Source organism: Gemmatimonas phototrophica (assembly GCF_000695095.2).
Lineage (GTDB): Bacteria > Gemmatimonadota > Gemmatimonadetes > Gemmatimonadales > Gemmatimonadaceae > Gemmatimonas > Gemmatimonas phototrophica.
Genome location: NZ_CP011454.1, coordinates 2,877,592 through 3,108,277 on the forward strand (window position 1 = coordinate 2,877,592; position 230,686 = coordinate 3,108,277).

The following is a 230,686-nucleotide window of genomic DNA, read 5'->3' on the forward strand; positions in this document are numbered from 1 at the left end:
CGATCACGAACCGCATCATCGGGGTGCGCCGGCAGGGCCGCAAACGCCAACAGGTTCGCGGCGGAATACACTACGAGGTAGAACGTGACCGCCTCCAGACGTCCATCGGCATTGCCCAGGAACGCATAGAACAGATAGCCAGCATGGGCGATGGAGGAGTATGCGATCATGCGACGCAGGCTGCCCTGTCGGATGGCCGCGATATTGCCCCACACGATGGAGACCAGTGGCAGCACGGCCAGCAGCTCCACCAGAGGCCCACTCACCGTAACCCCTGAGAACAGGCGGACGGCCACCATGAGAGCCGCCGCCTTGGACAAGGTGGCCATGTAAGCCGTGACGGGAACGCTGGCCCCTTCGTACGTGTCGGGGGCCCACGCATGAAACGGGACAACGGCCGCCTTGAGGAACAGTGCCAGCAGGACGAGCACGACTGCGGTGCGCGACAGGAGATCGGATGCCGCGAGTGCCTGGGCAAACGCCTCGATGCCCATGGAGCCCGTGGTGCCATAGATCAACGAGAGGCCCATCAGGAACGTGGCCGAAGCGGCGCCGCTCAACACCAGGTACTTGAGCGCCGACTCCGCCGCCTGTGGCCGCCGGAAGGCCAGCACAATGAGCGCATACACCGGAATGGACATCATCTCCAACCCGAGGAACAGCACCAGCGCGCTATCGGCCGACGGCAGCAAACTCATGCCGTACAGCGATGACACAAGCAGCAGTGGGAACTCGATCTCCCCGCGCTCCGCCGTACTGAAGTCGGTTCGAGACATCAACAACACGGGCAACGCCAGCGCAATGAGTGCGCCCTTGGTGATCAGAATGCCTGGGGAGACGGAAAACTGTCCCGGGAACGGTTGTGCCGTGAACCCCGTGCCAGCCAACCAGAAGGCGGCGACGGCCGAGGCCCCCACCGATAGCAGCGCAATCGGGAGCGCGAGTCCACGGGCCCCTGAGATCAGGGTCACGATGAGCAGCAGAACCATCCCCCCGAGCAGCAGATGCTCGGGCAGCATGGCGAGAAGCGCCTCACTACCGGGCATTGGCAGGAATGCGGGAGGTGGAAACGAGCTGCTGGTACGTCTTGGCGGCCAGCTCGGTCTTGCGAAGCGCGCTATCGGGGAACAACCCGAGCGCGAAGATGGACACCGTGAGAATTGCCAACACCGACTTTTCCCGCGCAGAAAGATCCATCAACGGCTGATGCGGCGCCTTCGCCGGGCCGAAGAGGAACGTGAGCGCGAAGCGCAGCATGTAGAGCGCGCCAAGGACCACACCCGTCACCGCCGTGATCGACAGGATGAGCGGGAGGTTGTTGCCATCGAGATGCTGCGGCCACGCGGCGGTAAACGCCCCCAGGAGCACCAGGAATTCACCGGTGAAACCGCTCGTGGTCGGCAACCCTACCGACGCCAGCGTGAAGATCACGAAGAACACGCCATAGACCGGAATCTGTCGCGCCAGTCCACCATAGGCTGACAGCTCACGAGTATGACAGCGCTCGTACACCATGCCCACCAGCAGAAACAAGCCGGCCGCCACCAGTCCGTGGCTGACCATCTGCACGATCGCGCCTTGAATGCCCGCGAGGTCGAGGCTGAGCAGCCCCAGCATCACGTAGCCCAGATGGCTGATGGAGGAATAGGCGATGATCTTTTTGATATCCTGCTGCACCAGCGCCAGACAGGCGCCGTACACAATGCTCACCACGGCCAGCGTCATGAGCACCGGTGTGAATGCCTGCGTGGCATCCGGAAACAGCGGGAAGCCCAGCTTCATGAAACCGTAGGTACCCATCTTGAGCAGCACGCCTGCCAGGATCACGGATCCGGGTGTCGGCGCTTCCACGTGGGCATCCGGCAGCCAGGTGTGCAGTGGAACGACCGGCACCTTGATGGCAAACGACAGCGCGAACGCCGCCAGCAAGGTGGTCTGGACGTTCAACGGCAACTCTGCGCGCATGAGGTCACTGAAGGCAAAGCTCACCACGCCGCCCGATTGCTGCAGGGCCCACACCAGGTAAATGAGCGCCGCCAGCATGAGGATGCTGCCGAACGCCGTATACAGCACGAACTTCACCGTGGCATAGCTGCGTCGCGCCCCGCCCCATATTCCGATGATGAGGAACATGGGAATGAGCATCGCTTCCCAGAACACGTAGAACAGGAAGAGATCCTGTGCCACAAACGCGCCCATCATGGCAAACTGCAGCAACAGGACGTTCACATGGAAGAACGTGATGTCCTTCTCAATGGAAGTCCACGCGCCCAGCACCACCAGGGGCCCGAGAAAGGCCGTCAGCAACACCAGCAGGATGTTCACGCCATCAAGTCCAATGGCGTAGGAGACCCCCCAGTCGGCAATCCATGGCACGGATGTGGCAAACTGCAGCCCCGCCACGCCACCATCGAAGTGGGCATAGAGAAGGGCCGCCATCACAAACTGCACGGCCATCACAACCGCCGTCGTGATGCGCACCGCAACCGCATTGGCGCGCACCAGCGCCAGCAACGCCACGCCCGCCAACGGCAGGAACAGCACGAGATTCAACAGGAGCGCATCAGACATGACGCCAGCTCCAAAGCAAAGCGCCGACGATCCCCACCATGACCAGCAGAGCGTAGAGCTGGAGGCTGCCCGTCTGCATCCGGCCCAACAGGCCGGCCGTGCGCTGAGCCAAGCCGGCCAGACGGTTGAGGGAGCCGTCAATCACCAGACGGTCAGCGCCCTGGAAAAGTACGGTGTCAGAGAACCACGCCAGCGGCCGCACGATCACAGCCGCATAGAGTTCATCTACAAAGTACTTGCCCTGGAGCAGCCCGTAGATCGGACCGGCCGCGCGGGCCAGTCCTTCTGGACGCGACGCGGGACCACGATAGAGCATCACGGCGAGCCCCACACCGGCAAAGGCAATCGCCACCGAGGCATACAGCAGGGGGTGCTCATAGTGCTCAAGCGACTCCACCACGTTGGGCAATGGAATCATGGGCTCGAGAAAATGCGGTATGCCGATATACCCACCAACCGCTGACAGCACCGCCAACACGCCCAGCACAGCGGTCATCGACAGTGGCGATTCATGCACATGGTGCTCCACCTCGTGGCTCATGCGCGACGCACCAAAGAAGGTGAGCCACAGCAGCCGGGTCATGTAAAACGCCGTCATGAATGCCGTCAGGGCACCAACCGCCCACAGCCAGGGTGCGCCCCCACGTTCACTGGCAAAGGCGTACCACAGGATCTCGTCTTTCGAAAAGAACCCGGCCAGCCCGGGGATACCGGCAATGGCCGCCGTCGCCACCGCAAACGTCCAGAAGGTGATCGGGATGCGGGTGCGCAGCCCCCCCATCTTGCGGATATCCTGCTCACCGCCGAGCGCATGAATCACGCTCCCGGCCCCAAGGAACAGGCACGCCTTGAAGAACGCGTGTGTCACCACGTGAAAGATGGCGACGCCGTACGCGCCAACACCGAGCGCCACGAACATGAACCCCAGCTGGGACACGGTGGAATAGGCCAGCACTTTCTTGATGTCGTGCTGGACCAGCGCAATCGTGGCCGCCACAAACGCGGTCAGCACGCCGATCACGGCCATCACCTGTGAGGCCTCCGGGGCCTGCAGATACAACCCGGACATGCGCGCCACGAGATACACACCGGCCGTGACCATGGTGGCAGCGTGAATCAGCGCCGAGACCGGCGTGGGGCCGGCCATGGCATCAGGGAGCCAGACGTAGAGCGGGATCTGAGCCGACTTGCCGGTGGCGCCAACAAAGAGGAACATCCCCACCAGACTGGCCGACACCATGGTGGCGGTGCCGGTGGTGAAGGCCGAATTGATGACGTCCATATCCAGCGTGCCAAAGGCGCGGTAGAGCAGGAACATTCCCAGAAGAAATCCGGCATCACCAATGCGATTGGTGATGAACGCCTTGCGCCCGGCCACGGCATTGGCGAGGTCGTCAAACCAGAAGCCAATCAGCAGATACGACGCCAGTCCCACCCCTTCCCAGCCGACAAACAGGACCAGCATGGAGCGGCCGAGGACGAGCAGCAGCATGAAGAACAGAAACAGATTCAGGTACGCAAAGAAGCGCCCGAAGCTCTTGTCGTCATGCATGTACCCGGTGGAATAGATGTGGATGACCGATCCCACCCCGGTGACAATGAGCGTCATGACCGCCGAGAGGCGATCGAAATAGAACGTGATGTCGAACGTCCGGTCGCCAATGGCGGCCCAGCGGTACAACGGCTCGACAATGGGGGTATACCCATTGCCCTGCAGCGTGAAGAACGCCTGCACGGTGAGCCCGAAGGCCAGCAGCGGCGCCAGACACCCCACCAACGCCGCCGTCCGGTGACTGAAGCGATGACCGCCCAGTGCCGTGGCAAACGTGCCGTTGATGAGAAACCCGATCAGGGGGAGCAGCGCGATGAGCGCCAACATATGCGGCATGCGCGTCTAACCCTTGAGCTCAGAGTAGCGGTCCACATCCAGCGACCGCGCGTGCTTGACCAGCAGCAGCACAATGGGAATGGCCAAGGCCACTTCGGCCGTCGCCACCACGAACGTCAGGAAGACCATCACCACACCGGCCGCATCGCCACGCTGCTGCGAAAAGGTCACCAGGCTCAGATTGACCCCGTTGAGCATGAGTTCCATGCACATGAGCATCACGAGAGCGTTGCGACGGATCACCACGCCCAGCAGACCGACACTGAACAGCGCTCCAGCCAGCCAGAGCATCGCTTGATATTGATCCATACCGTTATCCCTGTCGCCGACGGCTGACACCAACCACTGCCAACGCCGCCACGATGGCGCCCACCAGAAACACGGTGGTCAGCTCAAACTCGAGCCAATACTGGGTGAGAAAGGCCGAGGAGAACGGCACCAGTCCAAACACATCGCCGGTGGCCACCGGGACGGTGCTTCCGGTGCCGCGCAGTACCGCCACGCCCAGCACACCGGTCAGCAGCACGCCGCCAAGCACCCCTGGCACGACGAACCGCGAAAAGCGTTTGCTCCCCGGGGCTTCCTTCACCTCGAGCAGCATGATGACATAGACCATGAAGACCATCACGGCGCCCACGTAAATGAGCACCTGAAACGCGGCGATGAAGTGCACCCCCATCAGTCCGTACACCGCGCCCAGCGACGTCATCGAGGTGATGAGCGCCAGCGCCACCCGCATGGGCTCTCGCAGGACCAGCATCGACACCGCGCTGATGAGCGCCAGGGCGCCGAAGACGGCCAGAATTAGTGCGTTGATGACTCACGCCCCCGCTTCACGCTGTCCCCGAGCTGCAATGGCACCGGTTTCGGCGGATAGGGTTTGGCCACGTCCTTCTCCGGACGCCAGGTCAGCATTTCGTCCATCGTGATCCACATGTTGTAGCGGTCGTCGGAGACCAGGTTCGGAACGTCTTCCTGCATCCGGATCGCGTCTTCCGGGCACGCTTCCACGCACATACCGCAGAACACGCAGCGCGAGTAGTCAATCTCGAAGCGTACCGGAAACTTGGGGTGGGCCGGATCGTCGGGATCGAATCCGGACTCGATCTCGATGACTTTGGCGGGGCACACCGTCGCGCACATGTTGCACGCAATGCATTGCGGCGATCCATCGGGCCGCTGCGTCAGGATGTGCTTCCCGCGGTTGCGAGGCGCGAAATCTCCGCGCTTCTCCTCGGGATAGTACGTGGTCACCGCCCCTCGCCGACCGGTGATCCATTTGAACATGTTCCGGAGGAAGATCCCGCTGGTAATGGCGAGCCCCTTCAGAATCTCCGGCAGATACGCGCGCTCCCACAATGTCATGGTGGGTTCGTTCCAGTACTGCTTCCGCTCGTAGCGAACCACCTTGCGCGGCGCACTCCCCGCGCCGGCTGGCGGCACCGCACCAGGCTGATTGCCGAACGCTGGCCCGGTCACACCCGCCGTTGGCGTTGGGGGATTCTTGATGCCGCGGATCATTGCCCACCTCCTACCAGCCACATCCAGAGTACCGTCACCACGAGATTCGCCAGCGACAAGGGGAGCAACATCTTCCAGGAAAGGCCCAGCATCTGGTCGTAGCGAAAGCGCGGCAGCGTCCAGCGAATCTGGATCTGGATGACGCACAGGAGCGCCACCTTGCCAAGGAACGTGACCAGCTGCAACGGCACCCGCACCGCCTGACTGAGCGCGATCTCGGTCCCTCCCGGCAGGGTGAACCCGGCGTCGGTCATGTACGGCAGGTTGTAGCCGCCGAGGAACAGAGTGGCGAACAGCGCGCCCACGACCGCGATCTGAATGAACTCCGAGAACATGAACAGCCCCAGCTTCATCGCGCTGTACTCCGTGAAATACCCGGCGATCAGCTCCGACTCCGCTTCCGGCAAGTCAAACGGGATGCGCTTGTTCTCGGCGATGGCCGCCGTGAGAAACAGAAAGGCGGCGAACGGCTGGTAGAAGATGCCCCACGCGGGCAGGACCCCGCCGATCGTGCCGGACTGCTGGCGCACAATCTCGCCCAGATTCACACTGCCGTATACGAGAATGAGGCCAAGCACCGTCAGCCCCATGACCAGCTCATAGCTGATCATCTGCGAGCCGGCACGCAATCCGCCCAGCAACGAAAACTTGTTGTCCGACGCCCACCCGGCGAGCATGGCCCCAATGATCCCCAGGCTGCTGAACGCAAAGACCACCAGCAACCCGGCATCAAGATTGGCGATCTGCATGGGATAGGCACGATCGCCAAACCATTGCGACAAGGCCGGAATGAGCTGACCGGGAATGACCGTACCACCAAACGGTACCACCGCGAACACCAGCAGGACTGGTGTGAACACGATGAACGGCGCCAGGAAATAGCCGACCTTGTCGTGCGTGTTCGGCTTGAAGTTCTCCTTGAGGAGCATCTTCAATCCATCAGCCATCCCGTGAAACAACCCGAGCCATACCAGCTTGATATTGGTGAACGGCAGACGGATGTAGGCCCGATTGGCGCCAACACGATCCGCCATGATGGCCGACTGCTTGCGCTCCACCCAGGTCAGCAGCCCGCCAAAGCTCAACAGCATGACGATGGCGTACACGATGAATACCAGCGCCACCGCCAGATCGGGGAGAATGCTTGGCCCGTTCATGCTGGCACTCCGGCCAGCGGCCCAAACAGCTCGGCCGCGTGCGCCACCGGCGCCTTAGGCGCAAAGCAGGCGGAGAACGGCGTGACCGTGCCCTCACAGTTGGTGTAGTGGCCACTTCGTTCCGTCTGGATACTGATCGGCAGAAAGACGTCGGCCGTGCTGTGCGACGGGTGCGCATACGATTCAAGGCGAATGACCTTGGCGCCTGCGGGCAGCTGCTCGGACGCAACGCCCTCGCCCCACACCAGCACGACATCCGCCCCGGCCAGAGCGGAGGCGACATCGTTGGGCAATAAGGGGAAATGCGATACGGCGGCCGTGAGATTCGGATTCTTGTCGGCCTTGATGAGCAGCTGGTCTTCCAATACCTCGCCGACCTGCGGTGCGTGATCGGCTTTGCTATACGCCGTGAGCGTCTTGCCCAACCGGGAGGCGAACGCGGAGGCAAAGGCCGACAACTCTTCGTTGGACCCCCAGCTGGAAACCAGCGCGACCGCGCGGCGCGCGGAGGCCAGCAATGCGGCGGCATTGGCCGTGGCCGTAGCTACCTCCACTCCCTGCCCTCGCATCATGGCCTGCGTGGCTCGGGGCCGCTCGAACAGCTTGGCCAGGTCCCGCCCCTTGTTGCAGATCCACGGCCCGTTCACCGCACTGTTCTCCAGCGGCGTGACCCGTTCGATGCGCACATTGAGCTGCGGATCCAGCGCCTTGAGCGCCCACTCAGGCTTGCGGTGCCAGATGTTCACGCTGCACCCGCGCGAGCATCCCGGGCACACACTCGGCGTCGCCTTGGTGTACCACACGCGGGCGTGATCAAGATTCTCCCGCGAGAGCAACGCCCCCACCGGACAGATGTCGATCACATTGTCCGAATAGGCATCCTCATTGAAGTTGGCGTCTTCGGCCGGACGAATGAGGGCATGGTCGCCACGATAGACGGCAGCCAGCGCATGGGACTCCGAGACCTCGTGCGTAAAGCGCACGCAGCGGGTGCACATGATGCACCGCTCGTTGTCCAGCATGATCCGATCGGACAGCGGATAGAACTTGGTCGCATGGTTCTTCCGATCGCTGGAGAGCGAGGCCTGCCCGTTATGCTCGTAGTGATAGTCCTGCAGGATGCATTCACCGGCTTTGTTGCAGATGCCGCAATCGACCGGATGATTGAGCGTGATGAACTGCATCGTGTCGCGACGCAGATTCTTCACCGTATCCGTTTCCGTCAGCACCCGCATGCCGGCGGTTACGGGCATGTTGCACCCGATATCAAACCACGGATCGCCAGCATCCTGCTCCACTTCCACCATGCAGATACGGCAATTGCCGGGAACGGAGAGTTCCGGGTGCCAGCAGAAGTGCGGAATGCTTACGCCAGCCCGTTGAGCCGCCTGAATGACGGACTCCCCCTGATACGCCGTACACGGCTCCCCGTTGATGAAGAACTCCAGGGTCTTGGCCGTGTTCACGGGTTCGTTATTCCCCCGCCGCCGCAGTGCGTCGCTCATACGGCAACCCCATGGTACAAGGGCGCGGGCACCGCGCCGTCGAACGGATCGTCCACGGCGAGTCGGCCATCAAACATGGAGCGACCGTTCAGGATGTAGTACTCGAATTCTTCGCGATAATGATCGAGAATGGCCGTGCAGGCATATCCCGCCGAGTCGCCAAGACTGCAGATGGTGGTGCCGTCGTTGGCGTTCGAGATGCGATACAGCCGATCGATGTCTTCCGGCCGCCCTTCCCCGCGCACGATGCGATCGAGAATGCGTTCCATCCACCCCATGCCTTCCCGGCATGGCGTGCACTGTCCGCAGGACTCATGGTGATAAAACCGCTGGATGACGCGGGCGAGGCGTACCATGCAGGTGCCCTCGGCTACGGCGATCATGCCACCGGACCCCAATTGCGATCCCGCGGCCACGGCACTGTTGTGGTCGAGCGTGACGCCCTTGATCTCCTGGGCGTTGAGAATCTTGGTGGAGACGCCCCCCGGAATGATGCACTTGAGCGCTTTACCACCTTGCATGCCTCCGCAGTCCTCGTAGAGGAACTTCTCCCACGAGTAGCCATACTCCACTTCATAGACTCCCGGCCGCGCGATGTGTCCGGAAATGGAGATCATTTGCGTGCCGGGGCTCTTGGGAGTGCCGGTCTTCTTGAACTCCACCGCGCCCAGATTCAGGATGACCGGCACGTTGGCCAGCGTTTCCACGTTGTTCACGACGGTGGGCTTCTGGTAGAGCCCTTTCACCGTGAGCCGAGGCGGGCGGTTACGCGGCCAGCCCTTGCGCCCTTCCAGCGACGCCAGCATCGCGGAGGCCTCGCCGCACACATACGACCCGGCGCCGCGGTAAACCACGACATCGAGGGAATACGCGGTCCCCAGAATGTTCTTGCCAAGAAGCCCGGCCTCGTACGCTTCGTCCACCGCGGCCTGAATGCGACGGAACGGCAGATCAAACTCGCCGCGAATGTAGATGAACGCGTGGCGGCCACCAATCGCATACGATGCCAGGATCAGCCCTTCCAGACACAGGTGCGGCGTGTATTCAAGGATCCAGCGATCCTTGAACGTCCCGGGCTCTCCTTCATCGGCGTTCATGCAGACAAAGTGATCTTCGCCATCGTTGGGCTTGATGACGCCCCACTTGCGTCCGGCGGGGAACGCAGCCCCACCGTGTCCGAGCAATCCCGCGGCCAGCACTTCCTTGGTCACATCGGCTGGCTGCAGCTCTTTCAGTGCCTTTTCAAGCGCCTGATATCCCCCACGCGCACGGTAGTCGTGGAGCGAATGCGATTGCTCCGTGGGTGGGAAGTTCATGAAGAACTTTCGCCCCGACAACTCCGGCATGGGATAGGTGGCGGGTGACGTCACTTGGTCAGTTCCTCGAGCAAGGCGTCCACGGCAGCCGGCGTGAGATTCTCATGGTACGCCTCGTTCACCATCATCATGGGAGCGGTGCCGCAGGAGGCGAGGCACTCGGCGGTACTCACGGTGAACTTGCCGTCGGGCGTGGTTTCGCCGGGCTGAATGCCGAGCCGACCGCACAAATATTTGAGCAGTCCGTCGGCCCCCCGCAGCGAGCACGACACGTTGTGGCAGACCTGCAGATGGTGGTGCCCCAGAGGCGTACGCGTGAACATGGTGTAGAAGCCGAGGACTTCGTCCACCTGCGTTCGGGGCACGCCCAGGTAGGCCACCAGTTCATCGATATCGCTGTCGGCGATGTACCCGCGCTCTTCCTGGATACGGCGCAAACAGGGAATGGTCAGGGATCCCTCGAAGCCGGCGGGGTAACGTTCCTTCCACCGCTCGAATTCGGGAATGAGATGCTGAATGTTGTTCATCGGACCCGTCATCGATCGCACTCGCCGCCAATCATGTTCACCGACCCGAACGTGGTGACGATATCGGCAAGTTGATAGCCGTTGAGCATGGTGTGCACGCCACCCATGTGCACAAAGCTGGGAGAGCGGACGTGCACTTTGTGCGGCTGGCCGTCACCAGTGCTCACGATATAAAACCCGAGTTCTCCATTGGCGCCTTCGTGCGCCAGATAGATATCACCGGCCGGTACCACCGGGCCTTCCATCACCAGCTTGAAGTGATTGATGAGCGATTCGATTTCGGTGTACACGAGGGCCTTGTCGGGAAACACACACCGACGGTCATCCACCATGATGGGGCCCTCGGGAATCATCTCGAGCAGTTGACGCACCATGTACACCGACTCGTCCATCTCGCGCATCCGGACATAGTAGCGATCGTAGTTGTCGCCATTGATGCCAACCGGCACGTCAAAATCGAGTTCGCCGTACGCGAGATAGGGCGTGTCCTTGCGCAGATCGCGAGGCACCCCCGTAGAGCGCAGAATAGGCCCGGTGAAGCCCCAGTGCAGGGCGTCCTTCGTGCTGATCACGCCCACGTTCCGCATGCGGTCAATGAAGATGCGGTTGCGGTCTACCAGGCCATGCACGCGTTCGATGTACTGCTCGTATTCGCCCAGAATCTCTTCGAGACGTTTGAACCAGCCAGCCGGCACATCAAACGCCAGTCCGCCAATGCGTCCATAGGAGTAGGTCACTCGCGCGCCCGTCAGGGCGGCGAGATGCTCGTACATCGAGTCACGCACCGTGACGAGATACAGGAACGCCGTGAGCGCGCCCAGTTCCATGAGCTGCGCCGCCACACAGGTGAGGTGGTCGGCCACCCGATTGTATTCGGCGAGCAGCGTGCGCAGATACTTGGTACGCGGCGTGATCTCGATGCCCATGAGCTGCTCCACCGCATCGCAATAGGCGAAGTTGTTGATCAGCGCAGAGCAGTAGTTCAGGCGGTCAACGTACGGGATGAGGTTGTGCCAGGTGTGATCCTCGCACTCCTTTTCGAATCCACGATGCAGATAGCCGCAGTGCACGTCAGTGCGCACGACTTTCTCGGCGTCCAGCTCGGCGATGATCTGCACGGTGCCGTGCGTCGCCGGATGGGAGGGGCCGATGTTGACCACGGTGGTGTCATCACGGGAAGCCGTGAAGACAGCCTGCACCGGATTCGCGATCGGCGGCTGGAGGATGGGCTCAGCGGACAAGGGCACTCTGTGGCGGACGGTACGGCACGAGCGGCTGCTCCTTCTGCTTCGGATAGTCCTTGCGCAGGGGGTGGCCCACGAATCCTTCGTACAGGAGAATGGGACGGAGATCGGGATTGCCCCGGAACACGATGCCATACATGTCATGGCACTCGCGCTCCATATAGCCCGCCGATCCATAAAGCGACGTCAGGGACTCCACCGTGGGGTCGCTCTCCGGCACGCGGATCTTGAGTCGGACCCGTGCCTTGTGCGTGGTGGAATAGAAGTGATGCACGACCTCAAAGCGGAGTGCCTCACCCGGCCAGTCCACGGCCGTCACGTCGAGAAACAGATCAAACGTGAACTCGTCGCGGAGACGCTGCGCCAAAGGCAGCAGCGCCGCCGGCGTGATGGCCAGCACCAGCACGCCATGCTGCACCCCCAGTGAGCGCACCGGCGGTGTCGTTGCGTCTGCTGCCGCCGTGGTGGACGCCGCGTCGGCATCCGCCGGGACCAGCTGCTGTTGCAGCAGTTCAAAGATCGGGGCGGTCACGATCAGAATTGTTCGTTGATGATAGGATGTCGCCCGTTGGCGATCTTCTCCTGCAACCGCATGATGCCATCGATGACCATCTCGGGCCGAGGCGGACAACCCGGGACGTAGATGTCCACGGGAATGATGCGATCGATCCCCGGCAGCGAGGCATAGTTCTGGTAGAAGCCGCCCGTACTGGCACAGACCCCGAATGCCATGACCCATTTGGGTTCACACATCTGCTCGTACACCTTGAGCAGAATGGGCGCCTGCTTCTGCGTCACGGTCCCGACCACCATCAGCAAGTCGGCCTGTCTGGGTGAGAAGCGCGGGAGCGCGGCACCGAAGCGATCGGTGTCGTAGTTGGACGAGCTGACGGCCATGAATTCCATGGCGCAGCAGGCTGTTACGAATGGATAGGGAAAGAGCGAGAACTTGCGGGCCCAGCCAACCAGTTCGTCTTTCCGGGTGGTCAGGTACTCGAACGTGGCCGCCTTGGCCTGAGGCTCAACGGCGGGACCGGTCGAGACAGCCCGTCCGGCCGCATCGACAATGGGGAGGCGCTTCCCGTACATCGACTACTCCGTCACCGCTTCGAGGATGCGCGCCTTGTAGACGTAGAGCAGGCACAGCACCAGCAAAGCCGTAAACAAGAAGAACGTGAACACCATGAACCCTGAGAGCGGCCGTGCGCCCAGGGTCCAGATGAACAGAAACATCGTTTCGAGATCGAACAGCAGAAACGCGATCGCCACCGCGTAATACTTGATGGGGACCGCTTTGACGTTGAGGATATCCACGGGCGTCGCGCCACACTCGAAGGGTTCGAGCTTGGTGGACGTCGCGGCGGGCTTGGGGCCCAACAACGCGTTCAGGGTCAGCGCCAGGCCGACAAAGCCGACGATGGCGGAGAGATACAGCAGAAACGTGATATACGGCGTCATCGAGCAGGCACTGGGGAGTCGGGCCTGGTACTTGGCGGGAATGACAAAGGGCTGCGCCCGGGATCCCGAATGGTAATGGGGTGTACCGGTCGGCAAGCTGATCTGCCAGATCCGCCAACGTGAACCCGGGGACAGCCTCCGTCAAGCGGCATCGCTCGGCGGCCACTGCCCGCGGGAAGCAGAACAGAGGCGGGTGGACCGAATTGAGGGCATCGGGGAATGCCCGACCTCGAGGTCGTACCTGCCTAACGGCTCCCCGTCGCCCGACGCTGAGCCCTGACTGCCACACTATTGTCACAAAAAGTTGACAGACAAGGTGTCAGCCTATGTTGACAGTTGGACCAAGCGGTCGCAGGTTCATTATTATGCCCTGTGTCCTACCGCGACCCTGCCATAATCCGCAGGAACCCGAGGCGGCGTCCGGCGTTAAGCTCGTGCCGGACGGCTCATCCGATTCCGCGTCCATGTGTGTGCCATCCTCATCCCTGCCTCACATCGCTTCGATGAAATCTCGGCGTCTCCCGAGTTCGGTGGCATGATCGCACCCGCTTCGCTCAACGATGCGGCGGAGTGCGCCCGTATCACCATGGCTCATGCCCGCACCTTTTCGCTGGCCAGCAAGCTGCTGCCCCCAGAGAAGCGTCGTGCGGCTTATGCCCTGTACGCATTCTGCCGCGTCGCTGACGACTTGGTCGATCAGGCGGATCACGACAATCTCGGCGCGTTACGGATCGAGCTCGACGGCTACCGTGATCAGTTGCAGGCGGCCCTTGATGGGCGCCCGGCTGGCCCGATTTTTCGTGAAATGGCGTGGGTCACCCGGGCCTACGATGTGGCGCCGGATCCCCTGTTCGAATTGCTGGATGGGGTGGGGCGCGACCTCGAAGCGCACACCTACGCCACGTGGCCTGAGCTTGAGCAGTACTGCGAAGGGGTGGCCAGTTCGGTGGGTGAGATGTGCACCTACGTCTTTGGCGTACCGGCCGGGCCCGCCATGCGTACCAAGGCAATCCAGTATGCGCGTACCCTTGGCACCGCCATGCAACTCACCAATATCCTGCGGGATGTGGGTGAAGATGCCCACCGCGGGCGCTGCTACCTGCCGGCCGAGGACATGGCCCGCTTCGGACTGACCGCCCAGGACGTGCTGTCCCGCGACCCGTCGCTGGCGCGGAATCCGTCGTGGGCCAAGCTCATGGCCTTCGAGGTGAGCCGCGCCCGCGCGCTGTATGCAGCGGCCATGCCGGGCATTGCCCTGTTGGAAGCGGATGCCCAGCGGTGTGCGGCGGCCTGCGCCAACGGCTATGCCGGTATTCTGTCCGCGATCGAGGCACAGGGCTACGACACCATTTCGTCGCGGGCGCGAATCGGCCGCCTGGCGCGCGTGGGCATCCTGTGGAATGCGTGGCGCTATCGTGCGCCCACGCCCGACCTGTCGGCGCTGGGCCACGGCCCGCGCATCGTGTGGGAACCCAACACCGCGTCGTCCAACGCCGACGCGCTCGTCCGTCTCGCCTGAGGTGCAGTAGGTATGACCCCTTATACGGATCTGCAGGACACCTCGAAGTCGACGCTGTTCAAGATCGCCTCGATCACGCTGCTGGGCCATCTGTTCTTCAGCGCGTTTTCGGCGTTCGCCTTCGCGACCTTTCTCCTCCCGCCCTATCCGGACTGGCTCCAGGAACCCCAGAACCAGAAGGTGATGGCCATGGGGTACGCGTACGGGGGCGCCACGACGGTGACGCTGGGCGCCATCTCCGGCCTCGCGTTTCTGGCGTACGCCGTGGGCATGCGGAAGGCATTGATTACCTTCGGCATCTCTTTTGTGCTGGCCTTTACGTCGGAGTACGCAGGCACGGTCACCGACTATCCGTTCGGCGCGTACGAGTACACCAGTCAGCTTGGCTACAAGTTGTTTGAACGCGTGCCGTTCAACATCCCGACGTCGTGGTTCTACATGCTGGTCGCCTCGCTGGCCATTTGCGGGCGCTTCCTGCCGGCCAAGGATGACAACACGTCGAAGTGGTGGTGGGCCTTCGTCGGCGGCGTAGTGCTCACGCTGTGGGATGTGTCGATGGACCCGGCGATGGTGAAGACCAATCACTGGTTTTGGCAGATCGGCGATCTCTCCAACCGGAGCGCCTTCGAGCAGGCGATCGGCAACCCGATCTTCTTCGGCATGCCAATCACCAACTGGCTGGGGTGGCTCCTCACCGGAATCATCGTAGCCCGCGTAATGCTCATGGTCATCCCGCCGTCGGAATGGGTGGCCAAGGTGTCCCCGCACCGCCTCCCGATTGCGCTGTACGCCATCAACGGCCTGCTGCCGCTGGCGATCTGCTTCCGCTGGGACATGGTCCCGGCCGGCGTGCTCGGAACCATTGCCATGGTGGTGCCGCTCTGGGCGGCGCTTCGCAACGACCCCGCGCCGCTGACCAGCCTTGGCACCGCTCCGTTGAGCCGGGTTGGCGACGGCGCGCTCAGTTCCCGATAACCATAGACTGGGCAGTCTGTACCAGAACGGCCGGGCCCCAGCCCGGCCGTTTGCAATTCGTCCACGACCCCATAGGGGTTTTCCGGGCACACAGCACGATTGGTGTGCGTTAGCCTTTACGACTGCGGTATGGATCGCCTCGTTCCCATCTTCGATTCCGATGCACTGCCCATCGGCATTCTCGTCCTCATTGCGGTAGAGGCGCTGGTGCTGGTGATCTGGCAGCGGCGCAACCCCGACTCGGTGCTGGGGCGGCCCAACATCGCCCGCATTGTTTCGTTTCTTGGCGCCGGCGGTTCGCTCGTGGCGGCCATGATCTTTCATCGTCGTCCCGATCCGTCACCCGAGGGGTTTGCCGTTGCGATGTTGTGCGCAATGGTCATTCACCTCTGGCACATTGCCGTCCTGCTGAAGCGTTAAGCACGCATCCCGCAGGCGTCACGATCCCTCAGAGCACTTCGGTTATGCGCATTGTTGTCATCGGTAGCGGATTTGGCGGCCTCGCCGCCGCCATTCGCCTGCAGGCCCAGGGGCACCAGGTCACGATTGTCGAGAAGCTCGACAAGGCGGGCGGCCGTGCCTACGTCTTCGAACAGGACGGTTTCAGCTTCGACGCCGGTCCCACCATCATCACGGCGCCGTGGGTGCTGGACGAACTGTTCGCACTGACCGGGAAGAAAACCGAGGACTACATCAAGCTGGTGCTGCTGAATCCGTTTTACAACATCCGGTTCGAAGACGGGTCGGTGTTCCACTACAACGGTGACAAGGAAGACCTCGTTCGTCAGGTGGGCGAATTCTCGCCGCGTGACGTGCAGGGCTACCAGCGGTTCCGTGAAAAAGCGTGGGACATTTTCAACACCGGCATGTCGCTCATCGACAAGCCGTTCCTGACGATGGGTTCGATGTTGCGCGTCGTGCCCGATCTCATTCGCATGCGCGCCGATGTCTCCGTGGCGGGGCTGGCCGGGAAATACATCAAGGACGAGCGCCTGCGGCAGGTCTTCTCCTTCCACCCACTCCTGGTGGGCGGCAATCCGTTTCGTTCGTCCAGCGTGTACGCACTCATCCACAAGCTGGAACAGCAGTGGGGCGTGATGTTTGCCATGGGAGGCACGGGTGCACTCGTGCGCGCCCTGGTGCAGGCCTTCGAAGATCTTGGCGGCGAGATTCGCTACGAAAGCGAAGTGCAGGAAATCCTGGTGGACGAGAAGCGTCGGGCCAGTGGCGTGAAGCTCAAGAATGGGCAGCAACTCAAGTCTGATGCGGTGGTGTGCAACGGAGATCTCGCACAGGCGTACCGCACGTTGCTGCCACCAGCCGTGCGTCCCAGCATGCCCAACCGGAAGGTGGAGAACCTGCGCCACAGCATGTCGCTGTTCGTCATCTACTTCGGCACCAACCGCAAGTATGACAACATCGCGCACCATGAGATCATCATGGGCCCGCGCTACAAGCATCTGCTCGAAGACATCTTCGAAAAGAAGATTCTGTCCGACGATTTCTCGTTGTACCTGCACCGCCCGACTGCCACCGACCCGTCGCTGGCGCCGCCGGGGCACGATTGCTGGTACGTGCTCTCCCCCGTGCCGCATCTGGGGAGCAATACCGACTGGGAAGCGGTGAGCCAGCGTTACCGCGATCGCATCATGCAGTACCTCGAAGATCGCTACGTGCCCGACCTGCAGAAGCACATCGTGACCGAACGCCGCATCGACCCGCGCTATTTCGAATCCACGCTCAACAGCTACATGGGCAGCGCCTTCGGTCCCGAGCCAGTGCTCACGCAGTCGGCCTACATGCGCCCGCACAACCAGAGCAAGGACATCCCGAACCTGTATTTCTGTGGCGCCGGCACCCACCCGGGAGCTGGCCTCCCCGGCGTGATTTCCTCGGGCAAGATCGTGGCCGAGCTGATTGGGGGGGTCCCCGCCAAACGGGCGGCGCCCTCCCCTGCCCCCACCCTGCAGCCGGTGTAATCGCTGCCCGGTGGGGGTCTACTTCCGCTCCCTTCCCCCACTAGATTGTTCGGGATGAACATCACAATCACTCCGACCGAGACCGCTGGTGTCTCGCGGCGCCTGCAGATCACGGTGCCGGCCGACACCGTGGCATCCTACGAAGACCAGGCGGCGCGCAAGTACGCGACGCAGGTCCGCCTGCCGGGCTTCCGTCCCGGCAAGGCCCCGCCATCCATGGTGCGCAAGAAGTTTCCCGAGGCCGTGCGCCAGGAAGCCATTGAGCTCGTGATCAACGAGGCCTTCCGCGAAGCGATCGAACGCGAAGGGCTCAAGCTCGCCGCGCAGCCGCATGTGCACGACGTCAAGGCCGAGCCCGGCCAGGCGCTCGAGTTCGAACTGCACTGCGAAGTGCGTCCGGAACTGGCCCTCGACAAGCTCGACGGTTTTGCCGTGACGCGCACCGAAACGGCCGTCACCGACGAGCTGATCGAAGAGCAAATCGAACGCCTGCGCGAACAGAAGGCGGAGTGGACGCCGGTGGAAGACAAGGCCGCGGAAGGTGACATGGTCACCGTGCTGCTTTCCACCGCCGAAGCAGACGGTTCGCTTCCCGAGGGCAAGGAATACCGCCTCGTGCTCGGCGGCGGTCAGGCCATTGCCGGGATCGAAGAGCTGGTCATGGAAACGGCCCCTGGCGCCACCAACGAGAAGTCGGTGCGCTGGCCCGATGATTTCCCCGACGAGACGCAGCGCGGCGTGTCCAAGCTGGTGCGGGTCGTTGTCAAGGACGTCAAGCGCAAGGCGCTGCCGGCGCTCGACGACGCCTTCGCTCGCGAAATCGGCGACTTCGACACCATCGACGCCCTGCGCGCCGCCGTGCGTGTGGACATGGGTGAGCACAGCAAGCGCGAGTCGGATGCCGACGTGCGCGGCCAGCTCATCAAGCAGATCGTCGAGGCCAACCCGTTTGACGTGCCCAAGGCGTGGGTCATGCAACTGGTGGACGGGTACATGCAGATGTACGGCGTGCCCGACGCCCAGAAGCAGACGTTTGCCAAGGAATTCATGCCGATGGCCGAGAATCAGGTGCGTCGTGACCTGATCATCGACACCATTGCTGAACGTGAGTCTCTCGCCGCCAGCGCGGCCGAAGTGGACGCACGCGTGGAAGATCTGGCCAAGGCCCGGAACGCCGATCCCGGTCAGGTGTACGCGCAGCTCCAGAAGCAGGGAAAGCTCCAGGAAATTGAACGCGAAGTGACCGAAGAGCGCGTGTTCGCCTGGTTGCTCGAGAAGAATCCCGTGACGGCGGCGTAAGCCTCCGTCTCCGCAGTTACCCGTAAGGAGAACGAAGCATGGCATCGATCTACATGCCGTACATCATCGAGCGCTCGAGCCGTGGCGAGCGCACGTATGACATCTTCTCGCGCCTGTTGATGGATCGCATCGTGTTCCTCGGCTCGCCGATCAACGACGACGTCGCGAACATCATCATTGCGCAGATGCTCTTCCTCGAGGCGGACAACCCCGAGAAGCCCATTCACCTGTACATCAACTCCCCGGGTGGCTCGGTCTCGGCCGGCCTCGCGATGTACGACACGATGCAGTTCATCAAGGCCCCCGTGCACACCACGTGCATGGGTATGGCGGCTTCCATGGGCGCGTTCCTGCTCTGCGCCGGCGCCGCCGGTCACCGCAGCGCGCTTCCGCACAGCCGCATCATGATTCACCAGCCGTCGCAGAACGGTGGCGGTGGCTCGGCGTCGGACATTGAGATTCAGGCCAAGGAAATCCTGTATCTCCGTTCGAAGATGAACGAACTCATGGCCAAGCACACCAACCGTCCGGTGGAGCAGATTGAGCGCGACACGGATCGTGACCGCTTCATGAGCGCCGAAGATGCCAAGGTGTACGGTCTGGTGGACAACGTCATTCAGCATCAGGCGGAACTGGTTCCGGCCACCAAGTAACACCGTACGACCTCGCGACAACGAGGCAAACACAACGGCCCCGCACTGTTCGTGCGGGGCCGTTGTGTCGTTAGCGGGCGGTCACCCGCATCTGGATTTCCGTTGCCGGCCTGGTGGTGAGGCGGGCGTACGGCCGCACCGTCTCCGGATGCAGTGTGGTGAAGTCAAACCGGCGCACCAGCCGGGCGATGATCAGCGCCGTTTCAATGGTGGCGAACGCGGCCCCTACACAAATGCGCGGCCCGGCGCCGAACGGCAGGTACGAACCTGGCACCTGCTTCGATTCCCGCTCCGGAAGAAACCGGTCGGGATCAAAACGGTCCGGCATATCCCACAGCTTTTCGTGTCGATGCATGCTCCACGGCGCAATCATGAGCATGGTTCCGCGCTTGACCTTGCGGCCGTCGATCTCCGTGTCCTTGCCGGCCACACGCGGCAGAAACGTAATGGGCGGGTAGAGGCGCAGCACTTCGCGGAAGAAATTGCGAACAAATGGCAGACGCTTCGTGTGCTCAAGCAGCACGGGACCGTCACCCACAACCTCCGCTACCTCGGCGCGAATGCGGGCGGCGAGATCGGGACGTTGCGACAGAATGAAAAACGCCCAGGTCAAGGAACTCGCCGTGGTCTCGTGCCCAGCCAGGAAGAACACCCCCAGCTGGTCGATCAGCCCTTCCCGATCGAAGGGCTCACCCGTTTCGGCGTCGCGCGCCTCGAGAATGGCCCCGGCGATATCGTCGAACTCCGGGTGCTTGAGGCGTTCATCGAGCATGGTACCCAGATGCATGCGAATGCGGGCGCAGGCCTTCCGCACAGGCTCCGGCTGCTGGTGCGGCGACCAGGGCCTGTCCCACAGCATGCGCTTGATATCGATGCTCCCCACCTGCCGTTCGAAGCGCATGAAGTCATCAAAGACCTCCTGCGACGCTTCGCCTCCCAGCGGCACCGAGAAGATCGTGCGCGTAATGACATCGGCCGTGAGGTGGCTCATGGCGGCATCAAGTGAAAACGGCTGCGCACCGGCGGCCTGCTCTTCCAACCGATGCTCGTAGTCGTCTACCGCAGCCGCCATGAAGTCGAAGGCGCGATTGATGCGCATATGCGAGAACGCGGGGTCCACCATCTTCCGCTGCCGCCGCCAGGTATCGCCACTGGTGACGAACATGGAGTTCCCCACGAGATCTTCCAACGCCTCCACGAACAGGTCGTTCTTGGGGAAGGTGTCGTGGTCGGTGAGAATGCGGTTCACCCAGACCGGATCGTTGACGAGCAGGATCCCCCGCCGGGTGTAGCCAAGAGGGGTGATCATCTCGCGATAGGCGAGATCCGGCAAAAGGCTGAGCAGGTCCTTTTCCCGGCGCCACATGAGGCGCAACAGTGAAGGAACCGGTGGGCGCGGCGTAGGCGCCGGCGGGCGCCAGAGAGGCCCCGGAGCCGTTGAATCCGGTTGGGGAGGGGTCACGGGTGTCTCAGGCCTTGCTGGTCGCGCCAGCCGGTGCAGAGCGCGGCCGGCGGAAGGCCAGGCGCAGACGTGTCTGCTGGTAGATGATGATCACCAATCCCACACCGAGTGGGATGGCCCACATTTTGGGATTGAGCGCGTTGCCGGGGTTGAGCCGCACAAAACCGAACGCCATGAATGCGGTATACACGGAGATACCGGACCCCACGATGCTCTTGATGTGCTCCAGCTGGTACGCAATGCGACTGGGCTCAGGGGTATAGATGAACCACAGATTGGTCAGCCCCGACGCAATGCCCACCAGCGAGAAGCCCATCATGAGCGTCTCATTGATGAGCCACCCCCGATAGGCGCACACGAGGGCGGCAAAGATCGTGAACACGTTCAGGGACACATTGGCCCAGTGCCGGTTGGCCGGGTGGTTCTTCTTGTTCCGGATGGTGGCGATCCCATGCCAGACCAGATGGATGGTCATGATGGCGAGGTACAGCATCATCCAACCAAAAATCCCCTCAATCCGCGACTGGGGCCAATTGAGCGCCACCTGTTTGGGGTGGGTGACGATGGGGGACAGCAGGGTGGTACTTGCCATGCCAATGGCCATGCTGGCGGTCACCAACATGAGCCGGGCATACCATTCCCCGAACTTCCGGTGGGTCGGGCTCCCCTTTTTCCCAAGCACGGGGATCCAAAAGAGGAGCAACCCCACCGCGCCGGTGGTGACATGGACGAACAAGAAGCCTTCAAAGGGCCACATACGGAACCTTTGGTACCCTGTGACGGGGTGCGGGGTAAAACGGGGGAGGGGACAAAGTGGGGCGGCCCGGTCGGTAACGCCATCGTGAAGCCCCTGACACCAACTTGACCCGGCTCGTGTTTTTCCGGGAGGGTGCCGACACTCTCAAGGAAGCCGTTTCGCTTGACCCTGCGTAGCCTGCGGGGTTAACTCTACCATCCGTGCAGCCGTGTCGCGCTGCATGTCCCAATGCTGTGCGGGGCCTGCCTGAGACCCCGTCCGCTCACCGTACCGGATCGCCATGTCCCACGACAAGCATCTGCGCTGCTCTTTTTGCGGAAAGTCCAAGGACGCCGTCCGGAAGTTCATTTCGGGGCCCTCGGTCTATATCTGCAACGAGTGCATTGCCCTCTGCAACGAAATTCTCGCCGAGGACGAAGAACGCGAGGTCGCGGAATCGATCACGCAGGTTCCTACCCCGCGTGAGATCAAGAACATCCTCGATTCGTACGTCATCGGACAGGATCAGGCCAAGAAGGCGTTGTCGGTGGCGGTATACAACCACTACAAGCGCATCAACGCCGCCGGCACGGCCCGCGAAGACGATGTGGAGCTGGACAAGTCCAACATCTTGCTCATCGGGCCCACCGGCACCGGCAAGACGCTGTTGGCACAGACCCTGGCCCGTATCCTCGACGTGCCGTTTACCATTGCCGATGCGACCACGCTGACCGAAGCGGGGTACGTGGGCGAGGACGTGGAGAACATTCTGGTGCGGCTGCTGCAGGCGGGCGACTTCAATGTCGCCGAATGCGAGCGCGGCATCGTCTACATCGACGAAATCGACAAAATCGCGCGGAAGTCGGAGAACCCGAGCATTACGCGCGACGTGTCGGGTGAAGGGGTGCAGCAGGCGCTGCTCAAGATTCTTGAGGGCACCGTCGCCAGCGTCCCGCCGCAGGGCGGCCGCAAGCACCCGCAGCAGGAATACATCCAGATCAACACCAAGGACATCCTGTTCATCTGCGGTGGCGCCTTCGATGGGCTCGAAAAGATCATCGAAGCCCGCACGGGCAAGCGTCAGCTCGGCTTTGATGCCAAGAAGGGCGACAGCAAGGTGGTCTCGATCAAGCAGACCACTCCCAAGACGCCGTTTGCCGAAGTGGAGCCGGACGACCTGCTCCGGTTTGGGATCATCCCCGAGTTGGTGGGCCGCCTGCCGGTGTGCGTGCCGCTCGAGGCGCTCGACGAGGATACGCTCGTGAGCATTCTCAAGGAACCGAAGAACGCGTTGACCAAGCAGTATCAGCGCCTCTTCGACCTCGAGGAAGTGAAGATCACGTTTGAGGAATCGGCGCTGCGCGCGGTGGCCGCCAAGGCTCTCAAGCGCGGTACCGGGGCGCGCGGCCTGCGCGCCATTCTTGAGGAAACACTCCTCGACACCATGTTTGAACTGCCGACCCGCGACGACGTCGTGGAGGTCCGGGTGACGGAAGCGTCGGTACAGCACGGCGGTCCCCCGCTCCTCGAAATCGCGCCCAAGCGGCAGAAGAAGGAAGCCTGAGTACGCAACGCACTTCGAGGACCGGCAGCGTAAAGCTGCCGGTCCTTCCGCTTCGCGACGTGGTGTTGTTCCCCCACGTTGCCATGCCGCTCCTGATCGGGCGCGACGCATCGTTGGCGGCCGTCACGGCTGCCCTTGATGGCAATCGGGAAATTCTGCTGGTCACGCAGCGCAATGCCGACGTGAACGTTCCGACCGGCACCGACCTGTACCGCATTGGCGTACGCGCCCGCGTGCAGCAGGCCTCGCGCGTCTCCAACGGGACCACGAAAATCCTGGTGGACGGGCTGGAGCGGGTGAAGGTGACCCGATTCACCTCGGCCAACGCGCTCGCGCGCACGAAGGGCGCCAAGGCGGGCACGCTGCTGGAGGCGCGCGTGGAGTCGCTCCCCTTCAAGCGGGGACGGGGTGGATCCGGTCCGCAGGGCAGTGAAACCACGCACGCCCGCATTCGCCATGCGCTCTCGCTCTTCGAGGAATACACCGGCATGCAGCGCCGGCTTCCTCCCGAAGTCGTGGGGCTGCTGCAAGGGCTCGATGACGAAGAACGCATTGCCTTCGGCATTGCGGCCCATCTGCAAATCCCCATCGAGCAGCGACAGGCGCTGTTGGGGGCCACCTCGTTGTCCGAACTCTCCGGACAGCTGGTGAATATCCTGGGCGCCGAGCTTGACCTGCTCAAGCTGGAGCGCAAGATCGACGAACAGGTGCGCGGTTCGCTCTTTCAGAACCAGCGCGAGTTCTTCCTGCAGGAACAGTTGCGGGCCATTCACCGCGAGCTGGGCCAGGAAGAAGGTGATGAGTTTGAGGACATGGCGCGGCAGATTGCTGAAAAGCAGCTCCCGGAAGCCGTGGCCGTGCGTGCGCATCGTGAGCTGCGTCGGCTCAAGCGCAGCTCCCCCACCAGCCCTGATGCCGCGGTCTCGCGCGGTTGGCTGGACTGGGTGCTGGCACTGCCGTGGGGCACGCGCACCACGGACACCACGGACATCGAGGCAGCGCGCGCCGCACTCGAGGGCGATCACTTCGGTCTCGTCGATGTGAAGGAGCGCATTCTCGACCACATTGCGGTCTTGTCGCGCGTAGGCAAGCTGCCCGGCCCCATTCTCTGCCTGGTGGGACCGCCAGGGGTGGGCAAGACGTCCCTTGGGCGCTCCATTGCCCACGCGCTCAATCGCCAGTTTGTCCGCATGGCGCTGGGCGGCGTGCGTGACGAAGCGGAGATTCGTGGTCACCGTCGTACGTATATTGGCGCGATGCCTGGGCGTATTCTGCAAGCCATGCGCCGTGCGGAGAGTGTCAATCCGGTCATCCTGCTCGACGAGATCGACAAGCTGGGTGCCGACTTTCGCGGGGACCCGGCGGCGGCACTGCTCGAAGTGCTCGACCCGGAACAGAACAACGCTTTCAACGATCACTACCTCGAGGTGGATTACGATCTCTCGCAGGTGCTGTTCGTGACCACGGCCAACTCGCTGGGGAGCATTCCGGAGGCGTTGCGTGACCGCATGGAGATCATCCGGTTACCGGGGTATCTCGACCAGGAGAAGCTGGCCATTGCCCGTCGCTTTCTGGTGCCCAAGCAGCTGGTGGCCAATGGCGTGCCGGCCGACCGGGTAACGATTGCCGACGATGTGCTGCCGGCGATCATTCGCAACTATTCCCGTGAAGCTGGTGTGCGCGATCTGGAGCGGCGGATTGCCCGCCTGGCGCGCAAACTGGCCCGCCGAGCCTGGACGGACGGCAACACGCATACGGTAACCACCGACGACCTGCAGGGGATGCTGGGCACCGCACCGTTCAGTGAAGACGATCTCAGCCTGCAGGATCAGGTGGGGGTCGCCAACGGGCTGGCCTACACCAGCATCGGTGGCGAGTTGCTCGAAATCGAAGTGAGTGTGTTGCCGGGCCGTGGGCGGTTGCAACTCACGGGTACGTTGGGCGATGTCATCAAGGAATCGGCGGCGGCAGCACTGAGCTTTGTGCGCGCCCGTGCGTCGGCGTTTGGCTTGTCGCCCGACTTTCACCGCACCCGTGATATTCACGTGCACCTGCCGGCGGGCGCCACGCCCAAGGATGGCCCCTCAGCCGGCATTGCGCTGGCCACGGCGCTCATCAGTGCCCTCACCGGCATTCCGGTGCGTGGGGATGTCGCCATGACCGGAGAAGTCACCCTGCGCGGGCGGGTGCTGCCCATTGGGGGACTGCGCGAGAAGGGGGTCGCTGCCCACCGGCACCACATTGCGCATGTGATTGTCCCCGCCGGCAACATGAAGGATCTCACCGAGCTCCCCGATGACGTGCGCGCCGGCGTCACGTGGCATACGGTGAAGTCGATGGACGAGGTACTCACGCTGGCATTACGTGGAGCGCTGCCGACGCTCAGCGAAGCGCCTGTCGTCATGTCGACCACCTCAGAGTATCTGTCGTGAGTGACGCGGCAGAAGGCGTGCGGCCCGAGGACGCGAAGGAACCGGCGAAAGATCCGCTGGTCATTCGCCACCTCGAGTATCTGGGCCCCATGTCCACGCGTGGTGGCTGGCGTCCGGATCCGTCGTACCCGGAGATTGCCTTCGTCGGGCGCTCCAACGTGGGCAAGTCATCGTTGCTCAACAAGCTCATGAAGCGCAAAGCCTTTGCGCGCGTGAGCAACACGCCGGGCCGAACGCGCGAGATTCACTTCTTTGATGTGAACAAGCAGTTCGTACTCGCCGACCTGCCGGGCTACGGGTACGCGCGCATCAGCAAGGAACGCAAGGCCGAGTGGCGTCCGCTCATTGAGGGGTTCCTCACCGATAGCCCCCGGTTGTGGGGCGTCGTGCAGTTGCTGGACGTGCGGCACGACCCGTCGCCCGACGACATGGTCATGCTCGACTTTCTGGCGCAGCTGGGAGTGCCCACCATCTTTGCGGTCACCAAAGTGGACAAGTTGCGCAAGGCAGAGGTGGCGCCGCGCATTCAGGCGTTGGCCGCGCAGTTACGCCTCGATCCGGATCAGATTGTGCCGTTCAGTGCGACCACCGGCGCGGGCCGCGATGAGTTGGCGGCAGCGCTGATGGAGCTGTTGGCGATGCCCGACTGGAGAACTCCTGCCGAAGAAGGTGCCCTGTGAACCGATATGCCGGTCTGCGCCCGCTTTTTGTGCTGGCAGCTTTCGTGGGTCTCGCGGCCTGTGCCACGGCCACGCCCATACCGGCACAGGTGCCACCGCCGGCCGGTCAGGCTGGCGTGAGCGGTGATACGCTCGATCCCAACTGGATTCCGGCGGGATTTGGGACCCTGCGGCAGGATGATATTGCCCTCAAGACGTCGCCGGCCAACGGGCTGCAAGTGCGCGCCATTCCGCTCGACGAGCGTATCATCCGGCTGCTGTCACCAGACTCTTACCGCGCCCTGCGCGACCTGCTGGCAAGCAAGGAACAACAGCTGCTTGGGGTGAAGGAGCGCAACCGTCTCCCCGCGTACTCCATCTGGTACGTGAGCTTCTTCGCCATTGAACAGGGCGAAACGCGCTTCTCTCCGCAGGAATTCATCATCAGCAACACCGGGCGCGATTTCCGTCCCTTGGACATGGTGCCCCTCACGCCGGGCTTTGGCGAGTATCGCCTCAAGCAGCGCGAGGTGCAGTCGGCGCTCCTCGTGTTTGATGGCCAGATCGATCTCAATCAGCCGGTCACGGCACAGTTGGAGAGTACGGTGAGCGTGACCGACTGGAACAGCGTGCTGCAGCGTATTGAGCGTGAACGGGCCCTGGTGCGCTCACGAGCGGCCGGCAAGCGCTGACTCACGGCACCAGCAACACATCCTCCACCGGCCCGGCGTCGCCGTGACGCAGCAGGTGCAAAGTGTACTGCAGCGCCTGATGTTCACGCGGCCAGGCTAATCGGTCCATCGCCTCAGCCGGTGTGAGCCACTCCCACGCATCGTGCTCCACGCCGGTGAGAATGGGCACGCCTCCGTCCACAATGGCGGCAAACACCACGGCCAGCTGTACACTGTCGAACCGGTGCAGGTAGAACGGGTTCACGGTAATGCTGTACAGCCGTTCCGGCGTCAGACCGGTTTCCTCCTGCACCTCCCGCCGCGCCGCCTGACTGGGCCCTTCGTCGGGCTCAATACGGCCGTGCACAATCTCCCAGGCACCGGTACAGCGCGTCCCAGCGGCCCGGCGCATGGCCAGCACCCGCCAACAGTCCGGACTCCCTTCCGGCGCCCGTGACAACACCACCACGTCCACCACCCGCACATCCACCCGAGTGCCGGTTGGCACGATATCGTCGAGACTCATGACCGAATGCTAGAGTGTCGCTTGCCCCGGGGCGAGCGGGGCGGCGAACTTTCACGCGATGACCACCTTCGCCGATTTCCACGCGCGCGCTGAGCTCTGTCGCGCGACCGGTGGCCTCGTGCCTGTCTGGCGCGATTGCCTGCTCGATTTGTGCACCCCCGTTGCCGCCTTTGCCAAATTGCGGCGCGGGCCGTTTGCGTTCCTGCTGGAATCAGCAGTCACGCGGGGCGAGGCATGGTCGCGGTACACCTATATGGGCACAGAGCCCCGCGGGGCATGGCGCCTGAAAGACGGGCTGGTGGAAGACTGGACGCCAAGCGCGGGCTGGCATGCCGGCCGGTCGCCGGCCGATCCCATTGGCGATCTGCGTGACCTGGTGCGTGCCATGAACCCGGTGGACGCCCCCGAGCTTGGCACGTTGTGGAGCGGGGCCTTTGGCTTCTTTTCGTACGACACGGTACGGCACATCGAGCACCTGCCCAACCCGCCGCGCCGCGCCCTCAACTATCCCGATGCCTGCTTTGTCTTCACCGACGCGCTGGTGGTGATCGACAACTGGCGCGGACAGGCCCGCGTGATCGTGTCGGTGGTGGTGCCCCCCAACGCCGACAGGGCCACACTTGAGGCGCTGCACGCGCGCGCCACCGACACGCTCAACGAAACCATTGGTCGGCTGCAGAGCCCCGACGTGTTGCCCCCATTGTCGATGCACGAAGACGCTCGGCCGGCGGTCGCACGCTCTCTGTACGACCGCGAAGATTTCCTGCGCGATGTGCAGCGGATCAAGGAGTACATCCTGTCGGGGGACGTTTTTCAGGCGCTGTTGGCACGGCGTATGGAGACGCCCCTCGATTTTGACAGCACCACGCTTTACCGCATGCTGCGCGCGCTCAATCCGAGCCCGTACATGTTCCATCTGCAGCTCGATGGACTGGAGCTGGTGGGCAGCTCACCCGAAATGATGCTGCGCGTGGCCGATGGGAAAGTCACGGTACGCCCCATTGCCGGCACGCGCCCACGCGGCAAGACGGCCGCCGAAGACGAGGCGTTGGCCACCGAGTTGATCAACGACGAGAAGGAGCGTGCCGAGCACGTGATGCTGGTGGATCTCGGGCGCAACGATGTCGGCCGGCTGGCCGCGTTTGGCACTGTGCAGGTCACCGATCTGATGGTCGTCGAGAAGTACTCGCACGTGTTTCACATTGTGAGTCAGGTGGAGGGACAGCTGCCCCCCGATGCCAGTGCGCTCGACGCGTTCAAGGCCGTCTTCCCGGCCGGCACCATGACGGGTGCGCCCAAGGTGCGGGCCATGGAGATCATTGACGAACTGGAACCTGAGCGCCGCGGTGCCTATGCCGGCGCACTTGGCGTGATCGGGGCCGGTGACCGGCGCATGGACCTGGCCATCACCATCCGCACCTGTGTCATTGCCGATGGCGTGGCCTCGGTACAAGCCGGGGCCGGCATTGTGCACGACTCCGTTCCTGAAAAGGAATGGGAAGAGACGGACAACAAGGCCCGCGCGATGCTCACCGCCATCGGCCGCGCCCGCGCGGCTGCGCAGGGCTAACGGTTGCCGTTCGTACTCGAATCAGCCAAAGGCGATCGTCGCTTCTCGCTCGCCGGGCGTGAGTCGCTGGTCGTGGGGCGCGATCCGATGAGTGATCTACCGGTGCTCGACCCCGCCGTCTCCCGTCGCCACGCGGAGCTGCGGGTCGATGAGCGTGAGCCGATCGTGCATGTCACGGACTTCGGCTCGCGAAACGGGACGTGGATCAACAACACGCGGGTTACCCGTGGGGTACTGCACGCCGGCGATTCCATTGCCTTTGGCACCGTGGCATTCACCCTGCGCGTAGCCCCTGCCACGCCCCTGCGGCCGACGCCGTCGGCCTCCTCCAGCGATCCGGCCTCCACGTTGTTGCGCGAGCGGGTAGTTCCCTCGCGCGATCAGGCGCTGGCTGACGTGGCCAATGCCTCGGCCAGCAACGAGCGCACGACCCAACGACTCACGCAGCTGGTACGCATTGCGCAACGGCTTGGTTCGTTTGGTGATCTGGATGGCCTGCTCGACGCGATCACCGCGGAGTTGTTTGACACGTTCGACGCCGACCGGGTGGCCATTCTGCTCGCATCAGGCGATGGCGCGCTCGACACCCGTGTTTCGCGCGATCGACGGGGCAACATTCCCCGGCCGGTACCGCGAGCCATTGCGAACGGTGTGGCTGAGCGGCAGGTGGCGCTGTTGACCAACGACGCCGGCAGCGACGAACGCACCGCCGGCGAGTCAGTGCTCAAGCAGGCGGTCAAGTCGGCCATTGCGGCCCCCTTGCTCGGCGAACAGCGCACCACGATTGGCGTGGTGTATGTGGACCATCTGCGCGAGGCCTCGATCTTCGACGACGATGATCTGGCCCTCCTGGTGGCCTTTGCGGGAATCGCCGCCGCTGCCGTTGAACGCGAGACGGCCGCCGCCCAATTGCTGCAAGCCGCCCGCGTCCGTGAAAACTTCGAACGCTACTTCACGCCACAGTTGGCCGAGCGCATTGCCGCCACCACGTCCCGCGTGGAGCCGGGGGGGACACGTCAGCCGGTAGTGGTCCTGTTCAGTGATATCCGTGGCTTTACCGCCATTGCCGAATCGCTGCCTGCCATGCAGATGGCCAACCAGCTGAATGAATATTTTTCAGCCATGGTGGAGTGTGTGTTTCGCCACGGCGGCGCATTGGACAAGTTCATTGGGGATGCCATCATGGCGTACTGGGGTGCCCCTGAATCGCGTGATGACGATGTGGATTGCGCCGTCGCCGCCGCCTTCGATATGCAGGTGGCACTGGCCGAGCTGAATGCCCGATGGCGCCGCGAGGACCGCCCACAACTGCACGTGGGCATCGGCATTCATCGGGGGGATGCCTTTGTCGGCAATATCGGCTCGCCACGTCGCCTCGAGTTTACGCTCATTGGCGATACCGTGAATGTGGCCAGCCGGCTGTGTAGTCTTGCGCAAGCCGACGAGATCCTGGTGAGTGAGGCGATCGTGGAAACGGTCACCGCGTCACGCGCCATGCCGGTCCACTGTCGTTCGCGCGAGGAGTTGCGGGTGGTGCGCCGGAACAGTGAAGACAGCCCGGTCTGGCAAGTGGAGCGGGCATTGTGACGTCACCCGCGCACTTCCCCTCGTCCATCGCCCCGGCGCAGCTGTCGGTCCCGGCGGCCAGTGTGCACGGGAGCCCTGATGTCGTGCAGGAGCTGGCAGCGCTCGTGCGTGAACATGGTTCCCTGTACGACTGGGCGGCCTCGCAGCCGCAACCGCGCGCCCTGCGCGGCCGTGCCCCTGTCTATGTGGCCACGCTGCCGCAATCAGGGATATCGGTGGTGATTCGCCATGCCTGGCACGGTGGGCTGCTGGCCCCGTTCACCCGCGATCTGTTTCGTCGCCCCACCCGTGCCCCGCTTGAATACGCGCGCTCACGGGAGTTACGACAACTGGGTATTCCCACCACGGATGTGCTGGGGTTTGCGCTGTACGACGCTCCGTTCGGCCTGGCCCGAGTGGATGTCGCGACCCGGTATGTAGACCACACCGCCGATCTCGGCATGATCCTCGCCGGCCTGGCCCCGTCCATTGAGTGTGATGCCGCACTTGAGGCGACGTTGGCGCTTCTGGAGGCGCTGGCGATGCACGGTGTGGTGCATCCCGATCTCAACGTCAAGAACGTCATGCTGCATACGCCACCGGATTCGCCGGTGCGCGCCATGATGATTGATGTGGATGTCGTGATGACGGGCTCGATATCACCGCAGCGCACGATGGAACGCAACGTGGCCCGGTTGGTCCGTTCGCTGCACAAGTGGAATAGACACTTCGGCTGTGACATGGCCGATGCGCGCATCGAGGCGTTTGCTTCCGCTGCACGGGCGCGCACCCCACGCTCCGCGCTTGTTGCTGCGGACGCCACTCGCGTATGAAAACGCCGACCACCCCGGCCCTGCCTCCGCTGGCATTGAAGCGCGTTGGTATCGTCATGATGAGTGCTGTTGGCGATGCGGTGCATGTCATGCCGGTCATTCACGCCCTGAAGAAACACGCTCCCGACTGTCGCGTCACCTGGGTGCTCCAACCCGGGCCGGCAACGCTGGTTCGCGGCCATCCGCTGGTTGATGACATCGTGCTCTTTGATCGGTCCAAGGGATGGCGCGGTTTTCTGGAGACCCGGGCACAGCTGGCGACGCGGGAGTTCGATGTGGTCCTGGGATTGCAGGTGTATTTCAAGGCCGGGCTGATCACGGGGTTTACCCGATCACCGGTGAAGCTGGGCTTTGACAGGGCCCGCGCCCGCGACGCGAACTGGCTGTTCACCACGCACCGCATCGCGCCACATGTGGGGCAGCATGTGCAGGATCAGTATTTCGAATTTCTCGATGCGCTTGGCGTTCCGCATGGCGCGCCGCAGTGGGCGTTGGGGCCGTGGAACGAGGAGGAGCGGTCGTGGCAGCGCACGTTCCTGGCGCAGTTCGACCGACCGATTGCGCCAATCGTGGTGGCCACCAGCAAAGCCGCCAAGGACTGGATGCCCGAGCGGTGGGCCCAGGTGTGCCACCTGTTGTGGAACGACTATGGCCTCCAGCCGGTGCTGGTGGGGGGACGCTCCGAGCGGGAACTGGCGGCCGAAGCCATCATTTTGCGCGACGCGCCCATGGCGCACTCCGCGCTGGGCAGCGGGCTGCGCAAACTGGCCGCGATTCTTGATGGAGCCGCGGTGGCATTGTCGCCGGACACGGGTCCGTTGCATCTCGCCATTGCGCTGCGCACGCCGGTCATTTCCCTGCTGGGCTATACCAATCCGAAGCGCGTGGGCCCGTACGATTTTGCGCACGACCTCATGATCGATGCGTATGGCGATCCCGGCGAGGAGTACCCCCTCGACATGGTGTACCGGGAGGGGCGACTGCCCCGCATTACCGTGGAGGACGTCGCCGCAAAACTTTCGCAGTGGCGCACCGACTATCGTGACGCGCGTCTGCGCGAGTTGGCGTCGCGCCTCGGTTAGCTGGCCAGCGGCGCAAAACGGTAGACAAAGCCAAGCGCTTGCAGGAGCTCCACGAGACGGCCAAGGGGAAGACCCATGACCGCGTAGTAGTCGCCCGTGATGGCCTCGACCATGGTGGCCCCATAGCCCTGGATGCCATAGGCGCCGGCCTTGTCCATGGGCTCACCGGTCCGCACATAGGCCTCAATCTGGGGGCGCGACAGGACGCGAAATCGCACCGTCACCGCCTCCACGCCGGAGAGGGTCTGTCCACCATGCGCGACCGCGACGGCGGTATACACGGTGTGCTCACGACCGGATAATTGTTCGAGCATGTTCACGGCGTCGGCGGCAGTGGAGGGTTTGCCAAGAATGGCCCCATCCACCACCACGATGGTATCCGACCCCACGACCACCGCGTCGGGGAACTGCACCGCCAAGGTGTGCGCCTTCTCCCGCGCGAGCCGTTCGCAATGCGGCACGGGGGCCTCATCCGGCCACACCGTTTCGTCAATGTCGGCCGGGCATACTTCGTGCTCGAGTCCGATCTGATTGAGCAGTTCCCGACGGCGCGGGGACTGCGAGGCGAGAATGAGCCGGACTGGTGAGCTGGCGGGCGTGTGCATGCGGGTAAGTTTATCGGACGTCCCGCCCCGACGGCAGCACCGTTGCGCTCCCCGGCGGGACCTCTGCCTCTGCCTTTCTTGCCATGTCGAACGCACCGCACGATCCACACTTCGAGACGCTCGCCATCCGGACCCAGACGCCGCTGTCTGCGGAACGCGAACACTCGGTTCCGTTGTATCTCACGTCCAGCTTCCAGTTCGACGACGCGGAGCATGCACGGGCGCTGTTTGCCGAGGAAATGCCGGGGAACATCTACAGCCGGTACGCCAATCCGAACACCGATGAACTGGTCCGCAAGCTCTGTCTGCTCGAAGGGGGCGACGATGGCATCGCCACGGCATCCGGGATGTCGGCCGTATTCACGGCGATTGCGGCCCGTGTCTCCAGCGGTGATCACGTATTGGCCTCGCGGGCGCTGTTTGGCAGTACCCATCAGCTCTTTACTCGCATTCTGCCCAAATGGGGGGTAGCGAGCGACTACGCCGACGTCAGCGACCCCTCGAGCTGGGAACGCCTGCTCAGGCCCAACACGAAGCTGATTTTCATTGAGACGCCGTCGAACCCGGGGCTCGAACTGATCGACCTCGAGTGGTTGGGTGCTCTCGCGCAATCACGCGGTATTCCTCTGGTGGTCGACAACTGTTTTGCCACGCCCTACCTGCAGCGGCCGCTCGCGCTGGGGGCCTCGGTGGTCATTCATTCCGCCACGAAGTACATGGACGGTCAGGGACGCGCACTGGGGGGCGCGATCATCGGCACGAAGGAGTACCTCGCCGACTGTCGCTTCTTTGCGCGGCACACCGGTCCGGCCATGAGTGCCTTCAATGCCTGGTTGCTCTCGAAGTCGCTGGAAACGCTGGCCGTGCGTATGGACCGGCATTGCAGCAACGCGATGACACTGGCGCAGCACTTCGAAGGCCATCCGATGCTGGAGGCGGTGCGCTACCCGTTTTTGCCGTCGCACCCGCAGTACGCGCTGGCGCAGCGCCAGATGTCCCAGGGTGGCGGCATTGTCGTGCTGGTGCTCAAGGGAGGGCTGGAGGCCGGGCGCCGTTTTCTCGACCGGGTCCGGATGGTCTCCCACTCGGCGAACCTTGGCGATACCCGGACCATTGTCACCCACCCGGCCAGCACGACGCACAGCAAGCTCACGCCGGCCGAACGGGAGGCTGTGGCGATTTCCGACGGCCTGATCCGGGTGAGCGTGGGGCTGGAGCATGTCACCGACATTATTGCCGACCTGGAACAGGCGCTGGGGAGCTAAGCGCCGGGGAACCGGCCGAGCCGGGCATTAAGAATTGGTTGAATGGGTGCCCGGGGAATTGCTTCAACGCCGGTCCCGACCGTACCGTATAGTCGAGGCCGCTCAAACCGTGGGTTTATAGATGGGTCCTACGGTGCGGTGTCGGCGTCTCGCTCCAGCCAAATCGTGACCGGGCCTTCATTCACGAGTTCGACGTCCATGTTGGCACCGAATTCGCCTGTTTCAACCTGTAGGCCCCGCCGTTTCAAGCACATCACGAATTGGTTATATAGTGGGATGGCGATCTCAGGTTTGGCGGCGTCGATGAAACTCGGTCGGCGACCCTTCCTGGAGTCGGCGTAGAGTGTGAACTGTGACACGACCAACACGGCTCCGCCCTGTTCGACGATGTCCAGGTTAAGTTTCTGATCTGCATCTGGAAACAGTCGTAGCCCGATAATCTTGTCGGCCATCCATTCGAGCTCGCGTTGCGTGTCCGAATGGGTGAAGCCCACAAGCAGCAGGTATCCGCCATGGATTCGCCCGGAGATCCGATCAATCGGTCCTTCGTCCGATTCCTCTCGAATGCGGACTTCAGCACGTTTCACGCGTTGGAGTAGTATTCGCATAGCAACAAAGATTGGCTCTGTTGTCGCGGGAAGTAAGCGCACAGTCGCGCTTGCGTCCGGGATCGGTGGGGCTAATGCAAATCACTAGAACCGTGCAACCTCGTCTTGCGCTTCATTTCGACCTGACGCCGCGTACCGCGGCGACGGATGCTGACTCAGCTTTCCTCGCCGCCTGCGTGGCGTGGCTTGGGTTGGACCAGGGCCAGCAACTCAGCTGGGACTCCCCTTCGAACCATACGCTTGACGGTGGACGCATTCTCCGTTGGGCGCCCTTCCGGCACGAGGGTTCAGCGCTGGCCGACATCGTCGTGCATGCGCCAGACCCGCTCGACCGCTCACTGCAATGGTCCACCAACGTTACGTATGTCGTAACGACGAGTGCCAACGGCAGCCAGCATCGCCAGGTGAACATCCGGGTGGGTACCGAGGGTGGTGCCCCGAACGGCGCCCCGCCCCCAGTGCGGCCTCCCCGTTTGCTCTCCGAACTGGACGCGGCGTTCACGCTCGTGTCCAACGACGGACCGCTGCAGCGGACCCCGACCCAGCTCGAAGCCGGCACCCTCGACGCCTTTGTGCGTTTTGTGCTTTGTGATCCGGCCCGTACCATGCCGGTGCTGCTGCTTACGGAATTGCCCGATGGTGGCTTCGTCATGCCCCCCGAGCAGTTCGCCGCGGAAATGTTCGGCCTCGGGCTCTGTTTCCAGCTACGCCACTCCGACACGTTTGCGCTGTCTGATGCCGTGGGTGGCCATGCGCGCTCCGTCTTCCTCGGATCCGCGCGCGCCTACCTCCCCGGGTTCTCGCTCGAATCGGATCCGTTCCAGCATCCGCTCGTTCTGGCGCGTGCGCTGGCGCTCCCCGGGGAACGTCGCCGCCTCGTACAGCGGCTGGCCGAAGTATCCGTCGCGCGGCCGTTCTCCGATCCCGCCATTTGCGACACGTTGCGTGATCTCCGCTCCGCCGCGTACAGCATGCGCCCGGATGCGTCAGAAGCGCTCGCGGCCGCAGAGTCGGGCGTGGAAATGGACAAGGGGCAGATGATTGCTCTGGTACGGCAGCTCGAAGAGGCCGTGCGGGCAGCAGAGGGCGAACTCTCCCGCACCCGCGAGCGCTTGGTAGAGTCGCGTCAGCATCTCGAAGCCGAGAAGGCGTCGGCCCGTGCCCTGCGCACCACGCTGGCGGCCCACAAGGAGCGTCAGCCCATCGCCAAGCCGGCCAGCGATGCCCCGCAGTCTGTGCTTGAGGCCGTGGAGCGCGCGCAGGCACTGTACAGCGACGCGTTGCGCATTCTGCCGTCGGCGTACGCGTCGTCCAAGGAATCGGAGTTCCCCGATCCCGATACGGCGTGGTCGTATCTCAAGGCCCTCGGCGAAGTGGGTCGGCGGCGTCAGGATCGTGCCCTGGGACGTCCGCTCGGTGAAGTGTTCGCGGATCTCGGCGTAGACTACTCGCCGGGCCCCAGCGACCCGACGCGCAAGACGCCGTACCTCTTCCGGGAAGGGGACCGCGAGGTGGAGTGCGCCGATCAGCTGCGGAAGGGGAGCAACCCCGTGACGTGCCTGCGCATCTACTTCGCCAGCACGGAAGACGGTGGATTCGTCATCGGACACGTGGGCCGTCAGATCGACGTACTCGGGAAGTAATGTCGGTGTAGCATCGAAACACCCACGACCCAAAACCCAAACCCACGACTCAGAACTGATCAGTTCTGGGTCGTGGGTTTAGGTTTACGGTGTTGAGTTTTTGCTGTTACGGCGCCGTCTCGTGGAATTGCACACTGCTTTCATGCTGCAGCGCGCGGCGCAGCGCCCACTGGTCCTGGAACAGCACCACGATCGCCCCTTTGTGGTCATAGACCTTGAGGCGCCCCAGACCGGACGCCACACGCTCCACATCGGCCTTGGGGCCGGTAATCCAGCGCGGCCAACGATACGACATTTTTTCGAACTTGCACGGCGCTGAATACTCGTACTCAAGGCGGAAGGCCATCACGTCGAACTGCAGCTGCCCGACGGCGCCCACGATGGGCTGTGAACCGGCGCTGGTTTCCGCGTAGAACACCTGCGCGGCCCCTTCCTCCGTGAGCTGGCGCAGCCCCTGATCAAACTGCTTGCGCTTCATGGGATCGGCCGGCGTGGCCCGTGCAAAGTGCTCCGGAGCAAAGCGCGGGATGCCCTGGAACTCCATCTTCCCATCGCCGCCCAGCGTGTCACCAATGCGCAAGTTGCCGCGGTCCATCACGCCAATGACATCGCCCGGCCACGCCTCTTCAATGGCCACACGATCGCGCGCCATGAACTGCTGCGGCGCCGCGAGACGAATGGGCTTGCCCGTGCGCTGATGCACCACCTGCATGTTGGCTTCGAAGTGCCCGGACACCACACGCAGAAACGCCACGCGGTCGCGGTGCTTGGGGTCCATGTTCGCCTGGATCTTGAACACGAAGCCGGTAAAGTCTTCGCGGGCGGGATCGATCGGGCCGGTGCTCGACTCACGCGGTCCGGGCGACGGAGCGAGTTCGAGGAACTCGCGCAGGAACGGCTCGATGCCAAAGTTCGTCAGGGCGGATCCGAAGAACACCGGGGTCAACGCCCCGTCGATGACCCGCTGATGATCGTATTCGTGACCGGCGGCATCGAGGAGTTCGATATCCGTCATGAGACGGTCGAACGCACTCTCGCCCATCGCGTCGATGAGCTTGGGATCGTCGATGCTGACAATCGTATCGTCGGCGCGCGTCGCACCACGGTCCCCGCTGCGCTCGAAGAGGTGTACCTCGCGCTTGAGGCGGTCGTACACGCCGACGAACACGTCGTTCTCGAACACCGGCCACGTGGCCGCGTAGCAATCGATTCCGAGATCTGCCTCAACGTCCTGAATGAGCTTGAGCGGATCTTCGCCGTGCCGATCACACTTGTTGACGAGCGTGAAAATCGGCGTACGCTTCATCTTGCAGACATCGAACAGCTGTCGCGTGCGTTCTTCCACGCCACGACGATTGTCGAGCAGCATGATGGCGCTGTCAGCAGCCACCAGGGTGCGATACGTGTCTTCGGAGAAGTCTTCGTGGCCGGGAGTATCCAGCAAATTGAGCTGATACCCGAGGAATTCGAACTGGAGGACCGAGCTGGTGACCGAGATACCACGCTCCTGCTCCAGCTTCATCCAGTCTGACGTGGCGTGGCGGGTGGCCCGACGGGCCTTGACCGAACCGGCCAGGTGAATGGCGCCGCCGTACAGCAACAGCTTTTCGGTCAGCGTGGTCTTGCCGGCGTCGGGGTGCGAAATGATCGCAAACGTCCGGCGCCGCTTGATCTCCCGCTCCAGGCGGGAGTGATCGACGGGGGTAGTCGCGGAAACGAGTTCAGGCGTGCTTTCAGACATGCCATAAAATAGCAGCATGGCTACAGAGAATGGGGGGCGTCGCTGGCGACGCCCCCCGGGGTGCTACTCTACCGTCACCGATTTTGCCAGGTTACGGGGCTGGTCCACATTACAGGCCCGCTTGACGGCGATGTAATACGCCAGCAGCTGCAGAGGCACGCTGGCCAGAATGGGGGTCAGCAGATCGACCGTTTCGGGAATGCGGAACTCATAATCGATCTTGCCGGCAAGGCTGGGTTCTTCGCGCGTGGTAATGGCAATCACCTTCCCCTTCCGCGCTTTCACTTCCTGAATGTTCGACGTGATCTTGTCGAACACCGAGTCGTGCGGGGCGATGCACACCACCGGCATCATCTCGTCGATGAGCGCGATAGGGCCGTGCTTCATCTCGGCTGCCGGGTACCCTTCGGCGTGGATATACGAAATTTCCTTCAGCTTGAGAGCGCCCTCGAGCGCGGCCGGGAAATTGTATCCACGGCCAAGATACAGGAAGTTCGAGGCGCGCTTGAACTCCTCGGCCAGCGCCTCGATCTCGTCGGCCCGATCCAGAATGCTCTGGATCTGCGCCGGCAGATCGGCCAGCGCCTGGGCAATCTCGCGACCTCGCGCAACACTCAAATCACGCAGACGCGCCAGCTTGAGCGTGAACAGGGCGAGCGCCACCACCTGACTGGTGAACGCCTTCGTGGAAGCCACGCCAATTTCCGGACCGGCATGCAGGTAGATGCCGCCATCATCCTCACGGGCGATGGTGGACCCCACCACGTTCACCAGCCCCAGCGTGCGTGCCCCGCGACGCTTGGCCTCGCGCATGGCCGCGAGCGTGTCGGCCGTTTCACCAGACTGCGAGATCACGATACACAGCGTGCGCGGCGTGACGATCGGATTGCGGTAGCGGAACTCCGAGGCGTACTCCACTTCCACCGGAATGCGACACAGCTCTTCGATCATCATTTCGCCGATCAGCGCGGAGTGCCAGCTGGTGCCGCACGCCGTGATGATGATGTTGTCCACCGCCAGCAGGTCGTCCTTGGAAATATTCAAGCCACCCAGCTTGGAGAAGCCTTCTTCCAAGATGAGACGCCCGCGCATGGTGTTCTCCACCGTGGTGGGCTGCTCGAAGATCTCCTTGAGCATGAAGTGGGGATAACCGCCGCGTTCGATCTGCGCCAGGTCCCACTCGATGCGCGTGACAGGCTTTTCGCGAATCGTGGCGTCGAGATCCAGCACCTTGTAGCCATCACGGGTCACGACGGCGATATCGCCATCGTCGAGATAGACCACGTGCCGGGTATGGGCCAGAATCGCCGAGGCATCAGAGGCGATGAAAAATTCGTCCTCGCCGATCCCGACGAGCAGCGGGCTGCCTTTGCGGGCCGCAACAATCTTGTCCTTCTCGTCGCTCGTGATGACCGCCATGCCGTACGTGCCGTCTACCTGACTGAGCGCTTCGATGACGGCGGCTTCGAGGTTGCCGGCATACGTGGCTTCAATGAGATGGGCGAGCACTTCGGTATCCGTATCCGACTTGAATACGTACCCGCGTGCCTCAAGCCCCGCCTTGAGCACCGTGGCGTTCTCGATGATCCCGTTGTGGACCACGGCGATCTTGCCATTCTGGCTGACGTGCGGGTGCGCATTGGCCTCGGTTGGCGGACCGTGGGTGGCCCACCGCGTGTGGGCAATACCCATTGTTCCCTGCGGCGGATTGGCCGCAATGGCTGACTCGAGACGCGAGATCTTTCCGGCCGCCCGGCGCGTTTCCACGCCCTTGCCATTCATGATCGCCACACCAGCCGAGTCATAGCCCCGGTACTCGAGGCGCTTGAGCCCCTCGATGAGCATCGGGGTGGCGATCCGGTTACCGACGTAGCCTACGATTCCACACATGGGATTTCAGGTCAGGGGAAAACGATCAGACTCAAACAAGGGCCGCGAGTGGTTCGCGCGCTTGGGTGATGAGTTGGCGCGCCTCAGCATCTGAGGGGGCCTCTGCAATGACGCGCACAATGGGCTCCGTGCCAGACGGACGCAGATGCACCCACCGGTCGGGCCAATCGAGGCGCAAACCGTCCTGCGTATCGGCGCTGGCGTCGGGGAACGCTGCACGGAGCGCCTCGTACACCGCATCCAACGGGGCGTCGGGGCGATCCAACTTGTCCTTCACGATGACATAACGTGGCTTCGCGGCCACCAGTGCCGAGAGCGGGCGCCCTTCTTCAACCATCAACTGCAGCATGAGAGCGGCACCAACGGGCGCGTCGCGACCAAGATGCATCTCGGGAAGAATGACCCCACCGTTGCCTTCGCCACCGATGGTTGCGCCCGCGTCGCGCATGGTGAGCGCCACGTTGACTTCACCCACCTTGGCGAACTGGAATGGCACGCCGAACTCCGCCGCCACATCGGACACCACTTTGCTGGTAGACAGATTGGTGACCACCGGACCACGGCGATGCTTCAGCACAGTACGTGCCGCGAACGCCAGCGTGTAGTCTTCGCCCGGTGCGACACCGTCATCGAGGACGAGCGCCAGTCGATCCACATCAGGATCGGTGGCCAACCCGATATCGGCCTTGGTCGCGCGCACCAGCGCAGCGAGTTCGCCCAGATTCTCCGCGACGGGCTCCGGCGGACGGTGAAACTTGCCATCAGGTTCCATGTTGATGGCATACACTTCACAGCCAAGTTCGGTGAGCAGCTGCGGCATGATGACGCTGCCCGCGCCGTGACAGCAGTCCAGCGCCACGCGGAAACGACGGGCGCGGATGGCGTCCACATCGAGCCAGGGCAAGGCCAGCACTTGTGCCAGATGGCGCGCGACCGCCTCGGCATCCACTTCAATGGTACCGAGCTGATCCCAGGTAGCGCGCGGAATTCCCGTCTCCAGCAAGCCGCGCATCTCCGCGCCCTCGGCGGCGGAGAGGAACAGCCCCGACGGTCCAATGAACTTGAGCGCGTTCCACTCGATCGGATTGTGGCTCGCCGTTATGCCCAGACCGCCGGCGGCGTGGTGGTGCTCCACCGCCAGCTGGATCGTTGGCGTGGGGGCCATGCCGATGTCGATCACCGTGCACCCAACGGATTCCAGTGCGCCATGTACGATGCGGGTGAACATTGGGCCGGAGACACGACTGTCCCGCCCCACCACCACTCGGCGGTTCCCGTCGCGTGACGCCCAGGCGCCAAAGGCCGCCGCATACGTGGCAATGACTTCCGGCGTCAGCGCCTCGCCTACGCGGCCGCGGACGCCGGACACACTGACCATCAACCCATCAAATCCCATGGTGCTCCTCGAGTGAACCCGGCGGGCCATTCCCCGCTCACCTATTACTTGCCTGCAACTTGTGGAAAGCTAGACACGTTACACCCCGGGAACCAACCGTTTCAGTACGGTTCGCCCCGCGGAGTACGACGGCTCCCATTCTGCTGTAAGACGACGAGGGACCGAAGGCGTTACGGTCATGGCCCGGGTACGCACGCGGGTACGCACGTTGGCAGGTCCAGCATTATCCTCCACCGCATGGACCCCTTGGCGCTTCTCCCCTATGCACTGGCCGCCGGCGGTGGCCGCGTTGGCCCGTACGAGACCACAACACTGGTGGCCGCGGGACTCACCCTGCTGCAGCGGTGTGCGCCACTGGTTCGGGCGTTGAGCGGGAAACGCGCCGGCGTGTTGCTGCCTGATGGTCCGGAATGGATCGTGGCTCTGGCCGCGTCTGAAGGCCGCGGGGCGGTGGTGCTTGATCCGCTGGTGCTTCGCGACGATCTGGTGACGCACATCACCAACTATCGGATTGGGGCCATCTTCACGAAGAGCGCGCTGGCGGAACGACTTCCCGTGGGGATCCCTCACGTTCTGCTGGACGAGGCACCAACGCGTGTGCACGTGATTGCGGGCGACCGTACCACCACCATCGATCTGGGCAGTCACTTTGGGCTGGATCTCGCGGGGGACTCCTCCGTGGACGGTGCAAATGAGGAGTGCCTGCTATACGCCGCATCCGGCACGGCGATCACGCATTGGCAACTGCTGGCGGACGCGCGTCGCTGCATGGAGCTCCACCAGTTCACGCCGGTGGACTGCACACTGACCCTTGCCCCCCTCAGCGACCTCGACACCTTACCGTGCGGTGTGCTGGCGCCGTTGCTGGCTGGCGGGCGACTGCATCTTTCGCCAGCAGCGGTCAGCTCTTCAACGGCCCTGATGGATTTTCATCCTCCGCTCACGATGATCGTTGGCCATGAGGCCGCGCTTGATGCCGTCCGCCACGTCGACGCGCTCTCGTCGGGGCAGATCGAGACCATCATGCTCACGCCACGATCTTGAGCGTCACCTGACGTTGCACGCGCCAGTCCGGGCGCGGAATGGCCTTGGTGAGCAAGGCCCGCTCAAAGGCGTCCACACATTGCGGGTCAAACTGGGTCCCGGCGCAACGCCGGAGTTCAGCCATGGCATCATCCACCGCCATGCCATCTCGATACGGCCGCCCGCTGGTCATGGCATCGAAGGAGTCAGCAACCGCAGTAATGCGTGCGGCCAGCGGAATGTCGTTACCAGCCAGGCGGTCGGGCGTACCGTGACCGTCAAACCGCTCATGATGTGAGCGCACCACGGCCAGTGCGACCGGCATATCGCGCAACAGGGGGGCCAGTAATCGCCACCCGATCACCGGATGCTCCATCACGTGCGCATACTCCGCATCGGTGAGCGGTCCTTCCTTGTTCAGCACCGATTCGCGCACGCCGATTTTTCCGATGTCGTGCAGTCGGCTGCCCAGCTCCAGCTGATCCATGAGTTCCAGGGGCGCGTGCAGTTCCCGCGCGACCGCCATCGCATAGCGCGACACGCGGGTGGAATGTCCCCAGGTGTAGCTGTCCTTGATTTCCAGCGCTTCGGCCAATGACTGCAAAGAGGCGAGGAACAGCTCTTCATATTTGCGGGACTGCTGCGCTACCCGGCTTTCGAGATGGGCGCGGTGGGCCGCGTTGTCGAGCATGAGCCGACGCTTCTCGAGGGCCTGCAGAACGCGCGCGCGCACCTCCTCCGTAGAGAAGGGCTTGGTGAGATAGTCCAATGCACCACCGTCGAGGCAGCGCACCGCCAGATTCACATCCGAGACGGCCGTGATGATCACGACGGCTGTTTGCGGCCATCGCTGTTGCACAATGCGCAGCAACTCCGCCCCGTCGAGCGCCGGCATGTGAAAATCCGACAGCACCAACGGGAACGTCTCCGCCTCCAGCGCCGCAACCGCTTCAGCACCGCAGGCCGCCTGCCGGCAGTCGAAACCCTCCGCCGTCATCAGACGGCAGAGGACGGTCCGCATGGCGGGTTCGTCGTCAACGATGAGGCAGCGACGAGCGTCACCCGCCAGTGCGTGCTGAAGACGCACGTCAGGCCGCCGGCTTGGGATCACGTGGAAGCACAGGCCACTGAACCAACGGAGGCTGTGCCCCCAAAGGGGCCGGACGGTCGCGCCGGGCAAAGTGGCGACCGGTCACGCCTCGCCCGCGCTGCGCTGCCGCGCTAGCTTCCCGCTGCATCTCCCCTCGGATAACCCGGAGCCCATGACTCGCATTTACGACGAAGATCTCGCCGGTGGTCTGTCCACTCGCGCCATTCACGCCGGCCAGCGCCCCGACCCGGTGTCGGGCGCCATCATGACGCCGTTGTACCTCACCTCCACCTACGTGCAGGAGAGTATTGGCGTCAACAAGGGGTACGAATACGCCCGGGGCAAGAATCCCACGCGGCAGGCGCTGGAGCGTAACGTCGCCATCCTCGAGGGCGGCACGCATGGCTTCGCGTTCGGCAGTGGCATGGGATGCCTCGACTCGATCATGAAGCTGTTCCGTGCCGGCGACCACATCGTGTGCGCCGAAAACGTCTACGGCGGCACTTTCCGGCTGTTCGATCGAATTCTGCAGCATATGGGACTGTCCTTCACGTATGTGGATACCGGCGATCCGCAGCGCGTGGAAGAAGCCATGACGGCCTCAACACGTGCCCTGCTGGTGGAGACGCCCACGAACCCGCTCATGCGGCTCACCGACCTGCGAGCCATGAGCGACGTCGCCAAGCGACACCAGGCGTTGCTGATCGTCGACAACACGTTTGCCACGCCGATCTACCAGCGGCCGCTCGAAATGGGAGCGGATATCGTCTGGCATTCGACCACGAAGTACATCAACGGTCACTCTGATATGATCGGCGGCCTCGCAGTGGTTCTTGAGGACGACCTCGCCGACCGCCTGCAGTTCATTCTGAACGCGGCCGGCGCCGTTCCGGGCCCCTTCGACGCCTGGCTGGCGCTGCGGGGGACGAAAACGTTGCCGCTGCGTATGAAGCAGCACGATCTCAATGGCCGGGCGGTCGCGGAGTACCTCGTGAATCGTCTTGGTCCGGAGCGTGTGATTTATCCCGGCCTCACCACCCACCCGCAACACGAGCTCGCCAAGCGCCAGATGTCGGCCTTTGGCGGCATGATGACACTGGAACTGGGCTCAAAGGACAACGCCCGGCAGTTTCTGGAGAAGGTCCGGGTGTTCTCCCTTGCCGAGTCACTGGGCGGGGTGGAAAGCCTCACCAATCACCCCTATACCATGACGCACGGCTCGGTCCCAGCCGACGTGAAGGACGCCATGGGGCTCACGGAAGGGATGGTTCGCCTGAGCTGCGGCATTGAGGACGTCGAGGACCTCATTGAGGATCTGGAGCAGGCGTTGGTGGGGATTTGAGAAAACTGAGTACTGAGAACTCGAACTGACGACTGAGAACTCAGACTGACCACTGAGAACTCCCCGAAAATCACGCGATGCCGGGGAGTTTTCAGTGGTCAGTACGAGTTTTGAGTTCTGAGTTTGCGTTTTCAGTGGTCAGTTCTTGCGGAACTGCAACCAAATTCTCTTCCGACCCGTACTGTCCACCATGGCCATCCAACTCACCCAGATCAGCTCGGTTACGTGGGAGCACCCCGCTGACCGGGCGGCCCTCCGGGCCCTCCGCGCGTTGCCAGGTTTTGACGAGGTGGTCCGCAAGATTGCCGGCGCCTTCGGCGAGCGCGGCGTGCGGAACCTGTTCCTCGGCGACGCGGTCCTCGTCGGCCCAACCCAGCGCCCCGCTCTGCACGCCCTGTATCAGGACGTGCTGCAGGCGCTTGACTGGCCGGCCGCCGGGCAGCCCGCCCCGCAGCTCTATGTGGCACAAACACCCATTGCCAACGCCGGGGCGGTCGGCTTTGACCAGCCCTTCATCGTGATCAGCTCGGGCACGCTCGAGTTGCTTGATCGCGAGGAACAGCGCTTCATTCTGGCGCAGCAGCTTGGTCACATCATGACGGGGCGGACCACCTACCGCACCATTGCCCTCATCGTGCTTTTCTTCGGCATGAGTGCCCTGCCCCTTCTGGCCAGTATTGCCCTGCTGCCGTTTCAGCTGGCCCTGCTGGAGTGGTACCGCAAGTCGGAACTCAGCGCCGACCGTGCCGGGATGCTCGGCACGCAGGACCCACGCGCCAGTCTCATGACCTTCCTCAAGCTGGCAGGCGGCAAGGCCGAGGGCGACGCCATCGATCTGGATGCCTACCTCAAGCAGGCGGAAGACTACGAGATGGGCGGCAGCGCCTGGGACAGTGTGCTCAAGGCACTCAACACGGCGCTTCGCGAGCACCCGTTCCACACGGTGCGAGCGGGCGAACTCAATCGCTGGCAGCAGTCGGGGGCGTACGGCGCCATTCTGGGCGGTGACTACATCCGCCGCGGTAGCGAGGCCGAGCGGCCGTTCCGCGACGACCTGCGTGATGCCTCGGACTATTACAAGGAGCGGGCAAAGGAAGCGGCCGATGCCGTGGGTGGCGTAATCAACCGCGCTGCCGATGCCTTCCGCGATGCCTTCAAAGCCGCCGCGAGCATGGGCGATGCGGCGTCGCCGCCTCCGCCGCCTCCGCCGCCACCGAGTGACCCACCGGCACCGGACCGACCGGCACCGGATGCGCCGGCGGGTCCGTAGTGCCTGATCGGTAGAGTTGGGGAGGTAAGGAGCTGAGGAGGGCGTGGCGCACGAAAGACATGCGCCGCGCCCTCTTTTCACTTTTCGTGAGGCCCTCAACTCCTCACCTCTACACCTCCTCCGATCAGGCCCAAAGACCATGTAGATTTGCCTGCATGAAGATCCTCCTCCTAGGCTCGGGCGGCCGTGAACATGCCCTCGCAGACGCATTGTCCCGCGAGAATACGCCGGTTGAACTGCTGGCCGCTCCGGGCAATCCGGGGATCGCCGAGTTGGCGCGCATGGTGAGCATCAACATCAACGACCCACAGGAGGTCGCGGCGCTGGCCGAGCACGAGCAGGTGGATCTGGTCGTGGTGGGGCCCGAGGCGCCGCTGGCGGCGGGGGTGGTGGATTACCTGCAGCAGCGTGGGGTGCCGGCATTTGGCCCCACGATGGGCGCCGCTACGGTGGAGACCAGCAAGGCCGACACCAAGGCGCTCATGATGGCGGCCGGCATTCCTACCGCGCACGCCGAAACCCATCGCGTGGCGCGCGACGCCAAGGACGCCGTCCGCGCGCGCTTTGGCGCACCGGTGGTGATCAAGGCCAGTGGACTCGCGGCAGGGAAGGGCGTGATAGTCTGCCAGACCGAAGCCGAGGCGTTCGACGCTATTGACCGCATTCTCGACGACCGGGTGTTTGGAGAAGCGGGTGCCGAGTGTCTGGTGGAGTCGTTCATGACGGGTGAAGAGCTGTCGCTGTTTGCGATTGCCGACGGATACGACGTGTTGCCCATGATTGGCGCGCAGGATCACAAGCGGTTGCTCGATGGCGACGAAGGGCCCAATACCGGCGGCATGGGAGCCTATACGCCGGTCTCGTTCTCCACGCCATCACTGGTGGACGAGGTGACGGAGCGGGTGTTCCTCCCCACGTTGCACGCCCTGCGCAAGCGTGGCACGCCATTCACCGGCTTGTTGTACGCGGGACTGATGCTCACCCCCGACGGCCCGAAGGTGGTGGAGTTCAACTGCCGCTTTGGCGATCCGGAGACGCAGGCCATTCTCCCCCTGCTCACGAGCAGCCTGCTCGACCCCATGCTGGCCGTTTCACGTGGAGCGCGCATTGGCAGCATGTCACCGTTCACGTGGCGGAGTGGCGCGAGCGTGACAACGGTGGTGGCGAGCGGCGGCTATCCCGATGCGCCTGTTACCGGCTTCCCTGTCCACGTACCCAGCTTCAGCGATGACATCCGCGTGTTTCATGCGGGCACGAAGCGAAGCGGCAGCGACTTGCTCACGAGCGGTGGCCGCGTCTTCGCCGTAACGGCGCTGGCCGACACGTTTGCGGCGGCGCAGCAGGCCTCGCGTGAGGCGGCCGGTCGCATCGAATTCGAAGGGGCGGTTTACCGGCGGGATATCGGGTGGCGCGAGGCGTCTCGCCTGAACTGACGGCCACGACAGCGTCTCACACGCTCCGGGCCACGGATGCCTGAACTTCCCGAGACAGAAACCATTGCGCGCGACCTGCATGGCATGGTCGTCGGTGCGGTGATTGCTGGCGTTGTGGTCCCTCGCCCCGATGTGTTGCGGGACGCTGACCAGGAGGGGTTTGCCCGGGCGCTTATCGGCCAGCCCATCCGTCGAGTGTGGCGCCGCGCCAAACTGATTGTCCTCGACGTGGACGCGCGTCCAACGTTGGCTTCGTTGGAGCCATCATGGCGTGTGGTGGTGCAACCTCGCTTCACCGGCGGACTCGTGGTGGACGACGGCACACTGAGCGCGCCGGATCGCGCGTATGTCTGTGTCACGCTGTTGCTCACCGATGGTCGGGCCCTGCACTACCGCGACGTGCGCCGGCTGGGGACAGTGGCGCTCATGGATGCGGCGCGATTTGCGGAGTATTCGGGGGCCCTTGGCCCCGAGCCTCTTGACCACACCCTCGACGATGCTGCATTTTCGGGATGTGTTCGGGAGTCGCGCCAAGCCATCAAGATTGCCCTGATGGACCAGAAGCGACTCGCGGGCGTGGGCAACATCTACGCGAACGAGGCACTATGGCGCGCTGGCATCGATCCATCCCGGGAAGCATGCACCCTCACCCCCACCGAGCTGTCGCGGTTGCGGGTCGAACTGCAGGCGGTGCTGACGGCCAGCATCGCGGCTCGCGGCACCAGCTTTCGCGACTACCGGGACGCCCGCGGTGAGCGGGGCGCCTTCGTTGAACAGCTGGCCGTCTACGGCCGCGCCGGTGAACCCTGCCGGCGCTGTGGACGGCGGCTGGTCGGCACCCATGCCGTGGACGGACGCAGCACGGTCTTCTGCGCGGGGTGTCAGTTCTGAGCTCGTAGGGGGGCTGGCCGCGTCAGTACCAGCCCGGCGTGGCAAACGGCCAGTGGCGCTGGCCACCCAGCTCGACCTCGCCGTCACGTCGCCCGACGCCGATGTGGCCCGACTCAAGGCCCAGGTGCGCGACAGTGCGCGCAACGAACCGGGCGTGTACCTCATGCGCGGCGCGCACGGCGAAGTGCTCTACGTGGGCAAGAGCACGCAGGTGCGCACGCGTTTGCTATCGTACTTCCGGTTGCCGTGGCCCGAACACCGGCACGCGCGCCTGCTCCGCGAAACCACGCGCATCGAATGGGAAGCGCACCCGAGCGAGTTTGCCGCGCTGCTGCGCGAAGTGCGCCTCATCCGGGCCCATTTGCCACGCTACAACGTGCGCTCGGCCCGCCCACTCGATAAGTGGTGGGTAATCACCATTGCCAAAGGTCCTGCCCCGCGGCTCCGCATTCAGCGCGCCAGTGCGGCGGCGCGCTCGCGTGATGTCGCGCAGATGGTGGGGCCGTTCGCGTCGCGTCGGCCACTGCAGGATGCGCTGCGGGTACTCAATGATGCGCTGGGGTTACGCGACTGTACCGAGCGCGTGCCCATGCACACGCGCGACGTGGCCGAACTCTTTGAGGAATCGCATCCGGCCATGCAGCGTACGCCTGGCTGTCACCGCTACGAAACGCGCCGCTGCCTGGGTCCCTGCGTGGGTGCGCCCAGCGAATACGAATACCGCGCGCAGCTGTCGCGCGCCAAGGCCGTGCTGGAAGGGCGTGATGATTCACCGCAGCAACATCTGGTACGCGAAATGGCGGCGGCCAGTGCGGCGCTCTCGTACGAACGGGCCGGTTGGTTACGCGATCGCCTGACGGCGCTGCAGGAGCTGGAGGCACAACTCGGTCGCGTACGAGAGGCGCTTACACGGCCCAGCTTTGTCTATGCCGTACCGGGGCGCAACACTGACGATCGGCTCTATCTCGTGCGTCACGGACGCGTACTGGCCGAGGCCCGCTGCAGCGACGCAGACTCGGTGAATGCGTTGCAGGCCCTTGAGGCCAAACCCCTGCAGCCGCCCACCGGAGCCATGGTTGATCAGCTGGACGAATTGCTGCTGGTGGAATCGTGGTTTCGCGGGCGCAATGGCGAGCAGGCGCTGATGGCTGAAACCGTGGTAGGTGCGCTGGAAAAGTTGGCGGAGTCACTGCGCGAGCAGAAACACGAAGGCCTTCAACACCTCTAGACAGCACGACGGATAAGAACTGACGGGTCACGGAGTGAACACAGAAGACAGCCTGAGTTTGGCGCGGTCCGTGATGGGGCGCGGGCTGGATCCGTGTACACTCCGCGACCCATCGTTTTTGTCCGTGGTGCTGTTCCCGCAGTCCCTGTAGATCCCGCGATATTTGCCGTCTACTCCTCGACCGCAACACCCAGCGGAATGAGCTCCACATCCGCTTGCCCCTGCCAGATATAGAGTTTGGCCACACACGGCTGCAGCTTGAAACGCCTCGGACCGGCGGCACCGGGGTTCACCACGATGCGGCGCGCCGCCTTGGTGACCAGTTGCTGGTGCGTATGACCGTAGACAATCACGTCGGCCTTGGGGAACGCGCCCACGAGCTTGGGCGGCGTGGGACTGCCCAGCTCATGCCCGTGGGTCACCACAATGCGCACACCGTCAATCACGTCCTCAATGCACTCCACCAGATCCGCCCGACCAGGCGCATCCGTGTTGCCGTAGACCGCGCGTATCGGAGCAATGGCGGCCAGTTCCGTAAGCACATCGGCTGGACCAACATCGCCGGCGTGAAAGATCTGGGAAACTCCCTGTAGCGCCGCAAAGACTTCGGGGCGAACCAGGCCGTGGGTATCGGAAATCAGACCAATGATCGTGGCGCGGGAATTCATGGGTGCTCGTGACGGTCGTTCATGAGGGCTCGACGACGCTGCAACTCTGCCAAAGCGCCTTCGGCGTCGCGGGTGCCGGGAAAGCGCTCGGCCAAGCGTCTCAGCTCGGCCATGGCCCGTGCATCATCCTGCAAGGGTCCAAGATACAGGTCTACCAAGCGGTGTGTGGCGTACAATTCATCGGCGCGTGTCGCGTCGCTCGAACGTCGCAGCCGCATGAGCAGCTCACGGGCCCGCTCGGGGTTGCCGTCCTGGCGCAGCTGAATGTCGGCCTCAGCCCGCAACAGCGAGGCCCGCTCCCCATGCTCCGCGCGCGCCTGATCAAACGCCTTGCTGGCCGCTTCGAAATTGCCGCGCACCGCCATCGCCTCGGCGTGTGAATGCACCACCGCGTCGCGACCACTGCCGCCGGGTTCCAGCATAGCGCGTACGCCAAACTGCGTGAACGCCTGCACCAGCTGTACCCCGATGATCGTGAAGACGCCGCCAATGAGGCCCCCCATGGCGGCCACATAGAATCGCTGCGGAAACGGGACCCGCCCCACCGACGCAAAGACAAACGACAGGATACCGAAGCAGGAGCAGGCGTAGACCGCGATCGCGAGCCAGTTACGCCGTCCACGTTGGCGTTCCCGATGCACCGCCTGCTCCAGGAGCACCGGATCCATCGTCATCGCATCACGCCTGGATGCCCCAACGCTTCCCCACCGGGTGCTCAAGGTCGAGATGATCGAGTACGCGTGCCACCATGAAGTCCACGAGCTCGGCAATCGTGGTGGGCTGGTGATAGAAGCCGGGCGCGGCAGGAATGACGGTGGCACCAGCCCGCGTGACCGCGGTGAGATTCTCCAGATGCACCAGCGACAGCGGGGTCTCACGCGGCACCAGAATGAGCTTGCGACGCTCCTTCAAGGCCACGTCGGCTGCGCGCTCCACCAACGACCGCGACGTGCCGTGCGCAATAGCGCTCACGGTCCCCATACTGCACGGGCACACCACCATGCCACTCGTGCGCGCCGACCCGCTGGCCGGCGCGGCCCCGCGATCATTGTCATCGAACAGGGTCACGCAGGCATCGAACGCCGCCGCGCCCACATGCTCCCGCAACTCGGCAACGCTGCTCAAACCACTTTCCGTCTGCAGCAACCGCCACCCGTGGCTCGAGACGATCAGCCAAGTGGGGACCTGCAGTTCCACCAGCGCCTGCACCAATCGCACCGCATACGGGGCACCCGAGGCACCGGTGATGGCCAGCACCACCGGATGCCGAGAGGTCATGGCATTCATGCGCCACTCCCGCTCAGCAGTCGCGCGGTCAGGACGGCACCAAAGAAGCCCATGGAGATGAGACCGTTCATGGTGAAAAAGGCCGCATCAATGCGGGTGAGATCATCGGCCTTTACCAAACGATGCTCCCACAAAAGCATGATGGCCACACCGGCAACAGCGGCCCACAGAATGCCATTCACCAGTGGTGACACAGCACCCAGCGGTTGCGCCGCCATGACCACCCCGAAACACACCACGGCCAGTACATGCAAGGTACGTGCAATGCCAATGGCTGTGTGCACGCCGAACTTGCTGGGTACGCTGTGCAAACCATGCTTCGCGTCAAACTCAGCGTCCTGCAATGCGTAAATCATGTCGAAGCCGCCGCTCCAGCAGACGACCGCCAGCGCCAGTACAATGAGCAACCACCACGGATTGCTCCAGACGCCGGCAATGGCCAGATAGCCACCCACGGGGGCAATGGATAATCCCACCCCCAGCCACAGGTGCGACCAGCGCGTGAAGCGCTTGGTGTAGCTGTATCCCAACACCCAGAGCAGTGCCACCGGCGAGAGCGCCAGACAGAGCGGGTTGAGCATGCCGCTGGCAATCACGAACAGCACACTGGTCAGCACGATGCTGACCTTCGCCTGCCCCACCGTCAGCGTGCCGGCCGGCAGTTCACGCATGGCCGTGCGCGGATTGATGGCATCCACGTCGCGATCCACCAGACGGTTGAAGGCCATAGCCGCAAAGCGCGCGCTGGTGAAGGCCAACAGCACCCAGCCAATCATGGTCGGCGTCACCGGCGCCACCGTACTGGCGAACAAGACGCCCACCAGAGAGAACGGCATCGCGAACACCGTGTGCGGCAGCTTCACAAAGTTGGCCAGACGCACGGGCAGCGACTGCCCACGAAGCAACTGGCCGTCGCGGGCGCCCTTGGGTGGCACAATGCCGCTGGCGTTGGTCACGTGGGAGACACCGGCGGCAACCCCAGACTGGCCCACTTGGCATCGACCGCCCGCTTTGTGGCGGCGTCCATTTCGATGACCTTGGGCCATGCGCGCGTGAAGCCTTCTTCCGGCCATTTGCGCGTGGCATCGATGCCCATCTTGCTGCCGTAGGTGAACGCGCGGCTGGCGTGATCCAGCACGTCCACCGGCCCCATGGTGAACCGCACGTCGCGCTGCGGATCCATGTTGTTGAGCGCCACCCACCAGGCTTCCACCGGGTTGCGCACGTTGATCTCCTTGTCCACCACCACCAGCACCTTGGCAAGCGACATGAGCCCCTGCCCCCACAAGGCGTGCATCACCTTGTCGGCGTGCCCCGGATACTTCTTGTCGATGCTCACGAACACGAGATTGTGAAAACCACCCTCCGCCGGCATGTGATAGTCCACAATTTCGGGCGTGGTGAGCTTGAGCAGCGGCAAAAAGATGCGCTCGGTGGCGTGGCCGAGGTAGAAGTCTTCCATGGGCGGACGCCCCACGATGGTGGTGGAGTACACCGCATTGCGACGCATGGTCACCGCGGTGACGTGCACCTTGGGGTACAGATCCGCTTCCGAGTAGAAGCCGGTGTGATCGCCGAACGGCCCCTCCACAATGAGCTCTTCGGCGGGATCGATGTAGCCCTCAATCACGAACTCGGCGTCAGCCGGGACCTCGAGATCATTTGTCACGGCCTTGGCCAACCGCACCGGATCCTTGCGCAGGAACCCCGCAAACAGGAATTCGTCGATGTTGGGCGGCAGTGGAGCACTGGCGCTGAACATGCTCGCCGGATCACTCCCCACCACGATGCACACCGGCATCTTTTCGCCGCGCTCGGCCATCTGACGCATGTGCTCGGCGCCGGTCTTGTGGCGCTGCCAATGCATGGCCACCGTCTTCTTGCCCAACTGCTGCACGCGGTACATGCCCACGTTGCGAATGCCACGCACCGGGTCCTTGCTGACCACCGCCGTCATGGTGACGTAGGGGCCACCATCCTCCGGCCAGCAGTGCAGCACGGGGATCTTGTCGAGATCAATCTCATCCCCCTGCCACACAATCTCCTGACATGAGGGCGTGCCGCCTTTCACGCGCGGCGGGAACTTGGACACCTCGAGCAGCCGTGGCAGCAGTGACAGTTTGCCCATCAGACCATCAGGCACTTTGAGGTCCATGAGTGCCGTAATGCGCGCGCCAATCTCATCCAGCTTCTCGACCCCCAGCGCGAGGGACATGCGCCGCATGGAGCCAAACAGATTGATGGCGACCGGATATTGCGACCGGGAGCCGTCGCGCAGAATGACGTGCTCGAAGAGCAGCGCCTTGCCGCCACCGGGCATCTTGGAGACACGATCGGCAATCTCGGTAATTTCGAGATGCACCTTCACTGGTTGGGTGATGCGGTGCAGCTCGCCAATGCGGTCGATCGCGTCGATGAATTCGGAAAGAGTATCGAGTGCCATGCTATTGAAAGGACACGGTCAGACCGTCCCCGTATGGATTGCTGCAATGCCCAGCGTGAGCGGTTCCCAGGTAACCGTAGAGAAGCCCGCGCCGCGCATGCGGCTGGCGAGTGCTTCTTCGGTGGGGAACTGCGCCACGGAGAGCGGAAGGTAGGTGTACGCCGACTGGTGGCCACTCACGAGGCGTCCGATGAACGGCAACACGTGATGGAAGTAGGCGAGATATGCGGCGCGCACGAGCGCAAAGCGCGGGGTGGAGAATTCAAGAATGACAAACCGGGCGCCGGGCTTGAGCACCCGACGTACTTCGCGCAGGCCGGCATCCAGATCGGCCACGTTGCGAATGCCGAAGGCCACAATGGCACCGTCAAGGCTTTCTGCGGCAAACGGCAGCTGGAGCGCATCGGCTCCGACCGGTGAGAGCATGGTACGTGGCGCCTTTCCGGTGCCGTACTGCAGCATAGGCACGGCAAAATCGGCACCAGCCACAAAGCCCTTGAAGCCTTCCTGCCTGACCAGCATGGCCCCCACGTCGAGTGTACCGGCGCAGAGATCGAGATAGGTCCCCGTGGGACGATCCGTCCACCCGAGTAGCCGGAGCGCCTTCTGTCGCCACCGCTTGTCGATGTTCAACGACAGAATGTGGTTGAGCAGGTCGTAGCGAGGCGCGATGTCGGAAAACATCTGCTGCACGTATTCGCGCTTCCCTTCCCCCTGCGCGGCGTTGGCGGCGACGTGCAGGTCGTCGGCCGGGGTGCCGGGTCTCGTCCGGGGGGCGTCCACAGTACTTGGCATGATCAAACATCAAGGGACGGAGCAAGCCGAGCAAGCGGCGAACCGCCGGTTTTCCACGTGATCCAGCATAACGGCCAGTCCGGAATCGTTGCGCCATGGCTGGTCCCCTCGCGGCTGCTGGACTAGCTTTGGCCCCTGCGCATGTCCATTCAAGACGAGCTGGGAACCCTCCCCGATGCCGATGTCGTCCGCCTCGCCCAGCAGGGGCGCGAGCTCGCGTTCCGCGAACTCGTGCGCCGCTACGAGCGGCCGGTATTTTCGCTCGTCTTCCGCATGGTCCGCGACCGGGAAACGGCCGAAGATCTGGCCCAGGACGCGTTCATCAAGGTTCTGAACCATATCGACAAGTACAGCCCCGAGTTCAAGTTCTCGAGCTGGCTGTTCAAGATCGCCAACAACGTCGCCATCGATCACTTGCGGCGTCGGCGCATCGAAACGATCAGCATGGACGGCAACCCTAACGCCACCACGGCGGCCGAGGTGGAGGCGTCCACCATTGAGCTCGGGACCGATCAGGAAAGCGCGCTCGATGAACTGGAAGCCAAGGAACTGGGGTCGGCCATTGAACGGGCCATCGCCAGCCTGCGTCCGGAGTATCGCGCCTGCATCATGCTGCGTCATGTGGAGGGGCGGTCGTACGAAGAAATTGCCGCCACCCTTGACCTCCCACTGGGGACGGTCAAGACGTACATCCACCGGGCCCGGCACGAGCTGCGAAAGGCTCTGGAGCCCCTCCGACAATGAGGACGGCTCCCCGGCAACCACGGCATGAACGGAAATTCAGCAAAACTTCGCGCGAATTTCGCCAATCTTCCCTGAAACCCTTCAGCTTTCCGCCTCGTAGTCCAGACATGGAGGCACCGCAATGAGCACTGACCGACACCTCAGACCAGACGAAATCGAGCTCCTGCTCGATGGCGAAGAAGGATTTGGCGTGGCCCCCCTGCGGGCTCACGTCCGTTCGTGTTTGGAGTGCCAGTCGGAGCTGGACAGTGCCCGCGAGCTCATGTTCGCGCTGGATACCCTCCCTGATTTTGCCCCGTCACCGGCCTTTGCCGACCGGGTGATGAGCCAGGTCCAGGTTTTTGAACCGTGGCATGCAGCGGCCACCCGCACGGTGGAGCAATTCGTTCCCGCGACGCGACCGGCCCGGATTGCCGCGGGCTTTGGTGCCGCCGTCACGGCTGGCCTGGCCACCGCCGGTGCCACCTGGGCGGTCGCCCGGGCCGATATGGGTCTGCTCTTGGCGCAGCTCGGCCTGGAATCGTTCCGCGAGCAAGTCGTCGCAGCCGGCAGCGATGTCATGACCACCGTGGTCGGGCAGCCCGGTCTGGATGCCCTGCGGGGCAGTTCCCCGGAAGTGATGGCTCTTGCCGTGGGTGGGTTTGTGGCCGTCGCCGGAATGGGCGTGGTGGGCATTCGTGCTCTGGCCACATCGTCCCGCACGGCGCGCTGAGGCCCTGACGTATGCTTGCCACCACGCTGATGGCCGTCGCCGGTACCTTTGGCATCGGCATGGTGATTGGTATCGTGGTGCTCATGACCGCCGAAGAAGCGCTGCTCGCCGTGGCCAAAAGCGCAGCGCGTGATGTGAGTGGGAGCTTCTGGGCGGGCGTACTGACGCAGCTGCTGGCCGTGCCGTTCCTGGTCATTTTGCTGGTCGCCTGCGCCATAACCATTATTGGCATTCTGGCCATTCCCATTGCCGCGTTGGCCTGGGCCCTGGCACTGGCCGGTGCCGTCACGCTTGGCGTGCTGGCGGTGGCCATGGTTATTGGCCGCGCAGTGGCCGGGCGCGGCACGGGCAGTAGTGAACGCAGTGCCGCGCTCCGTGGTCTCACAGTTGGCCTGATCGCTCTCAGCCTGGTGTGGTTCGGGGCCGCAGTTGCCGCCGGCACACCACTGGTTGGCGCGATTGCCCGACTGGTTGCCGTGGCCTTCACGTGGGCCGTTGCAACGGTCGGGCTGGGTGCGGTGGTCAAGAGCCGCATTGGCGTGTCGCGACTGAGCGTACAGTTCGGCCGTTTTGGTGGCTCGCGCTTCAGTGCAGGGGCGGCCAAATGGGCGCCGTCCAGCAGCACTGGGGTGAACGAAGTCCAGGTGCCGGTTAGTTGGCAAACGCCCACCCCGGTGATGGGGGTGGTGGCGGCGCGTCGCCCGGTCGATGCGCCCAAGGGCACCGGTTCGGGAGCCGACCTCTAACGAGGGCTACGACGCGGCGGAGAGCACGACCGTGTCGCCGCGGGAAATACCAAGTGCGGCGGCGGCACTTCCCTCGCGCACGGCAATCTCCACAAAGCCGCTCGACCCGACCAGGGCGACCAGCTCGCCTGTGGCCGCATCGCCATAGGTGTGCACCAGCCGAGCGGCGCGCCCGGCAATCTTCACCATCCCCACGGTATCTCGAGTCATGAGGTTGGTGATGATGTTGCCGAAGCGATCGAGGGCCAATACCTCGCCATGCAGCAGCCCATGGGCATCGCGCCGTGGCGGTGGCGTACGCAGTCGAACCGCTTCGGTATACGGCTCACCAATCCGCTCGATCGATTCCCCCAGCGCCAGACGTGCCGCCACCGGGGCAAACACGTCGCGCCCGTGAAAGGTGGCCGACGCCGCGGGGTCGATCGGAAGCTGCACCACCCGCGCATCCAGCGAGAACAGTGCCGGTGACAACACTCCGTTGTCAGGGCCCACGAGCAAGCGCCCTTCACTGGCAATGGCAATCGCCGCCCGTGAGGTCCCAACGCCTGGATCCACGACAATCATGTGCACGGTGCCCGCCGGAAACCGCCGCCAGTAGCGCGCCACGGTGAGTCGGGCCATGGCGATATCCTGCGGCGGGATATCATGCGACAGATCCACGATGGGAATGCCGGGCGCGAGCGAGACGAGGACGCCCTTGAGTTCGGCCACATAGCCGTCGGCGGTCCCGAAGTCCGTGAGCAACGTAATGGCAGCAGCAGAAGACATACGCCAAACGTGAGCTAAACCCGCGCCCCGCGCCACCGCCCCCATGCCCACAGTGCCACCATCAGCACGCCACGCGCTGCGGCGGTGAGCGCAATGGTCCACCACAATCCACTGGTGCCCCACACTCCCGCCGCCCATGCACCAATAGGCAACCGCAAGGCCGTGATGCCGGTGCTGAGCAGCATGGGCACGAAAGTCCATCCGGCCCCGGCCATCGCACTCTCCAGCACAACTTCGGCACCGAGAAACAGCTGCGAGAAGGCGGAGATGCGCAGGTATTTTGCAGCTTCAGCGATCACCGCCGGATCACTGGAAAAAATGCCGGCGAATTCTTCCGCAAAGAGCAGACTGGCGACGGCCATGCACACGCCGACCACGCTGACCACCGCGGTGGAAATCCAGCCGGCTCTGGCGGCGCGCGCCGTATCACCGGCTCCAAGACTCTGGCCAACAATCGCCGCCACAGCAGCGCCCATCCCCACACTGGCCACGTACACGATGCCTTCCATGCGGAAGCCGAGTCCGAGGGCCGCCAACGCCGGCGTACCGAACTGTGTGGTGATACGTGTGAGCAAGACGTAAATGAAACTGAAGACCACTCCAGTGGCCGCCGCCGGTGCCCCCACGCGTACGATTGTAGCCAGCACGGCCCATCGCGGCAGCGTCCAGGCAATCATGCCGCGGCGCTTGAGAATGATGACGCCCGCAATGCACCCCAGCCCGCGCGGCACCAGCGTGGCCAGAGCGGCACCTTTCACACCAAGCGCCGGCACAGGCCCCCAGCCGCGAATGAGCAGCGGATCCAGCAGCAGTCCACACACGGTGGTCACGGCGAGAATCCACAGCGGAGTGCGCGTATCGCCCTTGGCGCGGAACGCCGCATCGACGGCAAAGAAACCGAAGATGAGGGGCATGCCAAGGAAGTACGTCCCCAGATAATCGCGCCCGATGGTGCTGACCGACGCGTCGGTGCCCAGCATGGAAAACAGCCACGTGAGCAGAAACGGCGTGGCCGCCGCAATGGCGGCGCCCAGCAACAACGCCAGCACAAAGCCATCGCTGACAGTACGCGCGGCATCGTCGGGGCGTCGCTCGCCGTGCCGACGCGCGGCAATGGCATCGAGTCCGATGCTGACCATCTCGCCAATGGAAATGACCAACCACACCCAGAAAATGGCGCCGGTCACGGCGGCGAGCGACTCAGCGCCGAGCGAGCGCCCAATCCAGAACGTATCAACGTTGTGAAAGGCCGTCATCAGCAGATTCGCGATGACGGCCGGAAGCGCCACGCGGCGAATCGTCAGCGAAAGTGGTTCGCCAACGAGTTCGCCGCGTGGGGCATCTGGTGCTGCGCGATCAGCCGTAGCGTTCAACGACGCGCTGCATGACACGTTCCGCGATGGCGCTGATCGCCTTCGCTGCCTTGGAGTCGGGCTCCGCGGCCACGATGGGGCGTCCGGTATCGCCGCCTTCCTGGATGCGCGGATCGATGGGCACCTGTCCCAGCAACGGCAGGTCGCACTCCTTGGCCAAACGCTCACCACCGCCGCTGCCGAAGAGAGCGATGGGCTTGCCGGTCTCGGGATTCTCGAAGTACGACATGTTCTCAACGATGCCGAGCACGGGAACGGCGGTACGCTCAAACATCTTTACGCCGCGCAACGCGTCACCCACCGCCACCTGCTGCGGCGTGGTGACGATGACGGCGCCATGCACCTGCGTGGCCTGCACAAGCGACAGCTGTGCATCGCCGGTGCCGGGCGGCATGTCGACCAGGAAGTAATCGAGCTGCCCCCATGCCACGTCGCGAAGGAACTGGGTGATGATTTTCATCACGATGGGGCCGCGCCAGATGGCGGGCTGTTCCTTCTCGATCAGAAAGCCCAGGGAGATGACCTTGATACCGTAGGCCTCGAGCGGAATGATTTTCTCATCGCGCACTGCGGGCGCCGCATCGACCCCCAGCATGAGGGGCAGATTGGGGCCGTAAATGTCGGCGTCCATGATCCCGACGCGCTTGCCGGCCTTGGCCAGGGCGATGGCGAGATTGACCGCCACCGTGCTCTTCCCCACGCCCCCTTTGCCGGAGGAGATGGCGATGATGCGGCCGAGGTTGGGGTACTGGACCGGTTCCGGGACTTTGGGCGGTGCCTTCTGGGGCGCGGCGTCCATGACCGGGAGGGCACGGCCCATGCCGCCGGCAGCGGGGGCTTTTGGCTGATTCATGGTGGGAGCAGGCGCACGGCGCGCCGGTGTGGGTTCGCTCTGGGCCGGGTCGCGAACGTCAACACGCACGTCGGTGACCCCGTCGAGCGCCTCGACCGCCTGGCGGACGTCGCGCACGAGCGTGGCGTCATCCTCGGGGGCGAGGAGGAGGGTGAGACGGACCTTGCCGTCCACGGTGGTGGCGACATCACGCACTTGTTCGGCGGCCATGACATCGGCGCCGGTGCGGGGGTTGCGGACCGCGGCGAGGGCGCCGGAGATCCGTTCCATGAGAGGCTGCATAGGGAAGTAACTGGTTCGGAAATAAGTCTTCCGAAAAGTTAGGGCCGTACGGGACGCGTTGGAATGGCCCAATGCGCGCGATTCTGGTGACGCCGGAATGACAAGCGGGTGGTATGGTGGCTCCGTCGCGGGGCTGGCGCCGGTGGGCGACTCCCGTAGGCACCCGGTGGCATGTGGCCACGGGTCAATTCACCAATAGATGCCGTCAGGAGCATGCAATGTCTCACAACACACTATTCAAGGTCGTCGCGGGCGTATTGGCGTTGAGCGCCGGGTTGGCGTTCACGCCGGTGGGGGCGCAGACGAGCACGTCGAAAGAGCTGGTAACGACCGCGTGCACCTACGGGCAGGTCACGGAGTGCGGTACCAAACCCGCGCAAACCACCTGCACTTTTGGCATTTCCGTCACGCCCAATGCGGGGCTGTGGGGATTCAGCCTTTCGTTCGGCACGTGCGTCACGTCAGGCTCGATCAAACTGTACAAAGACTACCACAAGGGTACGTCCGGTGGGACCTGCGTCCAGACCATCAGGTACCCGGCCGACGCCACATCCACGTCGGGAACTGGCGACCAAGTGCCTGAACTCTCCGGCGAGGTCGAAGAGTCGTGCTGAGCAATTCGCGCCGGGAAGCCCAACGGGCTTCCCGGCGACGGCGATGGCGTGAGGTCATCACCGTGACACTCGGGCTCGGCGCTGTCGTTGTCGCCTCAATGTCCATTGATGTGCGTCGCGTGTTGGCTGCCGCACCCAAAGAAGCCATCACGCCCCTCAAGCCCAGTGCCGCATTCACTGCGGTGGATTCGGCGATGCACGTTGTGTTCGTCGCCCAACGGGCCGATTGCAACGGCAATCTATTGCTCGCCAACCTGGCGGCGATCGGACGCGTCAAGCACGCCGTTCATCCGGCCGAGTTGGCAATTGCCGGGGTCGCGCAAGACACCGTGGCCATTCGGCCGCTACTCCCCTTCGGCCTTCGTCACAGCCCCATCCGTTTGCTGGGGGCCGGTGAACGTCGATGGCTGCACGTCATCGGCCATCATGAAACTCCCACCCTGCTCATCTACGATCGCGAGCACCGGCTACGACTCGCGAGCCACGTTGATCCCGATCCCGTTGCCCGCGTAGCACTCGGCCGTGCGATTTCCCACTTGGTTACCAACGACCCAACTCACTAGACGGACAAACAATGTTGCGAACACTGTCGCGTATACCGATGTGGCTCGGGCTCCTGGCCACACTGCTTTCACTTTCATTTGAGAGCGTCTCCGGACAATCACCAGGCAACGAACGCAAGATGCTCCCGAAGAAATGGGTGGGCATATGGCGCGTTGGAGGAACGGCGAATGACACGCTGTTCGGATGGGTACGCGAGCACGTGGCGAACGATCTCGGGGTGTACATACTCGACGCCGGCACGCTGGAAGTCCACGCGTTTGACCCACGAAACTCGAGGCATCTTTGGTCCGTCGGCACCAAGGGGAGCGGCCCGGGACAGCTGTTGCGGCCGGTGGATATCGCGCTCACCCCACGGCGGGAAATCGCCGTGCTCGATCCTGGCAACGGGCGAATTTCGATCTTTGATTCAACGGGACGATTTACGCGCGGCATCGCTTCACCAAACGCGACCAATGGCCGCAGTCTCTGTTTCCTTGACGACGGAACCGTACTCATTGCGGTAGCCGACAGGGACGCCGCCGTAACGCAAGTCGAGCCCACCGGACGCGAACGCAAACGCTGGAAGTTTCCGTGGCCAGTAAAGGAGGGCGCGAGCGATTTCCTCCGGAGTACGGTCGCCATACGAGGAGGGAGCACAGATCGTTGCACCTTTGCCACCACGTTCGGCTTCGGCGTTTTCAGCATCAATCGCCAAGGGCAGTTGATTACCCATCCGTTCATTGAACAGGTCGCCATGCCGACCTTTCGGCAAACAACGATGCGAGATGGCGGCGTGGCAACCTTTCTCGACAAGGGGGACAATGCGGCCCAGGGCGGCTCGCGGAGCGGAGATACCACGCTCGTGTCGTTCGCCGGCTCGAAAATCCGAGGCGGGGTCATCGATCTCTATCTCAATGACGGACGCTACATCGGATCCTGGCCTACGCCGCCGGAGGATCGCCTGTTCTACATGCACGGTCGCTTGTATGGGCTGTCATCAGACGGCGCGACCCAGCGGCTCCGGGTGTGGGTCGATGAGGCTGACACCGCGAAGGCGCTGACGGAGATGGGACTGCGCCAGCCTCGACGCCCTACACCGACTCGAGTTCCCCGCGCAGGTACAACCGTGCGTCGGTTACCACCTGCGCCTGTACCTCCTCCAGCGCACCGGTAAGCATGGCCCCGGAGGCCTTGCGATGACCGCCGCCGCCGTAGCGTCGCGCAAACTGCTGCACATCCACATCGCCTGTGCTGCGCAGACTCACCTTCACCTTGCCGTACCCGAGGTCACGGAAGAACAGCGCCATCCGAGTACCGGCAATACTGCGCGGATGCTCCACAATACCGTCGAGTTCTTCGCTCGTGACATCAAAGCGACTCACCACGTCGGCGTTCACCGAAATGTATGACAACCCGATATCGGGTTCACTGTGCAGCGTGGCCAAGGCCTCGCGCAGCAGCTGCAGCCGGCCCAGGCTTACCTGCGCATAAATGCGCCGGTACATCTCTTCCGGGTTCACGCCGGCCGCCAGCAGAGCTGCCGCAATGCCATGCGCCCGCGGGGATGTGTTGCTGAAGCGGAAGCTGCCGGTATCGGTGAGAATGGCTGCGTACAGCGACTGCGCCACCGCCGGGGTCAACTCAAGCCCCAACGTGACGGCAATGTCGTACACCAACTCTCCCGTGGCACACGCCGCGGTATCGGCCACCGCGAGGGTTCCCACCGGTTCGTCACCAGCCACATGATGATCGATGACCGAAATGGGTACGCTCAGCGAGCGGACTTTGTCGGCAAGGTGTCCCAGCCGACGCACATCATTGATATCCAGCACGATCAATGCATCAATCCCATCGAGTGCCGCGGTTCCCTTGGCGCTCGCTTCCTCGATGTCATCCCCGAGCAGGAATTCAAACATCGTTGGCCACGGGGTGGGATTGACGATGCGGCAGCGAATGCCACGCTGCGCGAGCAATCGCGCGAGCGCCGTTTCGCTGCCGCATCCATCACCGTCCGCATTGATGTGCGTGGAGAGGGCCACCGTCATCCCCGGGCGCAGGGCGGCGAACCACGTATGGATCGCCACCTGCCGCGCCTCAGATGCACTCAGCAGCCCGTCTGCCACGGCACTGCTCATCGCTTGCCAGCTTCCTGCTTACCGATGGTCGAGTTGCGCATGCCGTACACGAAGTACGTCGTCATGCCAATCGCCGTCCAGACGCCCAGCAACGCCCAGGTCAGCCCGGGCAGCTGATACATCATGTACAACGTTGCACCGGCACCAAGCAGCGGCACCAGCGGCACCAGCGGCGTCTTGAACGGACGCTCCAGTTCCGGCGACCGCACACGCAGCACCCACACGCCGATACACACGGTGGCAAAGGCCGCCAACGTACCACCCGACACCAGTTCGCCCAGCAGACCGAGCGGAAAGAAGCCGGCAATGATGATGGCGATGATACCCACGATCCACGTGGACGCCGCCGGCGTCTGGTAGACCGGGTGCACCTTGGCAAACACCTTCGGGAGCAGACCGTCGCGCGACATCGTGTAGAAGATGCGCGGCTGGCCCATGAGCATCACGAGCACGACCGATGACAGACCCGCCACGGCGCCGATGTTCACGAGGTACTCGAGCCACTTGAGCTGCGGAACGGCTTCGAGCGCGGCCGACACCGGGTGCGGTACGCCAAGCGCCGTATAGGGCGCGAGACCGGTCATGACCAGCGACATCAGGATGTACAACACCGTGCAGATAAGCAGCGACGCGATCATGCCAATGGGCAAGTCACGCTGCGGGTTCTTGGCTTCCTGCGCGGCGGTGGACACGGCGTCAAAGCCGATGTACGAGAAGAACACCACCGGCGCCGCGCGGAGCACGCCCGACATGCCGTACTTGGTGCTGCCGTCCGGATTGGTCACCATCTCGGGAATGAACGGCGTCCAGTTCTCGGGGTTCACGTACATGAAGCCGAACCCGATCACGAGGAGCACGATGATCATCTTGATGGCCACTACGATGTTATTGAACGTGGCCGACTCCTGAACACCGCGCACCAGCAGGAACGTCAGCGCCAGAATGAGCGCGACGGCTGGCAAATTGATCAGCCCTTCCACCGGTGACCCGCCCGCGGCTGTACAGGCTTCACGCGTGGCATAGGCCGCCTTGGTGAGCGCATCCACCAACGTGGTGCCGGTGCCGTCCACACAGGTGAACGCACGCACCACTTCATGGCCGTTGATCACGGTGAGTGGCGCCGAGGCAAACGCGGCCGGCACATGCACCCCCGCTTCATTCAACATGGCGCTGAAATACCCCGACCAGCCCACCGCCACCGTGGACGCTGCGAACAGGTATTCGAGGACCAGATTCCATCCGATGAACCACGCCACGCCCTCACCCATGGTGGCGTAGCTGTAGGTGTACGCAGAGCCGGCGATGGGAATCATCGACGCGAATTCGGCGTAGCAGAGCCCCGCGAACAAGCAGGCGAGGCCGGCCAGCACGAACGACAGCGAGACACCGGGGCCGGCAAAGTTCGCCGCGGCCGTTCCGGTGAGGACGAAGATACCGGCACCAATGATGGCACCGATGCCGAGCATCGTCAGGTTGAGGGCGCCAAGCGTGCGCTTGAGGCCGCCTTCAGAGCTTTCGGCCTCGGCGCGGAGCGCCGTGATCGATTTCTTGGACCAGATTCCCATCAGCGGTGTGGTCTGGGTGAAGCGCGATGCAGGTGAGCGACATCGCGCAGGGTACAACGGAGTCCTACCGGGGTGACGAACGTCACGCGGGGGCTAATGTGGCTACCCGCACAGCATTCGAACAGTAGACCCACCAAACTCGGCGCCGGTTGCGTCGGACGCAACGGGCGCTGGCGATAAAACGGTAGCCGGGTGGCCGCCGGAGCCGAACGGGGAAGCTGCCGCCGGTACCCGAACCCGGGACCGATCAGTGACGGGTCGTGGGTTCGGGGGTGGCGGTGGGGGAGCTGCTACAGCGAGTAGTTGGGCGCTTCCCGGGTGATCGTCACATCGTGAGGATGCGACTCCCGCAGCCCCGCCGTCGTGATGCGCACGAATTCGGCCTCTGTCCGCAACGCGTGAATGTTGCCGCACCCTACGTATCCCATGCCGCTGCGCAGTCCGCCAATCATCTGGAACAGCACATCGCCCACCGGGCCCTTGTAGGGTACCCGCCCCTCGATGCCCTCAGGGACAAGCTTCTTGGGGGACATTTCGCCGTCCTGGAAGTAGCGATCGGCCGACCCGTCCTGCATGGCCGACAGTGACCCCATCCCGCGAATCATCTTGAACCGGCGTCCTTCCAGCAGGAAGGACTCGCCGGGGCTCTCTTCTGTGCCCGCCAGCATGGAGCCCATCATGACACTCGAGGCGCCGGCCGCCAGCGCCTTCACAATATCCCCGCTGTACTTGATGCCGCCGTCGGCGATGACAGGAATATCCCCTGCCCCTTCCACCGCATCCATAATGGCGGCCACCTGCGGCACCCCGACACCGGTCACGACGCGCGTCGTGCAAATGGAACCCGGGCCCACCCCAACCTTCACCGCATCCACGCCACGCTCCACCAGCGCGGCAGCGCCGGCGCGGGTCGCCACGTTGCCGGCGATGAGCTGCACCTCGGGGAACGCCTCACGCACCTTGGCCGTGGCCTGCAGCACTCCCTCACTATGGCCATGCGCCGTATCGATGATGATGACATCGACGCCAGCCTGGATGAGCGCCCGGGCCCGGTCGAGATAGTCGCCGCCGGCCCCAATGGCGGCCGCCACGCGCAACCGACCGTACTGATCCTTGTTGGCGTCCGGATACTGCCGACGCTTGTGAATGTCCTTCACCGTGATGAGGCCCTTCAGGAGGCCCGTCTCATCAGTCACCGGCAGCTTCTCGATGCGGTGCTTGGCGAGAATCTTCTCCGCTTCATCCAGTGTGGTGCCCACGGGCGCGGTGACCAGATCTTCGCTGGTCATGGCCTCGGCCAACGGGCGATCGAGATTGCGCTCGAATTGCAGGTCGCGGTTGGTGAGGATGCCGACCAGCTTGCCATTGCCATCTACAATAGGCACGCCGGAGATCTTGAACCGCATCATGAGCGCCACCGCCTCGCGCAGCGAGCCAGTGGGAGAGAGCGTGATCGGATTGAGGATCATGCCGCTCTCACTGCGCTTCACCCGGTCCACCTCGGCAGCCTGCCGATCGATGGACATGTTTTTGTGCAGCACCCCGATGGCACCGTACCGGGCCATGGCGATCGCCATTTCGCTCTCGGTGACCGTATCCATCGCGGCCGAAACGAGCGGCACGTTGAGCGTGATGCCGCGGGTAAATCGGGAGGCCAGACTCACCTCACGCGGGTGCGTGAGGGAATGCCGGGGGGCGAGCAGGACGTCGTCGAACGTTAGCGCGACGTCATCGCGGATGCGCGAGGGGCGAGATGAGGGTGCCATCTCGGAAACTATACTGATGACGTACCGGATTCCAGCGGGGGCTGGGGCTAACGCGCTCCCGCCATGCGCCGCAGCCGACGGCGCATTCGCGGCGGAAGGAAGAACCCGGCCGCGGAGATGACGCTCGCGACGTTCAGGTCGTCCAGCTCCTCCGGATCGCCCCGCCAGTGGTCGAGTAAGACCGTCAGCCCGGCATTCTCGACGAGTCGCTGCAAGGCCATCATGAGCAGAAACACGTCATCCACCTCACCCAGAAACGGGATGAGGTCGGGGATGAAGTCGAGTGGAGACACGATGTAGGCCACTGCCGCAATGACCATGAAGCGGTCAATCCGGGAGACCCGCCGATCGCCAATGAGCCCCACCAGCAGCCGCAGATACGACGGAATCTGCCGGATGATGCGCATGACGGAGCGCTTCATCCCCGTACGTGGTCCGTTTCTGGTCGTTGGGCGCATGGAGCGAAGGCCTCAGGCAGGGGTCGCGGGTGGTGATGGTGGCGTGCCCGGTGGCGTGCCGGAGGCCGCCGTTGGCGGGGCACCGGGTGGTGTTGGCGGCGGCGCACCAATCTGGTCGGCCACCGTTTTGGCGGTGCTCACCACATCGGTGGCCACGGTCTTGGTGGTTTGCGCCACGTTGTTCAGCACACCCATGGCCTTGTTGAGGAAACCCACGGCCTCCACCACGGTGCCAGCGGCCAACCCACCGGCACGCAGCGTGTCCTCCACGCCGTCGGTGAACTTTTGAAAGACGTTGGTAACAGGCGCCGGTTTCTCGGCGTACTTGGACTCCAGAAACTCGACGTAATCGAGAATCTGATACAGACGCTCATCGGACAGCGTCTCGAGTTTGCGGTTGATTCGATCGCGGACGTACGGATTCATGTCGTTTCCTCCTGGCACGCCCTACGGGGTCAGCCGCGCCAACGTTTCCGCTCGCCGCGCGCGTCGATATGGCAATACGGGGTAGCATAGCGCCGGCTGCTGTAGACGCCCAGCCCGCCGGCCAGTTCGGGGTGCAGCCGTTCCACCCAGTCTACGGCTTGTTCCACCCGATAGGCGTCAAACAAGGTGAGCTGGCCATCGCCGTCGGCGTCAATGGCGACATCGGCGGCGTCACCATACAAGTGTCGCGAATCGCGTGCCGAGCCTTCGACGTTGGAATTGTGCAGTGGCGTACGGAAGCCACTGTGTACTTCGAGCGTGAAGTCGGCCTGTTCTTCCCCACGACGGCGCGCGAGTTCCCGCAGCACGAGCTCGATCTTGTCGAGAACACGTGGGTCAACGGCCACGTACTTGGGCCAGCTGGTTTGGCGATCGTGGGTCACGAAGTCCCGGACCTTGAGGTGCTTGGTAAGGGGGAGGTCCAGATGCTCTTCATGGACTTCGGCGAAGCCCGTGGGCTTTTCCCCCTGTTCGTTGCGGGACCACTCGGCCGGATAGCGTCCGATCTGATACCCGTTCAACGTGCTGCCAAGCTTGAGCTCGAACGGCACCAGCACGGCCAGGCGGGGCTCTTCAATACGCTGGGTGACGCCGTTGCGCATAACGGCCAACTCGTAGAACCCGGGGGTGAGTGGCGCCAGCAACGTATCGCCGTCGACAGGGCGCATGACGTCGGCCGACTCTCCCGTGCCCACGTGCACCCACTGGTACCGGAAGCCGAGGGTGCTCTGGGCGCCCCGGATATCCAGCGGGAAGGCCACGCGCTCACCGGCACGGACAAAGTGCATGCGCACTTCCCCGCTGCTCCCCTTGGTGGCCATCGCGGCGGCGACGCGGGGGACGGCACGCCGGTAGCTGTCAGCAGATGACCCGGCCAGGAGTTCACCGGGCGGCTGATAGATGACCGCCGCCAAAATGGCGACGAAGCCACTGGCAATGAGTGCGGTACGACGCCGCATCATGGGCACGTCCTCACAACGCCCCCCACCGGGCACGATTGCCGCGCACATCGATGTGCACGAAGGGGCCGTGGGCACTGGTCGCGGTATACACGCCAATGCCGCCCACCAACTCGGGGTGTTTCTGTTCGACCCGTTCGGCGGCGGTGGCCAGCACGCGCGCGTCGCGCGTATCTACCCGACCATCGCCGTTCAGATCACTCATCCAATCGCGGGCGCCGTTCACGACGTAGACATCGGCGGCGTCACCATACTGGTGGCGGCTATCCTGCACGCGTCCGCCGGCACCGACGCCCTGCTGGTTGTACTGCGGCGTTCGGAACCCCGACATGACACGCAATCGCGACGCGGCGACGCCCATGCCGCGAAGTTCATCGAGGACCAACTCAAGCTTGTCCACCAGCGGTTCGCGCAGCACCAGATACTTGGGCCATACCGGCCCCTGATCCTTGGTGAGAAAATCGCGCAAGCGGAAGTGATCGGAGATGGGCGTATCGGCGTTCCCTGCCGTGACCTCGAGGAACCCCTCGGGATTGCGGTAGGCGGCGGCACGCGCACCGCGCTGCTCGGCCGGGAAGAACCCGATGCGATAGCTGCCAATGCGTCCCTGGACCTTGTCGGCGAAGGGGCGCATGGTGATGAAATGGAAGCGACCCGCCGAGTCGGCGGCGGCGTAGATGCCGGCGCGGGTGGCCGCGGAATCGCCGAAATACTCCCGCAGGACCGGGACAGCCGCCGCGCGATGCGGCGCCAGAAAGCGGGCGCGCAACTTGCGACTGAACCCACGCAGGGAGTCGAGCCCCGGGAATGGGGCCGGTGCGTCAGCGGCCAGGGCACGAGTTAACGGGAGCCGGCTGCCAGATGCGCCTGCGGGAGCCTTGGCGGGCCGAGCGAACGCGACCAGACTGGCGCACGCAAGGACGACCGCCGCGCCGCTCGCGCGTCGGCGCGTGCGGCGGAGTTTGGCCTTGTGAGACGGCAAATGGAGAGACGCCGGAGCGTCGGAAGTTAACTGGGTCACGATGTCGGGTATGGCGCTCGGCCGGACGCTGGATGGGCGTTGACCGGGTGCGGGTTAACCGCGTGCGGCAGATGATCTTGCTGCTATGGAACAGACGATCGAGCGCCCGTTCCGGAAATATAGCAGATCTGGCCTGGAGGTTCACCCGTCGTGGATAAACACCCCGGCTGAATTCTCATCTGTAACTGATTGTCAGATCAGTAGATGAAGACCGGGGTCCCGACCGCCACGCGATGGTACAGCTCCGTGATGTCTTCGTTCCGCAATCGCACACATCCGTGGCTGACCGCCTGCCCCACCGACTTGGGATTGTTGGTGCCGTGCAAGGCGTACCCGTCGCCCAGATACAGCCGGAAGCTCCCCAGGACGTCCGGATACTTGCGCTGATTCGTGCCGAACGGGGGAATGATCACCTTGCCGTCCGCCACAATTTCCCGACCGTCGGTGGCCGTGAGGGGGCGAATCGTCCCGTCGGGGGCAACGCGGACAACGTCATTGCCCTTCACGGTCAGCTGCCCCCCGTCGCGCAGCTTGAGGGGCCGCCCCCGCACCAGCTGAGTGAGTCCCAAGCCGCGTTTGTTGGCCTGCTCCTGATAGTGCCAGTCAGGGGGGATCCACGCCGGTGCCGAGTCACGCCGCTGCACCACCAGGCGCCCCCGTGGGGTCTCGAACCGCAGGACTTTAGCCCCCCCTTTCACCACGAGCTGCTTGCCCGAACCGGTCGCAACCGGTGCCGTGAACAGGATGCTGTCCCCCTGCTTGTACCACACTCGACGCTCAACGATGGAGACCACCAGATACGACGAATCGGCGGGGGGTGCCGGCGTGGACGCCAATTGGGCGCGCAGGCTGTCGACCCCCAGACCAGCCTGCAAAGCGGCTTGCTCCAAGGCCTCGGAGTTATCGTTGAACACCAGCCGCGCGATATCCCGCTCAAATCGGGTCTGGAGTGTCTGGTAGCCCACCCAGACGGTGTGCGCGGCCACCAGCAGCATGAGTCCGAGCAGCCAGGACGGGGCTCCGCGCCAGCCATAGCGGCGAACACGCGAGGGCCCGGAACGGAGATGGGGTGCCATGGGCGTAGCCATCAGTAGAAGTACACCCGCGTACCCGGTGTCAGGTTCTCCCGGATCGCCCGCAGGTCGCTGGCGCTCAGACGCACCGCTCCGGGCATCACATAACTGCTGTCGGAAAGCGGCCCCTGTTCGGGGAGGGTGTACAGCAGCGTCCCGCCGGAGGTCAGGATGGCATGATCGCCGGTCCAGCCGGGCTCGGCGACCGTGGCGGGAGCAGGAAGCCCACGGTCTGCCCAGATCCAGGACGGCAGCGGGTGCACGTCGGTGGCGCCAAGCACCCGCTCAACGGTGCGCAGGCCGCGGGGGACCACCACTTGCATAGTGTCTGAGGTGGCGCCGACCCGTCGTTCCCGGCCAATGCGGGCGGACATCGTGCGCAGGCGGGCGCCTCCCCGGTCGAGGGCCACATAGCCCGAATCGGTATTGACGGCTAAATGGACGGCGTCGTCCCCCTGGGCCTGCCGCCGCATGATTTCCACCATGAGCGTGGCCCGGTCGGCGTCGGCCATCAACAAGGCATCGGCCCGCCCGCGTTCCAGGGCGGTCATGCCTGCCCGGAGCCGCGCCGTTTCCTCCCGGTACCGTCCTTGCCGAACCAACAGGAAACCATCCACCAGTACCAAAGACACCAACACCAGTGTCAACAACAGGGTACGACGCCGAACACGCATGAGTAAGCGGGGTTTAGATTCCAACGGCTGCGATTCCCACGTGACGTTCGCACAAGAAGCATACCCCGGAGACCGATGTCTGCTCGTGTAGACCGCGCCGTTGCCCTGATCATTCTGGATGGTTGGGGATACCGCGAAGAGTGTGAAGCCAACGCGATCTGTCTGGCCAATACCCCGAACTGGGACCAGATCTGGTCACATCCGTCCCGCACGCTCCTCACGGCGTCGGGGAAACCCGTTGGCTTGCCCGAAGGCCAGATGGGGAACAGTGAGGTCGGACACCTCAATCTTGGCGCCGGTCGCATCGTCATGCAGGATCTGGTCCGCATCGGCGCCGCCATCGACGACCGCAGCTTCTTTGCCAATCCGACATTGGTGGCCGCATGTGAGCATGCCCGCTTCAACGACGGCACGCTGCACCTGCTTGGCCTGCTCGGCGATGGCGGAGTGCATGCGACCGACGAACATCTGCACGCGCTGATTGATCTGGCCGTGCAGCACCAGGTGCCACGCGTGGTCGTGCACGCCATGCTCGACGGGCGTGACACGCCGCCCACCAGCGGCATGGAGTTTCTGCGCGCCACGTTGACGCGCATGGAAGGCAAGGCGCAGCTGGCCAGCGTGAGTGGTCGCTACTACGGCATGGACCGGGACAACCGCTGGGAGCGTACGGGGCTCTGGTTCCAGGCGGCCGTCCACGGACAAGCGCCGGTGGAGACGGACGCGCTGGCCGCGCTACAGCGCTCGTACGATGCCGGTGTGACCGATGAATTCGTGAAGCCCTGGGTCATGGCCGATCACGAAGGGGCCGCGCTGGCGCCCATGAAGGATGGCGATGCGCTGATCTGCTTCAACTTCCGCAGTGATCGCATGCGTCAGTCGCTGCGGGCGCTGGCGCTCCCCGACTTCAATGGCTTTGAGACGGGGAAACGCCCGCTGGTGCACATCAGCACCATGACGCAGTACGACGACACGTTCCCGTTTCCCGTGGCCTTTGCGCCGCAGTCCATGAAGCACCTGGTTGGCGAGGTGATTGCGGACGCCGGCCTGACGCAGCTGCGCACGGCCGAAACGGAGAAGTATCCGCATGTCACGTTCTTCTTCAACGGGGGGCATGAGCACCCGTTGGCCGGGGAAGATCGCAAGATGGTCGCCAGCCCCAAAGTGGCCACCTACGACCTGCAGCCCGAAATGAGTGCCGCAGGCATTTGCGATATTTTGTGTGATGCGTTGGCGAATCGCACGCATGACTTCATGCTCTGCAACTTCGCCAACACGGACATGGTGGGACACACCGGTTCGTTGCCGGCCGCCATCAAGGCCGTGGAAACGGTGGATGCCTGCCTGGGACGCGTGTTGGCGGCTGCCCGGCAGGGTGGGGCGCGACTGATCATTACGGCCGACCACGGGAACGCCGACGTGATGGTTGACCCGGTGACGCACCAACCACACACCGCGCACACGACGAACCCGGTACCGCTGGTCATACTCGATCCTGACGAAACGGCCCCACTACGGAGTGGCGGGGCCCTCTGTGATGTCGGGCCCACGGCTCTGGCGCTGCTGGGGCTCACGCTTCCCCCCGAAATTTCCGGTCGCGACCTGCGCGATCGTTCTTCTGCTCACCAGTCCTGATGCGCGCATTTCTTGTTCGTTCGTTTGCAGCACTGACCGTTGCTGCCGGTATGGCTGGAGCCTTTCCGGCGTCCGCAGGCGCGCAGGTCGGGCACCTGCCTGACAAGAGCCCGTACGAAGATTTCAAGATCGGGCAATCGTTGACCGTGTTGGGGGGATGGCTGGCGGTCAAGCGTGATCTGGCCGATGTGGCCCCCAAGGCGGCCTGGAATGCCGGCCTGCGTTACGACATCGGCGTTGGTGGTCCAGCCTCGTTGTTTGTGCGCTACCTCGTGTCGCCCAGTGAGCGCAAACTGCTTGCCCCGGGGAACACCAGGGCAACCCGACAGATCGGCACGCCCGGTGTCACCACACATCTCTTTGATGGTGGCCTCGACATTTCGCTTACCGGGCGCAAGACGTGGCACAACCTGATGCCCTCCGTCAACGGCGGCGCAGGATTGATCAGCGATTTTGCCCAGGCGGATACCGGCGCCTATCGCTTTGGGACCAAGTTCGCGTTCAACTATGGCTTCAGCGTGCGCTACCTCGCCAAGCGCGGGCCGCAGCTGCGACTCGACGCGACCAATTTTCTTTGGCAGTACCAGTACCCCGATCGGTATTTCATCCTCGCGTCGGACACCACGTCCATCCTGACCGATACCAGAAACCGGGAAGCGTGGCGGGGGAATTGGTCGCTGTCCCTGGGCGTCACCCTTCCCCTGTTCAAATAAGTTCGGCGATGCCGCGAACATCACTGACGCGCCGCGTGATGTTTGCGGCAGCCCATCGCTACCGCCGTCCTGATTGGAGCGACCAGGAGAACGCCGACATTTTTGGCGCCTGTGCCCACCCACACTATCACGGGCACAGCTATGTCTGCGACGTGACCGTGGCGGGGCCGGTGGACGAGGAGACCGGCTTTGTGGTGGATCTGGGGTTTCTGGACAACGTGCTGCAGCGGGAGGTGCGAGAGCGCTTCGATCATCGCAACATCAGTTTGGATGTGCCGGAATTTGCCGATGGGAAGATGATCCCCACCGGCGAAAATCTCGCGCGCTTCATTTGCGATCGCGTGCAAGCAGCCCTCTCACACACCAGTGCCCGGGTGATCAAGGTGCATCTGGCCGAAGACGCCATGCTCAGCTGCAGCTACGAGGTGGACGCATGACTCTCGAAAAGACTGGCCGCGCGCTGGCAGCATTGTGCCTGCTGGCGGGAACGGCCTGTGCCCGTCAGGGCACGCAGGCCAACATCGGCCCGCATCGCCCGGAGCCGGTGGCGCCCCTCATGATGCCGGTGACGGAGGTGCCAACGCCTTCGGTACGCCAGATCCTGCAACACACGGTCGACTCCGTGGTGGCCGCGCCCATGTGGCGCAATGCGCGGCTGGGCATTCTGCTGGTGGATGCCGCATCCGGGGACACGCTGGTGCAACACGATGCCGATCGCCTGTTCATGCCGGCATCCAATCAGAAATTGCTTACCGGTGCTTTGGCGGTACAGCTGCTGGGGCCGGAGTTCCGTTGGCGCACGCCGGTGCTGCTGCACGGTGTGCAGCGGGGGCGCACGTTCCATGGCAATGTGTACGTGCAGGGGAGCGGCGATCCGAGCATCAGCGACTTTCTGCGCGGTGGTCGCGCCGCGAGTGCCTTTGATGGTGCACTGGCGGCACTGGAGGCGCGGGGCATTCGCCGCATTGCGGGTCACGTCTTGCCCCTCGGTGATGCCATGCCCGGATGGACGACCGGTTACGGCTGGGCGTACGACGACTTCGACGCCGCCTACAGTGCCGCCATCGATGAGCTGATGTTCAACGAGGGGGAACTCTACGTACGCGTGAAGGCCGGAAAGACTGTCGGCGCACGGGTGCAGGTCACCACTGCTCCCACACTCACCTATCCTGCGGTCGTGGTGGAAGCCGTAACGCGCCCGCGTGACCTTCCGCCCGGCGCGCCCAGACCAGCACGTCTCGAGGCGTCGTACGACAGCATTGGCCATACGCTGGTGGTGCGCGGCACGCTGGCCGAAGGGGATAGCGCGTCGCTCACGATTGCCTATCGTCATCCGGCCGATGCCTTTCTGGCGGCGATGCGGGAATCGCTGCAAGCCCGGCGCATCGTGGTGCAGCATCGCCGTCTCAGCGTGCGCGACACGGCTGGCAAGCCGCTGGACACGCTGGCGGTCATCGAGTCCCCGCCGTTTGCCGACGTGCTGACCCGCATGGAAAAGCCATCGCAGAATCAGATGGCGGAGCTGTTTTTTCGCACGGTCGGGCTGGTGCATACCGGCAGCGGCAGTGCCGACAGCGCGCAGGCAATTGGCGCGCGTACCCTGGCCTCGTGGGGTATTGGGGCCGCCGATGCCGCGTATCGCGATGGCAGCGGATTGTCGCGCCACGACTATGTCACGCCGCGTGCCATCGTGAAGGTACTCGACATCATGCGTCGGTCACCGCACTTCGAACTCTTTCGCAATGCGTTGCCCATTGCGGGGGTGGACGGCACCATTCGCAATCGCATGCGGGGCACCCCGGCGCAAGGCAACGCACGGGCCAAGACCGGGACGCTCGACAAGGCGCGCGCCCTCAGTGGGTACGTCACGACAGCCAACGGACGATTGGTGCTGTTCTCCCTGTTGGCCAACAACTTTACCGTACCGACGCGGGAAGTGGAGCGCGTGCAGGATATGCTGGTGAGTCTGCTGGCGGGCAGCACCTTGCCTGGCGGCAACCCGCCGTGATGCCAACCGGGATGGGGCCGGCCACTGGCCTTTCATATCCGGAGGCGCTGGCGGCGGTATTGCACCAAGTGGCCACGCGGGTTCCTGCTTCGGAGCGCGTGCCCTTGCCCCAGGCGCTGGGACGGGCGCTGGCCGACGATGTGTCCAGTCGCCTGGCGTTACCCCCATGGGACAACGCCGGGATGGATGGCTACGCCGTACAACGGGCCGATGTGCTGGGGGCCAGTGCCTCATCTCCGCGGGCATTGCCGGTACTTGGTACCAGCATGGCCGGCGCTGATCCGACCATGTTGCCGTGGGTACAGCAGGGGACCGCGCTGCGGATCATGACGGGCGCGCCGATGCCCCCCGGGGCCGATGCTGTCGTCCGTGTGGAAGACACCGACGGCGGCGACACCCTCGTTCGTGTGCTCCACGACCGCGATACCCTGGGGCGTGGCAACGTGCGGCCGCGGGGGGAAGACATTGCGGCCGGTGCCGTACTCTTTACGCGGGGCACCACGCTGCGCGCGTCGCATCTTGGGGCACTGGCCTCCATTGGGGTGCAGGAGGTCCTGGTGTCCCGGGCTCCACGCGTGACCATCGTGTCGAGTGGCGATGAATTGGTGCTGCTCGATCGCTTTGATGAAGTGCTCAACGGGCATCGCATTGTCAGCTCGAGCAGCTATGCCTTGCCCGCGTTACTGCGCGGCGCGGGAGCCGATGTCACCATGGCGCCGCTGGTTCCTGATACGCTCGAGGCGCTGATCGGCGCACTGGGGCAGGCACTGGATGTCGGCTGTGATCTCCTGATTACGACCGGTGGGGTCTCCGTCGGCGCGCACGATTACACACGGGACGCCCTCGCCGCGCTCGGTGGGACCCAGCGATTCTGGCGCGCACGCATACGTCCCGGTGGCCCCCTGGGAACCGGCGAAGTCCGCGGCGTGCCGTGGGTGGGGCTACCGGGGAATCCGGTCTCCACCATGGTGACGGGGGCCCTGTTTGCCTGGCCGCTCATTCGACAGTTGGGTGGACATCGCGGGGTGCAGCATGCCCGGATCCCCGTCCGCATGTGCGACGATGCCGACACTCCCGCCCCGCTCACCTACTTTCTTCGCGTCGCGCTGCAGGTGGGTGCCGACGGCATGCTTGAAGCGCGGCTCACCGGCGCGCAGGGATCCAACCTGTTACGAACCATGGCCATGGCCGACGCCCTTCTGGAAGTTCCTCCCTCGATTGATCGTGTGGAGGCCGGCCAAACCTTCTCGGCCATACTGCTCCCCGACGCGCCTCCGCTGTTTGGTGCAGCGCCGGGGGCGCGGGCATGAGTGAGCCAACAAGCGAGGCGACGGCGCCCGCCGCGGAGCGCGACCTCGCCGCGTTGCAGGGTGAGGGGCTGGACGGAGCCTTCGCACGCAAGTGGAGCACCACGTTTGAGTCCATCACCGTTGGCGCGCCGGAGCATGCGCGTACCTTCACGCTGCTGAAGCCATCCAACGCCGATCACCTGATCAGTGAAGCCGACTACGTGATGGATGAGCGGTTGCCGTATTGGGCAGACTTGTGGCCCTCCGCGCGAGTACTGGCCGGCGCCCTGCTGGCGCTTCGCGGTGAAGGACGCACGTTGCTGGAGATGGGGTGTGGTCTCGGTCTCGACACCACGGCGGCCATGGCCGCCGGTTTCGACGTCACCGCCACGGACTACTACGAAGACGCGATCCACATGGCACGTGGCAACGCCGCGCGCAACCTTGGCCATGAGCCCCACGTGCGCATGGTGAACTGGCGGCATTGGCCGGCGGACCTGGGCACGTTTGACGTGGTCATTGCTGCCGATGTGCTCTACGAGAAAGAGTACGCGTCGTTGGTGGGCGCGTGTCTGGCGCGTGCCCTCGCCCCCACTGGTGTAGCCATTGTGGCCGATCCTGGGCGCCTCGCCCTTCCCGCCTTCCGTGACCACCTGCCCGAGGTGGGTCTTGAACTGATCCGTACCGACGTGGTCCCCTTCGAAGAGGGAGCGGTGAAGCAAAGCGTGCAACTCCTGCACCTGCAACACGCCCGCTAGCCTGTCGGTACACGTGCTTGGCCTGGCCTGTGGGCGAGCCGCCTACTCGAGCGAGAGGGCCTGACGCAGCACGTTGAGCAAATCCGCCGACGAAAACGGTTTGGCCAGCAGCGGGACGTTGGAGACTTCCGCCACATCGTGCTGTTCGAGCTCGTCGTAGCCCGAGAAGAACACGACGGGGAAATCCGGAATCTCGTCGCGCACGCGACGGGCGAGCTCCACTCCATCAACCACCGGCATGCGCACGTCGGTCAGAACCAGCGAGAGCAAATCACGGTGTTGGGCGAAGAGACCGAGCGCCTCTTCTCCGTTACTGGCCTCAAGTACCTGCCAGCCGTTTCGCTCCAGCAAACGTCGGGTGGTGGTGCGTACCGCCGCTTCGTCATCCACGAGGAGGAGCGCCCGTTTGTGATGGCCATCCATCGGCGGGATGGGCTGCTCCGGTGAAGTCACATCAGGTCGGACCAACGGCAAGGAAACACGCATGGTCGTTCCTCGCCCGGGTTCACTGTCCACCCGAATGGTGCCACCGGCCTGCGTCACTACGCCGTAGACGACAGACAGGCCAAGCCCTGTCCCAGACCCCATGGGTTTGGTGGTGAAGAACGGCTCAAAGATGCGCACGCGCGTCCCTTCATCCATGCCGGTGCCGGTATCCGTCACGCTGAACATGACGAGTTGGCGAAAATGATCCACCCAGACGGTCAGGGTGATCTGTCCACCGGCAGGCATCGAATCGCGGGCATTCAGGACCAGATTGAGAATGACCTGTTCCAACTGACTGCGATCGGCCAGGACACGCGCGTCGAGTGATTCCGCGCTGAGCCGGATGGAGACGGATGCCGGCATTGACGTACGCAGCAACCCCATCAGATCACGCACCAGGGCGGCAAGATCCACCACGGACGCCGTGCGTGGCTGCTGCCGACTGAAGGCGAGCAGCTGCCGCGTCAGTCCGGCCGCCCGTTCCGCCGTTTGCATGGCGACTTCGAGATCGGCTCTGGCTTCGGTGTTGGACGGGAGTTCGTCCATGGCCAGTTGCACCGCATTCCGGATGGCCGCCAGCAAATTATTGAAGTCGTGGGCGACCCCGCCGGCCAACTGCCCGACCGCCTCCATTTTCTGCGCGAGGTCGAGCCGTTCCTGGACAACGGCACGCTCGCGCTCCAGCTCCAGCCGGCGGGTTTGATCGCGCCAAGCCACGACGGACACACGCCGACCGTTGATTTTTGCATGGCGCACGCTGACTTCCACCGGTACCTCGGTGCCATCCGGACGCTGATGCACCCAATCGAAGGTGTGGGCACCCTGTGTCAGCGTGACCGCGCCCAGCGCCCGCGATTTCTGGTCGGACGCCTGACCATCCGGCTGCGTGGCGGGAGAGAACATGGCTGGCCGCTTGCCCAGCAACTGCGCCTTGTCCGTCAATCCCAGCATGCACAGCGCCGCCGGATTGCAGTCAATGACCCCGGTATGGTCGGAGACCAGCAGCCCATCCTGCGCATGCTCGAACACCACGCGGAAACGTTCCTCCGCTTCCTTCCGCTCGGTGATGTCCTGCCCGATGGCCACGATACCCTGCGGTGTCCCATCGAGACCCAACACCCGGGTGACGTTCCAGATCAGCGTGCGACGCCCACCATCCGGAAGGATCGAGTCATCCTCGAAGTTGAGCGTGCGCTTTCCGGCCAGGACTTCCTGAATGTCGGCCTTTACGAACGCGCGATGCTCCGGCGCAATGAAGGTGTCCACATAGTCCAGCCCCAACGCTTCGCTGCGCGGAGTCTGATATAACTGCTCGGCCGCGCGATTCCACGAAAAGATCCGTCCATCCGGCCGGAGTCCGAGGATAACGCTACCGGCCGTATCGACGATGGCGGCCAGCAAGGCCGTATCGTTGGCATCGGAAGTGGAACGCTCAGGCATGGTCTCGGGATGGCCCTTGGGGCAGACAGCAGGAAGGCGTCATCGCCAGATTGTAATAGTAACGACTTGGGCGTTTCAGCGTTTCCACTGCGGCGGTGAACCGACAAAACGTGTGGCGTACGGCCAACACCACGCGGGGGCAGAGACGGCGCTCAGAGGGAGACGCGCTGGCATCATCCTTCCATGTGGGGTGGGCATGCACCCTCTCCGTCCTTCCCCATTTCGCGCCCCACTGGTCGTCGTGATGATCTTTGTGCTGGCGTTGATTGCCCTGTATCCCGGGGCATCCCTGCGGGCCCAGACGGCGCCCGCCAGTCCGGCTGCCAGCGTGAGCGCCCCCCCCACCCCGTCGCCAGTGGATGGTGAGGTGGTGGATTTGGTGCTCAAGGGGAAGCAGCTGGAGGTGGTCTACAAGAACATCGGTCGGGTGGCGACTGAGATTCTTGGCGAACTGCAGGTCCGCGACCCTGAGGGCAACGTGGTAGGGGCGGTGCCGTTCGTGGAAGGACGACGCGTTGCGGCCGGGAAAACCGAGAAGTACCGCGTGAATATGCCCGCGTTGCCTCCCGGCAAATACACGCTGTTTGCCGTGGTGCATTTTGGTGGGGCATCCCTCGCAGCTGCGCAGGCCGACCTGGAAATTCAGCAGGACGTACCGACCCCTTCGATACCCGTGCGCGAGTGACGTTCAGGATGTAGCCTTGGGGGATGACCGCGTCCCCCCTGCCCCGTGTTGGTATCTGGCCCGCGCTGTGCGCGGGCCTTTTGCTTGTGACTCCGTCGCTGCGTGCGCAGCCCGTGCCCACCGCGGCTCCAGCAGCCGATGCGCCGTATCGGGACGCCCGCCGTTCACCAGCCGAACGTACGCAGGATCTCCTTGGGCGTATGTCGTTCGAAGAGAAATTCTGGCAGCTGTTCATGATTCCGGGTGATCGTGACGATCGCTCGCACGACTATCAACACGGCGCCTTCGGGCTGCAGATCAATGTTCCCGCTGGTATGCGCGCCGACGCGCTGCGCAGCGACTCTCTCCCCGCCGCGGTGGTGGCCCGCGCGCATGCGGCGCGCATCAATGCGCTCCAGCGTTATTTCGTGGACTCCACGCGACTGGGCATTCCGCTGCTGCCCTTCGAAGAAACGTTGCACGGGCTGGGACGCGAAGGCGCGACCACTTTTCCGCAGGCCATTGCCCTGGCGGCCACGTGGGATACCACGCTGATGTCCCGCGTGGCGGGCGCGATAGCCACCGAGGCGCGCGCCCGCGGCATTCGCCATTCACTGTCGCCGGTGGTGAATATCGCGAACGATGTGCGCTGGGGACGCGTGGAAGAAACCTATGGCGAAGATGTCCAGCTGGTGGCGGCCATGGGCCGCGCGTATATCCGGGCGTTTGAATCGCGTGGCATTGTCGCCACCCCCAAACATTTCGTGGCGAATGTTGGCGACGGTGGACGGGACAGTTACCCCGTGGAGTTCAGCGAGCGCCTGTTGCGCGAGCGATACTTTCCTCCGTTTCAGTCGGCCATTCAGCAGGCTGGCGCGCGAAGTGTGATGAGTGCGTACAACTCCGTGGACGGACAGCCGGCATCGCAGAACCGCACGCTCCTGACCGATGTGCTGCGGAAGGCGTGGTCCTTTGAGGGGTTCGTCATTTCCGACGCCGCCGCCACCGGTGGTTCTATTGTCTTGCACCATACGGAGGCGAACACGGCATCGGCGGCACGTCACGCGCTGGAGTCGGGGTTGGATGTCATCTTTCAGTCCAGTTACGACCAGCATCGCGGGTGGCTGAACGGGTTTCGCACCGGGGGACTTGCTCCGGCGCTGATTGACAGTGCGGTTGCCCGTGTCTTGCGCGTAAAGTTCGCGCTTGGCCTGTTCGAGCACCCTTACGTGAATGCTGACAGCGCGGGGCTGGTGTCCCGGTCGGCCAGCCATCTGGCGCTCGCGCGTGAGGCCGCCATCAAGTCCATGGTGCTGCTGCGCAACACGAACCGGCAGCTCCCACTGTCGCCGAAGATACGGCGCATTGCGGTCATCGGCAGCGATGCCCTGGAGGCGCGGGTGGGCGGCTATTCGCCCCCGGGCGCCCGGGCGGTGTCCATTGCCGATGGTATCAGTGCCGGGGCACCGCCTGGTGCCGTCGTGCGGGTACATGGTGGGGTTCCGCGCCTGTGGCGTGACTTGGCCATTGTGCCAGCCACGGCGTTCTCGTCAGACAGCAGCGGGCGTCGCGTGGCGGGGCTTTCCGGGCAGTACTGGAACAACATCACCTTGAATGGTGCGCCAACCTTGCAGCGCAGAGACGCCCAGGTGGACTTTCAGTGGACCCTCAGTTCGCCGGGGCGTGGCATTCCATTTGACTGGTATTCGGCGCGGTGGGAGGGAACCGTACGCGTGCCCACCGGAGGGGTCCGCACGCTGGCCGTGGAGGGGAACGACGGCTATCGCCTGTATGTCAACGACACGTTGCGTATCGACCGCTGGTTCAAATCGTCGTTCGGCACGCAGCGGGCAACGGTGCGAATGGCTGCCGGCAGCAGCCACCGGGTACGATTCGAGTACTTCGAGGCCACCGGGAACGCCCGACTGCGGCTGCTGTGGGATGCCGGCGTGCAGGACACGCAGGCCGCACAGATTGCATTGGCGGTGCAAATGGCACGCACGAGCGATGTGGCGGTCATCGTGGCGGGAATCGAAGAAGGCGAGTTTCGCGATCGGGCGCTGCTGGGATTGCCGGGGAAGCAGGAGGCCCTGATTCGCGCGGTGGCCGCGACCGGAACACCGGTGGTCGTGGTCCTGACCGGCGGCAGCGCCATTACCATGCCGTGGATCGACCAGGTGGCGGCGGTGCTCGATGCCTGGTACCCGGGACAGGAAGGAGGGAATGCCGTGGCGGACGTGCTCTTTGGGCGCGCCTCGCCGGCGGGTCGCTTACCCCTCACCTTCCCCATGCATGAGGGCCAGGTGCCGCTGCACTATGCTCACAAACCAACGGGCCGCGGCGACGACTATCTGGATCTCACCGGTCACCCGCTCTTTCCGTTCGGGCATGGCTTGTCGTATACGAGCTTTGCCTATGACAGCCTGCACGTTGAGCTTCGCCCAAAGACGGACAGCATCGCGCTGCGGGTTTCGCTCACGGTGACGAACAGCGGCCCGCGCGCCAGCGACGAAGTGGTGCAGCTGTATTTGCGGGATGTCCTGGCTCGCGTGGCTCGTCCGGTCATGGAGTTGGCCGGCTTCGCGCGCATCACGCTGGGCGCCGGTGCCACACAGCGCGTCACCTTTGACGTGACGCGCTCGCAGCTGCAGTTCCTCGATGAAACGCTGCAGCGCATTGAAGAACCAGGCACCTGGCGCGTCATGGTTGGCGCGTCGAGCCGCGACATCCGCCTGCGACAGGAAGTCGTGGTCCCGTAAGGATCGCGAGCAGGACGCACCGTTCAGGACAGCCGCGCCGCCACCACTTCGGAGATATCGAGTACCGGCACTTCACTCCCGGCGCCGGTAACGCCATCGGTAATCATGGTCATGCAAAACGGACAGGCCACGGCAATCTGATCTGCCCCGGTGGCCAGCAGCTCTTCGCTGCGTTCCACATTCACACGCTTGCCCACGTTCTCTTCCATCCACATGCGACCACCGCCAGCGCCACAGCACAGGCCACGGCTCTTGGTACGGGCCGGCTCCACCAGTTCCACGATGGGGAGTGCCTTCTTGAGCGTGTTGCGCGGCGCGTCGTAGATCTCGTTGTAGCGGCCCAGATAACACGAGTCGTGGTACGCGACCTTGAGCCGCTTTCCATGCTCTGTATCCAGCGGCACGCGCCCGTCGTTCAGCAGACGCTCGATGTACTCGGTGTGGTGGATCACTTCGTAGTGACCGCCCAGATCAGGGAACTCCTTCCCCATCTGGTGGAAACAGTGCGGGCAGAACGTCACGATGGTCTTGAGCTCGTAGCCATTGAGGGTCTCAATGACGCCCTTGGCGAGCATCTGATACAGATATTCGTTTCCCATACGACGCGCCGGATCGCCATGGCAGGTTTCTTCCTGGCCGAGGATGGCGAACTTCACGTTGGCAGCCTGCAGAATGCGGGCGAAGGCCACGGTGATCTTCTTGGCGCGATCGTCGAAGGAGCCCATGCACCCCACCCAGAACAGGATGTCGGGCTTCTCACCAGCCGCCGCCATCTCGGCCATGGTGGGGATGTTCATCCCTTCGGCCCACTGCTCACGATCTGACGCGCTGAAGGCCCAGGGGCTGCCGTTCCGCTCAAGGCTTGTGAGCGCCGGCTGCAGCTCTTCGGGGAAGCGCGACTCCATGAGCATGAGGTCGCGACGCAGCTCGTTAATGATGTCCAGCTGGTCGATGCTGACCGGGCACTCCTGCACACACGCGCGGCATGAGGTGCACGCCCACAACTCCTCTTCGGTAATCCAGTTATCGAGCAACTTCTTGTCGAGAACCGCCTGCTGTTCTTCGGTCGCCGTTCCGCCACCAGCGGCTACGGCATCAAGCACGGTGGCCTTTTCCGTGAGGCGGGCGCGCGTCTTCACCACGATCATGCGCGGCGACAACGCCTTGCCCGTGATGTTGGCCGGGCACGCCGCCGTACAGCGACCACACTCCGTACAGGAGTAGCCGTCCAGCAGATTCTTCCAGGTCAGATGCTCCACGTCGCTGGCGCCAAACTGCTCGGCGTCTTCGGCCTCGAGATCCATGGGGCGCATGGCGCCCACGCGACCCGGGCCACTCGTGTTGGAGAACCACACGTTGATGAGCGACGACAGCACATGCAGGTGCTTCGACTTGGGCAGGTGGTTGAGGAACCACAGAATACCCAGAGCATGAATCCACCACGACACGCGCGCCATGACGTGCGCGGTTTCCGCAGACATGCCACTGAAGAGTGGCAACAGCATGGACGTGATGACCCGGCCGCCCATGTCGGCACCGGGCTGCTTGGCGTCGCCTACGAACAGCAACAGCAGCGTGAGCATCAGACCGGCAATCACGCTCAGAATGAGTACAGCTTCGCCGCTGTGCACCGCGTCCACGGTAAAACGCGCTGGGCGGATGACCAGCCGGCGGTACAGCAGATATCCCACCGGCATGAGGACAAAGACCGCGAAGATCTCTTGCGAGAACACGTAGGGGACGTACAACAGCCGCGGCAGGATGACATCCCACGTGAACGGCGTGTACAGCCCCTGAATCATGATCTCGACCGTCCCGAGGCCAAGGACACAGAACCCCCAGAACACGAGGGCGTGCATCATGCCGCCGAGCGGGTCGCGCAGAATTTTCGTTTGCGCGAGCCCGATAAGCAGGAAGTTTTTGGTTCGGACGTCAGGGTGATCGGTCCGGACTTCGTCCTTGGCAAGCTTGAGCCAACGGACGAGCCGCTGCGCCTGCACCGCGAAGGCCGAGAGGCCGCCGGCGAAAATCAGCAGGAAAACGAGGTTCGACAGAGTCATGGCGCGAAGCTAGGCCGTGGACTGGAGAGCGACAAGCGGAATCATCGATAATATGACGGCGGGCCCCGTCGTGAGGAACGACGGGGCCCGCTGACTGCATGCGACACGCGGATCAGCCCTGCGCCTTGGCCGCCTTCACTGCCGCCGTCAGCGCCGGCATGATCTCGAACACGTCACCGACGATGCCGTAGTCGGCCACCTTGAAGATGGGCGCGTCCTTATCCTTGTTGATCGCGACGATGGTCTTGGACGTCCGCATACCGGCAAGGTGCTGAATGGCGCCGGAGATCCCGACGGCGATATAGAGATTGGGGCTCACGTTCCGACCAGTCTGACCAATCTGATCGGAGTGGGGGCGCCACCCTTCGTCGGTCACGGCGCGTGTCGCGCCAACCGCCGCGTTGCCAAAGGCATCGGCCAGATCGTCACACAGCTTGAAATTTTCGGCCGCCTTGAGCCCGCGACCACCGGCCACGATAACCGGCGCGTCGTTGAGATCGAGCTTGCCGGTGTTCCCCTGCTTGAGCTCCACCACCTTCACACGTGATGCCGACGGATCGGCCGCCGAAGTGATGGCCTCGGTCACCAGCGGGCGCGCATTGGCCGCTGGCTGGAAGGCCGCCGGTCGCACCGACAACACGGCTGGCGATCCCGACAGCGACAACGTCGCAATCGTCTTGCCATTCATGTTGAAATGCTGCCCGGACACCGTACCGCCGTCTACGGAAAACCCGGTGAGGTCGGGCGCCAACCCACTGCCCAACTTGGCCGCGACGCGAGGCGACAAGTCGCGCCCCTGCGCCGTGGCGCTGAAGACCGCGAAACCATAAGTGCCACTGCCCAGACGCTGCGCAACCGTTGCCGCCAGCGCTTCCGGATTGTACTGCGCAAAACCGGCATGCTCGAGCACGAGCACGCTATCGGCGCCGTACTCCGCGAGCGAGGCCGCCTTGACCGCAATACCGGCGTCACCGGCGAGGACGGCGTGCACACTGCCGCCGCCGGAGAGATCGGCCAACTGCCGGGCGGCGGTCACGGCTTCCAGGGCAACCTTACGCAGATCGCCCGCGCGCACTTCAGCAAATACAAGAACGTTGGCCATGATCAGAGCACCTTCGCTTCAGTCTGGAGGAGGCGGACCAGTTCCGGCACCGCGTCGGCATTGTCGCCGAGAATGCGGCCGGCCGCCCGCTCGGGGGGCAGGACCATCTTGGTGACCGCCACCTTGAGCTCACCCAGTTGGGCGGGTTTCACATCGAGGGGCTTCTTCTTGGCCGCCATGATCCCCTTGAGCGACGGGAGGCGTTCCTTGTTGAGACCGTCGTCAATCGTCAGCACGGCCGGCAGCGGGAACTCCATCACTTCGCTCGCGCCTTCGAGAGCCCGCTCGGCACGCCCCGTGCCTCCGGCAATCTCCAGCTTGAAGACGTTGGTGACACACGGCAGATCGAGCAGCTCGGCCACCATGGGGCCGGTCATCTGATTCATGGAGTCGATCGCAATGCGGCCGAACAACACGAGATCATAGCCACCGTCCTTGAGCTCAGCCGCCAAGGCCCGGGCAATGGCGAGGCCGTCGGCCGGCACCGTGGGCGCCTGCAGCAGCACACCGCGATCAGCGCCCATGGCGAGCGCCTTGCGGATCTGCTCCTGCGCCGTGTCGGGCCCGAGGCAAATGGCCACCACTTCGCCGGCGTTGCCGTTCTTTTCCTTGAGTTGCAGGCCGGCTTCAATGGCCCACAGATCAAAGTCGTTGACGTCGTACTTCAGCCCCGCCTCGTCCACGCGCGTGCCATCGGCCGCGATCGCGAACTTGGTTTCCATGACGGGGACACGCTTGATGCACACGGCGATCTTCACCGCTGCCGCTCCGTTCAAGTGTCAGGTAGGAATGGGAGGATACGAGGGGGAAGCTAGGGACCGGTCCCGCAGGGGGCAATGCGCACAGCCCCTCCAGACAACAAAAAACGCGACGGTAACGTCGCGTTTTCTGAAACGGGTGGGACCGATGGCGTGGGACGCGGGGTGGGCCGGGGCAAATCGCCTCGGCACCACCCCGCCCCGCTTTGCTCAGCGCCCGAAATTGGGATTGGCGAGCGTCTCCACGTCGGGCAACGGCCAGCACCGCTGGGTGCCATAGACGCCCCCCTTGGGATAGGCGCCTCCTGCGGCCGGCACCTGCGGCAGGTTGAACCGCTTCACGTCGAACCAGCGGTTCCCCTGCAGGAACAACTCCCGACGACGCTCCTCGGCCACGGCCCCATCAAAGCTGGCCGTTTCCTGCGTGGTGAGGGGGGGCAGACCAACACCCGTGCGAGCCCGCAGCGTGTTCAGAATGCCGATGCCCTCCGCTCCGCCGCGGGCTTCGGCCAGAATGAGCTGTGCCTCCAGTCCCGACGCGATCGGGTACGTGGCGGTGAGACTCGCGTACTTGTTCTGGCCCCAGAGCGTGTTCACCTGATCGGCAGCGGTCCGGTTGAGATTCGTGACCGACACCCGCGGATCGTTGAGGGTGCGATATGCCGGGGCTACGGAGGTGTTGTTCGACTGGTTTACCTGTTGGAAGATGCGATTGTTGCGGCGTCCAATGGTGGCATCGGCCGTGGCGTTGTACACAAAGCCCACCGGCACCCGCGCGGCATCCTCCGCGGCTCCGGGTTTTGCGCCCTTGTTGATGCGGGCCCGTGCGCGACCGACATACGCCAGGTTGAGAATGCTCGCATCGTTGGCGGCCGTTGCCGCGGTGATGGCTCGGCTGAACCGTACTTCTGCCGAGTCAAACAACTGCGCGGGGGTGAGGGACACACCGAGATTGATGACGCCCTCGCAAAAGCCCTCCCCCAGCAGGAGCAGGCTGTAGCCAGCCATCGCGGAGTTTAGCGCAATGAGCCGCTGACGATTGGGCACATCGGTGTCGCTCCACCCTTCGAGCTTGGCGACCGCCTGATCGTTCGTGTAGCGCGCGGTGCTGATGGGCGTGTAGACGCCGATACCTTCGCACCCGGAGGTGCTGTACAGCGCGTCCACGGCTTCCACATTGCGCCGGTCGTAGTTCCAGCGGGCGGCGGTTTGCGTGCCATCCACGAGTTCTCCGGCACCTAGCGCGCTGGCGACGATGTACCCACCAAGAGCGCACTCGTAGTCGGACACGGCACTCGCAGAGATCAGGGCGGCATTGCCCGGTACCAGGAACGAGCTCTCCGCCAATCGACTGGGCGTCTGTACCGTAAGCAGGCGATCAAAGTTGCTGCAGGCAGCGGTCAGGCCGAGCGCCGCGACCGCCGTCAGGACCTTCATCGTGTTTCGCATGATGGTCAGAAGTTGAAGTTGACGGTGGTGACAAACTGGCGAAGCTGCGGAAGTACACTCTGCTCCCACTGACCGAAGGCACCGCCACGGGTGCCGCCATTAAAGGACGCTTCCGGCTCAATGCCCGGGAAATTGGTCCAGAGGCCGAGATTGCGGCCCGCCACCGTTATTGACGCGCGACTGGCGCCGAGACGGCGTGCGAACGACTGCGGCAGCGTGTAGGTGGCAGCCAACTCCCGGAAGCGGGCAAAGCTTGCATCCGAAATGAGGTGGTGCGTGTAGGCGGTACCGGCCTGCACCGCGCCGAGCAACGCCTTGTCTTCGACTTCGTCGGGATAGTAGAGCTCACGGCAAAGCACGAAGGCGCCGCAGCGCACGCGGTAGTTGCCGTCGAGCTTCTTGTAGCCACCGCGCCAGTCCACAAACGCGTTCACGCGGATGTTCTTGAAGAGCGTGAGGCCGGCCGAGAATGAGCCTTCCTGCGTTGGCACGGAGTTGCCGAGAAACACCCGGGGAGCCGTGGCACAGGCCACGGTACCGCCCGCTCCGTTATCGCAGAGCAGATTCGTGGCGCGTTTGGTCGTGGGGTTGTACTCCGCGCTCACCACACGGCGATCCCACCAGGCACCCGGCGCGTAGCCGACTTTATGGGCCACGTTGCTGCTGAGGGACACAAAGTCCGTGGTCCCGCCCAACGACGCAATGTTGTAGTTGTTTACGGAACCACTCAGCGTCAGGTCCAGCGAAACATTGTCGCGGCGAAGCGGCGTACCACGTACAATCCACTCCAGGCCGTCGCGATCCACCTGACCGGCGTTGAAGAGCTGCAGGCCGGGGAATCCATTGGATGGCGGCGCCTGGCGCGAAAGAATGGCGTCCTTCGTGCTTCCCTTGAAGTACGTCACTTCCATACCGACCCGATCGTTCCACATGCCGGCATCAAAGCCGACTTCGAGTTCGGTACTGCGTTCCGGTCCAAGGTCGGGGTTACCGGCCGACGACGGAGTAAGGAAGCCACCTGACGCCGAGTATGTGCGGATGGCATCAAAGGCCCCCGGCTGCAACCCGCTGGCGCCGTACGCCGAGCGCACTCGCAGCTGGTTCACAAAGGCGGGGATGGGAAGCGACGGTTCCTCGCTCAGTACCCAGGAGGCGCTGAGCTTGGGGTACGTGACAGCGTCAAAGTTGGTCCCGAACGCGGAGTTGTCGTCGGTACGGATGGCCGCCGTCAGGAACAGACGATCGTTCCACACGAACTGCTGCTGAATAAACGCGCCCACCGTGTTGTTCTGTACCAGTTCGTCGCTGCCCACGTTGCGGATGCTGGCCGACGAAATGGACGTGAGCCCAACGGCCGGGAACGTGGATCCGCTGATGGAGCGGAACCGCGTTTGACGCAGGTAGATCTGGCCACCAACCGACGTCACACTCTTGACGGCGCCGGACAGCTGAAAGTCCGCGTTTGCGACGTAGTCGTACGACGTGAGCGTCACATCGCGCGTGGAGGCCGAAATTGATCCGGCGGTAGGCAGGCCACTTCCGGCAAACGAGGCGTAGGTTGCGCCGATGATATCGTTTCGCGGTGTGCGATCTTCATTGTTTTCCGCGAGGCGATCGAGGCCGACAATGAGTCGGTGATTGAGCCACGACGTTGGGCGATTGGTGAACTGGAAGCTGCCGGTGAAGCGGTCGGCGTCCTGGAAGACGTCGTACGCCTCATAGTAGGCGTTGGGCGGTCCCGACCGGAATCCCAGCTGGGGATTGTTGGGATTGCGCGAGGGGACCCTGACGCCGCCGTACAGAAAGGAGGGCGAAGAAAAGACGGTCCCCCAGACGGCTCCACCACCACCGGATTCGAACGGCAGATAGGTACGACCGGTGGTATATCCCAGGCTGGACTGGAGGTCGATCTTCGGGGAGGGATTTGCCTGCAGATTCACGCGCAGATTGGTGCGACGCAGGCGGTTCACGCGTTCGGCGCCCTGATTCTCCTCATAGCCGCCACCCACGTAGTAGCGCACCGCGCTGCTGCCGCCAGACACGGACATCTGAATGTCCTGCAGCGTACCGCTCGTGAAAATATCGTTGCCGAATTTCCGCTGAAGCGAGTCGTTGAGCTGTCGCGTGGAAATGCTCACGGTATCCAGGGCCGTCGTGCTTCCGGCGCTCGGCACCGTCCCGTAGTTGTCGTCAAAGCGCGTCAGCCAATCGGGCACCCAACTTGAACCACCTCGCGCCGTCACATTCCAGACGGGCCGACCGGCCGCGCCCTTCTTGGTAATGATTTGAATGACGCCGTTGGATGCTTCGGTGCCGTACAGCGTTGCGGCCGCGGGCCCCTTGATCACCTCAAGGCTCTCGATGTCATCAGGGTTGAAGTCATTCCACCGCGAAATCGAGGCGGAACCGAATCCCTGATTGGAGGGCCCAGAGGCCTGCGTGTTGTCCACGCGCACGCCATCCACGTAGATAAGCGGATCGTTGGAGAGCGACAGCGAGGAGGCGCCACGCACGCGAATGCGCGAACCGGTACCCACCTGGCCGGAGCTGGCGACGATGCTCACCCCAGAGGCGCGACCGTTCAGCAGTTCCTGAAAGGAATTCACGGGCTGCGTCGCCACCACTTCGGCCGCGTTCACGGTGGTGACCGCGTTGCCGATGGCGCGCTTCTCCGCCACACCAGCGGTACCGGTCACGACAACTGACGTGAGCTCCATGGCCCGCTCGGACAACGCGATTCGCACGTTGGCGTCGCCGATCGTGGCCCCCGCCGTGCGCGGCTGGAAGCCGATGCGGCGAACCGTGACTTGAACCTGACCACTCCCCGTGAGGCCAGCCAGCCGGAAGCGGCCCGCGTTGTCGGTAGTCGTGCCAATGTTTCGGCCCTCCACCATGATCTGGGCATCGCCGATCGGCGACCCATTCTTTTCATTCACGACGGTACCGGCAATGGTGCCCGTACTTTGCGCCACGGCCGTGGCGGCCGGAGCCAGCGTCGCGGCCGCAAGCCCGAGCATCACACCAATGGTGCGTGCCCTGCTTGCCGCCCAGCGAACGGCGGAGTGCAGCATGTGCAGCTTCTCCTGAGGGATGGGGAAGGAAACCACGTTTCGGTTACGATGTGCCGAACCTATCTGCCCGAACATTTCAGGCAACAGGGACGTCACAGTCTTGTCATGAACAAGACGTTATCCCCACAACGCATGAGGCCCGGTTCTCGATGAGAACCGGGCCTCGCCACGCGGCGAACCTCTTACTATTGAGATGTTCGACCCACCGAGGGGCGATCACTTGAAGGCGTTAAGCCCCGTAATGGCCTGGCCAAGAATGAGCGAATGCACGTCGTGCGTCCCTTCGTAGGTATATACGCTTTCCAGATTGGCCATGTGCCGCATGGCCGCGTATTCCGCCAGGATGCCGTTGCCCCCCAGCAGACGCCGCGTCTCGCGCGCAATGTTGGTGGCGATATCCACGTTGTTGCGCTTTGCGAGGGAGACCTGCGTGGGGGTGAAGTTGCCAGCGTCCTTGAGCCGCCCCAGATGCAGTGAGACCAGCTGGCCTTTCACAATTTCCGTAAGCATGTCGGCCAGACGCACTTGCTGAATCTGGAAACCGCCAATGGGACGGTCGAACATCACCCGGCTCTTGCTGTAGCTGGTGGCCTCTTCAAAACAGGCCATTGCCGCGCCAAGCACCCCCCACGAAATGCCGTAACGCGCCTGCGTCAGGCACATGAGCGGGCTCTTGAGCCCCTTGGAGTTGGGCAGGATGGCGTCGGCGGGAACGTGCACATCCACCAGCACGAGCTCCGATGTGTCGCTCGCCCGCAGTGACAACTTCCCCTTCTGATCACGAGCCTGAAAGCCCGGCGTATCCGTGGGGACCACGAAGCCGCGAATGCTGCTGTCTTCGGTGCTGTCACCCGTCTTGGCCCAGATGATGGCCACGTCGGCCTTGGAGCCGTTGGTGATCCACATCTTGGCGCCGTTGATGATCCAGCTGCCATCGGCCTGCTCGCGCGCGCGCGTGATCATCCCCGACGGATTGGAGCCGAAGTCGGGCTCCGTGAGTCCGAAGCAGCCAATCAACTCCGCCTTGGCCAGCTTGGGGAGCAGCGCCCGCTTCTGCGCCTCGCTACCAAAGGCAAAGATGGGATACATGACCAGGGCCCCCTGCACCGACGCAAACGAGCGGATACCGGAATCGCCACGCTCGAGTTCCTGCATGATGAGCCCGTACGCAACACTCGACAGTCCGGCGCAGCCGTACTCTTCGGGGAGGTTGGCCCCGAGCACGCCCAGTTCCGCCAACTCCGGAATGAGTTCATCCGGAAAGCGCCCCTGCACATAGCAGTCGCCAATGATGGGCAGGATCTTGTCATCCACGAACCGACGAATCGTATCGCGAATGGCGCGCTCCTCTTCGGTGAGCGCCGCATCGATGTTGAACAGATCGCCCGGATGGGCCGTGAGCTCTACGGAAGGGAGCGCGGGAATCGCGCTCGCCGTCAGGGTATCGAGTGCCATTGACACAGCGGCAAGAGGGAAGGACGGGGGACCCACGGAATGTAGCAGGCTTCACTGGGGGAGGGACCCACCCGGCTTTTCCTGCCGAGGACTACCATCCCGTGGGCCAGCGGCTTGTGGCGGTCATGGCCATGGCGTCCATGGCGATCGCCACGGCCCCGTGGAGCAGCACGCCGCCGAGCATACTGCGCGTCTCCCAGGCCAACAGCCCGAGCACCCACCCGGCCACAATCGCGCCAAAGGCCTCCGGCAGCGGTTTGTGGGTATGGATCAGGGCATAGGGAATGACGCTCACGCCAACGGAGAGCCAGCCAAGTCGGGGGGCCAGCGCATTGATCAGGACCCCGCGAAAGAAATATTCCGTGCCAAAGAGGATGGCGACATAGGCACTCCACCACCCCAGCAACGTGGGCCATGTCCAGGCATTGACCCGGTTGGCCGAGAGCAACGGGTATGTGCTGGCAAAATCAGGGCGCCGACTGGCCACCCAAAGCACGGGCAGCATCACCAGGAGCAGGGCGAGATAGATCCCGAGGTCACGCCCCCGGGCGGGCAAGGCCATCCGCACGCGAGGCACGGCGCCCGCACCGTACAACCAACGAGGAATAAACACCCAGATTGCCAGCGTGCCCAATGCCCACCAGGTCGAGGGCACAAGGCTGGCCCACCAGGGACCGCCGGCGCGTCCTGGCGTCGTCGCGTCGGCAAGCGAACCATAGACCAAGCCCGGTGACTGCTCCAGCAGCCAGGGTTGCAGGAGCACGTGGCTACGCATGGGGATGAGCAGGAAGTCATGCGCGACAGCCGCCACGGCAATCCACCCAAGGATGATGGCCAGTCGCCGCTCGTCCGGCGTCGTGTTGAAGCGACTACTTTCGGTCATGATTGTTCATGAGCCCACTGTGATTGCCTTGGGACCGCTGGTGCTGTCGGGATACGGCCTGGCGCTGGCGGCGTCGATGCTGCTGGGGTATCTGGTCGTCGCCCGGGAGTATCGCCGTCTGGGAGTTCCGGCGCAGGCGCTGGAAGACATCATTGTGGTGCTGCTGGTCGCCGTCGTTGGCGCCAAGCTGTACGACATGGCCACCGGGAACGCGGCGCTCTGGTCGCGGAGTGGATTCTCCATGGTGGGTGGTGCGTTGGCCAGCCTGCCGACCATGTGGTGGTTGACCGCGAGACGCGCCGTCCAGCCCGCGTGCATCGCAGATGCCATGGCGCTGGGAGCGGCGGCGGCCATCCCGGTGGCACGGTCGGGGTGTTGGGCTATTGGCGACGACTATGGCCGCCCTTTTGACGGCGCCTGGGCCGTGGCCTTCCCGCATGGTGCACCACCGTCCACGGTGCACACATTCCGAACGCAGTTTGGCGAACCGCTCAGCGGACTGGATGCCGCCACGGTCCTCACGGTGCACCCCACCCAACTGTATGAGCTGGCGTTGTCCTTTGCCATTTTTCTTTGGCTCTGGCATCGGCGGCGCACCACCCCGACCTGGACGACCGCCGGCGCATTTCTCGCCCTCAGCGCGGGGGAGCGATTTGTGGTGGAGTTTGTGCGCGCCAAGACCGACCGCACGCTCCCCGGTGATTTGACCATCACGCAAGCCGTCACACTCGCGTTGCTCTTGCTCGGCAGCACTCTCTGGTGGCAGAGGTCTCGACGGCGTGATATCGCGGTGCGGTAACGCGCCAGCGACACGCTAGGCGACTAGGACGCCAAAGGCTCCCAGGAGCGCCAATCCGCCGGCTTTGGTGAGACGCAGCGCCTTCTGATAGCGAGGCGCAGACTGTTCACGCGGAAGGTCACGCGCAGAGAGATACCATGCTGTCGCCAGGGGGAACACACCACCTGCGACCGCGACCAGAACAAACGAGGTGACCGCGTAGGGATGGCCGCGCCGCACGAACAGGGGCGCCAACAGCGACAACACACAGAGCACGCTCACCGTCAGCATGAGCCGACTGGCGCCATGCACGCCCAGGCGCGTCGCCACCGATGTGAGATGGGCCTGCGCATCACCGACCTGATCAGCCATGCTCTTGAGGATTTCCCGCGCCAGCACGAACAGGGTGAGCGACACCACGGCCATCCAGACCTCTGGCGTCATGGGACCGACCTCAAGCGCTCCCAGAGCAATGGTGGCGGCCGATAGCCCGGCCACCCAGGCGTTCCCAATGAGCACCGTGGATTTGAGCATCGGCGAATAGGCGAGTCCGGCGACGATGGCGACGAGCGCCAGCCACCGGGCATTGCCCTGCAGTTGCGTGGCGCATACGCCAGCCAGCACGGCGCTACCTGCAGCGGCAATCATCGCCTGGCGTACCGACAGGAGCCCCTGCGGGATGGGGCGGTGCGGCGCGTTCACACGGTCGGCCGCTAGATCACGCGCATCGTTGTAGAGGTTGGCGGCTGCCACGGCCAGTAGTGCGCAGACGGGGGCGCCCCAGTGCCAGCCCCGATCAAACACGCCCACCGAAAACGGCTCGTGCCGAACTGAGGCATACGACAACCAGGTACCAAGCGTGGTACTCACGGCCGCAACCGCCGCATTGTGAGGCCGACTGCCCTGCCACACGCCGCGCAGCACACGCCAACGGCTGAGAACGGTTGCGGCACTCAACAAACGAGGACGGAGATGTGTGAATTCACCATGCATGACGCGCGCAATATGATCCCCCTTTCACTTTTGTGCGAGCGAGGCTAATTCACCGTCGATAGAGGTTTTCGAATTCACACATAGCTCCGATCAAATGTTGCAACCTCGCAGACGCGTCGATGTCGGCGCCGCCGACCGCCCACGCCGGTCCATCCTTTCCCTCGGGGCATTATCACTCGCGGGATTCGCCACAATCTGGGCGTGTGGTGGTGGTGGTGGTGGTGACACGCCACCCATTACTCCGCCGCCGACCGTCACGCCGACCATTGCCATCAGCAACAGCGCGGCGATCAGTGGACAGCAAGGGACAACACAGACATCGACGATCACGCTCACCCGTGGTGGGAACTACACGGGCGCAGTCACCCTGTCGGCGTCGGGGGCTCCATCGGGCGTTACGGTCACCCTCACACCGTCCACGCTGAGTGGTTCGACGACCACCAGCACCCTGTCGGCGGTCATTGCGGGCACTGCCGCAGCAACGACCACGGGGAACATCACGGTTACGGCCACAGGATCTGGCGTAAGCAGTGCCACCGCGTCGGTGCCGGTGACGGTCACGGCGGCCCCCTCACCCGATTTTACCTTGTCGCCATCCACCGCCAATGCCACGGTGATTCAAGGACAGTCGTCGGCGGCAACCGCGTTTACCCTGGCGCGGGTGAACAGCTACACGGGTGAGGTGATCCTGTCGGCTGCCGCGCTCCCTACCGGAATTACGGTCGCGTTTACGCAGCCCCTCGCCGGCTCTGCCGGCAGCGTGGTGTTCACGGCGCTGAGCAACGCGGGCACCGGCACGTATCCCATTACGATTACGGCCAGCGGCCCCAACACCACCGCCAAGACCTCGGTGGTGACGCTCGTGGTGCAGGCCACTCCCACCGTCGTACTGGGGCTCACGCCGCCTTCACTTTCGCTGGCGCAAGGTGGCTCCGGACAGACGGCCATTGCGATTACGCGCACCAACATCACCGGTGACGTGACGCTCACCGCGGAGAATGTGCCGCAGGGCGTGACCGCCGCGTTCACGCCGTCGGCAACATCCGGCACCACGTCGTCGCTGGCCCTCACGGTTGGAGGTGCTGTCACGCCCGGCGTGTATACGATCACGGTGCGCGGCAGCGCGGCGGGCGCGACGGCCGGCACGGCCACTGTCACGCTCACCGTCACGGCAGCGCAGAGCTACGCGTTGGCCGCCACGTCCGCGAGTGTCCAGCAGGGTAACACCGGCACCAGCACAGTGAGCATCACGAGAACCGGTGGATTTACCGGGGCAGTAACCCTCGCGGCAAGCAACCTGCCCAATGGCGTGACGGCTGCGTTTGCGCCCAACGCAACCACCGGCAACAGTTCCACCATGACGCTCACGGCGTCGGGTGCCGCAACGCCGGGCAGCTACACGGTCACCATCACTGGCACGGCCGCAGGATTGGCCAACGTCACCACGACGGCCTCGGTCACCGTGACGGCAAGCGGCGGTGGTTCGGGGAGCATCAATTGGCGCTTCTGCGATCAGGACAACATTCCCACGTGGTTTGCCGTGAAGGATGGGACGGGGCCATGGACCCGGGTGCTGGTGGGCAGTCAGAACACCTATAGCTTCTCGGTGAATGCCGCGTCGGTGGGCATTGCCTATGCGGTTCCCAAAACCGGCGGTGTGGCCGACGTCAGTGTGTACTACTACGCGGCCTCCGAATTGCCTGGAGAAGCGGCCGCGGAGTGCGCGGACAATCCGGCGACCAAGTCACTCACCGGGACCGTCGCCAATGTCGCACTGTTGCAGCAGGCGAATGTGGGCGTGGGCGGATCAAACGGCGTCGTCAGCGGCCCCTCCACCACGTATTCGCTGACCGGTGTTGCGGATGGAGTGACCGATCTTCTGGCGTTCCGCAGCACCCTTAACATCGGCGCGGGGGTGACCACCGTCCCCAACGCCGTCATCCTGCGGCGCAACGTGAACTACGCCAATGGCAGTGCCATTCCGCTGCTCGACTTCAGTGGAGGCGAAGCGTTTGCGCCGGCGACCGCTACGTATACGCTGGCCAACTCCAGCGGGGAAAACGCTACCTTGGTGGTTGGCTTCAACACGGCGAACGGTTCAGTCGGCAACTACGCCTTCGGAGCGCTGGCAAGTACGTCGACGTCACTCACCGCGTATGGCATTCCCTCCAACCGGACGCAGGCGGGCGACTTCCATTTTGCCATCGCCACGTCGGCGACCGTGGATGCGTCATCGTTCCGCATTCTGTTCCAGTACAACCGTGACCTGGCGAACCGCACGCTGACCCTTGGCGCGCCGATGGCCACCCCCACGCTCACCACCGCTTCGTCGTCGCCCTACACCCGGCTCAAACTGCGCGGGGCGTGGACCAACGAGTACAACGCGTCGTACGGTTGCTCGTTCACGCAGGGGACCACGACGACGCGCGTCTGGACGGTGTCAGCGACTCGTGGCTACTACGCGTCGCAGCCATCCGAGTATGAGTTGGAGACGCCAGACTTCAGCGGAGTGGCCGGCTTCCAGAACACCTGGGGACTGTTGAGCGGCCAGCAGGTGCAGTGGGCCGTGACCGGTATTGGTCCGATCAGTGGCACGATCGGCGTGATTGCTGAAGGCACCGCGTACAAAGCCGCCTCGCGCCAGGGCAACATTACACCGTGACCTGAACGACGATTGCAGCTCCAAGGGCGCCCGGCTTACTCCGGGCGCCCTTTTCGTATGCAGCCACCATCCGCTCATGACGGGCGGACTTACCGGCTCAATATCGCGGACGGCGGGTTCTGGTACGGTTGCCGGTGGGATTGTCACCGTTCGCGCCACTGGTGGTCAGGCTACTCAGCCCGTCTGTTCCTGCCGCTGCCGGCGCCGTTCCAACGGCGTCACATCGCGCCGCGCGGCAGGCGTAATGCCCACTTCACGGGCCTTGTTGCGAAACTCGGGGCCGTGATCCACCGGACGTCCGGTTTCGTGCTGCCATTGATGCACCATTTCGTGCAACAAAGTGTGCATCGCCTCACGCCATCCATGCCTGGTGATGTGCGACCGCGACATCACAATCTCCGGCTCCAGATGTCGCGAGCCCGGATCGAAGTGCCCAAGCCGCGTGGCCATCTTGCCGGACAGGCGCAGCGGAATGCTCTTGAGCGTGCCGGCAAACCATTGCGCGTTCAACTGGCGATGCGCCTCGGTGAGTTGAGCGATCATGGCCAGGTCGCCCGGCTTGGCGGGTTCCTGCCGTCGGGCCACGGGAGCCCGCTCCACGTCATGCGCCAGAATCACTTCGCGGGCGGCCAGACGCTCCGTCTTGTTGCGGGCAATCGCAAAGGCCACAATGGCCCGCAGAACCGACTCCGGCGCTTCGGCGTACCCTTCGTTCACCCGCAGGGTGCGACCAATGAGCGACACCATGACGGTCCGCGTGCGCATGAGCACCAGTTGCTCCACGCCCCGCAGCCCCATGTCCTGCAGGCGCGAGAACAGGACGGCGGTGCGTGCTCGCAACGCGGTGCGCCCTCGCGCAAAGCGCGCGTCTTCGCCTTCGGGGGCAGGCGACGGTGCAGCAGGCGCCGGGGTGGGCGCCACTGAAAAGAAGCCGAGCTGCAGATCGTCGAAGAGGGACACCTCACCAAATTGGGGGTGCCCCTCTTCAGCGGCAACTGGCGATGGCCAAAACGACGTTCCCTCCGTCGGCAATTGTCCCCCGCATCCCAATCCTACGTCGGGGCGACCTCAAGTCGGACCGCATCGACGATGGCCGCCAGCGCCGCAATCTGGTCTCCCGTGATATCGTGCCCAAGTCCCGGATAGATCCGCAGGTCCACCAGGGCGCCGAGTTCGGCAAACACGTCGGCCGACCGACGGACCAGATCTTCAGGGATGTGTGTGTCGGCGTCGCCGCAGGCCAGCACCACCGGCGTGCCATGCAGCGATCCTCGGTCACTGCGCGCGACGGCGGGGTCACCAATAAGTGCCCCCGCCATGGCCACCACGCCGCCAAAACGGGCGCCGTCCACGGCAGCGCGCGCCGCATACTCCAGTGTGAGACAGGCCCCCTGGGAAAAGCCCACGAGAATGATGCGGTGGTCCGCAATGCCCGCCGAACGCACCTGCGCGACGGCCGCCCCCAGCGCCGATAAGGCGCTGGACAGCCACGGTTCGTTCAGCGCTGTCGGCGCGAGAAAGCGCTGGGGATACCAGCTGTTCCCAATGGCGACGGGCGCGACCAGCGCCGCATCCGTGGCTTTGGCCGCCCGCGCAATGGGGAGCATTCCCTCGGCGCTCCCGCCGCGCCCATGCACCATCACCAGGGCATACGCAGCAGTGGCCAGCGGCACACCCGCCACCAGCGGGGAGGCCGCCGCGTGAGGCCCCACCACGACAGCCGCCTCGTTCGGGGTTGGCATACTCATTCCGTCGTCTCCACCTGCGGGGTAATCATCAGCCGGCGCCCGGGATGCCCACGCATGCCCGTGTCGCCATCTGTTCCGTCGTACGGCCACGGCGCGCGATCAATATCCGTGAGGTGCGCGGCAATCTGCTCACGGTGTCCTTCCAGCCACGGCGGAAGTCGCAACGCGCTTCCCGTGGTGGTCACCGGTTCATCGGTCAGGAAGCCGGGCCCCATGGTTGCGAGTTCCACGATGTGCCCGTCCGGATCTTTGGTATAGATGCTCTTGAAGTACACGCGGTCCATCACTGGCGATACATGATGTCCCGCGTCGAGCAGTCGCTCGCGGAACAGCAGTTGTGTGTCCTCGTCGGCGACGGCCAGCGCGTAATGGTGCCCCTGCCCCGTGCCCATGTGGGCGCGACGGTCGGTGGCGGGGCGCTCAAGATACGTGATGAGGGAGCCCGGGCGCGCGTCGGCCGTGCCCCAGTACCAGTGTCTGGTGCCGGGATCGTCGAAGTTTTCCGTCATCTTTACACGGGCCATGCCGAGGGTGTGCCCAAGGAATTCGTGCGTGCGCTCGATGTTGGCCGTCATGGCCGTAATGTGGTGCATGCCGCGCGTGAGTTGCATGGCCGCGTCGATCGTCGTGACGGGCTCCGGCCATGTGATGGATTCAATGGCGGCTTCGTCCCGCCCGCCACGCACTTTTTCAGCGGGGGGCGTGTGCGAGGCAGTGACCCCGACCTGCTCATCCCACCACAGGCCGGGCCCGTCGGTGGCAATCTCCACGATCTGGCCATCGGGATCGCGCACGTACAGACTGGTGAAGTAGTTGCGGTCATACGGGCCAATCACCCGCAGGCCAAGGTCGGCAAGCCGCCGCTTCCAGCGCAGCAGCGCATCGCGATCGGCGACGCGCAGCGCAAAGTGATGAGTGCCACCAATACCGGTACGACCGCGCGGTGCCCTGGGCCATTCGAAGAAGGTGACGACGGTCCCTGCGCTGCCGGTCTCGTTGGCAAAGTACAGGTGGTAGCTGCCCGGATCGTCGAAATTGACGGTGGTCTTCACCAGGCGCAGCCCCAGTACACGCGCATAAAAATCGACCGTGCGCTGGGCATTGCTGGCCACGAGGGTGACGTGGTGCAGGCCGAGAATGGCGGAACTGGTGGGGTGCATAGACGGTCTCCTGCCCAAAGGCGGCATATACATATCTCACTACTAAACTATATCAAATCTTAGCCTTGGCAACTGTTTCCGGCACGAATTACTTCTTGGCTATGACGCCGCATTCACCTGCTCCGTTGCCGGCCGGTCTGGCCGCCAGTTTCGACACCGTGCGGCCGTTGGGGGCTGGTGGAATGGGGGCGGTGTGGCTGGTACGCGACCGGTTTCTCGATCGGCTCGTGGCCCTCAAGGTTCTGCATGCGGACCACTCGGGGCCAGAGGAGCGCGAGCGCTTCCTGCGCGAGGCCCGCACCAGCGCACGGCTTGAGCATCCGCACATTATCGACGTGTACCGCGCGGACGAGACCGATGGCGTGGTGTGGTTCTCGATGCGCTACATCAACGGCGAATCGGTTGGCGACCGGCTGCGCGATCGCGGCCCCATGGCCGTGGCCGACACGCTGCGCGTGCTGCGGGAAGTGTCCTGGGGGCTCGCATACGCGCATGCGCGCGGCGTCGTGCACCGCGACATCAAGCCGGACAACATTCTGCTCGACCGGGATTCCGGTCGGGCCGTGGTGACGGACTTCGGCATTTCGCGCGATGCGGCCGACGCATCGAATCTCACGATGGTGGGCAACGTGCTGGGCTCGGTGCACTACATGAGCCCCGAGCAGGCCGCGGGTGAAGACGTGGATGGTCGCAGTGATGTGTACGCACTGGGCTGTGTGGCGTACCACATGCTGGCCGGCGCGCCGCCGTTCGACGGGACCGCGCAGTCGGTCCTCGTGGCGCATGTCACCAAGCAGCCGCCGTCACTTGCGACATTGCCGCAGATCCCCACCGAACTTGCGCTGTTGGTGAACCGCTGCCTGCATAAATCCCCCGGTGAACGCCCGGCCAGCGCCGATCACTTGGCGAGTGCCTTTGACGCGCTGATGCGTGACGCCGAGGAGCAGGCACAGGCCTCGGCCGACGCGGCACCGGGTGGTGTGCTTTCGGAGAATGAAGCGCGCGTGGTGTGGCAGCGCGCCGCGCAGCTGCAGGCAGAAGCGGCGCACCGCATGGAACGACGGGCGGCGCTCGAGAGTGCGCGCATCAGCGGCGAACAGACCGCTGTCGTGACCGACGAGGCGTATCGAGTGCGCGACGTCGAGGCAGCGGCGGTGGAAGCGGGCATTTCCCGTCAATACGTCGCGATTGCCCTCGCGGAGTTGCGTGCCAATCCCGGGTCGGCGGCACTGGCCGATCCCATCTCGGAGCGTGCGGACCGGCGGACCACTTTGCTCATGGGCACCGCCGACCGCGCGCTCTCGGTGTCGCGGGTCATTCCAGCGTCGCCCAAGGATACGTTGCAGGCACTCGGGGCAGTGTTCACGGCCGCCCCCCATGCGTTCACCCTGCAGGACACGGTGAACGGCCACCCGCTCGACGGCGGCATCATGCGCTTCAAGGTGCCGCGTTTCGTGGAGGCCTATTCAAATCCATTCGCCGGCATGTCCAAGGAGAAGGCGCTGCGCTACCGGCTTGAACAGATCGAATTGTTCGATCTGAACGTCACGCTGCAGCCACGTGGCACCGCCGCGGCGCCCGCGTGCGAGATCGTGGTGACCGGTGACCTGCGTGCAGGACTCCGGCGCAACGTGATGCTCGACCTCGGCATCATGGCCGGCGTGAGCGTCATCGCCAGCGTCAGCACGGCGCTCAAACTCGGCAGCATGTTGAAGGTGCCGGTGCTGAGTGCCGCTCCCTTGATTGCCGCCGCCGGCGCGGCGGTGCTGGGTACAGCGGCTGTCGTTCTCTGGTACCGGTGGCTCTTCCGCGGCGCGTTGCGCGAGACCTACGAGGAACTTGGCGGGCTGCTCAAGTCGGTCGAGCAGCAACTCAGTACGCGACGTCTGTTCAGCGGGGAGCGGTCAGCGGCGACGGATGCGGCATCGAACGCGTCATTGACGTCACCGTGGCGTTCGCCGCAAACCGACCCGTTGATGCCTCGAACGTCCACGCCTGCACCATAATTTCGGTCGGCGTGGCTTCGATGATGTTGAGGGCGCTGGGTCGGTGTCCACGCATGCGATTCGACAGCGTGTTCGCGGCGCTTACGAGGAAACGACTGCCCTGACGCTCGACGACCTCAGCGCGCTCTTCGTGATCGTGTCCGGTGCAGACGACATCGACAGGCATGGTGGCCAACGTATCGAGAACACGGTTGGGCTGCTTGAGCCCCCATCGTTTGGAGAGCCGGCCGCGCACCACATTGTGGTGCACCACCAGTAGCCGCAGATCGCCGGACGGCGCCTGAGCCAATCGCGAGGCGGCATCTCGCAGTTGCTGCGACGTGAGCCCCCCTTTCACGCGCCAATCGCGCGGATACCAGGTGAGCGCTTCCGGATTGGTGCCCCACGCGGAATTGAGCCCTACCATCGTGACGCCTGGCACCTGCACCGTGGGCGACAGGTCCTGATTGATGAACGTCCGATAGCGTTCGTGCACGCGCGAAAATTCGCCGTATCCAAAGGGCGCATGCCACCAGGCGGCATCGTGGTTGCCAGGCACCGTAATGACCGGTGCGCACGCCTGAAACCGATCCACCAGCGCGCGCGCCGCTTCAAATTCGTGGGTTCGGGCCCGCTGGGAAAAATCCCCTGAAATGACAATGGCATTCCACCGCTCTTCGCGCGCCAGCGCGAGGGCGGCGTCCACGTGGGCCTGCACAAACGGGCGCCCACAGTGAATGTCGGAGCAATGCAGAATGCGCACGCGGGGGGCGTGCGCGGCGTCCACGATCGTCACGCGTCAGGCCAGCTTCGCAATCACCGCATCGGTGAAGGCATCGGTACCGGCGGTACCGCCCAGGTCGCGTGTCAGCACCATGCCCTCGCGAATCGTGGACTCAAACGCATCGCGAATGCGTGTGGCGTTGCTGACATCACCGATGTGCTCAAGCATCATGCACGCGGCCAGCACGAGCGCACCGGGATTCGCCACGTTCTTGCCAGCGATATCAGGCGCAGTGCCGTGGACGGCCTCGAAGATCGCCGCGTTCTTGCCGATGTTGGCCCCCGGGGCCAGCCCCAGTCCGCCCACCAGCCCCGAGATTTCATCGGAGAGGATATCGCCGAACAGGTTGGTGGTGACCACCACGTCAAACTGTTCAGGGCGCATGACCAGGTGCATGGCCATGGCGTCAATGATGCGCTCTTCGAACTGAATGCGCCCTTCGTATTCTCGTGCGACCATCCGCCCGACATCCAGGAACAGCCCCTGCGAGTACTTCAGGATGTTGGCCTTGTGGACGAGCGTCACCTTCTTGCGATCGTGTGCCAGCGCGTACTCGAAGGCGTAGCGAACAATCCGCTCGCTCCCCTGCCGGGTAATGATGGCGACCGATTCCGCCGCGGCGCGGGGGTCGTCCCCAATGCGGACATAGTGCTCCACCCCGATATACAGCCCTTCGGTGTTCTCCCGAATAAGCGTGATATCGATGTTCTCGAAGCGCCCCGGCACGATGGTGCGGGCCGGGCGCACGTTCGCGTACAAGTCAAACGTCTTCCGGAGCGCGACGTTGATGGATCGGAATCCTTCGCCGACCGGCGTTTCCAGTGGGCCCTTGAGCGCCACCCGCGTCTGCTTGATGGAATCGAGCGTAGCGTCCGGAATGGGGTCGTTCCAGCGGGCCACGCCGGCCATCCCGGCGACCTGACGGTCCCAGGAGATGTCGCAACCAGCGGCATCGAGGATGCGGACGGTGGCGTCGGCAATCGAGGGACCGATGCCGTCGCCGGGAATTAGGGTAACGGGAGTTGGCATGGCGAAGCATAGCCACCTCCACGCCCGGCGGGGATCGGAACGACCGGTCCTAATGAAGACAACGCCCCTCGCCGGATGCGCGTTCATTGACAAGCCACGGTCCCGGAGCGCATATGGGCACGTCGGTTCCCACCTCTTCCCCTCCGCGTGTCTCGACTGCTGAAACTCCTCCCCTGGCTGGCCGTGGCCGCCGTCGGCGCGGGTGCCATGGCCTTTGTGGCCATCAATCGCGGCGAGCAGATTAGCGCCGCCTGGCTCCTCACTGCCGCGATCTGCACCTACCTGATCGGCTATCGGTTCTATAGCCGCATCATCTCCCACGACATCTTCAAGCTCGATCCGGAGCGGGCCACCCCGGCCGAACGGCTCGATGACGGCCGAGATTTCGTTCCGACCAACAAGTGGGTGGTGTTCGGCCACCACTTCGCCGCCATTGCCGGCCCGGGACCGCTGGTGGGGCCCACGCTGGCGGCTCAGTTCGGCTTCCTGCCCGGCGCCATATGGATTCTGGTTGGCGTGGTGCTGGGTGGGGCGGTCCAGGACTTCATCATTCTGTGCGCGTCCGTGCGCCGGGACGGCAAGTCGCTGGGACAAATGGCCAAGGAAGAGATCGGCACGGTAGCCGGGACCACAGCGCTCGTGGCCGTGCTCGGCATCATGATCATCCTCATCTCCGTGCTGGCGTTGGTGGTGGTGAATGCCCTGCGCGACAGTCCCTGGGGCACGGTCACCATCGGCCTCACCATTCCCATCGCCCTGCTGATGGGACTGTACATGCGTTACATCCGTCCGGGCGCCGTGCTGGAAAGCACCGCGTTCGGCCTGGTGCTGCTGGGCGTCTCGCTCTACGCCGGCAAGTGGGTATCGGAGTCGGCCACCTGGGCGCCGGTGTTCACGCTTGACGGCACCACACTGTCGTTGCTGGTCATGGCCTACGGCTTCGCCGCCTCGGTGCTGCCGGTGTGGCTACTGCTGGCCCCGCGCGACTATCTGTCGGCGTTCGTGAAGGTGGGCGTCGTGCTTGCTTTGGCGGTCGGCATTCTGTGGGTGCTGCCGCCGCTGGAAATGCCGGCCGTCACCAAGTTCGTGGACGGTACCGGGCCGGTCTTTGCCGGGAAGCTGTTCCCGTTCGTGTTCGTGACCATTGCCTGCGGCGCCATCTCCGGATTCCACGCGCTCATCTCATCCGGTACTACCCCCAAGATCCTCAAGCGGGAGTCGGATGCGCGGTTGATCGGCTACGGATCCATGCTCACCGAATCGCTGGTCGCCATCATGGCGCTCATCGCGGCGTGCGTGCTCACGCCGGGCGTGTATTTCGCCATCAACTCGCCGGCTGGCGTCATTGGCACGACGGCCACGGCGGCAGCGGACGCCATCAACAACTGGGCGCTCTTCAAACCGATCACGGCCATGGAGCTCGAATTGCTGGCCAAGCAGGTTGGCGAGAGCTCACTGCTGTCACGCACGGGTGGTGCTCCCAGCCTCGCCGTGGGCATGGCGCACCTGTTCTCACAGGCGTTGGGCGGTGAGGCCACGATGGCGCTGTGGTACCACTTCGCCATCATGTTCGAGGCCCTTTTCATTCTCACGACGCTCGATGCCGGCACGCGCGTGGGTCGCTTCATGCTCCAGGACATGCTCGGCAATATCTGGAAGCCACTCGGCAAGGTGTCGAGTTATCCGGCCGGCATTTTTGCGAGCGCCGTGTTCGTGTCCATGTGGGGGTACTTCCTGTATCAGGGCGTCACCGACCCACTCGGAGGTATCAATTCGCTCTGGCCGCTCTTCGGCATCTCGAATCAGTTGCTGGCTACGGTGGCGCTCTGCGTCGGCACGACGGTCATCATCAAGATGGGCAAGCAGAAGTACGCCTTCGTCACGCTGCTCCCCATGGCGTGGCTGGTGATTGTGACCATGACCGCCGGGCTCACGAAGATCTTCTCGGCCGACCCGAAGCTGGGCTTCCTGAGCCACGCCTCACTGATTCAATCGCAGATTCTGTCCGGTACGCTGCCCGCGAACATCAAGACCGTTGAAGCGGCGCAGCGCATGATCTTCAACGACCGGCTCGACGCCGGCGTGGCTGCGTTCTTCCTCGTGTCGGTCGTGATCATTCTCAGCGCCTCCATCACGGAGTGGCTGGCGGTCATCAGCGGCCGGAAGGCGGCGGTGAGCAGCGAGACCCCGTTCGTGCGAACCCAGCTTACGGGAGCCTGAGCGCTCGGCAACGCTGAACGCGTTCCAGCAGGATATCGGGGAGCACGAGCTGTACGACGTGCTCCCCGAAGTTTTTGTCGTCTCCACGAACGGCACCCTTGCCAGGACCCGCAGAGAACTGCTGGAGCGATCTCCGGGCCAGCGCCAGCGCGTGTGCCTGCTGCGGCACATCCCGTAACACCGCCGCCGCCGCGTGCAGTTGGGTCCACCGGTAGGCACTGGCGCCAAAGAGCATTTCCCGTGGTTCGAGGCACGCCCCGGCGACCAGGTATTCCAACGTCGCCAGCCGTTCGGACGCCGGGAGATCACGCTGGGCCGCACGGGATACGAGCGCCTGCGGCGAGAGCTTCCAACCGCTGGCCCAGAGTGCGTCCTGGCCACGCTCGTGCGCGTCACGCGTGGGGAGCGTGGCGGTGTAGACGGTTGCCGCTGTCGCGGCGCTCAGGGCACCTGCAACCGCCAGACCGGCAACCACGAGGACACGGACAGGGGGCATTGGCACGCAAAAGAAGGCGGGACGCTCGCAATCTGGCGGGCGGCGATAGATCTTTCCGAAGGAAAGCGTTCCATCACTCTCCGTACGAGTCACCGCCCACGGCGTCACAGCCGTATCACGCTCCCCGCCTCGCCGTTACACCATGGCGCATCCAGCCCACTCCGTGAGCACTCCGGGTCCCACCACGCCATCAGGGCGTGGCCGCTGGCTGGCGACCCTGCGTCGCGTCGCGGCCGTGGTGCGACGAATGATTGGCGTTCCGGATTACGAGAACTATCTGGCGCACATGCGCCAGCGCTACCCCGAGTGCACGCCACTCGATCGGAAGACGTTCGAACGCGAGCGGCTGACGGCCCGTTACAAGGCCACCGGCTCGCGCTGCTGCTGACCATTCCAGCCTCTCCTGTCATGTTGCCTGCTCTCTCGCGGCGCGCGCCCCTGTCCTGGGTGCTCGCCGGGTGTGTGGCGTTTGCCCCTGCCCCGCTGCTTGCACAAGCCGCCTTCGATTTTTCCATCGCCAACATCATGCGCGGCCCTGAGCATTTCGGGCGCGAGCCGCAGAATGTGGCATGGAGCGCCGACGGAAAATGGTTGTACTTCCAGTGGGCCCCTGCGGGCGCTGCCTGGGATGCCCCCCTGCGCCCCTATCGTGTGCAGCCCGCCGCGGGTGCGTTGCCCACGGAAGTCACGGATGCCCACATGGACAGTGTCGCGGCTTCGCTGGCGGACGGACCGCTCACGAGAAACCGTCGTCAGCGCGCAGTGTCGGCGCGGGGCGATCTGTATTTGGTGACGACGGCAACCGGCGCAGTGCGGCGACTTACCGAGACGGTGGCAGCCGAGGGCGACCCGCGATTCAGCGCGGACGAACAGCAGCTGCTGTTCATTCGCGATGGCAATGCGTTCGCGCTCACGCTCGCGACGGGTGCCATCCGGCAACTGACCGACGTCCGGTCGGGCCCTGCCCCGCGGGATTCCGTGCCCGCGACCGGCATGCGCGGTGCGCTTGAGCGGCAGCAGCGCGAATTGTTCGAGGTCGTTCGGGACCAGCGTCGTGCCGACTCGCTCCGCGCAGCACAACGCAAGGCCGCCCTGGAGCGTGCGTTGCCCGCGGTGTATCTGCCGACGGGGCAGCGACTCGCCATGCTCAGTGTTTCGCCGTCACTTCGTTCGGCCATCGTGCTGACCGTGAACACGCCGCCGGGAACACCGCGCCAGACGATCGTGCCCAACTACGTGACCGGCAGCGGATTTACCGAGGATATTCCGTCACGCACCAAGGTCGGCGATGCGATGGCGCAGTTCCGCGCGTATCGACTCACGCTGGCCACCGGCGTCTTGCAGCCGCTCTGGGTCATCAACGGCGATAGCAGCCGTGTGGCGTCGCAGGTGCGCTTTTTGAGCTGGAGTGACGACGGGTCGGCCGGACTGCTGGCGGGCTATACCCCCGACTTCAAGTGGCGGTATCTCAGCACCATCGCGGACAGCGGCGTGGTGCGCGTCGTGGAAGCGCTGAACGACAGCGCTTGGGTGGGAGGCCCGTGTGGCGGATGCATGGGATGGCTTCCCAACGGACGCGTGTGGTACGCCAGCGAAGCCAGCGGGTACGCGCATCTGTATTCGGTGAACCGCGATGGCAGCGATCGGCAGACGTTGACCAGCGGGCCGTGGGAAGTGGAGCGCGCGGAACTGTTGCCGGACGGGGCGACGTTCCTGCTGCACACCAGCGAGGAATCGCCGTTTGTCCGGCACGCCTACCGTATGGCGGTCACGGGCGGTACGCGTACCAAGGTGACGCGGGAACACGGAGGGCACGGCATTGTCATGAGCCCCGACGGCAAGCGCTTTGCCGACCTGTATTCCGCCAGCAACCTGCCTCCAGAGTTGTATGTCGCGGCGGCATCGGGAGAGGGGATGACGCGACTGACCACGAGCACGTCGGAGGCGTTCCGCTCACGCACGTGGCTCAAGCCATCGATCGTGAAGATCCCCGCCAGCGATGGCGTTCAGGTACCGGCGCGCATTTACCGACCGCAGGATATGGGCGCCCAGCCCAATGGCGCGGCGGTCATCTTCGTGCATGGTGCCGGCTACATGCACAACGTGCATGATTTCTGGAGCAGCTACGGTCGCGAGTATCTGTTCAATCAGTACCTCGCGAGCAAAGGCTACGTCGTGCTGGATGTGGACTATAGGGCGAGCGCCGGCTACGGCCGCGATTGGCGCACGGCGATCTATCGCTGGATGGGGGGCCGCGATCTGCAGGATCAGGTGGACGCCTCCAGGTATCTCAACGCGCAGTTCGGCATCGACCCCGAACGCGTGGGCATGTATGGTGGCAGCTATGGCGGCTTCATGACGCTCATGGCGCTGTTCACGGCCCCCAAGTCTTTCGGCGCCGGCGCCGCGTTGCGCAGTGTGACCGACTGGTCGCACTACAACCACGGGTACACCGGCGGCATTCTGAACCTGCCGCAGGGCGACACGCTGGCCTACCGGCGGTCGTCGCCGATCTTTTTTGCCAGTGGTCTGGAGGACCCGCTGCTGATGGCGCACGGCATGGTGGACACCAACGTGCACTTCCAGGATATTGTCCGACTGTCGCAGCGGCTCATTGAGCTGGGCAAGCCGGGGTGGGAGCTCGCGGTCTATCCCGTGGAAGATCACGGCTTCGTGCGACCGGATTCGTGGACCGATGAGTACCGTCGCATTTACGAACTGTTTGAGCGGACGATTGGCGCCAACGGGGTCAAGGCGAAGCGTTAGCGGCGGACGGTCTGGGGGTCAGTGAAAGCCATGCGGCTGCCACCAGCGCCAGCGCGGCCCCCATTCCGAACGCGGTCGCGCTCCCATAGGCATCCCAGACCGCACCGAAAACGACGCTGGCCGGGAGCGCGGCCAGCCCGAGGACCCCGTGGTACCATCCAAAGGCAGTCCCGCGCTGCGCCGGCTGTACGAGATCGGCCACCATGGCCTTCTCAGCCCCTTCCGACAGGCCGAACACGGCCCCGTACACGGCGAACAGTGCCCAGGCATGCCATGGGGCCTCGGCAAGCGCAAAACCGGCGTAGACGGCCGCGTAGAGCGCCCAGCCGGCCACGATCAGGGGCCGACGTCCAATTCGATCGGATAAGGCGCCCCCCGGCGTACTGGACGCACTCTTGACCAGGTGCATGGCCACCCACAGCAGGGGAATGAGCGAGGTGGCCACTCCCAACTGCGACGCGCGCAGCAGCAGAAAGGCGTCGGTGGAATTCCCAAGGGTGAACAGCACCATCGGGGCGATCCCACGCCAATAGCTGCGCGGCAACGGAGGGGTGGCGACGGCTGCCGCCGTTGCACCGCTGTCGCGCGCCGTGCGGGCGGGAACGATCCGCGGGGGCTCTTTCACGAACAGCACCGCGACCAGCACAGCCAGAGCACCGGGAATGGCGGCCACCCAGAACAGCTGGCGCACCGTCAGCCCCAGCGCGTGCAAGCATACGAGCGCAATGAGTGGCCCCACGACTGCGCCGGCATGGTCGGCCGCCCGGTGAAAGCCGAACGCCCTGCCACGAAGGGATGCTGGCACGGCCGCGGCCAGCAACGCGTCGCGAGGGGCGCCGCGAATGCCTTTCCCCACACGATCCACCAACCGGATCGCCAGGACCTGCGTGCCGGACTGGGCCACCGCCACCAGCGGCCGGACCAGTGATGCGACGGTATAACCGGCCACGATCAGTGGCTTGCGCCGGGCGACCCGGTCAGACCACCATCCACTGGCCACTTTCAGCACCGCCGCCACTGCCTCAGCGGCCCCTTCAATCAGCCCCACCATGCGCACCGAGGTCCCCAGCGTGCCCACCAGAAACAGCGGGAGCAGCGGGGCGATGATTTCACTCGACGCGTCAGTCAGGAAACTCACGGCCGCCAGCGCCAGCACGTTCCCGCGTGGGCGCCACGATGTGGCGTGAGAATCGTCGGATGACGGAGCAGCCACGGACCGGGCTCCCACCGCATTTGGCGGCGGATGAAGAGTGGATTGCCGCCGCGTGTGCCGAGATACGGGCACAGCAGTCGTGGACGTTTCAGATGCAAAAGGCGCTGGCTGCGATCCCGGCCCCTACCGGGAACGAAAGTACCCGAGGCCGTGCGGTGCAACAGGCACTATCTCACGAGGGCAATGGCCAAGCCATCATGGATGAGGCCGGGAATATCTGCAGTCTGGTCGCACCTCCCTCCGAGGCGGATGTGCAGCCCCCCGTCGTGTGCATGGCCCATCTGGATTCCGTCTATGCCATTGCCCCCGACCTCTCCCAACCCGTCACCGTTTTCGGCACCGCGCAGCATGCGCAGGCACCAGGGATCAGCGACAACGGCCGTGGCCTCGCGGGGTTGATCACCCTCGCCCGCGTGCTGCAACTGCCCCCCATCCGCGATCGATTGCGTCGCCCGGTCCACCTGATCGCCACGGTGGGAGAAGAAGGTGAGGGAAACTTGCGCGGTGCGCGGGCCTGGTTTGACACGGCTGCTCTAGCGGGCCTCGTCCCGTGTGCCGCCATCGCCATAGACGGACCGGGAGACGACACCATTGTCCATCACGCCGTCGGTTCGCATCGGCTGCGAGTGACCATACACGGACACGGTGGGCACAGCTGGGCACACGCCAACGCGGCCAACCCTATTCACGTACTGGGTGACTTCATTGCGCGCGCCACACGACTTGGTGACGCACGATCACGTGAGGCGGTAGTGCATATCACGCGCATGTACGGCGGCGAATCCCTCACCGCCATCCCGCAGCACGCCTGGGTGGACGTTGACCTGCGCGGCACCTCGGCGAAACACGTAGAACGGGTAAGGCGGGAACTCGTGCGTCTGGTGCACGAACTCACTCCGTCTGCGTTGCGCGCGGAACTCACGGTACTCGGCGATCGGCCGGCTGGCAGCCTCCCCGCCGAGCATCGACTCGTGCAGGCCGCGTGCCGAGCGACGGAGCAAGTGGGGGCGACGCCGCAATCGGCCGTGGCGTCTTCCGATGCCAACATTCCGCTGTCGCGCGGCATCCCGGCCATTGCCATTGGCGCCGGTGGCAGCGGCGGTGGAGCGCACACGAGTAACGAGTGGTACGACGACACACACGGTGCGCGCGGGTTGGAGCGTCTGTTGCGTGTAGTGCTCGCGGTGGCGGCGTAACCCGGACCGCTACGTAGGCTCAGTCGTCCAGCAGTTCGAACGCGGGGGGACTGGGCGATGTCGTGAAGAACAGCGATCGGTGTGATGCACTGTGGTGCACGCGCAAATAGCGTTCGCGCCATTTGGCGGCAAAGCGTTCGGCGTCTACGGTGGGGACCATGGCCCACACAGCGCCACCAAATCCTGCCCCGAATGCACTGGCCGCCGTCGCTCCCAACTCCCTGGCGTAGCGCTGCAAATGCACCGTTTCGGCGATCTGATTTTCGAGGGCCCGTTCAGCGCCGGCCTGTGATTTATCCACCAGACGCCCGAACTCCGTGAAATCCTCACGCTGCAATGCGTCGGCGGCCTGCGGCACGATGACGAATGTCTCGTCAAAGAATTGTCCGAGACGCCCCACAAGGTGCCCCGCCGAGAACTCCGCGTCGGCCGCGCGTTCCGCCGCGGCCCGCAGCGAGTCCGGAATTTCGACCAGCGGCTCGTCACCGGTCGCAGCGAAAAAGGCATCGCGCAGGGTGTGCACAGGCGTGGTGGTGGTGGCATTCCACGCCGCCACCAACCGATGGGCCGTACGCGCTGCCCGATTGTACCGTTCCTTGGCCGCCCCGGTTTTGGCGGCGACTACGCCGCTCACTCCCACCACAAACGTGTGTGTTGCCGGCCATGTCACGGTTCGTTCGAAATGGACAGGCGCCCAGGAAAACTGCTCAAGCCGGGTACGCTCTGAGCAGAGGATGGCAGTCTGGTCCTGGGCGCCGCCCATGGTGCCCACCCCCTTTTCTCCGGTCAGCACGCCGAAGTTCATCCCGTTTTCGAGCGCGCCCACATAGCCGGCCAGCGCGGCCCGATCGGGCAGTGCTTCCTGAAACAGTGGATGCGTGTCAAGCGCGTTGAGTGCCGTGAACGCCAGAGTGAGTCCGACGGTCAGCGCGCTGGAGCTGGACACGCCCGCGGCGGGTGGGAGGTTGCTCGCCAATGCGACATCCGCGCCCTGCATGCTGGCGCCAAAGTTGCGCACGAGCCGGTTGATGACCGTGCGCGGATAGATGGCCCACGGAATGGAACCGCGCGCGGTGGAATCCAGCGAGAGCGCCATGGCTTCGCGACGACGCGCGTCACGCAACACCACCTGACGGTCGTCCCGGCGTCGTGCCACGATGACGATGCCGCGCTCCACGGTGCACAACAGCGAACGCCCGCCGGCGTAGTCCACGTGCTTGCCGAGAACCTCAATGCGACCGGGCACGATCCACACCCGGCGCTCCGACGACGGGACCTCCCCCTCGTCCAGTGCCTGATGGGCGTCACGCAGCAACGAGCGATAGGCGTCGGCCACCAGCGGCGGAAACGCCGCGTCGGTCAACCGCTGCCGCACGAAGCGTGTGGTCACGTCAGAGCCGCGGCTCAACGGTCGACAGGCGCTCCACGACGGACGCGATATCCGAGCGTTGCGACAGATCCAGGACCGGTGCCGCCATGCGCACGGCACGAACCGGCACGCCTTCCCGCACCGCCAGCCCCACAGCCTCCGGCAGTTCGTATTCACCGCGCGCCGACAGGGGGACACGATGACAGGCCGCAACAATCTCTGGCGTAATGGCCCAGAGATTCATCCCCACCCACCGCGCCGCCTCGCTGGTGAGATCGAGGGAATCACCCGGCTTTTCCACGATGCCGGTGAGCAACCCACTGGCGTCTACCGTGAGAACCGCAAAGGCACGTACTCGCTCGGCATTGATGTTCCCCTCACGCACCAATGCATCGCGATCGAAGGCCACGGTGCCGGCACTGTCTTCGGCGGCGAGGGCGCGAAACGCCTCCGCCGGATAGTAGTTGTCGGCATTGAGTGCCAGGAACGGTACGGGCCCAACGACCTCCGCAGCGGTGGCGATCGCGTTGGCGGTACCGATGGGCGCATCCTGCACGGCATAGCGGATGCGTACTCGCTCGGGCGCCGCGCGCTGCATGAAATGCGCCCGAATGGCATCGTGCTCCGGTCCGATCACAAGCACAATGTCGTCCAGCCCCGCATCCGCCAGGGCGGAGATCACATACTCCAGAAACGGACGCTTGATGGGAATCATCCCCTTCACACCGCTCTCTGCCGCGGCTGCCTGCGATGCATCAAGGGCGGCAGCAGCATCAGTGCGGCGCATCCGGGTACCCAACCCGCGAGCCATGATGACGGCGGTACGAATCACCGATTCCACAGCGGAGCGTGACGCACCGTAGCGTTAGCCGGCCGCGATGGACGGCCCTTGCGGTGCCGTACTGGTACGCCACGCCCCACGCGTAAAGTCGGGGAACTTGACGGGCGCACTGCCTTTGCGAATCGACTGCTCGCAGAGCGCATACGGCACGCTCCACGCGGCGGCGTCGTACACATCGAAGTCCGGCGCCAGCCCTTCGCGCATGCACTGCACCAACCGGTACGCCATGATGAAGTCCATACCGCCATGCCCGCCGTTCTTGCGAGCCAGGTCGCCCACCGCCGTCCAGAGCGGGTGCTCGTACTTGCCCTTGAACTCGCTGAGCGGGGTCCATCGTTCACCACCGGGAGCCCCATCGATGTAGAGGCGCGCCGGATAGTCGTTGAAGATGGCTTTGGAGCCCTGCAGGTTGTTGAGCCGCGAGTACGGACGCGGATTCACCACGTCATGCTGCAGCAGGATGGTGCGCCCCTTGGCCGTCTTGATGAGTGACGTATTCATGTCACCGGCCTTGTAGCTCTCCTTCCACTTCGCGCTGTCCTTGGGCTCGTGGGCGTCACGCCACTCGGTAAGCCCCGCCTCCGGCGACGACATCGATACGACAAAGTCGAAACGGTCGCCGCGATGAATGCCCAGGTACTGCGCCACCGGCCCCAGCCCGTGGGTGGGGTACAGGTTGGTGTCGTGCTGCGTGTGCGGGAACCGGCGCCAGAGCCCTTCGTCGCGATTCTCGAACAGAATGGCGCGCAGGTCATGCAAGTACGCCGCCTCGGCGTGCAGCAACGTGCCAAACACCCCTTCGCGCACCATGCGCAACACCGTGAGCTCGCTGTTACCGTAGCAGCAGTTTTCCATCATGAGACAGTGGCGTTTCGTCTTCTCCGACGTCTCCACCAGTTCCCATGCCTGCTCGGTGGTGAGCGAGATAGGCACCTCACTGCCGCAGTGCTTGCCAGCCTTCATGGCGGCAAGCATCACGGGCGTGTGCCATTGCCACGGGGTGGCGGTGTACACGAAATCCACGTCGTTGCGCTGTACCAGCCGCTCAAAGTCACGCTCGCCGCTGGTGTAGACCTCGGGCGCCTTGCGACCCGCCTTGGTACACATGTCCACGGCCCGCTGCGCCTTCTCGGGGGCAATGTCCGCCACGGCCACGATTTCGACGCCTTCAATTGCCAGCAACTCGCTCAGCACACTGCGCCCGCGCAATCCGGTGCCGACAACGGCGAAGCGCACCGTGGCGTGTTTCTCGAAGGGCATGCCGAGCATGGACCCGTTGCCCGCCCACGTGGGGGCCATGAGATCCACCCGCCAGTCGCTGGTGCTGGCCAGGAGGCGCGCCGGCGTCGCGGTGACGGCCGCCGCGGCGGCCGCCGCGGCACCGGTCAGCAGATCACGACGGGAGAGCGGAGAACGATGGTCGCTCATCCTTCACCCTGAATGTAAGAGTCGTCGCCGATGTTGAGGCTGCCGGACACGCCCTGCACTACCACACGGTCGCCGAGAAAGCAGTCATGCAGCGAGGCATTGGTGATGGTCACGCGCTCACCGGCCACGGTGTCCCGTACCGTGCTGTGGCGCACCACGCTGCCAGCTCCCAGCGACACGTTCGGCCCCACGGTGGCATGCTCAACCACACAGCCTTCTTCGATATAGACCGGCTCAACAATCGTGGCCCCTTCACCCAAAGAGGCCGGCTTGCGAGCGCGCCCCTTGTCGAGCATGACGCGATTCGTTTCCAGCAGTGTTTCAAGCTGACCAGCGTCATACCAGCCGTCCACGTCCACCACTTTGATTTTGGCGCCGTGCTCGATCATGTACTGGAAGGCGTCGGTGAGGTACCACTCGCCCTTGTTGGGCGCCGTGGTCAACACGTGGGCAATGCCTTCCAGCAACAGCTTCCAGTTGCGGATGTAATACAGGCCGATGTTCGCGCGCTTGGAGATGGGCTCTTTGGGCTTCTCCACAATGCGCGTCATGTGCCCGTCTTCGTTGGTCACCACCACACCGAAGCGCTGATAATCCTCTACTTCTTTCGTCCAGATGATGCCGTCGTCCTGGCTGTCCTTCAGGATGCTCAGGTCGGCATCAAAAATGGTATCGACGAAAATGATCAGGACCGGCGCATCGATAAAATCCTTCGCGCGCGCGACGGCCCCGGCGGTCCCGTCCTGTACATCCTGTTCAATGAACACACTCGGGATGTCGTAGGCGGTGGGAGCGAAGGCCTCCACCTTTTCCTTGAGGTGGCCGGTGATGTAGACCACTTGCTCCACATTCCCGAGCTTCTGGACATCGTCCATCACATAGCTCATGACCGGCCGGCCGGCCACTTTGAGCATGGGCTTGGGCACCACATGCGTATGCGGGCGAAGACGCGTGCCTTTGCCGGCCAGCGGGATGATGACCTTCATTGCAAGTACCGGGTGAGTGAGTACTGGGCGCTACGGTGGGATCCTCGCAAAATGCAGAACGGCGACACCCTGTGGGAAGGGCGTCGCCGTCGAAAAAATCACGAATTGCCGTGCGGAATTCAGGGGGCGCTGGTCCCTTCGCGGCCGTAGCGGTCCTTGATGCGCACCACATCGTCCAGCTCAGGCGTGCTGGCCTCCAGGACATCGCAGTCGGTGACCGCCTCCATGTAGTGGATCGTGCCCGGCGTGATGCGGAACGCTTGCCCCGTACTGAGGGCCTGATCACGCAACTCCGTATCGCCCGGAAGCTGCACCCAGTACTTCATCTCGCCGTTCAGCAGGTACACGGTTTCGTCTTTGCGTTCGTGGTACTGCACCGACAGCGCCTGACCGGCCTTGATGTGCAGAATCTTGCCAACGTAGCGGTCGGTATGCGCCCAGATGGTTTCGTGTCCCCACGGCTTGGGTACGTGACGGACATCAACACGACCACTCATCGGCAGTTCCTCATTCGTGAAATGACGGGCTTGGGCCCGGGTTTATCGTAGCGGCAGGGAAAAGCGAGACTGCCCCGTGGTGAGGCTTTCCACCGAACCAAACGGGTCCAGCCACAGCTGCACAGGGCGTGCGCGGAGTTCGAATCGGAGCGTCTGACGATCCAACGCCGGATTGCCGCGCACTACCGTCCACCCGGCGGCTGTTTGCACGCCAACCGGTACCGGATGACGATACACGCCGTGGCGCTGTAACTGCACCGTGACCACCCAAAGGCTGTCGCGCCCGCGACGGCGGGGCGTCACGGAAAGCGAATCCAGGCGGTAGTCGATCGTACCGGTAGAATCGATCCACTGCCCGAAGAACCAGCCCAACGAGGCTCCGGTCACAGCCTCCGCGGCCTGCTGCATGGCGAACCGGTCAACATGTCGAAAGCGCCAGCGGTCCGTGTATTCCCGCAAGAATCGGCGGAACACGGTGTCCCCCATGACGTCGTGTAGTGCCGAATACATGCCAGCGGCGCGGTCATACACCACGGCGTCGTATTCATCCTTGCTGGCAAAGAGGTCGGCGCGCAGGCCGATCGGCGGGGCCGGCTGATTGCTGGTGGGCGCCTCAATCGCGACGGTAAGCGCCTCCACGGCCGCCATGCGGCGGCGGAACGCGGTGTCGGTAACGGTGACCGGATCGGCCCAGCCATGGGCTGCCCGTTCCAGCGCCAGTGGCACGCGGGCCTCCCCTTTCGCCCAATACTCCGAATACGTCGTAAAACCTTCGTCCATCCACGCACTCTGCCACTCGTTGTTGGCCAGCATGCCATAGGTGAACTGGTGACCGGCTTCATGCACAACCAGCGATCGGTCTTCTTCCCCATCCATGATGAGCATCGGGAATTCCGTCCCACTACCCTCGATCCGTTCGGCCACCGTCAGCTGAGGCCAGAGATAGGGCCCAAAGAGCGACTCCAACCACTGGAGCGCATGTCGGAGATCGGCCAGCGTTCGTCCGGGTTGCCACCGCTCATGCAGCACATGCAACGAGACGGTATCGGCGCCTCGCCGGCCTTGCGACGCTCGCGTAGCCGGCCGCACCCAGGACGCGCCTTCGTAGCGATACTCCGGCGACACGCTCCAGCCGAAATGGTGCACCTGCCGGGCGAGAAAGCGCACCGCGCGAAAGCCTGCCGGCAGTTCAAAGGTGATGGGAGGGCGATCGGCCCCGTACGCCTCGCGCGCGAGGCGCGGGGCGGCGCTCCCGGGGACCTTCACGCGCTCCCATCCGGGATCGCCATCAATCGGGACGCCGGTGGCGGCGATGACCTGATCAAGTGGGAGCAGAAATGTCACATCGAACGTACCGAACTCCCCGTACAGCTCTCCCTGACGGACCAGGGCATTGGGTTTCCATCCCTCCCGGTCATACACGGCCACCTTGGGAAACCACTGCGCGAAGTCGTAGTGCCGTCCCCGGCGCCCTTGCCGACGCGGAAGCGTAGACGGTCGGGCTTCCCACTGCAGAGTGAGATCGAGCGAGTCACCGGGCCGGAGCGGGCGCGGGAGCGCAAGGCGCACCACCGTGCTGTCGGGGGCCAGCGGATACTCGGGGGTCAGTACACTGCGGCCAATGCGCGGGGCAGCCGTGAACCGCTCGAACCCGCCATCTGGCTCGCCAACGGCCTGATAGCTGTTGACCCCCTGCGCCGAATCGCGTGCGCTCCAGCGCGACCCCGGCCGGAACGCATTGAGGTGCTGATGGAGCCACAATTCGCGCAGCGTATCGGGGCTGGCATTGACGTAGTGCAGGACACCGCTGCCCTCCACAAGCCCTTTGTCCTCATTGAGGCGGGCGAAGATCGTGTAGTCTGCGCGTTGCTGCCAGTATTGCCGCGGCGTGTTTGTTGGCGGGGTGCTGCTGGCCTTGACCGGAACTCGCGGCGCCGTGGGGCCCTGATTCGGGAGCTTGGGGCCCTGGGCCGCCAACGTCGCCCCGGACAGCGCGACGAAGGCGAGCGCCGCCAACGCCGCCTGCCAGGCGCGGGGCGTTTCACGCGAGCGTGTCATGCACAACGGGGAGTGCGTCACCGGTGGTGAGGCACTCCCCGTTGCTGGTGTCACGTGAAACAGGCGCACTCAGGCGCGGCCGGTACCCATGCGACGCCGCAGCTTGGCCAGCTTGCGACGAACCGACCCATCCATGACGGTATCGCCGATACGGACGACGACGCCACCAATGATGGAGGGATCGACCGACACGTGCGGCACGACCTTCTTTCCAACCACCTTGGAGAGCCGTTCGCCAATCATGGCCGTCTCTTCCTCGCCGGTGGCCCGCGCCACGGTGACCGTGGCATGCACAATGCCTTCGGAGGCATCGAGCAGCGTGTCGTATTCGTTGGCGATGGTCGGAATGAGCATCTGGCGACGGTTCTTTACCAGCTGCTGCAGGAAGCGCAGGAACAGGCGAGGCACCCGATCGCCAAGCGCCTTGCTGAGCACCGCCGACTTGGCGTCGGCGGCGATGCGCGGCGACTCGAGGAAGCGGGACAGGGTGTTGTCCGAACGGATGGCGTTGGCCACCTGCCGGAGCAGGCTCCCCCAGCCAGCCGGATCTTCAGCCTTGCGGGCGAGGGCCAGCAACGCCTCGGCGTAATTACGGGCGACCGATTCGCCCTGCACGCCGGCGGGCATCAGCGAGCCGCCTTGCCGTCGAGCGATGCGAGGAAGCTCTCCACGATCTGACGGTTGCCCGTCGAATCGAGGTTCTGCTCAATGACCCGCGAGGCGCCGGCGATGGCCAGATCAACCGCCTCACGACGGAGGTCGGCAATGGCGGCCGACTTCTCGCCCTCGATGGTGCGGCGCGCCTGCTCGATCATCTCTTCCTGCTGCTGCTTGGTCTGCGCGAGCAGGTCGGTGCGCATCTTCTCGGCCGTGGCACGGCTTTCGGCGATGATCTGCTGCGCTTCGTTGCGAGCGGCTTCGAGCTGTGCCCGCTGCTGGGCGAGCGCCTGCTCGGTTTCAGCGCGATCGCGCTTGGCGCCCTCAATGGCGTCTTCGAGTGCCTTTTCGCGTGCTTCAACGGCAGCGAAGAGCGGCTTGAAGGCGAACTTGGAGAGCACGAACAGCAGGAGCAGGAAGATGATCAGCGTCCACGCCATCACGCCGGTCGCCGGCGCGAGCAGGTCGACCGGACCTCCGGCGGCTTCGGAAGCCAGCGCGGGGGTGGCGGAGATCATCAGGGCTGCAGCAAGCACGCCGGCACGGCGAGCGGAAAGAGCGAACATGGAAGAGTCCACGAAGAAAAGAGAGTGCGGCGGGGCGCCCGGATGGACGCCCCGCGCGCGAACACATCAGAACGTGATCTTGCCCTGGATCGAATAGCCGATCACGACGCCGAACAGCGCGGCGCCTTCAATGAGGGCGGCCAGGATGAGCGCGGCCGTCTGGATCTTGCCAGCGGCTTCGGGCTGACGCGCCATGCCTTCCACAGCCGAACCACCGATGCGGCCGATACCCATGCCAGCGCCGATCACGGCGCCACCGGCGGCAATGCCGGCGCCGATCATCGCCAAACCCTTCGGATCCTGCACCACCGGAGCGGCGGCCTGGAGGAGACCCATGATTTCCATCGTATAACTCCAAAAAGAAAGTCGTAGTGGTACCGCACTCCCGACGGACACTCTGGTCCGCGTTTCCGCCAGCGAGCCCGAAGGTTCAGCGGAGATCACCGGTCGCTCGACCGGCTACTGGTGGATGCAGTGGGAGACCTGCAGCCACCTGCTTCAAAACCTCGAAACTGCTTCTAGTGGTGCGCTTCGCGAATCTGCCCGATGAACACACTGGCGAGCAGCGTGAAGATGAACGCCTGCAGAAACGCGACGAACAGTTCGAGCATGCTGATGGCGGTTGCCATGAGCACCGGCACGGGCGTGATGAACCAGCTCTTGAACGAGAAGATCAGCCCCATGATGGCGAGCAACACGATGTGTCCGGCCGTCATGTTGGCGAACAAACGAATCGTGAGCGCGAAGGGCTTGGACAGCTTGCCTACCATTTCGACCGGCGACATGACGATGAACATCAGGACGCGCATGACAAACGGCAGATCCTTGTTCCAGTAGAAGATCGTATTCAGGTAGCCCAGCCCGTTGGCGCGCACACCCGCCACTTCCACCACGATTGCAGTGATGATGGCAAGCGTCGCGGTCACCGAGATGTTTCCGGTGGCAGTGGCGCCCCACGGAAGCATGCCGAACAGGTTGCAGACCAGAATGAAGAAGAACAGCGTCAACGCGAAGGGCACGAAGCCTTCGCCGTGATGGCCGACGTTGGGCAGCACCACCTCGTTGCGCAGGTAGAGCGCCATGGCCTCGATGGCCCCGGCAAAGCCGCTGGAGCGCCCCTTGGCGGCATGCTGCTTCTGCGAGGCATTGCCGGCAACAATGAGCAGCAGCGCCACCACCACCGCCGCCATCAGCATGAAGACCACATGCTTCGTGGGCGACAGGTCGAGCGTCACCCCTCCGATATGAATCGGGGCGAACTGCGGCAACGGGATTTCCTTGGCCAGATGCGAATTGGGCCAGGGAATTTCGAGATGGCGACTGTCGGTGATGTGCGGCGTGATGAAATCCACCGGCGCGTCGCTGGCCGTAGTGGCCACATGCTCGGTGGAAGCCGCGTGCTCCTGTGCGCGCACCGTCAGAGGCGCGACAGCCAGCAACAACAGACAAGCGATTCGGGACAACGAACGGAGCATCGACTGCATCCGGGAAGTGATCAGTTCAGAAAGAGCGGCTCGACGAGTGTCGAGACGAAGTAGAACACCACCAGCGACAACAGCGCTGGCCCCTCAACCAACCCGAGCGCCTTGATACCGAGGAACGCCCAGAACGCCACTGATGCAAAACGCAGCATGATGCCCAATGCCCAGCCCGCAATCACCTGCTGCCGCGCAACGAGTCGCGCAATGGCAAAGGTGAACGTCTGAACGATGACCGCGAGCCACGCACTGGCCCGCACGGCATCGGCACCCGCCGCGTCGGTCCAGACAAACCGCTGCATGATGAAGACACTCACCAGCACGATGGTGCCCTGCGCGGCCGTGAAGCCGAGCAACGCGCGAAACATTCCGGATGATGCCGCGACCGGTCCCGATGGCATGGCGCTTCCCGTCATGGTCTCGGTGTCGAGTCGTGGTGATCTGGGTCCGGGCGACGCGGCTTCGTGAGTTGCCGGTAGCTCAGATAGAATGTCCCGCCCCCACCCACCAGCACGCCGCCCAATAGAAAGAGCGGCGCGGTGTCGAATCGGTGATCCAGCCAGTTACCGACCCACACAAACAGCAGGATGGAGCCAAAGAACTGCGTCCCCAATCCGGCCAACGCCCACGGCGACACGTCGTCGCTTTGTGGTTTGGAATCACGCGTCGGCTTTTTAGGTGTTTCATCCATTCGGGGGCGGAAGCTAGAGGCTTGTGAAATTTTTCGCAAGCGAACCTTTTGACCGAAACCGAATGGACGCCGAATCCAGTCCGAGCCGGGTAAACGCCAATACCCACCGTCACTTAGCATGTCGCGGCACTGTAAACTGACTATTGACAGTCCTTGACCTCGTCGATAACGTGGCGGAGTATCGAAATGTGATGCCAGATCGTCCAACCGTAAGCAGGACCAGCGGATTGGAGCTGTTGCATCGCGCCCCCGCCATTTCGCCCCGTGACCTGATGCTTGCACGCATCACCGTTCCACTGCTGGCCGCTGCCGGGTTGGTATTCGCGTGTGGTCCGCGAACGCCAACCCCGGTTTCTAGCGCGCGTCCCAAGGCCGGTGTGGACAAGGGTGTCACGTCGCACGTCATGGTCGATACGGCCAATGGCACGGTTCGGTTCGCCATCGAAGTGGCCAACGACTCCCCCAAGCGGGTGGAACTCATGTTCCCCGATGGGCGCACGCACGATTTCGCCGTGCTCGACAGCGTCGGACGGGAAGTCTGGCGCTGGAGCGAAGGCCGCCTGTTCACGCAGGGCATCCAGAACCACCTCCTCGATTCGCACGACGCCACGGTCTACGACGAACGGTGGGAACCCCTGGCCCCGGGCCGGTACACCCTCGTCGCGCAACTCAACAGCGACAACTACCCGGTGCGTCAGCGCGTGGATTTCGCGCTCAAGTGATTTGCACGGTACTTTGTGCGCAGGATGTGCAACGGACGCCCACCGGCGTCCGTTAGTGTTTCTGTAGCGCTCGCTGCCGCGCAGGCCGTTTCACGGAGAAACGGCGCGACCTTTCAACACACGCCCGTGACCTCGTCCTCCGAGACTTCGTCTCCCGACGCGAACGACATTGCGCTGCTGGTGCGCCTTGCCGAGGCGCGCACACAACTCACGCTGCAGATTGCGCAACGCATTGTTGGGCAGCACCACGTGGTGGACGACCTCGTCACCGCGCTCCTAGCCGGTGGACATGCCGTGCTGGTGGGTGTGCCCGGCCTGGCCAAGACGCTGCTCGTGCAAACGGTGGCGCAGGCGCTCGACCTGACGTTTTCCCGCGTGCAGTTCACGCCCGATCTCATGCCGAGTGACATCACCGGCACGGAGCTCATGGAAGAGGAGCCCGGCACCGGCAAGCGCGCCTTTCGTTTTGCGCCGGGCCCGGTGTTCGGCAACATGGTCCTCGCCGACGAAATCAATCGCGCCCCGCCAAAGACGCAGGCCGCGCTGTTGCAGGCCATGCAGGAACGTACTGTCACCGTGGCCGGGCGGACCTACGATCTGCCGCGTCCCTTCTTCGTGCTGGCTACGCAGAATCCGGTGGAACAGGAGGGCACGTATCCGCTTCCGGAAGCGCAGCTCGATCGTTTCATGTTCGAGTTGAACATCGGCTACCCGACGCGCGAAGAAGAAGAGCAGATCGTGCGTTCGACCACAGGGGACACGCAAGGCAAGATCACGCCGGTACTCGGTGGCGAGGAGCTGCTCAAGCTGCAGCGTCTCGTACGTCGTTTGCCGGCGCCACCCAGCCTGGTGTCCTACGCCGTGGCGCTGGTGCGCAGCACGCGTCCGGATGCACCGGAAGCCACGGCGCGCGTCAAGAAGTATGTGAGTTGGGGAGCCGGCCCTCGGGCGTCGCAGTATCTCGTGCTGGGGGCCAAGGCGCGCGCTGCCATGGATGGCCGTGCCATGCCCGATATTGCCGATGTGAAGAGCGTCGCCAAGTCGGTGCTGCGCCACCGCCTGGTCGTAAACTTCCAGGCTGAGGCCGATGGCATCCCGACCGAATCGCTGATTGAGCTGCCGTGAAGTGACGCGGAACGGCCACGATGATGTCACACGGGCGGCGCTCTTCACGAGCGTCGCCCGTTTGTGACTGTTTCAGCAGCACCATTCACAGGACCTGGAACGGAAGAGACGCCGCCGCCGGCCTGCCGTACACCGGGAATGCAGATGACAGTGAGATGACAGTGGGACCAAATGATTTGTGCGCTACGGCCCCCTGCCCGCTTTCGCCTGCGCTCTCCGGTATCCATCATGCCGCACTCTTCCGTCTCGCCATTCCTTCGGCCGGCCGACATGTACACACCGCGATCTGACGATCACCTCTTCCCCGCGGCGTCTTCCGGCGCGGAAGACGATATGGAGAGCTCGGCGGACTCGCCGCTCGTCAGCATCACGGTGCTCTCGTTGGGAGACACGCGGCTGCTGGTGGGAGACCAACAGCTCACCATGAACAGTGCGCTGCTGTGCATCCTGTTGTTGCGATTGATTTACGCGCCCAACATGGCCGTACGTCGCGATCAGCTGTTGCGGGAGCTGTGGCCCGACCAAGAGGAACTCCGGCAGCGCGGCAATCTGCGGCAAGCGCTGTACAAGCTGCGGGGCATGGGAGTGCAAACCACCTTGCGTGGTGAAATGGTATACCTCGAGAGTGCACAGGTGCGGCGCACGTTTGCCCTGACGCCATCGGTGGCGCTGTTTGATCGGGACATCACCAACGGCTCGGATCCCTACGGTGTGTTTTTGCCCGGCTTTGTTCCACCGTCGCCGGAGCTGCGTGAATGGTACGATCAGACGCGAGAGGCACTGCACGGTGATGTGCGGCGGGTACTGGCCGATGTGCTGCGTGCTCGCCGGGAGCGCGCCGATTGGAGTGGCACGCAGATGGTAGCGCGCTGGCTGCTGCAACTGGACCCGCTGAACGAAGACGGGACGCTGGGGCTCGCCGAGTGTGTGGCCATGACGGGGTCAAAGGCCGAGGCGGTGGCGATCATTGATCGCTATCTGCAGGAGCTGGGGGCACACGCCGGCGACATTCGCCTGCCGGCCACGATGCTGCGGAAACGTTTTGTGGAGCCTCCTCGTCGTCGCCGCTCGGTGGCGCTCGTCACGGACAAACATTTCGTGGGGCGTGATGAGGAGCTGAGTGAGCTCACCATGTCACTGCGTCGGGCGCGCTGGCATGATGGCAGTGCGGTGGTACTGCACGGGCCGCCGGGGATCGGCAAATCCCGGCTCATGTCGGAAGTGCTGAAGGTGGCGCAGCTCGAGGGGTACAGCGGCGTCGTGATGGAATGTCGTGAGAGCATCGTCGGCCGTCCCCTCGGCGCCCTCATTGAAATTCTGCCGGACCTGTTGGGAGCGCCGGGGGCCATGGGCTGCGCGCCGGAGAGTCTGGCGCTGCTGCGGAAGTTGTTGGGTCCTGCTGCGGAGCCGGAGCAGCCTGACGCACCCGATGCGGCGGTTCCGCCCGCCGGTCTTTCGCCGGCGGAGCGTGTGGAGTGGGTGCTGCGGACGATCCGCGCGCAGAGCATCCGGCACGCCATGGTGGATCTGTTCGCGGCCGTGTCCGACGAACGGCCCATCTTTTTGTTGGCGGAAGATGTGCACTGGATGGACGACGCCACGTGGGAGGTGTTGTCCGATGTCGTGCAGCGGGTGAACGAAATGCGGGTGTTCATCGTGCTGACCTCGCGTTTCGCGACCATTCGGGAAGAACGCCCGGCGCGGCTGCCGGTGCTGCTGACCTTTCGTCGTCTGGCGCCGTTGGCCAGCGTGTCGCTGCGGGCAATGATGCACTCGGTGGCCAACGAACAGGGTGTGGAGGTGCCGGCAGAGGTGGAAGACTGGATCATCTCCGGGTGTGAGGGCACTCCGCTCCTGCTGCGGGCGCTGCTGGAGCACTGGGTGGTGACCGGACATGCCGATGGAGTGCCGCCGAGCCTGGTGGCGCTGATCGATCAGCGCATCGACCGCCTGGGGGCGCACGCGCAGCAGGCGTTGCAGGCGATTAGTCTGCTCGGTCGGTTTGCGTCGCTGGAGCGTATCAAGCTCGTGCTGGAGTTGCCGGTGCACGAACTGATTCATGCCATTGAACAGCTGGAGCTGTCGGGGTGCCTGAGCACGAGCCAGTCATCGCTGGTGATTACGCACGATCTGGTGCGCCAGGTCGGCGTGCGGCGCATGTCGCCCCTGGTGGACGCGGCGCTACGGGCCGCGATTGGCGACACGCTGGAGGCGGAGTACGGGAGGACGGGGGATTTGGAGATACTCCTCGAGTCGCTTTCTCATACCGAACTCAGCGGTCGTGCGGATGTACTTCATCGCTTCATAGTCAAGCATTGTTCGGCATTGATTGACGCCGGTCGCCCTTCTACAGTCCTTCGCGCAATCGAATCTCTGCACAATGAGATTCCCAGAACTAGACAAGAACGTCGGATTGTGAGACTTGAAGCGAACATGGAGTCTCAAAATGGCGCATCCGGAAGAGCACTGAGCCTGCTTCCGGGTGGTCTTCATTTGCCAGAAGATGCTCGAATACTCAATGAGCCGGAAACCGATGAATGCCTCTCGTTCGTCGAGGCCGCATACAGGTCTTCACCATTTGCTGACCCCGCGAGCCTAGCAAACTTTGCGGCCAGTGTTGTCCAGAACACTTTGGCATTGCAAGAGCATCGGTTTAGAGCCGCTGATATTGGTTTGATGATCGCGGCCAATACTTGTGATCCAAAAACTGCGAACGCGTGCTACTTAGGGTTGAAGTTATCGGAGCGCAGCATTCAGGAGGACGAGAGAACTCAGAAGATCGGCCTGCTTTACCATACTGTCTTCGGATCTGTTGAAACCGCAGTGCAACTTGCCAATGATCTACTCGAGCGAAACGAGGACGTCAGATCAACAACCCAGAGCATTGCTGAATGCGGAAGAGCTGGTTACGTCCTTCGAATGGCGGGAGATCGCAGTCGAGCAAAATTCGCCCTCGAGCTTGCATATGAACGAGCGCTAGCCATTGAGGCACCTCGACTTGCGGAGTACCCGGCCTGGCAACTCGCCCAGATTGGAATTGAGGAAGGAAATTCCGAAGCCTCGAGTCATTGGACCACAACACTGCGGAATCTCGCTGAAGGAAACGCTGACGAGGCTGCAAACAGTTACGTACATGGTCACTTATGCTTATTCGCAATCTCGCAAGGGAAAAGAAGGGAGGCCGAGTTTCAACTCGCGCGATGCCAGAAGACACTCGCGGGACTCCAGCCAATTCGCGCGTTGGCGTTTTCACTCGCCCTGGAACTTGGGGTAGGAATGATGGATAAACGCTGGGCACCGAACTCAGCGTTGATCAATGCAGCCCTAGCACATTTTGATCGTGTATCTGGATTCTGTGCAGGCGACTATTCTGCTTCAAGAATCGGTGAGGCGCTCATTCGGACGGGGGATTCAAACCGAGCCCGGAGCCTCCTTACACATTATCTGCAAGCAAAGCGGCGGGAGCGAAGTGCCCCCACCGCAATACTCAGTGCAGTATTGTCAAAACTAGAGATTCCACTTCCGAAAAGCTAAGCGACGGCTGGGGTGCGAACTCTCTTCTTTCTGATTGCATCGAAGATCTGAGTGAGCGAGTAAACACCACCATTGTCATTCTTGTCAAAGATCCGAGCGAAGTTGGGGGAGCTCAACAGCGCATCGCAGATTGATGGATCGAACTGGATGCCTCGCCACTTCTGCAGTTCCGAGCGAACTTCCGTCTCACCGAGCGCTTTTCTATAAGGGCGATCAGTGGTCATCGCGTCAATTGTGTCAGCGAACATGATGATGCGCGATTCTAGAGGAATCTCTTTCCCCTTCAATCGATCCGGATACCCGGTACCGTCCCAGTTCTCATGGTGATGACGAACAGCAGGGACGATATCTTGAAGCTCAGAAATCTTTGCAACGAGCTCCGCGCTCTTTATTGGATGCAATTCCATGATGGCTCTCTCTTCTGGAGTTAGCCGCCCTGGCTTCATAAGGATTGGCCCGAAAATCTCATGGATTTTCCCAACATCATGCAGCAGCGCTGCCCGGGAAACCTTTTCGACCTCCTTAGGGGAAAGTCCAATCTCCTGGGCAATGATGCGAGAGAACCGCTTTACTCTCTGAGAATGGCCTGAGGTATATGGGTCGCGATACTCTACCGTATGAACAAAGAGCTCGAGCAACTCCCTATTGGTAGTCTCAAGTTGTTGCATCGACTGGTAGGTGAACCTGAGCATCACGAGCATCGCGCAAAAAAGCGCTACTCCCCAGCCTCCCCAATCGACATAGGCCCGACCAAAGGCGTACACTACAAAAATTGCGGCGATATCAACCAAGAAGCCTTTTGCACTTCCTTTGGCCCATGTCTTTAGAATGCCTGAACCTTCTGCAAGGGCGATCGCAACCGCAACAGAGTAGGTATTAAGGGTCAGAAAAAGGACAACCGCAGTTGAGTGAGGCCAAAAATTCCAGGCTCTGTTCTGCTGCAGAGATACGCCCCCCAACTGCCGATAGGCCAATACGGCAACACAACCAGCGAGAACTATTTGTGCTACATTGAACGTTCGCTTGATTGCCGGTTTTTTCTTCGTCACTTCAGCCAGCGTAGCTCCAACACCAATTGCACACAGCGTCGCCCAAGACGGGTACAGAATGATGGCGGTCAGATACGGGATGTGACTTATCTCTCCGAACGTACTCCCTTGAATGCGATACTTTGAAATTGCGCCAAGAAATGCAACAAAGGCCAAGATTGCCGGGACGATGAACAGCCCCATGCTAAAGCTCGGATCATACCAATACGTGAAAACAAGCGCAGCTACCGACGTAGCCACGATGCCGTAAACGTATGCGATTACGCTTGTCTTCATGGGAGAAAAGTGCCCGCCAGCCGGCTGACTATATCAGCCCCAAGTCTTCAGGTCGGCAACAACAAACGACCAAAGTGCATTCACGAGCTGGGCCAAGAATTCCATAGTACGTCACCTCCCGTAGGGTAAGTCACGCGTGTCCCGCTCGGGACGCCACGTGCTTGATCTAGGTTGGCTCCGCTCCTACTACTGGCCTGCCCGCTCAGCTCCGCTCTAGACGGCTGACGGGGACGTTTGGGTTCTCGTCGTGACTGAGACGAAAAAAAGGTGAAAGGTCGATCACGGGGTCCCGTGACCTAGCGCTCCAGGTGCACCCACCGGTTGGTCGCGTCGAGTACTGACAACACCGCACTCGTTTCCGCGCTCTCCCGTACTTCACAGCTACCCGTCAGGCATACCGGCTCACGTCCCACCCGCGCCGATACGCTCACAAACACAAATTCGCGATCGAACGCATCCACCAGCTTCGCCCCCTCCAACGCGAGGCTCCGCTCACCGCCTGGAGTGGACTTCATGGCCGAGCCGATGGCCTGCAACGTGGCCCGCGCGGCCAACTCAATGCGCGATCGCTCCGTCTCCTGCCCCTCGGCCTCACCAAAGAATTCCTGTCCGTCACGCGACAACGCGACCCGACACAGCACCCCACGCGACCGCGACCGACGAACCTCGACGTCCTCAAAAATCAGCAACCGCCGCCCCGCCGCGACATCCGGGAGGGGCGCCGAAGAGAAAGACGACCGACTCCCCCCGACGGCACTGGCGTCCGGAGCCACAGAAGCAGCGGTGGAAACCGCCGGCGGCACCTCCGTGCCGGCAGCCGGCGTGGCCACCGGGGCCGCCGCAGGTGCTCCCCCCGCCACCGCACTCAATCCCGACGCCACCGGCTCGGCGGGCACATCCGTCGCCCGCGGCGCGTCCAGCGTCGTGGCAATGGAGATCTTCCGGTGGTTCACCCGCAGGCCGAGCTGCGCCATGAGCGCGCTTTCGATGTTGCGGACCGTGTTCTTGGGGGGAACCTGATCGGTAGTCAGGACGTGGATTTCATCCACCGCCCCTGAGTCCCCAGGGACGATCCGTACAGAAATGACGCCGGGGAGCGTGGAGATCAGCTCCTCGGCGCGCCTGATAGGAAGGACGCTGCCAGCGATGCTGCCAAGAGCAGATAACGGGCTCGTCATGCCAATGTTGACGGGGATGGACAGGTCAGGCTCCAGAACAGGGGCAAACCGGATGGAAGGGTCCGGCTGTCATGAGAGCGAATATGTGACCAGAACCGCAATCCGGCAAGGCTCAAAATCGCCCAACGCCTTGTCCCGCATGAAGGTAAGGGGTCAGACCTCAAGTTTCCTCTCCGGATCCGTCGGCATCGGCGAACTCCTCTCCCTCATATTCCCTCAGCTTTCGGTACAGCGTTCGCTCGCCAATCCCCAAAAGATCTGCGGCTTTTCTACGGTTTCCGCCCGTATCGCGCAACGCCGCCTGGATAGCCATCCGCTCGATCTGGGACATGGTCATCCCCGGCCCAAGCGTAATGACGGTTGCCGGCGGGGAGTCGTCACGCGGCTCAATCCCGCGCACCATTCCGAATCCGTTCGTCGGCAGCACTTCGGTGAGCCCCGATACGGGCGCGGGTGCCGGTCGCACATCACCAACCCATGCACCAGTTGGCGCAGGACGCGTCTCCACATCCATACGACGACGCAGCTCCTCCACTTGCAGCTTGAGCTCCACCAGCGATCGCACAATAAACTCGAGCTCGCGTCCCTGTGCCCGTTCCGAGCCCTGCACCATGGGTCCCACATGCACTGGCAGCAGGCGCCGTCCACCGGCATCTCGAATGGCGCGCGGAATATCGTCAGACACGATTTCGCGCCCATGTGCAAGCACCACCATACTCTCGACGAGATTGCGCAACTCGCGAACATTTCCCGGCCAGGGATATTCCACCAGCAAGTCCAGTGCATCGCCCGAGATGCCGTGGAATTCGCGATCGTGCATGGCGCTGAATTCCGTCACGAACTTTCGCACGAGGAGCGGAATGTCTTCCTTGCGTTCCCGCAACGGCGGCAGATAGACGCTGAGCACATTGAGCCGATAGAACAGATCGGCACGGAATTGCCCTTCGTCCACGTGTTCGCGCAACGGACGGTTGGTGGCCGCAACGACCCGCACATCCACGGGAATGGTCTGGACACCACCCACCCGCGTGACTTCACGCTCCTCCAGCACCCGCAGCAGCTTCACCTGTGTAGACGACGGGACCTCGCCAATTTCGTCGAGGAACAACGTACCCGTATCGGCCAATTCAAAACGCCCGAGACGACGTTCGGCGGCGCCGGTAAACGAGCCCTTCTCGTGACCGAACAGCTCGCTTTCCAGCAGTGTCTCCGGCAACGCTCCAACATTTACCGCAATGAACGGCTTCCCACGTCGCGGACTGAGGCGATGCACGGCGCGCGCGACCAGCTCCTTGCCAGTGCCGCTCTCCCCTTCAATGAGCACCGTGCTGGTCACGGGCGCGATCTGCTCAATCTTTACCAGCACTTCGCGAATGGCGGCCGACTCGCCAATCAATCCGGTGTCGGCGGCCAGCGCATAGCGCTCCAAACGACGGCGGATACTATCCACGACATCATCAATCACCGCCGGCTTGGGCCACGTCTCCGCGTACCCAATCTCGCGCAGTCGCTCCATCATGAGCGGATCGGCAACATCGGTGAAGCCAATGACCGCCACGTTGTCCCACAGCAACTGCCGGACCAGCGCCACGTTCGCCCCATCCAGCAGCGCCCCCGTCAGCACCAGCACCAGCGGTTGCGCCCGGCGCAGGTCACCGCGCACGTCATCCATAGGAGAAATGGTGACGGTGGTGATGCCTTGCGCCTCCAACGCCGCATTGAGCCGCACCGCCGGCTCAACATCGGTCATCAGAATCGCGACAACACCAGCGGCGCGATCTTCCGCGCCGCTGCGACGCCCCACCGGGCGCGGGCGCGCGGTCACGCCTTACCCGCCCGCTTGTAAAAGGGGAGCTTGACCACCTTCGCCGGAATTTTCTTCCCGCGGATATCCACCTCAAACGTGGCGCCTTCCACTGCCGCCGCCGTGGGCAGGTAGCAGGTGCCAATGGGAATGCCGAGTGTTGGGCTCATGGTGCCGCTGCACACGTCGCCGATCTGCACGCCACCGTAGACCACGCCATAGCCGTGACGCGGAAACGCGCGCTCCTCGAAGGTGAACCCCACCAACTTGCGGTCGGTACCTTCCTCATGCTGGCGCACCAGCACGTCCTTGCCCAGGAAGGGCTCGCTCTTCCCGAGCTTGACCAGCCAGTTGAGACCGGCTTCGAGGGGCGTGGTACGATCGTCGAGTTCGTTGCCGTACAGGCACATGCCTGCTTCCAATCGCAGCGAATCGCGGCATCCCAGTCCGGCCGGCGTGACGCCACCCACCGCCATGACGGCATTCCACACGTGCGCCGCCTTGGCCTGATCGAAGTAGAGCTCAAAACCCAGTTCGCCGGTGTACCCCGTACGCGAAATGATGCACGGGACACCCGCGACATTCCCCTCGGTGAACCAGTAGTACTTGATCCCATCCAACGGCCCATCAGCGAGCGACGCCACAATCGCCGGCGCATTCGGCCCTTGAATCGCAATCAGTGCCGTGTCGTCGGAGATGTCGGTCATCGTGCAATCGAAGCGGCCGATATTGGCCTGCAAATGCGCGAGGTCCTTGTCGCGGTTGCTGGCGTTGATGACCAGCATGAGATGATCGGCAAAACGATAGACCAGCAGATCATCCACGATGGTGCCGTCCTCGCGCAGCAGTGTGCTGTACTGCACCTGCCCCACGGCCAGCGCGGCGACGTCGTTGCTCGTGACGGACGAGACAAAGCGAATGGCGTCCGGTCCGCGAACGATGACCTCACCCATGTGCGACACATCAAACATGCCGCACGTCTCGCGCACGGCCTTGTGCTCGACCGTGATGCCGGTGGGATACTGCACCGGCATTTCATAGCCGGCAAACGGGACGATCTTGGCGCCAAGGGCGACGTGAACGTCGTGGAGCGGCGTGCGCTTGAGCGCGCCGGATTGGTCAGCAGTCATGGGCAGGAAAGAAGCAGGGCGCACCCGACATGAGTGCGCCCTGTAACATGCCCGTTTTGGCAGGAGTGTGCCAGCCATTGCGGCAGCACGCCTCAGCGCATTTCCGGCAAACTAGCCGATGACCGCCATGACCTCTTCGGCGTGCCCGGCCGGCTTCACCTTTTCAAAGACCTTGGCAATCCGCCCTTCCGGATCGATAACGAAGGTGGTGCGCTCCACGCCCATGTACTTGCGGCCGTACATGGACTTCTCCTTCCAGATGTCATAGGCCTGCAGCGCCACCTTCTCCTCGTCGGCAACCAGGGTAAAGGGCAACTCGTACTTGGCCTTGAACTTGACATGCGACTTCACCGGATCGGGGCTGATTCCGAGAATGATCGCCTTGCCCTTCTTGAACTTCGGGAAGAGGTCACGGAATTCGCAGGCTTCGGTAGTGCATCCCGACGTATCGTCCTTGGGGTAGGCGTACAGCACCACCCACTGGCCACGCAGCGAGGACAGGGTCAGCAGCTCGCCCGTATCGGTGGGGAGCGTGAAATCGGGGGCCGGCTGGCCAGCAGAGATGGGCATGTGGGGTCGCAGAATGTCGGGGGAACGTTAGAGCGGCACGTTGCCCATAAGCGCGGCCATAATGGCCTTCTGGATGTGGAGCCGGTTCTCGGCTTCATCCCAGACCACGCTCTGGGGTCCGTCGATCACTTCGGCGGTGACTTCCTCGCCGCGGTGCGCCGGGAGACAGTGCAGGAAGATGGCGTGCGCATGCGCGTGGGCCATGAGCTCGCCATCCACCTGATACAAGGCAAACGCGAGCGCCCGCTTGGCCTGTTCCTCTTCCTGCCCCATGGAGGCCCAGACGTCAGTGGTGACCACATCGGCGTTGGCCACTGCCTCGCGCGGGTCGCGCAAGAGCTGCACATCGGCGCCGCGCTCAGCAGCGTCGGCGAGAAACGCCTCGTCCGGGTCGTACCCTTCCGGGCAGGCCACCCGAAGCGCAAAGCCCAGATGCGTGGCCGCCTCTATCCATGAATTGGCCATGTTATTGCCGTCGCCAATCCAGGCCACGGTCTTGCCCCGGATGTCCCCCAGATGCTGCTGCACGGTGAGAATGTCGGCCATCACCTGGCACGGGTGCGACAGGTCCGTGAGGCCGTTGATGATGGGAATGCTGGCGTACTCCGCGAGCTCCACCACGTCCTGGTGCGCAAACGTCCGGATCATGATGCCGTTCACATAGCGTGACAGTACGCGGGCGGTATCGGGGATGGGCTCACCTCGCCCAAGCTGCACATCGCGGGGAGACAGGAAGTGGGCCGTGCCCCCGAGCTGGTTGGCGCCCACTTCGAAGGACATGCGCGTCCGCGTAGACGACTTCATGAAGATCATCGCCAGCGCCTTCCCCGCCAAAGGGCGGTCGGTATAGGCGCCCGTTCGCATCCGTTCAGCCAGGTCAAGCAGGGCAAACGTTTCGGCCGGCGAGAAGTCGGCGATGTTGAGAAAGTCGCGGTGCGGGCGCTCGGCCCCTGACGGTGCGTGCATGACGATGCGGCCCAGGCTGGGGAGCGTATGGAGCTGTCCCCGGTGGGAAAGCAGACGGCGCGACCGGAGGGCCGCGCCGAGCGAAGGCGGCAATTTATGCGGTGACGGATGCCAGGGGAACAGCGGCCTCGACGCTTGGCAGCCAAATCTCGAACCTTGTGCCTTTGCCCGGCTCGGACTCCACCACTACATCACCACCGGCGCGAGCCACAATGCCGAGAACCGTCGCAAGCCCGAGCCCGGTTCCGCGGTCCGGGGACTTAGTACTGAAAAATGGTTCGAAGACGTACGGGAGCACCTCAGCAGGAATGCCACTGCCAAAGTCTTCGACGGCGACACAGATCCATTCGGCCGACGAGCCGCCATTGCCACCATGTGAGGATGCCCCACGTGCCGCCAGGATACCGGCCTTTGGCGTGGGCCACACGCGTAACGACAGTTCGATACGACCGTTTGGCCGACTGGCGTCCCGCGCGTTCACCACAAGGTTGAGCATGAGCTGGTCGTAATTCACGCGATCCATACGCACAAACGTTGGTATCGCCCCCACCTCCAGCCGAAGCGTCATGTCACCGGCAAGCCGCTGAAGCATTGACTCCAGTTCGAGCAAATGGGCATTTACCTCAAAAATGTCATTCGATACGGGCTGCTGGCGGGAGAAGGTGAGCAGCTGCTTTACCAAACCCCGCCCACGTTCGGCCGCATTGCTGAGCGACTCGATATCCTCGCGTTGACTGGTAGTGATGGCTTCGTCACGCAGGTTATCGGCTGTGACCATGACGACCGCGAGCACGTTGTTGAAGTCATGCGCCACACCGCTCGCCAGTCGACCGAGTGACTCAAGGCGCTGCCCCTGCTGACGAGATTGCTCGGCACGACGCAGTTCCTCACTCTGACGGTGCACGACCTCCTGCTCTTCGGCGGCCATGGCAATGAGCGAGGCCACACCGAGGGTCATGAGCCCCAGCAAGTTGAAGAGAATCGCGGAGGCGACGGCCAAGGCGGAGAGTTCCGGTTGACCGAAGCGAAATCCGAGCGCGAGCTCGAGTAGCCCGCGGGCGGCAAGCGCCGAGAGCCCGAGGGCGAGGAGAAGGGCGGACAGGCGGTTCTGCGTCGCGGTGCGCCAATGGACGATCGCGAATGCTGCGGGGGCGATGAACACAGCGGCATGCAGCGAACGGCTGAGGAGCACCGGTACCAGTCGCACCTCGGGCCACCACGTGAGTGCCGTCCAGACCCCCAGTCCGTGCACGAGGAGCACTCCCAACCCGACACCAACGGAAGCGCGGACAACCGAGGACGTACCTTCGTCGCGAGATAGCCGCCGTACCGACTCGTTCGCAAACGGCACCGCCGCTGCATGCAAGGCCACCACCACCGTGGTGAGGCTCAGCGAAAGCACGCGATCGCGCCACACAGCGCCACTCCATGACGAAAAGACGTTCACGGCGGCGGCAGCGGCAAACATGGCCCAGTAGCCCGCAAGGACGCGCATGGCCGGCCGCCGATGGGTGAGCCAAACACCCGTAACGGCGAGGGCGAACGCGAACATCACGGCGGTTTGAATAAGCGTCGCGCCGAGATTGATCTTGTCGAACGAGGACAGGTCGTCGAAGCGGACAGGCATCCCAGGAGGCTGGCGAGCGCAGGAGGATACTGGCGAGGAACAGCGCGGTGCCGTTCCCGATCACTATGAAGGGAGCATCGACGGATACCGTTGGGGAGTTTACGGCTCAGACGGACTCAGCGTTAGCACTTTCCCGAACGGCGGGCGAAGACATGCGGGGAAGCCCATTGCCCGCCCGGGGCCCCCCGGCGAATCCATTCTTGACAGTCCGAGGTCCACTCCGCATTCTTTGTTCGGTTCCCAAACAAAGATCGCGGCCTCCTCCCGACCGCGAACTCTGCCAGCCTTCCCCTCCCGGCTGGCTCCCGCCTCCGTATCCGTCCCGGAGAGAAGTTCCATGTCCATCCGTCTGTCTGCGCCACGGGTCCTTGGCCTTGCCGCGCTTGTGCTTTCCGCCGCCTGCGAGCGCGATACCAGCTCCCTCGAGCCGGCCCCTTTCCCGAGTACGGCCACCGTCTTCGACGACGCCTTTGCCGCCGGCCTGCAATTTCAGGCGTTCGGTGGCTCGAAGACTGACGCGCTGAGCACGGACGCCACGGTCAAGCGCAGCGGCTCTGCCTCGCTCAAGGCCACGGTGCCCGCCCCCGGGAACGCCAGTGGGGGCTACGCTGGCGGCGCCTTTGTCAGCACGGTCGCCCGTGACCTGACTGGGTACAACGCGCTCACCTTCTGGGTGAAGGCCAGCATTGCCGCCAAGCTCGACGTGGCAGGGCTCGGGAATGACAACACCGGGACGTCGCGCTTCAGTGCGGAGCGCACGCAGATCGATGTGTCGCCCACGTGGACGAAGGTCACACTGCCAATCCCGTTGGCGTCCAAGCTCCCGGCCGAAAAGGGGTTGTTCTTCTTTGCCGAAGGACCGGAGAATGGTGCTGGCTACGACCTCTGGTTCGATGATATCAAGTTTGAAAATCTCACCGATCTCGGTACGCTTTCGCCTGCCATTCCTACGCAGTCCCTGACCCAGGAAGTTGGTGGCGTGATCAACGTGACTGGCGCCACCGTCAAATACTCGACGGGCGGCGGCGAAGCCACGATGGCGGTGTCGGCCAACTATTTCACCTTCGTGTCGTCCGCCCCGACCGTGGCGACGGTGAACGACGTGGGCGCAATTACCGCCGTGGGCGTTGGCACGGCCTCCATTACCGCTCGCCTGGGTGATACCCCGGCCAGTGGGACCATCACGCTGCGGACGGCCACGGCCCCGACGGCGGCCGCCCCCACGCCAACACGTGCGGCGGGCGACGTGATCTCGCTCTTCTCGAACGCCTACACCAACGTTCCCGTGGATACGTGGTCGGCCGGCTTCGACCAGGCCGACGTGGCCGACGTGAACATTGCCGGCAACGCCACCAAGAAGTACACCAACCTGGTGTTCTCGGCCGCCGAGTTCATCAGCACCAAGGTGAATGCCACCGCCATGACACATCTGCACATGGATGTGTACGTGTACGATGCCGCGTCGTTCAAGGTGAAGCTGGTGGACTTCGGCGCCAACAATGCCTTCGGTGGCGGCGATGACTCCGAACATGAACTCACGCTGACGCCGACGACATCGCCCGCTGTAGTGGCCAACGCGTGGAACAGCTTCGACATACCGCTCTCCGCGTTCGCCGGGCTCACCAACCGAGCGCATCTCGCGCAATTGATTCTGCTGGCGTCGAGCCCCACGGTGTATCTCGACAACATCTATTTCTACAAGGTTCCGGCGCCGCCGGCACCGACCGCCCCCGTAACGGCCGCACCTGCCCCGACGCGCTCGGCGAGCAGCGTGATCTCGCTGTTCAGCAACGCGTACACGAACCGCGCGGTGGGCACGTGGTCGGCCGATTGGGATCAGGCCGATGTGGCCGATGTGAAGGTGGGCACCGATGATGTGAAGCGGTACACCAACCTCGTTTTTGCCGGTGTCGAGTTCATTACGCCACAGGTGAATGCCACGGCGCTGACCGGGCTGCACATCGACCTCTGGACTCCCGATGCCACCGTGGCACCGGCGGAGTTCAAGGTGAAGCTGGTGGATATCGGCGCTGACGGAGCGTTTGGTGGCGGCAACGACAAGGAGCACGAGATCTCGATCACGCGCGCCAACACGGCCAGCTTCACCACCGGCACGTGGATCTCGCTCGATCTGCCGTTCTCTTCGTTCACCGGCCTCACCACACGCGGCAACCTCGCCCAGCTGATCATCTCGGGCACGCTGCGCACGGTGTACCTGGACAACGTGTACTTCTACGGCCCCGACGCGCCGCCTCCGACGGTGCCCACGACGGCCGCGCCGACCCCGACCTTTGCGGCCAACAACGTCATTTCCCTGTTCTCGAACGCCTATACCAACAGTGCCGTGAACACGTGGTCGGCGGATTGGGACCAGGCAGACGTGGCGGACATCAAGGTGGCCAACGACGATGTGAAGCGGTACACCAACGTCGTCTTCGCCGGCATTGAGTTTACCTCCACGCAGGTCAACGCCACGGCGTTCACGCACTTCTCCATGGATATCTGGACGCCGAACGCCACCACGGCGGGGAAGGTGTTCCGGGTGAAGCTGGTAGATTTCGGCGCCAACGGCGCATTTGCCGGCGGTGACGATACGGAACACGAAATCACGCTGACCGGCACCAGCACCCCGGCGCTGGGTACTGGCAGCTGGACCCGCCTGAGCATCCCCTTCACGGCTCTCCCGGGGCTGCAGGCGCGGGCCCATCTGGCCCAGCTCATCTTCTCCGGCGATTTGCAGACGTTCTACATCGACAACGTACTTTTCTACCGGTAGCCTCTGGAGACAGCGGGCTCCCCCGCTCCCCAGCCGCGCCATGTCCACCACCGTCCGCTGTGAGGTCGGCGTTCCCTCCGCCGACCTCTCCCGTCCCCGGTCGCTGTCCACGACGATTCTTCGACTCATCTGGGACGAAGAACTGATCTCGCGGGCCGAGATTGCACGCCGTTTGGATGTTTCCCGCTCCACTGTTTCTGAAATCGTGGACGGTCTCATTGAGACCCGGTTGATTGCCGAGGCCGGCGTGGGGGCCTCGAATGGTGGACGACGGCCCATAGTGCTCTCGTTTCAGGACGAAGCCTTCACCTTGATGGGTGTCGATGTTGGCGCGTCGCATGTGTCCGTGGTGGTCACCGATCTCCGCGGACACGTTCGCGCCTGGCAGCGGCGGCCTTTCGATGTGCATGCCGATGCCGATGGAACACGAGCGCTGGTCCAATCGCTGTGCGATGCCTGTCTCTCTTCCATTGACCTTTCGGCCACGCCATTACTGGGGATTGGGATGGCGTTGCCGTCACCGGTGGACCCCCTCCATCCGGAGCGGGTCTCGCGCATAGCCCTGAAGCGCTGGAATGGCGTGCATGGTTTCGAGATGCTGTGCGAGCGGTATAGCGTCCCCCTCCTTATCGATAACGACGCCAATCTCGGCGCCTTGGCGGAGCACTGGTGGGGGGCCGCACGTGGCCTCTCCAATTTCACGTTCATCAAGATTGCCACGGGTATCGGTGCCGGGCATTTCATTGACGGCCGCATTTACCGGGGTGCTGGTGGCGTCGCCGGTGAAATCGGCCACGTGACCGTGGATGTTCACGGGAACCCGTGCGCGTGCGGTAACCGCGGATGTCTCACCACGTACGTGGGACGCCCGGAGATGCTGTCGCACGCGCGTTCTCTGTTGCCGGAGTATCCTGACAGCCTGTTGCAGCGTGGCGAGGTCACCATGTCCTCCCTTGAGGCGGCGGCCAATGCCAGTGATGCCTTGGCGTCGCGGGTGGTACAGGAAGCGGCCGAACATCTCGGGTCGGTGGTCGCCAGCTTGCTCAACCTCATGAATCCGTCGGCGGTGATTCTAGGGGGCAGTCTGTGTCGGCTCCGGGAACGTGTCCTCATTCCCGTCCGCGAAGCGGTGATGCGTCGCACGTTCGTCAGTGCGGTGGCGTCGTCAGAAATACTTACCAGCGCCCTTGGCGATCGCGCCATCGCCATTGGTGCCGCGACCTTGGTCCTTGACGCGGTGCTCTCGGATCCGCGAGCACGTATGCCCGTTCCGTCCTCTCTCTAATCCTCTGTCCAATGCGCCGAACTCTCTTTGCCTCGCTCGTGCTGGCGGTCGCCGGCTGCTCGTCGTCGTCCACGGAAGCCCCTGCCCGCACGCTGGTGTGGTCGGATGAATTCAACGGCCCAGCCGGACAGATTGCGGACGCTTCCAGCTGGTCGTTTGATGTCGGGGAGGACTGGGGCAATGCCCAGTTGGAATACACGACAGACCGTGCCTCGAACGCCTCCCTCGACGGGAGCGGCAACCTGGTCATCACGGCGCGGCGCGAGAGTTTTCGCGGCCGGCAGTTCACCTCGGCGCGGCTCATTACCAAGGGCAAACGGGCGTTTCAGTACGGGCGCATTGAGGGACGCATGAAGCTACCGCGCGGGCGTGGCATGTGGCCCGCGTTCTGGATGCTGGGCGCCGACTTTCCGGTCACCCCGTGGCCAGCGGCCGGTGAGATTGACATCATGGAGTACCGAGGGCAGGAACCGAGCACCGTGGTGGGCAGCCTGCACGGTCCTGGCTATTCCGGCGGCGCTGCACGATCGAGATCGAAGACGCTTACCGCGGCTCGACTGGACAACAGCTTCCACGTGTACGCGGTGGAATGGACGCCCGAAAAGATTGAGCACTTTATCGATGGCGAGTTGTACTTCACCACCACCAAGGCGGATCTCCCGGGCCCGTGGGTGTTCGACAAGCCGTTCTTCCTTCTGCTCAATCTGGCGGTCGGCGGAAACTTCGTGGGTGCCCCCGATGACATCACGACGTTCCCGCAGCAATTGACGGTGGATTGGGTACGCGTGTACGAGGCGACGCCGTGACCAAACAAGGTGCGGCAGGCAAACTGGCCAAGACCGCCATTGCCGCATGGCATGCTCGGCTGGGTAAACGCAGCGGGGTCACGGCGGAATACGCCACGCCCGAGGCAGATCGCGTACCCTTTGCCCAGAAGCTCGCCTATGGCATGGGCGCGTTCGTAAACAACACGCTGGCCGCTGCGATTGGCGGTATGCTGATCATTCTGAATCTCGGGTTCGGGATGAACCCGGCGCTGGTTGGATTGGCCAGCGCCCTTCCGCGCGTCACGGATGCACTGACGGATCCCCTCATGGGATTCATTTCCGACCACACGCGATCGCGGTGGGGACGGCGTCGCCCCTACATCTTCGTGGGGGCCATTCTCTCCGGCGTTTTTTTCGCGGTGTTGTGGATGATGCCGACCGGCAAGTCCGAGATGTTCTATTTCTGGTACTTCCTGATCGGTTCAACGATCTTCTATCTCGGTTACACCATCTTTGCCACGCCGTGGGTGGCTCTCGGCTATGAGCTGACGCCGGATTACAACGAACGCACGCGTCTCATGGGCGTGCAGAACTTCATCGGTCAGCTGGCCTATATCGTATCGCCGTGGTTCCTATGGATCATGACGCACAAGCCGTGGTTCTCCACGCCCGTTGAGGGTGCGCGGTCCCTGGCGCTTGCCATTGGCGCAGTGGCCATCGTGATCGGCATCATGCCAGCCATCTTTCTGCGCGAGCGTTTTGTGGCCGCGCCGATTGCGGCGCCAGTGAACGTGTCGGGAACGACGCGGCCACAGGAAAGCATGTGGGACATTGTCACCCGCAACACCACCCTGTTCTTCAAGGGCTTCGCCACCACCATCAAGTCGGGACCGTTCCGCCGATTGTGCGTCGCCACCTTTTTGGTGTTCAACGGTTTCATCATGATCTCGTCGTTTCAGTCGTACGTGATCATTTATTACGTGTTTGGCGGCAACCAGGAGCGTGGGGCCGAGTACGCGGGGTATGCCGGTACCATCGGCGCCATCTCGACATTCGGGGTCATCTTTCTGGTCACCTGGTTGGCGACTCGTATCGGCAAGCGCAAGGCGTTCTACTTCTCGACGGGCGTTTCCATGGTGGGATACGCGCTGAAGTGGTTCTGCTATGATCCAACCCGTCCGTGGCTGGTCCTGCTGCCGGCGCCGCTCATGGCCTTTGGCCTTGGCGGACTCTTCACCCTCATGGGGTCCATGATCGCCGACGTGGTCGACGTGGATGAACTCGAGACCCATGAGCGCCGCGAGGGGATGTTCGGCTCCATCTTCTGGTGGGTCGTGAAGGTGGGGATGGCGGCTGCGCTGGCGATGGGCGGGTTTCTGCTCAATGCCACCGGGTTTGATGTGGCGCTCGGCAGTCAGCAAACGTCGCAGGCACTCTTTCTGCTCCGCCTGAGTGACGTGCTGGTGCCGTTCATTACCTCCGGCATCGCCATTTGGACCATTGCCGGCTATCCCATTACCGAAGAGAAGGCTCACGACGTGCGACGCGCCCTTGAGGCGCGCCGCACTGCGGCTGGTACTCAGCCGGTGACGAGCCCGTAACCACGAGGGAAGAGTGGCGCCGACGCCTTGTACGTCGGCGCTGCCACCGTGGGCCAGGCAAAGGACAACGTTCCGGTAAAGGGGTGGGCGCCCAACAGCACATCGGCAACCCCCTGCCCTTCGGAGCCTGGCAACCAGGCGGCCACAAAGGCCTGTGACGCAGCCAATTCGGCGTTGACCACCAACGGACGTCCGCCGACAAACACCGTCACCACCGGGATACCCTGCGCGGCAATATGCTGAATGACCGCGAGGTCTTCCGGGTGAAGCTGCGCGAGTTCAATGGTCTTGCCATAGGGCGCCAACGTGTGCGGCTTGACCATGACCTGCGACCCGGGTTCCACCCGTCCCCCGGCGCGAATGTCGCCCATCCCTTCGGCGTAGGGCTTCTCACCGATCACCACAATGGCGACATCATGGTGCGCAGCATTGGCGGAGGCGCCGCTCTCGTCGAGCACTGCCTGTGGGGCCACAGCCTGGATGCCCTCCCAAACGGAGGTGCCGCCTTCAATAGCCTCGTTCGTCGTCTCGCCCTGCCACGCCACGGTAAAGCCGCCGCACTGATGCCCGCGATTGTGTGCGTTCTTCCCGGCCACCAAAATGCGCGCGGACTTCGAGAGCGGCAGCAGCGCCTGTTCATTCTTGAGCAGCACCAGCGACTTTCGCACGGCCTCGCGGGCGACGTCGCGATGCGCGTCGCTCCCGAAGGTTGCCGAGTTGGACCACGGCCGGTCCGCCGGCCGCGCCTTCTCGAAGAGGCCAAAGCGCAGTTTCACGGAAAGAATGCGCCGCACGGCATCATCAATGCGCTCCATGGCGATAATGCCCGCTTCGACCTGCCGGTGCAGCAATTCGAGGCACTGCTTCCATTCGACGGACACCATGAACATGTCGACGCCGGCGTTTGCCGCCATGGCAATGGCCGTCCCGTAGTCTTCGTGGAGGTAATCCACGCCATCCCAGTCGGAGACGACAAAGCCATCGAAACCCAGACGTCCCTTGAGCACGTCGGTGAGCAGATAGCGGTGGCCGTGACACTTCTCACCGTTCCAGCTGTTGAAGGAGGCCATCACGGTGAGCACACCGGCTTCGAGCGCCGGATAATACGGGGTCATGTGTGTGGCTTCGAGCGTCGCCTCATCGATGGCGGTGTCGCCCTGATCGTTGCCGGCCGTGGTGCCACCGTCTCCAACCCAGTGCTTGGCGCAGGCAATCACCCCATCATTCCCAAGATCTCCCTGCACACCGCGAATGTAGCCCGCCGCGAATGACGCCACGCGCGCGGGATCTTCGGAGAAGCTTTCGTAGGTCCGGCCCCAGTGCATGTCGCACGCCACCGCCAGCGTGGGCGCGAAGGTCCAGTCCACACCGGTGGCAAGGACTTCGTGAGCCATGACCCGGGCAATGCGTTCCACCAAATCGGGATCGTTGGTGCAGCCGAGTCCGATGTTGTGCGGAAAAACGGTGGCGCCACGCACGTTGGCATGTCCGTGGATGGCATCAACCGCATACAGCAGGGGAATGGGCAGCTGCCCATCGCCATCGCGCATCGACGCGGCCCAGTACGCATCATTCATGGCCACCCAATCCGCCACGGCGTTGGTCCCGGGGGCGGATCCGCCGCCGCTGAGGATGGACCCGAGGTGATACGTCGCCACGTCGTCCGGCGTCACGGAGGCACGCTCCCCCTGCACCATCTGCCCAAGCTTTTGGGCAAGGCTCATGCGGGAGAGCAGCGCATCGACACGGTCGGCAACGGAAGGTGCTAGCGAATGAGTAGCCATCGACGGAATGTGGATACGGGGAATGGTGCAGCGCCGTCAGGCATGCACCGTAAATTCGACATGCGCCTGCGTTGCCGAATGTGCAGCAACCCAGGCATGAAACCGGCCAGCTTCGGCACGGCGGGATAAATCCCGATGGGTGAACGCCAAGGCCTTGACCGGCAGCGAAAAATGGACCGTGCGTCGCTCGCCTGGCGCCAACGGGATGCGTTGAAAGCCTTTGAGTTCCTTGACCGGTCGGGTCACGCTGCCAACCAGATCGCGGATGTACAACTGGACCACTTCGGTGACGTGATGAGCGCCGCGATTGGTAATGGTGGCGCTGATCTCCACGGTCCCATCCAGTGGCACCTCGGCGCGATGTACCGTGGGGGCATCGTAATCCACCCACGTATACGTGAGTCCGTACCCGAACGGGAAGAGCGGGGACGGATGCACATCCAGATGGAACGAGGTGTTGCCAATGGACAGCTGCGGAGCGCGCGGATGAATATCCTGCATGTCCACCACCGTCTCCGGGGTGGCCGGCTTGCCGGTGTGCTTGTGCGCGTAGTACATGGGAATCTGCCCACTCACCCGCGGCAACGTGACCGGAAGCCTGGCCGATGGCGAGTGCTGTCCGAACAGCAGATCCGTGAGCGCCGGACCGGCCTGCGAGCCGGGGTGCCACGCGTAAAAGAGCGCATGCACCTTGTGGGCGACACGCTCCAGTGCCAGTGGACGGCCAGCCATGACGACCAGCACCACCGGCGTGCCGGTGGCAACGATCGCATCAAGCAGCGCCTCCTGTGCCCCCGGCAGGCTGATATCCGCCCGGCAGTGCGCCTCTCCTGAGAGAATAGCCTCTTCACCCAATACGAGTACAGCCACGTCGGCGTTGCTGGCGCACAGGACCGCGTCGGCGAATCCGCTGGTGTCGTGACTGCGCGTGGTCGCCAGACCGCGGGCATAAACAACTTCCGTGTTGGATGATACGGCGCTCTGCAAGGCCTGCCGCACGGTGGTGCTGAGCGATGCATCGCCGTCAAAGATCCACGTGCCCAACTGTTCGTAGGCATCGTCGGCCAACGGGCCAATCACCGCAAGGCGCCGCAACGCGCTGGCGTCGAGCGGCAATAGGTACGACCCGTCATGCATCGTGTTGGTGAGCAGTACGATGCTTTCCCGGGCAATCTCTCTGGCGGCGATCAGATGCGCTTCGTTCCCCACCAAGGGCAACTGCGCCTGATCAATGACGGGCTGTTCGAATAGTCCGAGCCGTACCTTCAGGCGCAGTACATTCGCCACCATCCGATCGAGCAGCGCCATGGGCACCACGCCATCCGCCACCAGCGACTCCAAATGCGCGGCGTAGGTGGTGCTGGCCATTTCCATATCTACACCCGCCAAAGCGGCCTGGCAGGCGGACCCTCGATCGTCTACCGTGAGGCCGTGCACCGACAGATGGCGTACCGAATCCCAATCGCTGACGACCATCCCATTGAAGCCCCATAACGAGCGCAGGACGTCCTCGAGCAGCTCCCGATTGGCGGTAGCCGGCACACCGTCGATATCGCTGAACGACGTCATGACGGTGGCCACGCCAGCTTGCACCGCCGCTTCGAACGGCGGCAAATGCACATCGCGCAGTTCGCGGGGGGCGATGTTGGTGCTGTTGTAGTCGCGCCCACTTTCCGATGCGCCGTAGCCTACGAAATGCTTGGCGCAGGCGGCAATGCTTCCCGGGGCCGTGAGATCCTCTCCCTGAAAACCGCGCACCGCCGCCGCGCCCAGCACCCCAGTGAGCCACGGATCTTCACCAAAGCCCTCAGCCACCCGTCCCCAGCGAGGATCGCGGCCAATGTCGAGCATGGGCGCAAAGGTCCAGTTCACTCCGTGGGCCGACGCTTCGTGCGCCGCGATGCGCGACGCGCGCTCCACCGCCTCGGGGTTCCAGCTGGAGGCCATACCCAGCGGAATGGGGAACACCGTGGCAAAGCCGTGAATCACATCGCGCCCGATCAGCAACGGGATACCGGACCGCGATTCGTTCATGGCAATCGCCTGCAGGCGCGCCACGGTCTGTGCATTGACCTCGTTGATGATGGAGCCAATTGCCCCATCGCGGATCGCCTGTGCCAGTGTATCGGGAATGTGGCCTCCCCCACCCTGCACCTGCTGCAGCTGCCCGATCTTTTCCTGGATCGTGAGCGTCTGCAGCAGGGCGGCGACACGTGCTTCGGTGGCGTCCAACGTCACCGGCAGATCAACATCCAACACGACTTACCACGCAACGGAGAGATACGTCCGGATTTCCCACTCCGAACCATTCCGTGCCGGCGCCGTGGGATCACACACCGGCGATCCGGTCACGAGATCCGGCGCAAACTCCGGGCAGAAGCGCGGCGAGAACTTGTTCAGCGACCGCCACGTGCCACGCATACCCACCTTGGTTTCCGGCACATCCCACCACTGCGGCGACCCGAAGGCGTACGACAGGTCCCCCATGAACTGTTTGGGGAAGGTGAGATTGAAGTCACGGTGGTAGTCGAACGGGCCCCAGTCGTTGAACTTGGCCGCGCCAATGAGCTTCACATGCTGCTTGACGGCGCGCAGGTCGATTCCCGAGCGGTGCAGCAGCCGCGGATCGTTGCCGTTGGGTTCGGCCGTTCCGGTGTAGACGTTCGCAATGAGCCGCAGATCCGATCCCACCTTGGAAATGATGCGCGAGCGAACCTCGTACAGGCTACGGGCCGGTGTGGCGCCCGGGAAGGCAAAGGTCGTACGACCGTCGGCCAGAATACCAATGGCCGCATCCATGGTGGTGGGCAAGCGACGATAGACGTAGCCGAGGTTGGCGGCGAAGCGCGCATCCTCACGCATATCGTTGTCCCAGGCGTACATCCAGGTGGCCGGGGTGGGATCGAACGTGAGCAGCATTTCGGCGCCGTACGTTTCGCGATTGCCGCGCACCGCAAACGGATCGTCGAGGACGTTGCGCGGACGGGCGGGCGCAGGTGCCGTGAAGGGCACCGGTCCGGCGATGGGCTTCTGGTACAGCACGTTGGGAGCGAACTGGAAGGACCCGTACGTGACCGTCAGACCGGTCATGATGTTCGACTGGTTGTTGAGCCCCGTCTCCTTGAGGCTCCACCCCGTGAACGTCTGTACGGAGGTGGGGCCACCGTCGGCCACGAGCCCCATCACCGCGCCCTGCGCGTACCAGTTGTAGCGACCACGCGTGTAGGTCACCTTGGCTTTGCCACCAAAGGCATCGCTGTCACGCACCTTGTCCGCCAGCACGCGCGATCCGTCAACGATCTGGAAGGGCACACCGACGCGCGTGGCACCAGCCCAGATACCGCCGGCTTCCACACCAAAGCCGGCAATGGTGTCGGCGAGATGCAGCGTGGCACGACGCGTCTGCGGAAGCGGTACGGCGAACGAGCTGTTGGTGGCCGACGCGTTCAGCTGCGCCACTTCTTCCTGATACAGACCGGTGACGTGTACGCCACCCACCTTGCGACCGTACTTGCCGATGATCATGGGGTTGGCGCCCCACCAGAGTTCCGGCCCGAGCGCCAGCTTGAGCCCCTGCAGTTTGCGCTTCCCCGTGAACTCCATACCGGCCGGAGCATTGCCGTTATAGATGTCCATGTTCTTGCCGTAGTTCGCTTCGCGATAGATCCCGAAGAAGTCGCCTTCGTAGCCCCAGTGATAGTGGCCGGAGCGGTAGAACGCATCGAGGCGGAAGTTCTTCTCATCCCACGAGACGCTGGCGCGATACACGGCGAGGCGCTCGTTGTCAGTAATGCGCAACGGCGACCCATCGGTGAGGACCGTCCGCGCACGCCCGCGATTTTCGTAGAAGAGTTCGTCGATGGGATTGTTGGGCACGTTGCCCAGCACGTTCAGGGACAGCGTCGCGGAGAAATTGTCGGCAGGGCGGGCCGTCAGATCGGCATAGAAGCTCTCAAGCCGATCAAAGCCCGTGAACGCCGGCCGCGCGGTCGCGCTGGGGGTCCGTGACGATGGCGTGCTGAGCTTCTCGCCGCCGGTATTGAACGTCTGCAGGTCAAAACGGAGTCCGCTTACGCTGAACTTGTTGTTCCCCGCTCCTGATGCGGCCCCGCCCTCGGCGCGCGCCCGTAGCTCCGCCTCGGCGGGGGCAATGGCCGCAAAGTGGCTGCGGATCACGGCGGCGGTGGAGGTAGCGGCGTACGGATCGATCTGGTAGGCGCGCTGCAGTGCGTAGAACGCGGCACGCGGATAGAGCGGATAGAGCCCACGCGAGTCGGGGGCGCCCTTCGCGACAATGCCCCACCACTCTTCGTTCATGTTGTTCTCGCCTTTGACATAGTCATCGGCGTAGGCCGCGTTGGACCACGAGGCATTCACATCGTGCTCGCTGAGTCGCACGTCCTGACCGTACTTCCACCAGCCATCAGTCCACTGGAACGTGAACCCGCCAATGGAGTTGCCGGTGCGCCCCTTGCCGGCCACGTTTTCGAAGATCTCCTGCCACTGCGCGAGCAGATAGCGCGTCTGCGACAGCTGGTCTTCGCGCATATCACGCGCGTTGTACGCATCGGCGCCGAACTCGGTGAACATCACCGGCAACCCGAGGGTGGTCTTCACGCGCTCGAAGAGATCGCCAAACGACGCACCGCGGTACACGTTGGTGCCAAAGACATCGAGTCCCTTGGCCTCACGGGCGATGATGTCGAGGTACTGCAGGTCGCCGTTGGCCAGCGCCACCGGACGTGAGGCGTCACGCGCCTTGATAGCGCGCGAGACTTCACCGACCAGCGAGTAGAGAAAGGTGGCCTTGGCGGCGTCGCGCTCACCGGAGGGAAGATTCTCCGTGGCCGCGGACTTCCACTGCAAGCCGTAGTTGTTTTCGTTGCCAAGCAGCCACATGAGCATGCCGGGCGTGCCGCGGAACTCATCAACAAGCGCGAGCACTTCGGCGGTCAGCGCCTGCCGCACGCGGGGATTGGAGTAGTCCGTTTGCGGGGTAAACACGCCGTTGATCGTCGTGCCATACCGCCCCAACGCATGGTTGAGCACGGTCCAGATGCCATACTGCTCGTAGATGTACTTCACCCAGCGCGGCGGCACGCCGTTGTACTGCCGAATGACATTGACCCCCATGACCTTGAGCAGGGACATCTCCCGGTCTAGCGCCGCCTTGATGACATCATCCGGCTGCGTCCAGAGGCTGTAGGCATAGTTCTGCCCGATGGGGAAGTAATCCCAGTTGACGCCCTTGAGCAGGACATCAGCGCCGTTGACCTGCAGTCGGGTGCCGGCGGCATCAGTGCGAATCTCAATGCGGTCTGGCGCCGTCTGGGCAGCGAGTGGAGCGGGCACGGCACCCGCGAGTCCCAGGAGAATCACGGCCGTTGCCACACCACGCTGCAGCGGGCGGGGCGCCATCATGGACAATGCATGCATCATATAAAGGGGCCTCCTCCACCGGGGGCGGTGGGAGGTAGATCGGGGCGGGTGGCGAGTCGATCGGGAAGGGGGAGCTTTGTTCGCCGTGACAACAAAGTTGTCTTTGCGTCGTGCCCCGTCAAGAGTAGACCCGCCGGGAATCGCAGCGAGTCGGTCACCCCAGCCCCTTCCCGGCCGTTACAAGATGTACTTCCGCAAATCTTCGTCTTCCGCAATAGAGCGCAGCCGGTCCCGCACCATCTCGGCGTTCACCAGGACCGCCTCTTTTCCACGATCGGGAAGCTCGTAGAGCACCTCCTCAAGGAGGGTGGTCATAACGGTGTGTAACCGGCGCGCCCCGATGTTCTCCATACGTTCGTTCACCCGAGCAGCCACCCTGGCGAGCTCAGCTATTCCATCGTCGGTAAAGGTGAGGCTGGCCCCTTCGGCCTCGACAAGGGCGGCGTACTGCTTGGTCAGCGCGTTCTCCGGCTCGGTCATGATGCGTACGAAGTCGGATTCGGTAAGCGCCTTGAGTTCGACCCGAATAGGGAAACGTCCCTGCAGCTCCGGAATGAGATCGCTGGGTTTGCTGACATGGAAGGCACCCGCCGCGACAAAGAGGATATGGTCGGTTTTGACCATGCCATACTTGGTCTGCACGTTCGAGCCTTCCACGATGGGCAGTAGATCCCGCTGCACGCCTTCGCGTGAGACATCGGGGCCCCCGCCCTGCCCCCGCTCGCCGGCGATCTTGTCGATCTCGTCGAGGAAGACGATCCCCATGGCCTCGGTACGCTCCAGCGCGTCTCCGGTGAGGTCATCAAGGTCGATCAGCTTATCAAGTTCCTCGTCCAGCAGCAGGCGGCGCGCTTCACTCACCTTGACGGTACGTCGCTTCTTCTTCTTGGGCATCATGTCGCGAAACCAGTCGGCGACACTCTCCATCCCCTCCGGCGCCCCGGGCATGGCGGCCCCCGGCATGCCCGGTCCGCTTTGGGTCACTTCGATTTCTACCTCCCGACCATCCAGCTGTCCGTCCAGCAGCAGCGCCTTGAGCTTGTCTCGCGTGCGCTTGTGCCGCTCGAGCGACTGCTCATGCTCCACCTTCGCATCGGGAGAAGCTTCGGCCGCCAAGGCGGGCGGAGTTGGCAGCAGCAGATCCAGAATACGCTCGTCCACTTTGCCGATGGCGAGGTCCTCGACCTCGGATTCCCGCTCAGTGCGCACCATATCGATGGCGTTCTCAATGAGATCGCGCACCATGCTTTCCACGTCGCGACCCACATAGCCCACTTCCGTGAACTTGGAGGCTTCGACCTTCACGAACGGCGCCCCGGACAGCTTGGCCAGTCGACGGGCAATCTCTGTTTTACCCACGCCAGTGGGCCCAATGAGAATGATGTTGTTGGGAGAGATTTCGTCGCGAATGGACTCCGGCGCCCGTTGTCGGCGCCAGCGATTGCGCAGGGCAATGGCGACGGACTTCTTGGCATCCGCCTGACCCACGATGTACCGATCCAGCTCCGCCACAATCTGGCGAGGCGTCAGGTCCGCGAGTCGCGCGATGGCTTGTTGCGTGCGTGGAGAAGCCATGTCAGACGCTCGGCTCCAACACCGTGATATTGGTGTTGGTGTAAATGCAGATCTCCCCGGCAATTGTGAGCGCCTTGGTGACGATATCGCGCGGCAGCAGCGCCGTTTCGCGTAGCAGCGCCCGCGCCGCGGCCTGGGCATATGCTCCACCCGAGCCGATCGCCAGAATGCCGTCGTCCGGCTCAATCAGTTCGCCGTTCCCGCTCAGCATGAAGCCGTGGTTGGCATCGGCTACGATGAGCATGGCCTCCAAACGCCGCAGCACGCGATCACTGCGCCACTCCTTGGCGAGCTCCACGGCCGCGCGCGGCAAATTGCCGGGGTAGCGCTCCAGCTTCTCCTCAAACTTTTCGAAGAGTGTGAGTGCGTCGGCTACCGAACCAGCGAAGCCGGCGAGCACGCGACCGCCCTTGAGTTGCCGGACCTTCACGGCCGAGTTCTTGGCGACGGTATCACCAACGGAGACTTGACCGTCGCCCCCAATGGCGACGCGTCCGTCGCGGCGTACCGCGAGGATAGTGGTGGCGCGAATTTGCGGCAGTGTCATGTGAATAAGATACGCGGCGCGCAGAATTGGTGACACACCGTCGATCTCCAGGCACTTTTCTTCGACGCACTCGGCCCCCCGTAACGTCGCGGATCGCGAAAGACAGGCGCTGGTCTTGGTGTCATATTTCCCGGTATGCCTCCCATTTCCTTTGCCGATATCACGGCGGCGCGCGAGCGGCTGCGTCCGTTCTTTGTCCCTTCACCAGTTCGCCATTACCCCCTGCTTGACGAGTTGGTGGGGTATGGCATCCGGGTGCTGGTGAAGCATGAGAATCACCTGCCCACGGGCAGCTTCAAGGTGCGCAACGGTACGGCGTCCATTACGGCGCTCACGCCGGAGCAGGCCGAACGTGGAGTGATTGCGGCCACCACTGGCAACCATGGGCTGGGGCTGGCCTGGGCCGGGGCTGCGCGCGGTGTCTCCGTGACCATTTGTGTGCCCAAGGGGAACAACCCGGAGAAGAACGCGGGCATTCGCTCGTTTGGCGCCACGCTCATGGAAGTTGGCGATCGCTACGACGATGCGGTGGCGGCGTGCCGTACCATCGCCGAGCAGGAGCACCGCACCATCGTGCATTCCACCAATCATCGCGAGGTGTTGACCGGCGCGGGCACCATGAGCGTCGAATTTCTGGAACAGGCTCCAGAACTGGACGCCATCGTCATTGCGCTGGGAGGCGGCTCTCAAGCGGTGGGCGCACTGGTGGCGGGCGCCGAGCTCAAGCCGTCGTTCAAGGTGTACGCGGTACAAAGCCAGGGCGCGAGCGCGCAACACGATGCCTGGCACGACGGTGTTTCGCGCAGCGGTGCTCCGGCGCAGACGTTTGCCGAGGGGATCGCGACCGGCTCCACGTACGACTTGACCTTCGATACCCTTCGTGGTGGCCTCGCAGACTTTGTACTCGCCGGTGAATCGATGATCTCACAGGCGGTGCGGGATTTATGGACGATCACGCACAATCTTGCGGAAGGCGCAGGCGCGGCGGGATTGGCAGGGCTTCGCTTGCTGGCGCCGCGTCTGGCGGGTCAGACAGTCGGCATCGTGATGTGCGGCGGCAATCTTGATGCGCAGCGGGCCGCGACGATTCTGGCAGGGGGGACCCCGGGGGTGTAGGAACTCATGACCCAGAACTCGAACCCAGAACCCGCAACTGATCAGTTTCGAGTTTTGGGTCAGGGTTTTGAGTTGTCAGTTTCGCTACGCTCTAGGGTGAGCCTGACGGTATACCTTTTTCAACCGATCGACGCTGGTGTGCGTGTAGATCTGCGTGGTGCTGATGCTGGCGTGCCCCAGTAGTTCCTGTACCGCGCGCAGATCAGCACCACCATCTACCATGTGCGTGGCGAAGGTATGGCGGAGCGAGTGGGTGGTGAGGTCGGCGCCTTCGCCCACCGCATCGAGCAACGTGACCATGGCGTGCTGCACCGCGCGCGTGCTGATGCGGGTGCCGCGGGCACTCAGAAAGACCGCGCCGCGGGCGAGTCGCCCAGCTTTCGCGCCGCCCAACTGCAACAACAGCGCGTCGCGCTTCACGAGGTAATTGCGCAGCGCCCGCTGAGCGTGATCGCCCAACGGCACGATACGCTCCTTGCGCCCCTTGCCGCGCACCTTGACCTGCTGCGACACGAGGTCGAGATCGGACAGATCAATGCCGCACAGCTCAGAGAGGCGCAGCCCGCTGGAGTAGAACAGCTCCAGCATGGCGAGGTTGCGCACATCGGTGAAATCGAGACTCTGCGCGCGGGTGGTGGCGTGCTGCATGAGCGTATCGGCTTGCTGCCGATCGAGGTATGACGGCAGGGTGCGCGGCAACCGCGGCGATCCCACCGCGCGGGCAGGATTGATGTCCACGCGTTCATCGCGGTGCATCCACCGGTAGAAACTGCGTACGGCCGACAGCTGGCGCGCGATACTGCGCTTGGCGAGCCCACGCCGGGTGAGATGCGCCATGTAGCCGCGAATGCTTGTACGCGACAGCTCATTCCAGTCCCACCCGCCTACCCCGTGGGTTTGCGCCAGCCAGACGGAGAACTCCCGCAGGTCGCGCGTATAGGCGCCCACGGAATTGGGAGACAGATCGCGCTCCTTCTGGAGATGGGTCAGAAACTCCCCGATCTCCGTGGGCAGCGCGACGGTCTCCTCCGAGGTCGTCATCCCAGGACGGGCGTTGCCGCCGTCAGGGCGTGGGCATCACGCCACGCCGCTATCTGCGCCAGCCCCCGTTCAGCGAACAGTTCGCGCTTCTTTGTTTTGTCCTTGAGCACTTTGGCCGGTACGCCTTCGAGGTCGTCGAGCAGACCGAAGTTGGCGTTCATGGGCTGAAAGTGCTTGGGATCGGCTTCGCGCAGATACCGATACAGCGCGCCCATCATGGTGGAAGGCGGCGGCACGACCGGCTCCTCACCCCTCAGGAGCCGCGACAGATTGATGCCGGCCAGCAGGCCGGTGGCACTGCTTTCCGTGTAGCCTTCAACACCCGTAATCTGCCCGGCGAACAGCGTCGTTGGTGCATCGCGCAGTGCGAGATGCGGGGACAACGCCGCCGGAGCATTCACGTACGAATTGCGGTGAATGCTGCCAAAGCGCAGAAATTCCGCGTCCGCGAGCCCCGGGATCATGCGAAACACACGGGCCTGCTCGGGAATGCGCAAACGCGTCTGAAAGCCCACGAGGTTCCACATGCGACCGGCGCGATCTTCCTGCCGCAGCTGCACCACCGCATGCGGACGGGCCGTACTGCGCGGATCCTGCAACCCGATGGGTTTCATGGGTCCGAAGCGCAGCGACTCCCGACCACGGCGGGCCATCTCTTCGACGGGCATGCACCCTTCGAAGTACGGCACACTGTCGAACTCGTGCGCGGTGAACTGGTCGGCGGTCGTGAGCGCGTCGATGAACGCCTCGTACTCCTCCTTGCTGAACGCGCAGTTGAGGTAGGCCCCTTCTTCGCCTGCGCCTTCCATGGTTTCCTTGCCCCAGCGCGAGGCCCGGAAAGCGACATCCTGATTAATGGAGTCGAGCGAAATGACCGGGGCAATCGCGTCGTAAAAAGCCAGCGATTCCACACCGAGGCGCGCCCGGATGCGCTCAGCCAACGCGTCACTGGTGAGCGGCCCCGTGGCAACGATGCCGACCTCAGGGATCTCGGTGACCTCTTCGCGCGACACTGAAATGCGCGGATGGGCGTGAATGTGATCGTGCACGCCCTGCGAAAAAATCTCGCGGTCCACCGTCAGCGCGCTGCCTCCTGGCACCCGTGCTTCGTCAGCACAGGCCAGGATCAGCGAGCCCAGCGTCCGCATTTCCGCCTTCAGCAGCCCGTGCGCATTGGATGGCTCGGTGCTCTTGAACGTATTGGAGCAGACGAGCTCGCCCAGCTTTTCCGTGCGGTGCGCCGCCGTGCCGCGCACGGGGCGCATTTCATGGAGCACCACGTCGTGCCCGCGTTCAGCGAGTTGCCACGCCGCCTCACTGCCTGCGAGCCCGCCACCAATCACATGGACGGTCACGCCACCTCAGCCACTTCGGCCTCATCCGGCGCGGCCACGTCCCACTCGTTGGTGCACTTGAGGCACTTCCGGAAGGACCCGCGCGTCTTGTTGGACTTGGCTTCGGCACCCACATACCCGCATTCCGGGCAGGTTTCGGCGACCGGCTTATCCCACACCACAAAATCGCAATTGGGATAGTTCTCACAGCCGTAGAATGCCTTGCCGCGTTTTTTGGAACGACGCTCGGCGATTTCCCCGCCATCCTTGGGACACTTCACGCCGGTGGGCATGCTGCGCGTGCCGCGACACTTGGGGAACTTGCTGCACCCCAGGAAGTCGCCGGAGCGCCCGTGGCGGATGACCATCGGCTCACCGCACTCCTGACACATGTACTTCGTGAGTTCGGCCGGCTTCTTCTCACCCTTGATGGGGCGCGTGTATTTGCAGACCTTGGGATGATTTTCGCAGGCCACAAACGGCCCGAAGAATCCGCCCTTGGCCACGAGCTTGCCGCCGCACTCCGGGCAGCGCTCCGTCTCGAGCGCCGAAAGGTCGTAGGCCTCGCCGATGAGCTGCGGCAGATCGTCGTCGTGCAGATTTTTCTTGATCTTCGACCATTCTTCGCCGAGCACTTCGATCCAGTTGGCATCGCCATCGGCGATCTTGTCGAGCTCCAACTCCATCTTCGCGGTGAAGTGCACATCGAAGAGGTCGGGGAATTTCTTCACCATGACCTTTTCGACCGTTTCCCCCAACTCCGACGGGAAGAACCGTCGCTGCTCGAGCGCCACATAGCGTCGCTCGGCGAGCACCGAGATGATGCTGGCGTAGGTGGACGGGCGACCGATACCGAGCCGCTCGAGTTCCTTTACGAGCGACGCTTCGGAGAATCGCGGCGGCGGTTCGGTGAAGTGCTGCGTGGGCGTGATGGCCTTGACGGGCACCTTCTCGCCCATCTCGAGGAACGGGAGCGCCTGTTCGTCTTCAAGCGCCTTGGAGTCCCCTTCTTCGCGCGCTTCGCGGTAGAGGGCGAGGAATCCCTGGAATTTGATGACGGAACCGGTGGCGCGGAACAGACACTGACGGCCCTTCGTGGCGATATCGAAATCGACCGTCGTGGTATCGAAGACGGCCGGAGCCATCTGCGACGCCATGAAGCGCTGCCAGATGAGCTGATAGAGCTTGAACTGATCGGCGGTCAGGTACTTCTGCACCTGCTCCGGACGACGGGAGGGATCGGTGGGACGTACGCCTTCGTGGGCATCCTGCGCGTTGGCCTTGCCGCTGGGATAGAGCTGCGGTTGCGGCGACAGAAAGTCTTCACCGAACTGCGAGCGCAATGCTTCGCGCGCGGTGTTGGCGGCATCCTCACTGACGCGCGTGGAGTCGGTACGCATGTACGTAATGAGACCCGTCGCGCCATCAATACCCACATCGATGCCTTCGTACAGATCCTGCGCCAGCCGCATGGTACGCTTGGAGCCGAACCCGAGTTTCTTGGCGGCTTCCTGCTGCAGCGTGGACGTGGTGAATGGTGCCGCCGGGTTCTTGCGACGCTCGCGCCGCTTGACCTCGGTGACTTCGAATTCCTTTCGTCCCTTGAGATCGGCGAGAATGGCGTCGGCTTCGGCACCGGTGGAAATCTCGGGCTTCTTGCCGTCCACGTGGTGCAGCTTGGCCGAGAACGGCTGTTGTCCCTTTTGCAGGTCGGCGGCGATGCTCCAGTACTCAACCGGGGTGAAGGCGCGGATTTCGCGTTCACGCTCCACAATGAGACGGAGCGCGACGGTCTGCACACGACCGGCGCTGAGTCCCTTCTTCACCGTCTTCCAGAGCACCGGACTGGCCTTGTATCCCACCAGTCGGTCGAGCACTCGGCGTGCCTGCTGCGCTTCGACTTTCTTGTTGTCGATGTCCATGGGTTTCGCCATGGACTTGTGCACCGCATCCTTGGTGATTTCGTGGAACATCACCCGGCGAATGGGCGCCGACACCGCGTGCCGCTTGGGTTGCGTGAAGTACTGCTCCACGTGCCAGCCGATGGCTTCCCCTTCGCGATCAGGGTCGGTCGCGATGAAGATCTCGCGCGCACCCTTGGCGATTTTCTTGAGGTCGGTGAGGATGTCCTCCTTGCCCTCGATCGTGACGTACTCGGGGGCAAAGCCGTGATCGATATCGATCCCCAGCTTTTTGGCCGGCAGATCGCGGACGTGACCGACCGTGGCGCGCACGGTGTAGCCGCGCCCCAGGTACTTGCCGATGGTCTTGGCCTTGGCCGGCGACTCGACGATAACGAGCGACGTCCCGCCTGCCGGTGCCGGCTCGAGCTCTTCCTCGAGTTCCACCGGAGCCGCCTTCCGCGAGGCCACTTTTTTCACCGCGCTCTTTTTGGCCGCCGCTTTTTTGGCGGGAGCCTTTTTGGCGGCGGACTTGGCCGCGGGCTTGGCCGTGGCTTTTTTCGCCGTCTTGGGTGCTGCCTTTTTTGTTGGCATCAGCTCAGTGAATCAGGGGACGCTCGCCACCCATGGCGCCATCATCCAACCCGACGTCGTCCGCCAGCGCACGGACATCCGCCAAGGTGATGCGGCCGTCAACATGGACGAGCGCGCGTTCCACCAGTTGCTCGAAATCGTTCAGGGTCACGGCGCCGGACGCATAGAGCGTGATGAGATAGCCCCAGGCATCCGTGGTAAACCGGCCGCGCTCGTGAGGCCCCTGCACCCGCAGGGACGGCTCACGTTCGCTGTCGGCACCGCCCCAAGTGGGCGACGGCGCATTATCGCTATACAGCAAGGAAAGAATCTCACCGATTTGTCGCCGGTCGTATCCTTTCGCCGAGAGGTAGGCTTCCACCTCCACGACATCGGTATCGGCAGCAAAACGCTCCCGTAACTCGTTCAAGACCGGCGCCCAGCGATCGTCCATTTCCTAACCTACCCCCGGCGTCCCCTCATGGGCAAGCGCCACCAGAGAATCTGTAACTTGTTGTGTGGTAAGAGTTTCCACATCAACAACGTAATCGGCCCTATTATAGAGGGCGGCTCGGGCCTCCCACAGGCTCCGCATTTTGGCCTCCGGATCCGCTTGCTGCAACAAGGGCCGAACAATCCGGGACCGCGAGATACGACGCATGGCGGCTTCGGGGGATACCCGAAGGTGCACAATTCGTCCCGGCGGCCTCAGCAATTCTATGACACCAGCGTTCGTCACCCAACCGCCACCAGGTGCCAGAACCATTGGCGGCGCGGCAGCGAGCTCCCGGGTGAGTGCGACCTCGAGGGCCCGGAACGCCGCCTCGCCCTGTTCCGCAAAAAAGCGGGCCACCGAGCGCCCGGTACGCAGTTCTATCTCCGTATCGAAGTCCAGGAACGGGCGCCCCAACCGCTTGGCCACCGCACGCCCCATGGTGGACTTCCCGGCGCCGGGAAGCCCCACCAGCACCAGGTGCCCGTCAAACTGTGTCGTGGAAGAGGTCATGGGGGAGGCGTGAGTTTTCGGCACGATGTGCCGCGTGCCCATGTCCGCGGCTAACGGTCCACGCGTTCGTCGAGGCGCGCCAGATAAGCGTTGAGATTCCGCTGCGTTTCCGGCAGCGAGTCGCCACCAAACTTTTCCAGAAGTGCGTTCGCCAGAACAAAGGCAGCCATGGATTCGGCGATTACGCCCATGGCCGGGACGGCGGTGACATCGCTGCGCTCCGCGACCGCCTGTGCGGCCTGGCCGGTGGCCATATCCACGGTCCCGAGCGGGCGCATGAGGGTGGAAATGGGCTTCATGGCCACCCGAATCACCAACTCCTCCCCGGTGGTCATCCCCCCCTCCGTGCCGCCGGCCCGATTGGTGCGCCGACGCACGTGACCAGCCCGGGTACGCCCTGGAGCCGCTTCAATTTCGTCGTGCACCTCGGCACCGGTACGACGGGCCGTTTCAAAGCCCAACCCCACCTCAACGCCCTTAACGGCGGGAATGGAGAGCATGGCCTGCCCCAGCCGTCCGTCAATGCGCGTATCCCATGACACGTGCGATCCAAGGCCTACCGGCAGGCCGGTCACCACCACTTCGCAGATTCCGCCCAGCGTGTTCCCCTCTTTCTTGGCGGCGTCGATGCGCTCAATCATGCGCGCCTCGGCCTGTGCATCGAGCGTGCGCAATGGCGACGCGTCGGAGGCCGCATTGAGATCCTCCGGCAACACATCGGGGCGCGCCGCGTCGATGCCACCCAGGTGCACCAGGTGGGATCCGATCCGTACACCGACCTCGCGCAGCAGCACCTTGCAGATCGCACCCGCTGCCACGCGCGCGGTGGTTTCGCGGGCCGAGGCCCGCTCGAGGATGTCGCGGGCGTCGCTGCGATCGTACTTGAGGAGGCCTGTGAGGTCGGCATGCCCGGGGCGCACTCGCGTCACATGGCGCTTGCGCAGCCCGTCAGTGTCGGCCTCGCGGGGCGCCGGGTCCATGATCTCCATCCAGTTCTTCCAGTCGCTGTTGCGGACCAGCATGGAGATGGGGGAGCCAAGGGTTTCGCCGGCGCGAACACCAGAGAGAAACTCAATGCGATCGGTTTCGATCTGCATCCGACGCCCGCGTCCGTATCCCTGCTGACGGCGCGCGAGTTCGGTATTGACGTCGTCGGCCAGCAACGGCACACCGGCCGGCATTCCTTCCAGTAACGACACGAGCGCGGGACCATGCGACTCGCCGGCAGTGGTAAATCTGAGGGGCATGAGAGCAACCTACCCGGCCCCACCTGAAATCGGGAGTTGTTGAGACTGGAGACGTGGACGGTGAGAGCGAGAGGGGGGAAACAACGAGGGCCCCGGACTAGTCCGGGGCCCTCGTTGTTTTCAAGATCGACGTTTACTGGCAGGTGGTCGTGAAGTTGTCCGGCAGTGCAACCAGCGTCACACCGCGGATGGTCGCCCCCACGAGCACGAGCTGACCGTTCGGGCGAACCGTGGCGCGCACCGGCCCAACGATCGGATCACGAATGGGGATCGTGGCGATCTTGCGATAGCAATACGTGTCGAACACGTCGATGACCGGCTCGCTCGACGCCACGAAGGCGAGGCGCGTGCGCAGCGGGGTCGAATTCGCCCCCGAGTTCAGCGGGTGGAAGTCCAGCCCACCACCACTCGGCCGGCTCTGCAGAATACCCTGCAGTCGGAGCGAGTTGTCGAACAGGTAGGTGGAGTCACCCTTCACCGCATTCAGCTCACCATCAAAGTTGATCCCGACGCCCTGGACACGGGCGAAGGTATTGGCGATGAAGTCCGACACGTCCACCGGGCGCGAGACACCGCGATCGATGACGGGCAGCGGCGGCGTGGTCTCGAATCCGCGGGTGACATCGTACGTCATGGCGCGGCTGCCGAGTACCGGGCCACCTTCCCCGAAGACGGCGCGACGGAAGTTGCCCGAGTTGCGGACGAACGTGGTGTCGCGGAACGCCAGCTGATCGAGGCGGACGACGATGGAGTAGTTGTACGAACCGTTATCCGTGGTGACCGTCTGGCGAGCCGGCAGCAGAATGGAGTCGGCCCCCACCCCACCAGCGGCAAAGCGCTCGATCTCCAGCGTGTCCGCGCGATTCTGAGACTGGCCGATTGCCTGTTCGAAGAAGAAGTGCGAAGACTTCTTGTTCAGGTTCTCCCAGCGAATCGTGCCCTGATTCGGGAAGGGCGTGCTCTGTCCAGGCGTTGGCGTTGTCGAGTACACGATGACCACATCGCCGCACGCCGAACCCGGGCTGACCGGTCCACTACAGGTTGAGGCGATGTACTGCGGGCGATCGCTGAAGTCGTAGATCGTGCGCTGCGTGATGACCTGATCGGTATTCGCGGCCCGGGTGCTCGTGATCGAGTACACCATGATATTGGGCAGCGGATAGCGATACACTTCGCGGCCGGTAGGACCGGCGTTGAGGTTCACGTAGCTGACGTTGGTACCACCGGAGTTCGCCACGAGCAGCGTGTCACCCATGACGCCATCACGATTCCGGGGCCAGGCCGAGATACCCCAGGGGCGCGAGCCCACGGCGATGGGGGCGCGGAAGGTGGAGTCGGCCAGGTTGAACACCTCGAGCCAGTTGCGCTCGATGTTCGAGAGATACAGCCGGTCCGTGCGTGGCACATACAGTGCGTCGGCGATCTGACCGCCGCCCGGAAGCGGATTGGTGTAGCCGGCCACCACCTGTACCGTATCCGCACGCAGGGCGCCGGAGCCGAAGCGGGCCAGATCACGACGACCATTGGCGTTGCGGGCGAAGCCGGCGACCGTGACTGGCGTTGGGAAGGCCGTTACCGGGATGCGCGATCGGAACGTGCGCACCAGCGTGGAAAACGCTCCCGTGGAAGTCACAGAGTCGGCCACCAGGAGTTGCCCGGTGAGCGTACGGACCTCGTACCCAATCGTGGCGATACCAACCGGGTCGGTCGCCTCAACGAACACCGTATCGCTGACTTCGACACGCGGCGACACGCCGGTACGGACCACCGGAATGGTGTTCGCATTGGCCGGGCTCTGCACCGCGTAGGCGACCGTGGTGCCCAGCACGCGCTGGTTGAGCGAGTCCGTGACGAACGGCGTGACATTGATGGTCGCACCGCGCACCGTGTCCGGAATGGTGAGCGTATCGAGCACCGACAAGGAATCACGCAGCGGCGAGTTGTACGTGAGCGAGTCACGGAAGCTGTACGCGCCGCTGATCTGGTAGCCGATGGTCCGGACCTTGTAGCGGGCCTTGCCGGACAACGACAGCACGAGCGCCTTGCCGCTCACAACCGGTGAGTTGGCGACCGGACTGGTGATGATGGCTTGCGGCGGCTCAAGGTTGCCCACCGTCAGGGCCACCAACGCCGTGTCGGACTGATTGCCAGCACCGTCCGTGGCCACCGTACGGGCGCTGACCGTGGCACCGATGGGCGCGTTGCCCGGCACCTTCACGTTGACCGCCATCGTGATGGAGGTCACGGCGCTGGTCATCACGGTGTCGTACTGCGCCGTGATCCCGCCCGCCAGCAGCAGGCGAACGCGCTTGAGGCCGATGTTGTCGGTCGCGTTGATGGTCACCGACAGCAGTGTGTCAGCCACCGGATTGCCCTTGGCGATCGAGACCCGTGGCTTCACGGTATCGGCAAAGGGCGGATCGATGACCTCGTCACCGTCGCAAGCACCGAGGGCCACGGCCGCCACGAGGGCGGCCAGACCCGCGCGCAGGCGCGGCCGGGGTGCGGAGTAGAATGAGAACATGAGTGATTTATCCTCGTCGCCTTAGCGGCCTGGGGGCGGCGTGACGCCTTCGTCCAGGATGTGGGGCGTGACCAGGATGAGGAGGTCGCGCTTGGTCTCGTTCTTGGAGTTCTGCGAGAAGAGCCGGCCGACGAACGGCAGATTCATGAGCACCGGGATGCCGCTCCGGAAGCGCGTGGTTTCGGTTACCGTGAGTCCGCCAATCACGGCCGCCTCACCATCCGCCACGAGCACCTGCGATTCGGCGCGCTGCCGGTTGAAGATGACGCCCACATCCGTCTGAGAGATTTCCGCGCTGGAATTCTCCGCCTTGATGTTCATGAGCACCATCTTGTTGTTCGTGATCTGGGGCGTCACCGAGAGCTTGATACCGGCTTCTTCCTTGGACACGGCGGCCCGGGGGAAGAAGGCGGCCGCATTGGGCGCCTGGGCGCCGGCTCCACCGCCGGCACCACCGCCACCACCGCCACCGCCACCCTGCGCGCCCTGTCCACCGGCGTCGATCACTCGGATCGGGATTTCCTGACCGACGAAGATCTCAGCGCTCCGGTTGTTCAGGATCGTGATGCTGGGCTCCGACTGCACATCCGCCAGGGACGTGGTCTGCAGCGCGTTGAGGAACGCGGTCAACTGATAGCGACCGAGTGCCGTGCTGTAGATCAGGTTGAGGGCGTTGGGCTTGATGGCATTGTTGGCGTTGGCAATACCAGCGATGGCGTTACCGCCGAGGGCGATGCGCGCCGGGCCCTGGAAGGGCGCTCCGCCACCCGTCGCGTCAGGCACCCCGTCGCCGTCCGTATCAATGGCGGTCAGCGTGGCCGGATCGGTACGCGGAACCAGCTGCTGGAAGAACTGCTTGTTGCCGGTGCCGAGGTCGTAGGCGAGACCGATATCCTGAATGCCGGTGCGATTCACGAACACGATCTTCGCCTTGATGGCCACCTGCGGCGTGCGCACATCGAGCTGCTGAATGCGCGACACGATTTCCGGCAGGCGCGAGGGGACTTCCGTGATGATCAGCTTGTTGGTGGCGCTATCCGACGCCACCGAGCCACGCACCACGCACCCCTGCCCGCCCATCTGCTGCTGATTACCCTGCGAACCGCCACCAGACTGATTCATCGGCATGCCGAGATCGCGGCCCGTAGCCATGGTGCTGAGTCCCGTGCAATCCCGGGCGAGCAGCGCCTGCACCGTATTGCGGAGCACGGCGGCCTTGGCGTAGTTGATGTCTACGATCTGGGTGACCAGCGGCTCGAGCGCCTGGTTGGACGCCAGGTTCCGGTAGCTATCCACCGAGATGATCCCGCTGGCGTCTTCCGTGGCGGCCAGTCCCTGCGACTGCAGGATGGCCTGCAGGGCGACGTCCCACGGCTTGTCGGCGATATCGGCGGTGACCGTGCCGTCCACATCCTTGCCCACGACGATGGTGCGTCCCGAGAAGGTGGCGAAGGCCGCAATCACGTCGCGGATGCTGGTGCCATCATACGACACCGTGATGCGGGGCTTCTGCTGCTGACGACGCGCGGCCGAGATGGACGCTTCCGACGCGGGGGTCCGCGGGGTGAGCATGCCTTCGGAGTTCACGTCAATCTTTGGCGCCTCCACCTTGGCCGGTTCCGCCTTGAGCGGCTCCGACTTGGCGACGTCAATCCGGACCGGTTCACTGATCGCGGCCGGCGCCGCGTCCGGCTTGCGCGCGGAATCGGCGGGAGCGGCGGTCGCAGGAACGGCAACCGGTGATTCGAGGCGACCCGTGGCGACGGCCGTCACGTTCGTGGACGCGCGGCCAGTCCCCCAGCGGGCAAACTGTGCCGACGGCGCTTCGATATTGATGCGCACACTGTTCCCGTCACGCTCGACGGTATACTTGTGGGCCGCATCGAGGTCAATCACGAGACGCGCCGTGTCGGCCCGGAACTGCGAGAGGCGGACATTGCGAACCGCTCCGCGCGCCTTGCCATCGTAGTTGGACGGGATGGCCAGATTGGCGCCGCCCAGGTCCACCACGATGCGGGTGGGATTGCTGAGCGTGAAGTGGTTCAGCGTGACCGCGGCATCTACGTCGAGCACGATGGCGGTGCCATTTGGTGCCGGCGCTACTTCAATGGCGCGTACGCGACCACGGATCACCGCGTCGTCATTGGTGATGGCCGTAGCGGCCGAGGGGGCAGTGTGTGGCGCGGGAGTGGGCGCAGTGCCCACCAGCATCGCGGCCATCACCGCAACGGTCGTCGGTCCCATCATGGATTCCTCACTTTCGTCGTGTCGCTGCTCAGCGGCAGCGTCTCCTGCCGATTGAATCCGAATTCCTCGATTGTGAACTGCACCGCCTTCTGGCGGATCCCACTCACGCGCAACCGCCCCAACTGCTGGCCGACCCGCACGCGATACTGTGTTTTGGAGTACGTGTCGCGCAGAATCGCCACCGAGTTGTTGCCGGCGGGATCAAACGCCACCGCCGTGAGGCGCAAGTCGCTCAAGAGCGGGCGGACATCGCTGCTGGACATGAGCGACTTGTACGGGTCGCGACGGCCACCACCGCTGTACGCAAAGGCTTCGCGCTGAATGGTGATTTCGGACGGCGTCGTCACTTTCTTGCTCTCGGCTTTTGCGGCCGGGGCAATGGGTGCACTGACGGTACCGGCCGACTCGCCGCGCACCGTACGCGCCGGCGTCTGGGCCTGCGCCACCTGGACACCCGCGAGGCTGCTCGCCATCACGACTGTGAGGAACCGCGTGAACCGGGTCATGACGACCGCTCCTTCGAGCGCGGCGCGGGCGCCGTCTTCTCGACGTAGGTCTGCAGGGTGATGGTCGCGGCCAGCGATCCCTTTTCCGACGTGCGCACCTGGCCGCGCTGGACATTGGACGAACCGGCCATGATGGAGAAGTTCACCGGCGCCACAATACGCGGGAGCGATCCCACGTTGGCGAGGAACTCGCCGAACTGGTGATAGCCACCGATGATGGTGACAGTATAGCGATAGGTATCGAAGCGCTCGCCCACGATGACCGGCTCGGGGACCACGCCGCCAACATCGAGACCGGCCCGACGTGCCGCCGTGCTGACTTCCTCGAGCAGCGCCGGAACTTCGTTGCCGGTGGGCACCAGGCGGCGCATGACTGTCAGCGCCGAGCGATTCTGCGCAGCCTGTGAACGCAGCTCTTCGATGCTGCCACTGGCGAACTCGCGCGCCGCCTTCTGGTTGGCGTCCTCGAGTTCGGCCACGTGCGTTTCATCGAGCAGCAGCTGTTCGTTCTTGGACGCATACGGATACATCCAGTACATGACCGCCAAGGCGATCGCCGAGAAGCCGATCAACAGCTTGACCTGATCTCGCTGGGAGGTAGGAAGGAGAGCCATGGCGTACTCAGCGAACAGGGACGACGAGTGGGGTCGTGCGAACGACACCCGGGGGCGGTACTTCGAATTCGGCACTCAGTTCGAACTGCGTCACATCTTTGCCATCCACAATGACGATCTCCGACTTGGCGAGTGTGACTTTCTGGATGAACGGCGAGCTTTCGAGCTGGCGCATGAACATCGTGAGGGCCTGGATATCGACCGTCTGGCCCACCACCCGGAATCCGAGCGGCGGATGCACATTGATCGTGTCCGCGGCCGCGGCTTCCGCGGCCTTCTTCTTGGCTGCGGCACCGGCGGCACCGACCGGTTCCGCAGCCGCCACGGTGTCAACGCCCGGCGGCAACGGAGCCTTGGTGGTCTGCTCCATGATGGTCAGCCACGTGTACGCCGGCAGCGCGCGACTTACTTCATCGAGGATGTGCGCCCAGTTGTAGCGGTTGTCATCGATGGTGCGGATGATCTGCAACTGGCGGATCACGGAGTCACGTTCGGCGGTGAGCTTCCGGCGTGCGGAGAGCACCTTGGCGTAGCGCGTCGAATCGCGGACCGCGCGCTCCATACGGCCTTCCACTTCCGTGGCGCGTGCACTCTGCGCGGTGAAGAGCAGACCGACGGTGGCGACGGCCACCACCACGGAGGCGGCAGCACCGAGGAGCCAGGGGTCCCGGATGTTCGAGCCGATCGCCCCGAAAGCGCCCGCAAGCGCGAAGCCGCCCGACGAACTCTTTCCCTTCTTCGAACCGGGCAGGAGGTTGATTTGCAGCATCATAGGTCGTTTCCTCGGGCGCTCAGGCGACGGCGCGAAGCGCGAGTCCCACCGGCAGCATCAGCAGCGGAGCGACTTCGTCGGTGGACAGGAACTCGAACGCGCCTTCGCGTACGGCCAGCTTGGCCAACGCATTGGCCGGCTGCACCGGAATGCGCAACCGATCGGACAGCCAGGGCAACAGTCCCGGCACGCGGGCCCCACCGCCGCACGCGTAGACGGCGCGGATGGTGCCGAAGTTGCGCTGGGAGGTGGACAGGAACGTGGCGGCCCGTTCCATCCCGATGGCGATTTCTTCGCCACGCATGGACACCACGCCGTCGAGCATGGGGTGACGGTCGTAGCCGCGCAGAAGATCTTCGGCGTCTTCGGCGCTCATGCCGTTCTCACGCTGCAGATCCTCACGGAAGCGGCGCGTGCCCACGCCGAGGTCGCGGGTCAGGATCGGCACACCTTCGTCGAGGATATTCAGGTTGGTGGCTTCGTTCCCGATGTTGAGCAGCGCAATCGTGCCGGTCAGTGCCTCGGGATAGTTGGCCTCGAATGCGTTGTGCAATGCAAAGGCGTCCACATCGATGACGGCTGGCGATGCCCCCGCCTCGGTCAGCAACGATTGCTTGGCTTCCACCAGATCGCGCTTGGCCGCCACGAGCAGCACGCTCATGTCGAGGCCGTCGCCGTCCGGATCGAGCACCTGGAAATCGAGTTCGACGGAGTCCATGTCGAAGGGCACGTGCTGCTCGGCTTCCCACCGCATGAGCTCACGCGCCTGCTGTTCCTTGACCCGCTCCATCTGAATCTTCTTGACGATGACATCGCGCCCGCCGACGGCGGCCACGATGTTCTTGGTTTTGGCCCCCGTTGCCGCAATGGTCTGGCGGATGGCATCGGCCACGATCCCGTGGTCCATGACTTCACCTTCAACGATTGCCGTGTCGTTGAGCGGGGTGATCACGACTTTCGCCAACTCGGGAACGGGGCCACTGTGGTCAATGACCACGGCCTTGACGAGCCCGGATCCAACATCGAGCCCGATAGTGAGTTTCTTCCGGCCGAAGAGCGCCATGGGACGGGGGGGTTGCACAGTGGTTTGCATTGTTCGTCCCGTGCCGATCGGCGGATCACGGGACAGATTGACCTGCCGAAAATCGGCGTGTCACCCTTGAAACGACCCGAGCCTCACGAGGTAACGCTCTCCGTAGGGCGTATGGCGGGTACGGGGGCCTACTTCGTGATAGTGGAGGCCCATGAACCGGCGACATCCGGTCGGCCCTTTTGACCGTTCGCACCTATGGCGCGAGGGGTTGCCAGAGTGAAAACGGCGTAACGCGAGGACGGGCGACGGTCGCCAGGGCCATTTGCACGGCGCATCGATCGAAGAAGATCCGGGTCTGGGTACCGAGGTGGGCGTGCCCTGTTACAGGGTCGGCACTCATGGCCGCTCCCTGTAGCTGCCATTGGGCGGCACGCGCGTCGATGTTCCCCCGGACAATCAGCAACCCTTCGATGGTCACGTTTCCGCGCAGCTCGAGGTCACCATCAATGACCAATAGCCCGCGCCATTGGGTAGGACCGTCCACGATGACCGGATGACCGGAGAGCCATAGCGCCTGCCATCCGTTTCTCTCGGGCAGGGGAGCGGGTGACGGGCCCCACGTCACGTGTTCCGCGCGAGCCCCCAGTGCGGGAAGGAGTATGGCCGCACTGTCCGCCACACGGCGCGCGGTCGTGTCGGGGAGCGGCGCCCCCGGCCAGTGGCCTGGCGGATCTCCAACGACCGCGAGGGCAGCCACAGCAGGTGTGCTCGCCGTATCGCGCGTCATGCCACAGGCACTCGTTGGCGTAGGGGTATCAGTGCCGGACAGCAGAGTGCCTTCGCCCCCGGAGACTTGCCCCGGCACGGCCAGCACGGCCCGCACGGGAACAGCGGGTGTGTGCAGCCAGACCGCGCGTATCAGCTCGCGCCGAATGCCGGACCAGCGGGCATTGCCCGCCATCTCATGACGGGTGTGCAGCCACGCCACGAAAGGGTGCGGACGACTCCAGGTGACGGTGACCGATTGTCCGAGCTGAGTAGTAACAGACCGCTGTACCTCGTGATGCAGCGGCCGCTGCCAGAGTGAATCATCGTCCCACTGCGCCAAGGCCATCGCTTCGGCCTCCTCTATGGCATTGGCTGCCGCGTCGCCACGCCCAGCGAGCGCGACGGCGCGCGCGTGATGCCACCCTTCGCTGGCGAGCGAGAAAACGAGCAGGCCAGCCGCGGCCAGTGCGATGAGGACAAAGGGAAGGACATACCCACGCGACGGCCGTTTCATGGAAGTGTGCGTCCCGGCGCGGAGGCCCTGAGCGCTATGGAGACTGAGGCGCTGTCACTTCGCCCCCCGTTGTACTGGCCCATGCGGCGAGGCATGCGGACGGTAAGATCGAGGCCGGCGATTGTGCGGGCGACACTGTCCTGAAGCGGTACGGGGGTCGCGACGGCTGCGCCGTTCGCGGAATGCGCCCGCAGCATCAGGCCGCCGCCCATCGGTGACGACAGGGGGCCAACGACAGGCTGCAAGCCATCCCACCCCGCGCCATCGCGACTGCGACGCCCCAGCCACCACGTCGAACCGCTCCGATAGTGCTCGAAGCGCACCTCGCGCGTCAGCAGCAGTGGGGTCCCAATGCCGGGTTCGATCAGGGAGTCGGCCAACTGCAGGCGCCATCGACGAACGGTGTGTTGTCCCATGCCGCATGAAGCGGGGGGCAGTACCTGTGGTGGGGCAGCCACCTGACGCGCGACAGCCTGTGGTGCGTCGCCGGGGACGTGAGTTGTTCGCCACCCCCGGAGCTGGTCGCCAGCCCGAATGGTGCTGACCCATCCACTGGGGGAACCGGCAGGCGTGGCCACTACCACCTCGGCAACACTGCCGCCGCACACCTCGAGGACTCCCAGATGACCGTGAAATTCGAGAAGTGTATCGGTGACCGTGACCAGATCGCGCCCGTCGAGCGGCGCCAGCTCGGTGGCAACCACCAACACCGCGTGGCGCAACGCACTGGCATTTGACAGCATGGAGTCCTGCGCCCGAGCCGTCCTCGCCACGCGGATCAGGATGGCGGTGGCGGCCACCGCCGCGAGGAGCGCCAGGGGCAAGGCGACGAGCAATTCGATCAGAGAGGTACCACGGCATCCACGCCTGGGCGGCCGGCGCTCCCGACGCACCGGAGGAGAGGAGGGAGTCATTCGCACCATCCGGCAATGCTGGCCCCGTGCGTGTATCGGCGCCCTCCTCCCCAGCCACTCGAACGCCAGTCGGCCGTTACGGCAAGGGCATGCAATCCGCTCGCATTCGTGGCGCTGGCCAGCAGAACCGTTCGTGGCCCGATGTCGCGGCGCCACATGCCGCCAATCGCGAGACATGGGGCCCGCAGCAGCGGGACCCGCAGTCGGGCACTTTCGCGCAGCACCAGATCACGTTGGCGTGCATTGTCCACGACCTGTGCGGAGGTGTTCGCAAGCAGCAGCACCAGGCTGCTGGCCCCTGATACCAACAGCAGCGAAACGAGGCATTCCACCAGCGCACGCCCTGAGCGCCCGCGGACCTTCTGTGAGGTGACATTGATTGGCATGGCGCCACGTTACATCACCCTCGGCGAACCTCCATCACCAGAATCGTGCGCGTGGGATCAATTCACCGCCGGCGAGGACTCGGGCGTCACGGCGCGCAGCCCACTGCCATGCAATGGCAACAGAATCACAAACGCAGCGCCCCCTTCGCGCGCCCGCTGCACCCAGATCGTGCCACCAAGATTTTCAATGGTGCTGGCGACGATCGCGAGCCCAAGCCCGGTGCCCTTCCCCGGTTGCTTGGTGGAGAAAAACGGCTCGAAAATGCGTTCGGCGTCTTCGGGCGCCACACCGGTCCCCGAGTCGGCCATGACCACCTGCAGAAACGTCGGGGGCGACTCCGGACGCGCCAGCCACGCCAGCGCGCGCTTGCTCGGGCGATGGGCCCATTTCTGGGGGAACGGGTCGGTACGACGCTTCTCGACACTGTCGCCGAACGACGCGTCGTTGATGCGCGACCGGATCACGATGTCGCCTTCACGATCCATCGCGTCCACCGCGTTGAGCATGAGGTTCACAAACACCTGCTCAAGATCGTGCCGTTCCGCGTACACCACGCCCGTCGGGGCCTCCAGTTCACGCGAAACCTTGAACCGGCGGGTAATCCCCTGATCGGCAAGCAACCGCAGGACATCCTCAATCACCTCATCCACCACGATGGGCTTGGGAGTGAGACGGCGGGGGCGCGCATAATCGAGCAGGCCACGCATGATCCGATCGATGCGTGTGATCTCGCGTTCAAGGGCGTCGATAGGCTCCGTTGTCCCCGCGACATCCTTGGTGCGCATGCGCAGCACATGCGCGTAGTTCGCAATGGCCGATACGGGGTTCCCGATTTCATGGGAGATGCCCGCGGCAATCCGTCCCATGGTGGCGAGCTTTTCCACGCGCATGCGGGACTGCGTGGCGGCGGCCATCTGCTCCGTCATGCGATTGATGCTCGACGCGAGCATGTTGAATTCGGCGGTGGTGGCCGGTGGCACCATGTTGGTGGCGTCTCCGCGCGCCATGGCATCGGCGGCGGCCACACAATGTTCCAGCGGCACCTCGATCAGCTCACCAACCTGACGTTGCAGGATACTGGCGGAGAGCAGCGCCACCAGAAAGACCAGCAGCACCACGATGGGCCACCGTACCGTTGCCGGCAACTGCTCGGTAAACCACATGGTGGTAATGATCGCAACGATCAGCCCCGCGCTGGCCGCGATCAATACGCGTTGCAGGCGGTCATGGATGCTTGGAAGGTTGGTGTCAGGCACTCGGGGAGGATGCGGTGCGCGACGCCGAAGAGCAACTGTTTTCTCACCGGCCCCGCATCTTCCGACCTACGGGAAACGGTGAAGGGGTCGGGCAATCGCCCGACCCCTTCGGTCATTATGCAGCGGAGTTGCGGCGACTGCTTAGCGGCAGGTCGCGCCGCCCGGCTCGCCTTCGGCCAGACCGGCGGGCGTCGAGGCACCGACGCCGATCACGCAGCTGGAACCCGCGGCGTTGGCATGCGCGGCGGAAGCCGCCCAGCCCGTGGCCGTCTGCGCCGTCATCGAGAGCGTCACGCCGGACGAACCGGTCGGCGCCGTGTAGCCAACATAGGTGTTGTTGTCCGAGAAGAACGCTTCGGCCGAGGAGACCATGTTCTTGAGGTCCGACTTCATGGCCGTGATGTACGCCTTCTTCTTCGTATCAGCGAACTTCGGGATCGCGATCGCGGCCAGGATGCCGATGATCACGACAACAATGAGGAGTTCGATGAGGGTGAAACCCTTGCGCGTCTTGTTCATAGTGTTCTCCAGTGGGGGGATTTTCGTCCGAGCCATCCTGGCTCTCGACACCCCAACCAATGGCAATGCGCGTACCACACCGCGAGACACATTCTAAAATATTATATTTCAATGTTTTAGCCATTTTTCCAGCTGACGCAATCGCTCCAATGGCTTGGTGTTCTGCAAAGGTTATTGCAGGGTGCAAGAGGACGCTGGTCCGCCTCCGTCCGGGACCCCGCAACCGCCGGGACCACGGCGATCGTGGCAGTGCCGTGGGTACTCGGAGTGGCCGGGGTGGTAAAGGCAAAGGGGCCGAGCTTTCGCCCGACCCCTCCCCCCAAATTGTGTTGCGTGGGCCTTGTTTCAGCGCTGCGCGCTTAGCGGCAGGTCGCGCCGCCCGGCTCGCCTTCGGCCAGACCGGCGGGCGTCGAGGCACCGACGCCGATCACGCAGCTGGAACCCGCGGCGTTGGCATGCGCGGCGGAAGCCGCCCAGCCCGTGGCCGTCTGCGCCGTCATCGAGAGCGTCACGCCGGACGAACCGGTCGGCGCCGTGTAGCCAACATAGGTGTTGTTGTCCGAGAAGAACGCTTCGGCCGAGGAGACCATGTTCTTGAGGTCCGACTTCATGGCCGTGATGTACGCCTTCTTCTTCGTATCAGCGAACTTCGGGATCGCGATCGCGGCCAGGATGCCGATGATCACGACAACAATGAGGAGTTCGATGAGGGTGAAACCCTTGCGCGTCTTGTTCATAATCTTCTCCAGTGGGGGTTGTCCGAGTGAGGCGCCGGTAGTGGCGGGCTGCTCGACGACATCGCTTAAGGCAATGGCCTTGCCACGACGGAGACCCCAATAAAAGTCGTTGCAGGACAACGAGTTACACCATTTCACTGCGCGCATCATCATTTTGATTCCGCCGCGTCCTGCGACAAATCGTGCAGCACGCGGCACTGCCGTATTCCCGTGATCAGTATGCCCGTGCCGGCAGTGTAACGGCGCCCGTCTTTCTGTGACGGGGATACAAAAACCGCTGTGCCATTACTGGCACAGCGGTTCGGCGTTCGCTCCGCCACCGGAGCTGATGGCGCAGGTATATCCCGGGATGGCCGTGTGGGTGGCAGTTGCGGTCCACCCTGTTGCCGTGCCGGTGAAGGTCAGTGTGATGCCGGCCGATCCCTGTGGAGGCGTAATGTTCGCGTAGCTGTTTTCGGAACTGAATCGCGTTTCGGCAATCATGGCCAGATTGTGCAGGTCCGACTTCATGGCGGCGATATAAGCGCGCCGCTTGGAGTCCCCGAATTTTGCAATGGCTATAGTGGCCAGGACCGCAATAATGACGACCACTGCCAACAACTCAATAATGGTAAATCCCCGGCGTCGGGCGCTCACAACATAGGACATCAGGCGTCTCCGTAGCGCGCCAATTTGCGGTAAAGGGTGGACGGATCAATTCCCAGCATGTCGGCGGCGCGACTCTTGTTTCCTCCCTCATTCTGGAGCACCCACTGAATATACGCGCGCTCGATCGCTTCCAGCGTTGGTGTCACCGGTGTCCGCTCGCTGACCAACGGCTCGGCGCGGCGCGCAGTCACCCGCTCGGGCAGGGCCTCTACGCGGATGGTGTCGCCGGCCGACAGAATCACGGCGCGTTCCAAGGCATTCTCGAGTTCACGCACATTGCCCGGCCAGGCGTAGGCCATCAACGCGTCAAGGGTCTCGTCGGCAAGCACCTTGGGAGCCTCATGACGTGCCAGTGCGGAGCGCGCGAGGAAACTCTCCGCCAACAACGGAATGTCGTCCGTACGTTGCCGCAGGGGTGGCAGGTGCACCGCAATCACATTCAGGCGATAAAAGAGGTCCGCACGGAATGCCCCCCGCTTGATCTCCTCTTCCAGATCGCGGTTGGTGGCGGCAAGCACGCGAGTATTGACGGCGATGGACTCCGTGGCCCCAACCGGGATGACTTCGCGCTGCTGCAGTACCCGCAGCAGTTTCACCTGGGTGGATGGCGTCGTTTCGCCGATTTCGTCCAGGAAGAAGGTGCCATCCGCCGACGCGGCAAAGAGCCCGGTCTTGTCCTTCACGGCACCGGTAAAGGAGCCTTTCACGTGCCCGAACAGTTCACTTTCCAGCAGTGATTCCGGAAGGGCGCCACAGTTGATGGAGAGAAAGCTGTGATCCACGCGCGCACTGAGATCGTGGATATAGCGAGCAATGACTTCCTTACCCGTACCCGATTCACCGGTGATGAGGACCGTGGAATCGGTGGGGGCCACCGTTTCCGCCAGCCGCAGGACCTCGACCCAGCTTTTGCTGCGCCCAATGGGCCGGCTGGCATCGCTCTTGTCGCGGCGGCGGATCTCCTGCTTGAGGGAGTGGTTCTCTACTCGCAACCGCCGGTGTTCGGCGGCACGGCGGAGAATGGCCACCAGTTCGTCGTTCCGAAACGGCTTCTGGATGTAATAGAACGCCCCTTCGTTCACCGCCTGCATGGCCGACTGCAACGTGGCCTGCGCCGTCATCAGAATGACCGGCAGATCAGGATCCACCTGCCGGGCATGGCTCAACAGCTGCACGCCCGTGATGTCGGGCATGCGCACGTCGGTCAGCACGATGTCCGGGCGCAATTCATCAATCTTTTCGATGCCCTGTTTCCCCCCGTGCGCCGTGTACGGGATGAATCCTTCGGTCTTGAGCAGAATGCGGAGCGACTCGAGAATCCCCGATTCGTCGTCAACAATGAGCACGCGGGGCGCGCCCTCGTGTACAGATGCTACGGTCACGCGATGACTCCAGACGGGTTGGAACTGATGGCCGGGGATACGGGCGGCGTAGCCGGCGTTACGGGGAGCACCACGGAGAACCGGGTGCCTTTGGGAAGTCGGTCAACCAGCACGACACCGCGATGCGCTTCCACGGCCCGGTGGACGACGGGGAGCCCCAAGCCGGTGCCCCCGACTTTGCCGCTCACAAATGGTTCGAACAGTCGATCCTTGAGCTCTTCGGGAATGCCAGGACCATCGTCCGTTACGGTGATCGCTACCAGCGCCCCCGTCACCGCGACGGAGGAGCCATCCACGCCTTCCGGCGCTCGGCGATCCACTTCCACAAACACATGTCCCTCGGTGCCCACCGCCTGAATGGCGTTGAGCACGAGGTTGAACACCGCACGGTGCAACAGATCTTCGTCGCCCATGAGTCGGGGCAGGTCGGAGGCAACATCGACCTGGACCTGCACACCAGGACCGCGATCTGGGTGGGCCGCCGCCAGCATGGCCGCCGTATGCGTCAACGCTCCCACATCCAGCGACTCAAGCCGCATGACCCGCGTACGGGCAAAGTCCAGAAAATCGGCCAAGAGGCGACTCAAACGATCGGCTTCCCGTACGATGAGGCCGTGCAGGATCGCTTCGTCGTCGTCTTCCCCAGCAGGTGCCGGGGCGTACCGACGGGCCAGCTGTTCGGTGGCGCTGCGAATGGACGCCAGCGGATTGCGGATCTCGTGAGCCAGTGACGCGCTGAGTTCCGCCACCGCCTGGAGCCGTTCCGCCCGGATATGCAGCGCCTGAATGCGCTTGCTGTCGGAAATGTCCTGAAAGATCGCCGTGGCGGTGACGCTGCCATCTGGTCGCGTACCATCGGCAACGGTCGTCGTCACGCCAATCTCGAACTCCTCGCCATTGCGTCGGATGATCCCTTCGGCACGCGTGGTACGGATGCCGTCACGGGCGCTGCGCTCTAACAGGTCTGCCAGTTGCGGGGAGACCTGAATCAGCGTGGGCAGCAGCGGCTTACCGGTAAATGCTCGCAGTTCGAGCCCCAGCAACTCCGTGGCCGCCGGATTGGCGTACAGCAGGCGCCCTTGCGCATCAACGGTCAGAATGCCCGAACGAATGGTCCGGAGGATCTCCGCTGCCTCCAACTGCACTTTGACCAGTTGGGCAGCCAGTGCCTCGCGCCCGGTGCCAGCCTGACGCAGCCGCAGGGCCAGATAGCCGGATCCTACCGCGACCACGGCAAAAACGGAGAGCTGCACCCCGACCCCAGCAAATGGGGTGCCTGTCCCAGGGCGTAGCCAGAGGACATCCAGCGAGTACAGCACGCACGCCGAGGCTGCCACAACAAGCCCGCCCCGGAAGGGGAGGAGGAGCGAGGCGCTGGCAATCACCAGGATGTACAAGGCCGCAAACTGGGAGCTCCACCCGCCGGTGATGTGCACCACGGCGGTAACCAGCAGGAGGTCCAGCGCACACTGGCCGGCATAAAACGCGACCCCCAATGGGCGGCGCCGTTCGAACTCGGCGTAGAGGGCCGACACCACCGTGGCGAGCGTGGCCATGGCAAAGGCGAGCGTCGCCACCAGAGTATCCGCCGGAGCCGCCTGATTCCAAACGAAGACCGCGGCCACCAGGATCGCACACGCCAGAACAACACGCGCGAGCCACACCCAGCGGAGCATCCGCCGGGGCTCGAGCATCTCCTGAATGGGGTCCTGCGGAAACGCGGGGGTATATCGCACGCGGAAAAGGAGACCAGAGTCGTGCAGATTGCAACAGGGCCAAGCGCCCTTTAGGTATTGCAGATTGCACTACCCTGACGAATCAGCCGTCCGCCCGTTTCCTTTGGGTCATGCTTGTTGAAACCCCGTTGTCCTCCGAACCCGAGCTGACCGCCGCCACCATTGTGGTCCGGCTCCTGTTCGTGCTGTTCCTGGTATTGCTCAATGCGTTCTTCGTGGCCGCCGAGTTTGCGCTGGTGGCCGTGCGCCGCAGCCGCATTGACCAAATGGCGGCCGAAGGTGACCGCAGTGCCGTGGTGGTGCAGAAGGCCCTGTCCCAGCTGGACCGGTACATCTCCGGAACCCAGCTTGGCATTACGCTGGCGTCGCTGGCTCTGGGCTGGATTGGTGAGCCGGCGGTGGCGGTGGTCGTGGACAAGGTGCTGGCACAGGTCGGCATTGCCCCGGCCCCGGGAGCCGTACACACCGGCGCCGGCATTGCCATGGCCTTTCTCGTCATCACCTTCCTCCACATCGTGCTGGGGGAGCTGGCGCCCAAGTCCATTGCCTTGGCCAAGCCTGAGTCGGTGAGCCGTTGGGTGGTGCGCCCACTCATGCTCTTTTCACGCGTCATGTCGCCGTTCATTGCCATGCTGAACGGCACCGCCAATCGCATGTTGCGGGTCGTTGGCGTTGAGCCGGTATCCGAAGGCGAGCACGTTCACAGCCCGGAAGAATTGCGGCTGCTGGTCATGCAGGCGCGAGCACACGGCACGCTGGACGAATCCGACTCGGCGATGCTGGCCGGCGTGTTTGACTTTCACAACAAGCGGGCCGTGGATGTCATGCGCCCCCGCACGGATATGGTGGCGATTGCCGAAGACGTGGAGCTCGAGGAACTGATCGAGACGCTGCGACGCGAACGCTATTCACGGTATCCGGTGTATCGAGAGACGGCCGACGATATTGTCGGGGTGTTTCTGGCCAAGGATTTCTGGTTGGCCGAACATCCGGAAACGTTTTTGTTGCGCGAACACCTGCGCGAACCCCTGTTCGTCCCGGCGACTCGCGGAGCGGAGCGGGTATTGGATGACTTGCGCCGGACGCGGGCCCATCTGGCCGTGGTACTCGATGAATACGGCGGAACGGCCGGCATCGTGACCATGGAGGATCTGGTCGAAGAAGTTGTGGGCGACATTGCCGACGAGTACGATCCGCTGTCGCGGGATGCTCTCTTGTTTGACGGCGTGCTCGAGCTGGCCGGATCGATGTCGCTGGTGGATGTGCGTTCCGATCACAAACTGCCCATTCCGGAGGGCGACTGGAGCACGCTGGGCGGGTACGCCTTTGCGGCATTAGGGCGATTACCGCGGGTTGGTGATCGTGTGACGTATCCCGGCGGCGAACTGGAAGTCGTGGCCATGGACGGCCGTCGGGTAGCGGCGCTCCGCGTGCACCGTCGCGCGGACACGGCAATCGCGGGGCATTCATGATGCCGTTGGTACGATGCCGCCGCTGGCCAACGCGGTGGGTAGCCGTCGTCGCGCTGACGGGCTTGGCGGCCTGCGGTGCGTCGGCCGAACGTATCGCGCGCAACGATGGGACGGCGGCAGTAGCGATGGGACAGGACACCGTGGGGCCAGCCGCCCCCGACGGCGCACCGGCGAGTGCCTTTCCTGAGCCGAAGCGCGACGTGGCGGACATTGTCGCGCCACGATGGACCGATGAAGATGCCCGGGATGATGCCGGCGAATTCAACACGGTGGTCAAGCTGGCCGGTATTCGTGCCGGTCAGGCGGTGGCCGATATAGGCGCCGGCGACGGCTACTACGTAGCGCGACTGTCGCCACTGGTTGGTGCGAGCGGCGTGGTGTACGGACAGGATATCGTGCCGGACTACCTGGGCTTGCTGCAGCGCCGGGTGCGTCGCGACGGTTTGCGAAACGTGCGCGTGGTGCTGGGCGAGGCGCACGATCCGCGCCTGCCGGCCGGCAGCGTGGACGTTGCCATCATGATTCATATGTACCACGAGATTACGCAGCCCTTTGCGTTGCTCTGGAACCTCGCCACGGCCATGCGCCCCGGTGGCACACTGGTCATACTCGACCTTGAGCGTCCCACGTTCGGACACGGGACGCCGCCTTCGTTGCTTCGCTGTGAACTGGAGCGGGTCGGCTACACGCAACTCACATTCACCCGGACGGGCCCGGAAGAATACGTTGCCATCTACTCAGCGCCCGACAGTTCAGCACGCCCCACGCCTGCCGCGCTGTCGGCGTCGCTGGCGGACACCCCGTGTCGCACGTCATGACTGCGTCCGACGAAGTGCTGGAGGTTGCTCCGGGAGTACAGATCCCCTTGGCGGAGCTACAGATCACGGCGATTTCGGGTGGCGGCCCGGGCGGTCAGCACGTGAACAAGAGCGCCACGCGCATTGCCGTGCAGTGGAACCTGCGCACCACGCGCGCCTTGCGTGATGATCAGCGGGCGTGGGTCCTCGACAAGCTGTCGTCGCGACTGGATACCGACGGCGCGCTCCGGATTGTGGCCGGCGAATACCGGAGCCAGCAGCAGAACCGCCGGGCCGCACTGGAGCGACTGCAGCAACTGGTGGCCCGCGCCCTCATTGTGCCACGGGCGCGGAAGGCCACCAGACCAACGCGTGGTTCCGTTCTGGATCGACTGACGTCAAAGAAACAGCGATCGGCAACCAAACAGCAGCGGCGCCGGCCTCAGGACGACTGATCCGCCTCTCGTCTCAGAACGCGATGAAGTTGACGCCAATGTAGTACGTGATGAAATCGGCGCGCCCGCGGACCGGCACGGGGGTGGCATTGCTTTCGTAGGCCTGCTTCACGCGATCCGCCGTCAGGTAGCGGACGTCATCATGGCGCAGGAATCGCGCCCCGAGGTCCAGCCGTACGGGGGTATTGCCATTGGATACCCTGAAATAGCCACCCACGGCACCGCCGTACGCCCAGACGGCGTCGCTGGAATTGGTGGTGCTGGCAAACGGATCGGCATTCTGCGAGCCCTCAACCGAGCTCTCCGTCCAGAAGACCGAGAAGCCACCGAGAGCTGTGGCATACGGGGTGAACACCCCGGTGGGACCGAGCAACTGCGGGCCCACCACCACGGTGGCAATATTGCTGGTGGTCCGCAGGTCGAGCTGAATGAGCCCACCAGTTCCGGCCAACGGAATACGCCGCCGGTTGTTGGCGTACGAGATGAACGAGAAATCGCCCCGCAGGTTGAGGATCTTATTGTCGTCGAGGGCGCCGAGGATATACCCCCCCAGCCCGAAGCCATTGTTGGTATTGGCGGCGAAGTCCCCTTTGGGCTCGGTCACCTGGAGATGAATGCCAACCGACCCCCGACCGGACGGGCGATTCACGGGACCGGCATCCTGGGCCACGAGGGCCGCAGGAAGACTCATGACGGTTGCCGCCGCAGCGGCCAGCAGAAGTGAAGTACGCATACTGAGCTATACGCCGTAGCTCCCGGAAGGTGTCACCGCTATTGTCTCCAGTACGTCGCGGCAAGCTTAGCGGGCGGGCACCTTGAATCCCGACCGAAGTCTTCGTATTTGTTCGGCTTATGCTCAGGAACCTGTCGCGCCCGTTGTTCTGGGGAATCGTGCTCGCCATTGGCGTGCTCGTCGCGGCGTGGCGTCCCCTGGAGGCCCAGGGAGAAACGCGGTCCGGGCAGGTGCAACTCCAGGCCGCGGTGCTGGTCCCGCTGGTACTGCCCGGAGAAGCCCCGGCGACGCTGAGCTCATGGCAGCACACCGACCACTGCCCGGCCCATCTCTCCGCCCTGGGAGCCCGTCATCATCGCGGGCCGTCGTGGCATCGTGGCACCGGGCGTCGCTCGCAGCGCGGATGCAGCGACCTGCTATTGTCACCATCCCGTGCGGGAAGCATTCCCGCCACTGACCCGTTGTATTTGCAGCGAACGGCGTGGCACCTCGTGCCCCGCCCGCCGGTACATGGTACGGGTCAGCTTGCGGCTCCGCCGCGCGCGCCCCCGCGCTGAACTGAAGAACCGCTGGACACCGTTTCGGGTCCCATGGCGCCGCGCTCCGCGGGCCGTGTGCTCCGAGGCACGCGTTCGCTCCTTCCAGAGAGCGTGTGCCCTGCTCTTCCTCAGTCCTTGAATTGCACGCATGTCGGCTCAATCAACCCGCGTTAATCAACTCATCTCTGAATCGCTCGGACTGGATGTCGAGCAGTCACGCTGGCGCGCGTTGACGCGTCAGGTTTCGGCTCAGGATCCGCTGTCCGAACGCCTGCGTTCCATTGGGGGCGCCGTTGATATCGGCTATCTCGACCGGTCGCTGTCGCCGGCCGAGATCCGCTCGGCGATTGATCAGAAGCAGTTGCCCCTCGTGCTGCTGTGCAGCAATGGTGAGGATGCCATTGTGTTGCGTAGCGGTGAGGGGAAGATCGGCGTCACGGCGCACGTGGTCACGCGCGACGGTACCGAGACGGTGGTCGCAGATACCCCTGACCAGCTCACCGAAGAGGTCGTGCGTCGCCTGGGGCATGCGTCGAACATTCCGGCGTTGGCGCCCATGGCGTTACGGTCGGCCACCGCGGCCCGTGGTGACGGGGCGCCGCACAGCCCGATCGGCCTGGCGCACGATCATCATGGGGATGAGCATCGCTCCCCGGTCGATCGGACCTTCGCGCTCATGGCGCGCGAGAAGCGGGAGATTCTCACGGTCTTCTTCTACGCGACTCTGGCCGGTGGGTTGAGTCTCATTCTGCCGCTCGCCGTTGGCGGCATTGTCCAGCTGGTGCAGGGGCGCCTGTTTCTGCAACCCGTAGTCGTTCTGATTTCGTTTGTGGTGCTGGGAACGATTGTGGCGGGCGTGCTGCAGATCGGCATTCTCAAGGTGGTGGAGCGCATCCAGCAGCGTGTCTTCGCACGCATGGCGCTCGAGTTTGCCTTTCGCGTGCCGCGCATGAAGTACTCGGCATCGTTGGAGCAGAATCTGCCGGAGCAGATGAATCGACTGTTTGAAGCCGTTGCCATTCAAAAGGGCGTGCAGAAGCTGCTAATCGATGTGCCCACGGCGCTGCTGACGGTCATGTTCGGCCTCATTCTGCTCACCGTGTACAGCCCGTGGTTCTCGCTGTTTGCCGTGGCGGTGCTCTTCATCCTGTATCTGATCATCCGCTGGACGGGCCCGGAAGGGCTGCAGACGTCGATTGTGGAGTCGAAGTACAAGTACAAGGCCGTGCACTGGCTCGAGGAGATTGCCCGCGCGTTTCATGCCTTCAAGTACGCCGGCGATTCAACGCTGCCGGTGGAGCGCATGGATGACGTGATCACGGGCTATTTGAAGTACCGCAAAAAACACTTCGCCGTGCTGGTGAAGCAGACCATTGCGCTCATTGGCTTCAAGACCTTCATCACCGCCGCGGTGCTGATCATCGGGGCCACGCTGGTGCAGACCAACCGTCTGCTGCTGGGGCAATTCGTGGCCGCCGAAGTGGTTATCGTGACCGTGCTGGCGGGCGTGGAAAAGCTGATCACCAGCCTGGCCACGGTGTATGATGTCCTCACCTCCGTCGACAAATCCGGGCACGTGGCGGATCTGCCGTTGGAAGGGCGTGGCGGGCTGGCCCCGCTGCACACCCCAGGCACGGGCGTGTCCATTGAGACCCGTGATCTGTCGTACCGTTATCCGGGAGCCGCCACGACCATCGTGAATGGCGTGACGCTGCGCATTCTGCCGGGCGAGCGGGTGGGGATCATGGGCGTGGATGGTTCCGGGCGGAGTACGCTGCTCAAACTGCTGGCCGGTTTGGTGGACGACTACGACGGCACGATCCGTTTCGATGGCATCACGCTGCGTGACATTGACCGTCCGGCGTTGCGGTCCCGTATCGGCCAGATGTTGTCATGGACCGATCTGTTTGATGGCACGATTGAAGAAAACGTGAGCGTGGGCCGCGCCCATATCACGCCGCGGGACGTGCAGGAGGCGCTCGAGGACCTGCAGCTTACCGACGAAATTCAGCATCTGCCGCAGGGCATTCAGACCGAGCTGACGAACAGTGCGCGCAACCTCCCGGCGCATCTGGCCAACAAGCTGCTGGTGGCGCAGGGCATCGTGGGCAAACCCCGACTGGTCGTCTTCGACGATTTCTTCCAGAACCTCGATGCCGCGTCGCGCTCGCTCATCATTCGTCTGCTGACGAATCGCGAACGCCCCTGGACGGTCCTGGCCGTGTCGCACGACCCGATGCTGCTGTCCGCATTTGACCGGGTGATTGTGGTGCACGAAGGCCAGGTGGTGCGCGAAGGGCGCTTTGAAGCCCTGCGCAGCGATCCCATCTGCCAGATGCTCATGCACGATTTTGTGCACGAATCCCCCAAGACCAGCGGAGACTGACCCATGGCCACCTCCGATATCGATATCGAACGCGAGCTCAAGAACCTTCCGCTCGAAACCACCACGTTGCTCGGCAAAGCCGACAGCGGCCGGATTGTGTCACGGTGGCTCATTGGCATCATCGTCGTCCTCGTGCTCATCCTGTTCCTGCCGTGGCAGCAGAACGTGCAGGGCACAGGGAACATCACGGCGCTCAGTCCGTCCGACCGTCCGCAGCAGTTGCAAACCCGGATCGATGGTCGGATTGAGGCGTGGTATGTGGCCGAAGGGCAGTACGTCAAAAAGGGCGACTCCATCGTCCTCATTTCGGAAATCAAGGAGGAGTACCTCAATCCGAATGTGCTGTCGCTGACACAGCAGCAGCAGGATGCCAAGCAGAGCGCCATTGGCGAGAAGCTCAACAAGGCCACGGCGCTGGAGCAGCTGATTACGCAGTTGGAGCAGCAGCGCGAATTCAAGCTGCAACAGACGCGCAACAAGCTGCTGCAGTATCAGGCGGAAGTCCGGCAGGCGACCCTTGAGGACTCGGTGGCGCGGGATCAGTTGCGCCGTCGCGAGCGGCTCTTCCGGGATACGCTGGGATTGGTCTCGGTGAACGACCTGCAGACGTTTCAGGTGCGCGTGCAGTCCGCGGCCGCCAAGCTGGTCGAGAAGCAGCAGATGCTGGCCATTACCCAGACGGACATCGAAAGCATTCCGGCCGAATACGGTGAAAAAATTGCCAAGGCGAGTTCGGATCGGGCTGCCACACTCTCCGAGGTCAGTGAAGGGCGTTCGGAGGTGGCGAAACTGAAGGACAAGGTCGGGTCGATCACCATTCGCAACGGGTTCTACGTGATCAAGGCCCCACAGGATGGCTATGTGGTGCGGGCCACGCGTGCCGGCCAGGGCGAAATCGTGAAGTCGGGAGAGCCCATTGTCACGGTGCAGCCTGCCCGTCCCAGCAAGGCGGTCGAGTTGTACGTGCGCCCGATGGACGTGGCGCTGCTCAAGCCGGGTCGCCATGTCCGCGTATTCTTTGACGGCTGGCCAGCGCTTCAGATCTCCGGGTGGCCGCAGGTGGCGGTTGGCACCTTTGGTGCGCAGGTGGCCGTCATCGACCAGTTCCCGAGTTCCGACGGTCGTTTCCGCGTCTTGCTGGTGCCGGACACGACCCATGATGAGCCGTGGCCGGCGCAATTGCGTCTTGGCACCGGTGCGGAAGGGTGGGCCATGTTGGACAACGTGACGGTGGGTTGGGAAATCTGGCGTCAGTTGAATGGCTTCCCGCTGTCGATCAAGCCGGGGGATGCGTTGCCGGGCGAAGCGGTGGCGGGTGACAAGGGCAAGGGTGATGGAGGGAAGAAGTGATGAGGCGGCTTGTCTACGCCGCCTTCCTTCCGCCACTGCTTCTTCTCGATGTTCGCCCCCTGCCGGGTCAGGGTACGCCCCCGCGCGATAGTGCGCGGCTGCGCACCAGCGCCCTCGTCGGGACCGTGGTGGACACGGTCGGGATGCCGTTTCCCTTTCCCGCGTTCGTTGATGTGGTGCTGGCCAATCATCCGGTAGCCGCTCAGGCTCGCCTGGTGGCCGAACAGGCGCGGGCGGAATTGCGACAGGCGTGGGGGGCCTTTGACCCCAAGCTGGTGGCAACGTGGGATCAGAAGCGCTTTGGCGGCACCGAGTACTTCAAGTACTTCGATGCGGAGATGAAGATTCCGCTTCCCATCGGGGCCGATGTGACGCTCGCCTTCGATCGTACGATGGGCCGCTATTTCAATCCGGATCGTCGCACCACCGGCAACGGCACCTTTTCGGCAGGGATCTCGCTGCCGCTGGGCCAACGCATCATTACCGATGAACGGCGGACGGCGCTGCAACAGGCTCGGGCAGCCCGAGACGCCGGTGACGCCGAGCGCATCGGGATTCTGAACAAACTCCTGTTTTCGGCGGCCAAAGACTACGGCGTCTGGTACGAAACGTGGCGACGTCGGGCAATCGCTCAGGAAGGGGAGGCGCTCGCGGACTTCCGGCTCCAGGCCGTACGACAGCGGGTGGCCAACGGCGAAAGTGCGCCAATCGATACCATCGAAGCGCTGCTGGAGCTGCAGCGTCGCCAGGTGACCCGCTACGAGACCGATGCCTCGTTTTACGTGTCGACGCTGAACCTCACGGCGTATGTGTGGGACAGCGAGGGTCGGCCAGCGGCCCTGCCCGGAGATGCCAAACCGGTGCTGGACGGTGTAGGACGTGGCGGGCTCGACTCCACCCGTCTTGATGCCCTGATCGACGTTGCCACCCGCCGCAATCCGGACCTGCTCAAGGTGCAGGCCAAGGTGAAGCAGGCGGAGGCGGAGCGTCTGCTGGCCACGCAAGGCATGATTCCGCTGGCCGAAGCCAAACTGGCCGGCTTGGCGGAGCGCGGTGGTGACGACGCATTCTTTGACCGTTCACGTCTGGACAACAACTACAAGGCGGGGTTGTCGGTCAGCACGCCGTTGTTGTTCCTCAAGGAAACCGGAAAATTTGCGGCCACCGGGGCAAAACTCGAGTTCCAGCAATACGAGCGCGATCGTTTGCGGCGGGACATCGAGTTTGATGCGCGGGCGGCCATTTTCGACCTCGCCAATCTGGAGCGGCTGCTGGAGCGCCAGTCGGCGAACGTACGCAATGCGCGTCTCTTGCGGGATGCTGAGCAGATCCGGTTTGAGAACGGCGAAAGCACCCTGCTGATTCTGAATCTGCGGGAGCGCCTGGTGCTGGACGAGGCCGGCAAGCTGGCGGCGCTCGAGGGGAAGGTTGCGGCGGCCCGGGGGGCTCTGGCATTGGCAACCGGCGACCGAACGCTCCTGACAATTCCGCGCTAAGTTTATCCGTATGGCTGACAAGTATTTTGACGAAGACCCCGAGTTCTCCGGCGAACTCGATGAAGACTTCAACGACGACGCGTTACTCGATGACGACGAGGATGACGAGGCGGACGGCGACGGCGTGGCCGATCTGTCCGGCCTCGTCCACTGTCCGTATTGTGGCGAGTCGGTAGAGATCTCCCTCGACCCCGGATCCGGGGCCAACCAACAGTACATCGAAGACTGTCAGGTGTGCTGCCGACCGTGGCTGGTGTCGGTGAGCTATGACGAGGATGGGACGGCCCATGTCTTTGTGGACGCCAGCGACGACCACGATAGCGATGACTGATCCGCGCACTCCTACGGCAGACGACGTACGCCGTCTGCTTGGAGAGGCGCTCCGTCGTCCGGCCCAGGAAGGCGCACGGCTGATGGCGCTGCACTGGCTGCACCAACTGGTGGCGGCGCGGGAGTTGTGGGAGGCCTCGCAACGGAATCCGGCGAGCGATGTGCGCGGACGTGAGGTTGAGACGCGCGACGTAACCAGCGACGCTCTGCACAAGGCGCGCGTGGCGTTGCGTCGTTTGCGCGCAACCTTGCGTGAGAACGACCGCGTGCTGGATGGCGCGGTGGATCGACGGTTGTTGCGGGCGCTCAGCCGCCTGGGCCAGGCCACCAATGCTGTACGTGATGCCGATGTGCAGCGCGCGTGGCTGGAAACCGAGGAAGAGCGGCTTCCTGAAGGCGCGCGTGACGAAGCGCGGCGCCTGCGGGCGTGGCTGGACGAGCGTACATCGCACGCCACCGAAGATGTGGGCGGCGCGTTTGCCGCCTATCTCGATCCCATCGAAGATCGGTTGTTTGCCCGGCTCGGCAGCTATCAGCTGCAGCGACGTGTGGGTGTGGAATCCACCCCCATGCCGTTCGCGCGACACCTCGCCACGCGCGTTGGGCGCGCCGAGAACCGCCTGCGGCGGGACATTGGACGCATCACGGATGTCTCGTCGCAGGACGCGATGCACGGCGTGCGTATTCGCCTCAAGCGTCAGCGAGCCTTGCTTGCGCCGTTTGCCCGCTCACGCCCGGCCATTGGGGCCTGGTTTGATCTGGCCACGCGAGGGCAGGATGTGCTGGGAGCCATTCGGGACGCCGACCTGCTGGCGCGCCGCGCCCGAAAGGCCGGATTGCACGTGCTCGGTCAGGCCCTTGCGGACAATGTGCTCGCGCACTTTGCCGTGTTTCAGCAGGACTGGTGTGAACGACTGGATGACGTAATGCGCACCATGGAGGCGGCGGTCAACAGTCTGCGGGGCGAAGGGATGCCCATGTCGTCCAACGGCCTGCCCATGGAGATTGAACGCAAGTTTCTATTGCGCAGCTGTCCGCCGGCGGCCCGCACCGTCCCCCCTATACGCATTGAACAGGGGTGGATCCCGGGACAGGCACTACGCGAACGGTTGCGCCGTAGCACAGCGCCCGATGGCAGTGTGACCTGCTGGCGAACGGTAAAGCTGGGGCCTGCCGAGGCACGGGTCGAGGTGGAAGAGGTTACGCCTCCGGAGATCTTTGATGCCATGTGGGGAATCACGCGGAGCGCTCGAGTACGCAAGGATCGTTATGTGGTGCCTCACGGTGCGCACACCTGGGAGATCGACGTTTTCCTCGACCGGGACCTCGTGCTCGCCGAAGTGGAGCTTGGTGATGTGCACGAAGCCATCACGTTGCCACCGTGGCTCGCCCCGTATCTGGAGCGCGATGTGACAGGCGAACCGGCCTACTTCAATGCAGTCCTCGCCCGCCCCGAGTCATAACGTGAGTATGCTCGTTTCACTGGCGCCATTGCGCGATCGCCGCGAACGCGTGGTGGGGTATGCGGTGAGCGCGCACCCTGAAGCGGTTCGCGGAGAAGTGCTGGGGCCGGACGAAGAAGCGCGCCAGACGGTGGACATGGTGCCGCAACTGAGTCGCATGGTGGGACGCAGCCTCGTGGTGCCGGTCACCCCCGCCGTGGTGCGCGAAGGGGCGATCACTCGCTTTGCCTCGGTGGATGCCGTCTGGCTGGTGGCCACGGAGGCGCTGGACGACCCCGTCACCCGACGCGCTGTTGACCGGTTGATCGGAGCGGGGTTCCACTTTGCTCTGCATGGATATCCGGAAGGCGAACCGCTCCCGCCGTCATTGGCAGGCAGCATCATTGTCCTCGATGCGGCACGGACAGCGCCAGCCGCACTGGAAGGCCGCATTCGGTCGCTGACTGCCGCCGGGCTCCGGCCTTTGGTGCGGGGCGTTGACGATCGCGTCACCCGTCAGCGTGTGCTGGCTGCCGGCGTGCCGATGATTGCAGGAAGACAGCTCACTCGCGGCGCGGCCGTGGCGCCCGATCGCACCACGGAAGACAGCATCCTGCGCGCCATCACGATGCTGGCTGCCTTCAGTGACGGACGGCCCCCCGATGCCGCCTTCGATGCGTTTGTCCGCGACGACCCGCATGTGGCCGCGTCGCTGCTGAAGGCCATGGCCTCGGCCGCCCTCGGCGTGCGCGGGCCGCGCAGCGTCTCCCACGCACTGACGATGCTGGGGCGTGATGCCATTATCGAACGGCTGGTGGCCGTAACGGCACGGCTCATTGGCGAAGCCGCACAGGATCAGGAGTTGGGATTTGCGGCACTGCGGCGGGCCCGCCTGTGCGAGCGCATTGGCACGGCCCTCGATACTGCGCCGCATCCGCGAGCGCGGGTCGTGGCCGGTTTGCTCTCCACGCTGGAATTTGCGCTCGCCAGCCCCGCCCCCGTGCTGGCCCAGCGCATGGCCCTGCCGCCGCAATTGCGCGACGTGCTGGATGGACGGGCGCAGCCCCTGGGGCAGTTGCTGGATGTAGTAGACGCCATGGAGTATGGCTGGTGGGATGACATGACCGCCCGCTGCCAGCGCCTGAGCATTCGCCCCCGCGTGGTGGCGGATGCATGGCTGGACAGCTGGAAAATGGCGCGCGATGAACTCGGGCTGGCCCGTCCAGACTTCACCTAGCGAAACAGACGGGAACAGCGGGTACATTTGGGCATGCCACAATCCGCCCGTGAATATCTGAGGCACCGCTTTCGCGGTGATGCCGACGCGCTCCGCGAGCGCGTGACGGCGATGCAGCGCGGCAGCAAGCTGCCAGGCCCCGACGCCGCCACGTCACGAAAAATGGCCGATGCCTGTGAGGATGTGGTGACGATGCTGGACAGCGTTGCCGCGCACGAGGACGCAGCTGCTGAACTGGTGGGGATCGTGGCGCTGGTGCCGCAACTGGAACAGAAGGCACGCGATACGGCCACGTTGCCGCCGGTACGGGCGGTGTACGCAGGAGCGGCGACACGCATTCGCGAAGTGCAGGATGCCGAGGCGACGGCTAGCCACGCCGACGATGCGCCTGACGCGGACGACGATGCGTTGGGTGAGGAAAGCGAGGACGACTTCGACGGCGACGCGGACGACTTCATTGATGATGATGACCTCGCGGACTGACGAGGACGCCCCCGGCAAGGTCCGCGTAGACAAGTGGCTCTGGGCTGCGCGCTTCTTCAAGACGCGCGCGTTGGCGGCCGAGGCGATTGACGGCGGCAAGGTTGATGTGAACGGCGATCGTGCGAAGCGCGCCAAACAGCTCCAGGTGGGCGACGAGGTTCGGCTGCGGCAGGGGCCGGTGGAATGGGTCGTGATTGTGCGCGACGTGCAGGGGCGTCGCGGGTCGGCCGAGATTGCGCGTGGGCTGTACGACGAAACCGACGAAGGACGTCGGAAACGCGAAATCGTGACGGAACAGCTGAAGTCGATGCCAACGGCCTTCTCACATGGTGACAGCAAGCCCGGCAAACGGGATCGTCGGGCGCTGCGGCGACTGAAAGGGGACGGCGGTTGAGTCGCACAGGCGACCCCAGCACTTCATGAAAGTCGTTTCACAGTGCTAACGCTTCGGTTTTTTCGCGTTACTATGGCTTTGGCAATTAGCCGTTGGACCTAATCGAGCGTTGTTGTGTGCCTCGGCGTATCGACCGGTCCCGTACCTCCCCTCCCCCTGTTTCTCGTATGCGGATCCTCGTCATCGAAGATGATCGGCTGGTTGCCGATCTGATGCGCCAGGTATTGATGGACGATGGGTACGCGGTGGACGTAGCGCCGGCCGCGGAAGATGGCCAGAAGCTCGCCCTCGCGACGCCCTACGACGCCATCGTCCTTGATCTCGAACTGCCCGATCGCAACGGGTTGTCGGTACTGCAGAACTTGCGTCGCGAAGGCACCACCACCCCCATTGTGGTCGCCACAGCCCACGACACCACGGCGGATGTGGTGCGCGCCCTGGATGCCGGCGCCGACGATTATCTCCAGAAGCCGTTTGCCAACGAAGTGCTCGCGGCCCGTGTGCGCGCGGCCATTCGTCGTGGTGGTGCACGGTCCATGGAGAAAGTGCAGGTTGGGGATCTCACCCTGCACCGCGTGAACCACGAAGTGCAGTGCCAGGGCAAGCCCGTGAACCTCACGGCGCGTCAGTATGCGCTGCTGGAGTTCCTGGCCATGCGGGCCGGTGAAACCGTCACCCGCCCCATTCTGCTGGAGCACGTGTGGCACTTGCAGTTTGATCCGGGCTCGAACGTCGTGGACGTGCACGTGGCCCAGTTGCGCAAGCGTCTGCGTGAATCGGGGAGCGCCGTGGACATTCGTACGGTGCGCGGCGAAGGCTACGCGCTCGAGGTCCCCTGACCAACCCGCGCCGTGTCCCCCACGACACGGCGCTATAATTCCGGTCACGACAGCGCCCGGCGCACGATGTCCTCCATCGTGTCGTCGGGCGTCGTGGCATGCACGACGTGCGTGCCTGTGCTGTGCGAGGGAAGCGCCGCCAACGTCTGCATGGCCTCGCGGTAGCGCCCAGCCTCTGCCCCGGCAATCACAACGGCGGCAGGTGAATGCGCGAGGCACTTGGCCAGTTCAGCCTGCCGACTGGCCATGCGCACGTCCACGTCGTGCACGCGCAGCGCCGCCGCAACGGCGGTGCGCCACACACGATTGGTGGAGTAGACAACAATCATGCCGAAGGAATGGCCGCTATGGCGGAGATCTCGACGCGGATGCCACGCAGCTGCGCCCCGACCACGGCACGCGTCGGGAATGGTGCACTGAACACGGTGCGGTACACCTGATCGAACGTCCCCCAATCGTTTTCGTCGGCCAGGTAGACCGTGACACTCACGACGTCGGTAAGCGAGGCGCCACCGGCGCGCAGAATGCGTTCGAGGTTCGCGAGTGTCACCCGGGTCTGTTCTTCGACGGTCGTCCCTTCAATCTGACCGGTGGCCGGATTGCGTGGCGTCTGACCGGAAACAAACAGCAGTGACGAATTATTTGCGGTGCGCACGCCGGGAGAGTAGGCTCCCGCAGGCGCTGGGAGCTCCGGCAATGGGACGGGCGTCCAGTGGCGGGTCGCCGATTCGTGTGATTCGTGGTGTGACATTCTCTGGCAGGCGGAGGTGGGGCGGTGGCAACGTATCTCGAACAGCTCGAGACGCCGGTTCCGGTCGTGGATCTCGATCGGCTTGCCCACAATCTGGACCGTATGGCGGCATACGCCACCCTGCACGGCCTGCGACTTCGGCCTCACGTCAAAACCCACAAATCCCCGCGCATCGCGGCCGAGCAGTTGCGGCTGGGAGCGGTCGGCCTTACCTGTGCCACACTCCGGGAAGCCGAGGTCATGGCGGAGGTGTGCGACGATCTGTTTGTGGCCTACCCGCCCGTCGGAGCGGCGCGGCTTGAGCGGCTGGCGCGGTTGCCGGCGGAGGTGCAAGTCACGGTGGCGGCGGATGATGTGCACGCGCTCGATGCGCTGGCGGTGGCCGCCAAACTGGGGCGTCGCACCATTGATGTCATGGTCGAAGCGGACCTCGGTATGCACCGGGTGGGCGTAACGTCGCCCGAGAAGGCCGTAGCGATTGCCCGCCATGTGGAACGCTCGTCGTCGCTGCGATTTGCCGGGTTGCAGTTCTACCCCGGGCACATTCGCAGTCACGTCAAGGATCAGGATGCCGCCTTGGTGCAGTTGGGGCGCGATATCGCCGTGTACACGGAGGCGCTCACGGATGCCGGCTTGCCTCCGCGCATCGTGAGCGGTGGCTCCACGCCAGCCGCCTGGCGCATGCACGAGGTACCGGGCGTCAATGAGGTCCGCCCCGGCACGTATGTCTACAATGATCGCACCACGGCCCAGATTGGAGCGTGCGACTGGGAAGACTGCGCACTCACTGTGCTGGCCACGGTGGTCAGCATTTCGGTGAAGGGACAGGCGGTGATTGACGCGGGCACCAAAGCCCTGGGTCGCGAGCCGTTGCGAGCTGAGGGTGACGGCTACGGTGCATTGCTTGATCATCCGGAGGTGGTGGTGTCACGCCTGTCGGAAGAGCATGGCATTCTCGATCTGTCACAGACGTCGTGGCGTCCGCGCCTGGGAGATCAGGTTCGGGTGATCCCCAACCACGTGTGCATCGTGGTGCATCTCTTCGACGAGATCTTCGGCGTGCGTGGACATGCGGTGGAAACTCGCTGGCCCGTGGCCGCGCGTGGACGCGCCTCGAATCTCGAACTTGAAACGGCTCCCAATCGGCCGCGCGCCGTGTAGTCAGCGCACGGCGCGCGTCAGTCGCGTGCAATGGGGGCGAGAATGCCGCGGGTGAGCATCAGCAGATCGTCGGCGTGCAACGCGAGCTCCAGCCCGCGACGTCCGGCGCTGACGTGAATGCGCTCGTACAGAATGGCGGTCTCGTCGAGCACCACCGGCAGGGGACGCTTTTGTGCCAGGGGACTGATGCCGCCCACGATGTATCCGGTGGCCCGTTCGGCGGCCTGCTGGTCAGCCATGGTCGTGCGTCGCCCCCCCAGGGCATCGGCCATGGCCTTGAGATTGAGCATCCCGCTCACCGGTACCACGGCGCAGGCGAGCCCCACCCCGTCCACGTCAACGACGAGCGTTTTGAACACGCTGGACGGATCAAGTTCGAGGGCGTCGGCCGCCTCGAGCCCGTAGGAGGCCGCCTTGGGGTCGTGCACATAGCTGAGGACGTCGTGCGGGACGCCGGCTTTTTTGACGAGCAGAATGGCGGGGGTCACGGCAACACTATGCCACGGGGACTTAGTTTTCCGCCATGACTCCGCCGCGCCGAATTCTGCTCGTGGATGCCGACGCATTCTTTGTGGCGGTCGCTCGGCAGGAAGACCCTGAAGGGGCGGGCAAGGCCCGGTTGCTCATTGTTGGCGGACGACCGGGCTCACGCGGGGTGGTGTGCAGCGCCTCGTACGAATGCCGCACCTTTGGCGTCCGCTCCGCCATGCCGATTTCCCGGGCACTCAAGCTGTGTCCCGACGCGATGTGCGTGCCGGTGCCCCGTGGGGCCTGCAGCGCACGCAGCCGGGAAATTCAGGCCGTCCTGGCCCGCTTCGCCCCGGTGGTGCAAGCCTCGAGCATCGACGAGTGGTACTGCGATCTTGGGGGCACCGAGGCGCTGTACGGGCACGAACCGCTGCGGGCCACGGCTCACCGCATTCGGGATGCGGTGTTCGAGGCGACCGGCCTGCGGGTGTCGATAGGCGGCGGTACCTCGCGACTGGTGGCAAAGATGGCGGTGGAAGTCGCCAAACCCAAACCCGGTACGACGGCTGACGGGGTGCACTGTGTGGCGGCGGGAGGGGAAGCCGCGTTCCTCTCCACCTTTCGCCTGGCCGACTTGCCCATGGTGGGCCCCAAGCTTTCCGAAAAGCTGGAGCGCATGGGGCTCGTGCATGTCCGGGAGGCGCAGGCATGGAGCGAAGCCGCGCTCGTAAGCCGCCTGGGCGATCGCGCCGGCCCCTGGCTCGCGCGGCGCGTACAGGGGGTGGACGACAGTCTGGTCACCCCTCGTGAGCGCCAAAAGCAGGTGAGTCGTGAGGATACATTTGCCCATGATCTCAATGACGACGGGGTGATTGAGCGCGAACTGCTCCGGTTGGCCGTCCGGGTCAGCGCCGATCTCCGTCTGCAGGCGCTGCGCGCCCGCACCGTGACCGTCAAAATCAAAGACACGGATTTCCGCACCCGGTCGGCCCAGCGAACCCTCTCAGGCTACATCGAGTCGGAGAAGTCGGTGCTGAAAGCCGCCAGGCCGCTGCTGCGGCAGCTCCGGGGGAAGCGCCGGGTCCCCGTGCGCCTTTTGGGCATTGCCCTGTCGCACTTTGACGATGAACCGGAAGCAGCCCCCCTGCCCGCCGCCCAGCTTGGACTCTTCGCCCCGCCGCCCCCGGCCCCGGAATCGGCACCGGGGGACGCGGACCCGGACGAGTCCCCGCGCGACCGGGCCCTGACTCGGGCACTGGATCGCATCCGGAACCGTTATGGCTCTGGGTCAATTCTTCCTGCTCGGCTGGTGGCACCCGGAGACGATACCGGGCCAAGGGTGGAAGAATAAGCCCGGTCCCACTAGGTTCCCCCGCGGTGCGGCAAACGCGTTTCTTTCGCCGCGAGCCGGCCGTATCGCCGACCGATATTTCTTTCTGCTCAGGGTGTCTTCATGAGTGCTCAGCAGTACGATCCGAACAAGTTGGGCTGGGGCGCGGCCATCGTGACCGTTGCCATGACGGCAGCGTTGGGCTTTGGCGCGTACACGATCCACAACAACACGTATCGCCACCCGCGCGATCCGATGGCCCAGCAGGTCTACTTCGAGCGCGATGAAGCCAAGCAGTCGGGTGCCGAGGAGCACGGCCCGGCTGCCGCTGGTGATCACGGCGCCGCCGACGCGGAGCACAAGGAAGCCGCTCCGGCAGCCGGTGGTGCCGCCGCGCCTGCGGCCGAGAAGCACTAAGCCCGCCCGCTGACGCGCAGGCGTCACGCACAGAGGAGCCGCGATCAGACGATCGCGGTTTTTTTGTATCCGGCGCTTTCATTTGTTTGCTCAATGTTTTCGCTCATTACATTCAATTTGTTTATAGCATTGAGATTGTCGATGTTGCGGTCATGATTGAGACGCTCAAGGCCAACCTGCTTTCGCCGATCCCGCTCGCGTTCGCGCTCGGGATCGTGACCCGCCTCATGCGCAGTGAGTTCTCGCTGCCGAAGGACGTGTATAGTGCCCTTTCCATTTACCTCCTGTTTGCGCTTGGCCTGAAGGGCGGGGTGGAACTCGCCCACGCGTCCTTCGACAGCATCGTTGCGCCCGCTGGCGTAACGCTCCTCCTCGGCTGCATTACGCCGCTCAGCACCTATGCGGTCATGCGCTACGTGGGACGCTTCGGCACATCGGACGCCGCCGGTATGGCGGCGCACTACGGATCGGTCAGCGCAGTGACCTTCATTGCTGCGCAACAGTTCATGCAACGCGTTGGCGCACCCGCCGAAGGGTTCATGCCCACGTTGCTCACCCTGCTCGAAAGTCCGGGTATTCACATTGCGCTCGCCATTGGCGCCATCCAGCGCAACAAACAACTGCTGGCCCTGGGCGGTGACAAGAACGCCCACGGCTCCGTGCGTGAGGTCCTTCACGAGGTCCTGACGGGGCGCACCATGGTCCTGCTGGTCGGTGGGCTCGTGGTTGGCTATTTCATGGGTGAATCCGGCTGGAACGCGGTTTCGCCATTCTTCGAGAGTGGCTTCAAGGGCGCGCTCATGCTCTTCCTGTTGGAGATGGGGATCGTGGCCGGTGATCGACTGGGTGACCTGAAGAAGGTGGGCCCGTTCCTCCTCGCCTTCGGGATTGTCATGCCACTGCTGCACGGCGCCATCGGTGTCATCCTCGGCGCATGGGCGGGCCTTTCTCCGGGTGGTGCCGCCGTCCTGGGGACCATGGCCGCCAGCGCGAGTTACATCGCCGCGCCCCCCGCGGTGCGCCTCACGCTCCCGGAAGCCAATCCGACGTACTCGCTGACGGCTGCACTCGCCATCACCTTTCCATTCAACATCCTCGCCGGCATTCCGATCTACTACAGCATCGCTCAGGCGATCGCGACGTAGCCCTCCACGATTTCACCATTATGCTCACGCATTCGTTCAAGCTGGTTACGATCATTGCCGAGCCGGTGCTCGAGCCGCGCATCACCACCGAGCTGCGTCGCCTGGGCGCGACCGGCTTCACGGTGGTGGAGGGGCGCGGCCAGGGATCGCGGGCCCTGCACGCGGCGGAAATTCCCGGGATCAACGTCCGCATCGAAACGATCGTCCCGCCCGAGGTGGCCGATCGCATCGTTGAATACATCTCCAAACAGTACTTCGCGGATTACGAAGTCATCGCCTATCTCTCGGATGTGCAGGTTGTCCGTGGCGAAAAGTACCGTCGCGCTCCCTGAACCGGACCACAGATGACGCAGCTATCGCTCAACACGCTGAATTACCAGCACCTGTTGTACTTCTGGGTGGTGGCGCGCGAGGGAAGCATTGCCAAGGCCACAGTGGTATTGCATCTCACGCAGCCTACCATCAGTACGCAGTTGAAGCTGCTGGAGCGCTCCATGGGGGCGGCGCTGTTCGAACGTCGTGGGCGTCATCTGGTGCTCACCGACACGGGCCACCTGGTCTTTCATTATGCCGATGAGATGTTTCGCACCGGGCGCGAACTCACGGAGGCATTGACGCGTGGCGACGTGAGACTACCGGCGCGACTGATCGTGGGCATCTCGGATTCACTGCCGAAGCTTACCACGTGGCGTCTGCTTCGCCCTGCCCTTGATGCGGTGCCGGGACTACACCTCACCTGTCGCATTGATAAAACCGAACGATTGGTGGCCGATCTCGCAGTACATGCCCTTGATGTTGTGCTCGCCGACACCCCCGCCTCATCGTCCATTCCCATGACGCTGTACAATCACCTGCTTGGTGAATGTGGCGTGACCGTGTTTGCCACCGAAGCTTTGAGCGCCAAGTACCGACGCCGCTTCCCGCAGTCGCTGGACGGCGCGCCGTTCATCATGCCGACGTCAAACACCGCCATGCGCCGTTCGCTGGACACCTGGTGTGTGGCCAACAATGTGCGCCCCAGCATTGTGTGTGAGGCCGAGGACGTCGCGCTCCTGCAAGTCTTCGGGCAGGAGGGGATGGGTCTCTTTGCCGCGCCAAGCGTGGTGGAAGCACAAATCCGGCGGGCGTACCACGTTCGTGTCGTGGGTCGCCTGCCGGAAGTGAAAGAGCAGTTCTACGCAATCTCGGCAGAACGAAAGCTGGCGCACCCTGCCGTGGTCGCTCTCAAGGAGGCCGCACAGGCCCGGTTGTTTGGCTAGAGGCGGAGATGCCTCAGAAGGGGACGGTAAACCAGAACTCCGCTCCCTTCCCCACTTCCGACTCCACGCCAATTTCCCCTTCGTGCGCCTCCACGATGCCCTTGGCGATATACAGCCCCAACCCTGAGCCAGCGCGCAGCAGCCGAGGGGCCTGCCAATAGCGCTCAAAAAGGCGTGGCACGTCATCGGGCGCCACGCCGGGGCCGCTGTCGCGCACACTGATCCGCAGCATATCCTCCAACCGCGTGGCCGTCAGCACCACTTCTCCCCCGTGCGGCGTGAAGCGCACCGCATTGCCGAGCAGATTGGACAACACCTGCTGCAAGCGGTGCCGATCGGCCAGAATCACGGGCAGATCACTCTCCACCTGACGGACAAAGCGCAGCGCGGCATCCTCCATCACCGGCTCAAACATGTCGGCGCATTCCTTCAGGATGTCACCGGCCGGCACGCGTCGGCGTTCCACGCGTAACCGGCCGGCCGAAATGCGCGAGACGTCCTGCAAGTCCTGAATGAGTCCGTCGGCCTGACGGGCGGCGGCGCGCACGGCTTCCACTTCGTCGCGGGCCATGGGGGCCGCGTCTTCCGGCGCACCGGCATACGGCGGCTCACGCTTGAGTACGGCCCCCGTCAGCATCACGATGGCGTTGACCGGATTTCTCAGGTCGTGTGAGACGATGGCCAGCATTTCGTCGCGCTCACGCACCGCGCTGCGCGACTGCTGGTACAGTCGCGCGTTCTCCAGCGCCAGCGCGGCCAGACCAGCGAACTGATCGGCCACATGCTGTTCTTCAAGCGAGTGGGCTACTCCGGGACGTGTGCGGACGAGATGCAATGCACCAATGGCGCGTCCACCCGCCCGCAACGGCACGAGGAGTACCGCACTGGCCCCCAGCGACTCTGCGCGCGACCGCGAGGAGGCGTCGGGGAAGTTGGCGCCGAGCCACGCCTTGATATCGGTAATGCGCTGGGCTTCGGCCTCGTGGGCCACTCGCGCGCTGCTGGCAGCGGTCGGCTCCAGATCCAGCGGCTCGGCAATCTTTGACAGCAGTGCGGCAGTGTCTTCGTGCCGATGCGGGTCCACGTGGGTTGCTGCCGCGCGACGCATCGCGCCATCGGGCGTAAGCAGTTCCAACAAACTCCACTCCCCGAGCAGCGGTACCGGCAACTCGGCAATCGTAGCCATCGTGCTCTCCACGTCGAGCGACGCGGCCAGCACCCACCCAGCCGTCGCGAGGAGCTTCTGTCGCTCTTCACTCTTGACCCGCTCGCTCACATCGCGAAGGGTCACCATGAACGTGCGCTCGCCTTCCATGGTGACGCGCGCAATGGACGCCTCGGCCGGAAAGGTCTCACCGTTCTTGCGCAGCCCTGCAATTGGGCGGCGGCTCGCCATCACCCGCGCGTCCAGCTCCCCTTCGGCGAAGGTGCGCATGTGCCCACGATGCACGGCGCGCGAGGCCATGGGGAGCAGCCGATCGAGTGGTTGCCCGATCATCTCGGGCTCCGTCCACTGAAAAATCTGCTCCGCGCCCCGATTGAAGCGTACAATGCGGAAGTTGTCATCGAGAGCGATAATTGCATCAGCCGCAATATCGACGATGGCTGCCAGGGCTGCGTGTGAGTGCGTATTCGCCATAGCTGACAAAACTAATCGGAGAATGAGCCGGCCGGTGAGAACCCCATGGCGCACGGGCGACGCGTGTCGTATGGGTACGTATCTGCATGACGCTGCACGGGCGAGACTCCCTGCCCGCTGCCGTTCGCGATGACTGATGACACCGCAACAACTCACATGCGTTTATCCGGAATACCTGTTCCAATATCCCCCCTTCCGTTCGCAACGCTAGCCTTTCTGTTAACAGGAGCGATCGCGCCACTGTTTGTCCCGGCTGATCCGTGGCGTGGGCGCATCTGGCTGCTGGGCTTGATTGTCACTGGACTGCCGGTGGCGTGGCGAACATTTCGCGGGATGTTGCGCGGCCAGTTCGCAGCGGATGTCGTGGCCATGCTCGCGATCGTTGGTGCGCTGTTGCTGGAGCAACCATTGGCGGGGCTGGTGGTCGTGCTCATGCAAACAGGTGGGGAGGCACTCGACGCGTATGCCGTAGCGCGGGCCTCCAATGCGGTCGAGGCGCTGGAGGCGGACGCACCAACCACGGCGCATCGCGTGGTCGAGGGCCGAGTGACGGACATTGCGGCCGCCATGATCGTTCCGGGTGATGCGTTGCTCATTCGGCCCGGCGAACTGGTGCCGGCCGATGGTGTGGTCATTGATGGGACCTCCCATGTGGATACGTCACGACTGACCGGCGAGCCCGTTCCGGTTCGTGTTGCCGCCGGCGCGCGGTTGTTTTCCGGCAGCATCAATCAGGACGGCGCGATTACGCTGCGCGCCGAACGGCGGTCGCAGGAGAGCCAATACGCGAAGATTGTGGATCTTGTGCGGTCGGCGCAGGCATCCAAGAGTCCGCTGCAGCGCACGGCTGATGTGTGGGCCGTGTGGTTTACGCCGCTCACGCTGGTGGCATGTGGTGTGGCGTGGCTGGTCTCACACGACTGGTCGCGCGTGTTGGCCGTTTTGGTGGTCGCTACACCCTGTCCGCTCATTCTGGCCGCACCGGTGGCCATCATTGGGGGCATCAATCGCGCTGCCAAGCGTGGCATCATTGTCCGTCATGGTGGTGCATTGGAAGGGCTCGCCAAGGTAGATACGGCCGTGTTCGATAAAACCGGAACGCTGACCGTTGGCAAACCGCGCATTGCGCACATTGTGGTGGAACACAACGGGGCTGTGCTTGACCTGCTGGGAAAAGCAGCCGCCGTGGAACAAGGATCAGGACATTTGCTGGCCCGCGTCATTGTCGCGGAGGCGGAGGAGCGTGGCGCGCCACTCATGAACGCGACGGAGCTGCAGGAATCGGCGGGGCGTGGTATCCGGGGCCGCGTGCAGGGCGAGACTGTTTTTGTCGGGGCGCCCGACTATGTGCGGGAGGCGCTGCTGGAGTTGTCACCAGTGACCGCCGGTGTGCTGTCGCGCATGGAGCATGACGGCACAGGATTACGTGCGTATGTCGGGACGGACGGTGGCGCGGTGGCCCGCATTGAGTTTGCCGATCAGTTACGTCCGGAGTTGGCGCCCATGTTTGCGGAACTCCGTGCCCTGGGCATTGCCGATCTGCATCTGCTCTCCGGTGACAAGGCCGACAATGTACGCACCATTGCCGAAGCCGTGGGCATCACGCAGTACGCTGGCGACTTGAAGGCGCAGGACAAGGTGACGCGTGTGACCGCGCTGGAAAAGGCCGGCCGCACGGTAATGATGGTGGGTGACGGCACCAACGATGCGCCGTCATTATCCACCGCAACCGTGGGAGTGGCGCTGGCGGGGCACGGCGGCGGTGTTGTTGCGGAAGCAGCCGATGTGGTGCTGCTGGTTGACGATCCATCGCGCATTCCCGAAGCCGTGCGCATTGGCCGTCGGTCGCTGCGCATTGCGCGGCAATCGATTGGTGTTGGGTTGGGACTTTCCTTGGTTGGGATGGCCTTTGCCGCCGCCGGGCAGCTCACGCCAGTAGCCGGCGCCATCATTCAGGAAGCCATCGATGTTGCCGTGATCCTGAATGCGTTGCGGGCCGCGCGCGCCTGACTGACGCGCGCGAGTGCATGATGCGGGTGCGCATGGTGTGACACGGGACACGCGATTCGTCGCGCCCGCATGATATTCCAATCAGAATCATTACACTGGTGGCACACGTCACCAGAAATGCCCTCTGGCTGTGTTGCGTGCTGTCACGAAACCCCGTCAAGCAAGTGAATGCGGACTGCGAAGCAGCGGAACGCATCACGGCTTTTGCAGATGGGTTGCTACTATGCGTTCGTTCTTCCGTCCTGCTGTTGTTGTATCGCTGGTCATGGGTTCACTGACCGCGTGTACGGATAGTCCTCCCGCCGTGACCGCACCGGACGTGGAGCTGGCCTCACAGGCCATCGCAGCCGCCTCGAGCAACTCGGCGGTCGATGTCATTGTCACCTTTGACGACAGCGAAGGCGATCCCGTTGGCCGCGCGCGCGCGTTGATGAATCAAGTGGGCGGCACGCCCCGCTTTACCTACAGTCATGCACTCAAGGGGTTTGCTGCGCGTATGTCGCCGCAGGCGTTGGAGAACATCAAGCGCGCCAAAGGGATCAAGCACATTGAACTGGATGCGCAAGCGAAGGGCATGACCACCGTCGTTGCGCGCTCGTGGGGGCAGGACCGGTTGGACCAGCGGGTGCTGCCGCTCGACAAGAGCTACAGCTTTACCGCCAACGGCACCGGCGTGCGCGTCTACATTCTCGACACGGGCATTCTGCCCACGCACCAGGAATTCAGCGGGCGGTTGTTGCCCGGCTTCTCGGCGTTTGGGGACAACAACACCAGCGATTGCCACGGCCACGGGACGCACGTCGCCGGCACGGCAGCGGGCGCCACGGTGGGCGTGGCCCCCGGGGCGCAGGTGGTGCCGGTGCGCGTGCTCGATTGCACCGCCTACGGATCGTGGAGCGGCATCATTGCCGGCATTGACTGGGTGACCAGCCAGAAGAACAACAACAAGAGCATCCCCATGGTCGCCAACATGAGCATTGGCGGTGGCGTGAGCAGCTCGGTGAACGATGCCGTGACGCGCTCCATTCTGGCCGGGGTGGTCTATGCGGTGTCGGCTGGCAACAAGAACGTGGATGCCTGCACGCAGTCGCCGGCGGCCACCCCCAATGCGCTCACGGTGGGCGGTACCGAGAGCACCGATGCCAAAGCCAGCTGGAGCAATTGGGGCAAGTGCGTGGACCTCTTTGCGCCGGGGGGCAACATCTACTCGGCGTACTACACCGGCAGCGCCAACTATGCCGCCATGAGTGGCACCTCCATGGCCTCGCCGCATGTGGCCGGCGTGGCGGCGCTCATTCTGAGCACTTATCCCGCGTATACGCCGTTGCAGGTGCGCAGCTCGATGGTGAATGGCGCCACGGCCAACGTGGTCACGGGGGCCGGGACCGGGTCGCCCAATGTGTTGCTGTCGTCGCTCTTTGGGGTGAGCACCGTGCCAACGGATACGGTGACCACAACGCCAAAGGACACCACCACCACAGTGACTCCCGCGCCTCTGGCTACGCCCACTTTGTCGGTGAGCCGTCAGGTGACGAAGAACAGCAATACGGCGCGGTTGTCGTGGGGAAGTGTGACGGGGAGCAGCGCCGAGATTTGGCGGAACGGGGCGAAGTATCTGGTAACGGCCAATGACGGCAGCCAGAACGACAGCAAACTGGCGCGCGGGAGCTACAGCTACAAAGTGTGCAACGTGGGTGGCACGGTCTGTTCCCCAGCTGTGACGGTCACCTTCTAACCGAACGTCACCACGACGGCCAAAGTGTGACACAGCGCACGTCATTCTCCGGTGAGAATGGCGTGCGCTTCATGATGTGTTACAGCTTTGGCAACGTTCTGTCCACACGGCAAAACGGTCGTGGCGATTGGTGACCCATGCCCGTCTTGAAGGCGAATGCAGGCCGCATCCAGCGGCTGCACCTCGCCCTTCATGACGGGTACCCGATGCGCTCTTCCCTTCGTTCAGTCGCTTTGGCCACGCTGGCTGCCATGTCGCTCGTCGCATGTGCGGACGACCGCTCACCCATTACGGCTCCCGAAGCCGAAGTGATTGGCCTGCCGTCGGCGGCCGCGGCGTCAGACAATGGTGCGGTGGATGTGATTGTGACCTTTGAAGACAGCGAAGGCGACCCCACGGGTCGCGCGCGCGCCCTCATGAATCAACTGGGCGGCAATTCGAAGCACACGTACACCCATGCGCTGAAGGGGTTCTCGGCGCGCATGTCTCCCAAGGCGCTGGAGAATCTCAAGCGCGCCAAGGGGATCAAGCGTATTGAAATGGATGGGCAGGCGAAGGGCATGGGTACCATGGCCGCGCGCTCGTGGGGGCAGGACCGGTTGGACCAGCGGGTGCTGCCGCTCGACAAGAGCTACAGCTTTACTGCCAACGGCAGCGGCGTGCGCGTCTACATTCTCGACACGGGCATTCTGCCCACGCACCAGGAATTCAGCGGGCGGTTGTTGCCCGGCTTCTCGGCGTTTGGCGACAACAACACCAGCGATTGCCACGGCCACGGGACGCACGTCGCCGGCACGGCAGCGGGCGCCACGGTGGGCGTGGCCCCCGGGGCGCAGGTGGTGCCGGTGCGCGTGCTCGATTGCACCGCCTACGGATCGTGGAGCGGCATCATTGCCGGCATTGACTGGGTGACTAGCCAGAAGAACAACAACAAGAGCATCCCCATGGTCGCCAACATGAGCATTGGCGGTGGCGTGAGCAGCTCGGTGAACGATGCCGTGACGCGCTCCATTCAGGCCGGGGTGGTCTATGCGGTGTCGGCTGGCAACAAGAACGTGGATGCCTGTACGCAGTCGCCGGCGGCCACGCCCAATGCGCTCACGGTGGGCGGTACCGAGAGCACCGATGCGAAGGCCAGCTGGAGTAACTGGGGCAAGTGCGTGGACCTCTTTGCGCCGGGGGGCAACATCTACTCGGCGTACTACACCGGCAGCGCCAACTACGCCGCCATGAGCGGTACCTCCATGGCGTCGCCGCATGTGGCCGGCGTGGCGGCGCTCATTCTGAGCACCTACCCCGCTTACACGCCGTCCCAGGTACGCAGCTCCATGGTGAATGGCGCCACGGCCAACGTGGTCACGGGGGCCGGGACCGGATCGCCGAATGTGTTGTTGTCGAACCTCTTTGCCGCGACGACGGTACCGGCCGACACCACCTCGACAACGTCCACGACCACTACCACTACCACCACCACCACCACCACGCCGACCCCGACCCCGGTGGCCACGCCCACCCTGTCGGTGAGCAAGCAGGTGAGCAAGAACAGCAACACGGCGCGCTTGTCGTGGGGAAGTGTCACGGGGAGCAGCGCCGAGATCTGGCGGAACGGGGCGAAGTACCTGGTGACCGCCAACGACGGCAGCCAGAACGACAGCAGGCTGGCTCGCGGGAGCTATGGCTACAAGGTGTGCAACGTGGGTGGCACGGTGTGTTCGCCAACGGTCACCGTGTCGTTCTAAAGCTGGCCACGAAAGACAAAACCGCCCCGGTGCACGATGCACCGGGGCGGTTTGTTTTGTGCGGCGAAGGAGCGCTCAGCTGACGCGCTTGCGGCGACGCGAAACGAAGCCAAGGCCGAGCAGACCCGCGCCCATGAGGGCGTAGGTGGAGGGCTCGGGGACGACGGTGCCAGTGCCGCCACCGCCACAGTCGCGAACGCACTGCTCACCCGTTGCGGTATACAGGTTCACGTGCGAGTAGCCCGGGTTTCCCGGAGCCGTGCCCTGCCAGTTGAGCGCGGCCTTGGTCTGATTCGTCCAGTTGTACAGGTAGAAGCTGTGGAAGTTGGCCTGCTTCACCCCGATGACGAACAGGCCGGTCAGCTGCCCTTCAAAGTCAATGAAGTCGTTGCCGCTGGCCGTGTACGGATCGGAGTTGAACCAGCCGTCGTTGCCGTCATCGGACTTGCCGACCAGCTGCCAGTTGCCCAGCCAGCTGCCACCAAATCCATTGAGCGCGCCGGTCGCGCCAACTTCGCCGGTGTTATTGCCGTTGATGTTGCCGCTAAACGGCCCCTGGCAGCCAAGGTACCCGGTGAAGGACACCATTTGGGTGGCATCGGCACAAGACGCGGTCTGCGTGTTGTTGGATGGCGCGGGAGGCTGCTTGTTGTCTTTCTCCTTGTCCTTGTCCTTGTCGGCCATGGCAACGGACGGGGAGACGAGGAGCATAGCGGCGAGCAGCGCGGCAGATTTGAAGTTCATGAGCAAGTACCGGTGATATGAATGAAGCAATCAGTGAACAGTATATCACATTTCATGCCAAGATAAAGCTTACATCATGTGGAATAGATCATTTCACAGCTGGCACAAAAGCGCCCTTTTTGAGCGGCATTGCCTCACTTCTGTGATTGTTTGCACGCGTAGTGTTGAGCGATAGCCACAAGCCTGGAGGCAAGGCTGCCACACGCAAAAAGCCCCGCCGTCGAAAATCGACGGCGGGGCTTTTGTTGATTCAGGAGCGAATCAGGCGTTCTTGCGACGACGGCGCGAGACGAAGCCGAGTCCGAGCAGGCCAGCCGCCATCAGGGCGTAGGTCGAAGGCTCGGGGACGACCACGCATGGGCCTGCTCCGCACTGACCATCACCGCCGCCGCACTCCGGAAGCTGCGAGCCAGGCTGACAAACCGTCGTCTTATAGACGGCGACGTTGGAGAAACCACCGCGCCACGACTCATTTAGCAGCAACGTCGAAACGTTGAGGTTGTTGAATTTGAAGAAGACAGTGCCGTATCCGTTGCCGTTTCCGAAAAGCGTCTTGAAGTTCTCGTTTCCGCCGCCCCAGTGAATCCCGATGACAGTTTCACCCGCGAGCGGAATGATTCCCGTGATCAGTCCATTTGCGCCAAGGGCGCTTGCTGACTGCACCAAGTTCGGAAGATAATCAGGAGCCGGATAACCCAACTGAATCATCGCCGACTTAAAGTCGTCGGTCGGATTGCCAGAGTTGTTGTCGTTGCCGCCCCAAATTCCTGAGCAGCTAGAAAACGCGGCGTTCGAGAAAAACGGCGCAGCAGCCCAATTGTACGACCCGCTGAAGCCATCGTTGATCATCTGACACGACGGACTGGACGGGTTCAGCACTGAAAAAGGCGCCGCCGGTGGCGGATCGGCTTTCACAGCTGACAGCGGGATCGTCACGGCCGCCAAGAGCGCAACAAGGGTTTTCTTCATAGTCAGGAACCCACGGTGGTGGTAATTGGGTGTTCGGTTCTCTCCACAACATAGATATCAATATGCGTGCCGAGAACACCTTGCGGCCGTGGCAAATCCCAATGCCACGACCGCCGCATAAACTATTGAAAAACAACATCTTACATTCATAATGCTGTCATCATGAAGTCAACTACATAGTTGAGCGCACCCGCCTGTCGCACATCTGCAACACTGTGTATGCTCCCTGCCCCAGCACCTGTCTGAACCGACCTGGCGAACGGCCGGAAAACAACACGGGCCCGACGCTCGCCGGGCCCGCTTGCCTCCTCCACATCGCCCGCCAAGCGGGCCGTACCCGAACCGCCTACGCGGTACGCTGCAGCAGACTCTCCGCCACACACACCCGCTCCCGGCCGTTTTGCTTGGCCTTGTAGAGCGCCTTGTCCGACCGCGCCACCCACTCCTCCACCTCCTCGTGGATCTCGAGCTGCGCCACCCCCACCGACGCCCCCACCGAGAACTCCATGCTGGGGTGCGGCGCGGGCATCATGCTTAGCTGCTCCTGCAACCGCTTCGCCAACGTCTGCGCCATCTTCCAGTCGGTGTTGTGCAGAATGGCCGCAAACTCGTCGCCCCCCAACCGGCACAGCACGTCGCTCTGACGCAGGAAGGTCTTGCCCAGCGCCTTGCCCAGGTTCTGGATGGCTACGTCGCCCGACTGATGGCCGTACATGTCGTTCACCATCTTGAGCTTGTCCATGTCGATCATGAGCAGCACCACGGGCTGACGGCCCAGTGAGAACATCTGCAGCGCCCGCTGCGCCATGACGTCGAACAGCTTGCGGTTCCCCAGCCCCGTCAACACGTCGGTCGTACTCTCGCGACGCGCTTCCTCCAGCTGCTTGCCCAGACGGTCCAGCTTGCCGGCGAGGGTGACGTACTGCTCCTGCTGCTGCTCGCGCCGCACTTGCAGCGCCCCTTCAATGGCCAGCACCGCCCCCAGCACTTCCGACTTGATGGAGCCGGTCTGCATGCGCTTGAGCGCGTTCTTCGCCCGCTCCATCTGCTGCTCGGTGGTCCCGTCGGTGGTCTGATCCACCTTCACGGCGTTGTGCACCGTCTCCACACACGCCCAGAGCGCGTCCCGCAGCTCGTTGATGGACGATTCCACGTACCGATGTTCTTCGCGGCGCTGCTCCGTAATCGTGCGCACCACGCCATCCCAGTCCCGTTCGTGCACCCCCACCGACCCCTGCCCGTGCTCGTCCAGCGAGTAGCCCAGCGTGGCATGCCGATGCCACTTGGACAGTTCGCGCGAGATTTCCTCGCCTGATCGATCAGGGAGATCGATGGGGTATCGCGACAGGGCCGTGATCACGCCGCCAAGCGCATCGAGCACCAGCCCAAGGCTGTCCTCGGCGGAGGTCAGGGCCGCGCTGGCCGTGGGACTTTGAGCTCCGGCGCCACCCGGGATGGCCTTCAGCACTGGGGAGCCGTTCGCGCCGTTCGAACTACCTCGTTCGGACGAGGGGCGTGACTCTGTGAGCTTCTTGAAGAACATTGGTCTGGTGAAGGGTTCACAATGTTCTTCGGCAGCACACCCGCTGTGGTTTAGCATTTGCTCAATACTTTCACACCAACTGTTACACGGAGGACACCGGATTCATCCGGTGCCCTCTGGTCATTCCCTCACGGTGCGATTTGGTGACCCGCCGGCGTCAGAACTCGTCTGCTGCAAAGGCCATAATGGGCGCACTGCCCGCCTGAATGGCGGTCAGCAGCGTTGCGGTCTCCGGCAGCAATCGGCCGAAGTAGAAGCGCGCCGTCTTGAGCTTGGCCTGATGGAAGCGGGCGTCGCCCTCCCCCGCCGCCAGCTTGGCCTGAGACACGGTGGCCATACGCAGCCACTGCCATCCCACCGCCACGTAGCCCATAAGCTGCAGATACTCGGTAGCCGCCGCGCCCACTTCGTCGGCGTTGGCAAAGCCTTTTTCGGCCAGCAGCATGGTGGCCTTCTGCAATTGATACAGCGAGGCGCCCAAGGCCTTGGCGTAGTCCTCCAATCCCTCCACCGATGCCGCGGTATCCACGTCGGCTTTGACCAGTTCGAAGAAGCGGCGCACCAGCCGTCCGCCTTCCATGGGCAACTTGCGCCCCACCAGATCCAGCGCCTGCACGGCATTCGTGCCTTCGTAGATCTGGGCAATGCGCGCATCACGCACGTACTGCTCGATGCCGTATTCCTTGATGTAGCCGTGTCCGCCCAGCGTCTGCAGCGCAATGTTGGCGTTGTCAAACCCCTTGTCCGTAAGGAACGCCTTGATCACCGGCGTCATGAGCGCCACCAGATCTTCGGCCTCCTGACGCACCGCCGGGTCGGGGTGGCGATGCTCCAGATCAATGCGAATGCCCACTGCGTACGCGAGCGCGCGCATGCCTTCGTTGAGCGCCTTGATACGCAGCAGTCCCTTGCGCACATCGGGATGCACCAGAATGGGATCGGCCGGCCCCGACGGGTTTTTGGGCCCGGTGAGTGAGCGTCCCTGCAGACGGTCCTTCGCGTAGGCCAGCGCATTCTGATAGGCCACCTCCGACAAGCCGAGCCCCTGCAATCCCACCGCCAGGCGCGCACCGTTCATCATCACGAACATGGCGCGCATGCCTTTGTGCGGCTCTCCCACCATCCAGCCGGTGGCATTGTCAAAGTTGAGCACGCAGGTGGCCGACGCCTTGATGCCCATTTTGTGCTCGACGCTGCCGCACGTCACACCGTTGGCGGCACCCACGCCGCCGTCGGCGGTGGGCAGGAACTTGGGGACAAGGAACAGCGAAATACCCTTGGTGCCGCTGGGCGCGTCAGGCAGCTTGGCCAACACCAGGTGCACGATGTTTTCCGTGAGGTCGTGCTCGCCGGCCGAAATGAAGATCTTCTGCCCGGTTATGGCATAGCTGCCATCGGCAGCAGGCACCGCCTTTGTGGAAATGATCCCCAGATCCGTCCCCGCATGCGCCTCGGTGAGGCACATGGTGCCGCCCCACGATCCATCAATCAGCTTGGGGAGAAAGCGTTCCTTGAGCTCGTCGGTGCCGTGACTCATGAGCGCGCTGTACGCGCCGTGAGAGAGCCCCGGATACATGGAGAAGGAGAGGTTGGCCGAACAGAGCATCTCCTCCATGACAAAGCGCACCATCTCAGGGAGTCCGGTCCCGCCGTACTTGGGTTCGGCGCTGATCGCGGTCCACCCGTCGGCGGTATAGCGCTGGTACGCCTCCTTGAACCCGGATGGCGTTTTCACTTCACCATTCACCAGCGCAATGCCTTCCGCATCACCGCTCTGGTTGATGGGAAACAACACCTCCTCGCAGAACTTGGCCCCACCGGCGAGCACTTCGTCGATCATCTCGGGGGTGGCGTCTTCAAAACCAGGCAGCGCAGCAAGCTGGCCGATATTGTGCACGTCGTTCAGCAGATACCGGATGTCGTCGAGCGGAGCGTTGTAGGCAGGCATGGGCAAGGGCTCGGGTGGGGTGAATCTCCAAGCTGTGGCCCGGACCGTGCGGCGGCAAGGGTATTTTGCGACGGTCGCGTCATGTTTTGGCCGCGGGCCGGGAGGCTCGGAACCGAACACGACCGCCCGCCGTATCGATTATTGTCTCTTCATCCCCAATGGAGTAACCACAGTCATGAAGCAGTTTTTCGCGGCGCTGGCAGCGAACCTGGTCACCATTGCCGTCTGTGTGGTGGCCGGTGTCCTCCTCATCATTGGCATAGCGGCCTCGGCCGGCTCCCGCCCCGCCACGGAAGTGCGGCAGGGCTCCGTGCTGGTCGTAGACCTCGAACGTCCCTTGTCCGACCAACCCGCCAAGGCCGAGCAGCGGTCGTTCTTTGACGAGGCCTTGTCTGCCGGGCGCGACGCGCTGCCGTTGCGGTCGGCGTTGGTGGCCATCAAGGCCGCCGCCGAAGATGACCGGATCAGTGGCATTCTGCTGCGCGGCGCGGTGGCGAGTGATGGCACGCGCTCCGGTTACGCCGCCCTGCGGGAATTCCGACAGGCGCTGACCGCGTTTGCGGCCAAGAAGAAGCCCGTGCACGCGTATCTCGTGAACCCCGATGCGGCCACCTACTATGTAGCGTCGGCGGCGAGCCAGATCACGCTCGATCCGTTCGGCTCATTGTTGCTCCCCGGGCTGGCGTCGGAACAGCTGTTTCTGAGCGGGATGTTTGAGAAGTACGGCATTGGGATGCAGGTGAGCCGCGTAGGCAAGTTCAAGGCGGCCGTGGAACCGTACACCCGCACCAACATGAGCCCGGAAAACCGCCAGCAGGTGGAGAGTTTCCTGGGCGATTTATGGAGCGAGGTGAAGAGCGGTATCGCGCAGAGCCGCGGTGTGGATACGGTGTCGCTGCAAACGATTGTTGATGGACAGGGGATTATTCTGCCCGCCGACGCGCTCTCGGCGAAGCTGGTGGACCGTGTGGCGTACTTCGATGTGGTGCTGAACGATCTGCAGAAGCTGGCGGGGACGGACAAGAGCGCTGGCAAGTCGGGTGGCAAAGACAGCACCCGCGCCGCCGAACTGGCCCAGTTGCTCGACCTGCCGTCGCTGCCGCAAATCACGCTTGATGCCTACGCGCCAGTCGCCATGGCCAAGGACCGCATGATTGGCGCGAGCCAGGCCGTGGCGGTGGTCTACGCCGAAGGGGACATCGTGGATGGCGAAGGTGGCGACGGGCAGATTGGCGGCACGGCGCTGTCGCGCGAACTGCGCAAGCTGCGTACAACCGCTTCGGTCAAGGCGGTCGTGTTGCGTGTGAACAGCCCGGGGGGCAGCGCCATTGCATCGGAGCAGATTCAGCGCGAACTCACTCTCATTGCCAAGTCGAAGCCCGTGGTGGTGTCGATGGGTTCGCTGGCGGCCAGTGGTGGTTATTGGATCAGCACCGCGGCCGCGCGGATTTTCGCGGAGCCCAACACGATTACCGGTTCCATTGGCGTGTTCTCGCTGGTGCCCAACATCAAGACACTCGCGAACAGGCAGGGGATCACGTTCGATACCGTGAAGACCGGCCGGTACGCCGATATTTTCACGCTGTCGCGCCCGCGCACCGAGGCGGAGCTGGCGGTGCTGCAGCGCGGCACCGATGCCGTGTACGACGCGTTCCTGCAGCGCGTGTCCACCGCCCGCACGTTGTCGCTCGATTCGGTACGGATCATTGCCGAAGGACGCGTGTGGTCGGGGACGCAGGCGCTGCGCATTGGCCTGGTGGACTCACTGGGCGGGCTTGATGCTGCGCTCAAGGCCGCGGCGTCATTGGCCAAGCTCACGGGCGACTATGAGGTGCGGGAGTATCCGCGAGTGAAGTCGGCCACGGAGCGCATTACGGAGCTGCTGGAAAACAAGCCGGCGCCGGTGGCGGCGCGGGCAGAGGCGGCGCTGCAGCAGTTGCAGGCACGCGGCGCTGCGGCCGATCTGGCGCGCGCGGTGACGCAGGAGCTCACGATGCTCATGTCGTACAACGATCCGCGCGGCGTGTATGCGCGCCTGCCGTACATTTTGCGGGTGCGGTAACTGCCACTGCAGAGAAAGCACCACGGATAAAAACTGATGGGTCACGGATGGAACACGGATCAATCATGTTTTCCGTGTTCCTTCTGTGACCCATCAGTTTTTGTCCGTGGTGCTGTTGGCAGTTTCTGCAGTTTCCGCGTTTCGCAGTACGCTCAAGGACGCCGAAACGTCCGCGGCGACTCAGCTCTCGATGACCGGCGTGGTCCAGGCACCAGGAGTCACTTTGCGGGCGGCCTCGAGCCGATGGCCCTGCGCCTCCCAATCGGCCAGCTCGGCGCGCGCGCGCGCGAGATGGGCCGCGGCCTTGGCGATGCACGGTACGATGCCACGGGCCTGCACGTCGGCCAACGCCCACTCAGCGGCCCCCACACGAGCCCGGTTGATGGCCAGCTGCTCAACACAACGGGTGGCGTGAAAGCGGCTCCACGCCGCCATGGGGCGGTCGTCGTCGATACCGTACCAGGCCCAAATGCCGTCGTTGACCGGGACCGAATCCACGAGGATCAGATCGATGTCGTCGGGGATGGACACCGTGGCGTCCGAACTGTGCATGTTCATGGGGAGTCACCAAAAGGGTGGACGGAAGGCATTGCCGCTGGCAGGAATCGTCAAGTGCAGTGATCCTGTGCGCTCTGACACTAACTCAAGCCGGTGCGTGTGCACCATGGTTCCCACGGCGTCTACATTCCGAAGATGCCTATCCGACTCACACCGGCCCGCACGCTTGCGGCGCTGACCATTCTGCTCGGGCCAGCCGCGACACCTATGCTGCCACTCCGGGCACAGGCTGGCCCGCGCCCCAAGGTGACCAGTGCGCCGACCACCAAGGCCGCCGCCAAAGGCACCGCCGCCGCCGATACCACCGCCAAGTCCGCTTATCCCACGGGCGGGACATCTGCCGCCGCGCGTGCGCTGGCGGGAAAACCCACTCCCGTATGGCCTGTGCCGGGCCCCTCTCCACTCCCCGGGAGCGTGCTGCCGGCCTCGCGCATCATTGCGTACTATGGCAATCCCTTCTCCAAGCGCATGGGTGTGCTGGGCGAGTACCCCAAGCCGGAGATGCTGCAGCGCCTAGACCGTGAAGTGGCGGCGTGGCGCAAGGCCGACCCGTCAACGCCGGTGCAGCCGGCATTGCACCTCATTACCACCGTGGCTCAGGGAGATGCGGGGAAGGACGGCAAGTACCGCATGCGCCACGGTGATGCCCTGACGGAGAAGGTGTATGGCTGGGCGAAGGAACGGAACGCCCTGCTCTTTTTGGATGTGCAGGTGGGGTTGAGCACCATTCAGGAAGAGCTGCCACGCCTGGAAGCGTGGTTGTCCAAACCCGATGTGCACTTTGGCATGGACCCCGAATTCTCCATGAAGGACGGCACCAAGCCGGGGCGAAAGATTGGCAGCTATGACGCGGCCGATGTGAACTGGGTCATTGACCAGCTGGCACGCATCGTGACCGCCAACAAACTGCCGCCGAAGATTCTGGTGGTGCATCGGTTCACGAAGCCGATGCTGACGAATGCCACGAAGATCAAGCGCGATCCGCGGGTGCAGGTGGTCATCCACATGGACGGCTGGGGGCCGCCAAGTCTCAAGCGCGATTCGTACGCGGCGTATGTGTACGCGGAGCCCGTGCAGTTTGCCGGATTCAAGTTGTTCTACAAGAACGATCGCAAGTACGGCGGGCCCCTCATGACGCCGACACAGCTGTTGGCGCTCACGCCGAAGCCGTTGTACATCCAGTATCAGTAGAATGGGTGTTCGGCGACTCGGTTTGAACTGCTAGAGGGCACACCGCCGTTCAACCGCCTCACTCCCACGACAGCGACATCAGGAACGACACGCGTCGCGGCAGTCCCGGTTCGAAGTAGCGATTGCGTGTGGCATTGACCACGAGGCTCGACGCGTAGCGCCGATCAAAGGCGTTCTCCAGCGATACCGTGGGCTGCATTCGCACACCGCCCACGGCGGGGACATCGTACCCGGCACGCCAGTTCCACACGCTGTAGCCGGCCCCGTAAATGGTACCGGCATCATTGGCACTGGCCCGAGAGGCCGCCGTGTATTCCACCGTGCTCCAGAGGCCGCGCGCGCGCAGCGTGCTGAAGGCTTGCAGATACTGTTCCGGCACACCGGGAATGCGCTTGCCCGCGAATGACACGGTGCCAACATCGTAGCGATCAAAGCGGAATTTGGACCAGGTGTAGGCGGCGCCAATATCTACGGCACGCCACTCACCGCGCACACTGGTTTCGGCTCCAGTGCGCGTGGAGCGGCCGGCATTGCGGAAGGCGCGGCGTCCGGGCTGATTGGGCACGTCGAACGGCACCAGCTCATCCAGCACCGCCGCGCGAAAGAGCGCGACATCAGCGCGTATATGCTGCCAGAGCACGGCCTGCGTTCCGATCTCCACCGTACGCGTCCGCTGCGGCTCGAGCTGCGCATTCAATCCTGCCGCGCCATCCGCCTGGTTGGTGAGTTCCGTGACCGTGGGCGTTTCGAACGCCGTGGACAGATTGGCATAAAGCGACCAGAGCGGCCGTGCCCGCCAGGTGAGTCCCAGCATCGGACTCACCGCGCCCAGCGTTCGATTGCCGGAGTCGTTGAGATTGGTGGCCGTGATGAAGCGATCCGTGACACGAAACGCCACCTGGTCGTAGCGCAGTGCGGCGCTGGCAAAGAGTCCGTGCGGCGCTTCCACTTCGACGCGCCCGTAACCGCCCACACTAGACGCCCGTTCCTGCTGTTCCAGACGGGTGGCTCCGCGCTCGACACGCGACACCGGGCATTGCACGGTGGGCGGCGCACTGGGCGCGACGGCGGCACAATTCTCGAAGTTGGAGCGCTCATCGGCTTGCGCCTGGGCGTCCACACCAGCGCCGAGTCGAACGGGCCACGGAGTGTTGGGCAGCCGCCAGGCTCCATGTACGCCACCACCAACCACCTGCCGATCCACCGCCACAATGGCAAACGGCAGCGGATTGTCGAGGGTACGCGTCGCCCCAAACAGTGAGGCACGCAGGGTACCACCCGCGACATCGCGTTCGGCCAGCAGCGCCACCTGCGACTGGCGAGCCGCCTTGCGGGAGCGACGCGTGATATTCAGCGAATCCGGGAGGCGAGGATCACGCGACAGCTCGGCGGCTGTGAGTGCGCCGGTATTCTCGGCCCGCGGGGCATCGTAGTGCGTGCCCTGCACTTCCCAGCGGGTACCCGCAATCGTTGCCAACCCACGCGCAAAAAGACTGGACGCATCAAGACGCGACCAGGTGCGCGGCCCATTCCCGGCGGTACGAGTGGCCGACAGCAGCCACGCCGCCCGCTGCCAGCGGCCGGTGGTATCGGCCTGTGTTCCGGAGAGCTGGGCATTGGCGCGCTGCAAGCCGCCGCCATCCCACAGACGCAGCTGCGCACTCAACGGGGCCGATGATGGTGCGCGTGAGCGCATGTTGATCACGCCGCCAGCCGCATTGCCATAGAGTGCGGCGGCGGTGCCACGCACCACATCCACCTGCTCCACCGTTTCGAGGTCCAGCCAATCGGTGGGGGTCTGTCCATCGGGGAGCGACAGCGGGACGCCATCACGCAATACACGGACGCCACGCACACCAAAGGCCGAGCGCGCACCGAATCCGCGAAGGGCGATACGCTGGTCCTGCGAGGGATTGGCCCGATCCTGCACCTGCACACCGGGCACCCCCAGCAGTAAATCACTCACGCCCGTGCGGCGCAGGGCAGGCCGTGCCGACAACGGTGCGGTAGACACCGCGAAGGGCAGTTCAAACGGCGAGCGAGCGGCGTCGCGGGTTACGCTGACGTTGACCGCCTGGAGATTCTGCGCGGCCCGCGCTTTCGCGGAATCGGCTGCCGACTGAGGTGTGGTTTGCTGGGCGTGCAGCGACGGGGTGAGCGCACCGGCCAGCAGCCCCATTTGTACCAGCGAGCGGACGCCGGCAGCGATCACGGCGAGGAGTGGACGACAGACGCGTCCGGATGCGGAGGCAGGATTTTGAAGCACCCTGCGATCTATCGTGTGGGGAGGAGGGAGGGAATCCCTTGGCCTCAATTCCCGCAGCCGGGCGTCACTTCGTGTCGGTGGAGCAGCTGGGTTTCCGATCGAGCGGGCTGTCGTCGAACAGCTCTCCGGTGCGCGAACAAATGATGCCGGTGTTGGTATCGCGCACCGACATGAACCAGTGCGAGCGGGACGCATTGGATTCCACCACGCGCTGCTCCGTTGGCAGGGTCATCCCGCGGGCGCGGAGTTCGGGCCAGGTGGCAAAGCGCTGGTTGAGAATGCGGAAGGCCGACTGCTGGGCATAGACCTTGGTCAGCGTTCCTGACACGGCGGTTCGGCTGCGGTCGGCCGTCATGCTGCCGCTGACCTTGAGACTCGCAATGGCAATGGTGAGCATAACGAACACCACGACCAGACTGGTAACCAGCACATGGTCACGCTCGGCGCGCGACACGGAGGCGCTGACCGGCGGTGAGGTGTAGTCAGCGGTACCAGCCATCCGGGCGCGCTGCGCACCAGCTTGCCGTGAGGGTTTTCCCGTTGCGTACAGTGCCCGTCCGCCCATCATGGAAGGGTCCTCCGGTTTGGCGGCCGCCGGCGACGGTGGCATCCACCCCGCCGGGCGCTGCGCGGCGCGAAACTTGTCGGCCGCCAACGTAGAGGGACGGCGCAGCGGAGAAGAGGACATGGCATCATGTTACGGAATGGACGATTACCACGACATAGCGGCATCGGCATTCCTGTCACAACGTGAGCATTAATCCAAACATTTCTGTGACAAGCCGCTCGTCACCACCAGCCACGATTCACCCACACCGTTCGGTGTAAATTTCCTCCCATGTTCTTCCGCCAACTGTACGACCAAGCACTCGCTCAGGCGAGCTACCTGATTGGCTGCCAGGCCACGGGTGAAGCCATCGTCATCGATCCACTCCGCGACCCGGCGCCGTACCTCGAAGTTGCGCGCGCCGAAGGGCTCCGGATCACGCATATCACGGAGACGCACATCCACGCGGATTTCGTGTCGGGCGCCCGTGAACTGCGTGCCGCCACGGGAGCGCAGCTGTTCCTCTCGGCAGAAGGTGGTCCGGATTGGCAGTACGCCTTTGCTGCCGCCGACGGAGCCACCCTGCTGCGCGACGGGGATCGGATCATGGTGGGGAACATCCGCCTGGATGTGATGCATACGCCGGGGCACACACCGGAGCATCTATCGTTTGTGGTGACGGATACCCCCCGCGGCGCCGGTGCCATGGGGGTCCTCACGGGAGATTTTGTATTTGTCGGCGATGTGGGGCGTCCGGATCTGCTGGAGAAGGCGGCAAAGGTCGCCAATACCATGGAAGCCGGGGCGCACACGTTGTTTGCGTCGGTGCAGCGCTTCCGATCGCTGCCGGACTATCTCCAGGTGTGGCCGGGGCATGGCGCGGGGTCCGCGTGCGGCAAGGCGCTGGGGGCGGTGCCCTCCAGTACGGTGGGATACGAGAAGCTGGCCAATTGGGGGGTAGGGACCACCAACGAAGACGATTTCGTGCGCATGGTGCTGGAGGGGCAGCCGGAGCCGCCGCGCTATTTCGCCGAGATGAAGCGCATCAATCGTGACGGAGCGCCTGTACTGGGTGCCTTGGCCCCGTTGCCGCGACTGTCGGCCAGTGCCGTGCGTGCGCAGCTGGGACAGCCCGCGGTGTGGCACATTGATGTGCGCAGTGCGGCCGCGTTTGCGGCGCAGCATCTGCCTGGCAGCTTGAGTGTGGCCTACAGCAAGTCATTCAGTACCTGGGTGGGGTCACTGGTGCCGTATACGGCCGACATTGTGCTGCTGGCCCCGGCCGACGGCGAGGCCCTGGTGGAGCGGGCGCGTCATGATCTGTTCCACATTGGCATGGACCGGGTGATCGGCTGGGCAGTGGTTGATGATGTGCTGGCCGAGTATGTGGGCCACGGTGGTGTGCCGGGGCAGATCAAGCAGCGCACGGCGGCTGAGCTGGCGGCGCTGGGTGAGGGGCAGGCCGTGCTCGACGTGCGCGGGCGGAGCGAATGGGCCGCTGGCCACATTCCGCACGCGCGCCATATCCCTCTGGGGGAATTGCCGGAGCGTCTGGCGGAGCTCCCGGCGGCCCCGCTGGTAGTGCAGTGTCAGTCGGGGGCACGGTCGGCGATTGCGACCAGCCTGCTGCATCGACTTGGCCGCCGCGACGCCGTAAATCTGCAGGGAGGCTACGCAGGGTGGCAGGCCAACGGTTTGCCCACCAGTCTTTCAAGTGATCTCGTCAACGTCTGATCCCGAATGAGATGACGCTGAAGTGACGCTGATGACTAATCATGTCCGTGCCGGGTGTCACCGGCCCCACACTAAGAGTGGGCACTGCAGCTGACTGGCAGTTGACTGAGTGATTGGTTGCAATGAATTCGTCCACACCGGCATCGGCGTAATGAGCAACGCCGAGCCGGGATGGTACTGGCGCCAGTGGTGCGGAGGTTACTGCAGGCGAGTGGCGATCAGATGCTGCAGCAGCTCACTGGCCGTGCCGCGCTGGCGGGTGCTTCCCACGCGAATAGCGTCCACGCAGGCAAGCATTTTGTGAAGACGACCGTCGCGTGCGGCCACCTTGGTGACGCCATTGAATAGGGGGACCAGCGTTTCGCCGCGGGCCGGGCCGCCTTCCATGGGCCACACCAGCGAACGGATGGGCTCACCGTCGCCGAACACCGTGGCGATCTCCGGGTGGGCCCCCGCGGTGGGGAGCCCCGTGCGTTCAGGACCGTGCACGGCCGGAAACGCGTACCGCGCGCCGTACACCAGAAACTCATGCAACGAGCTGTCGAGCACCGTGCGACTGCCGGCCCCGCAAATCCCGGCGTGCTGCAAACGGGCGACGGAGCGGTGCACGGCGCTCGTACTGGTCGCCAGTGCCAAGGCGAGGGGCTCGTACCGATCCTCCGGCACAAGCACGAGTCGAAGCGCAACCGCGATGTCGAACGGCCGGAGCGATGGTTGTGATGGCACGAGGGTCTGGGCAATAGTTGGAAAGACCAGCGGACACGTCAGTGTACGCGTTCCATTCCGGAATGTGATGTAGCTCAACAGCAAGTTCGTCCCCATAAACAAGCATACGATACCCATATTTATCCATTCACAACTCTATTTTAGCGTTTCAGACCATATCAGTTAAAGAGAACTTAATAAAGCAATAGGACGGAGAAGTTCGGAATTCCTCCCTGCGAGTGGGACGGCACACGTTCTGCACGCCGGTGGTCACCATGGCCCCACCAATCCCTCTGAGGTCGGCGTGTCGGTTCCGCGCCATTTTTGTGTCCGCGCTGCAAGGACAGCTGCTTCTTGATGTGAACGGCACTTGCCTGGAAGTGAACCCCGCCGCCTTGCAGGTCGTGGGGGCCAAAGCGGCTGATGTCATTGATGTTCCGCTCCCTCTGGCCCCGTGGTTCACCGGGCTCCCCGACGCCCAGCGCTCGGTCGCACACCACCTGGGGGCAGCCAGCACCGGCAACGCCGTACGCTTTGAAACCGAAACCCATCTTCTGGATGGCCGCATTGGGCTGCTGGAGGTGAGCATCACCCCCGCCTCGTATGCCGATGGTGCAGTCGGCACGCTGCTGTGCGAGATGCGCGATGTCACCGAGCGGCGGCGTTCCGAAGATGCGCTCCGGGAGATCGGGGCCCTGACTACCATTGGCCGGCTCTCGGCGCGCGTCGCCCATGAAATCAACAATCCCCTGGCGGGCATTCAGAATGCCTTTCTGCTGCTCGCCGATGCCGTGCCGCAGAGCCACCCGCACTATCTCTTTCTGCAGGCGATCGACGACGAGATCCAGCGCATCGCGCGCGTAACCCGTTCGCTGTACGAGACCTATCAGTTTGAAGCGCCGCCCGATGCGCCCAGCAATCTTGCGCTGGCGGTCAAGGACGCGGTGGCGTTCCTGGATCAGGTGAACCGTCGTCGCGCGGTGCGCATTACCACCGAACTGCGCGGCGCCCCGGCGCTGGTCCCGGTGCCCGACGCGCTGTTGCGGCAGACCTTGTACAATCTGGTGCAGAATGCGGTGGAAGCCTCACCGGTCGGGGGCGAAGTGCGGTTGTCGATCACCACCGAGGACGATCACTGCGTCATTCGGGTCGAGGATGATGGGATGCGTGTCCCGGATCATCTGCGCGACCTCATTTTTCAGCCGATGTCCGGTGAGCGTCACGCCAACCTGCGCACCGGGAGCATGGGCATTGGGCTCTCCCTGGTTCATCAATCGGTGCAGGCGATTGGCGGTACCGTCACGTTGCTCAACAGCACGGGGCACGGGGCCACCTTCGTGGTGCGGCTGCCCATGACGTCGGTGCTCCAGCCGTTGGAACTGGCGCGCACCGCTGCAGGCTTCCAGCTTTGAGGGATGTCCGACACCTCCCTTTTTCATGCCACGCCGGTTTTCCCGCGCGGCTTCCGCTGCGCCAGCCGCAACGTGGGGCTCAAGCCCAGCGCCCGCGATCTCACGCTCTTTGCCAGTGACGTGGACGCCGCCGCGGCGGCCGTGTTTACCCGCAATCATTTCCCCGGGGCGCCCATCATTCTTGGGCGGGAGACGATCAAGGGGGGTGTGCTGCGTGCCGTGATTGCCAACAGCAAGGTGAGCAACGTGGCAACCGGCGCGCGCGGCGTGGAGAATGCCCGCCGCATGGCCACGGCGGCGGCGGCCGAACTGGGAACGTCGGCCGATCGGATACTGGTGAGTTCGACCGGGGTGATCGGCGTTCAGCTCCCGATTGAAAAGATCGAGGCCGGCGTGGTCGGCATGACGGCCGAACTTCAGGGCGATCCCATGGTGGGCGCCGAAGGCATCATGACGACCGACACGCACCCTAAGGCGCTTTCCGCCAGCGTGGGCCCGGCGACCATCACCTGGGTCGCCAAGGGGTCGGGGATGATCGAGCCCAACATGGCCACCATGCTGTCCTACATCTTCACCGATGCGGCCTTTGATGCCGCCACGCTCGATCGCCTGCTTCGCGCGGCCGTGGCCCCCTCGTTCAACATGCTGTCGGTCGACACGGACACCAGCACGTCGGACACCTGTGCCCTGCTGGCGAACGGATTGGCCGGCGCCGTGGACGAAACGGAATTTCTGCGTGTCCTGATTGCCGGCTGCACCCGCATGACGCAGATCCTCGCCCGCGATGGCGAGGGGGCGGAACATCTCATCCGGGTCGAGGTGACGGGAGCCCTGACGGCACAGGAAGCACATGTGGTGGCCAAGTCCATTGTGAACTCACCGTTGGTGAAAACGATGGTTCATGGCGCCGACCCCAATGTGGGGCGCCTGCTGATGGCCGTGGGCAAGTGTTTCGACTGTACCATTCGCCCCGACACCACCGACGCCTGGATCAACGGCTTTCAGGTGGTAGGCCACGGCGAACGACTGGCCTTCGACGACGCCGTGGTGCGCACCACCCTGTCGCAGGAAGTGGTGGTGCTGCGCGTGGCGTTGGGGGTCGGGAGCGGCGACGCCATCGCCTACGGCTGTGACTTCACCAAGGGGTACATCGAGGAGAATGCCTCGTACTACTCGTCGTAAGGACGAGGAGTACGAGGTACCGGCACTACTCCGGAATCGCCGGCAGGTTGCCAAGATTGAGCTCCGCCACCTCGGCCACCCACTCGGTGAGTTGCTCTAGTTTGACGGCTTGGGCCGTGATGTCGAAATGCTGGACGAGGGCCCCCCGCGGGGAGATGTCGGCGAGGGCCGTGGCCTGCAGCAGAAAGAACCGACGCTTGTCTGGTGAGTGGCACGGGTACTGCAACTCGAAGCGCTCGCGCTTTCCGGCCAGTAATTCCCGCAGCCCGCGTCCCACTGCTTGCGCCATGGGATCATCGACCGACGCGTTGCAGATCGCGACGTAGTTCAAGCCAATCCCCGATACCAGTGCCGGCGCGGCATCGTTGGCCTGCGCGTAGCGGGTCCATTCGGCATTGGTCTGCACGATGGTGCCATCGGGGCCCAGCACGGCGAGCGACGAGGGGATGGAGTCGAGGATATGCTGCAATCGCTCTTCGCCCCGCTTCACCTCGGTCACATCGATGACGCTGACAATGACGCCGTGCGGCCCCGCCTCGCCCGTGAGATACGGCAGCACCTTGATGTGCAGGTGCGAGCCATCCGGCGCCTGCACCTCATGTGATTCCGGGACGGACCCGACCATGACGCGACGGCACATGCCCACGATATCCACGCCGGGAACTTTGGCGGCGATATGCTCCAGCGGCCGCCCGATATCCTGCGGCATCACGTTGAGCAACCGCAGCGCCGCATCGGTGAACTTGCGAATGCGCAACGAGGAGTCCACGAACAGCGTGCCAACGCCGGTGGTGCGCAGCAGGTTCTCGATATCGTTATTCAGGCTGATGAGCTCGGCGATCTTTTCCTGATACTCGGCGTTGACCGTCTGCAACTCCTCGTTCACCGACTGCAGTTCTTCGTTGGTACTCTGCAACTCCTCATTGGAGGCCAGCAACTCTTCATTGGTCGCCTGCAACTCCTCGTTGGAGGTTTCCAATTCTTCAATCGTGGCCTGCAGATTCTCCTTGGTGTATTGCAGCTCGTGCTCCAGCTGCGACAACCGGAGCGACGATGAGTCGTCGGCGGCAAATCGATCGGCCACGCCACCATCGAGCGGTTTGGGACCGCTCTCAAAGAAGATCACATAGGTCCGCTGCCGATCAGGGCCGATATCCAGTGGCCGGACATGCAGGCGCACCGTCGGTGCGTTCGGCTCCACCTCGATGCCTTCAAAGAGGACATCCCGGTTTTCCTTGGCGACGCGTGCCAGCGCCGCTCGAAGCGCCGCACTCAACTGGCGCGGCAGCAGCTTGAAGATTTCCAGCGTGGAGCGACCGGCCGGTACCTTGAGCAGTCCGGAGACATCCCCGAAGGTGTGCAGCAACTGGTAGTCCGCATCCAGCACCACACAGCGCAGCTTGAGGACATCCGTGAGTTCCTGGAACACGTGTTCCAGCAGCCCTTCATCGCTCGCCGAGCGCGACACATTGGCGCGCGTGGCGAGGACGGCCTGTTCGGCGGCGGTCGTCACCGAAAACGACTGCATCATGGGACGGCGCGGCCGTGTGGGCAGCGCTTCGGCCAGTGAATGACGCCCCGGCTGCAGGGCCTGATACATCTTCCACTTGGCGTCGACTACTTCAAAGAGCGAGGCCAGTGGCCCCAAGGTTTCGCTGGAGCCCAGAAACAGAAAGCCACGCGCGCGCAGGGCATAAGCGAGCAGCGCAATCACGCGACGCTGGAGATCGGTGCCCAGATAGATCAGCATGTTGCGGCAGGACACGAAGTCCATGCGCGTGAGCGGCGGATCCTTGAGCAGGTTATGGCGGGCGAAGATGACACGGTCACGCAACGCCCGGCTGACCTTGTAGCCGTCGCCGTCGGCCACGAACCAGCGCGACAGTCGCTCCGGCGTCATGTCGGCGGCGATGGAATCGCCGTAGCGGCCCGCGGCCGCAAACTCCACGGCATCCTGATCCACATCGGTGGCAAAGACGCGAATGCTGCGCGTCAGCTTTTGCCGTTCGAGCGCCTCGAGGAGCAGAATGACCACGGAGTACGGTTCTTCCCCGGTAGAGCAGGCGGGAATCCAGAGACGCATCTCCGCGTCGGGCGGCGTGTCGGCAATGAGTTGCGGGATGACCCGTTGCTCCAACAGCCGGAACGCTTCCTCATCGCGAAAAAACTTGGTGACATTGATGAGCAGATCGCGATGCAGCTGCACCAGTTCCTGCTTGGAATCCTCGAGCATCCGGACATAATCATCCCACCCCAGCCCGGGGTGCATGAGCACCCGCCGCTCGATGCGCCGGATGATCGTGTTGGGCTTGTAGCCGGTGAAGTCGGTTCCCAGCCGGTCCCGGAGAAGCCCCAGTACGCGCTGCACCTGTGACGCCGTCCCGGCCCCCTGCTCTCCACTGCTCAGCGCCCGCACGCCGCCGCGGCGCAGGAAGAATTGGGCAACCGTTGCGGGGATGTCACCGACGGCGAGCACCTGATCGGCCAGCCCCGTCGCCACCACACTGCGCGGCATGCCGTCGAACTGCGCCTCGGTGGGGTCCTGCACCAGCACAAGACCGCCTTCCGCCTTGAGCTCGCGTGCCCCGCGGGTCCCGTCACTGCCGGTGCCGGAGAGCACGACGCCCACCGCGAACTCGCCACGGGCATGGGCCAGTGACGCAAAGAACACATCGATGGGGAGATGCAGCCCGTGCCCGGCCGGCTGCTCCGACAGCCGCAGCTCCGCACCGTCGATGGTCATGTTGGTCTTGGGCGGATTGAGATAGACCGTGTCCGGTTCGATCCGCATGCCGTCTTCCGCCCGCACTACCTGCAACGTGGTGTGACGGCGCAGCAGCTCCACCATGAGCGACTTGTGATCCGGCGACAGGTGCTGCACCACTACGTACGCAATGCCGCGGTTGGGATCGGCGTTGTCGAAGAACTGTTGCAATGCCTCAAGACCGCCGGCGCTCGCCCCGATTGCGCAGATGGCCAGCGCCGGGGCTTCGCCGGGGCTGGCAATGTCGGTCACGCCACTATCCTGCACGGGAGTGCTCATTCGTCACGGATGAGTCAGAGGGCACGTTGGGAGGGCCATCAAGCACGCTGCGGACACGCGCGAGAAAATCGCCCGTGGTCCACGGCTTCTGGATAATGGGGGCATCACAGGGGGCTTGCACGTGCTGGCCGGTGTAACTACCACCGGCATAGCCCGTCACCCACACAATACGTGACTGCGCCGCGAACTGTCGAGCGGCTTCCAGAACTCGGGAGCCATCGCCGTGTGGCATCACGACATCGGATACCAGCAGATCGTACGGGGGCGCGTCCGATTCCGCCTGTCGTTGGAGGAGGGCGGCGGCATCGTTCCCGCTCACGGCTTCAGTGACCGTATAACCGGCCCGGCGCAGGACCCTGGCGGAGAGTATCCGGATCGCGTCGTCATCCTCCACCAGCAGGATGTGCTCATGGCCCAGACGGCCGCCGGCAGCGAACGCCACCGGGGCCTCCGCACCGGAGCGCATCTCGGCATCAACGGGGAAATGCAGGGCCACCGTGGTTCCCTCGCCCAGGTCGCTCTCGATCGATACACGCCCCCCCATTTGCTCCATCAGGCCGTATACCATGGACATGCCAAGTCCGGTGCCCTCGCCCACGCTCTTGGTGGTATAAAACGGCTCGAAGATGCGGGATAGCGTTTCCGCCGACATGCCGGTACCGGTGTCGGTCACTGTTACCACGACATGTCGGAGCGGATGCACGTCATGGGGGACGCCCGCGCCGACCCGTGCCGCGCCGGAGGCCGTGCGGACGAGGATGCGCAGGTCGCCTCCGCCCTCCCGCATCGCATCCCGGGCGTTGGTCGCCAAGTTGAGCAGAATCTGCTGGACGGCCGTGGCGTCCGCGAGCACGGAGGGCATATCGCCCTCCACCTGGCAGTGCACGACGATGGTTTCCGGGAGAAGGCGCTTCAGGATGCCGGAGACATCACGCATGAGTGTAACAATCCGGGTGGATCCCACTCGCAACTGTTCGCGGCGTCCAAAGGCCATGAGCTTGCGCACCATGTCCGCGCCGCGCTGGGCGGCGCGCAGCATCTCGGTGAGGCCTTCCCGGACATCGTGCCGCACTTGCTCGTCCGACAGCAACAGATCCGCATGCGCCAAAATGATGGTCAGGATATTGTTGAAGTCGTGCGCAATGCCACCGGTGAGCTGCCCCAGGGCTTCCATCTTTTGCGCCTGCCGGAGCTGCAGTTCCAACTGACGCGCCGCGGTCATGTCGCGAACAATGGCCACATGACGGCCCGGGATGATGTTGGCGCGGCTGGCATACTCCACTTCCACCATCGTGTTGTCCGCTCGGCGAAGCCGCAACACGCCTCGGCTGGCCCCTTCGCGCAGCAGTATGGCATGCTGTTCGTGCAACGCCGCGTGATCTTCGGGCACAACCAGGTCGATCAGCGAGAATGTGCCCGAGGGCTCGTCGGATGCCGCCATGAGCGTGTTGACGGCGGCGTTGGTGCGCAGCACACGCATACGGTCGTCGTACATGACAATCCCATCGAGCGCCCCATCAAAGACCGCCTTGAAGTGGGCCAGTGCCTCCTTGCGCTCCCGTTGCTCCCGGTGCGATTCCGTGGTGTCGAAATGCTGAACGACGGCTCCCGCGTGGCCACTGAGCGCATTGATGGACAGGCGGTACCATTGCTCTTCGTCGCTTGCCGGCAGGCGGTACTCCATATCGAAGGCGAGGGCCTTGCGAGTGAGTACCGAGCGCAGTCCGTCCCCTACCGCGGCGGCTTCGTGGTCACCAACGGCCGCAGAGCGATCACAGACATCGAGATAGCTGGCCCCAATGCCGGCGTTTTCCAGCGCAAGGCCGTTCTCGCGCGCCGAGACGTGCCAGCGGGCATTGCCGGAGAGAATGCGGCCGTCGCCGTCGAGAATGAGCAGACTGGCCGGGAGCGCATCCAGCACCTCATCGAGAGACTGTACGTGGCGCTCCAGATGCTCCGTGTGGGTGCGTTCCACGGTGACATCCAGCAGGCGTACCAGCCGTGCTGCGGTTCCCGACCACACGCAGGCGTTCCATGACGCCGCATAGACGTGCCGCTGCCCCTCATGATCGGCAGCGACCTCCACCGGAGACTGCTCTACAGTCGCCAGGTGCTGCAGGGCGCGGGGCTCGGACAGCAGCCGCTGGTCGAACGACGTGCTGGCGGCCAGCAGGGCCCCAGCCGCATCGAGCACGATGTGGGTATCAGGAAACGCATCGAGTGTAAGCTGGCCAGGCTCGAGGACTATCGGTTGGATCAATATCAGATTCCGGGAGACTGGCAGCAGTGACAGTAACCCAACGTCGGGCTTGCTTGTTGAATAGGGTGGCCTGCACGCCGTGGCGCAATGGGGTTTCCATATTCCGGTCGTGTAATACGCTTCACCCTTCGGACTCCTGCCACCACGTCCGGTAACTGCATTGACGCCGGCGAGGGTCAGCGCAACGTCGGTACGCGCCAGTGGCGCGTCTGCTGTTCGTAGTCGTACGCGAGGGAAATCAGCCGCGCTTCACTCCACGCACGCCCGAAAAACGACACGCCGGCCGGCAATCGATTTTGGCGGGTGTAGCCCATGGGCACGGTGATGGCCGGAAAGCCCGTGGTGGGCGAAAAGAGCTGACTGTTGTCGCCGTGCGGGGAATTGAGGTCCCCAATGAGTCGCGGGGGATTGCTCCACGTGGGGTACACCATGGCGTCGAGCTGCAGCGAATCCATGAGCTGGGTCACCGCCACCCGGAGGGCGCTACGCACCCGTTCGCGCGATTGACAGCCGCTGCTCTCTTCGGGCGCCTGGGTGACCTGCGCGGCGTCGCGCAAACGCGGCTCCACCGTGGGATGGAAGCGACGGCTGCGGAGAATCTGGTCGATGGTTTTGACTGGGGCATTGGGAGCGCGCGCCGCCAGGTACCGCTCCAGATCCGCCTTGAATCGGTTACAGCCGCCCTGCTGCAGACGCTGAATGGCATCGAGCGAGTCTACGGCGACCGTATCCAGGACGATGGCGCCGGCGCGGCGCAGATCGGCCACGGCGCGTTCAAACACTCCCTTCACTTCCGGGTCGAGCGTTGGGCGGTCGTAGGCCTGCCGCAGCACGCCAATCCGGGCCCCACGCAGCGCCCCTGGTCGGAGGGCGTCCAGATAGCTGACCGCACGACGGGCGTCGGCCGGTGCCGTGACCGTGTCGGCGGGGTCACTGTGGGCGATCACATCAAACACCGTCACCGCATCGGCCACACTGCGGGCCATGGGGCCGGCCACATCGGCGGTGGCATTGAGCGGGACCACACCGGCGCGCGAGGTGAGGCCCATGGTGGAGCGAATTCCCACCAGGGCCTGATGCGCGGACGGGCCGCGAATGGAGTTTCCGGTATCGGTGCCCAATCCCAACGTGCCAAAGCCAGCCGCCACGGCCGCCGCGGTGCCACCACTCGACCCGGCGGTCACCCGGTCCAGGGCGTAGGGATTCCTGGTGTACCCCGGCAAAATGGAGCTGACGGTTTCGTACGGGGTGAACGCCCACTCGGCGAGGTTGCTCTTCGCCAGCACGATTGCGCCAGCCGCCTTCACCTGGCGGACCATGGTGGCATCCTGCAGAGGCGTCCACCCTTCGAGCGCCAACGACCCGGCGGTGGTTTGCAGCCCGCGGGTCTCGAAGTTGTCCTTCACAATGAGCGGGATGCAGTGCAGCGGTCCCACCGGCTTCCCGGCGGCCGCGTGTGCATCGAGGGAATCAGCCACCTGCAGTGCCGCAGGGTTTACCAGCACGATGCTGTTGATGGCCGGGCCCTGTTTATCGAGCGCCTCGATACGCGCGAGATACTGCTGCACCAGCGAGCGGCAGGTGATCCGCTTCGAGGCCAACGCCGTACGTACCGTGTGTACGGAGGCCGTTTCGGCAGGAAACGTCGCGCGGGCCGGGCGCTGCGCGCTCAGTGCGACGGGGGCAAGACAGAGCAAAACAAAGGAGAGGCGCATGGCGGGAATATGCCGGAGGGGCAGAGAAAAGCCACTGCGGTGGGGGAACAACAGAAGAGCGGTTGAGGAAGACAATTGCGGTTGTCTTCCCCAACCGCTGTTGTCTTCCTCAACCGCAGTGGCAGTCCCGAACTGCAGTTGCAGTCCGAACCGCTTTTAACCTCAGGCAGCCTGCCGACGGCGGGCGTTGACCGACACCCGGTCGGGCTGACGTGTTTCGATGTCGCGGGTCTTGAAGCCCTTGACCACTTCGGTGAGGTGTGCCGACTGCCCCTGGAGCTCTTCGGCGGCGGCGGCGGATTCCTCCGCGTTGGCGGCCACCTGCTGGGTCACCTCGCTCATCACTTCCACGCCGCGGCCAATTTCCTTGATGCCGCGGGCCTGAAGTTCCGCGCCAGCCACGATCTCTTCGATGGTCGCCGACATGTGTTCCACG

At 63.8% G+C, this 230,686-nt stretch carries 197 protein-coding genes (2 of these 197 running past the window's edge); 78 read left to right on the top strand and 119 right to left on the bottom strand.

Annotated features, from left to right (window positions below; translation table 11 throughout):
• The 14 genes in view from GEMMAAP_RS12180 to GEMMAAP_RS12245 are tightly spaced (at most 44 nt apart) and all read right to left on the bottom strand, a layout consistent with a single transcriptional unit that may run on beyond the window.
• Positions 1-1,019, bottom strand: partial view of an NADH-quinone oxidoreductase subunit N gene (locus tag GEMMAAP_RS12180; RefSeq protein ID WP_238588128.1) — the 5' portion only. 355 nt of this gene lie to the left of the window's left edge; only the first 1,019 of its 1,374 coding nucleotides appear in the window; it begins with the start codon at positions 1,017-1,019; the stop codon falls past the left edge of the window.
• 16 nt (positions 1,020-1,035) lie between these two features.
• Positions 1,036-2,571, bottom strand: coding sequence for a complex I subunit 4 family protein (locus tag GEMMAAP_RS12185; RefSeq protein ID WP_026849559.1), 1,536 nt, complete (start codon positions 2,569-2,571; stop codon positions 1,036-1,038).
• Positions 2,564-4,459, bottom strand: a complete 1,896-nt coding sequence (gene nuoL, locus GEMMAAP_RS12190) for an NADH-quinone oxidoreductase subunit L (protein WP_026849558.1) — start codon at positions 4,457-4,459, stop codon at positions 2,564-2,566. Before nuoL ends, GEMMAAP_RS12185 begins: the two co-directional genes overlap by 8 nt.
• Before the next feature lie 6 nt (positions 4,460-4,465).
• Positions 4,466-4,768: an NADH-quinone oxidoreductase subunit NuoK gene (nuoK, locus tag GEMMAAP_RS12195; protein ID WP_026849557.1), complete on the bottom strand. Its 303-nt coding sequence runs from the start codon at positions 4,766-4,768 to the stop codon at positions 4,466-4,468.
• A gap of 4 nt (positions 4,769-4,772) precedes the next feature.
• Positions 4,773-5,219, bottom strand: a complete 447-nt coding sequence (locus tag GEMMAAP_RS12200; protein ID WP_053334083.1) for an NADH-quinone oxidoreductase subunit J family protein — start codon at positions 5,217-5,219, stop codon at positions 4,773-4,775.
• 44 nt (positions 5,220-5,263) lie between these two features.
• Entirely contained in the window at positions 5,264-5,980 is a 717-nt protein-coding gene (locus tag GEMMAAP_RS12205) for a NuoI/complex I 23 kDa subunit family protein (RefSeq protein ID WP_238588129.1), read from the bottom strand.
• Positions 5,977-7,137 (bottom strand): complex I subunit 1/NuoH family protein, encoded by a 1,161-nt coding sequence (locus GEMMAAP_RS12210; RefSeq protein ID WP_053334082.1) that lies wholly within the window; start codon positions 7,135-7,137, stop codon positions 5,977-5,979. Before GEMMAAP_RS12210 ends, GEMMAAP_RS12205 begins: the two co-directional genes overlap by 4 nt.
• Entirely contained in the window at positions 7,134-8,642 is a 1,509-nt protein-coding gene (locus GEMMAAP_RS12215; protein ID WP_053334081.1) for an NADH-quinone oxidoreductase subunit G, read from the bottom strand. The genes GEMMAAP_RS12210 and GEMMAAP_RS12215 overlap by 4 nt, the downstream gene beginning before the upstream one ends.
• Positions 8,639-10,012 (bottom strand): NADH-quinone oxidoreductase subunit NuoF, encoded by a 1,374-nt coding sequence (nuoF, locus tag GEMMAAP_RS12220; protein ID WP_238588130.1) that lies wholly within the window; start codon positions 10,010-10,012, stop codon positions 8,639-8,641. Before nuoF ends, GEMMAAP_RS12215 begins: the two co-directional genes overlap by 4 nt.
• A complete protein-coding gene (gene nuoE / locus GEMMAAP_RS12225) occupies positions 10,009-10,497 on the bottom strand; it encodes an NADH-quinone oxidoreductase subunit NuoE (protein WP_238588131.1) in 489 nt (162 codons plus the stop codon). Before nuoE ends, nuoF begins: the two co-directional genes overlap by 4 nt.
• Positions 10,494-11,732 (bottom strand): NADH dehydrogenase (quinone) subunit D, encoded by a 1,239-nt coding sequence (nuoD, locus tag GEMMAAP_RS12230; RefSeq protein WP_053334080.1) that lies wholly within the window; start codon positions 11,730-11,732, stop codon positions 10,494-10,496. The genes nuoE and nuoD overlap by 4 nt, the downstream gene beginning before the upstream one ends.
• Positions 11,716-12,261, bottom strand: coding sequence for an NADH-quinone oxidoreductase subunit C (locus tag GEMMAAP_RS12235; protein WP_238588132.1), 546 nt, complete (start codon positions 12,259-12,261; stop codon positions 11,716-11,718). The genes nuoD and GEMMAAP_RS12235 overlap by 17 nt, the downstream gene beginning before the upstream one ends.
• A gap of 2 nt (positions 12,262-12,263) precedes the next feature.
• Entirely contained in the window at positions 12,264-12,818 is a 555-nt protein-coding gene (locus GEMMAAP_RS12240) for an NADH-quinone oxidoreductase subunit B (protein WP_145979114.1), read from the bottom strand.
• Between the two features lie 3 nt (positions 12,819-12,821).
• On the bottom strand, positions 12,822-13,187 hold the full coding sequence (locus GEMMAAP_RS12245) for an NADH-quinone oxidoreductase subunit A (RefSeq protein WP_026849549.1): 366 nt from the start codon (positions 13,185-13,187) through the stop codon (positions 12,822-12,824).
• Between the two features lie 535 nt (positions 13,188-13,722).
• On the opposite strand from GEMMAAP_RS12245, the gene GEMMAAP_RS12250 reads away from it, so the two are divergent.
• The 6 genes from GEMMAAP_RS12250 to GEMMAAP_RS12275 all read left to right on the top strand — a co-directional run bounded on the left by GEMMAAP_RS12250 (position 13,723) and on the right by GEMMAAP_RS12275 (position 19,612).
• On the top strand, positions 13,723-14,706 hold the full coding sequence (locus GEMMAAP_RS12250) for a phytoene/squalene synthase family protein (protein WP_145979115.1): 984 nt from the start codon (positions 13,723-13,725) through the stop codon (positions 14,704-14,706).
• Between the two features lie 12 nt (positions 14,707-14,718).
• Positions 14,719-15,681, top strand: coding sequence for a carotenoid biosynthesis protein (locus GEMMAAP_RS12255; RefSeq protein ID WP_026849548.1), 963 nt, complete (start codon positions 14,719-14,721; stop codon positions 15,679-15,681).
• A 129-nt stretch (positions 15,682-15,810) separates the two neighbouring features.
• Entirely contained in the window at positions 15,811-16,101 is a 291-nt protein-coding gene (locus GEMMAAP_RS12260) for a hypothetical protein (protein ID WP_026849547.1), read from the top strand.
• 44 nt (positions 16,102-16,145) lie between these two features.
• Entirely contained in the window at positions 16,146-17,660 is a 1,515-nt protein-coding gene (locus GEMMAAP_RS12265) for a phytoene desaturase (RefSeq protein WP_053334078.1), read from the top strand.
• A 54-nt stretch (positions 17,661-17,714) separates the two neighbouring features.
• Positions 17,715-18,959: a trigger factor gene (tig, locus tag GEMMAAP_RS12270; RefSeq protein WP_026849546.1), complete on the top strand. Its 1,245-nt coding sequence runs from the start codon at positions 17,715-17,717 to the stop codon at positions 18,957-18,959.
• Between the two features lie 38 nt (positions 18,960-18,997).
• Positions 18,998-19,612 (top strand): ATP-dependent Clp protease proteolytic subunit, encoded by a 615-nt coding sequence (locus tag GEMMAAP_RS12275; RefSeq protein WP_026849545.1) that lies wholly within the window; start codon positions 18,998-19,000, stop codon positions 19,610-19,612.
• A 70-nt stretch (positions 19,613-19,682) separates the two neighbouring features.
• Here the strand turns inward: GEMMAAP_RS12275 and GEMMAAP_RS12280 are convergent, their stop codons facing one another.
• Positions 19,683-21,074: a cytochrome P450 gene (locus GEMMAAP_RS12280; RefSeq protein WP_026849544.1), complete on the bottom strand. Its 1,392-nt coding sequence runs from the start codon at positions 21,072-21,074 to the stop codon at positions 19,683-19,685.
• 7 nt (positions 21,075-21,081) lie between these two features.
• Positions 21,082-21,831, bottom strand: a complete 750-nt coding sequence (locus GEMMAAP_RS12285) for a hypothetical protein (RefSeq protein ID WP_026849543.1) — start codon at positions 21,829-21,831, stop codon at positions 21,082-21,084.
• A 280-nt stretch (positions 21,832-22,111) separates the two neighbouring features.
• Here GEMMAAP_RS12285 and clpX point away from each other — a divergent pair, with 280 nt between their 5' ends.
• From clpX to GEMMAAP_RS12305, 4 genes are read left to right on the top strand one after another with little or no spacing between them, the layout of a single operon-like run.
• Positions 22,112-23,374 (top strand): ATP-dependent Clp protease ATP-binding subunit ClpX, encoded by a 1,263-nt coding sequence (clpX, locus tag GEMMAAP_RS12290; protein WP_026849542.1) that lies wholly within the window; start codon positions 22,112-22,114, stop codon positions 23,372-23,374.
• Positions 23,375-23,409: 35 nt separating this feature from the next.
• A complete protein-coding gene (lon, locus tag GEMMAAP_RS12295) occupies positions 23,410-25,806 on the top strand; it encodes an endopeptidase La (RefSeq protein ID WP_026849541.1) in 2,397 nt (798 codons plus the stop codon).
• Positions 25,803-26,486 (top strand): ribosome biogenesis GTP-binding protein YihA/YsxC, encoded by a 684-nt coding sequence (gene yihA, locus GEMMAAP_RS12300; protein WP_053334076.1) that lies wholly within the window; start codon positions 25,803-25,805, stop codon positions 26,484-26,486. Before lon ends, yihA begins: the two co-directional genes overlap by 4 nt.
• On the top strand, positions 26,483-27,157 hold the full coding sequence (locus tag GEMMAAP_RS12305; RefSeq protein WP_026849539.1) for a hypothetical protein: 675 nt from the start codon (positions 26,483-26,485) through the stop codon (positions 27,155-27,157). The genes yihA and GEMMAAP_RS12305 overlap by 4 nt, the downstream gene beginning before the upstream one ends.
• Before the next feature lies 1 nt (position 27,158).
• Here GEMMAAP_RS12305 and GEMMAAP_RS12310 read toward each other — a convergent pair whose 3' ends face one another.
• Complete coding sequence (locus GEMMAAP_RS12310) at positions 27,159-27,662, bottom strand: NUDIX domain-containing protein (RefSeq protein WP_053334075.1); 504 nt, start codon at positions 27,660-27,662, stop codon at positions 27,159-27,161.
• A gap of 58 nt (positions 27,663-27,720) precedes the next feature.
• Between GEMMAAP_RS12310 and GEMMAAP_RS12315 the strand changes: the two genes are divergently transcribed.
• The 4 genes from GEMMAAP_RS12315 to GEMMAAP_RS12330 are packed head-to-tail and all read left to right on the top strand — an operon-like array spanning position 27,721 to position 32,713.
• Positions 27,721-29,232, top strand: a complete 1,512-nt coding sequence (locus tag GEMMAAP_RS12315; protein ID WP_043580660.1) for an anthranilate synthase component I family protein — start codon at positions 27,721-27,723, stop codon at positions 29,230-29,232.
• A gap of 3 nt (positions 29,233-29,235) precedes the next feature.
• Positions 29,236-30,819, top strand: coding sequence for an adenylate/guanylate cyclase domain-containing protein (locus GEMMAAP_RS12320; protein WP_053334074.1), 1,584 nt, complete (start codon positions 29,236-29,238; stop codon positions 30,817-30,819).
• Positions 30,816-31,631 carry a lipopolysaccharide kinase InaA family protein gene (locus GEMMAAP_RS12325; protein WP_026849538.1) on the top strand — a complete coding sequence of 272 codons (816 nt, stop codon included), beginning with the start codon at positions 30,816-30,818 and terminating at the stop codon, positions 31,629-31,631. The genes GEMMAAP_RS12320 and GEMMAAP_RS12325 overlap by 4 nt, the downstream gene beginning before the upstream one ends.
• Entirely contained in the window at positions 31,628-32,713 is a 1,086-nt protein-coding gene (locus GEMMAAP_RS12330; RefSeq protein WP_026849537.1) for a glycosyltransferase family 9 protein, read from the top strand. The genes GEMMAAP_RS12325 and GEMMAAP_RS12330 overlap by 4 nt, the downstream gene beginning before the upstream one ends.
• On the opposite strand, the gene GEMMAAP_RS12335 is transcribed toward GEMMAAP_RS12330, so the two are convergent.
• Positions 32,710-33,318 carry a Maf family protein gene (locus GEMMAAP_RS12335; protein ID WP_026849536.1) on the bottom strand — a complete coding sequence of 203 codons (609 nt, stop codon included), beginning with the start codon at positions 33,316-33,318 and terminating at the stop codon, positions 32,710-32,712. The two genes, GEMMAAP_RS12330 and GEMMAAP_RS12335, sit on opposite strands and share 4 nt — an antisense overlap.
• 83 nt (positions 33,319-33,401) lie before the next feature.
• On the opposite strand from GEMMAAP_RS12335, the gene GEMMAAP_RS12340 reads away from it, so the two are divergent.
• Positions 33,402-34,583: a trans-sulfuration enzyme family protein gene (locus tag GEMMAAP_RS12340; protein ID WP_026849535.1), complete on the top strand. Its 1,182-nt coding sequence runs from the start codon at positions 33,402-33,404 to the stop codon at positions 34,581-34,583.
• A gap of 128 nt (positions 34,584-34,711) precedes the next feature.
• Here the strand turns inward: GEMMAAP_RS12340 and dtd are convergent, their stop codons facing one another.
• On the bottom strand, positions 34,712-35,191 hold the full coding sequence (gene dtd / locus GEMMAAP_RS12345; protein WP_026849534.1) for a D-aminoacyl-tRNA deacylase: 480 nt from the start codon (positions 35,189-35,191) through the stop codon (positions 34,712-34,714).
• 92 nt (positions 35,192-35,283) lie between these two features.
• Between dtd and GEMMAAP_RS12350 the strand changes: the two genes are divergently transcribed.
• Positions 35,284-36,834, top strand: a complete 1,551-nt coding sequence (locus tag GEMMAAP_RS12350; protein ID WP_145979116.1) for a hypothetical protein — start codon at positions 35,284-35,286, stop codon at positions 36,832-36,834.
• 106 nt (positions 36,835-36,940) lie between these two features.
• On the opposite strand, the gene GEMMAAP_RS12355 is transcribed toward GEMMAAP_RS12350, so the two are convergent.
• From GEMMAAP_RS12355 to glmM, 3 genes are all read right to left on the bottom strand, one after another.
• Positions 36,941-38,575 carry a peptide chain release factor 3 gene (locus tag GEMMAAP_RS12355; RefSeq protein ID WP_026849532.1) on the bottom strand — a complete coding sequence of 545 codons (1,635 nt, stop codon included), beginning with the start codon at positions 38,573-38,575 and terminating at the stop codon, positions 36,941-36,943.
• A 63-nt stretch (positions 38,576-38,638) separates the two neighbouring features.
• A complete protein-coding gene (gene glmS, locus GEMMAAP_RS12360) occupies positions 38,639-40,465 on the bottom strand; it encodes a glutamine--fructose-6-phosphate transaminase (isomerizing) (RefSeq protein ID WP_026849531.1) in 1,827 nt (608 codons plus the stop codon).
• 31 nt (positions 40,466-40,496) lie between these two features.
• Positions 40,497-41,891, bottom strand: coding sequence for a phosphoglucosamine mutase (glmM, locus tag GEMMAAP_RS12365; RefSeq protein WP_202969127.1), 1,395 nt, complete (start codon positions 41,889-41,891; stop codon positions 40,497-40,499).
• 207 nt (positions 41,892-42,098) lie between these two features.
• On the opposite strand from glmM, the gene GEMMAAP_RS12370 reads away from it, so the two are divergent.
• Positions 42,099-42,905 carry a hypothetical protein gene (locus GEMMAAP_RS12370; protein ID WP_026849530.1) on the top strand — a complete coding sequence of 269 codons (807 nt, stop codon included), beginning with the start codon at positions 42,099-42,101 and terminating at the stop codon, positions 42,903-42,905.
• On the opposite strand, the gene GEMMAAP_RS12375 is transcribed toward GEMMAAP_RS12370, so the two are convergent.
• Positions 42,889-43,995 carry an HD domain-containing phosphohydrolase gene (locus tag GEMMAAP_RS12375; RefSeq protein WP_338011313.1) on the bottom strand — a complete coding sequence of 369 codons (1,107 nt, stop codon included), beginning with the start codon at positions 43,993-43,995 and terminating at the stop codon, positions 42,889-42,891. The genes GEMMAAP_RS12370 and GEMMAAP_RS12375 overlap by 17 nt on opposite strands.
• A gap of 151 nt (positions 43,996-44,146) precedes the next feature.
• Between GEMMAAP_RS12375 and GEMMAAP_RS12380 the strand changes: the two genes are divergently transcribed.
• From GEMMAAP_RS12380 to GEMMAAP_RS12400, 5 genes are all read left to right on the top strand, one after another.
• On the top strand, positions 44,147-45,316 hold the full coding sequence (locus tag GEMMAAP_RS12380) for a trans-sulfuration enzyme family protein (RefSeq protein WP_043580656.1): 1,170 nt from the start codon (positions 44,147-44,149) through the stop codon (positions 45,314-45,316).
• A 190-nt stretch (positions 45,317-45,506) separates the two neighbouring features.
• Positions 45,507-46,586: a M48 family metallopeptidase gene (locus tag GEMMAAP_RS12385; RefSeq protein WP_053334072.1), complete on the top strand. Its 1,080-nt coding sequence runs from the start codon at positions 45,507-45,509 to the stop codon at positions 46,584-46,586.
• Positions 46,587-46,741: 155 nt separating this feature from the next.
• A complete protein-coding gene (gene purD, locus GEMMAAP_RS12390; RefSeq protein WP_026849528.1) occupies positions 46,742-48,019 on the top strand; it encodes a phosphoribosylamine--glycine ligase in 1,278 nt (425 codons plus the stop codon).
• Positions 48,020-48,055: 36 nt separating this feature from the next.
• Positions 48,056-48,910: a bifunctional DNA-formamidopyrimidine glycosylase/DNA-(apurinic or apyrimidinic site) lyase gene (gene mutM, locus GEMMAAP_RS12395; protein WP_026849527.1), complete on the top strand. Its 855-nt coding sequence runs from the start codon at positions 48,056-48,058 to the stop codon at positions 48,908-48,910.
• A 52-nt stretch (positions 48,911-48,962) separates the two neighbouring features.
• Complete coding sequence (locus GEMMAAP_RS12400; protein ID WP_053334071.1) at positions 48,963-50,138, top strand: GIY-YIG nuclease family protein; 1,176 nt, start codon at positions 48,963-48,965, stop codon at positions 50,136-50,138.
• A 170-nt stretch (positions 50,139-50,308) separates the two neighbouring features.
• Here the strand turns inward: GEMMAAP_RS12400 and GEMMAAP_RS12405 are convergent, their stop codons facing one another.
• Genes GEMMAAP_RS12405 through GEMMAAP_RS12430 form a run of 6 tightly spaced genes read right to left on the bottom strand, consistent with a single transcriptional unit; the run spans position 50,309 to position 55,331 of the window.
• Positions 50,309-50,806, bottom strand: a complete 498-nt coding sequence (locus GEMMAAP_RS12405) for a metallophosphoesterase family protein (RefSeq protein WP_026849526.1) — start codon at positions 50,804-50,806, stop codon at positions 50,309-50,311.
• Positions 50,803-51,480 carry a tetratricopeptide repeat protein gene (locus GEMMAAP_RS12410; protein ID WP_026849525.1) on the bottom strand — a complete coding sequence of 226 codons (678 nt, stop codon included), beginning with the start codon at positions 51,478-51,480 and terminating at the stop codon, positions 50,803-50,805. Before GEMMAAP_RS12410 ends, GEMMAAP_RS12405 begins: the two co-directional genes overlap by 4 nt.
• 4 nt (positions 51,481-51,484) lie before the next feature.
• Positions 51,485-52,093 (bottom strand): UbiX family flavin prenyltransferase, encoded by a 609-nt coding sequence (locus tag GEMMAAP_RS12415; RefSeq protein ID WP_026849524.1) that lies wholly within the window; start codon positions 52,091-52,093, stop codon positions 51,485-51,487.
• Positions 52,090-53,049 (bottom strand): UbiA-like polyprenyltransferase, encoded by a 960-nt coding sequence (locus GEMMAAP_RS12420; protein ID WP_053334070.1) that lies wholly within the window; start codon positions 53,047-53,049, stop codon positions 52,090-52,092. The genes GEMMAAP_RS12415 and GEMMAAP_RS12420 overlap by 4 nt, the downstream gene beginning before the upstream one ends.
• Complete coding sequence (locus GEMMAAP_RS12425; RefSeq protein WP_026849523.1) at positions 53,046-54,536, bottom strand: menaquinone biosynthesis decarboxylase; 1,491 nt, start codon at positions 54,534-54,536, stop codon at positions 53,046-53,048. The genes GEMMAAP_RS12420 and GEMMAAP_RS12425 overlap by 4 nt, the downstream gene beginning before the upstream one ends.
• 18 nt (positions 54,537-54,554) lie before the next feature.
• The gene (locus GEMMAAP_RS12430) at positions 54,555-55,331 is read right to left on the bottom strand and encodes a ubiquinone/menaquinone biosynthesis methyltransferase (protein WP_082821284.1); all 777 of its coding nucleotides are present in this window, start codon (positions 55,329-55,331) and stop codon (positions 54,555-54,557) included.
• A 141-nt stretch (positions 55,332-55,472) separates the two neighbouring features.
• Here GEMMAAP_RS12430 and GEMMAAP_RS12435 point away from each other — a divergent pair, with 141 nt between their 5' ends.
• The 3 genes from GEMMAAP_RS12435 to GEMMAAP_RS12445 all read left to right on the top strand — a co-directional run bounded on the left by GEMMAAP_RS12435 (position 55,473) and on the right by GEMMAAP_RS12445 (position 57,533).
• Positions 55,473-56,075, top strand: coding sequence for an RNA polymerase sigma factor (locus tag GEMMAAP_RS12435; protein ID WP_053334069.1), 603 nt, complete (start codon positions 55,473-55,475; stop codon positions 56,073-56,075).
• A 121-nt stretch (positions 56,076-56,196) separates the two neighbouring features.
• Positions 56,197-56,787, top strand: a complete 591-nt coding sequence (locus GEMMAAP_RS12440) for a hypothetical protein (protein ID WP_026849521.1) — start codon at positions 56,197-56,199, stop codon at positions 56,785-56,787.
• Positions 56,788-56,798: 11 nt separating this feature from the next.
• Positions 56,799-57,533: a hypothetical protein gene (locus tag GEMMAAP_RS12445; protein ID WP_026849520.1), complete on the top strand. Its 735-nt coding sequence runs from the start codon at positions 56,799-56,801 to the stop codon at positions 57,531-57,533.
• A 6-nt stretch (positions 57,534-57,539) separates the two neighbouring features.
• Here the strand turns inward: GEMMAAP_RS12445 and GEMMAAP_RS12450 are convergent, their stop codons facing one another.
• The 3 genes from GEMMAAP_RS12450 to GEMMAAP_RS12460 form a co-directional block, all read right to left on the bottom strand.
• Positions 57,540-58,301 carry an SAM hydrolase/SAM-dependent halogenase family protein gene (locus GEMMAAP_RS12450; protein WP_026849519.1) on the bottom strand — a complete coding sequence of 254 codons (762 nt, stop codon included), beginning with the start codon at positions 58,299-58,301 and terminating at the stop codon, positions 57,540-57,542.
• Between the two features lie 14 nt (positions 58,302-58,315).
• Positions 58,316-59,590 carry an MATE family efflux transporter gene (locus tag GEMMAAP_RS12455; protein ID WP_145979119.1) on the bottom strand — a complete coding sequence of 425 codons (1,275 nt, stop codon included), beginning with the start codon at positions 59,588-59,590 and terminating at the stop codon, positions 58,316-58,318.
• A gap of 67 nt (positions 59,591-59,657) precedes the next feature.
• Positions 59,658-60,809: an Mrp/NBP35 family ATP-binding protein gene (locus GEMMAAP_RS12460; RefSeq protein ID WP_043580654.1), complete on the bottom strand. Its 1,152-nt coding sequence runs from the start codon at positions 60,807-60,809 to the stop codon at positions 59,658-59,660.
• Positions 60,810-61,027: 218 nt separating this feature from the next.
• Between GEMMAAP_RS12460 and GEMMAAP_RS12465 the strand changes: the two genes are divergently transcribed.
• The 3 genes from GEMMAAP_RS12465 (at position 61,028) to GEMMAAP_RS12475 (ending at position 63,140) form a co-directional block, all read left to right on the top strand.
• Entirely contained in the window at positions 61,028-61,423 is a 396-nt protein-coding gene (locus tag GEMMAAP_RS12465) for a hypothetical protein (RefSeq protein WP_026849516.1), read from the top strand.
• Between the two features lie 62 nt (positions 61,424-61,485).
• Positions 61,486-61,986 (top strand): hypothetical protein, encoded by a 501-nt coding sequence (locus tag GEMMAAP_RS12470; RefSeq protein WP_145979120.1) that lies wholly within the window; start codon positions 61,486-61,488, stop codon positions 61,984-61,986.
• A 119-nt stretch (positions 61,987-62,105) separates the two neighbouring features.
• Positions 62,106-63,140, top strand: coding sequence for an NHL repeat-containing protein (locus tag GEMMAAP_RS12475; protein WP_145979121.1), 1,035 nt, complete (start codon positions 62,106-62,108; stop codon positions 63,138-63,140).
• On the opposite strand, the gene GEMMAAP_RS12480 is transcribed toward GEMMAAP_RS12475, so the two are convergent.
• From GEMMAAP_RS12480 to GEMMAAP_RS12520, 9 genes are all read right to left on the bottom strand, one after another.
• Positions 63,058-64,101 (bottom strand): DHH family phosphoesterase, encoded by a 1,044-nt coding sequence (locus GEMMAAP_RS12480; protein ID WP_026849513.1) that lies wholly within the window; start codon positions 64,099-64,101, stop codon positions 63,058-63,060. The two genes, GEMMAAP_RS12475 and GEMMAAP_RS12480, sit on opposite strands and share 83 nt — an antisense overlap.
• The gene (locus GEMMAAP_RS12485) at positions 64,098-65,666 is read right to left on the bottom strand and encodes an amino acid permease (protein WP_026849512.1); all 1,569 of its coding nucleotides are present in this window, start codon (positions 65,664-65,666) and stop codon (positions 64,098-64,100) included. Before GEMMAAP_RS12485 ends, GEMMAAP_RS12480 begins: the two co-directional genes overlap by 4 nt.
• 290 nt (positions 65,667-65,956) lie before the next feature.
• A complete protein-coding gene (gene guaB / locus GEMMAAP_RS12490) occupies positions 65,957-67,432 on the bottom strand; it encodes an IMP dehydrogenase (protein WP_043580652.1) in 1,476 nt (491 codons plus the stop codon).
• A gap of 47 nt (positions 67,433-67,479) precedes the next feature.
• A complete protein-coding gene (locus GEMMAAP_RS12495) occupies positions 67,480-67,854 on the bottom strand; it encodes a YkvA family protein (protein ID WP_053334068.1) in 375 nt (124 codons plus the stop codon).
• Between the two features lie 48 nt (positions 67,855-67,902).
• Positions 67,903-68,316, bottom strand: coding sequence for a hypothetical protein (locus GEMMAAP_RS12500; RefSeq protein ID WP_026849510.1), 414 nt, complete (start codon positions 68,314-68,316; stop codon positions 67,903-67,905).
• Between the two features lie 29 nt (positions 68,317-68,345).
• The gene (locus tag GEMMAAP_RS12505) at positions 68,346-69,338 is read right to left on the bottom strand and encodes a D-Ala-D-Ala carboxypeptidase family metallohydrolase (RefSeq protein WP_026849509.1); all 993 of its coding nucleotides are present in this window, start codon (positions 69,336-69,338) and stop codon (positions 68,346-68,348) included.
• A 10-nt stretch (positions 69,339-69,348) separates the two neighbouring features.
• Positions 69,349-70,317, bottom strand: a complete 969-nt coding sequence (locus GEMMAAP_RS12510) for a M15 family metallopeptidase domain-containing protein (protein ID WP_053334067.1) — start codon at positions 70,315-70,317, stop codon at positions 69,349-69,351.
• A gap of 236 nt (positions 70,318-70,553) precedes the next feature.
• Complete coding sequence (locus tag GEMMAAP_RS12515; protein ID WP_053334066.1) at positions 70,554-71,444, bottom strand: L,D-transpeptidase; 891 nt, start codon at positions 71,442-71,444, stop codon at positions 70,554-70,556.
• Positions 71,444-72,103: a hypothetical protein gene (locus GEMMAAP_RS12520; RefSeq protein WP_026849507.1), complete on the bottom strand. Its 660-nt coding sequence runs from the start codon at positions 72,101-72,103 to the stop codon at positions 71,444-71,446. Before GEMMAAP_RS12520 ends, GEMMAAP_RS12515 begins: the two co-directional genes overlap by 1 nt.
• A gap of 75 nt (positions 72,104-72,178) precedes the next feature.
• Between GEMMAAP_RS12520 and gpmI the strand changes: the two genes are divergently transcribed.
• Genes gpmI through GEMMAAP_RS12550 form a run of 6 tightly spaced genes read left to right on the top strand, consistent with a single transcriptional unit; the run spans position 72,179 to position 78,506 of the window.
• The gene (gene gpmI, locus GEMMAAP_RS12525) at positions 72,179-73,738 is read left to right on the top strand and encodes a 2,3-bisphosphoglycerate-independent phosphoglycerate mutase (RefSeq protein ID WP_026849506.1); all 1,560 of its coding nucleotides are present in this window, start codon (positions 72,179-72,181) and stop codon (positions 73,736-73,738) included.
• Entirely contained in the window at positions 73,738-74,451 is a 714-nt protein-coding gene (locus tag GEMMAAP_RS12530; RefSeq protein ID WP_026849505.1) for a hypothetical protein, read from the top strand. Before gpmI ends, GEMMAAP_RS12530 begins: the two co-directional genes overlap by 1 nt.
• An 8-nt stretch (positions 74,452-74,459) precedes the next feature.
• Positions 74,460-74,888: a 6-pyruvoyl trahydropterin synthase family protein gene (locus tag GEMMAAP_RS12535; protein WP_026849504.1), complete on the top strand. Its 429-nt coding sequence runs from the start codon at positions 74,460-74,462 to the stop codon at positions 74,886-74,888.
• Positions 74,885-76,459 (top strand): D-alanyl-D-alanine carboxypeptidase/D-alanyl-D-alanine endopeptidase, encoded by a 1,575-nt coding sequence (gene dacB, locus GEMMAAP_RS12540; protein ID WP_026849503.1) that lies wholly within the window; start codon positions 74,885-74,887, stop codon positions 76,457-76,459. The genes GEMMAAP_RS12535 and dacB overlap by 4 nt, the downstream gene beginning before the upstream one ends.
• A gap of 11 nt (positions 76,460-76,470) precedes the next feature.
• The gene (locus GEMMAAP_RS12545) at positions 76,471-77,769 is read left to right on the top strand and encodes a molybdopterin molybdotransferase MoeA (protein ID WP_053334065.1); all 1,299 of its coding nucleotides are present in this window, start codon (positions 76,471-76,473) and stop codon (positions 77,767-77,769) included.
• On the top strand, positions 77,766-78,506 hold the full coding sequence (locus tag GEMMAAP_RS12550) for a class I SAM-dependent methyltransferase (protein WP_053334064.1): 741 nt from the start codon (positions 77,766-77,768) through the stop codon (positions 78,504-78,506). Before GEMMAAP_RS12545 ends, GEMMAAP_RS12550 begins: the two co-directional genes overlap by 4 nt.
• A 42-nt stretch (positions 78,507-78,548) precedes the next feature.
• Here the strand turns inward: GEMMAAP_RS12550 and GEMMAAP_RS12555 are convergent, their stop codons facing one another.
• Positions 78,549-80,432, bottom strand: a complete 1,884-nt coding sequence (locus GEMMAAP_RS12555) for a hybrid sensor histidine kinase/response regulator (protein WP_026849502.1) — start codon at positions 80,430-80,432, stop codon at positions 78,549-78,551.
• 196 nt (positions 80,433-80,628) lie between these two features.
• Here GEMMAAP_RS12555 and GEMMAAP_RS12560 point away from each other — a divergent pair, with 196 nt between their 5' ends.
• Both GEMMAAP_RS12560 and GEMMAAP_RS12565 read left to right on the top strand, forming a co-directional pair.
• Positions 80,629-81,117, top strand: a complete 489-nt coding sequence (locus tag GEMMAAP_RS12560; protein ID WP_145979123.1) for a hypothetical protein — start codon at positions 80,629-80,631, stop codon at positions 81,115-81,117.
• Positions 81,118-81,140: 23 nt separating this feature from the next.
• Positions 81,141-83,855 carry a glycoside hydrolase family 3 N-terminal domain-containing protein gene (locus GEMMAAP_RS12565; RefSeq protein WP_082821288.1) on the top strand — a complete coding sequence of 905 codons (2,715 nt, stop codon included), beginning with the start codon at positions 81,141-81,143 and terminating at the stop codon, positions 83,853-83,855.
• A gap of 23 nt (positions 83,856-83,878) precedes the next feature.
• Here GEMMAAP_RS12565 and GEMMAAP_RS12570 read toward each other — a convergent pair whose 3' ends face one another.
• The 7 genes from GEMMAAP_RS12570 to GEMMAAP_RS12600 all read right to left on the bottom strand — a co-directional run bounded on the left by GEMMAAP_RS12570 (position 83,879) and on the right by GEMMAAP_RS12600 (position 94,633).
• Entirely contained in the window at positions 83,879-85,915 is a 2,037-nt protein-coding gene (locus GEMMAAP_RS12570; RefSeq protein ID WP_026849499.1) for a (Fe-S)-binding protein, read from the bottom strand.
• 112 nt (positions 85,916-86,027) lie between these two features.
• Positions 86,028-87,017 carry an electron transfer flavoprotein subunit alpha/FixB family protein gene (locus GEMMAAP_RS12575; protein WP_026849498.1) on the bottom strand — a complete coding sequence of 330 codons (990 nt, stop codon included), beginning with the start codon at positions 87,015-87,017 and terminating at the stop codon, positions 86,028-86,030.
• A 2-nt stretch (positions 87,018-87,019) separates the two neighbouring features.
• Positions 87,020-87,793, bottom strand: coding sequence for an electron transfer flavoprotein subunit beta/FixA family protein (locus tag GEMMAAP_RS12580; protein ID WP_145979124.1), 774 nt, complete (start codon positions 87,791-87,793; stop codon positions 87,020-87,022).
• A gap of 192 nt (positions 87,794-87,985) precedes the next feature.
• A complete protein-coding gene (locus GEMMAAP_RS12585) occupies positions 87,986-89,224 on the bottom strand; it encodes a RagB/SusD family nutrient uptake outer membrane protein (protein ID WP_026849496.1) in 1,239 nt (412 codons plus the stop codon).
• Positions 89,225-89,229: 5 nt separating this feature from the next.
• Complete coding sequence (locus GEMMAAP_RS12590) at positions 89,230-92,295, bottom strand: SusC/RagA family TonB-linked outer membrane protein (RefSeq protein ID WP_026849495.1); 3,066 nt, start codon at positions 92,293-92,295, stop codon at positions 89,230-89,232.
• A 216-nt stretch (positions 92,296-92,511) separates the two neighbouring features.
• Positions 92,512-93,750 carry an acyl-CoA dehydrogenase family protein gene (locus tag GEMMAAP_RS12595; protein WP_053334062.1) on the bottom strand — a complete coding sequence of 413 codons (1,239 nt, stop codon included), beginning with the start codon at positions 93,748-93,750 and terminating at the stop codon, positions 92,512-92,514.
• A gap of 91 nt (positions 93,751-93,841) precedes the next feature.
• The gene (locus GEMMAAP_RS12600) at positions 93,842-94,633 is read right to left on the bottom strand and encodes a CPBP family intramembrane glutamic endopeptidase (RefSeq protein ID WP_053334061.1); all 792 of its coding nucleotides are present in this window, start codon (positions 94,631-94,633) and stop codon (positions 93,842-93,844) included.
• Here GEMMAAP_RS12600 and GEMMAAP_RS12605 point away from each other — a divergent pair.
• Positions 94,632-95,432, top strand: coding sequence for a prolipoprotein diacylglyceryl transferase family protein (locus tag GEMMAAP_RS12605; protein WP_026849493.1), 801 nt, complete (start codon positions 94,632-94,634; stop codon positions 95,430-95,432). The two genes, GEMMAAP_RS12600 and GEMMAAP_RS12605, sit on opposite strands and share 2 nt — an antisense overlap.
• A gap of 15 nt (positions 95,433-95,447) precedes the next feature.
• Here GEMMAAP_RS12605 and GEMMAAP_RS12610 read toward each other — a convergent pair whose 3' ends face one another.
• A complete protein-coding gene (locus GEMMAAP_RS12610) occupies positions 95,448-96,281 on the bottom strand; it encodes a UbiA family prenyltransferase (RefSeq protein WP_158514848.1) in 834 nt (277 codons plus the stop codon).
• 217 nt (positions 96,282-96,498) lie between these two features.
• On the opposite strand from GEMMAAP_RS12610, the gene GEMMAAP_RS12615 reads away from it, so the two are divergent.
• Positions 96,499-99,066 carry a beta strand repeat-containing protein gene (locus tag GEMMAAP_RS12615; protein WP_026849491.1) on the top strand — a complete coding sequence of 856 codons (2,568 nt, stop codon included), beginning with the start codon at positions 96,499-96,501 and terminating at the stop codon, positions 99,064-99,066.
• A gap of 174 nt (positions 99,067-99,240) precedes the next feature.
• On the opposite strand, the gene GEMMAAP_RS12620 is transcribed toward GEMMAAP_RS12615, so the two are convergent.
• From GEMMAAP_RS12620 to GEMMAAP_RS12630, 3 genes are all read right to left on the bottom strand, one after another.
• Positions 99,241-100,026 carry a SprT-like domain-containing protein gene (locus GEMMAAP_RS12620; RefSeq protein ID WP_026849490.1) on the bottom strand — a complete coding sequence of 262 codons (786 nt, stop codon included), beginning with the start codon at positions 100,024-100,026 and terminating at the stop codon, positions 99,241-99,243.
• 92 nt (positions 100,027-100,118) lie between these two features.
• The gene (locus GEMMAAP_RS12625; protein ID WP_026849489.1) at positions 100,119-100,808 is read right to left on the bottom strand and encodes an alpha/beta hydrolase; all 690 of its coding nucleotides are present in this window, start codon (positions 100,806-100,808) and stop codon (positions 100,119-100,121) included.
• Positions 100,809-100,810: 2 nt separating this feature from the next.
• A complete protein-coding gene (locus GEMMAAP_RS12630) occupies positions 100,811-101,974 on the bottom strand; it encodes a VOC family protein (RefSeq protein WP_026849488.1) in 1,164 nt (387 codons plus the stop codon).
• Positions 101,975-102,075: 101 nt separating this feature from the next.
• On the opposite strand from GEMMAAP_RS12630, the gene GEMMAAP_RS12635 reads away from it, so the two are divergent.
• On the top strand, positions 102,076-103,980 hold the full coding sequence (locus GEMMAAP_RS12635; protein WP_053334060.1) for a serine/threonine-protein kinase: 1,905 nt from the start codon (positions 102,076-102,078) through the stop codon (positions 103,978-103,980).
• Here GEMMAAP_RS12635 and GEMMAAP_RS12640 read toward each other — a convergent pair.
• Positions 103,865-104,755 (bottom strand): metallophosphoesterase family protein, encoded by an 891-nt coding sequence (locus GEMMAAP_RS12640; protein ID WP_026849487.1) that lies wholly within the window; start codon positions 104,753-104,755, stop codon positions 103,865-103,867. The two genes, GEMMAAP_RS12635 and GEMMAAP_RS12640, sit on opposite strands and share 116 nt — an antisense overlap.
• A 3-nt stretch (positions 104,756-104,758) precedes the next feature.
• A complete protein-coding gene (locus GEMMAAP_RS12645) occupies positions 104,759-105,772 on the bottom strand; it encodes an isocitrate/isopropylmalate dehydrogenase family protein (protein ID WP_026849486.1) in 1,014 nt (337 codons plus the stop codon).
• A 207-nt stretch (positions 105,773-105,979) separates the two neighbouring features.
• On the opposite strand from GEMMAAP_RS12645, the gene GEMMAAP_RS12650 reads away from it, so the two are divergent.
• On the top strand, positions 105,980-107,992 hold the full coding sequence (locus tag GEMMAAP_RS12650) for a carbon starvation CstA family protein (protein ID WP_082821571.1): 2,013 nt from the start codon (positions 105,980-105,982) through the stop codon (positions 107,990-107,992).
• Here GEMMAAP_RS12650 and GEMMAAP_RS12655 read toward each other — a convergent pair.
• A complete protein-coding gene (locus tag GEMMAAP_RS12655) occupies positions 107,979-108,488 on the bottom strand; it encodes a hypothetical protein (protein ID WP_026849484.1) in 510 nt (169 codons plus the stop codon). The two genes, GEMMAAP_RS12650 and GEMMAAP_RS12655, sit on opposite strands and share 14 nt — an antisense overlap.
• 163 nt (positions 108,489-108,651) lie before the next feature.
• Between GEMMAAP_RS12655 and GEMMAAP_RS12660 the strand changes: the two genes are divergently transcribed.
• Together GEMMAAP_RS12660 and GEMMAAP_RS12665 are read left to right on the top strand one after the other, a co-directional pair.
• Positions 108,652-108,876 (top strand): YbdD/YjiX family protein, encoded by a 225-nt coding sequence (locus GEMMAAP_RS12660; protein ID WP_202969128.1) that lies wholly within the window; start codon positions 108,652-108,654, stop codon positions 108,874-108,876.
• A gap of 20 nt (positions 108,877-108,896) precedes the next feature.
• Positions 108,897-111,254, top strand: coding sequence for a prolyl oligopeptidase family serine peptidase (locus GEMMAAP_RS12665; RefSeq protein WP_053334059.1), 2,358 nt, complete (start codon positions 108,897-108,899; stop codon positions 111,252-111,254).
• Here the strand turns inward: GEMMAAP_RS12665 and GEMMAAP_RS12670 are convergent.
• The gene (locus GEMMAAP_RS12670; protein ID WP_053334058.1) at positions 111,238-112,467 is read right to left on the bottom strand and encodes an MFS transporter; all 1,230 of its coding nucleotides are present in this window, start codon (positions 112,465-112,467) and stop codon (positions 111,238-111,240) included. The two genes, GEMMAAP_RS12665 and GEMMAAP_RS12670, sit on opposite strands and share 17 nt — an antisense overlap.
• On the opposite strand from GEMMAAP_RS12670, the gene GEMMAAP_RS12675 reads away from it, so the two are divergent.
• Positions 112,452-113,663, top strand: a complete 1,212-nt coding sequence (locus GEMMAAP_RS12675) for a M20/M25/M40 family metallo-hydrolase (RefSeq protein WP_075071508.1) — start codon at positions 112,452-112,454, stop codon at positions 113,661-113,663. The genes GEMMAAP_RS12670 and GEMMAAP_RS12675 overlap by 16 nt on opposite strands.
• A 19-nt stretch (positions 113,664-113,682) precedes the next feature.
• Here GEMMAAP_RS12675 and GEMMAAP_RS12680 read toward each other — a convergent pair whose 3' ends face one another.
• The 12 genes from GEMMAAP_RS12680 to GEMMAAP_RS12735 all read right to left on the bottom strand — a co-directional run bounded on the left by GEMMAAP_RS12680 (position 113,683) and on the right by GEMMAAP_RS12735 (position 124,234).
• The gene (locus GEMMAAP_RS12680; protein WP_053334056.1) at positions 113,683-115,053 is read right to left on the bottom strand and encodes a galactokinase family protein; all 1,371 of its coding nucleotides are present in this window, start codon (positions 115,051-115,053) and stop codon (positions 113,683-113,685) included.
• A gap of 1 nt (position 115,054) precedes the next feature.
• A complete protein-coding gene (locus GEMMAAP_RS12685) occupies positions 115,055-115,864 on the bottom strand; it encodes a nucleotidyltransferase family protein (RefSeq protein ID WP_202969129.1) in 810 nt (269 codons plus the stop codon).
• Positions 115,865-115,897: 33 nt separating this feature from the next.
• Positions 115,898-117,301: a Gfo/Idh/MocA family protein gene (locus GEMMAAP_RS12690; protein WP_026849479.1), complete on the bottom strand. Its 1,404-nt coding sequence runs from the start codon at positions 117,299-117,301 to the stop codon at positions 115,898-115,900.
• Positions 117,298-118,287, bottom strand: coding sequence for a sugar phosphate nucleotidyltransferase (locus GEMMAAP_RS12695; protein WP_026849478.1), 990 nt, complete (start codon positions 118,285-118,287; stop codon positions 117,298-117,300). The genes GEMMAAP_RS12690 and GEMMAAP_RS12695 overlap by 4 nt, the downstream gene beginning before the upstream one ends.
• Before the next feature lie 119 nt (positions 118,288-118,406).
• Positions 118,407-118,784 carry a cupin domain-containing protein gene (locus tag GEMMAAP_RS12700; protein WP_026849477.1) on the bottom strand — a complete coding sequence of 126 codons (378 nt, stop codon included), beginning with the start codon at positions 118,782-118,784 and terminating at the stop codon, positions 118,407-118,409.
• Positions 118,785-118,826: 42 nt separating this feature from the next.
• The gene (locus tag GEMMAAP_RS12705) at positions 118,827-120,842 is read right to left on the bottom strand and encodes a M1 family metallopeptidase (protein WP_026849476.1); all 2,016 of its coding nucleotides are present in this window, start codon (positions 120,840-120,842) and stop codon (positions 118,827-118,829) included.
• Positions 120,843-120,911: 69 nt separating this feature from the next.
• Positions 120,912-121,469, bottom strand: a complete 558-nt coding sequence (locus GEMMAAP_RS12710; RefSeq protein ID WP_053334055.1) for a F0F1 ATP synthase subunit delta — start codon at positions 121,467-121,469, stop codon at positions 120,912-120,914.
• Entirely contained in the window at positions 121,469-122,065 is a 597-nt protein-coding gene (gene atpF / locus GEMMAAP_RS12715; protein ID WP_082821293.1) for a F0F1 ATP synthase subunit B, read from the bottom strand. Before atpF ends, GEMMAAP_RS12710 begins: the two co-directional genes overlap by 1 nt.
• A gap of 66 nt (positions 122,066-122,131) precedes the next feature.
• Positions 122,132-122,401: an ATP synthase F0 subunit C gene (atpE, locus tag GEMMAAP_RS12720; protein ID WP_202969225.1), complete on the bottom strand. Its 270-nt coding sequence runs from the start codon at positions 122,399-122,401 to the stop codon at positions 122,132-122,134.
• 182 nt (positions 122,402-122,583) lie between these two features.
• Positions 122,584-123,540 carry a F0F1 ATP synthase subunit A gene (gene atpB, locus GEMMAAP_RS12725; protein WP_158514849.1) on the bottom strand — a complete coding sequence of 319 codons (957 nt, stop codon included), beginning with the start codon at positions 123,538-123,540 and terminating at the stop codon, positions 122,584-122,586.
• A gap of 20 nt (positions 123,541-123,560) precedes the next feature.
• Positions 123,561-123,911, bottom strand: coding sequence for a hypothetical protein (locus GEMMAAP_RS12730; protein ID WP_026849473.1), 351 nt, complete (start codon positions 123,909-123,911; stop codon positions 123,561-123,563).
• 44 nt (positions 123,912-123,955) lie between these two features.
• Positions 123,956-124,234 (bottom strand): AtpZ/AtpI family protein, encoded by a 279-nt coding sequence (locus GEMMAAP_RS12735; protein ID WP_053334052.1) that lies wholly within the window; start codon positions 124,232-124,234, stop codon positions 123,956-123,958.
• 191 nt (positions 124,235-124,425) lie between these two features.
• On the opposite strand from GEMMAAP_RS12735, the gene GEMMAAP_RS20030 reads away from it, so the two are divergent.
• From GEMMAAP_RS20030 to GEMMAAP_RS12750, 3 genes are all read left to right on the top strand, one after another.
• Positions 124,426-124,956: a BsuPI-related putative proteinase inhibitor gene (locus tag GEMMAAP_RS20030; protein ID WP_082821295.1), complete on the top strand. Its 531-nt coding sequence runs from the start codon at positions 124,426-124,428 to the stop codon at positions 124,954-124,956.
• A gap of 126 nt (positions 124,957-125,082) precedes the next feature.
• Entirely contained in the window at positions 125,083-126,081 is a 999-nt protein-coding gene (locus tag GEMMAAP_RS12745) for an AAA family ATPase (protein ID WP_026849472.1), read from the top strand.
• A 228-nt stretch (positions 126,082-126,309) separates the two neighbouring features.
• Complete coding sequence (locus GEMMAAP_RS12750; RefSeq protein WP_158514850.1) at positions 126,310-129,615, top strand: AAA family ATPase; 3,306 nt, start codon at positions 126,310-126,312, stop codon at positions 129,613-129,615.
• Here the strand turns inward: GEMMAAP_RS12750 and GEMMAAP_RS12755 are convergent.
• From GEMMAAP_RS12755 to GEMMAAP_RS12785, 7 genes are all read right to left on the bottom strand, one after another.
• Positions 129,612-130,940: an HD-GYP domain-containing protein gene (locus tag GEMMAAP_RS12755; protein ID WP_053334050.1), complete on the bottom strand. Its 1,329-nt coding sequence runs from the start codon at positions 130,938-130,940 to the stop codon at positions 129,612-129,614. The genes GEMMAAP_RS12750 and GEMMAAP_RS12755 overlap by 4 nt on opposite strands.
• A 296-nt stretch (positions 130,941-131,236) precedes the next feature.
• Positions 131,237-132,118: a hypothetical protein gene (locus GEMMAAP_RS12760; RefSeq protein WP_145979125.1), complete on the bottom strand. Its 882-nt coding sequence runs from the start codon at positions 132,116-132,118 to the stop codon at positions 131,237-131,239.
• A 160-nt stretch (positions 132,119-132,278) separates the two neighbouring features.
• Positions 132,279-133,943 carry a sigma-54 interaction domain-containing protein gene (locus tag GEMMAAP_RS12765; RefSeq protein WP_053334049.1) on the bottom strand — a complete coding sequence of 555 codons (1,665 nt, stop codon included), beginning with the start codon at positions 133,941-133,943 and terminating at the stop codon, positions 132,279-132,281.
• Positions 133,940-135,052, bottom strand: a complete 1,113-nt coding sequence (gcvT, locus tag GEMMAAP_RS12770; RefSeq protein ID WP_026849469.1) for a glycine cleavage system aminomethyltransferase GcvT — start codon at positions 135,050-135,052, stop codon at positions 133,940-133,942. Before gcvT ends, GEMMAAP_RS12765 begins: the two co-directional genes overlap by 4 nt.
• Positions 135,053-135,163: 111 nt before the next feature.
• The gene (locus tag GEMMAAP_RS12775; RefSeq protein ID WP_026849468.1) at positions 135,164-135,622 is read right to left on the bottom strand and encodes a peroxiredoxin; all 459 of its coding nucleotides are present in this window, start codon (positions 135,620-135,622) and stop codon (positions 135,164-135,166) included.
• Between the two features lie 27 nt (positions 135,623-135,649).
• Entirely contained in the window at positions 135,650-136,588 is a 939-nt protein-coding gene (argF, locus tag GEMMAAP_RS12780; RefSeq protein ID WP_026849467.1) for an ornithine carbamoyltransferase, read from the bottom strand.
• Between the two features lie 94 nt (positions 136,589-136,682).
• Complete coding sequence (locus GEMMAAP_RS12785; protein WP_026849466.1) at positions 136,683-138,215, bottom strand: sensor histidine kinase; 1,533 nt, start codon at positions 138,213-138,215, stop codon at positions 136,683-136,685.
• A gap of 337 nt (positions 138,216-138,552) precedes the next feature.
• Here GEMMAAP_RS12785 and GEMMAAP_RS12790 point away from each other — a divergent pair, with 337 nt between their 5' ends.
• The 4 genes from GEMMAAP_RS12790 to GEMMAAP_RS12805 are packed head-to-tail and all read left to right on the top strand — an operon-like array spanning position 138,553 to position 144,644.
• Entirely contained in the window at positions 138,553-140,991 is a 2,439-nt protein-coding gene (locus tag GEMMAAP_RS12790) for a hypothetical protein (protein WP_053334048.1), read from the top strand.
• A 40-nt stretch (positions 140,992-141,031) separates the two neighbouring features.
• Positions 141,032-142,276, top strand: coding sequence for an ROK family transcriptional regulator (locus GEMMAAP_RS12795; RefSeq protein WP_026849465.1), 1,245 nt, complete (start codon positions 141,032-141,034; stop codon positions 142,274-142,276).
• An 11-nt stretch (positions 142,277-142,287) separates the two neighbouring features.
• Entirely contained in the window at positions 142,288-143,082 is a 795-nt protein-coding gene (locus tag GEMMAAP_RS12800) for a glycoside hydrolase family 16 protein (RefSeq protein ID WP_026849464.1), read from the top strand.
• A 59-nt stretch (positions 143,083-143,141) separates the two neighbouring features.
• Complete coding sequence (locus GEMMAAP_RS12805) at positions 143,142-144,644, top strand: MFS transporter (protein WP_043580752.1); 1,503 nt, start codon at positions 143,142-143,144, stop codon at positions 144,642-144,644.
• Here GEMMAAP_RS12805 and GEMMAAP_RS12810 read toward each other — a convergent pair.
• The 5 genes from GEMMAAP_RS12810 to hslV all read right to left on the bottom strand — a co-directional run bounded on the left by GEMMAAP_RS12810 (position 144,623) and on the right by hslV (position 153,989).
• Positions 144,623-146,428: a glycoside hydrolase family 3 protein gene (locus GEMMAAP_RS12810; protein WP_026849463.1), complete on the bottom strand. Its 1,806-nt coding sequence runs from the start codon at positions 146,426-146,428 to the stop codon at positions 144,623-144,625. The genes GEMMAAP_RS12805 and GEMMAAP_RS12810 overlap by 22 nt on opposite strands.
• A 36-nt stretch (positions 146,429-146,464) precedes the next feature.
• Positions 146,465-148,687 (bottom strand): glycoside hydrolase family 3 N-terminal domain-containing protein, encoded by a 2,223-nt coding sequence (locus tag GEMMAAP_RS12815; protein ID WP_053334047.1) that lies wholly within the window; start codon positions 148,685-148,687, stop codon positions 146,465-146,467.
• Between the two features lie 3 nt (positions 148,688-148,690).
• A complete protein-coding gene (locus tag GEMMAAP_RS12820; protein ID WP_202969131.1) occupies positions 148,691-151,849 on the bottom strand; it encodes a glycoside hydrolase family 2 TIM barrel-domain containing protein in 3,159 nt (1,052 codons plus the stop codon).
• Between the two features lie 195 nt (positions 151,850-152,044).
• Positions 152,045-153,442, bottom strand: a complete 1,398-nt coding sequence (gene hslU, locus GEMMAAP_RS12825) for an ATP-dependent protease ATPase subunit HslU (RefSeq protein WP_043580648.1) — start codon at positions 153,440-153,442, stop codon at positions 152,045-152,047.
• 1 nt (position 153,443) lies between these two features.
• Positions 153,444-153,989 (bottom strand): ATP-dependent protease subunit HslV, encoded by a 546-nt coding sequence (hslV, locus tag GEMMAAP_RS12830; RefSeq protein WP_043580646.1) that lies wholly within the window; start codon positions 153,987-153,989, stop codon positions 153,444-153,446.
• A 135-nt stretch (positions 153,990-154,124) separates the two neighbouring features.
• Here hslV and GEMMAAP_RS12835 point away from each other — a divergent pair, with 135 nt between their 5' ends.
• Positions 154,125-155,105, top strand: a complete 981-nt coding sequence (locus tag GEMMAAP_RS12835; protein ID WP_026849458.1) for a threonine ammonia-lyase — start codon at positions 154,125-154,127, stop codon at positions 155,103-155,105.
• Positions 155,106-155,189: 84 nt separating this feature from the next.
• On the opposite strand, the gene xerC is transcribed toward GEMMAAP_RS12835, so the two are convergent.
• The 21 genes from xerC to GEMMAAP_RS12940 form a co-directional block, all read right to left on the bottom strand.
• On the bottom strand, positions 155,190-156,146 hold the full coding sequence (gene xerC / locus GEMMAAP_RS12840) for a tyrosine recombinase XerC (protein ID WP_026849457.1): 957 nt from the start codon (positions 156,144-156,146) through the stop codon (positions 155,190-155,192).
• A complete protein-coding gene (gene trmFO / locus GEMMAAP_RS12845; protein WP_043580644.1) occupies positions 156,143-157,501 on the bottom strand; it encodes a methylenetetrahydrofolate--tRNA-(uracil(54)-C(5))-methyltransferase (FADH(2)-oxidizing) TrmFO in 1,359 nt (452 codons plus the stop codon). The genes xerC and trmFO overlap by 4 nt, the downstream gene beginning before the upstream one ends.
• A complete protein-coding gene (topA, locus tag GEMMAAP_RS12850) occupies positions 157,498-159,975 on the bottom strand; it encodes a type I DNA topoisomerase (protein WP_053334046.1) in 2,478 nt (825 codons plus the stop codon). Before topA ends, trmFO begins: the two co-directional genes overlap by 4 nt.
• 4 nt (positions 159,976-159,979) lie before the next feature.
• Positions 159,980-160,408 carry a DUF494 family protein gene (locus GEMMAAP_RS12855; protein ID WP_026849456.1) on the bottom strand — a complete coding sequence of 143 codons (429 nt, stop codon included), beginning with the start codon at positions 160,406-160,408 and terminating at the stop codon, positions 159,980-159,982.
• Positions 160,409-160,411: 3 nt separating this feature from the next.
• Positions 160,412-160,960 carry a shikimate kinase gene (locus tag GEMMAAP_RS12860; protein WP_075071509.1) on the bottom strand — a complete coding sequence of 183 codons (549 nt, stop codon included), beginning with the start codon at positions 160,958-160,960 and terminating at the stop codon, positions 160,412-160,414.
• A 50-nt stretch (positions 160,961-161,010) separates the two neighbouring features.
• A complete protein-coding gene (aroC, locus tag GEMMAAP_RS12865; RefSeq protein WP_026849455.1) occupies positions 161,011-162,207 on the bottom strand; it encodes a chorismate synthase in 1,197 nt (398 codons plus the stop codon).
• Positions 162,208-162,340: 133 nt separating this feature from the next.
• A complete protein-coding gene (locus GEMMAAP_RS12870; RefSeq protein ID WP_026849454.1) occupies positions 162,341-164,731 on the bottom strand; it encodes a YncE family protein in 2,391 nt (796 codons plus the stop codon).
• 21 nt (positions 164,732-164,752) lie between these two features.
• Positions 164,753-166,978 (bottom strand): type IV pilus secretin family protein, encoded by a 2,226-nt coding sequence (locus GEMMAAP_RS12875; RefSeq protein ID WP_082821297.1) that lies wholly within the window; start codon positions 166,976-166,978, stop codon positions 164,753-164,755.
• On the bottom strand, positions 166,975-167,484 hold the full coding sequence (locus GEMMAAP_RS12880; RefSeq protein WP_026849452.1) for a hypothetical protein: 510 nt from the start codon (positions 167,482-167,484) through the stop codon (positions 166,975-166,977). Before GEMMAAP_RS12880 ends, GEMMAAP_RS12875 begins: the two co-directional genes overlap by 4 nt.
• Positions 167,481-168,098 carry a type IV pilus inner membrane component PilO gene (locus GEMMAAP_RS12885; protein WP_026849451.1) on the bottom strand — a complete coding sequence of 206 codons (618 nt, stop codon included), beginning with the start codon at positions 168,096-168,098 and terminating at the stop codon, positions 167,481-167,483. The genes GEMMAAP_RS12880 and GEMMAAP_RS12885 overlap by 4 nt, the downstream gene beginning before the upstream one ends.
• A 7-nt stretch (positions 168,099-168,105) precedes the next feature.
• On the bottom strand, positions 168,106-168,870 hold the full coding sequence (locus GEMMAAP_RS12890; RefSeq protein ID WP_026849450.1) for a PilN domain-containing protein: 765 nt from the start codon (positions 168,868-168,870) through the stop codon (positions 168,106-168,108).
• 19 nt (positions 168,871-168,889) lie between these two features.
• The gene (pilM, locus tag GEMMAAP_RS12895) at positions 168,890-169,951 is read right to left on the bottom strand and encodes a type IV pilus assembly protein PilM (protein WP_158514851.1); all 1,062 of its coding nucleotides are present in this window, start codon (positions 169,949-169,951) and stop codon (positions 168,890-168,892) included.
• A gap of 205 nt (positions 169,952-170,156) precedes the next feature.
• The gene (locus GEMMAAP_RS12900) at positions 170,157-171,185 is read right to left on the bottom strand and encodes a hypothetical protein (protein ID WP_026849448.1); all 1,029 of its coding nucleotides are present in this window, start codon (positions 171,183-171,185) and stop codon (positions 170,157-170,159) included.
• Positions 171,182-172,009: a hypothetical protein gene (locus tag GEMMAAP_RS12905; protein ID WP_026849447.1), complete on the bottom strand. Its 828-nt coding sequence runs from the start codon at positions 172,007-172,009 to the stop codon at positions 171,182-171,184. Before GEMMAAP_RS12905 ends, GEMMAAP_RS12900 begins: the two co-directional genes overlap by 4 nt.
• Before the next feature lie 86 nt (positions 172,010-172,095).
• The gene (locus GEMMAAP_RS12910; RefSeq protein WP_026849446.1) at positions 172,096-172,485 is read right to left on the bottom strand and encodes a hypothetical protein; all 390 of its coding nucleotides are present in this window, start codon (positions 172,483-172,485) and stop codon (positions 172,096-172,098) included.
• Positions 172,486-172,542: 57 nt separating this feature from the next.
• Positions 172,543-173,742, bottom strand: a complete 1,200-nt coding sequence (locus GEMMAAP_RS12915; RefSeq protein ID WP_026849445.1) for a HAMP domain-containing sensor histidine kinase — start codon at positions 173,740-173,742, stop codon at positions 172,543-172,545.
• A gap of 141 nt (positions 173,743-173,883) precedes the next feature.
• The gene (locus tag GEMMAAP_RS21070; protein ID WP_075071511.1) at positions 173,884-174,261 is read right to left on the bottom strand and encodes a type IV pilin protein; all 378 of its coding nucleotides are present in this window, start codon (positions 174,259-174,261) and stop codon (positions 173,884-173,886) included.
• Positions 174,262-174,620: 359 nt separating this feature from the next.
• Positions 174,621-175,151, bottom strand: coding sequence for a type IV pilin protein (locus GEMMAAP_RS21075; protein ID WP_274519021.1), 531 nt, complete (start codon positions 175,149-175,151; stop codon positions 174,621-174,623).
• A 132-nt stretch (positions 175,152-175,283) separates the two neighbouring features.
• Positions 175,284-175,646 (bottom strand): type IV pilin protein, encoded by a 363-nt coding sequence (locus tag GEMMAAP_RS12930; RefSeq protein WP_043580637.1) that lies wholly within the window; start codon positions 175,644-175,646, stop codon positions 175,284-175,286.
• On the bottom strand, positions 175,646-177,028 hold the full coding sequence (locus GEMMAAP_RS12935; protein ID WP_043580635.1) for a sigma-54-dependent transcriptional regulator: 1,383 nt from the start codon (positions 177,026-177,028) through the stop codon (positions 175,646-175,648). The genes GEMMAAP_RS12930 and GEMMAAP_RS12935 overlap by 1 nt, the downstream gene beginning before the upstream one ends.
• Positions 177,025-178,764, bottom strand: coding sequence for a two-component system sensor histidine kinase NtrB (locus GEMMAAP_RS12940; RefSeq protein WP_026849443.1), 1,740 nt, complete (start codon positions 178,762-178,764; stop codon positions 177,025-177,027). The genes GEMMAAP_RS12935 and GEMMAAP_RS12940 overlap by 4 nt, the downstream gene beginning before the upstream one ends.
• Positions 178,765-178,874: 110 nt before the next feature.
• On the opposite strand from GEMMAAP_RS12940, the gene GEMMAAP_RS20315 reads away from it, so the two are divergent.
• The 3 genes from GEMMAAP_RS20315 to arfB are packed head-to-tail and all read left to right on the top strand — an operon-like array spanning position 178,875 to position 181,488.
• The gene (locus GEMMAAP_RS20315) at positions 178,875-180,236 is read left to right on the top strand and encodes a hemolysin family protein (protein WP_053334044.1); all 1,362 of its coding nucleotides are present in this window, start codon (positions 178,875-178,877) and stop codon (positions 180,234-180,236) included.
• Entirely contained in the window at positions 180,233-181,054 is an 822-nt protein-coding gene (locus GEMMAAP_RS12950) for a class I SAM-dependent methyltransferase (protein WP_202969132.1), read from the top strand. Before GEMMAAP_RS20315 ends, GEMMAAP_RS12950 begins: the two co-directional genes overlap by 4 nt.
• Positions 181,051-181,488, top strand: coding sequence for an alternative ribosome rescue aminoacyl-tRNA hydrolase ArfB (gene arfB / locus GEMMAAP_RS12955; RefSeq protein WP_043580633.1), 438 nt, complete (start codon positions 181,051-181,053; stop codon positions 181,486-181,488). The genes GEMMAAP_RS12950 and arfB overlap by 4 nt, the downstream gene beginning before the upstream one ends.
• A 13-nt stretch (positions 181,489-181,501) precedes the next feature.
• Here the strand turns inward: arfB and GEMMAAP_RS12960 are convergent, their stop codons facing one another.
• Positions 181,502-182,221 carry a hypothetical protein gene (locus GEMMAAP_RS12960; RefSeq protein WP_043580631.1) on the bottom strand — a complete coding sequence of 240 codons (720 nt, stop codon included), beginning with the start codon at positions 182,219-182,221 and terminating at the stop codon, positions 181,502-181,504.
• A 119-nt stretch (positions 182,222-182,340) separates the two neighbouring features.
• Between GEMMAAP_RS12960 and GEMMAAP_RS12965 the strand changes: the two genes are divergently transcribed.
• The 10 genes from GEMMAAP_RS12965 to GEMMAAP_RS13010 all read left to right on the top strand — a co-directional run bounded on the left by GEMMAAP_RS12965 (position 182,341) and on the right by GEMMAAP_RS13010 (position 192,717).
• Complete coding sequence (locus GEMMAAP_RS12965; RefSeq protein ID WP_026849439.1) at positions 182,341-182,778, top strand: hypothetical protein; 438 nt, start codon at positions 182,341-182,343, stop codon at positions 182,776-182,778.
• A gap of 130 nt (positions 182,779-182,908) precedes the next feature.
• Positions 182,909-185,146 (top strand): peptidase domain-containing ABC transporter, encoded by a 2,238-nt coding sequence (locus GEMMAAP_RS12970; protein WP_053334043.1) that lies wholly within the window; start codon positions 182,909-182,911, stop codon positions 185,144-185,146.
• Positions 185,147-185,149: 3 nt separating this feature from the next.
• The gene (locus tag GEMMAAP_RS12975; protein WP_053334042.1) at positions 185,150-186,496 is read left to right on the top strand and encodes an HlyD family secretion protein; all 1,347 of its coding nucleotides are present in this window, start codon (positions 185,150-185,152) and stop codon (positions 186,494-186,496) included.
• Positions 186,496-187,992, top strand: a complete 1,497-nt coding sequence (locus GEMMAAP_RS12980; RefSeq protein WP_026849438.1) for a TolC family protein — start codon at positions 186,496-186,498, stop codon at positions 187,990-187,992. Before GEMMAAP_RS12975 ends, GEMMAAP_RS12980 begins: the two co-directional genes overlap by 1 nt.
• 10 nt (positions 187,993-188,002) lie before the next feature.
• Positions 188,003-188,323, top strand: coding sequence for a CPXCG motif-containing cysteine-rich protein (locus GEMMAAP_RS21240; protein ID WP_082821300.1), 321 nt, complete (start codon positions 188,003-188,005; stop codon positions 188,321-188,323).
• Positions 188,316-189,785: a CHAD domain-containing protein gene (locus GEMMAAP_RS12990; RefSeq protein WP_053334041.1), complete on the top strand. Its 1,470-nt coding sequence runs from the start codon at positions 188,316-188,318 to the stop codon at positions 189,783-189,785. The genes GEMMAAP_RS21240 and GEMMAAP_RS12990 overlap by 8 nt, the downstream gene beginning before the upstream one ends.
• Before the next feature lie 7 nt (positions 189,786-189,792).
• Positions 189,793-191,001, top strand: a complete 1,209-nt coding sequence (locus GEMMAAP_RS12995) for an HDOD domain-containing protein (RefSeq protein WP_026849436.1) — start codon at positions 189,793-189,795, stop codon at positions 190,999-191,001.
• A 33-nt stretch (positions 191,002-191,034) separates the two neighbouring features.
• Positions 191,035-191,484 (top strand): hypothetical protein, encoded by a 450-nt coding sequence (locus tag GEMMAAP_RS13000; RefSeq protein WP_026849435.1) that lies wholly within the window; start codon positions 191,035-191,037, stop codon positions 191,482-191,484.
• Positions 191,462-191,878 (top strand): RNA-binding S4 domain-containing protein, encoded by a 417-nt coding sequence (locus tag GEMMAAP_RS13005; protein ID WP_202969133.1) that lies wholly within the window; start codon positions 191,462-191,464, stop codon positions 191,876-191,878. The genes GEMMAAP_RS13000 and GEMMAAP_RS13005 overlap by 23 nt, the downstream gene beginning before the upstream one ends.
• A 167-nt stretch (positions 191,879-192,045) precedes the next feature.
• On the top strand, positions 192,046-192,717 hold the full coding sequence (locus GEMMAAP_RS13010; protein ID WP_026849433.1) for a response regulator transcription factor: 672 nt from the start codon (positions 192,046-192,048) through the stop codon (positions 192,715-192,717).
• Between the two features lie 44 nt (positions 192,718-192,761).
• On the opposite strand, the gene GEMMAAP_RS13015 is transcribed toward GEMMAAP_RS13010, so the two are convergent.
• The gene (locus GEMMAAP_RS13015) at positions 192,762-193,046 is read right to left on the bottom strand and encodes a hypothetical protein (RefSeq protein WP_026849432.1); all 285 of its coding nucleotides are present in this window, start codon (positions 193,044-193,046) and stop codon (positions 192,762-192,764) included.
• On the bottom strand, positions 193,043-193,468 hold the full coding sequence (locus tag GEMMAAP_RS13020; protein WP_075071513.1) for a RidA family protein: 426 nt from the start codon (positions 193,466-193,468) through the stop codon (positions 193,043-193,045). Before GEMMAAP_RS13020 ends, GEMMAAP_RS13015 begins: the two co-directional genes overlap by 4 nt.
• A 24-nt stretch (positions 193,469-193,492) precedes the next feature.
• Between GEMMAAP_RS13020 and GEMMAAP_RS13025 the strand changes: the two genes are divergently transcribed.
• Positions 193,493-194,629 (top strand): alanine racemase, encoded by a 1,137-nt coding sequence (locus GEMMAAP_RS13025; RefSeq protein WP_053334039.1) that lies wholly within the window; start codon positions 193,493-193,495, stop codon positions 194,627-194,629.
• Positions 194,630-194,646: 17 nt separating this feature from the next.
• Here the strand turns inward: GEMMAAP_RS13025 and ybaK are convergent, their stop codons facing one another.
• Entirely contained in the window at positions 194,647-195,117 is a 471-nt protein-coding gene (gene ybaK, locus GEMMAAP_RS13030) for a Cys-tRNA(Pro) deacylase (RefSeq protein ID WP_026849430.1), read from the bottom strand.
• A gap of 35 nt (positions 195,118-195,152) precedes the next feature.
• On the opposite strand from ybaK, the gene GEMMAAP_RS13035 reads away from it, so the two are divergent.
• The 5 genes from GEMMAAP_RS13035 (at position 195,153) to GEMMAAP_RS13055 (ending at position 199,248) form a co-directional block, all read left to right on the top strand.
• The gene (locus GEMMAAP_RS13035) at positions 195,153-196,448 is read left to right on the top strand and encodes a DNA polymerase Y family protein (RefSeq protein WP_026849429.1); all 1,296 of its coding nucleotides are present in this window, start codon (positions 195,153-195,155) and stop codon (positions 196,446-196,448) included.
• Positions 196,449-196,550: 102 nt separating this feature from the next.
• Complete coding sequence (locus GEMMAAP_RS13040; RefSeq protein WP_026849428.1) at positions 196,551-196,844, top strand: hypothetical protein; 294 nt, start codon at positions 196,551-196,553, stop codon at positions 196,842-196,844.
• A 152-nt stretch (positions 196,845-196,996) separates the two neighbouring features.
• Positions 196,997-197,989, top strand: a complete 993-nt coding sequence (locus tag GEMMAAP_RS13045; protein WP_026849427.1) for a sodium-dependent bicarbonate transport family permease — start codon at positions 196,997-196,999, stop codon at positions 197,987-197,989.
• A 20-nt stretch (positions 197,990-198,009) separates the two neighbouring features.
• Positions 198,010-198,321: a P-II family nitrogen regulator gene (locus tag GEMMAAP_RS13050; RefSeq protein ID WP_026849426.1), complete on the top strand. Its 312-nt coding sequence runs from the start codon at positions 198,010-198,012 to the stop codon at positions 198,319-198,321.
• Between the two features lie 12 nt (positions 198,322-198,333).
• The gene (locus GEMMAAP_RS13055; RefSeq protein ID WP_026849425.1) at positions 198,334-199,248 is read left to right on the top strand and encodes a LysR family transcriptional regulator; all 915 of its coding nucleotides are present in this window, start codon (positions 198,334-198,336) and stop codon (positions 199,246-199,248) included.
• Positions 199,249-199,261: 13 nt separating this feature from the next.
• Here the strand turns inward: GEMMAAP_RS13055 and GEMMAAP_RS13060 are convergent, their stop codons facing one another.
• Complete coding sequence (locus tag GEMMAAP_RS13060) at positions 199,262-200,887, bottom strand: sensor histidine kinase (protein ID WP_026849424.1); 1,626 nt, start codon at positions 200,885-200,887, stop codon at positions 199,262-199,264.
• A gap of 333 nt (positions 200,888-201,220) precedes the next feature.
• Between GEMMAAP_RS13060 and GEMMAAP_RS13065 the strand changes: the two genes are divergently transcribed.
• The 3 genes from GEMMAAP_RS13065 to GEMMAAP_RS13075 all read left to right on the top strand — a co-directional run bounded on the left by GEMMAAP_RS13065 (position 201,221) and on the right by GEMMAAP_RS13075 (position 206,371).
• The gene (locus tag GEMMAAP_RS13065; protein ID WP_043580629.1) at positions 201,221-202,897 is read left to right on the top strand and encodes a heavy metal translocating P-type ATPase; all 1,677 of its coding nucleotides are present in this window, start codon (positions 201,221-201,223) and stop codon (positions 202,895-202,897) included.
• 223 nt (positions 202,898-203,120) lie between these two features.
• The gene (locus tag GEMMAAP_RS13070) at positions 203,121-204,632 is read left to right on the top strand and encodes a S8 family peptidase (protein WP_082821303.1); all 1,512 of its coding nucleotides are present in this window, start codon (positions 203,121-203,123) and stop codon (positions 204,630-204,632) included.
• Between the two features lie 251 nt (positions 204,633-204,883).
• The gene (locus tag GEMMAAP_RS13075; protein ID WP_158514853.1) at positions 204,884-206,371 is read left to right on the top strand and encodes a S8 family peptidase; all 1,488 of its coding nucleotides are present in this window, start codon (positions 204,884-204,886) and stop codon (positions 206,369-206,371) included.
• A 75-nt stretch (positions 206,372-206,446) separates the two neighbouring features.
• Here GEMMAAP_RS13075 and GEMMAAP_RS13080 read toward each other — a convergent pair whose 3' ends face one another.
• From GEMMAAP_RS13080 to GEMMAAP_RS13095, 4 genes are all read right to left on the bottom strand, one after another.
• On the bottom strand, positions 206,447-207,115 hold the full coding sequence (locus GEMMAAP_RS13080; protein ID WP_026848835.1) for a PEP-CTERM sorting domain-containing protein: 669 nt from the start codon (positions 207,113-207,115) through the stop codon (positions 206,447-206,449).
• A gap of 261 nt (positions 207,116-207,376) precedes the next feature.
• Positions 207,377-208,084 carry a PEP-CTERM sorting domain-containing protein gene (locus GEMMAAP_RS13085; RefSeq protein WP_043579529.1) on the bottom strand — a complete coding sequence of 236 codons (708 nt, stop codon included), beginning with the start codon at positions 208,082-208,084 and terminating at the stop codon, positions 207,377-207,379.
• A gap of 346 nt (positions 208,085-208,430) precedes the next feature.
• The gene (locus GEMMAAP_RS13090; protein WP_158514854.1) at positions 208,431-209,552 is read right to left on the bottom strand and encodes a sensor domain-containing diguanylate cyclase; all 1,122 of its coding nucleotides are present in this window, start codon (positions 209,550-209,552) and stop codon (positions 208,431-208,433) included.
• Positions 209,553-209,784: 232 nt separating this feature from the next.
• Complete coding sequence (locus GEMMAAP_RS13095; RefSeq protein WP_026848833.1) at positions 209,785-211,575, bottom strand: acyl-CoA dehydrogenase C-terminal domain-containing protein; 1,791 nt, start codon at positions 211,573-211,575, stop codon at positions 209,785-209,787.
• A 175-nt stretch (positions 211,576-211,750) separates the two neighbouring features.
• Here GEMMAAP_RS13095 and sppA point away from each other — a divergent pair, with 175 nt between their 5' ends.
• Positions 211,751-213,637 carry a signal peptide peptidase SppA gene (sppA, locus tag GEMMAAP_RS13100; RefSeq protein ID WP_026848832.1) on the top strand — a complete coding sequence of 629 codons (1,887 nt, stop codon included), beginning with the start codon at positions 211,751-211,753 and terminating at the stop codon, positions 213,635-213,637.
• 180 nt (positions 213,638-213,817) lie between these two features.
• On the opposite strand, the gene GEMMAAP_RS13105 is transcribed toward sppA, so the two are convergent.
• On the bottom strand, positions 213,818-214,195 hold the full coding sequence (locus tag GEMMAAP_RS13105; RefSeq protein WP_026848831.1) for a hypothetical protein: 378 nt from the start codon (positions 214,193-214,195) through the stop codon (positions 213,818-213,820).
• Positions 214,196-214,330: 135 nt separating this feature from the next.
• On the opposite strand from GEMMAAP_RS13105, the gene GEMMAAP_RS13110 reads away from it, so the two are divergent.
• A complete protein-coding gene (locus GEMMAAP_RS13110) occupies positions 214,331-215,386 on the top strand; it encodes a hypothetical protein (protein WP_043579527.1) in 1,056 nt (351 codons plus the stop codon).
• 58 nt (positions 215,387-215,444) lie between these two features.
• On the opposite strand, the gene GEMMAAP_RS13115 is transcribed toward GEMMAAP_RS13110, so the two are convergent.
• Both GEMMAAP_RS13115 and GEMMAAP_RS20595 read right to left on the bottom strand, forming a co-directional pair.
• Entirely contained in the window at positions 215,445-217,598 is a 2,154-nt protein-coding gene (locus tag GEMMAAP_RS13115) for a TonB-dependent receptor family protein (protein ID WP_026848829.1), read from the bottom strand.
• Between the two features lie 118 nt (positions 217,599-217,716).
• Positions 217,717-218,340 carry a hypothetical protein gene (locus GEMMAAP_RS20595; RefSeq protein WP_026848828.1) on the bottom strand — a complete coding sequence of 208 codons (624 nt, stop codon included), beginning with the start codon at positions 218,338-218,340 and terminating at the stop codon, positions 217,717-217,719.
• Between the two features lie 150 nt (positions 218,341-218,490).
• Between GEMMAAP_RS20595 and GEMMAAP_RS13125 the strand changes: the two genes are divergently transcribed.
• A complete protein-coding gene (locus tag GEMMAAP_RS13125; protein ID WP_026848827.1) occupies positions 218,491-219,933 on the top strand; it encodes an MBL fold metallo-hydrolase in 1,443 nt (480 codons plus the stop codon).
• Positions 219,934-220,131: 198 nt separating this feature from the next.
• Here GEMMAAP_RS13125 and GEMMAAP_RS13130 read toward each other — a convergent pair whose 3' ends face one another.
• Positions 220,132-220,659, bottom strand: coding sequence for a MarR family transcriptional regulator (locus tag GEMMAAP_RS13130; protein ID WP_145979130.1), 528 nt, complete (start codon positions 220,657-220,659; stop codon positions 220,132-220,134).
• A 254-nt stretch (positions 220,660-220,913) separates the two neighbouring features.
• On the opposite strand from GEMMAAP_RS13130, the gene GEMMAAP_RS13135 reads away from it, so the two are divergent.
• Complete coding sequence (locus GEMMAAP_RS13135; protein WP_145979131.1) at positions 220,914-222,050, top strand: two-component system sensor histidine kinase NtrB; 1,137 nt, start codon at positions 220,914-220,916, stop codon at positions 222,048-222,050.
• A 3-nt stretch (positions 222,051-222,053) separates the two neighbouring features.
• Positions 222,054-223,232, top strand: coding sequence for a bifunctional glutamate N-acetyltransferase/amino-acid acetyltransferase ArgJ (gene argJ, locus GEMMAAP_RS13140; RefSeq protein WP_026848824.1), 1,179 nt, complete (start codon positions 222,054-222,056; stop codon positions 223,230-223,232).
• 25 nt (positions 223,233-223,257) lie between these two features.
• On the opposite strand, the gene GEMMAAP_RS13145 is transcribed toward argJ, so the two are convergent.
• The 4 genes from GEMMAAP_RS13145 to GEMMAAP_RS13160 all read right to left on the bottom strand — a co-directional run.
• Positions 223,258-226,275: a chemotaxis protein CheB gene (locus GEMMAAP_RS13145; RefSeq protein WP_053333783.1), complete on the bottom strand. Its 3,018-nt coding sequence runs from the start codon at positions 226,273-226,275 to the stop codon at positions 223,258-223,260.
• The gene (locus GEMMAAP_RS13150) at positions 226,253-228,535 is read right to left on the bottom strand and encodes a hybrid sensor histidine kinase/response regulator (protein WP_082821307.1); all 2,283 of its coding nucleotides are present in this window, start codon (positions 228,533-228,535) and stop codon (positions 226,253-226,255) included. The genes GEMMAAP_RS13145 and GEMMAAP_RS13150 overlap by 23 nt, the downstream gene beginning before the upstream one ends.
• 176 nt (positions 228,536-228,711) lie before the next feature.
• Positions 228,712-230,250, bottom strand: coding sequence for an amidase family protein (locus tag GEMMAAP_RS13155; protein WP_043579520.1), 1,539 nt, complete (start codon positions 230,248-230,250; stop codon positions 228,712-228,714).
• A gap of 162 nt (positions 230,251-230,412) precedes the next feature.
• A protein-coding gene (locus GEMMAAP_RS13160) for a methyl-accepting chemotaxis protein (RefSeq protein ID WP_053333781.1) crosses the window boundary here: on the bottom strand, positions 230,413-230,686 show its end. Its footprint extends 1,670 nt past the window's final position; only the last 274 of its 1,944 coding nucleotides appear in the window; its start codon lies beyond the right edge, outside the window — the gene reads right to left on this strand; its stop codon occupies positions 230,413-230,415.

What these genes read in the sequence shown, in the direction of transcription:
- GEMMAAP_RS12475 (WP_145979121.1), top strand. Translation starts at nt 62,106, where the DNA reads ATGCTCCCGAAGAAATGGGTGGGCATATGGCGCGTTGGAGGAACGGCG.
- GEMMAAP_RS13035 (WP_026849429.1), top strand. Translation starts at nt 195,153, where the DNA reads ATGACTCCGCCGCGCCGAATTCTGCTCGTGGATGCCGACGCATTCTTT.
- GEMMAAP_RS21070 (WP_075071511.1), bottom strand. Translation starts at nt 174,261, where the DNA reads ATGAACAAGACGCGCAAGGGTTTCACCCTCATCGAACTCCTCATTGTT.
- GEMMAAP_RS12500 (WP_026849510.1), bottom strand. Translation starts at nt 68,316, where the DNA reads ATGAATCCGTACGTCCGCGATCGAATCAACCGCAAACTCGAGACGCTG.
- GEMMAAP_RS12635 (WP_053334060.1), top strand. Translation starts at nt 102,076, where the DNA reads ATGACGCCGCATTCACCTGCTCCGTTGCCGGCCGGTCTGGCCGCCAGT.
- gpmI (WP_026849506.1), top strand. Translation starts at nt 72,179, where the DNA reads ATGTCTGCTCGTGTAGACCGCGCCGTTGCCCTGATCATTCTGGATGGT.
- GEMMAAP_RS13040 (WP_026849428.1), top strand. Translation starts at nt 196,551, where the DNA reads ATGAGTGCTCAGCAGTACGATCCGAACAAGTTGGGCTGGGGCGCGGCC.
- GEMMAAP_RS12810 (WP_026849463.1), bottom strand. Translation starts at nt 146,428, where the DNA reads ATGGCTACTCATTCGCTAGCACCTTCCGTTGCCGACCGTGTCGATGCG.
- arfB (WP_043580633.1), top strand. Translation starts at nt 181,051, where the DNA reads ATGACTGCGTCCGACGAAGTGCTGGAGGTTGCTCCGGGAGTACAGATC.
- argF (WP_026849467.1), bottom strand. Translation starts at nt 136,588, where the DNA reads ATGCACGCACCGTCAGGGGCCGAGCGCCCGCACCGCGACTTTCTCAAC.
- GEMMAAP_RS12355 (WP_026849532.1), bottom strand. Translation starts at nt 38,575, where the DNA reads ATGTCTGAAAGCACGCCTGAACTCGTTTCCGCGACTACCCCCGTCGAT.
- GEMMAAP_RS12555 (WP_026849502.1), bottom strand. Translation starts at nt 80,432, where the DNA reads ATGCCTGAGCGTTCCACTTCCGATGCCAACGATACGGCCTTGCTGGCC.
- GEMMAAP_RS12875 (WP_082821297.1), bottom strand. Translation starts at nt 166,978, where the DNA reads ATGATGGGACCGACGACCGTTGCGGTGATGGCCGCGATGCTGGTGGGC.
- GEMMAAP_RS12990 (WP_053334041.1), top strand. Translation starts at nt 188,316, where the DNA reads ATGACTGATCCGCGCACTCCTACGGCAGACGACGTACGCCGTCTGCTT.
- GEMMAAP_RS12405 (WP_026849526.1), bottom strand. Translation starts at nt 50,806, where the DNA reads ATGAATTCCCGCGCCACGATCATTGGTCTGATTTCCGATACCCACGGC.
- GEMMAAP_RS12485 (WP_026849512.1), bottom strand. Translation starts at nt 65,666, where the DNA reads ATGGGAATCTGGTCCAAGAAATCGATCACGGCGCTCCGCGCCGAGGCC.
- GEMMAAP_RS13000 (WP_026849435.1), top strand. Translation starts at nt 191,035, where the DNA reads ATGCCACAATCCGCCCGTGAATATCTGAGGCACCGCTTTCGCGGTGAT.
- dacB (WP_026849503.1), top strand. Translation starts at nt 74,885, where the DNA reads ATGACTCTCGAAAAGACTGGCCGCGCGCTGGCAGCATTGTGCCTGCTG.
- GEMMAAP_RS12575 (WP_026849498.1), bottom strand. Translation starts at nt 87,017, where the DNA reads ATGGCCAACGTTCTTGTATTTGCTGAAGTGCGCGCGGGCGATCTGCGT.
- GEMMAAP_RS12370 (WP_026849530.1), top strand. Translation starts at nt 42,099, where the DNA reads ATGGACCCCTTGGCGCTTCTCCCCTATGCACTGGCCGCCGGCGGTGGC.
- GEMMAAP_RS12960 (WP_043580631.1), bottom strand. Translation starts at nt 182,221, where the DNA reads ATGCGTACTTCACTTCTGCTGGCCGCTGCGGCGGCAACCGTCATGAGT.
- GEMMAAP_RS12565 (WP_082821288.1), top strand. Translation starts at nt 81,141, where the DNA reads ATGACCGCGTCCCCCCTGCCCCGTGTTGGTATCTGGCCCGCGCTGTGC.
- GEMMAAP_RS12550 (WP_053334064.1), top strand. Translation starts at nt 77,766, where the DNA reads ATGAGTGAGCCAACAAGCGAGGCGACGGCGCCCGCCGCGGAGCGCGAC.
- nuoK (WP_026849557.1), bottom strand. Translation starts at nt 4,768, where the DNA reads ATGGATCAATATCAAGCGATGCTCTGGCTGGCTGGAGCGCTGTTCAGT.
- GEMMAAP_RS12775 (WP_026849468.1), bottom strand. Translation starts at nt 135,622, where the DNA reads ATGCCCATCTCTGCTGGCCAGCCGGCCCCCGATTTCACGCTCCCCACC.
- GEMMAAP_RS12975 (WP_053334042.1), top strand. Translation starts at nt 185,150, where the DNA reads ATGGCCACCTCCGATATCGATATCGAACGCGAGCTCAAGAACCTTCCG.
- GEMMAAP_RS12870 (WP_026849454.1), bottom strand. Translation starts at nt 164,731, where the DNA reads ATGTTCTCATTCTACTCCGCACCCCGGCCGCGCCTGCGCGCGGGTCTG.
- GEMMAAP_RS12310 (WP_053334075.1), bottom strand. Translation starts at nt 27,662, where the DNA reads ATGAGTCTCGACGATATCGTGCCAACCGGCACTCGGGTGGATGTGCGG.
- GEMMAAP_RS12700 (WP_026849477.1), bottom strand. Translation starts at nt 118,784, where the DNA reads ATGAGTGGTCGTGTTGATGTCCGTCACGTACCCAAGCCGTGGGGACAC.
- GEMMAAP_RS13005 (WP_202969133.1), top strand. Translation starts at nt 191,462, where the DNA reads ATGATGATGACCTCGCGGACTGACGAGGACGCCCCCGGCAAGGTCCGC.
- GEMMAAP_RS13050 (WP_026849426.1), top strand. Translation starts at nt 198,010, where the DNA reads ATGCTCACGCATTCGTTCAAGCTGGTTACGATCATTGCCGAGCCGGTG.
- GEMMAAP_RS21075 (WP_274519021.1), bottom strand. Translation starts at nt 175,151, where the DNA reads ATGATGATGCGCGCAGTGAAATGGTGTAACTCGTTGTCCTGCAACGAC.
- GEMMAAP_RS13125 (WP_026848827.1), top strand. Translation starts at nt 218,491, where the DNA reads ATGTTCTTCCGCCAACTGTACGACCAAGCACTCGCTCAGGCGAGCTAC.
- GEMMAAP_RS12480 (WP_026849513.1), bottom strand. Translation starts at nt 64,101, where the DNA reads ATGAGCAGTGCCGTGGCAGACGGGCTGCTGAGTGCATCTGAGGCGCGG.
- GEMMAAP_RS12835 (WP_026849458.1), top strand. Translation starts at nt 154,125, where the DNA reads ATGCCTCCCATTTCCTTTGCCGATATCACGGCGGCGCGCGAGCGGCTG.
- GEMMAAP_RS12590 (WP_026849495.1), bottom strand. Translation starts at nt 92,295, where the DNA reads ATGCTGCACTCCGCCGTTCGCTGGGCGGCAAGCAGGGCACGCACCATT.
- GEMMAAP_RS12570 (WP_026849499.1), bottom strand. Translation starts at nt 85,915, where the DNA reads ATGACTCTGTCGAACCTCGTTTTCCTGCTGATTTTCGCCGGCGGCCTC.
- GEMMAAP_RS12900 (WP_026849448.1), bottom strand. Translation starts at nt 171,185, where the DNA reads ATGAAACGGCCGTCGCGTGGGTATGTCCTTCCCTTTGTCCTCATCGCA.
- GEMMAAP_RS12585 (WP_026849496.1), bottom strand. Translation starts at nt 89,224, where the DNA reads ATGCGAAACACGATGAAGGTCCTGACGGCGGTCGCGGCGCTCGGCCTG.
- GEMMAAP_RS12460 (WP_043580654.1), bottom strand. Translation starts at nt 60,809, where the DNA reads ATGCAGCCTCTCATGGAACGGATCTCCGGCGCCCTCGCCGCGGTCCGC.
- GEMMAAP_RS12415 (WP_026849524.1), bottom strand. Translation starts at nt 52,093, where the DNA reads ATGAATGCCATGACCTCTCGGCATCCGGTGGTGCTGGCCATCACCGGT.
- GEMMAAP_RS13070 (WP_082821303.1), top strand. Translation starts at nt 203,121, where the DNA reads ATGCGTTCGTTCTTCCGTCCTGCTGTTGTTGTATCGCTGGTCATGGGT.
- GEMMAAP_RS13020 (WP_075071513.1), bottom strand. Translation starts at nt 193,468, where the DNA reads ATGTCACACCACGAATCACACGAATCGGCGACCCGCCACTGGACGCCC.
- GEMMAAP_RS12615 (WP_026849491.1), top strand. Translation starts at nt 96,499, where the DNA reads ATGTTGCAACCTCGCAGACGCGTCGATGTCGGCGCCGCCGACCGCCCA.
- GEMMAAP_RS12785 (WP_026849466.1), bottom strand. Translation starts at nt 138,215, where the DNA reads ATGCCTGTCCGCTTCGACGACCTGTCCTCGTTCGACAAGATCAATCTC.
- GEMMAAP_RS13155 (WP_043579520.1), bottom strand. Translation starts at nt 230,250, where the DNA reads ATGCGCCTCTCCTTTGTTTTGCTCTGTCTTGCCCCCGTCGCACTGAGC.
- GEMMAAP_RS12255 (WP_026849548.1), top strand. Translation starts at nt 14,719, where the DNA reads ATGACCCCTTATACGGATCTGCAGGACACCTCGAAGTCGACGCTGTTC.
- GEMMAAP_RS12440 (WP_026849521.1), top strand. Translation starts at nt 56,197, where the DNA reads ATGAGCACTGACCGACACCTCAGACCAGACGAAATCGAGCTCCTGCTC.
- GEMMAAP_RS12645 (WP_026849486.1), bottom strand. Translation starts at nt 105,772, where the DNA reads ATGCCAACTCCCGTTACCCTAATTCCCGGCGACGGCATCGGTCCCTCG.
- GEMMAAP_RS13110 (WP_043579527.1), top strand. Translation starts at nt 214,331, where the DNA reads ATGCCTATCCGACTCACACCGGCCCGCACGCTTGCGGCGCTGACCATT.
- GEMMAAP_RS12380 (WP_043580656.1), top strand. Translation starts at nt 44,147, where the DNA reads ATGACTCGCATTTACGACGAAGATCTCGCCGGTGGTCTGTCCACTCGC.
- nuoL (WP_026849558.1), bottom strand. Translation starts at nt 4,459, where the DNA reads ATGCCGCATATGTTGGCGCTCATCGCGCTGCTCCCCCTGATCGGGTTT.
- GEMMAAP_RS12260 (WP_026849547.1), top strand. Translation starts at nt 15,811, where the DNA reads ATGGATCGCCTCGTTCCCATCTTCGATTCCGATGCACTGCCCATCGGC.
- GEMMAAP_RS12995 (WP_026849436.1), top strand. Translation starts at nt 189,793, where the DNA reads ATGCTCGTTTCACTGGCGCCATTGCGCGATCGCCGCGAACGCGTGGTG.
- GEMMAAP_RS12625 (WP_026849489.1), bottom strand. Translation starts at nt 100,808, where the DNA reads ATGCCAACCCCGAACGAGGCGGCTGTCGTGGTGGGGCCTCACGCGGCG.
- GEMMAAP_RS13085 (WP_043579529.1), bottom strand. Translation starts at nt 208,084, where the DNA reads ATGAAGAAAACCCTTGTTGCGCTCTTGGCGGCCGTGACGATCCCGCTG.
- GEMMAAP_RS12285 (WP_026849543.1), bottom strand. Translation starts at nt 21,831, where the DNA reads ATGTGGCCCTTTGAAGGCTTCTTGTTCGTCCATGTCACCACCGGCGCG.
- GEMMAAP_RS12880 (WP_026849452.1), bottom strand. Translation starts at nt 167,484, where the DNA reads ATGACCCGGTTCACGCGGTTCCTCACAGTCGTGATGGCGAGCAGCCTC.
- GEMMAAP_RS12605 (WP_026849493.1), top strand. Translation starts at nt 94,632, where the DNA reads ATGATTGTTCATGAGCCCACTGTGATTGCCTTGGGACCGCTGGTGCTG.
- GEMMAAP_RS12450 (WP_026849519.1), bottom strand. Translation starts at nt 58,301, where the DNA reads ATGTCTTCTGCTGCTGCCATTACGTTGCTCACGGACTTCGGGACCGCC.
- GEMMAAP_RS13135 (WP_145979131.1), top strand. Translation starts at nt 220,914, where the DNA reads ATGGCCCCACCAATCCCTCTGAGGTCGGCGTGTCGGTTCCGCGCCATT.
- guaB (WP_043580652.1), bottom strand. Translation starts at nt 67,432, where the DNA reads ATGGCACCCTCATCTCGCCCCTCGCGCATCCGCGATGACGTCGCGCTA.
- GEMMAAP_RS12600 (WP_053334061.1), bottom strand. Translation starts at nt 94,633, where the DNA reads ATGACCGAAAGTAGTCGCTTCAACACGACGCCGGACGAGCGGCGACTG.
- mutM (WP_026849527.1), top strand. Translation starts at nt 48,056, where the DNA reads ATGCCTGAACTTCCCGAGACAGAAACCATTGCGCGCGACCTGCATGGC.
- GEMMAAP_RS20595 (WP_026848828.1), bottom strand. Translation starts at nt 218,340, where the DNA reads ATGTCCTCTTCTCCGCTGCGCCGTCCCTCTACGTTGGCGGCCGACAAG.
- GEMMAAP_RS12240 (WP_145979114.1), bottom strand. Translation starts at nt 12,818, where the DNA reads ATGTACGGGAAGCGCCTCCCCATTGTCGATGCGGCCGGACGGGCTGTC.
- hslV (WP_043580646.1), bottom strand. Translation starts at nt 153,989, where the DNA reads ATGACACTGCCGCAAATTCGCGCCACCACTATCCTCGCGGTACGCCGC.
- GEMMAAP_RS12425 (WP_026849523.1), bottom strand. Translation starts at nt 54,536, where the DNA reads ATGGCACTCGATACTCTTTCCGAATTCATCGACGCGATCGACCGCATT.
- GEMMAAP_RS13080 (WP_026848835.1), bottom strand. Translation starts at nt 207,115, where the DNA reads ATGAACTTCAAATCTGCCGCGCTGCTCGCCGCTATGCTCCTCGTCTCC.
- aroC (WP_026849455.1), bottom strand. Translation starts at nt 162,207, where the DNA reads ATGCCCCTCAGATTTACCACTGCCGGCGAGTCGCATGGTCCCGCGCTC.
- GEMMAAP_RS12435 (WP_053334069.1), top strand. Translation starts at nt 55,473, where the DNA reads ATGTCCATTCAAGACGAGCTGGGAACCCTCCCCGATGCCGATGTCGTC.
- GEMMAAP_RS12515 (WP_053334066.1), bottom strand. Translation starts at nt 71,444, where the DNA reads ATGGCTACGCCCATGGCACCCCATCTCCGTTCCGGGCCCTCGCGTGTT.
- GEMMAAP_RS12690 (WP_026849479.1), bottom strand. Translation starts at nt 117,301, where the DNA reads ATGAGCGACCATCGTTCTCCGCTCTCCCGTCGTGATCTGCTGACCGGT.
- GEMMAAP_RS12430 (WP_082821284.1), bottom strand. Translation starts at nt 55,331, where the DNA reads ATGCCAAGTACTGTGGACGCCCCCCGGACGAGACCCGGCACCCCGGCC.
- nuoE (WP_238588131.1), bottom strand. Translation starts at nt 10,497, where the DNA reads ATGACGGGTCCGATGAACAACATTCAGCATCTCATTCCCGAATTCGAG.
- GEMMAAP_RS20030 (WP_082821295.1), top strand. Translation starts at nt 124,426, where the DNA reads ATGCCAGATCGTCCAACCGTAAGCAGGACCAGCGGATTGGAGCTGTTG.
- GEMMAAP_RS12750 (WP_158514850.1), top strand. Translation starts at nt 126,310, where the DNA reads ATGCCGCACTCTTCCGTCTCGCCATTCCTTCGGCCGGCCGACATGTAC.
- GEMMAAP_RS12410 (WP_026849525.1), bottom strand. Translation starts at nt 51,480, where the DNA reads ATGACGATGGATCCGGTGCTCCTGGAGCAGGCGGTGCATCGGGAACGC.
- GEMMAAP_RS13095 (WP_026848833.1), bottom strand. Translation starts at nt 211,575, where the DNA reads ATGCCTGCCTACAACGCTCCGCTCGACGACATCCGGTATCTGCTGAAC.
- GEMMAAP_RS12340 (WP_026849535.1), top strand. Translation starts at nt 33,402, where the DNA reads ATGTCGAACGCACCGCACGATCCACACTTCGAGACGCTCGCCATCCGG.
- GEMMAAP_RS12250 (WP_145979115.1), top strand. Translation starts at nt 13,723, where the DNA reads ATGATCGCACCCGCTTCGCTCAACGATGCGGCGGAGTGCGCCCGTATC.
- gcvT (WP_026849469.1), bottom strand. Translation starts at nt 135,052, where the DNA reads ATGACTGCTGACCAATCCGGCGCGCTCAAGCGCACGCCGCTCCACGAC.
- GEMMAAP_RS12200 (WP_053334083.1), bottom strand. Translation starts at nt 5,219, where the DNA reads ATGCTGGTCCTGCGAGAGCCCATGCGGGTGGCGCTGGCGCTCATCACC.
- GEMMAAP_RS12245 (WP_026849549.1), bottom strand. Translation starts at nt 13,187, where the DNA reads ATGACGCCGTATATCACGTTTCTGCTGTATCTCTCCGCCATCGTCGGC.
- GEMMAAP_RS12695 (WP_026849478.1), bottom strand. Translation starts at nt 118,287, where the DNA reads ATGAAGGTCATCATCCCGCTGGCCGGCAAAGGCACGCGTCTTCGCCCG.
- GEMMAAP_RS12205 (WP_238588129.1), bottom strand. Translation starts at nt 5,980, where the DNA reads ATGATCCGCGGCATCAAGAATCCCCCAACGCCAACGGCGGGTGTGACC.
- GEMMAAP_RS13075 (WP_158514853.1), top strand. Translation starts at nt 204,884, where the DNA reads ATGTCGCTCGTCGCATGTGCGGACGACCGCTCACCCATTACGGCTCCC.
- purD (WP_026849528.1), top strand. Translation starts at nt 46,742, where the DNA reads ATGAAGATCCTCCTCCTAGGCTCGGGCGGCCGTGAACATGCCCTCGCA.
- GEMMAAP_RS12665 (WP_053334059.1), top strand. Translation starts at nt 108,897, where the DNA reads ATGTTGCCTGCTCTCTCGCGGCGCGCGCCCCTGTCCTGGGTGCTCGCC.
- GEMMAAP_RS20315 (WP_053334044.1), top strand. Translation starts at nt 178,875, where the DNA reads ATGCTTGTTGAAACCCCGTTGTCCTCCGAACCCGAGCTGACCGCCGCC.
- GEMMAAP_RS12790 (WP_053334048.1), top strand. Translation starts at nt 138,553, where the DNA reads ATGTCCATCCGTCTGTCTGCGCCACGGGTCCTTGGCCTTGCCGCGCTT.
- GEMMAAP_RS21240 (WP_082821300.1), top strand. Translation starts at nt 188,003, where the DNA reads ATGGCTGACAAGTATTTTGACGAAGACCCCGAGTTCTCCGGCGAACTC.
- GEMMAAP_RS12965 (WP_026849439.1), top strand. Translation starts at nt 182,341, where the DNA reads ATGCTCAGGAACCTGTCGCGCCCGTTGTTCTGGGGAATCGTGCTCGCC.
- hslU (WP_043580648.1), bottom strand. Translation starts at nt 153,442, where the DNA reads ATGGCTTCTCCACGCACGCAACAAGCCATCGCGCGACTCGCGGACCTG.
- GEMMAAP_RS13060 (WP_026849424.1), bottom strand. Translation starts at nt 200,887, where the DNA reads ATGGCGAATACGCACTCACACGCAGCCCTGGCAGCCATCGTCGATATT.
- GEMMAAP_RS12595 (WP_053334062.1), bottom strand. Translation starts at nt 93,750, where the DNA reads ATGGCACTCGATACCCTGACGGCGAGCGCGATTCCCGCGCTCCCTTCC.
- GEMMAAP_RS12885 (WP_026849451.1), bottom strand. Translation starts at nt 168,098, where the DNA reads ATGGCTCTCCTTCCTACCTCCCAGCGAGATCAGGTCAAGCTGTTGATC.
- GEMMAAP_RS13045 (WP_026849427.1), top strand. Translation starts at nt 196,997, where the DNA reads ATGATTGAGACGCTCAAGGCCAACCTGCTTTCGCCGATCCCGCTCGCG.
- GEMMAAP_RS12910 (WP_026849446.1), bottom strand. Translation starts at nt 172,485, where the DNA reads ATGCCAATCAATGTCACCTCACAGAAGGTCCGCGGGCGCTCAGGGCGT.
- GEMMAAP_RS12535 (WP_026849504.1), top strand. Translation starts at nt 74,460, where the DNA reads ATGCCGCGAACATCACTGACGCGCCGCGTGATGTTTGCGGCAGCCCAT.
- argJ (WP_026848824.1), top strand. Translation starts at nt 222,054, where the DNA reads ATGTCCGACACCTCCCTTTTTCATGCCACGCCGGTTTTCCCGCGCGGC.
- GEMMAAP_RS12210 (WP_053334082.1), bottom strand. Translation starts at nt 7,137, where the DNA reads ATGAACGGGCCAAGCATTCTCCCCGATCTGGCGGTGGCGCTGGTATTC.
- GEMMAAP_RS12560 (WP_145979123.1), top strand. Translation starts at nt 80,629, where the DNA reads ATGCACCCTCTCCGTCCTTCCCCATTTCGCGCCCCACTGGTCGTCGTG.
- GEMMAAP_RS12970 (WP_053334043.1), top strand. Translation starts at nt 182,909, where the DNA reads ATGTCGGCTCAATCAACCCGCGTTAATCAACTCATCTCTGAATCGCTC.
- sppA (WP_026848832.1), top strand. Translation starts at nt 211,751, where the DNA reads ATGAAGCAGTTTTTCGCGGCGCTGGCAGCGAACCTGGTCACCATTGCC.
- glmM (WP_202969127.1), bottom strand. Translation starts at nt 41,891, where the DNA reads ATGGCCCGCCGGGTTCACTCGAGGAGCACCATGGGATTTGATGGGTTG.
- dtd (WP_026849534.1), bottom strand. Translation starts at nt 35,191, where the DNA reads ATGCGAATACTACTCCAACGCGTGAAACGTGCTGAAGTCCGCATTCGA.
- atpB (WP_158514849.1), bottom strand. Translation starts at nt 123,540, where the DNA reads ATGCTCCGTTCGTTGTCCCGAATCGCTTGTCTGTTGTTGCTGGCTGTC.
- GEMMAAP_RS13145 (WP_053333783.1), bottom strand. Translation starts at nt 226,275, where the DNA reads ATGAGCACTCCCGTGCAGGATAGTGGCGTGACCGACATTGCCAGCCCC.
- GEMMAAP_RS12495 (WP_053334068.1), bottom strand. Translation starts at nt 67,854, where the DNA reads ATGAAGCGCTCCGTCATGCGCATCATCCGGCAGATTCCGTCGTATCTG.
- GEMMAAP_RS13055 (WP_026849425.1), top strand. Translation starts at nt 198,334, where the DNA reads ATGACGCAGCTATCGCTCAACACGCTGAATTACCAGCACCTGTTGTAC.
- GEMMAAP_RS12330 (WP_026849537.1), top strand. Translation starts at nt 31,628, where the DNA reads ATGAAAACGCCGACCACCCCGGCCCTGCCTCCGCTGGCATTGAAGCGC.
- GEMMAAP_RS12860 (WP_075071509.1), bottom strand. Translation starts at nt 160,960, where the DNA reads ATGACCTCTTCCACGACACAGTTTGACGGGCACCTGGTGCTGGTGGGG.
- GEMMAAP_RS12650 (WP_082821571.1), top strand. Translation starts at nt 105,980, where the DNA reads ATGGCCTTTGTGGCCATCAATCGCGGCGAGCAGATTAGCGCCGCCTGG.
- topA (WP_053334046.1), bottom strand. Translation starts at nt 159,975, where the DNA reads ATGCCAACAAAAAAGGCAGCACCCAAGACGGCGAAAAAAGCCACGGCC.
- GEMMAAP_RS12335 (WP_026849536.1), bottom strand. Translation starts at nt 33,318, where the DNA reads ATGCACACGCCCGCCAGCTCACCAGTCCGGCTCATTCTCGCCTCGCAG.
- GEMMAAP_RS12655 (WP_026849484.1), bottom strand. Translation starts at nt 108,488, where the DNA reads ATGCCCCCTGTCCGTGTCCTCGTGGTTGCCGGTCTGGCGGTTGCAGGT.
- GEMMAAP_RS12520 (WP_026849507.1), bottom strand. Translation starts at nt 72,103, where the DNA reads ATGCGTGTTCGGCGTCGTACCCTGTTGTTGACACTGGTGTTGGTGTCT.
- clpX (WP_026849542.1), top strand. Translation starts at nt 22,112, where the DNA reads ATGTCCCACGACAAGCATCTGCGCTGCTCTTTTTGCGGAAAGTCCAAG.
- GEMMAAP_RS12855 (WP_026849456.1), bottom strand. Translation starts at nt 160,408, where the DNA reads ATGGACGATCGCTGGGCGCCGGTCTTGAACGAGTTACGGGAGCGTTTT.
- GEMMAAP_RS12760 (WP_145979125.1), bottom strand. Translation starts at nt 132,118, where the DNA reads ATGACGAGCCCGTTATCTGCTCTTGGCAGCATCGCTGGCAGCGTCCTT.
- GEMMAAP_RS12215 (WP_053334081.1), bottom strand. Translation starts at nt 8,642, where the DNA reads ATGAGCGACGCACTGCGGCGGCGGGGGAATAACGAACCCGTGAACACG.
- GEMMAAP_RS12385 (WP_053334072.1), top strand. Translation starts at nt 45,507, where the DNA reads ATGGCCATCCAACTCACCCAGATCAGCTCGGTTACGTGGGAGCACCCC.
- GEMMAAP_RS13010 (WP_026849433.1), top strand. Translation starts at nt 192,046, where the DNA reads ATGCGGATCCTCGTCATCGAAGATGATCGGCTGGTTGCCGATCTGATG.
- GEMMAAP_RS13065 (WP_043580629.1), top strand. Translation starts at nt 201,221, where the DNA reads ATGTTGCGCGGCCAGTTCGCAGCGGATGTCGTGGCCATGCTCGCGATC.
- GEMMAAP_RS12890 (WP_026849450.1), bottom strand. Translation starts at nt 168,870, where the DNA reads ATGATGCTGCAAATCAACCTCCTGCCCGGTTCGAAGAAGGGAAAGAGT.
- GEMMAAP_RS12705 (WP_026849476.1), bottom strand. Translation starts at nt 120,842, where the DNA reads ATGACACGCTCGCGTGAAACGCCCCGCGCCTGGCAGGCGGCGTTGGCG.
- GEMMAAP_RS12930 (WP_043580637.1), bottom strand. Translation starts at nt 175,646, where the DNA reads ATGTCCTATGTTGTGAGCGCCCGACGCCGGGGATTTACCATTATTGAG.
- atpE (WP_202969225.1), bottom strand. Translation starts at nt 122,401, where the DNA reads ATGGGTCTCCTCCAGGCCGCCGCTCCGGTGGTGCAGGATCCGAAGGGT.
- tig (WP_026849546.1), top strand. Translation starts at nt 17,715, where the DNA reads ATGAACATCACAATCACTCCGACCGAGACCGCTGGTGTCTCGCGGCGC.
- GEMMAAP_RS13015 (WP_026849432.1), bottom strand. Translation starts at nt 193,046, where the DNA reads ATGATTGTTGTCTACTCCACCAATCGTGTGTGGCGCACCGCCGTTGCG.
- GEMMAAP_RS12795 (WP_026849465.1), top strand. Translation starts at nt 141,032, where the DNA reads ATGTCCACCACCGTCCGCTGTGAGGTCGGCGTTCCCTCCGCCGACCTC.
- GEMMAAP_RS12755 (WP_053334050.1), bottom strand. Translation starts at nt 130,940, where the DNA reads ATGAAGACAAGCGTAATCGCATACGTTTACGGCATCGTGGCTACGTCG.
- GEMMAAP_RS12730 (WP_026849473.1), bottom strand. Translation starts at nt 123,911, where the DNA reads ATGTTTCGCGCGTTGCTCGGCTTCACGGCCGCGCAGGGCACCATCGTG.
- GEMMAAP_RS12185 (WP_026849559.1), bottom strand. Translation starts at nt 2,571, where the DNA reads ATGTCTGATGCGCTCCTGTTGAATCTCGTGCTGTTCCTGCCGTTGGCG.
- GEMMAAP_RS12545 (WP_053334065.1), top strand. Translation starts at nt 76,471, where the DNA reads ATGGGGCCGGCCACTGGCCTTTCATATCCGGAGGCGCTGGCGGCGGTA.
- GEMMAAP_RS12505 (WP_026849509.1), bottom strand. Translation starts at nt 69,338, where the DNA reads ATGATGCGGCGTCGTACCGCACTCATTGCCAGTGGCTTCGTCGCCATT.
- GEMMAAP_RS12265 (WP_053334078.1), top strand. Translation starts at nt 16,146, where the DNA reads ATGCGCATTGTTGTCATCGGTAGCGGATTTGGCGGCCTCGCCGCCGCC.
- GEMMAAP_RS12980 (WP_026849438.1), top strand. Translation starts at nt 186,496, where the DNA reads ATGAGGCGGCTTGTCTACGCCGCCTTCCTTCCGCCACTGCTTCTTCTC.
- GEMMAAP_RS12950 (WP_202969132.1), top strand. Translation starts at nt 180,233, where the DNA reads ATGATGCCGTTGGTACGATGCCGCCGCTGGCCAACGCGGTGGGTAGCC.
- GEMMAAP_RS12820 (WP_202969131.1), bottom strand. Translation starts at nt 151,849, where the DNA reads ATGATGGCGCCCCGCCCGCTGCAGCGTGGTGTGGCAACGGCCGTGATT.
- GEMMAAP_RS12530 (WP_026849505.1), top strand. Translation starts at nt 73,738, where the DNA reads ATGCGCGCATTTCTTGTTCGTTCGTTTGCAGCACTGACCGTTGCTGCC.
- xerC (WP_026849457.1), bottom strand. Translation starts at nt 156,146, where the DNA reads ATGACGACCTCGGAGGAGACCGTCGCGCTGCCCACGGAGATCGGGGAG.
- GEMMAAP_RS12275 (WP_026849545.1), top strand. Translation starts at nt 18,998, where the DNA reads ATGGCATCGATCTACATGCCGTACATCATCGAGCGCTCGAGCCGTGGC.
- GEMMAAP_RS12675 (WP_075071508.1), top strand. Translation starts at nt 112,452, where the DNA reads ATGACGGAGCAGCCACGGACCGGGCTCCCACCGCATTTGGCGGCGGAT.
- glmS (WP_026849531.1), bottom strand. Translation starts at nt 40,465, where the DNA reads ATGTGTGGAATCGTAGGCTACGTCGGTAACCGGATCGCCACCCCGATG.
- GEMMAAP_RS12445 (WP_026849520.1), top strand. Translation starts at nt 56,799, where the DNA reads ATGCTTGCCACCACGCTGATGGCCGTCGCCGGTACCTTTGGCATCGGC.
- GEMMAAP_RS12710 (WP_053334055.1), bottom strand. Translation starts at nt 121,469, where the DNA reads ATGCCCGCCGGCGTGCAGGGCGAATCGGTCGCCCGTAATTACGCCGAG.
- GEMMAAP_RS12315 (WP_043580660.1), top strand. Translation starts at nt 27,721, where the DNA reads ATGACCACCTTCGCCGATTTCCACGCGCGCGCTGAGCTCTGTCGCGCG.
- atpF (WP_082821293.1), bottom strand. Translation starts at nt 122,065, where the DNA reads ATGTTCGCTCTTTCCGCTCGCCGTGCCGGCGTGCTTGCTGCAGCCCTG.
- GEMMAAP_RS12735 (WP_053334052.1), bottom strand. Translation starts at nt 124,234, where the DNA reads ATGGATGAAACACCTAAAAAGCCGACGCGTGATTCCAAACCACAAAGC.
- GEMMAAP_RS12630 (WP_026849488.1), bottom strand. Translation starts at nt 101,974, where the DNA reads ATGCACCCCACCAGTTCCGCCATTCTCGGCCTGCACCACGTCACCCTC.
- GEMMAAP_RS12465 (WP_026849516.1), top strand. Translation starts at nt 61,028, where the DNA reads ATGTCTCACAACACACTATTCAAGGTCGTCGCGGGCGTATTGGCGTTG.
- GEMMAAP_RS13105 (WP_026848831.1), bottom strand. Translation starts at nt 214,195, where the DNA reads ATGAACATGCACAGTTCGGACGCCACGGTGTCCATCCCCGACGACATC.
- GEMMAAP_RS12800 (WP_026849464.1), top strand. Translation starts at nt 142,288, where the DNA reads ATGCGCCGAACTCTCTTTGCCTCGCTCGTGCTGGCGGTCGCCGGCTGC.